The 230686-nt window shown below is 60.0% G+C and carries 220 protein-coding genes, 3 tRNA genes, 8 pseudogenes and 1 other annotated feature (1 of these 232 cut by a window edge); of the genes and pseudogenes, 117 read left to right on the top strand and 114 right to left on the bottom strand.

The genetic code is table 11. The features are described 5' to 3' along the window. Positions 1-1214, bottom strand: partial view of an O-acetylhomoserine aminocarboxypropyltransferase gene (locus L901_RS01125; protein ID WP_059752617.1) — the 5' portion only. 70 nt of this gene lie to the left of the window's left edge; only the first 1214 of its 1284 coding nucleotides appear in the window; it begins with the start codon at positions 1212-1214; its stop codon lies beyond the left edge, outside the window. A gap of 74 nt (positions 1215-1288) precedes the next feature. Continuing rightward, a pseudogene (locus tag L901_RS01120) lies at positions 1289-1722 on the bottom strand (CoA-binding protein). 906 nt (positions 1723-2628) lie between these two features. Between L901_RS01120 and L901_RS01115 the strand changes: the two are divergent. The 6 genes from L901_RS01115 to L901_RS01090 all read left to right on the top strand — a co-directional run bounded on the left by L901_RS01115 (position 2629) and on the right by L901_RS01090 (position 7597). Then, positions 2629-3465, top strand: coding sequence for an EamA family transporter (locus L901_RS01115; RefSeq protein ID WP_059752614.1), 837 nt, complete (start codon positions 2629-2631; stop codon positions 3463-3465). 253 nt (positions 3466-3718) lie between these two features. Then, positions 3719-4183: a 50S ribosomal protein L13 gene (rplM, locus tag L901_RS01110; protein ID WP_003502335.1), complete on the top strand. Its 465-nt coding sequence runs from the start codon at positions 3719-3721 to the stop codon at positions 4181-4183. Between the two features lie 2 nt (positions 4184-4185). After that, positions 4186-4653: a 30S ribosomal protein S9 gene (gene rpsI / locus L901_RS01105; protein ID WP_003521540.1), complete on the top strand. Its 468-nt coding sequence runs from the start codon at positions 4186-4188 to the stop codon at positions 4651-4653. A gap of 131 nt (positions 4654-4784) precedes the next feature. Beyond that, positions 4785-5738: an agmatinase gene (gene speB / locus L901_RS01100; protein WP_059752612.1), complete on the top strand. Its 954-nt coding sequence runs from the start codon at positions 4785-4787 to the stop codon at positions 5736-5738. Positions 5739-5808: 70 nt separating this feature from the next. Next, a complete protein-coding gene (gene argC, locus L901_RS01095; protein ID WP_035217708.1) occupies positions 5809-6741 on the top strand; it encodes an N-acetyl-gamma-glutamyl-phosphate reductase in 933 nt (310 codons plus the stop codon). 10 nt (positions 6742-6751) lie between these two features. After that, the gene (locus L901_RS01090; RefSeq protein ID WP_059752608.1) at positions 6752-7597 is read left to right on the top strand and encodes an aminoglycoside phosphotransferase family protein; all 846 of its coding nucleotides are present in this window, start codon (positions 6752-6754) and stop codon (positions 7595-7597) included. A 6-nt stretch (positions 7598-7603) separates the two neighbouring features. Here the strand turns inward: L901_RS01090 and L901_RS01085 are convergent, their stop codons facing one another. Further along, positions 7604-8707 carry a COX15/CtaA family protein gene (locus tag L901_RS01085; RefSeq protein WP_059753181.1) on the bottom strand — a complete coding sequence of 368 codons (1104 nt, stop codon included), beginning with the start codon at positions 8705-8707 and terminating at the stop codon, positions 7604-7606. 143 nt (positions 8708-8850) lie between these two features. Between L901_RS01085 and L901_RS01080 the strand changes: the two genes are divergently transcribed. Together L901_RS01080 and uppA are read left to right on the top strand one after the other, a co-directional pair. After that, entirely contained in the window at positions 8851-9063 is a 213-nt protein-coding gene (locus L901_RS01080; RefSeq protein WP_020811154.1) for a DUF2842 domain-containing protein, read from the top strand. A 97-nt stretch (positions 9064-9160) separates the two neighbouring features. Then, entirely contained in the window at positions 9161-10387 is a 1227-nt protein-coding gene (gene uppA, locus L901_RS01075) for a polysaccharide biosynthesis GNAT family N-acetyltransferase UppA (protein ID WP_059752605.1), read from the top strand. 21 nt (positions 10388-10408) lie between these two features. On the opposite strand, the gene uppB is transcribed toward uppA, so the two are convergent. After that, a complete protein-coding gene (uppB, locus tag L901_RS01070; protein ID WP_059752602.1) occupies positions 10409-12679 on the bottom strand; it encodes a polysaccharide biosynthesis protein UppB in 2271 nt (756 codons plus the stop codon). Between the two features lie 210 nt (positions 12680-12889). Here uppB and uppC point away from each other — a divergent pair, with 210 nt between their 5' ends. The 6 genes from uppC to L901_RS01045 all read left to right on the top strand — a co-directional run bounded on the left by uppC (position 12890) and on the right by L901_RS01045 (position 18688). Further along, positions 12890-13462, top strand: a complete 573-nt coding sequence (gene uppC, locus L901_RS01065; RefSeq protein WP_003521548.1) for a polysaccharide export protein UppC — start codon at positions 12890-12892, stop codon at positions 13460-13462. Between the two features lie 16 nt (positions 13463-13478). Next, positions 13479-14621 carry a polysaccharide biosynthesis type 4 glycosyltransferase UppD gene (uppD, locus tag L901_RS01060; RefSeq protein WP_059753178.1) on the top strand — a complete coding sequence of 381 codons (1143 nt, stop codon included), beginning with the start codon at positions 13479-13481 and terminating at the stop codon, positions 14619-14621. A 223-nt stretch (positions 14622-14844) separates the two neighbouring features. Beyond that, complete coding sequence (gene uppE / locus L901_RS01055; RefSeq protein WP_059752601.1) at positions 14845-16398, top strand: polysaccharide biosynthesis glycosyltransferase UppE; 1554 nt, start codon at positions 14845-14847, stop codon at positions 16396-16398. Beyond that, positions 16395-17636 (top strand): polysaccharide biosynthesis O-antigen ligase family protein UppF, encoded by a 1242-nt coding sequence (uppF, locus tag L901_RS01050; protein WP_059752598.1) that lies wholly within the window; start codon positions 16395-16397, stop codon positions 17634-17636. The genes uppE and uppF overlap by 4 nt, the downstream gene beginning before the upstream one ends. 79 nt (positions 17637-17715) lie before the next feature. Next, positions 17716-17865 carry a hypothetical protein gene (locus L901_RS26815; protein ID WP_003521552.1) on the top strand — a complete coding sequence of 50 codons (150 nt, stop codon included), beginning with the start codon at positions 17716-17718 and terminating at the stop codon, positions 17863-17865. Positions 17866-18037: 172 nt separating this feature from the next. Further along, entirely contained in the window at positions 18038-18688 is a 651-nt protein-coding gene (locus L901_RS01045; protein ID WP_059752596.1) for a hypothetical protein, read from the top strand. A gap of 71 nt (positions 18689-18759) precedes the next feature. On the opposite strand, the gene L901_RS01040 is transcribed toward L901_RS01045, so the two are convergent. Further along, positions 18760-19296, bottom strand: coding sequence for a DUF1269 domain-containing protein (locus L901_RS01040; protein ID WP_003521556.1), 537 nt, complete (start codon positions 19294-19296; stop codon positions 18760-18762). Positions 19297-19515: 219 nt separating this feature from the next. Here L901_RS01040 and L901_RS01035 point away from each other — a divergent pair. The 3 genes from L901_RS01035 (at position 19516) to L901_RS01025 (ending at position 20298) form a co-directional block, all read left to right on the top strand. Continuing rightward, positions 19516-19592, top strand: a tRNA-Pro gene (locus L901_RS01035). Between the two features lie 138 nt (positions 19593-19730). Beyond that, on the top strand, positions 19731-19991 hold the full coding sequence (locus L901_RS01030) for a hypothetical protein (RefSeq protein WP_020811146.1): 261 nt from the start codon (positions 19731-19733) through the stop codon (positions 19989-19991). Between the two features lie 103 nt (positions 19992-20094). Continuing rightward, positions 20095-20298 carry a hypothetical protein gene (locus tag L901_RS01025; protein ID WP_020811145.1) on the top strand — a complete coding sequence of 68 codons (204 nt, stop codon included), beginning with the start codon at positions 20095-20097 and terminating at the stop codon, positions 20296-20298. Between the two features lie 69 nt (positions 20299-20367). Here L901_RS01025 and L901_RS01020 read toward each other — a convergent pair whose 3' ends face one another. The 7 genes from L901_RS01020 to L901_RS00990 all read right to left on the bottom strand — a co-directional run bounded on the left by L901_RS01020 (position 20368) and on the right by L901_RS00990 (position 26064). Beyond that, entirely contained in the window at positions 20368-20865 is a 498-nt protein-coding gene (locus tag L901_RS01020; protein ID WP_059752593.1) for a ferritin, read from the bottom strand. 73 nt (positions 20866-20938) lie between these two features. Further along, a complete protein-coding gene (locus tag L901_RS01015; RefSeq protein ID WP_059752590.1) occupies positions 20939-21394 on the bottom strand; it encodes a pseudoazurin in 456 nt (151 codons plus the stop codon). Continuing rightward, the gene (locus tag L901_RS01010) at positions 21391-22212 is read right to left on the bottom strand and encodes an ABC transporter ATP-binding protein (protein ID WP_059752587.1); all 822 of its coding nucleotides are present in this window, start codon (positions 22210-22212) and stop codon (positions 21391-21393) included. Before L901_RS01010 ends, L901_RS01015 begins: the two co-directional genes overlap by 4 nt. Beyond that, positions 22209-23261 (bottom strand): iron ABC transporter permease, encoded by a 1053-nt coding sequence (locus L901_RS01005; RefSeq protein ID WP_059752584.1) that lies wholly within the window; start codon positions 23259-23261, stop codon positions 22209-22211. The genes L901_RS01010 and L901_RS01005 overlap by 4 nt, the downstream gene beginning before the upstream one ends. Positions 23262-23373: 112 nt before the next feature. Beyond that, entirely contained in the window at positions 23374-24486 is a 1113-nt protein-coding gene (locus L901_RS01000) for an ABC transporter substrate-binding protein (RefSeq protein WP_183044061.1), read from the bottom strand. A 297-nt stretch (positions 24487-24783) separates the two neighbouring features. Next, positions 24784-25338 (bottom strand): dual specificity protein phosphatase family protein, encoded by a 555-nt coding sequence (locus tag L901_RS00995; protein ID WP_059752581.1) that lies wholly within the window; start codon positions 25336-25338, stop codon positions 24784-24786. Between the two features lie 138 nt (positions 25339-25476). Beyond that, a complete protein-coding gene (locus L901_RS00990) occupies positions 25477-26064 on the bottom strand; it encodes a YqaA family protein (RefSeq protein ID WP_059752579.1) in 588 nt (195 codons plus the stop codon). A gap of 511 nt (positions 26065-26575) precedes the next feature. Here L901_RS00990 and L901_RS00985 point away from each other — a divergent pair. Next, a complete protein-coding gene (locus L901_RS00985) occupies positions 26576-27220 on the top strand; it encodes an exopolysaccharide biosynthesis protein (protein WP_003521567.1) in 645 nt (214 codons plus the stop codon). 3 nt (positions 27221-27223) lie between these two features. Here L901_RS00985 and L901_RS00980 read toward each other — a convergent pair whose 3' ends face one another. Continuing rightward, entirely contained in the window at positions 27224-27502 is a 279-nt protein-coding gene (locus L901_RS00980; RefSeq protein ID WP_059752576.1) for a hypothetical protein, read from the bottom strand. Between the two features lie 176 nt (positions 27503-27678). On the opposite strand from L901_RS00980, the gene L901_RS00975 reads away from it, so the two are divergent. Beyond that, positions 27679-27753, top strand: a tRNA-Asn gene (locus tag L901_RS00975). Positions 27754-27838: 85 nt separating this feature from the next. Here the strand turns inward: L901_RS00975 and L901_RS00970 are convergent. Beyond that, the gene (locus L901_RS00970) at positions 27839-28198 is read right to left on the bottom strand and encodes a DUF2934 domain-containing protein (protein WP_059752573.1); all 360 of its coding nucleotides are present in this window, start codon (positions 28196-28198) and stop codon (positions 27839-27841) included. A 167-nt stretch (positions 28199-28365) separates the two neighbouring features. Here L901_RS00970 and L901_RS00965 point away from each other — a divergent pair, with 167 nt between their 5' ends. Then, positions 28366-28605 (top strand): hypothetical protein, encoded by a 240-nt coding sequence (locus L901_RS00965; RefSeq protein ID WP_059752570.1) that lies wholly within the window; start codon positions 28366-28368, stop codon positions 28603-28605. A 69-nt stretch (positions 28606-28674) separates the two neighbouring features. On the opposite strand, the gene L901_RS00960 is transcribed toward L901_RS00965, so the two are convergent. The 3 genes from L901_RS00960 to L901_RS00950 all read right to left on the bottom strand — a co-directional run bounded on the left by L901_RS00960 (position 28675) and on the right by L901_RS00950 (position 30194). Then, positions 28675-29118, bottom strand: coding sequence for a TIGR02594 family protein (locus L901_RS00960; RefSeq protein ID WP_080817213.1), 444 nt, complete (start codon positions 29116-29118; stop codon positions 28675-28677). A gap of 113 nt (positions 29119-29231) precedes the next feature. Continuing rightward, positions 29232-29789, bottom strand: a complete 558-nt coding sequence (locus L901_RS00955; RefSeq protein ID WP_059752568.1) for a methylated-DNA--[protein]-cysteine S-methyltransferase — start codon at positions 29787-29789, stop codon at positions 29232-29234. 135 nt (positions 29790-29924) lie between these two features. Then, complete coding sequence (locus tag L901_RS00950) at positions 29925-30194, bottom strand: DUF982 domain-containing protein (RefSeq protein ID WP_003521573.1); 270 nt, start codon at positions 30192-30194, stop codon at positions 29925-29927. A gap of 189 nt (positions 30195-30383) precedes the next feature. Between L901_RS00950 and L901_RS00945 the strand changes: the two genes are divergently transcribed. The 5 genes and pseudogenes from L901_RS00945 to L901_RS27890 all read left to right on the top strand — a co-directional run bounded on the left by L901_RS00945 (position 30384) and on the right by L901_RS27890 (position 35170). Then, on the top strand, positions 30384-31823 hold the full coding sequence (locus tag L901_RS00945; RefSeq protein ID WP_059752565.1) for a deoxyribodipyrimidine photo-lyase: 1440 nt from the start codon (positions 30384-30386) through the stop codon (positions 31821-31823). Positions 31824-31945: 122 nt separating this feature from the next. Next, positions 31946-32983 carry a cysteine synthase A gene (locus L901_RS00940; protein WP_003521575.1) on the top strand — a complete coding sequence of 346 codons (1038 nt, stop codon included), beginning with the start codon at positions 31946-31948 and terminating at the stop codon, positions 32981-32983. A 12-nt stretch (positions 32984-32995) separates the two neighbouring features. Beyond that, entirely contained in the window at positions 32996-33733 is a 738-nt protein-coding gene (locus L901_RS00935) for an alanyl-tRNA editing protein (RefSeq protein WP_020811132.1), read from the top strand. A 16-nt stretch (positions 33734-33749) separates the two neighbouring features. After that, positions 33750-34603: pseudogene (sseA, locus tag L901_RS27565) on the top strand (3-mercaptopyruvate sulfurtransferase); the annotation flags it as partial. Positions 34604-34657: 54 nt separating this feature from the next. Next, the gene (locus L901_RS27890; RefSeq protein ID WP_059753172.1) at positions 34658-35170 is read left to right on the top strand and encodes a GNAT family N-acetyltransferase; all 513 of its coding nucleotides are present in this window, start codon (positions 34658-34660) and stop codon (positions 35168-35170) included. 163 nt (positions 35171-35333) lie between these two features. Here the strand turns inward: L901_RS27890 and L901_RS27295 are convergent. Together L901_RS27295 and L901_RS00915 are read right to left on the bottom strand one after the other, a co-directional pair. After that, positions 35334-35447 (bottom strand): annotated as a pseudogene (locus L901_RS27295) (DNA-binding protein); the annotation flags it as partial. A 54-nt stretch (positions 35448-35501) separates the two neighbouring features. Further along, the gene (locus L901_RS00915; protein ID WP_020811129.1) at positions 35502-36389 is read right to left on the bottom strand and encodes a DUF4344 domain-containing metallopeptidase; all 888 of its coding nucleotides are present in this window, start codon (positions 36387-36389) and stop codon (positions 35502-35504) included. 164 nt (positions 36390-36553) lie between these two features. Here L901_RS00915 and L901_RS00910 point away from each other — a divergent pair, with 164 nt between their 5' ends. From L901_RS00910 to L901_RS00900, 3 genes are all read left to right on the top strand, one after another. Beyond that, entirely contained in the window at positions 36554-37021 is a 468-nt protein-coding gene (locus tag L901_RS00910) for a DUF1203 domain-containing protein (RefSeq protein ID WP_003521580.1), read from the top strand. 97 nt (positions 37022-37118) lie between these two features. Beyond that, positions 37119-37454, top strand: a complete 336-nt coding sequence (locus L901_RS00905; protein WP_003502271.1) for a PilZ domain-containing protein — start codon at positions 37119-37121, stop codon at positions 37452-37454. A gap of 207 nt (positions 37455-37661) precedes the next feature. Then, on the top strand, positions 37662-39650 hold the full coding sequence (locus L901_RS00900) for a bifunctional 2',3'-cyclic-nucleotide 2'-phosphodiesterase/3'-nucleotidase (protein ID WP_059752563.1): 1989 nt from the start codon (positions 37662-37664) through the stop codon (positions 39648-39650). Positions 39651-39821: 171 nt separating this feature from the next. Here L901_RS00900 and L901_RS00895 read toward each other — a convergent pair whose 3' ends face one another. Together L901_RS00895 and L901_RS00890 are read right to left on the bottom strand one after the other, a co-directional pair. Then, positions 39822-40364 carry a DUF2087 domain-containing protein gene (locus L901_RS00895; RefSeq protein WP_059752560.1) on the bottom strand — a complete coding sequence of 181 codons (543 nt, stop codon included), beginning with the start codon at positions 40362-40364 and terminating at the stop codon, positions 39822-39824. 279 nt (positions 40365-40643) lie between these two features. Beyond that, positions 40644-41612 carry a LysR family transcriptional regulator gene (locus tag L901_RS00890; RefSeq protein ID WP_003521584.1) on the bottom strand — a complete coding sequence of 323 codons (969 nt, stop codon included), beginning with the start codon at positions 41610-41612 and terminating at the stop codon, positions 40644-40646. Positions 41613-41761: 149 nt separating this feature from the next. Between L901_RS00890 and L901_RS00885 the strand changes: the two genes are divergently transcribed. After that, positions 41762-42379 carry an FMN-dependent NADH-azoreductase gene (locus L901_RS00885; RefSeq protein ID WP_003521585.1) on the top strand — a complete coding sequence of 206 codons (618 nt, stop codon included), beginning with the start codon at positions 41762-41764 and terminating at the stop codon, positions 42377-42379. Between the two features lie 42 nt (positions 42380-42421). Here L901_RS00885 and L901_RS00880 read toward each other — a convergent pair whose 3' ends face one another. The 3 genes from L901_RS00880 to ilvA all read right to left on the bottom strand — a co-directional run bounded on the left by L901_RS00880 (position 42422) and on the right by ilvA (position 45461). Continuing rightward, positions 42422-43687, bottom strand: coding sequence for a diguanylate cyclase (locus tag L901_RS00880; RefSeq protein WP_020811124.1), 1266 nt, complete (start codon positions 43685-43687; stop codon positions 42422-42424). Positions 43688-43804: 117 nt separating this feature from the next. Next, positions 43805-44116 (bottom strand): HlyU family transcriptional regulator, encoded by a 312-nt coding sequence (locus L901_RS00875; protein WP_020811123.1) that lies wholly within the window; start codon positions 44114-44116, stop codon positions 43805-43807. Between the two features lie 70 nt (positions 44117-44186). Further along, the gene (ilvA, locus tag L901_RS00870; protein WP_080852259.1) at positions 44187-45461 is read right to left on the bottom strand and encodes a threonine ammonia-lyase; all 1275 of its coding nucleotides are present in this window, start codon (positions 45459-45461) and stop codon (positions 44187-44189) included. Positions 45462-45541: 80 nt separating this feature from the next. Here ilvA and L901_RS00865 point away from each other — a divergent pair, with 80 nt between their 5' ends. Both L901_RS00865 and L901_RS00860 read left to right on the top strand, forming a co-directional pair. Beyond that, on the top strand, positions 45542-46999 hold the full coding sequence (locus L901_RS00865; protein WP_020811121.1) for a TrkH family potassium uptake protein: 1458 nt from the start codon (positions 45542-45544) through the stop codon (positions 46997-46999). Positions 47000-47105: 106 nt separating this feature from the next. Continuing rightward, a complete protein-coding gene (locus tag L901_RS00860) occupies positions 47106-47360 on the top strand; it encodes a heavy-metal-associated domain-containing protein (protein ID WP_003521591.1) in 255 nt (84 codons plus the stop codon). Positions 47361-47673: 313 nt separating this feature from the next. Here L901_RS00860 and L901_RS00855 read toward each other — a convergent pair whose 3' ends face one another. The 16 genes from L901_RS00855 to L901_RS00780 all read right to left on the bottom strand — a co-directional run bounded on the left by L901_RS00855 (position 47674) and on the right by L901_RS00780 (position 63600). Next, positions 47674-49167 carry an ABC transporter substrate-binding protein gene (locus L901_RS00855; RefSeq protein WP_059752558.1) on the bottom strand — a complete coding sequence of 498 codons (1494 nt, stop codon included), beginning with the start codon at positions 49165-49167 and terminating at the stop codon, positions 47674-47676. A gap of 230 nt (positions 49168-49397) precedes the next feature. After that, positions 49398-50408: an ABC transporter ATP-binding protein gene (locus tag L901_RS00850; protein ID WP_003520823.1), complete on the bottom strand. Its 1011-nt coding sequence runs from the start codon at positions 50406-50408 to the stop codon at positions 49398-49400. Between the two features lie 12 nt (positions 50409-50420). After that, positions 50421-51503 carry an ABC transporter ATP-binding protein gene (locus L901_RS00845; protein WP_059752555.1) on the bottom strand — a complete coding sequence of 361 codons (1083 nt, stop codon included), beginning with the start codon at positions 51501-51503 and terminating at the stop codon, positions 50421-50423. Between the two features lie 139 nt (positions 51504-51642). Continuing rightward, positions 51643-52548, bottom strand: a complete 906-nt coding sequence (locus L901_RS00840) for an ABC transporter permease (RefSeq protein WP_003520821.1) — start codon at positions 52546-52548, stop codon at positions 51643-51645. Continuing rightward, on the bottom strand, positions 52538-53482 hold the full coding sequence (locus L901_RS00835; RefSeq protein ID WP_020810438.1) for an ABC transporter permease: 945 nt from the start codon (positions 53480-53482) through the stop codon (positions 52538-52540). The genes L901_RS00840 and L901_RS00835 overlap by 11 nt, the downstream gene beginning before the upstream one ends. A 73-nt stretch (positions 53483-53555) precedes the next feature. Then, positions 53556-54044, bottom strand: coding sequence for a Cu(I)-responsive transcriptional regulator (gene cueR, locus L901_RS00830; RefSeq protein ID WP_003520818.1), 489 nt, complete (start codon positions 54042-54044; stop codon positions 53556-53558). A gap of 11 nt (positions 54045-54055) precedes the next feature. Beyond that, positions 54056-55066 (bottom strand): 2Fe-2S iron-sulfur cluster-binding protein, encoded by a 1011-nt coding sequence (locus L901_RS00825; protein ID WP_059753167.1) that lies wholly within the window; start codon positions 55064-55066, stop codon positions 54056-54058. 12 nt (positions 55067-55078) lie between these two features. Next, positions 55079-57583 carry a heavy metal translocating P-type ATPase gene (locus L901_RS00820; protein WP_059752554.1) on the bottom strand — a complete coding sequence of 835 codons (2505 nt, stop codon included), beginning with the start codon at positions 57581-57583 and terminating at the stop codon, positions 55079-55081. Between the two features lie 165 nt (positions 57584-57748). Then, positions 57749-57834: transfer RNA gene (locus L901_RS00815), tRNA-Leu, on the bottom strand. A 235-nt stretch (positions 57835-58069) separates the two neighbouring features. Then, the gene (locus L901_RS00810; protein ID WP_059752551.1) at positions 58070-58798 is read right to left on the bottom strand and encodes a hypothetical protein; all 729 of its coding nucleotides are present in this window, start codon (positions 58796-58798) and stop codon (positions 58070-58072) included. Between the two features lie 163 nt (positions 58799-58961). Further along, entirely contained in the window at positions 58962-59495 is a 534-nt protein-coding gene (locus L901_RS00805; RefSeq protein ID WP_003520813.1) for a MerR family transcriptional regulator, read from the bottom strand. Positions 59496-59769: 274 nt separating this feature from the next. Next, complete coding sequence (locus L901_RS00800; protein ID WP_003502236.1) at positions 59770-60108, bottom strand: integration host factor subunit alpha; 339 nt, start codon at positions 60106-60108, stop codon at positions 59770-59772. 244 nt (positions 60109-60352) lie between these two features. Continuing rightward, complete coding sequence (locus L901_RS00795; RefSeq protein ID WP_059752548.1) at positions 60353-61324, bottom strand: beta-ketoacyl-ACP synthase III; 972 nt, start codon at positions 61322-61324, stop codon at positions 60353-60355. A gap of 4 nt (positions 61325-61328) precedes the next feature. Further along, positions 61329-62390 carry a phosphate acyltransferase PlsX gene (gene plsX, locus L901_RS00790; protein WP_035261625.1) on the bottom strand — a complete coding sequence of 354 codons (1062 nt, stop codon included), beginning with the start codon at positions 62388-62390 and terminating at the stop codon, positions 61329-61331. 98 nt (positions 62391-62488) lie between these two features. Then, entirely contained in the window at positions 62489-63052 is a 564-nt protein-coding gene (locus tag L901_RS00785) for a DUF177 domain-containing protein (protein ID WP_059753164.1), read from the bottom strand. A gap of 8 nt (positions 63053-63060) precedes the next feature. Next, positions 63061-63600, bottom strand: a complete 540-nt coding sequence (locus L901_RS00780; protein WP_059752546.1) for a ubiquinol-cytochrome C chaperone family protein — start codon at positions 63598-63600, stop codon at positions 63061-63063. 269 nt (positions 63601-63869) lie between these two features. Here L901_RS00780 and L901_RS00775 point away from each other — a divergent pair, with 269 nt between their 5' ends. Continuing rightward, complete coding sequence (locus L901_RS00775; RefSeq protein WP_003520808.1) at positions 63870-64400, top strand: outer membrane protein assembly factor BamE; 531 nt, start codon at positions 63870-63872, stop codon at positions 64398-64400. 75 nt (positions 64401-64475) lie between these two features. Here the strand turns inward: L901_RS00775 and L901_RS00770 are convergent, their stop codons facing one another. The 10 genes and pseudogenes from L901_RS00770 to L901_RS00725 all read right to left on the bottom strand — a co-directional run bounded on the left by L901_RS00770 (position 64476) and on the right by L901_RS00725 (position 75503). After that, positions 64476-66614 (bottom strand): sodium-translocating pyrophosphatase, encoded by a 2139-nt coding sequence (locus L901_RS00770; protein ID WP_059752544.1) that lies wholly within the window; start codon positions 66612-66614, stop codon positions 64476-64478. 218 nt (positions 66615-66832) lie between these two features. After that, a pseudogene (locus L901_RS00765) lies at positions 66833-68055 on the bottom strand (MFS transporter). A gap of 22 nt (positions 68056-68077) precedes the next feature. Continuing rightward, on the bottom strand, positions 68078-68575 hold the full coding sequence (nusB, locus tag L901_RS00760; RefSeq protein WP_004441180.1) for a transcription antitermination factor NusB: 498 nt from the start codon (positions 68573-68575) through the stop codon (positions 68078-68080). 4 nt (positions 68576-68579) lie between these two features. Continuing rightward, entirely contained in the window at positions 68580-69026 is a 447-nt protein-coding gene (locus L901_RS00755; protein WP_020809943.1) for a 6,7-dimethyl-8-ribityllumazine synthase, read from the bottom strand. A gap of 164 nt (positions 69027-69190) precedes the next feature. Next, entirely contained in the window at positions 69191-69823 is a 633-nt protein-coding gene (locus L901_RS00750) for a LysE family translocator (RefSeq protein ID WP_020809944.1), read from the bottom strand. Positions 69824-70121: 298 nt separating this feature from the next. After that, positions 70122-70733 (bottom strand): riboflavin synthase, encoded by a 612-nt coding sequence (locus tag L901_RS00745; RefSeq protein ID WP_059752541.1) that lies wholly within the window; start codon positions 70731-70733, stop codon positions 70122-70124. After that, on the bottom strand, positions 70733-71977 hold the full coding sequence (gene ribD, locus L901_RS00740; RefSeq protein WP_059752539.1) for a bifunctional diaminohydroxyphosphoribosylaminopyrimidine deaminase/5-amino-6-(5-phosphoribosylamino)uracil reductase RibD: 1245 nt from the start codon (positions 71975-71977) through the stop codon (positions 70733-70735). Before ribD ends, L901_RS00745 begins: the two co-directional genes overlap by 1 nt. Positions 71978-71979: 2 nt before the next feature. After that, positions 71980-72459 carry a transcriptional regulator NrdR gene (gene nrdR, locus L901_RS00735; protein WP_003496675.1) on the bottom strand — a complete coding sequence of 160 codons (480 nt, stop codon included), beginning with the start codon at positions 72457-72459 and terminating at the stop codon, positions 71980-71982. A 14-nt stretch (positions 72460-72473) separates the two neighbouring features. Then, on the bottom strand, positions 72474-73763 hold the full coding sequence (glyA, locus tag L901_RS00730; protein ID WP_020809946.1) for a serine hydroxymethyltransferase: 1290 nt from the start codon (positions 73761-73763) through the stop codon (positions 72474-72476). A 408-nt stretch (positions 73764-74171) separates the two neighbouring features. Next, a complete protein-coding gene (locus tag L901_RS00725) occupies positions 74172-75503 on the bottom strand; it encodes a murein L,D-transpeptidase (RefSeq protein WP_003520799.1) in 1332 nt (443 codons plus the stop codon). 2037 nt (positions 75504-77540) lie between these two features. Here L901_RS00725 and L901_RS26800 point away from each other — a divergent pair. Together L901_RS26800 and L901_RS00720 are read left to right on the top strand one after the other, a co-directional pair. After that, positions 77541-77747 carry a hypothetical protein gene (locus tag L901_RS26800; protein ID WP_147401446.1) on the top strand — a complete coding sequence of 69 codons (207 nt, stop codon included), beginning with the start codon at positions 77541-77543 and terminating at the stop codon, positions 77745-77747. Further along, positions 77701-78201, top strand: a complete 501-nt coding sequence (locus tag L901_RS00720; RefSeq protein WP_183044060.1) for a hypothetical protein — start codon at positions 77701-77703, stop codon at positions 78199-78201. The genes L901_RS26800 and L901_RS00720 overlap by 47 nt, the downstream gene beginning before the upstream one ends. Before the next feature lie 285 nt (positions 78202-78486). On the opposite strand, the gene ldtR is transcribed toward L901_RS00720, so the two are convergent. Further along, positions 78487-78996 (bottom strand): transcriptional regulator LdtR, encoded by a 510-nt coding sequence (ldtR, locus tag L901_RS00715; RefSeq protein ID WP_026363448.1) that lies wholly within the window; start codon positions 78994-78996, stop codon positions 78487-78489. 234 nt (positions 78997-79230) lie between these two features. Beyond that, the gene (locus L901_RS00710; RefSeq protein ID WP_003496683.1) at positions 79231-79668 is read right to left on the bottom strand and encodes a DUF6163 family protein; all 438 of its coding nucleotides are present in this window, start codon (positions 79666-79668) and stop codon (positions 79231-79233) included. Between the two features lie 174 nt (positions 79669-79842). Here L901_RS00710 and hemB point away from each other — a divergent pair, with 174 nt between their 5' ends. The 5 genes from hemB to L901_RS00685 all read left to right on the top strand — a co-directional run bounded on the left by hemB (position 79843) and on the right by L901_RS00685 (position 83057). Next, a complete protein-coding gene (hemB, locus tag L901_RS00705) occupies positions 79843-80856 on the top strand; it encodes a porphobilinogen synthase (RefSeq protein WP_059753161.1) in 1014 nt (337 codons plus the stop codon). A 98-nt stretch (positions 80857-80954) separates the two neighbouring features. Next, positions 80955-81413, top strand: a complete 459-nt coding sequence (locus L901_RS00700) for an RDD family protein (RefSeq protein ID WP_035217820.1) — start codon at positions 80955-80957, stop codon at positions 81411-81413. A 178-nt stretch (positions 81414-81591) separates the two neighbouring features. Next, entirely contained in the window at positions 81592-82350 is a 759-nt protein-coding gene (locus L901_RS00695; protein WP_059752531.1) for an arginyltransferase, read from the top strand. A 99-nt stretch (positions 82351-82449) separates the two neighbouring features. Continuing rightward, positions 82450-82671, top strand: a complete 222-nt coding sequence (locus L901_RS00690) for an AbrB/MazE/SpoVT family DNA-binding domain-containing protein (protein WP_059752528.1) — start codon at positions 82450-82452, stop codon at positions 82669-82671. Next, on the top strand, positions 82668-83057 hold the full coding sequence (locus L901_RS00685; RefSeq protein WP_059752524.1) for a type II toxin-antitoxin system death-on-curing family toxin: 390 nt from the start codon (positions 82668-82670) through the stop codon (positions 83055-83057). The genes L901_RS00690 and L901_RS00685 overlap by 4 nt, the downstream gene beginning before the upstream one ends. A gap of 66 nt (positions 83058-83123) precedes the next feature. Here the strand turns inward: L901_RS00685 and parC are convergent, their stop codons facing one another. Next, positions 83124-85376: a DNA topoisomerase IV subunit A gene (gene parC, locus L901_RS00680; protein ID WP_059752521.1), complete on the bottom strand. Its 2253-nt coding sequence runs from the start codon at positions 85374-85376 to the stop codon at positions 83124-83126. 229 nt (positions 85377-85605) lie between these two features. On the opposite strand from parC, the gene L901_RS00675 reads away from it, so the two are divergent. Then, positions 85606-86796, top strand: coding sequence for a hypothetical protein (locus L901_RS00675; RefSeq protein ID WP_003520791.1), 1191 nt, complete (start codon positions 85606-85608; stop codon positions 86794-86796). A 42-nt stretch (positions 86797-86838) separates the two neighbouring features. On the opposite strand, the gene L901_RS00670 is transcribed toward L901_RS00675, so the two are convergent. The 4 genes from L901_RS00670 to aspS form a co-directional block, all read right to left on the bottom strand. Continuing rightward, positions 86839-88320 carry a SulP family inorganic anion transporter gene (locus tag L901_RS00670; protein WP_059752514.1) on the bottom strand — a complete coding sequence of 494 codons (1482 nt, stop codon included), beginning with the start codon at positions 88318-88320 and terminating at the stop codon, positions 86839-86841. A 74-nt stretch (positions 88321-88394) separates the two neighbouring features. Then, positions 88395-88450 (bottom strand) — a sequence feature (sul1 is cis-regulatory element that is thought to sense ions involved in sulfur or methionine metabolism; They are found in Alphaproteobacteria). A 78-nt stretch (positions 88451-88528) separates the two neighbouring features. Then, the gene (locus tag L901_RS00665) at positions 88529-90634 is read right to left on the bottom strand and encodes a methyl-accepting chemotaxis protein (protein ID WP_059752512.1); all 2106 of its coding nucleotides are present in this window, start codon (positions 90632-90634) and stop codon (positions 88529-88531) included. A gap of 303 nt (positions 90635-90937) precedes the next feature. Next, complete coding sequence (creD, locus tag L901_RS00660) at positions 90938-92383, bottom strand: cell envelope integrity protein CreD (protein WP_059752511.1); 1446 nt, start codon at positions 92381-92383, stop codon at positions 90938-90940. Between the two features lie 256 nt (positions 92384-92639). After that, entirely contained in the window at positions 92640-94427 is a 1788-nt protein-coding gene (gene aspS, locus L901_RS00655) for an aspartate--tRNA ligase (protein ID WP_059752508.1), read from the bottom strand. A gap of 191 nt (positions 94428-94618) precedes the next feature. Here aspS and L901_RS00650 point away from each other — a divergent pair, with 191 nt between their 5' ends. The 8 genes and pseudogenes from L901_RS00650 (at position 94619) to L901_RS00620 (ending at position 102067) form a co-directional block, all read left to right on the top strand. Beyond that, positions 94619-95890 (top strand): MFS transporter, encoded by a 1272-nt coding sequence (locus L901_RS00650; protein WP_059752507.1) that lies wholly within the window; start codon positions 94619-94621, stop codon positions 95888-95890. A gap of 82 nt (positions 95891-95972) precedes the next feature. Beyond that, positions 95973-97133 carry a ribonuclease D gene (gene rnd, locus L901_RS00645; RefSeq protein WP_059752503.1) on the top strand — a complete coding sequence of 387 codons (1161 nt, stop codon included), beginning with the start codon at positions 95973-95975 and terminating at the stop codon, positions 97131-97133. 33 nt (positions 97134-97166) lie between these two features. Further along, positions 97167-97423 (top strand): annotated as a pseudogene (locus L901_RS25835) (hypothetical protein); the annotation flags it as partial. A gap of 206 nt (positions 97424-97629) precedes the next feature. Continuing rightward, positions 97630-98658 (top strand): adenylate/guanylate cyclase domain-containing protein, encoded by a 1029-nt coding sequence (locus L901_RS00640; protein WP_059752500.1) that lies wholly within the window; start codon positions 97630-97632, stop codon positions 98656-98658. A 153-nt stretch (positions 98659-98811) separates the two neighbouring features. Next, positions 98812-100169, top strand: a pseudogene (locus L901_RS00635) (esterase-like activity of phytase family protein). 240 nt (positions 100170-100409) lie between these two features. Continuing rightward, the gene (locus tag L901_RS00630) at positions 100410-100757 is read left to right on the top strand and encodes a hypothetical protein (protein ID WP_020808978.1); all 348 of its coding nucleotides are present in this window, start codon (positions 100410-100412) and stop codon (positions 100755-100757) included. Between the two features lie 174 nt (positions 100758-100931). Beyond that, entirely contained in the window at positions 100932-101279 is a 348-nt protein-coding gene (locus L901_RS00625) for a hypothetical protein (RefSeq protein ID WP_059752498.1), read from the top strand. A 155-nt stretch (positions 101280-101434) separates the two neighbouring features. Then, on the top strand, positions 101435-102067 hold the full coding sequence (locus L901_RS00620) for a DapH/DapD/GlmU-related protein (RefSeq protein WP_059752495.1): 633 nt from the start codon (positions 101435-101437) through the stop codon (positions 102065-102067). Positions 102068-102114: 47 nt separating this feature from the next. On the opposite strand, the gene ppx is transcribed toward L901_RS00620, so the two are convergent. Genes ppx through L901_RS00600 form a run of 4 tightly spaced genes read right to left on the bottom strand, consistent with a single transcriptional unit; the run spans position 102115 to position 107823 of the window. Continuing rightward, entirely contained in the window at positions 102115-103638 is a 1524-nt protein-coding gene (gene ppx, locus L901_RS00615; RefSeq protein WP_059752493.1) for an exopolyphosphatase, read from the bottom strand. After that, a complete protein-coding gene (locus L901_RS00610) occupies positions 103635-105938 on the bottom strand; it encodes an RNA degradosome polyphosphate kinase (protein WP_371259702.1) in 2304 nt (767 codons plus the stop codon). Before L901_RS00610 ends, ppx begins: the two co-directional genes overlap by 4 nt. Continuing rightward, on the bottom strand, positions 105935-106663 hold the full coding sequence (gene hdaA, locus L901_RS00605) for a DnaA regulatory inactivator HdaA (protein WP_059752490.1): 729 nt from the start codon (positions 106661-106663) through the stop codon (positions 105935-105937). The genes L901_RS00610 and hdaA overlap by 4 nt, the downstream gene beginning before the upstream one ends. A gap of 2 nt (positions 106664-106665) precedes the next feature. After that, positions 106666-107823: an AI-2E family transporter gene (locus L901_RS00600; protein WP_003520774.1), complete on the bottom strand. Its 1158-nt coding sequence runs from the start codon at positions 107821-107823 to the stop codon at positions 106666-106668. Positions 107824-108066: 243 nt separating this feature from the next. Between L901_RS00600 and L901_RS00595 the strand changes: the two genes are divergently transcribed. From L901_RS00595 to L901_RS00570, 6 genes are all read left to right on the top strand, one after another. Next, the gene (locus tag L901_RS00595) at positions 108067-108861 is read left to right on the top strand and encodes a class I SAM-dependent methyltransferase (protein ID WP_059752488.1); all 795 of its coding nucleotides are present in this window, start codon (positions 108067-108069) and stop codon (positions 108859-108861) included. Positions 108862-108984: 123 nt separating this feature from the next. Then, entirely contained in the window at positions 108985-110058 is a 1074-nt protein-coding gene (purM, locus tag L901_RS00590; RefSeq protein WP_059752486.1) for a phosphoribosylformylglycinamidine cyclo-ligase, read from the top strand. Beyond that, positions 110055-110729, top strand: a complete 675-nt coding sequence (purN, locus tag L901_RS00585; RefSeq protein WP_059752483.1) for a phosphoribosylglycinamide formyltransferase — start codon at positions 110055-110057, stop codon at positions 110727-110729. Before purM ends, purN begins: the two co-directional genes overlap by 4 nt. Before the next feature lie 132 nt (positions 110730-110861). Continuing rightward, entirely contained in the window at positions 110862-111797 is a 936-nt protein-coding gene (locus L901_RS00580; protein ID WP_059752481.1) for an omptin family outer membrane protease, read from the top strand. A 112-nt stretch (positions 111798-111909) separates the two neighbouring features. Continuing rightward, positions 111910-112149, top strand: a complete 240-nt coding sequence (locus L901_RS00575) for a type II toxin-antitoxin system Phd/YefM family antitoxin (RefSeq protein WP_059753156.1) — start codon at positions 111910-111912, stop codon at positions 112147-112149. Continuing rightward, entirely contained in the window at positions 112149-112547 is a 399-nt protein-coding gene (locus L901_RS00570) for a type II toxin-antitoxin system VapC family toxin (RefSeq protein WP_059752478.1), read from the top strand. Before L901_RS00575 ends, L901_RS00570 begins: the two co-directional genes overlap by 1 nt. Positions 112548-112554: 7 nt before the next feature. On the opposite strand, the gene L901_RS00565 is transcribed toward L901_RS00570, so the two are convergent. Next, complete coding sequence (locus L901_RS00565; RefSeq protein WP_059752476.1) at positions 112555-113172, bottom strand: NUDIX domain-containing protein; 618 nt, start codon at positions 113170-113172, stop codon at positions 112555-112557. A gap of 55 nt (positions 113173-113227) precedes the next feature. Further along, the gene (locus L901_RS00560; RefSeq protein WP_059752473.1) at positions 113228-115450 is read right to left on the bottom strand and encodes a molybdopterin-dependent oxidoreductase; all 2223 of its coding nucleotides are present in this window, start codon (positions 115448-115450) and stop codon (positions 113228-113230) included. Positions 115451-115491: 41 nt separating this feature from the next. On the opposite strand from L901_RS00560, the gene L901_RS00555 reads away from it, so the two are divergent. Next, positions 115492-116355, top strand: a complete 864-nt coding sequence (locus tag L901_RS00555) for a 23S rRNA (adenine(2030)-N(6))-methyltransferase RlmJ (RefSeq protein ID WP_059752470.1) — start codon at positions 115492-115494, stop codon at positions 116353-116355. Positions 116356-116359: 4 nt separating this feature from the next. Here L901_RS00555 and L901_RS00550 read toward each other — a convergent pair whose 3' ends face one another. Next, positions 116360-117307, bottom strand: coding sequence for a lysylphosphatidylglycerol synthase domain-containing protein (locus tag L901_RS00550; protein WP_003520764.1), 948 nt, complete (start codon positions 117305-117307; stop codon positions 116360-116362). A 207-nt stretch (positions 117308-117514) separates the two neighbouring features. On the opposite strand from L901_RS00550, the gene L901_RS00545 reads away from it, so the two are divergent. Further along, positions 117515-118288, top strand: a complete 774-nt coding sequence (locus L901_RS00545) for a ribonuclease (protein ID WP_059752468.1) — start codon at positions 117515-117517, stop codon at positions 118286-118288. Between the two features lie 112 nt (positions 118289-118400). Continuing rightward, entirely contained in the window at positions 118401-118997 is a 597-nt protein-coding gene (locus L901_RS00540) for a glutathione S-transferase (RefSeq protein WP_059752466.1), read from the top strand. 118 nt (positions 118998-119115) lie between these two features. Here the strand turns inward: L901_RS00540 and L901_RS00535 are convergent, their stop codons facing one another. Next, entirely contained in the window at positions 119116-119772 is a 657-nt protein-coding gene (locus tag L901_RS00535) for an outer membrane protein (RefSeq protein ID WP_035261664.1), read from the bottom strand. A 350-nt stretch (positions 119773-120122) separates the two neighbouring features. Here L901_RS00535 and L901_RS00530 point away from each other — a divergent pair, with 350 nt between their 5' ends. The 5 genes from L901_RS00530 to L901_RS00510 all read left to right on the top strand — a co-directional run bounded on the left by L901_RS00530 (position 120123) and on the right by L901_RS00510 (position 124364). After that, entirely contained in the window at positions 120123-120911 is a 789-nt protein-coding gene (locus tag L901_RS00530) for an SDR family oxidoreductase (RefSeq protein WP_035237093.1), read from the top strand. Beyond that, positions 120908-122959 (top strand): excinuclease ABC subunit UvrC, encoded by a 2052-nt coding sequence (gene uvrC / locus L901_RS00525; protein ID WP_059752463.1) that lies wholly within the window; start codon positions 120908-120910, stop codon positions 122957-122959. The genes L901_RS00530 and uvrC overlap by 4 nt, the downstream gene beginning before the upstream one ends. A gap of 103 nt (positions 122960-123062) precedes the next feature. Beyond that, positions 123063-123650 (top strand): CDP-diacylglycerol--glycerol-3-phosphate 3-phosphatidyltransferase, encoded by a 588-nt coding sequence (pgsA, locus tag L901_RS00520; protein WP_059752461.1) that lies wholly within the window; start codon positions 123063-123065, stop codon positions 123648-123650. Then, on the top strand, positions 123650-123904 hold the full coding sequence (gene moaD, locus L901_RS00515) for a molybdopterin converting factor subunit 1 (protein ID WP_059752458.1): 255 nt from the start codon (positions 123650-123652) through the stop codon (positions 123902-123904). Before pgsA ends, moaD begins: the two co-directional genes overlap by 1 nt. 4 nt (positions 123905-123908) lie before the next feature. Continuing rightward, positions 123909-124364, top strand: coding sequence for a molybdenum cofactor biosynthesis protein MoaE (locus L901_RS00510; protein WP_059752456.1), 456 nt, complete (start codon positions 123909-123911; stop codon positions 124362-124364). 111 nt (positions 124365-124475) lie between these two features. On the opposite strand, the gene L901_RS00505 is transcribed toward L901_RS00510, so the two are convergent. Beyond that, a complete protein-coding gene (locus tag L901_RS00505; RefSeq protein ID WP_059752453.1) occupies positions 124476-125372 on the bottom strand; it encodes a branched-chain amino acid ABC transporter permease in 897 nt (298 codons plus the stop codon). 52 nt (positions 125373-125424) lie between these two features. On the opposite strand from L901_RS00505, the gene L901_RS00500 reads away from it, so the two are divergent. Both L901_RS00500 and L901_RS00495 read left to right on the top strand, forming a co-directional pair. Continuing rightward, the gene (locus tag L901_RS00500; protein ID WP_183044059.1) at positions 125425-125985 is read left to right on the top strand and encodes a CGNR zinc finger domain-containing protein; all 561 of its coding nucleotides are present in this window, start codon (positions 125425-125427) and stop codon (positions 125983-125985) included. After that, positions 125982-126494, top strand: a complete 513-nt coding sequence (locus L901_RS00495; protein WP_059752451.1) for a hypothetical protein — start codon at positions 125982-125984, stop codon at positions 126492-126494. The genes L901_RS00500 and L901_RS00495 overlap by 4 nt, the downstream gene beginning before the upstream one ends. Positions 126495-126810: 316 nt before the next feature. Here the strand turns inward: L901_RS00495 and ndk are convergent, their stop codons facing one another. Both ndk and L901_RS00485 read right to left on the bottom strand, forming a co-directional pair. Further along, positions 126811-127233: a nucleoside-diphosphate kinase gene (gene ndk, locus L901_RS00490; protein ID WP_003496769.1), complete on the bottom strand. Its 423-nt coding sequence runs from the start codon at positions 127231-127233 to the stop codon at positions 126811-126813. 103 nt (positions 127234-127336) lie between these two features. Next, positions 127337-128032, bottom strand: a complete 696-nt coding sequence (locus tag L901_RS00485) for a glutathione S-transferase family protein (RefSeq protein WP_020813408.1) — start codon at positions 128030-128032, stop codon at positions 127337-127339. A gap of 258 nt (positions 128033-128290) precedes the next feature. Between L901_RS00485 and L901_RS00480 the strand changes: the two genes are divergently transcribed. Further along, entirely contained in the window at positions 128291-129337 is a 1047-nt protein-coding gene (locus L901_RS00480; RefSeq protein WP_059752449.1) for a GGDEF domain-containing protein, read from the top strand. Positions 129338-129406: 69 nt separating this feature from the next. Then, complete coding sequence (locus tag L901_RS00475; RefSeq protein ID WP_059752446.1) at positions 129407-131290, top strand: ABC-F family ATP-binding cassette domain-containing protein; 1884 nt, start codon at positions 129407-129409, stop codon at positions 131288-131290. Between the two features lie 134 nt (positions 131291-131424). Here L901_RS00475 and L901_RS00470 read toward each other — a convergent pair whose 3' ends face one another. The 5 genes and pseudogenes from L901_RS00470 to L901_RS00450 all read right to left on the bottom strand — a co-directional run bounded on the left by L901_RS00470 (position 131425) and on the right by L901_RS00450 (position 137679). Then, on the bottom strand, positions 131425-131907 hold the full coding sequence (locus tag L901_RS00470) for a heme-binding protein (protein WP_059752443.1): 483 nt from the start codon (positions 131905-131907) through the stop codon (positions 131425-131427). Between the two features lie 89 nt (positions 131908-131996). Then, a pseudogene (locus tag L901_RS00465) lies at positions 131997-132604 on the bottom strand (response regulator transcription factor). Beyond that, entirely contained in the window at positions 132601-134319 is a 1719-nt protein-coding gene (locus L901_RS00460) for a sensor histidine kinase (protein WP_059752440.1), read from the bottom strand. Before L901_RS00460 ends, L901_RS00465 begins: the two are co-directional and overlap by 4 nt. Before the next feature lie 94 nt (positions 134320-134413). Next, complete coding sequence (locus L901_RS00455; protein ID WP_059753151.1) at positions 134414-136354, bottom strand: GGDEF domain-containing phosphodiesterase; 1941 nt, start codon at positions 136352-136354, stop codon at positions 134414-134416. Between the two features lie 110 nt (positions 136355-136464). Then, positions 136465-137679 (bottom strand): GGDEF domain-containing protein, encoded by a 1215-nt coding sequence (locus L901_RS00450; RefSeq protein ID WP_059752437.1) that lies wholly within the window; start codon positions 137677-137679, stop codon positions 136465-136467. A 309-nt stretch (positions 137680-137988) separates the two neighbouring features. Here L901_RS00450 and L901_RS00445 point away from each other — a divergent pair, with 309 nt between their 5' ends. Further along, complete coding sequence (locus L901_RS00445; RefSeq protein ID WP_059752434.1) at positions 137989-138915, top strand: Gfo/Idh/MocA family protein; 927 nt, start codon at positions 137989-137991, stop codon at positions 138913-138915. 31 nt (positions 138916-138946) lie between these two features. Here the strand turns inward: L901_RS00445 and L901_RS00440 are convergent, their stop codons facing one another. From L901_RS00440 to L901_RS00430, 3 genes are all read right to left on the bottom strand, one after another. Next, positions 138947-139975, bottom strand: a complete 1029-nt coding sequence (locus L901_RS00440) for a sensor domain-containing diguanylate cyclase (protein WP_059752431.1) — start codon at positions 139973-139975, stop codon at positions 138947-138949. A 204-nt stretch (positions 139976-140179) separates the two neighbouring features. Next, positions 140180-140629 (bottom strand): DNA polymerase III subunit chi, encoded by a 450-nt coding sequence (locus L901_RS00435; protein ID WP_020813398.1) that lies wholly within the window; start codon positions 140627-140629, stop codon positions 140180-140182. A 25-nt stretch (positions 140630-140654) separates the two neighbouring features. Further along, positions 140655-142148, bottom strand: coding sequence for a leucyl aminopeptidase (locus tag L901_RS00430; RefSeq protein ID WP_059753150.1), 1494 nt, complete (start codon positions 142146-142148; stop codon positions 140655-140657). 298 nt (positions 142149-142446) lie between these two features. Between L901_RS00430 and L901_RS00425 the strand changes: the two genes are divergently transcribed. From L901_RS00425 to rsmA, 6 genes are all read left to right on the top strand, one after another. Then, positions 142447-143616, top strand: a complete 1170-nt coding sequence (locus L901_RS00425) for an LptF/LptG family permease (RefSeq protein ID WP_035263025.1) — start codon at positions 142447-142449, stop codon at positions 143614-143616. Further along, positions 143613-144701: an LPS export ABC transporter permease LptG gene (lptG, locus tag L901_RS00420; RefSeq protein ID WP_035263022.1), complete on the top strand. Its 1089-nt coding sequence runs from the start codon at positions 143613-143615 to the stop codon at positions 144699-144701. Before L901_RS00425 ends, lptG begins: the two co-directional genes overlap by 4 nt. Next, entirely contained in the window at positions 144701-147082 is a 2382-nt protein-coding gene (locus L901_RS00415; RefSeq protein ID WP_059752428.1) for an LPS-assembly protein LptD, read from the top strand. The genes lptG and L901_RS00415 overlap by 1 nt, the downstream gene beginning before the upstream one ends. 297 nt (positions 147083-147379) lie before the next feature. Then, positions 147380-148327, top strand: coding sequence for a peptidylprolyl isomerase (locus L901_RS00410; protein WP_003520739.1), 948 nt, complete (start codon positions 147380-147382; stop codon positions 148325-148327). A 25-nt stretch (positions 148328-148352) separates the two neighbouring features. Continuing rightward, a complete protein-coding gene (gene pdxA, locus L901_RS00405; RefSeq protein WP_059752425.1) occupies positions 148353-149375 on the top strand; it encodes a 4-hydroxythreonine-4-phosphate dehydrogenase PdxA in 1023 nt (340 codons plus the stop codon). Then, on the top strand, positions 149375-150208 hold the full coding sequence (rsmA, locus tag L901_RS00400; RefSeq protein WP_003520737.1) for a 16S rRNA (adenine(1518)-N(6)/adenine(1519)-N(6))-dimethyltransferase RsmA: 834 nt from the start codon (positions 149375-149377) through the stop codon (positions 150206-150208). Before pdxA ends, rsmA begins: the two co-directional genes overlap by 1 nt. Positions 150209-150224: 16 nt before the next feature. Here the strand turns inward: rsmA and vapC are convergent, their stop codons facing one another. The 9 genes from vapC to fabD form a co-directional block, all read right to left on the bottom strand. Further along, on the bottom strand, positions 150225-150623 hold the full coding sequence (vapC, locus tag L901_RS00395; RefSeq protein ID WP_059752422.1) for a tRNA(fMet)-specific endonuclease VapC: 399 nt from the start codon (positions 150621-150623) through the stop codon (positions 150225-150227). Beyond that, a complete protein-coding gene (gene vapB, locus L901_RS00390; RefSeq protein ID WP_031233980.1) occupies positions 150623-150856 on the bottom strand; it encodes a type II toxin-antitoxin system VapB family antitoxin in 234 nt (77 codons plus the stop codon). Before vapB ends, vapC begins: the two co-directional genes overlap by 1 nt. A 93-nt stretch (positions 150857-150949) precedes the next feature. Then, positions 150950-151612 carry a guanylate kinase gene (gmk, locus tag L901_RS00385; protein ID WP_003502089.1) on the bottom strand — a complete coding sequence of 221 codons (663 nt, stop codon included), beginning with the start codon at positions 151610-151612 and terminating at the stop codon, positions 150950-150952. A gap of 4 nt (positions 151613-151616) precedes the next feature. Next, positions 151617-152504 carry a YicC/YloC family endoribonuclease gene (locus L901_RS00380; protein WP_031233981.1) on the bottom strand — a complete coding sequence of 296 codons (888 nt, stop codon included), beginning with the start codon at positions 152502-152504 and terminating at the stop codon, positions 151617-151619. Between the two features lie 67 nt (positions 152505-152571). Continuing rightward, positions 152572-153792: an endolytic transglycosylase MltG gene (gene mltG / locus L901_RS00375; protein ID WP_003520730.1), complete on the bottom strand. Its 1221-nt coding sequence runs from the start codon at positions 153790-153792 to the stop codon at positions 152572-152574. 328 nt (positions 153793-154120) lie between these two features. Next, a complete protein-coding gene (gene fabF, locus L901_RS00370) occupies positions 154121-155383 on the bottom strand; it encodes a beta-ketoacyl-ACP synthase II (protein ID WP_059753147.1) in 1263 nt (420 codons plus the stop codon). 248 nt (positions 155384-155631) lie between these two features. Continuing rightward, positions 155632-155868: an acyl carrier protein gene (locus L901_RS00365; protein WP_003502080.1), complete on the bottom strand. Its 237-nt coding sequence runs from the start codon at positions 155866-155868 to the stop codon at positions 155632-155634. A gap of 350 nt (positions 155869-156218) precedes the next feature. Next, complete coding sequence (gene fabG / locus L901_RS00360) at positions 156219-156956, bottom strand: 3-oxoacyl-[acyl-carrier-protein] reductase (protein ID WP_003520726.1); 738 nt, start codon at positions 156954-156956, stop codon at positions 156219-156221. An 82-nt stretch (positions 156957-157038) separates the two neighbouring features. Beyond that, the gene (gene fabD / locus L901_RS00355; protein ID WP_059752419.1) at positions 157039-157983 is read right to left on the bottom strand and encodes an ACP S-malonyltransferase; all 945 of its coding nucleotides are present in this window, start codon (positions 157981-157983) and stop codon (positions 157039-157041) included. A gap of 224 nt (positions 157984-158207) precedes the next feature. Here fabD and L901_RS00350 point away from each other — a divergent pair, with 224 nt between their 5' ends. The 5 genes from L901_RS00350 (at position 158208) to rplI (ending at position 162022) form a co-directional block, all read left to right on the top strand. Then, positions 158208-159251: an aldo/keto reductase gene (locus tag L901_RS00350; protein WP_059752416.1), complete on the top strand. Its 1044-nt coding sequence runs from the start codon at positions 158208-158210 to the stop codon at positions 159249-159251. Positions 159252-159543: 292 nt separating this feature from the next. After that, on the top strand, positions 159544-160005 hold the full coding sequence (gene rpsF, locus L901_RS00345; RefSeq protein WP_003520723.1) for a 30S ribosomal protein S6: 462 nt from the start codon (positions 159544-159546) through the stop codon (positions 160003-160005). A 16-nt stretch (positions 160006-160021) separates the two neighbouring features. Next, positions 160022-160270, top strand: a complete 249-nt coding sequence (gene rpsR / locus L901_RS00340) for a 30S ribosomal protein S18 (protein ID WP_003502063.1) — start codon at positions 160022-160024, stop codon at positions 160268-160270. 187 nt (positions 160271-160457) lie between these two features. After that, positions 160458-161432 (top strand): hypothetical protein, encoded by a 975-nt coding sequence (locus L901_RS00335; protein ID WP_059752413.1) that lies wholly within the window; start codon positions 160458-160460, stop codon positions 161430-161432. A gap of 14 nt (positions 161433-161446) precedes the next feature. Continuing rightward, positions 161447-162022 carry a 50S ribosomal protein L9 gene (rplI, locus tag L901_RS00330; protein WP_003520720.1) on the top strand — a complete coding sequence of 192 codons (576 nt, stop codon included), beginning with the start codon at positions 161447-161449 and terminating at the stop codon, positions 162020-162022. A gap of 260 nt (positions 162023-162282) precedes the next feature. Here the strand turns inward: rplI and L901_RS00325 are convergent, their stop codons facing one another. From L901_RS00325 to L901_RS00315, 3 genes and pseudogenes are all read right to left on the bottom strand, one after another. Continuing rightward, positions 162283-163350: an HlyD family secretion protein gene (locus L901_RS00325; protein WP_059753145.1), complete on the bottom strand. Its 1068-nt coding sequence runs from the start codon at positions 163348-163350 to the stop codon at positions 162283-162285. 19 nt (positions 163351-163369) lie between these two features. Continuing rightward, a complete protein-coding gene (locus L901_RS00320) occupies positions 163370-165115 on the bottom strand; it encodes an MFS transporter (RefSeq protein ID WP_059752410.1) in 1746 nt (581 codons plus the stop codon). After that, positions 165112-165566: pseudogene (locus L901_RS00315) on the bottom strand (MarR family winged helix-turn-helix transcriptional regulator). The gene L901_RS00320 and the pseudogene L901_RS00315 overlap by 4 nt, the downstream one beginning before the upstream one ends. Positions 165567-165878: 312 nt before the next feature. On the opposite strand from L901_RS00315, the gene L901_RS00310 reads away from it, so the two are divergent. Further along, positions 165879-167366 carry a replicative DNA helicase gene (locus L901_RS00310; RefSeq protein WP_059752406.1) on the top strand — a complete coding sequence of 496 codons (1488 nt, stop codon included), beginning with the start codon at positions 165879-165881 and terminating at the stop codon, positions 167364-167366. 64 nt (positions 167367-167430) lie between these two features. Here the strand turns inward: L901_RS00310 and L901_RS00305 are convergent, their stop codons facing one another. From L901_RS00305 to L901_RS00290, 4 genes are all read right to left on the bottom strand, one after another. After that, positions 167431-169125 (bottom strand): ABC transporter ATP-binding protein, encoded by a 1695-nt coding sequence (locus L901_RS00305; protein WP_059752404.1) that lies wholly within the window; start codon positions 169123-169125, stop codon positions 167431-167433. Between the two features lie 187 nt (positions 169126-169312). Next, complete coding sequence (locus L901_RS00300) at positions 169313-169615, bottom strand: AzlD family protein (protein WP_003520714.1); 303 nt, start codon at positions 169613-169615, stop codon at positions 169313-169315. Then, the gene (locus tag L901_RS00295) at positions 169612-170316 is read right to left on the bottom strand and encodes an AzlC family ABC transporter permease (RefSeq protein ID WP_059752401.1); all 705 of its coding nucleotides are present in this window, start codon (positions 170314-170316) and stop codon (positions 169612-169614) included. Before L901_RS00295 ends, L901_RS00300 begins: the two co-directional genes overlap by 4 nt. Before the next feature lie 138 nt (positions 170317-170454). Continuing rightward, on the bottom strand, positions 170455-171312 hold the full coding sequence (locus L901_RS00290; protein ID WP_059752399.1) for an AraC family transcriptional regulator: 858 nt from the start codon (positions 171310-171312) through the stop codon (positions 170455-170457). A gap of 195 nt (positions 171313-171507) precedes the next feature. Here L901_RS00290 and alr point away from each other — a divergent pair, with 195 nt between their 5' ends. The 14 genes from alr (at position 171508) to rarD (ending at position 183652) form a co-directional block, all read left to right on the top strand. Beyond that, positions 171508-172683, top strand: coding sequence for an alanine racemase (alr, locus tag L901_RS00285; protein ID WP_059752396.1), 1176 nt, complete (start codon positions 171508-171510; stop codon positions 172681-172683). A gap of 65 nt (positions 172684-172748) precedes the next feature. Then, positions 172749-173060 carry a type II toxin-antitoxin system ParD family antitoxin gene (locus tag L901_RS00280; RefSeq protein ID WP_020810635.1) on the top strand — a complete coding sequence of 104 codons (312 nt, stop codon included), beginning with the start codon at positions 172749-172751 and terminating at the stop codon, positions 173058-173060. Continuing rightward, positions 173017-173307, top strand: a complete 291-nt coding sequence (locus L901_RS00275; RefSeq protein WP_020810636.1) for a type II toxin-antitoxin system RelE/ParE family toxin — start codon at positions 173017-173019, stop codon at positions 173305-173307. The genes L901_RS00280 and L901_RS00275 overlap by 44 nt, the downstream gene beginning before the upstream one ends. 6 nt (positions 173308-173313) lie before the next feature. Beyond that, positions 173314-174720: a DNA repair protein RadA gene (gene radA / locus L901_RS00270; RefSeq protein WP_003520708.1), complete on the top strand. Its 1407-nt coding sequence runs from the start codon at positions 173314-173316 to the stop codon at positions 174718-174720. Positions 174721-174809: 89 nt separating this feature from the next. Continuing rightward, complete coding sequence (locus L901_RS00265; protein WP_003520707.1) at positions 174810-175397, top strand: CvpA family protein; 588 nt, start codon at positions 174810-174812, stop codon at positions 175395-175397. A gap of 138 nt (positions 175398-175535) precedes the next feature. Beyond that, complete coding sequence (purF, locus tag L901_RS00260) at positions 175536-177044, top strand: amidophosphoribosyltransferase (RefSeq protein WP_020809108.1); 1509 nt, start codon at positions 175536-175538, stop codon at positions 177042-177044. A gap of 145 nt (positions 177045-177189) precedes the next feature. Then, on the top strand, positions 177190-177930 hold the full coding sequence (locus tag L901_RS00255; RefSeq protein ID WP_059752394.1) for an SDR family NAD(P)-dependent oxidoreductase: 741 nt from the start codon (positions 177190-177192) through the stop codon (positions 177928-177930). 217 nt (positions 177931-178147) lie between these two features. After that, positions 178148-179533, top strand: a complete 1386-nt coding sequence (gene cysS, locus L901_RS00250; RefSeq protein WP_003520700.1) for a cysteine--tRNA ligase — start codon at positions 178148-178150, stop codon at positions 179531-179533. A 316-nt stretch (positions 179534-179849) separates the two neighbouring features. Beyond that, complete coding sequence (locus tag L901_RS00245; RefSeq protein ID WP_059752391.1) at positions 179850-180158, top strand: endonuclease domain-containing protein; 309 nt, start codon at positions 179850-179852, stop codon at positions 180156-180158. Beyond that, positions 180155-180628 carry a GFA family protein gene (locus L901_RS00240; protein ID WP_059752388.1) on the top strand — a complete coding sequence of 158 codons (474 nt, stop codon included), beginning with the start codon at positions 180155-180157 and terminating at the stop codon, positions 180626-180628. Before L901_RS00245 ends, L901_RS00240 begins: the two co-directional genes overlap by 4 nt. Beyond that, the gene (locus tag L901_RS00235) at positions 180628-181092 is read left to right on the top strand and encodes a GFA family protein (RefSeq protein ID WP_059752385.1); all 465 of its coding nucleotides are present in this window, start codon (positions 180628-180630) and stop codon (positions 181090-181092) included. Before L901_RS00240 ends, L901_RS00235 begins: the two co-directional genes overlap by 1 nt. Beyond that, positions 181089-181574: a GFA family protein gene (locus L901_RS00230; RefSeq protein WP_059752382.1), complete on the top strand. Its 486-nt coding sequence runs from the start codon at positions 181089-181091 to the stop codon at positions 181572-181574. Before L901_RS00235 ends, L901_RS00230 begins: the two co-directional genes overlap by 4 nt. Continuing rightward, positions 181571-182527 (top strand): prolyl aminopeptidase, encoded by a 957-nt coding sequence (gene pip, locus L901_RS00225; RefSeq protein WP_059752379.1) that lies wholly within the window; start codon positions 181571-181573, stop codon positions 182525-182527. The genes L901_RS00230 and pip overlap by 4 nt, the downstream gene beginning before the upstream one ends. Positions 182528-182743: 216 nt before the next feature. After that, the gene (rarD, locus tag L901_RS00220; RefSeq protein WP_035237103.1) at positions 182744-183652 is read left to right on the top strand and encodes an EamA family transporter RarD; all 909 of its coding nucleotides are present in this window, start codon (positions 182744-182746) and stop codon (positions 183650-183652) included. A gap of 54 nt (positions 183653-183706) precedes the next feature. Here rarD and L901_RS00215 read toward each other — a convergent pair whose 3' ends face one another. Together L901_RS00215 and L901_RS00210 are read right to left on the bottom strand one after the other, a co-directional pair. Continuing rightward, entirely contained in the window at positions 183707-185467 is a 1761-nt protein-coding gene (locus L901_RS00215; protein ID WP_059752378.1) for a penicillin-binding protein 2, read from the bottom strand. A 250-nt stretch (positions 185468-185717) separates the two neighbouring features. Beyond that, positions 185718-186338, bottom strand: a complete 621-nt coding sequence (locus L901_RS00210) for a TIGR00730 family Rossman fold protein (protein WP_082710398.1) — start codon at positions 186336-186338, stop codon at positions 185718-185720. A gap of 156 nt (positions 186339-186494) precedes the next feature. On the opposite strand from L901_RS00210, the gene L901_RS00205 reads away from it, so the two are divergent. The 6 genes from L901_RS00205 to L901_RS00185 all read left to right on the top strand — a co-directional run bounded on the left by L901_RS00205 (position 186495) and on the right by L901_RS00185 (position 194238). Continuing rightward, a complete protein-coding gene (locus L901_RS00205; protein ID WP_059752375.1) occupies positions 186495-188501 on the top strand; it encodes a LysM peptidoglycan-binding domain-containing protein in 2007 nt (668 codons plus the stop codon). A gap of 110 nt (positions 188502-188611) precedes the next feature. Continuing rightward, the gene (locus L901_RS00200) at positions 188612-190498 is read left to right on the top strand and encodes an ABC transporter ATP-binding protein/permease (protein WP_059752372.1); all 1887 of its coding nucleotides are present in this window, start codon (positions 188612-188614) and stop codon (positions 190496-190498) included. Positions 190499-190662: 164 nt separating this feature from the next. Then, positions 190663-191361 (top strand): phosphatidylserine decarboxylase, encoded by a 699-nt coding sequence (locus L901_RS00195; RefSeq protein WP_003520681.1) that lies wholly within the window; start codon positions 190663-190665, stop codon positions 191359-191361. A 22-nt stretch (positions 191362-191383) separates the two neighbouring features. Continuing rightward, the gene (gene pssA / locus L901_RS00190) at positions 191384-192253 is read left to right on the top strand and encodes a CDP-diacylglycerol--serine O-phosphatidyltransferase (RefSeq protein WP_059753142.1); all 870 of its coding nucleotides are present in this window, start codon (positions 191384-191386) and stop codon (positions 192251-192253) included. A 172-nt stretch (positions 192254-192425) separates the two neighbouring features. Next, on the top strand, positions 192426-192557 hold the full coding sequence (locus L901_RS27805; protein ID WP_003496883.1) for a hypothetical protein: 132 nt from the start codon (positions 192426-192428) through the stop codon (positions 192555-192557). A 388-nt stretch (positions 192558-192945) separates the two neighbouring features. Next, the gene (locus L901_RS00185) at positions 192946-194238 is read left to right on the top strand and encodes a PleD family two-component system response regulator (RefSeq protein ID WP_059752370.1); all 1293 of its coding nucleotides are present in this window, start codon (positions 192946-192948) and stop codon (positions 194236-194238) included. A gap of 224 nt (positions 194239-194462) precedes the next feature. Here L901_RS00185 and L901_RS00180 read toward each other — a convergent pair whose 3' ends face one another. Further along, positions 194463-195224 carry an SOS response-associated peptidase gene (locus L901_RS00180; protein ID WP_059753139.1) on the bottom strand — a complete coding sequence of 254 codons (762 nt, stop codon included), beginning with the start codon at positions 195222-195224 and terminating at the stop codon, positions 194463-194465. 35 nt (positions 195225-195259) lie between these two features. Next, a complete protein-coding gene (locus L901_RS00175) occupies positions 195260-195583 on the bottom strand; it encodes a YnfA family protein (RefSeq protein ID WP_059752367.1) in 324 nt (107 codons plus the stop codon). A 132-nt stretch (positions 195584-195715) separates the two neighbouring features. Between L901_RS00175 and L901_RS00170 the strand changes: the two genes are divergently transcribed. The 9 genes from L901_RS00170 to L901_RS00130 all read left to right on the top strand — a co-directional run bounded on the left by L901_RS00170 (position 195716) and on the right by L901_RS00130 (position 201688). After that, entirely contained in the window at positions 195716-196132 is a 417-nt protein-coding gene (locus tag L901_RS00170) for an NUDIX hydrolase (protein ID WP_059752364.1), read from the top strand. A 113-nt stretch (positions 196133-196245) separates the two neighbouring features. After that, a complete protein-coding gene (locus L901_RS00165) occupies positions 196246-196683 on the top strand; it encodes a TIGR02301 family protein (RefSeq protein ID WP_059752361.1) in 438 nt (145 codons plus the stop codon). Between the two features lie 105 nt (positions 196684-196788). After that, positions 196789-197046 (top strand): hypothetical protein, encoded by a 258-nt coding sequence (locus L901_RS00160; RefSeq protein ID WP_059752360.1) that lies wholly within the window; start codon positions 196789-196791, stop codon positions 197044-197046. Between the two features lie 14 nt (positions 197047-197060). Further along, positions 197061-197828: a hypothetical protein gene (locus L901_RS00155; protein WP_059752357.1), complete on the top strand. Its 768-nt coding sequence runs from the start codon at positions 197061-197063 to the stop codon at positions 197826-197828. Positions 197829-197949: 121 nt separating this feature from the next. Then, positions 197950-198798 carry a folate-binding protein YgfZ gene (locus L901_RS00150; protein WP_059753136.1) on the top strand — a complete coding sequence of 283 codons (849 nt, stop codon included), beginning with the start codon at positions 197950-197952 and terminating at the stop codon, positions 198796-198798. Positions 198799-198800: 2 nt separating this feature from the next. Further along, positions 198801-199424 carry a YfbR-like 5'-deoxynucleotidase gene (locus L901_RS00145; protein ID WP_059752354.1) on the top strand — a complete coding sequence of 208 codons (624 nt, stop codon included), beginning with the start codon at positions 198801-198803 and terminating at the stop codon, positions 199422-199424. Further along, a complete protein-coding gene (locus L901_RS00140) occupies positions 199421-199939 on the top strand; it encodes a tyrosine phosphatase family protein (RefSeq protein WP_059752351.1) in 519 nt (172 codons plus the stop codon). The genes L901_RS00145 and L901_RS00140 overlap by 4 nt, the downstream gene beginning before the upstream one ends. 75 nt (positions 199940-200014) lie before the next feature. Continuing rightward, positions 200015-200836: a mechanosensitive ion channel family protein gene (locus L901_RS00135; RefSeq protein WP_059752348.1), complete on the top strand. Its 822-nt coding sequence runs from the start codon at positions 200015-200017 to the stop codon at positions 200834-200836. 165 nt (positions 200837-201001) lie between these two features. After that, positions 201002-201688, top strand: coding sequence for a metal-binding protein ZinT (locus tag L901_RS00130; protein ID WP_059752346.1), 687 nt, complete (start codon positions 201002-201004; stop codon positions 201686-201688). A 52-nt stretch (positions 201689-201740) separates the two neighbouring features. Here the strand turns inward: L901_RS00130 and L901_RS00125 are convergent, their stop codons facing one another. The 3 genes from L901_RS00125 to L901_RS00115 all read right to left on the bottom strand — a co-directional run bounded on the left by L901_RS00125 (position 201741) and on the right by L901_RS00115 (position 204499). After that, on the bottom strand, positions 201741-202559 hold the full coding sequence (locus L901_RS00125; protein WP_003520664.1) for an ABC transporter permease: 819 nt from the start codon (positions 202557-202559) through the stop codon (positions 201741-201743). Then, a complete protein-coding gene (locus L901_RS00120; protein WP_059752343.1) occupies positions 202556-203344 on the bottom strand; it encodes an ABC transporter ATP-binding protein in 789 nt (262 codons plus the stop codon). Before L901_RS00120 ends, L901_RS00125 begins: the two co-directional genes overlap by 4 nt. Before the next feature lie 111 nt (positions 203345-203455). Further along, positions 203456-204499 (bottom strand): ABC transporter substrate-binding protein, encoded by a 1044-nt coding sequence (locus L901_RS00115; protein ID WP_035259422.1) that lies wholly within the window; start codon positions 204497-204499, stop codon positions 203456-203458. Between the two features lie 290 nt (positions 204500-204789). Between L901_RS00115 and L901_RS00110 the strand changes: the two genes are divergently transcribed. The 4 genes from L901_RS00110 to L901_RS00095 all read left to right on the top strand — a co-directional run bounded on the left by L901_RS00110 (position 204790) and on the right by L901_RS00095 (position 210880). Next, on the top strand, positions 204790-206349 hold the full coding sequence (locus L901_RS00110) for a VOC family protein (RefSeq protein ID WP_059752340.1): 1560 nt from the start codon (positions 204790-204792) through the stop codon (positions 206347-206349). 264 nt (positions 206350-206613) lie between these two features. Further along, a complete protein-coding gene (locus L901_RS00105) occupies positions 206614-209385 on the top strand; it encodes a DUF2339 domain-containing protein (protein WP_059752338.1) in 2772 nt (923 codons plus the stop codon). Beyond that, on the top strand, positions 209382-210026 hold the full coding sequence (locus L901_RS00100) for an HD domain-containing protein (protein ID WP_059752335.1): 645 nt from the start codon (positions 209382-209384) through the stop codon (positions 210024-210026). The genes L901_RS00105 and L901_RS00100 overlap by 4 nt, the downstream gene beginning before the upstream one ends. Before the next feature lie 11 nt (positions 210027-210037). Continuing rightward, on the top strand, positions 210038-210880 hold the full coding sequence (locus L901_RS00095; protein WP_059752332.1) for an MOSC domain-containing protein: 843 nt from the start codon (positions 210038-210040) through the stop codon (positions 210878-210880). Between the two features lie 119 nt (positions 210881-210999). Here the strand turns inward: L901_RS00095 and L901_RS00090 are convergent, their stop codons facing one another. Continuing rightward, positions 211000-211734: a class I SAM-dependent methyltransferase gene (locus L901_RS00090; protein ID WP_059753134.1), complete on the bottom strand. Its 735-nt coding sequence runs from the start codon at positions 211732-211734 to the stop codon at positions 211000-211002. Positions 211735-211916: 182 nt separating this feature from the next. Between L901_RS00090 and L901_RS00085 the strand changes: the two genes are divergently transcribed. Then, positions 211917-213131, top strand: a complete 1215-nt coding sequence (locus L901_RS00085; protein WP_059752330.1) for an MFS transporter — start codon at positions 211917-211919, stop codon at positions 213129-213131. Here L901_RS00085 and recO read toward each other — a convergent pair whose 3' ends face one another. The 9 genes from recO to L901_RS25825 form a co-directional block, all read right to left on the bottom strand. Then, entirely contained in the window at positions 213132-213911 is a 780-nt protein-coding gene (recO, locus tag L901_RS00080) for a DNA repair protein RecO (protein WP_003521134.1), read from the bottom strand. Between the two features lie 69 nt (positions 213912-213980). Continuing rightward, positions 213981-214358 carry a response regulator gene (locus L901_RS00075; RefSeq protein WP_059752326.1) on the bottom strand — a complete coding sequence of 126 codons (378 nt, stop codon included), beginning with the start codon at positions 214356-214358 and terminating at the stop codon, positions 213981-213983. 138 nt (positions 214359-214496) lie between these two features. Beyond that, positions 214497-215249: a Crp/Fnr family transcriptional regulator gene (locus tag L901_RS00070; RefSeq protein WP_035262671.1), complete on the bottom strand. Its 753-nt coding sequence runs from the start codon at positions 215247-215249 to the stop codon at positions 214497-214499. A 260-nt stretch (positions 215250-215509) separates the two neighbouring features. Continuing rightward, on the bottom strand, positions 215510-216460 hold the full coding sequence (gene era / locus L901_RS00065; protein WP_035262674.1) for a GTPase Era: 951 nt from the start codon (positions 216458-216460) through the stop codon (positions 215510-215512). A gap of 77 nt (positions 216461-216537) precedes the next feature. Next, the gene (gene rnc / locus L901_RS00060) at positions 216538-217257 is read right to left on the bottom strand and encodes a ribonuclease III (protein ID WP_035218055.1); all 720 of its coding nucleotides are present in this window, start codon (positions 217255-217257) and stop codon (positions 216538-216540) included. After that, on the bottom strand, positions 217254-218000 hold the full coding sequence (gene lepB / locus L901_RS00055) for a signal peptidase I (RefSeq protein ID WP_003496938.1): 747 nt from the start codon (positions 217998-218000) through the stop codon (positions 217254-217256). Before lepB ends, rnc begins: the two co-directional genes overlap by 4 nt. Before the next feature lie 208 nt (positions 218001-218208). After that, positions 218209-218613, bottom strand: a complete 405-nt coding sequence (gene acpS / locus L901_RS00050) for a holo-ACP synthase (RefSeq protein WP_003521129.1) — start codon at positions 218611-218613, stop codon at positions 218209-218211. Beyond that, entirely contained in the window at positions 218610-219188 is a 579-nt protein-coding gene (locus L901_RS00045; RefSeq protein ID WP_003521128.1) for a DUF2062 domain-containing protein, read from the bottom strand. The genes acpS and L901_RS00045 overlap by 4 nt, the downstream gene beginning before the upstream one ends. Positions 219189-219636: 448 nt before the next feature. Then, the gene (locus L901_RS25825; RefSeq protein ID WP_003496944.1) at positions 219637-219783 is read right to left on the bottom strand and encodes a hypothetical protein; all 147 of its coding nucleotides are present in this window, start codon (positions 219781-219783) and stop codon (positions 219637-219639) included. Between L901_RS25825 and L901_RS27290 the strand changes: the two genes are divergently transcribed. Continuing rightward, on the top strand, positions 219782-219955 hold the full coding sequence (locus L901_RS27290) for a hypothetical protein (protein ID WP_162935896.1): 174 nt from the start codon (positions 219782-219784) through the stop codon (positions 219953-219955). The two genes, L901_RS25825 and L901_RS27290, sit on opposite strands and share 2 nt — an antisense overlap. Positions 219956-219980: 25 nt before the next feature. Here the strand turns inward: L901_RS27290 and L901_RS00040 are convergent, their stop codons facing one another. Both L901_RS00040 and rpoZ read right to left on the bottom strand, forming a co-directional pair. Continuing rightward, positions 219981-222215 carry a bifunctional (p)ppGpp synthetase/guanosine-3',5'-bis(diphosphate) 3'-pyrophosphohydrolase gene (locus L901_RS00040; RefSeq protein WP_003521127.1) on the bottom strand — a complete coding sequence of 745 codons (2235 nt, stop codon included), beginning with the start codon at positions 222213-222215 and terminating at the stop codon, positions 219981-219983. Positions 222216-222347: 132 nt separating this feature from the next. Then, a complete protein-coding gene (gene rpoZ / locus L901_RS00035; protein WP_035262680.1) occupies positions 222348-222740 on the bottom strand; it encodes a DNA-directed RNA polymerase subunit omega in 393 nt (130 codons plus the stop codon). Between the two features lie 392 nt (positions 222741-223132). On the opposite strand from rpoZ, the gene L901_RS00030 reads away from it, so the two are divergent. Continuing rightward, positions 223133-223702, top strand: a complete 570-nt coding sequence (locus tag L901_RS00030) for an NYN domain-containing protein (protein ID WP_003521125.1) — start codon at positions 223133-223135, stop codon at positions 223700-223702. Positions 223703-223919: 217 nt separating this feature from the next. Continuing rightward, positions 223920-225419, top strand: coding sequence for a methyl-accepting chemotaxis protein (locus tag L901_RS00025; protein WP_059752323.1), 1500 nt, complete (start codon positions 223920-223922; stop codon positions 225417-225419). Between the two features lie 194 nt (positions 225420-225613). Here the strand turns inward: L901_RS00025 and smpB are convergent, their stop codons facing one another. After that, a complete protein-coding gene (gene smpB / locus L901_RS00020) occupies positions 225614-226096 on the bottom strand; it encodes an SsrA-binding protein SmpB (RefSeq protein WP_003524122.1) in 483 nt (160 codons plus the stop codon). Positions 226097-226257: 161 nt separating this feature from the next. After that, entirely contained in the window at positions 226258-227142 is an 885-nt protein-coding gene (dapA, locus tag L901_RS00015) for a 4-hydroxy-tetrahydrodipicolinate synthase (protein ID WP_003524121.1), read from the bottom strand. Positions 227143-227504: 362 nt separating this feature from the next. Here dapA and L901_RS00010 point away from each other — a divergent pair, with 362 nt between their 5' ends. Further along, positions 227505-229577: a lytic transglycosylase domain-containing protein gene (locus L901_RS00010; protein ID WP_059753131.1), complete on the top strand. Its 2073-nt coding sequence runs from the start codon at positions 227505-227507 to the stop codon at positions 229575-229577. A 326-nt stretch (positions 229578-229903) separates the two neighbouring features. On the opposite strand, the gene L901_RS00005 is transcribed toward L901_RS00010, so the two are convergent. After that, the coding region (locus L901_RS00005) for a porin (protein WP_059752320.1) at positions 229904-230686 on the bottom strand (783 nt) is incomplete at its 5' end.

The following is a 230686-nucleotide window of genomic DNA, read 5'->3' as shown; positions in this document are numbered from 1 at the left end:
CGAACCACATCCGGCCCGGCGCCGGCGGCCGTCTGCTGTTCCGGCGTCAGCTGCGCATGGGTGGTGGAGGCCGGGTGGATGACGAGAGAGCGCGTGTCGCCGATATTGGCGAGATGGGAGAAGAGCTGCAGCCCTTCCACCAGCGCCTTGCCGGCCGCATAACCGCCCTTGACGCCGAAGGTGAAGACAGAGCCCGCCCCCTTTGGCGAATAATGCTGCTGGATAGCGTGGTTGTCGCTGTCTTCCAGCCCCGCATAATGCACCCAGCCAACCTTGGGATGCGCCTTCAGCCATTTCGCGACGGCAAGCGCATTGTCGGAATGGCGCTGAACGCGCAGCGGCAGCGTCTCGATGCCGGTCAGTATGAGGAAAGCGTTGAAGGGCGAGATCGCCGGGCCGAGGTCACGCAAGCCCAGCACACGGCAGGCGATGGCGAAGGCGAAATTGCCGAAGGTCTGGTGCAGCACGACGCCGGAATATTCCGGCCGAGGCTGTGACAACGCCGGATATCGGTCCGTCGCCGACCAGTCGAAGGTTCCGCCGTCCACAATGATGCCGCCCATGGAGTTGCCATGGCCGCCGAGGAATTTCGTCAGCGAATGCAGCACGATATCCGCGCCATGTTCCAGCGGCCGCAGCAGATAGGGGCTCGCCATGGTATTGTCGACGATGAGCGGCAGGCCATGCCGGTGGGCGACATCGGCGATTGCGGCGATATCCACGAAAGTACCGCCCGGATTGGCAAGGCTTTCGATGAAGACGGCACGGGTGCGCTCATCGATCTGCGCCTCGAAGCTGGCCGGATCGGTGGCGTCGGCCCAGCGGACCTGCCAATCGAAGCCCTTGAAGGCATGGCCGAACTGGTTGATCGAGCCGCCATAGAGTTGGCGGGCGGCGACGAAATTGTCACCGGATTGCAGCAGCGTATGGAAGACCAGCAATTGCGCGGCATGGCCGGACGCGACGGCAAGCGCGGCCGTGCCGCCCTCAAGTGCTGCCACGCGCTCTTCCAGAACCGCCTGGGTGGGGTTCATGATGCGGGTGTAGATATTGCCGAACTCTTTTAATCCGAACAGGGCGGCGGCGTGATCGGCGTCGCGGAAAGCATAGGCAGTGGTCTGATAAATGGGTGTGGCACGCGCGCCGGTGGTCGGATCCGGTTGCGCGCCCGCATGAACGGCCAGCGTCGAAAACCCGGGATTGCTGCTCGGCATGATGGTTCCTCCAATTGGAATTTCGGAGGGATCATAATGCCTTGTCGCCAAATGGTAAGTCCGATCCGTACCAACTATCGCACAATATTGAGACGCGGATACTCAATTGCAGGACAACGGTCCATCACGACTTCCATACCGTAGGCTTCCGCCTTGGCGCGGCATTGTCATCGCGAACGGAAAGCTGGCCCCAGATTACCGATGGCCGCTCCGGCAGCAATATCGCCTCCTCGACGATTGCCGACAAATATTCCGGCGCCCGGAAAACGTCGATCATGTCCACCAGCTCGGGAATATCGGCGAGTTTGGCATAGACCTTCTGCCCCAATATCTCCTTGCCTGCCTGGCCGGGATTGACCGGAAACACACGATAACCCCTGGAAAGCAGGAAGCGCATCACGCCGTGGCTCGGCCTGTCCGGGTTGGGCGAAGCACCGAGCAGGGCGATGGTTTTGACATCGGTCAGAATTTTTCTGAGGTAGTCGGGCTCGTAACTATCATGCTGCATGTCAACTTATCCCTTCTGGAGCGTCGCATGGCTTGAAGAATACCAATGCAGATGCGCCATTCGAAAGCGCCGCGAGCATAGCGTCTCCTGCATAATTCCACCGACACATTCCTGACGCTACCGGTTGCGTCCGCCCTTCCATCTAGGAAGGTTCTTCGCTCTCTTGAACCCCTGCCCGGTTGAAAAATTGCAGCTACGGCAGAAACCCCGCCGCGCAGTGGCACGTTTTCGCCCACGCAAAATGATTTCACCAAACGCCGGAATGCCGGTTGTACTGACTATTTTTGTCCAGTTTTCAAAATGACGCGAATTGCCGCAAATAAGGGCTCAAACAACATTAGCGTGCAATTCATGCGCTCTTCGTCTCCTGTTTGTTTTCATTCCGTTCACAGGAAAATTAGAGACATCTAATTTTCAGAAAGTTATTCTGTAAATCAATCTATACACAAATCTACAACGTTACAGTTGCCAATTCGCGAAAGATATGAAATTTCTTTTCATGCGCGCCTTCGCCCGATTGATACACCTTGCGCCCGAAGCGCCATAGCGCACTGGGCACCAATATTTGACAAATTTGGTAGTATTTTTAATGAAAATTCGTCCCGGAGCGAAACCATAAGCTGTGCGTCGGACGCTCATGCCTCCATCTGACGGATGAAATCATGAGCAGAACGCCATATCGCCCTTGCGCAAAATCATTCCCCGGCGCCATGACATGCACAAAGCATAAATTTTACGCGCGTCGCAGTATCCGCTGCGATCACAGGCCGTTTGCGGGCGGTTCCACGGGCGCAAAACGCTCGCTCGAATGATCAGGAGAGGCTTACCGCCCTCGCCGAAAATCGATTCCGGTTTTCAAGCCGATGCTATAGGTTGCCCAAAGTAGCCCGCGAGCGAGTCTCTATTGTGACATTTGACATTCTTCTTCTGGTGCTCCTGGGCGCGATACTGCATGCCGGATGGAATGCGCTGGTCAAGGCCGGATCCGACAAATCGCTGGACGCCTCGCTGATCGCGGCGGGCGCTGCGGCCTGTTCGCTGCCGTTTCTGCCTTTCCTGCCATTTCCCGCGCCGGTCGCCATTCCTTTCCTGATCGCTTCGGCCGTTCTGCAATTCGCCTATTTCCGGCTTGTCGCCGCCGCCTATACGATCGGCGACATCGGCCTTGTTTATCCCGTCATGCGCGGCGTGGCGCCCCTGATCGTCGCGGCGACGAGCAGCCTGTTCCTGAGCGAGATTTTAAGCCCGCTGGCCCTTGCCGGCATCATCGTCATCTCCGGCGGCATTCTGACGCTCGCTTTCGAGGCGCGGCGCGGTGGCGGAAAGGCGATCATGGTCGCCCTGCTCAACGCCTTCGTGATCGCATCCTACACCTTCGTCGACGGTGTCGGCGCAAGGCTTTCCGGCAACGCCATCTCCTATACGCTGTGGATGTCACTTCTGCCGCCCGTGCTGCTTTTCGGCTTCGCCTTCTACCAGCGCGGCGTGGGCCCGGTCGCGGACCATGTCCGGCGCAACTGGTGGCGCGGCTTGATTGGCGGCGGCGGCTCCATTCTCTCCTACGGGCTGGCGCTCTACGCCATGACCAAGGCGCCCGTCGCCGTCGTCGCGGCGCTCCGGGAAACCTCCATTCTCTTTGCGCTGGTGATCTCCGTGGTGATCCTGAAAGAACGCGCCAGCATCTGGCGTTATCTTGCCGGAGGCATCATTGCAGCGGGCGTTCTGGTGATGCGACTGGGGTAAAACGGGACCGTTCGATGAGGTAAAATAATACCCCATTATCAAGCCATTGTTTTTGCTATCTTATTTTTACGACCTCTAGAATCCGTCATATTGACGCTTTCGCTCGCGCACCGTATAAGCGCGCCAGATCGGATTCCAGCCGGAATAGGGTCATTTGCGGTTGCCTTTGATGGCAACCAAACCAAGCAACAAGAAACGCCCGTATGCTCTTATTTAAAAGAGGATGACGGGTCCACGTTAGAAAGTGAAATCCATGTCTACTTTCGTTCAGAAGCCCGCTGAGGTGGAGAAGAAGTGGGTCATCATCGACGCCGAAGGCCTCGTTGTTGGTCGCCTCGCCACCATCGTTGCAACCCGCCTGCGCGGCAAGCACAAGGCTACCTACACCCCCCACGTTGATGATGGCGACAACGTCATCGTTATCAACGCGGAAAAGGTTGCCTTCACCGGCAACAAGTACTCCGACAAGAAGTACTACTGGCACACCGGTCACCCGGGTGGCATCAAGGAGCGTACGGCTCGCCAGATCATCGAAGGCCGCTTCCCGGAGCGCGTCGTTGAAAAGGCCATCGAGCGCATGATCCCGCGCGGTCCGCTCGGCCGTCGCCAGATGAAGAACCTGCGCGTTTACGCCGGCTCGAACCATCCGCACGAAGCACAGCAGCCCACCGTTCTCGACGTGGCCGCGCTTAACAAGAAGAACGTAAGGAGCGCCTGATAATGGCCGATCTTTCCTCTCTGAAAGACCTCGCCCCGGCATCGGAAGCTTCGGCTCCCGTGCATGTCCGCAAGGTTGACACCCTCGGCCGCTCCTACGCGACCGGCAAGCGCAAGAACGCCGTAGCCCGCGTATGGGTCAAGGCCGGTTCTGGCAAGATCATCATCAACGGCCGCGATTTCACCACGTATTTCGCACGTCCGGTTCTGCAGATGATCCTTCAGCAGCCGATCGTCGCCGCTGCCCGCACGGGTCAGTTCGACATCATCGCCACCGTTGCCGGTGGTGGTCTGTCCGGTCAGGCCGGTGCCGTTCGTCACGGTCTGTCCAAGGCCCTCACCTACTTCGAACCGGGCCTGCGCTCCGTTCTGAAGAAGGGTGGCTTCCTGACCCGCGACAGCCGCGTTGTCGAGCGTAAGAAGTACGGTAAGGCCAAGGCCCGCCGTTCGTTCCAGTTCTCGAAGCGCTAATCGCTTCTCAGAACGGTTCGTTCAGAACTTCGAAAGGCGGGGCTTCGGCTCCGCCTTTTTTTCATGGTCTCCTCCCTTGTTTTTTCAGCAGGAAGACAGCAACCTCGGCGCAAATCGCAATGGGGTGATCAATGCCGTCCAAAACCATCGACCATGCCTTCACCGCAACGACGCTGACATCGGCCGCCACCGACCCGACCCATGCGGGCGTCCTCTCTTTCATGCGGCGCAAATATACCAAGAACCTCAAGGGCGTATCGACGGCCATCTGGGGCATTCCCTTCGATGCGGCCACCTCCAACCGGCCGGGCGCCCGTTTCGGGCCGCAGGCGATCCGCCGCGCCTCGGCGATCTTCGACAACGATCCACAATATCCCTTCGCGCGCGATCTCTTCGCCCATATGCCGACCATCGACTATGGCGACTGTCTGCTCGACTATGGCAATCACTGGAAAACGCCTGATACGATCGAAAAGGAAGCGCGCCGGATCATTTCCAAGACGGATTACCTGCTGACGCTTGGCGGCGATCACTTCATTACCTGGCCGCTCCTAAAGGCGCATGTGGCCAAGCATGGGCCTCTGGCGCTGGTGCAGTTCGATGCGCATCAGGACACCTGGTTCGATGACAGCAAGCGCATCGACCACGGTTCCTTCGTGGCCCGCGCCGCGCGCGATGGCCTGATCGACCCCGACCGGTCCATCCAGATCGGCATCCGCACCCACGCGCCTGACGATTTCGACATTCGCATTCTCCACGGTTACGAGGTGGAGGAGATGCGGGCGGGCGATATCGCTTCGCTGATCGTCAAGCACACGGCCGGCATGCCCGCCTATCTGACCTTCGATATCGACTGCCTCGATCCTGCCTTTGCGCCGGGAACCGGAACGCCGGTGGCCGGTGGGCCGACCAGCGCTAAAATTCTCTCCGTTCTGCGTGGGCTTGGCCAGCTCGATATTCGCGGCTCGGACGTGGTGGAGGTGGCGCCCGCTTACGACCATGCCGACATTACCGCCATTGCCGGAGCCACCGTTGCAATGTATATGCTTGGCCTGCGCGCCGAACGGCTGGCCAAGGCCGGCTGACAACACGGCCACAACTTAGAAAACTGATTCCGATTACCCTCGCAACCCTTTGAAAAGTCAGGACAAGGACATGACAGCGAAGATCTTCATCGATGGCGAACACGGCACCACGGGTCTGCAGATCCGCACGCGCCTTGCCGGTCGCCGCGATATTGAGCTGCTGTCCATACCCGAGGCCGAGCGCCGCAATGCGGCGATGCGCGAGGATATGCTCAACAATGCCGACATTTCGATCCTCTGCCTGCCGGACGATGCTTCCCGGGAAGCGGTCTCGATGGTGGCCGGCAATAACAATGTCCGCATCATCGATACCTCGACCGCCTATCGCGTCCATCAGGACTGGGCCTATGGCTTTGCCGAAATGGATAAGGAACAGGGCGAGAAGGTTCGTTCCGCCCGTCTCGTCGCCAATCCGGGCTGCTACCCCACCGGCGCGATCGCCCTTCTGCGCCCGTTGCGCGCCGCAGGCCTGCTGCCCGACGGTTACCCGGTCAGCGTCAATGCGGTTTCCGGTTATACCGGCGGCGGCAAGCAGATGATCGCCCAGATGGAAGACCAGAGCCGCGATGACGCCATCAGCGCCAATAATTTCCTCTATGGCCTGACGCTCAAGCACAAGCACGTGCCGGAAATGACCATTCATGGCCAGCTCGACCGCGCACCGCTGTTTTCGCCTTCCGTCGGTCGTTTCCCGCAGGGCATGATCGTGCAGGTGCCGCTGTTTGCCGCCGACCTCAAGGAAGGCGCGACCGTCGAAACGATCCATGCGGCGCTGACCGCCCACTATGCGGGACAGGACATCGTCAATGTGGTGCCGCTTGCCGAAAGCAAGGGGCTCGCGCGCATCGACGCCGAGGAACTGGCAGGCAAGGACACGATGAAGCTCTTCGTCTTCGGTACGCCGGGCGGCGAACACATCAACCTCGTCGCACTGCTCGACAATCTCGGCAAGGGTGCATCCGGTGCTGCTGTGCAGAACATGGAGCTGATGCTCTCCGCATGAGACTTTTCTCATGAACATTGCCCCGCCCTCTTTTCCGGCCTCGTGGAATATCGAGGCCGCGAAACCTATTGCCGATACGCCGGCCGGGGTGGTTTACGAGCTTACGCGCGGCGACGGCTCCCTTGCCGTCGCCAAGGTTCTGAAAAAGAAAGTACTGAAAGACAGTCTTCGCGGCGCGGATTTCATCGCATGGCGCGCCGGCATCGGCTGCGTGGAGCTGCTCGACCGCTCCGACGATATTCTGCTGATGGAACATGCCGGTACGGAGACCCTGCGCGACGTGCTGTTTCGCGACGGCAACGACGATGCCACGACGGAAATCGCCGCCGATGTCCTGCTCAAATATCACCAGCCATCGCAGCAGCAGCCGCCTTCAAGCCTGCTGACGCTGCCACTCTATTTCGAGAGCCTGTTCCGCAAGGCCGAACAGGACCGTACCGACGGCGTGGACAGTCCCTATATCGAGGCGGCCACGCTGGCGCAGGCACTGATCGACCGGCAGCGGGATGTGAAGCCGCTGCACGGCGATCTGCATCACGAGAACATCATGCGCAGTGAACGCGGCTGGATCATCATCGATCCGGCCGGCCTGATCGGCGATGCGGCGCTCGATGTCGCCAATATGTTCTCCAATCCGCTCGACCGTTTCGACCTTACCCGCAGCGAGGCGCGCATCGCCTCCATGGCGACGATCTTTGCGAAGGCGCTGCAACGGGACGAACGGCTATTGCTGCAATATGCCTTTGCCTATGGCTGCCTTTCTGCCGCGTGGCACGAAGAGGACGGCAATGCGGAGGAACGCGACAACGAACTCGCCGTCGCGGCCACCATCAAAACGGTGCTCGGGCAGTTCTAAACCGCTTCAATCCCTGACTTCGACCGCAACGGGCGCCGGATATTCGCCGATGAAACCGCGCCAATGGGCGACGGCGAAACCGAGCACGATCAGCGCCATGCCCTGATGAGTGAGCGCGACGTGAATATCCACATGCATCAAAAGCGTGGTGATGCCGAGCGCCGCCTGAATGGAGACGAGCACGAAGAACAGCACCGCGCGGCGAGCATGCGGTGTATTAGGCAAGGCGCGCGCCATAGACACCATATGCCATAGCGTGGCGGCAAACAGCGTGTAGGCGCCGAGGCGGTGGACGAATTGCACCGTCTTGGGGTTCTCGAAGAGGTTGATCCACCAGGGCTGTTGCAGGAAGAGATCGCCCGGCACCAGTGAGCCGTCCATCAGCGGCCATGTATTATAGGAAAGGCCGGCATTCAGCCCCGCCACCAATGCGCCGAGATAGATCTGGAAGAGACAGAGCACCGTCAGCAGCGCGGCAAAACCCCTGCCCGTCTTTTCGTCGGCGGCCTCAGGCGAATGATGCGACAGCCCGCGCAAAATCCACATGCAGCCCGCAAAGATGAGGCAGGCGATGGTCAGATGCGTGGCAAGGCGATATTGCGAAACATCCGTGCGGTTGACGAGGCCGGAAGAGACCATCCACCAGCCGATGAAGCCCTGAAAGCCGCCAAGCGCCAGAAGGCCGACCAGCGGCAGGCGCAGGCGCTTTTCGACGCGGCCGGTGAGCCAGAAGAACGCGAGCGGCAAAGCGAAGATGACGCCGATGGTGCGGGCAAGCAGGCGATGCGCCCATTCCCACCAGAAAATCGTCTTGAACTCGTCGAGCGACATGCCCTTGTTGATTTCCTGATATTGGGGAATGCGCTTGTAGAGCTGGAACTCCTCTTCCCATTCGGCGACTGAAAGCGGCGGAATGGCGCCGTGGATCGGCTTCCATTCGGTAATCGACAGGCCGGATTCGGTAAGCCGCGTAGCGCCGCCGACGAGCACGAGACAGAAGAGCGTGAAAAGCACGACGCGCAGCCAGATGCGCAGCAGGCGACGGTCCTTCTTCTGTTTCTGCAGGGCAGCCTCCACCACCATTTCCGCAGAACCATTTGCCATCGTCATGCCGCTCGAACGCATCTTTCAGGTCTCCCTCATACAGTCATGTTGATTAGCCCCAACCGGCACCACAAAACAAGGCCTCAGGGTTTGCGGCATGCGGTCGCGGCGCTATAGTCCCGCGCAGATACTCAATGACGGAAGACTTCATGCACCCTCGCCTCAGATCGCTTATCGGCACCATCGTCATCATCTGCCTCGTCGTCGTTTACGCCGTGGTGGCGACGGCAATTGCATCGGCGGCGCTGGCGCAATCGCCCTGGTGGGTGCATCTCGCTTATTTCGTGCTGACCGGAATCTTGTGGGTTCTGCCGGCGATGCTGATCATCAAATGGATGGCCGGACCCAAAAAGCAGGGTTAAGCGCCGATCATTGCATGACACCCAGAGGTCGCAATTTTATAAACCGATTGTTTGCCGCTCAGCGATATAGTCCGACCGAAACAACCGGAGAGAGTGAATGGCGGCTGAGGGGCCGGTCTTTATCAGCGACGAGCAAGCGCCGACCGCCGTGCAAAACGAGCGGCGGGGTGCTGATCGTCTGTTGATCGATCTGGTCGATGACGCCTCCACCATCCGTGCCGACTGGGAGCGACTGGAAAACGACCCGCTTAATTCACTGCATCAGGGTTTCGGCTGGTGTTCCATCTGGGCGCAGACGCAGAATAGCGCGCTCCTGACGCTTCGCGGCCGGCAGGGCGGCAAGACGATCTTTCTGCTGCCGCTCGAAATCGTACTGGAAGGCGGCATCCGCAAGGCGCGTTTTCCCGGCGGCCGTTTCAACAATATCAATACGGGGCTTTTCGACCCCTCCTTTGCCGAACAGGCCGGACAGGAAATCGCAGCGGCGATTGCCCGCGAGGCGCGGAAGCTGCTGCATGGCCGGGCCGATATTCTGGCGTTGCAGAACATACCCCTGACGTGGCGCGACAGGACCAATCCCCTCTCGCATCTTGCTTCCGTCGAAAACCAGAATCCGGCCTTTCAGCTTCCCCTGTTCGAAAGTTTCGAGGCCACGCTTCGGCAGGTCAATGCCAAGAGGCGACGGAAGAAATTCCGCATCCAGAGCCGCAGGGCCGAGGAGATGGGCGGTTACAGCCACGTGATCGCACGGTCGCCACAGGAAAAGTGCGAATTGTTGCAGGCATTTTTCCGCCAGAAGGCCGCCCGTTTCGCCTCGCAGGGCATTCCGGATGTGTTTCGGGATCAATCGGTGCGGGATTTCTTCTACGATCTGGCCAATTTTCCCGAGACGGGCACGGCCAGTCTGCTGGAACTGCATGCCATTCGCCTGCATGGCGAAAGCGAGGGCGTCATCGCCGCGATAGCCGGCCTTTCTCGCAAGCAGGATCACATCATCTGCCAGTTCGGTTCGATCGATGAATCCGTTTCGGAACTCAGCCCCGGTGAATTACTGTTCTGGCTGATGATCGAAAGGGCATGTCGCGAAAAGGCGGCGATCTTCGATTTCGGCGTCGGCGACCAGCTCTACAAACGCAGCTGGTGCCCGCTTTTCACCGTGCAGCACGATATATTCCTGCCGGTGACGTTGAAGGGTCGTGTTGCGGCCTCGGCCTATGTCGCCATCGCCCGGACGAAGAGCCTGATCAAATCCAATCCGGCGCTTTATGCGCTGATTCAGCGTTTTCGCGCCGGACGCTCGAAGATGGACACCGCCACCGACTGAGCAGCTTTTTTTTGCCGCGTCTCAGGCCGCGCTCAGATGGTCCGGCTTGCGCATGCCGGTCATCGGCAATGCCTGTTCATAGCCCTCAGCAACCAGTTCACCGAGCGTCTTTTCCAACAATTCGCTATCCTTGCCGGGAACCGAGACGATGATTTCCGCCGGCAGGTTGCGCAGCATTTTCCCGAGGCTCGAAATCTGCACCGCGCCGCACTCGACGAGGACGGTATCATAAGCGTCGGAGAGCGCACCGAGGATCATCGTCAGACGGTCTATCGCGCGCATGGCCTCGCGCGGCTGCGCATTACCGCGCGGCACGATATGGGCGTCGGACAGGCGGTCGCCGTGAATGGTTTCACCGAAGGCGGCCGCGCCCGCCAGAAGGTCCATGACACCGGGAAGCCCGGCTTCCGGCGCCATCAACCGCGTCGGACAGGCTGACGCCGTCATGTCGACGAGAACGACCGAACGGCCCATTTCGGACAAAGCGCGCGCCAGCATGACGCTCGTGGTCGAACCGCTATCACCAGCCGGAGACACGATTGCGGCGACCGGTTTGGCAAGGCGGGTGGCGAGGAAACCTGCAACGGCATCGATGGAGAAATCGTCATCGGTGTCGACTTCCTCCTCCATTGCCTCCTCTTTCGCAGCCGCGACATCTTCCACCGGCAAGGCCGGTATGGCAGCAGCAGCGGCGACGGCCGGTACATGCCGTTCTTCCTCTTCGGCAACGGGCTGGTATGCCGCGACCGGCATGGTCCGCGCAGCGGGCTGTATGGTTTCATGGCGCGCCGCTACAGGCTGTTCCGGCACGTCCGTGGTCTTGTCCGGATCGGCTGGAGCACGCGAAGGAGAAGGCGGATCGGAGAGCGGCGGAACCTGGTTCCTGCCCATCGGTTTCAAAGCCCGGCCGGTGAAAAGCTCCACCAGCATGACGACGATGCAGGACAGCAGAAAGGCAGCCAGCGTCACGACGATGGTGATGGCGCCCGTCTTCGGGAAATAGGGTTCGCGCGGCTCCACCGCCGTCGAGATGACGCGCGCATCGGCCGGCGTGGAATCCACCGAGCCGGCGCGCGACGTCGCTTCGCGGTAACGGGCAAGATAGGTTTCCAGAAGCTGCCTTTGCGCCGAGGCTTCCCGCTCCAGATCGTTGAGGCCGACCTGCTGTTCGCCCGCACGCACGCTTTCCGATTTCAGCATGTTCAGCTGCTGGACCAGTTGCCGTTCCCGCAGGCGCGAAACATTGGCCTCGTTTTCGAGACTTGCCAGCACTTTGCGGGTCTCTTCCTGAATCTGCCGCTGTATGCCGTCGAGCTGGTTGCGCAGCGCGCGGATGCGCGGATGGCCTTCCAGCAGCGAGGACGAGAGATCGGAAATCTGGCTGCGGATCGTCGTTTCGTTTTCCTTCAGCCTCTGGATCGTCGGGGAACCGACGACATCGGGAAAAGTATCGAGCGGGCGGCCGCTTGCAAGCGCGCTGCGCACGCCTTCCGCCCGCGCCTCCGCATTGGCGCGCTCTCCGCGGATACGGCCAAGTTCGGTGGAGATATCGCTGAGCTGGCGGGTGGCGAGCGTTTCGCCCTGCCCCGCCGAGAGAAGATCGGAGGAGGCGCGGTAATCCGCGACCTTCCTGTCGGCCTCGCGCACCTTTTCGCGCAGATTGGCGATTTCCGGCTCCAGCCAGCGCGCCGCTTCCGTGCTTGTATCCAGCTTCGCGCCGCTTTGTAGCGCAATATAGGCCTTCATCATCTCATTTGGGATGGCGGCGGCAAGTTTCGGATCCTGCGAGGAAAATTCGACCGTGATGACGCGCGAGCTTTCGACCTGATAGACCTGCAGCTTTTCCCGGAAGGCCTTCAGCACCCGCTCTTCGGGCAGCACCTGAAGCGGGTCCTTCTTGACGCCGACGGCGACCAGGAGCTGCGAGATGAGCGAAGGATGGGCCTCCGGATCGAACTCATCCAGCTCGTAAAGCTTCATGTCTTTGGCGACCTGCTTGATGAGGTCGACCGATTGCAGGATCTGCACCTGGCTGGAAACGGTCAATTCATCGAGCACGGGTTCGGCGGGCGCATTGGACTGCTGCGAGGCGCCGAAGGAGGCCGCGCGGGATTCGATCAGCACGCGCGCCTCGCCCTTGTAGGCGGGCGACATCATGCTTGAGATCACGAAGGCGGCGCCCCCGGCCAGAAGCGTGATCGCCGCGATCCGGCCCTTGCGCTGCCATATGGCCGCGACAAGCTGCGCAAGATCGATATCCACATCCCTGTCGTCAATGCGATCGCCGTTCATGCGGGCTCCGTAACCGAGACAAACCTCGGGCGCTCAAATATAGATGGTCAATTTTCGCGAAGTTTAAGTCTTGCCGGTAACACAACAGTTAATCCCGGCGAATCCGACGAAATAAAGCCGATATTACCACCGCTCGCGCTGCTCGTTTACCGCACATTAACCCTAACAGAACGATAAGAATGATCAAAGTTCGACTCGGAGCCAGATGAGATGCCGCTCGCCGGATCACGACATGTCACCGCACTGACGCTCGCCGTTCTGACGGCCCTTTCCGGCTGCGCGGCATATCAACCCGCTCCGAGGTCCTTTAACGAGGCCGCCCTGCAGCCCTATCATGTCGATAGCGGCGACAGGCTGCGCATCAACGTGTTCGAGCAGACCGGGCTGACCAATACCTATACGGTCGATCAGGCCGGCTATGTCGCCTTCCCGCTCGTCGGCCAGGTTCCGGCACGCGGCAAGACCCTGCCGCAGCTCGAAGCCGCCATCGCCGCCAAACTGCGCCAGGGTTATCTTCGCGATCCGGACGTGACGATCGAGATCGACCGTTATCGCCCGGTCTTCATCATGGGCGAAGTCGGCCGTCCCGGCCAATATTCCTACGTGCCGGGCATGACCGTGCAAAACGCCATCGCCATTGCCGGCGGCTTCACCCCGCGCGCCAATCAGGCCGATGTCGACATCACCCGCAAGATCAATGCCGAGGTGATGACCGGCCGGATCGGTATCACCGCGCCCATTCTGGCCGGCGATACCGTCTATGTGCGTGAACGCTTCTTCTGAAAACGGAGTGGCGAACGTGTCGAATGACGGCCCTCCCCTGCGCATCATTCACTGCTTCCGCTCCCCGGTGGGCGGTGTCTTCCGCCATGTGCGCGACCTCATCGAAGAACATGTGAAACAGGGCCACAAGGTCGGCATCGTCTGCGACAGCTCCACCGGCGGCGCGCATGAGGAACGGCTTTTCGCACAGATCACCCCGATGCTGGAGCTTGGCCTCACCCGCCTGCCCATCCGGCGGTCCATCAGCCCCGGCGATCTGCTGGCGCTCTATAAGTCATACAAACACATCAAAAGTTTGCGGCCGGACATTCTGCACGGACACAGCGCCAAGGGTGGCGCTCTTGCCCGGCTGATCGGCTCACTCCTGCGGGCGAACAGGTATCGCGTAGCCCGCCTCTATTCACCGCATGGCGGCAGCCTGCATTATGCTCGAAACAGCCTTAAGGGGCAGCTTTTCCTGCGGCTGGAGCGGTTTCAGGAGCATTTCACCGATGCGCTCTGTTTCGTCTGCAATTTCGAGCAGGCGACTTACGAGGCCAAGGTCGGCAGGCCACGCACCCGCACTGCGATGATCTATAACGGCGTGCAGGAAAGCGAGTTCGAAACCGTACCCGCCCGCGAAGATGCGGCCCGTTTTCTCTATATCGGCATGTTGCGCGACCTCAAGGGACCGGATGTCTTCATCAGGGCATTTGCAAAAATGGAACGCAGCATCGGCCAGCCGATGACCGGCGTGATCGTCGGCGACGGACCGGACAGGGACAAATATGCGGCGATGATCGACAAGGCCGGGCTTTCCCGACGGATTTCCATGCATGCGGCAATGCCCGCCAGGCAGGCCTTCGAACTGGCAACGACAGTGGTGGTGCCGTCGCGCGCCGAAGCCATGCCCTATATCGTGCTCGAAGCGCTTGCGGCGGGAAAAACGGTCATTGCCTCGCATGTCGGCGGTATTCCCGAAGTCCTTGGAGAAGACAGCGAGGCGCTCGTAGCGGCTGGCGACGCCGATGCGCTGGCACGGATCATGGTCAAGGATGCCGAGGATGCCGGCTGGGCGCAGCGGATCATGCCTCGCCCGGACAGCTTCAAGGCGAAATTTTCAACCCCGGTCATGGCGGATGAGATGATGAAACTCTATCGCGACCTGTTATCGACCTAATAGCCATTTCAAAAACACGATTTTTAATTGTATATTCCGGCCGTCCTGTAGAAACTCATCATAAACGTTTCTTAGCATGTTTCGGCTAGTTTTCTGCTCGTAGAGCGCGCGTGTCCATTCGGATGCACAAAGGGCGCTCTACCACTTTGAGGTTGCGCATCGTTCCGGTCGAAAATCCAATGCGATTTTAAGGCCGATGCGCTGGAGGGTGCGGACCAAAGCAATGACCAAGACTGACAAGGACAGACTGCAATTCGATCTGGCGTCATTGCGCAAGAAACTCTCCGACCATGAAGCCGGCGGGGCTTCGGCCTCCGGAACCGTCGTTCTCAATCCGCTTGCACGGCAGATCGCCAACCAGCTTCGCGCCGGCAACCATTCACCCAACATGGTGATCGGGCAATTGCGGCTTCTGGAATTCACGATGCTCGTCGTCATCGCCGCCATCGTCAACGGCATCGCAGCCGATCGCGGTCTCGAAACCTTTCTGTCGGTTTTCGGTGGCGGCGTGCTGGGGGCGGCGCTCTGTGTTTTTCTGTTACAGGCCGGTGACTGCTATCAGCTTCCGACGCTGCGCACGCCGCTGAAGATGTTCGCGCGCATTCAGGGTGCCGTCTGTCTCTCCTTCGTGGGAATTGCCTGTTTCCTTCTCCTCTTCTTTCCCGATGCGCTGCATTCCTGGCAGGCCTTCGGCATCTGGTATGCAACGGGTGCGGTGGCGATCTTCGCCGGGCGGCTGATCCTCGGCTTCGCCATTCGCCACTGGGGCCGCAACGGCGTCATGGAACGCCGTGCCGTCATCGTCGGCGGCGGCGATACCGCCAAGGACCTTATCCGCTCGCTGGAGCAGCAGTCCGATAACGATATCCGCATCTGCGGTATCTTCGATGACCGGAAAAGCGCCCGTTCTCCCGAGGTTGTCGCCGGCTATCCCAAGCTCGGAACCTTCGCGGAGCTGGTGGAATTTGCCCGGCTGACGAAGCTGGACATGCTGATCATCGCCCTGCCGCTCAGCGCCGAGGCGCGCATTCTCCAGCTTCTGCGCAAGCTGTGGGTGCTGCCGGTCGATATCCGCATCGCAGCGCATGCCAATAAATTGCGTTTCCGCCCCCGCGCCTATTCCCATGTCGGCAAGGTGCCGATGCTCGATGTGTTCGACAAGCCGATCCGCGACTGGGATTCGGTGGCGAAACGGGTGTTCGACATCACCTTCAGCCTCATCGGCATCGCCCTTTTATGGCCGGTGATGGTGGGCGCGGGAATTGCCGTGAAAACAACCTCGAAAGGCCCGGTCCTTTTCAAGCAGAAGCGCCACGGCTTCAACAATGAGACGATCAACGTCTGGAAGTTCCGTTCCATGTATACGGAACTCAGCGATCCGACCGCGAAAAAGGCCGTGACGAAGAACGACCCGCGCGTCACGCCCGTCGGCCGCTTCCTGCGCAAATCCTCGATGGACGAGCTGCCGCAGCTTTTCAACGTTCTTTATGGCGACCTTTCGCTCGTCGGGCCGCGCCCGCATGCCGTTCATGCCCAGACGGGCGACCTGAAATATACCGAGGTGGTGGAGCACTATTTCGCGCGCCACAAGGTAAAGCCCGGTGTTACCGGCTGGGCGCAGATCAACGGCTGGCGCGGCGAGATCGACCATGGCGACAAGATCAAGTTCCGCACCGAATACGATCTCTATTACATCGAGAACTGGTCGCTGTTCCTCGATCTGAAAATCCTCTTCCTCACGCCGATACGGTTGCTGAAATCGGAAAACGCCTATTGACCCACACCGGCTACCAGCACGCACCGGATTTCGACGCGCCGCTGGCCGCCATGCGGCTCGTCGGTTCGTTCTTCATCGCATTCGGCGTGTTCCTTTCCGGTTTCGTCATTTCCGAGCCGGCGCCCTATGAGCTGATGATGGTGGGACAGGTGGCCCTGTGGTTCCTGCTCGGCCTTCGCCTTTCGCGCACCGTCATCCTGCTTCTGTGCCTGCTGCTTGCCTTCAATGTCGGCGGTTATCTTTCGCTCACCACCATGGCCGATCTGGACGAGGGACCGCTTTATCTCGCCGTCTCGACCTTTCTGGCGCTGACCTCGGTTTTTTATGCGGCGATCATAGAGGACAAATACCAGCGGCTGCTTTTGATTTTCCGGGCCTGGCTTGCGGCGGCGCTGATCACCGCCCTGCTCGGCATCATCGGATATTTCCACGCCATTCCGGGTTTCGAGGTCTTCACCCTTTACGACCGCGCCAAGGGCGCGTTTCAGGACCCGAACGTTTTCGGTCCCTTTCTGGTGACGCCCTCGCTTTACCTTATTTACGGCCTTCTCACCGGCAAGGCGATGCATGCGCCCTGGCGGATCGCCGGGCTGCTCATCCTGTCGCTTGCTGTGTTCCTGTCGTTCTCGCGCGCGGCCTGGGGCCTGTTTCTGTTCGCCACCATCCTCCTCGTCTTCGTGATGCTGCTGAAGGAGCGGACGGCCGCGTTTCGCCTGAAGATCCTCGTGCTGTTTCTCGTCGCCGCCGGGCTGATGGTCGCAGCGGTCATCATCGCGTTGCAGTTCAAGCAGGTGGCGGACCTGTTCTCCAGCCGCGCTTCGGCGGTGCAATCTTATGATGGCGGCCATCTCGGGCGTTTTGCCCGCCACTATCTCGGCTTCCTGCTCGCCATGGAACACCCGCTCGGTATCGGCCCCATGGTGTTCGACAATATCTTTCCCGCCGCCGAACATAATATCTGGCTGAAGAGCCTGACGACGCATGGCTGGTTCGGTTTCGTGATCTATCTCGTGTTGATCTGCTGGACCATTGCCGCCGGCTTCAGGCATCTGCTGCGGCCACGGCCCTGGCAGCCGTTCCTCATCATTTCCTGGGTAACTTTCGTCGGGCATGTGATGATCGGCGCCGTCATCGATACCGATCACTGGCGACACTTCTTCCTGCTGCTCGGCATATTGTGGGGATGCATGGCGCTTGAAAAACGCGAAAGCCTGCGCCGCCGCACGCGTGCCGCCTAAAATGCTTCCCCTTACGGAACCTTACGCCATTTCATGCGTTTGGCCCCCGATTCTGATTGTCAAACGGGGAGACATCTTAATGACGCAGACCAATAATCTCTATCTCATCATCGGCGCGCTCATCGTGGTCATCGCAGGCCTTGGCATCTATGTCTGGCACGAGGAAAGCAAACCGAAGGGGATCGAGATGAATATCGGCCCGAACGGCGTCTCCGTTCAGGAGAACTGATCCGCAAGCGTCGCGCAAAGTCCGACCATTAAGACCGGGTGTATCCCAAGCCGAACACGGTCGGGATTCGCCCGGTCTTCTTATGAGAGGAGACGAAAGGCGGGATCGATGCCCGCCGAGCCGGTTCGGTACGAATGATGCGTATCGCCCGATCAAGGAAACAGCTAGCGCAATGGTCTCGTCCATCGACCTGTCCACACGCCTCACCGCCACCAGACTGGCCCTCAAGGCCATCAAGGAGCAGGAAGACAATTCCGCCGCCACATCCTCCTCAACGCGGACATCTCTCCTCGATTCCTACGGGCTGGACACCACCTCCTCCTCGTCTTCCACCAACACGCGGCTCACGCAGCTTCTGGCGCAATATGCCCAGACCTCGAACGAGGATACGCAGACCGACGACACGGACACCCAGCTTTCTTCCGGCGATATTACCAAGGCCGATTTCATGAAGGAGCTGAAGGAGACGCTGGAAGAACTGACCGCGGATCCGGACAAGGCTTCGCAGGCCAAGGCCATGCTGGAGGCTTTGGCGGCCGGCACGCTGACCGTCTCCGATCCTGCCGAGGGTGCGCAAATCAAGGCCTGGGATGTGGCCTCCGATACAGAAACCACCTCCAGACCGGCCTCGGATATCGCCATGACGGGATGGAGCGACTTTCTGAAAGACCATCTCAAACGCGACGGCTCGGCCTATGCGAGAAGCGAGACCGGCGCCTATGTCGATACCGTTTCCGGCGACAACGCGTTTTTCGGCAGCGTCGGCAGCCGCTATTATTATCTCACCTGGCCGCAGGCGAAAAACGGCACTTTGACCGTATAAGCCGAATTTCCCGATGCCCGAGCGGATGGCTGCGACATGGAACCTGCCGCAGCCTCGCTTTCATCGTCTGCTCAGACGGCAGGTGCGGCAGCCGGTTCGGCTCCGCCGGAAAGCGCCTTTTGCAACTGCGCTTCCTGCGCCGGCGACAGCGACGTCTTGATGACCCGCCCGCGCAGGCCTTCGAATTCCGCCAGCACCTTTTCCGGCTGTACCTTGCGGATCAGCACGAACAGCGCCGAAGAACCGTTGGGAATGGTCTCGCCGAGCGATTTGATGAAATCGTCATCGATACCGAAATCCGTCAGCGAACCCGCAAGAGCGCCCGTGCCGGCACCGATGGCGCCGCCGATGGCAAATCCCGCCAGCGGATTGAGGAACAGCAGGCCGACGAGGCCGCCCCAGAGACCGCCGGACAGGAAACCGGAGCTTGCGCCGATCGCCGTCAGATTGACGCTCTGTTTCAGATGCACCTTGCCGTCTTCATCGCGAACGACAACCACGGCATCTTCCAGATCGACCAGATATTCCTTTTTCAGGCCTGCAAGCTTCAGAAGCACCCTGTCGGCCACTTCCGTTCCGTCAAAACCAACAACGACGAGTTCGGACATAGTTCGTCTCCCTGAGTTTCAATTCCGCTGCGATTGAACGCCGAAGCGGGCGGCTTGTTCCGGCAATGATGGAAAGAGGATGTGTCATGCGTTTGACGGCCGCCCATCCGGGCTGCTTAGTCCCCTTCTGCGCCATCCACACCCTTTGCTCCTTTTTTTATGAAAAGACCATTTTCCGCTTGCGCCCTAACAGGCTTATATATAAACGGCTTTCAGGTTCGGAGCGTAGCGCAGCCCGGTAGCGCACTTGACTGGGGGTCAAGGGGTCGTGGGTTCGAATCCCGCCGCTCCGACCATTAAAATCAGATAGATAGCCAGTTCCCCCAGAGCTGGCTATATTTGTTTCAGCTATCTGGTAACCCGCGCCATGCGCGAATTTAAAAGCCCGGATTGGGCTATACGTTTGTCCAGGCCTGAGAATGAGGTGTGCCGAGATGGCCAAGAAAACGAAAATAGAACACTCAGAATTCTCGGGCGAGTTTGAAGACGACGGTATCACGGTTCTGGTTGACATCTACCGGCCCGCTGGCACCCAGCAGGATTGGACGCTCGAAGTCATCAGCGAGCACGACGATGTCACCACCTGGGACGAACCCTTCGCGACGGACAAAGACGCCTGGGAAGAATTCCTTGCCACCTGTGAAAAAGACGGGATTCGCAGCTTTCTGGATGGCGAGGATCCGTCGGTCCATTAAAGTTCAATTCCGCAGTGCCGGACTGTAAAGGGCGACGCCGATTGCCTTGTTGACTCTCTGCTAAAATTAGAACATTTAGTGAACAAAAGAGAGGTCATCCACTATGTCCGACGCTGAAAAAATCACCCCCATACGGCCTGACGACATAGCGGGATATGTCATCCAGTGTCATGACGGCGATGCGAAGGCGGCTGTCGAAGCCCTTCTCGGCGAAATCGAACATTTGCAGGAACAGCTTTCCCTGGCGGTCGCCATTATGGGAAAGGGATATACGCGCGGATGGACGCCGGATATCGGACGCGATTGAGCCGACGGCGTCCACTCCACAAGCCGTGTTCGATGCAGCTTGTGGAGCGCAAGAAAACTGGCGCAGCAATCAGCCCTTGTCCGCCAGCTGACCGATTTCGCGGTCGATCAGGTAAAGCGCATTGGGGCCGTCGCCGATCAACTCGATCTTGCCGAGTATGGTGCGGCAAAGGCTGTCTTCCTCATGCTGCTCATCCACGAACCATTGCAGGAATGAGGTGGTGGCGTGGTCTTTTTCCACGTGGGCAAGATCGACTGCCGCGTTGATGGCGGCGGTGACGCGGGATTCGTGCTCCGTCACGATGGTGAACAGGCCTTTGATGTCGTTTGCCGTGACCTGCGGCGCAGGCAGTTCGGAAAAGGTGACGCGTGCGCCGAGATCGTTCAGGAAGCCGAAGATGCGGTGCATGTGCTCCAGCTCTTCCGCCGCGTGGCCGAGCAGGAATTTATAGCAACCGTCGAGATTGCGTTCCGCCGCCCATGCGGCCGCCTGAAGATAGGCATGGTGGGCGCGCAGTTCGCCATTGAGGAGATCGTTCAGCGTCGTTTCGATCGCTTTGTTTGCCATGGTTTCATCCTTGGTTTCGGGGTTGAAGAAGCGGGTTTACGGTACGGATTGGCGCGGCCTGAAAGGCGGAGCGTTATTGTGCGGGCGTCACCTGCCCCAGCGCCGCCTCCAGCCTTTCGCCCTTCATGACGAGCTTGGGCCGCAGCTTCTCGGCCTTTTGTCTGACGGCTTCGAGATTGACGGGCTTGCCGACCTGAATGATGCCGATCATCGCCATCATCAGATGCGGCGGGCAATAATAGAGATAGACGCCCTCCTTCTCGACGGTGACGGTGAAGGCCTCATCGAGCTTGCTTTTCCAGGGGCTAACGCCTTCCGGAACCGCATAGGACTGCACATAGTGGCTGGAATTTTGCGGCACGAAGGTAATGGTGTCGCCCGGCTCCGCCTTCACATAGGAAGGCTCGAACACCATGCCGCCATCCTTGCCGTAATTGAGCATCAGGATCTTGTGTTCGGCGGAAAGGGATGGCGTGACGGGCAGGATTACGGCCAAAGCCGTGGCAAGCGTCATCAAAAATCGTTTCATGCAATTATTCCTTCAAGGGTTTTGAAATGTTCGAGCGGCGGGTCGCCCGCCGGCTGGATGACGGGATTGCCGCGCCGGTCGCGCAAAACCTCCACGGCAACGCCATAGGTCTCGGAAATGAGCTTCGGCGTGACGATATCGCCCGGTGCGCCGGTCGCCTTCAACGCGCCATCCGAAATCACCAGCAGGTTGTCGGCATATTGGCAGGCGAGGTTGAGATCATGCAGCACAACAAGCGTCACCCGGCCATTGGCGCGGGTTTCCCGCCGCACCAGATCGAGAAGCGCCACCTGATGCTTGAGGTCCAGCGCGCTGACCGGTTCATCGAGCAACATTGCCTGCGGCTCTCGCATCAGAACCTGCGCGAAAAGCGCCATCTGCCGTTGCCCGCCGCTGAGCGAGGCGATCTCCCTGCCCGCCAGATGGGCTATTCCGGCCTGATGCAGGCGTGTCATGGCCAGATCGAGCGTTTCGTCGTCGATGTGCAGCGAAAGCCTGCCGAAGCGGCCGAGCGCCACCACCTCCAGCACGCTGAGCGCTATATCGGCCGCCGTATCCTGCGGCATATAGGCGAAACGATCCCGCCAGTCCCTTCTGTGCCGCCCTGCCCTTTCCCCGGCCTGAAGGCGACAATCGCCGAGGCTGATCGCGCCTGCGGCGAGCGACAGATCGCCGAAGATCGCTCTGAGAAGCGTCGTCTTGCCCGTTCCGTTCGGGCCGATGACGGCATGGATGTGCCCCGGTTCCAGATGTGCCGAGAGGTCTCTCACAACGGTATGCCCGCCCCGTTCGACGGAAATATTATCCAGAACCATCATCGGCCGCGCCTCTTCGGAGCGAAAATCAGCCACAGGAGAAACGGCACGCCGACAATGGCGGTGACGATGCCGACCGGGAACAGAGCGCCGGGAATGATCGATTTGGAGAGAATCGAGGCTGCCGAAAGCATCAGCGCGCCGCTCAGCACCGACATCGGCAGGAAGAAGCGCTGATCCTCGCCCACCGTCATGCGGGCGATATGCGGCGCGACCAGCCCGATGAAACCGATGACCCCAACAAAACTCGTTGCCGTCGCTGTCATGATGGCGACGATGATGAGAACCTTCATACGCAGCCGGCGCACATTGATGCCGAGGCTGGCTGCCCGCATTTCCCCCATTCTGAGCGCCGTCAGTTTCCAGCAATCCGCCATCAGCAGGGCGCAGCAGAAGGCGGTGACGGCGGCTGTCAGGCCAAGCGTCGGCCAGGTCGCCTTGGTCAGGCTGCCGAACAGCCAGAAAAGAATCTGCTGCGACAGTTCCGGCGAGGACAGGAACTGGATGAGCGACAGCAGCGACTGAAACAGGAAAAGAAGCGCGATGCCGCCGAGAATGATGGTTTCGGCCGTCATTTGCCGCATGGAGGCCAGCATGAAAAGGAAAAGCGCAGCGAGCATGGAAAAGACGAAAGCGCCGAGCGGAACGGCAATCATCGCATCCAGCCCGAGACCGCCGAGCGCAAGCACCAGCGCGGCGCCAAAGCCCGCCGCAGCCGCCATGCCGAGCGTATAGGGGCTTGCCATGGGATTATTCAGCAAGGTCTGCATCTGCGCGCCGCCGGCGCCGAGCGCCGCTCCGACGGCGAGCGCCATCAGCGCCATGGGCAGGCGGAGGCCGCGCACGATGGAATCGGTCATCGCCGCCCGTTCGCCAAGGCCCGTCAGCGACTTCACCACTTCGGCGGGCGACAGTAGCGAGGGACCGGTGGCGATATCAAGAACGAGGCTCACCGCCATCAGCACGAAAAAGACCAAGACGACGCGCCAGCGACGACGTTCACGCAGCCGGTGCGCACCGATGGCTTCGGCATTGCGGGCGGCAATTGTCATGGAAAACCTGTTTGAAAAAGACGCTGAAAAGCGGACGCCGTGCAGTGGCGTCCGCAAAATTTAACCTTCAGCGGCAAGCAAATGTGCTTTTCCGCCGCCGGCGACAGAACCATCAATCCTTGACGGCGATGGCAAAGGTGCCTTCAGGCGTGACCGGCAGGTACTTCCTGTAATAGCCGAGATAGTTGGCGATCGGATCGACATCCTTGAACTGCTCGGGATAAAGCTGCTTGGCGATATATTGCACCATGGCGAAATCGGAGAGCGTGCGCGACGCGCCCTGATAGACACCGAACAGCTGACCGTTCTTGATGGCCGGCACTTCACTCCAGCCCTGACGGGTTTCGAAGGCCTTGAGCTTTTCGCGGGCATCCGCAGCCTTCACCGCCTGCCCCATCGGCAGCGCCGCGGGGTTCTTGTTGTTTTCACGGCCGGAAATGAAGATGGCGTCAGGCTTCGAAGCCAGAACCTGCTCGGGATTGATCGGCCCCCACCACTCGACGAAGGGTGCTGCGATATTGTCGCCGCCAGCGGCGGTGGACATGGCGCCCCACATGTTCTTGCCATAGGTGAAGGAATATTCGGCCGGTCCCTTATTGCCGAATTCGACATAGACCTTCGGTTTCGGCTGACCGGATTTCGCCACCCGTTCGGCGACATCCTTCAGCGAACCGGCGTAGAATTCGGCAATTTCCTTGCCGCGCTGTTGCTGGCCGGTGAGTTCGCCGAACAGCCGGGTGGAGGCGACGTGGCGCTCGACCGTCTGGGCGTTATAGTCGACGACAACGACGGGAATGCCCTCTTCTTCCAGACGGTCGGCATCAAGACCGAGCGCCTTGTATTGCCAATCCGCCAGGATCACCAGATCGGGATTGAGGCTCAGCACTTTTTCGACCGAGAAGGTCTGGGCTTCGACTTCGCCGACATCGGCAATATCTGTAAGCGAAGCGCGGTGGGCGAGATGCATTTTCCAGTTGGCGGGAACCCAGCCTTCCCACGCTTCGCGGGAAATGCCGACGACGGAATCATAGGCCTTTTCGCCACCGACCGCCATATAGTCCTCGAAATAGAAACCGAGAACGACGCGTTTTGCAGGAAGATCAACCTTCACCTCGCGTCCGATGACGTCGGTGATGGTCTTCTCTGCGGCGGTGGCGGAAGGTGCGATAAAGAAAACGGATAAGAACGATGCGGCAAGGCCGCCGATAAATGTTTTGCGGGTCATGATGCGATCCAGAAGTTGAAACAATGCCGCTGTATAAAAGGTGAGACTATGAGTCAACTTAAATCGCAAGATCACATAAGTTGCTAATATAAAAATGAAAATTGCCATTTTTGGCAAAAATGCATGCCGTGAAATATTGCACTGGGCGACGGCAATAGATGCTGCGCCGCCGCGCCCTCAGCCGGCTGCGACCTGCGGATTGCGCCCCTCCCGATAACCTCCGTCATCGAGACAGGACGCAAGATCCCGTTCAGATCATCGAAGTGCTGCCCTGCGGGAAATGTGCCCGAGCCGACTTCAGAACTCGTTGGAGGCGATGGCGAAATCGTCGATGACGGGCATCTTTTCCACGTTTTCCCAGGTCCGGTCCATGGCATAGGTTTCCGAGAGATAGGGAATGCCGATATGGCCGAAGCGGAAGGAAAGCTGGCTTTCCGCCTGTTCCTCATCAAGCTTTGCCACGCGGCTGAGATAGAGCGCGGTGGCGAGGCCTGTCCTGTCCGCACCGGCCTTGCAATGAATGAGAATGGGCTTCGGCGCATCGCGCATGATGGCGACCAGCTCGTTGACCCTGTTCATGTCAAGCTCCTGGCTTGCCGACATGCCGAAATCGATATGATTAAGTCCCAGCTCGCGGGCGGTTTCGACCTCATCGCGATACCAGGCCTTGGATTCGTTCGCGCCGCGCAGATTGATGACCGTCCTGATACCGTGGTCTTTGGTATAGCGGACGAGCTGCTCATTGCTCGGCTGATTGGAGCGATAAAGCTGCCCTGCGACAACCTCGTGAAAATTGCCCAGGAGCTGAATGGCGTAGAGATAACCGCCTGCGGCAAGCACAGCAATACCCATGCCCCCAAAGGAGCACTTCCAGAATCTTCTCATAATAAAACGGTTCCCTCATTCGACGAGAGAACCGATACAGGCGGATTCTGACAGTAAGCTGAAAGTTATGCGACAGTATTGTAAGAGTAGAAAATTTGCGCTCGATCAACGCACGAAAACGTAAACCGCATAGACCGCGATGAGCGCGGCGGCCGCCGCCGCGGTGATGGCGCCAAGACGTTTTTCGATGAAATGACGCACCGATTCCCCGTATTTCTGCAGCAATCCGGCAAGGATGAAAAAGCGTGCGCCGCGCGTGACGACCGCCGAAAGAATGAACAGGCCAAGGCTGATATTGGCCGCGCCGGAAAGAATCGTCACGACCTTGATCGGCGGCAGATGCGCAAGCCCCGATGTCACCAGCAGGAGAACGATGGTTTCGTAGTCGACCGAGTTCTTCAGATGCTCGAAGCTGTCGAGTTTGCCGTAAAATTCGAGAATGGGCCGCGCGATGCTTTCAAAGGCATAATGACCGAGGAACCAGCCGGCGATGCCGCCGAGAACCGAGGCGACAGTTGCCACGAGCGCATAAAACATCGCCTTTTTCGGTCTGGCCAGCACCATGGGCAGGAAAAGCACATCGGCAGGCACGACGAAGATGGAGCTTTCCACGAAAGCCACGATTGCCAGCCACCACACGGCGGTTTTGCGCGCGGCGAGCGCCATCGTCCAGGCATAGATGTTTTTCAGCATGTCGTGTCCCCGGGGAAGAGTGTTGCGGAGTGAAGGCAGGCGGGAGCCAAGGCATATCGGCGGTGATTCATGCGGTTGCCGGCGGGCCGGAGAGACCGGCCCCGAATGAGGATTAGAGACAACGCAAGAGAATGGCAAATGTTGGAAAATTTATTTTTGCATCGCAAAAAATCATAAAGACGAGCATTTCCAGCCCTCACCGCAAGCCGGTTGTTGCAATGCGAAATTTCACCCTGCGGTAGATGAACTCGCCTTTTTGCTGTAGAATACGAGGTGGAGGAGTGAGGAGGAAGTTATCATGGACTATGTAAACTTCGTTACATCGATCAATCCGGTCATACTTGTCATTCTGCTGGTGGTTCTTCTTGCAGGCGCCTACAGCAACTGGGTTTCGCACTGATCCAGGCGAACCGCACGACCAAATGAGATGAGGCCCCTTTTCTATCGGCGATAGGCATCGGGCCGGATGGATGTTATCAATCCCGGAGTTAAACAACTTCCGGGAAGCCGCATGACGAACGAATTCGCATTCACTGATACGTCTGAAAAGCTCAGCACGACGCTTGAGAAGCTGATAGGAAAGCTGCAGGGTCAGACGATCACGTTGCGCGAGTTGATGGAAGCGATCGGCGAACAGGGCCTTTTGCTTATCTGCGCAATCGCCTCCCTGCCCTTTCTCATCCCGGTTTCCATTCCCGGCGTCAGCACGGTCTTCGGTGCGGCGATCATCCTTGTCAGCCTCGCAATCACCCTCAACCGCCTGCCATGGCTGCCGGCAAAAATCCTCGACCGGCAGATGGAGACGGCAAAGCTCGTTCCAGCCCTTCAAAAAGGCGTCGCCATCGTCTCCAAGCTCGACGGTTTCATTCGCCCGCGCATTCCCGCGCTGACGACCGGCATTATCGCCAACCGCATAAACGGGCTTGCGCTGATGACGGCGGGCGTATTGCTGATGATGCCGCTCGGCTTCATTCCCTTCTCCAACACCCTTCCAGGCGTTGCGATCCTGCTTTTTTCAGCCGGGATGATTCAGAGGGATGGCGTCACCGTGCTCGGCGGCTACCTGTTTCTGGGGCTGACGGCGATTTATTTCGCAGCGCTCGCCTATGCGGCCTTCTGGGCCGGCCAGGGCATCAGCAGCTCCATCGGCGCATAAGACCTATTGCCGACCGCCATTGCGGGTCTCGCGGCGGTTCTGCCGCGATGCCCACCAGACCGCCAGCCGTCGCCGCTGGCGGCGAACCACCGGCAGATCGTGGGAAAGCACGACGAGACCGAGCGGAATCATCCAGAAGCCGAGCACGGGCAGGAAACCCAGCGTTCCGCCCACCACCAGCGCCGAGCCCGTCGCAATCCTGCCGACGCGCGAACGCGGCATGGCAAAGCTCCATTTTCCGACATGGAGGCGGTGCGTTCTGTGGTCGATACCGAATTTCATTCCATCCTGCCCTTTTGCATCTGGCCTGTGGATAATTTTTTCACCGGCGATAAGCCCGGAAAATCGGGACTCTGGAGGGATAAAACAAGAGGAATGCGTTTTTTTTGAAAAAACCGCTTGGCAAATCGGAAAAGCATTTGTATTACCCCGCTCACACCGCGCCAAGCGGTGGACGTTCCCTGGTAGCTCAGCGGTAGAGCATTCGACTGTTAATCGACAGGTCGCCGGTTCGAATCCGGCCCGGGGAGCCATTTCTCTCAAAACATATGATGAAGAGCGTAAGACGGCTTTCTTCCCGGCCGGATTGACGTATCGCGCTTTCTGCGCCTGAAGGCTTCAGGCTTTCTTCGGTGCGCGTTTCGTTGCCCGCGTTGTATTGGTGAGCGCCGGTGGATCGCTTGCGGGGAAACTTTCTTCAAGGCTCTCGGTCAAATCGTCATCCTTCTCGGGATGAGATGCCTTCTGCTCTTTCTGAAGCGACTTTACGGCCGGTGACTTCGGTTTTTTGGCCGGTGCTTTGGTTGCAGGGGATTTTTTTGTGCCGCTTTTGCTGGCCGATTTCGTCTTGCCTGCGTTACTGGAGACTTCCTGCTCCGCTTCCATCCAGTGCCGTTCGTGGTGTCCCTCCGGTCTTCCTTCCTTCTCCCATATTGCGCGGGCTCTTTCCCGGATTTTGGCTTCGCGATCGTGGTCCATAACGGCCTCCCTCTTTTCGTAGCACCGGCTTTATTCTGCCCATGGAAAACCCGAAAAAGCCAGAGTTTGTTCCGCCTTCGACAGCCGTAAATGCGGATTTCGCGAGGAGCGAAGGAACCGCCTTGCCGACCGATCGTTTGCTCCCCGACAACAGCAGGAGAATTCCGATGACCGGCACCAGGCCCAGAAATCCCGAACCTCTCGATATTCAACAAAAAGACGTGGCGGATTTTGAAACCGACAGCGAGCTGAAGTCCAAAGACAGTGAAATCTATCCGGATGAATCGATCAGCCTTCGGGCCCGCAGGCAGGCGGCGCGGCAGCATGAGGATGCCTTTATCGTGGCAACCGATCTGGAAGACGACGATCAGCGCGACGCAGCGCCGGGCGCCAGAGAACAGCCCTAGGCCCAAAAATGGAAAAGGCGGGTCAAAGCCCGCCTTTATCGAAAAATGCCGTCAAAAATGTCAGGAGGTTTATCGGCGGACCGAAACGATGGCCTTGCGGTTGAAGTTCGACACCTGCACCCGGCCGGACTGATTGCCGCCGAGGATTTGGGCGGTCTTGCCGCTCATGCTCTTCAAAATGCCGGCATGGTAACCACGGCCGTTGCGAATGACGACGACATCGCCCGGCTTTGCCTGACTGACGGGCACGGCATAACCGAAGGATGTCCAGGACTTCGCAAATCCATAGGATTTGGGAGATTGCCGGCCGGCCTTGCTGGCGACCGCATGCAGGAAAAGGCCGCACCATGGGGTGCTGCGGGGATTTGCGCCAAGAATGTTCTTGAGGCTCTTGTTGTTCTTGGACTCGTGCAGCCCGGTGTATTTTTCTGCCTGGTTCAGCATGCCGGCGGAGGCCGATGCAACGACTGTAAAAGACAAGGCAACCGATAGAATTAACGCGGATACTCTCAAACGTCTCGCCCTTATGTTAGAGGGCGCCCGTGTATTGTGACAATTTAGCGACAATTTGACGAGAAATGGGCAGAAATCAGACGCCTATTCATGTGCGCTGATCTGTCATTGCTTCAAAACAGGCTGCCCTGCGCCTCATCGGCGCGGCTGCGGCCGGCATTTTCGAGATCCAGCATACGCAATTTGGTGGTGGTTCCGCCCGGTGCGGAGAAGCCGCCAAGCCTGCCGCCGGCGGCGAGAACCCGGTGGCATGGAATGATCAGCGGCACCGGATTTTTCGCCATGGCCTGACCGACATCGCGGGCCTTTTCCATGCCGAGACCGAGGGTCTTTACGATGCCGCCATAGGTCGTCGTGTCGCCCCAGCCGATCTGCCGCGCAACGGCGTAAACATCGAGGAAAAAACGCTCCTGCCCGGCGAGATCGAGTTCGACGGCGGTAAAATCGATCTCCTCGCCGCCGAAATAACGGGTGATCATCGCAATCACCTCACGCGTGTGTGTTTCGGGAACGGCGATTGAGGCGGATGGCAGGCGCTTCTGGAGAAGTTTTTCGGTCTCGCCGGCATCAGAACCGGGCAATTGCAGGCGCACAATGCCCCGCCCCGCCCATGCGAGACCGCAATGGCCGAGGGCTGTGGGAAAAACAATATAGCCGTAGTGGTTGCTCATTGCCGTCGCTCATCCGCTTTTTTGCATGCACGATGCCATATCCCGCATTCGAAACAACCCGTTTCCTGCTCCTCAACAAACAAGGCCACCCGTTTTTTGCGGGTGGCCTTGTACGCATCAGTTCCGAAAATCCGTTCAGGACGCGATTTTGCCCGGCTCTTCCACAAGGCACTGCGCCTGCCGGCTGGCGGCAACGAAGGCCGTGCGGGCAATTTCCCCCGCCACGTCGCCCATCAGCGAGGCGCGGCACAGACGCAGCGCCTGTTCATGCACCTTGTCGCCACGCTCAGGCCATTCGTGCTGGAGAAAATCGAAGGCTTCGTAAACGCCATTGAAAATCCGGGGAGCACCGTTTTCAAGGGAGATGGTAACGGGCTTTTCCCACTTAACGTCATTCAGCAACATTGATTGCACTTCCATGCTCTATTAACCCGCGACAAACGCCGGCTCCTCCAGTTGGTTCCCTTTATCAGCGGTTTCAAGGGCGAAAAAATAACCCTCGAAAAACCATGCGCCTCCATCTTTCCATTCTAGCCGATTTGCGGAACAAAGCGTTTCAACACTCGTTCAAGCGGAAGTGAACCGGGTCCTTTCATGCCGACAACAGCCTCCCCCGCCATCGTCTGGTTCCGCAAGGACCTGCGCCTTTCGGACAACCTCGCCCTGCTTGCCGCCGTGGAGCATGGCGGCCCCGTCATCCCCGTCTATATCAGGGAAAAATCATGTGGCCCGCTGGGCGGCGCACAGGAATGGTGGCTTCATCACTCCCTCACGTCCCTCGCCGCCGCACTGGAGAAAATCGGCAGTCGCCTCGTGCTTCTCAGCGGCGATGCCGGCGAGACATTGCGCCATCTGATATCGGAAACCGGTGCGGAGGCGGTATTCTGGAACCGCCGATACGATCCCGCCGGTATGGCGACGGACAAGGCGCTGAAACAGACGCTTCGGGATGACGGCCTGACCGTCCGCAGCTTTTCCGGCCATCTGCTGCATGAGCCATCGAGGCTGCAGACGAAATCCGGCGGTCCCTACCGGGTCTATACGCCCTTCTGGCGGGCGCTGGAGGGCGGCGAGGAGCCGCACGCGCCGGCGGATGCGCCCAAGGGCCTGAAGGCGCCGGAGACGTGGCCGAAATCGGAAAAGCCCGGCGATTGGAAACTGTTACCCACCAAGCCGGACTGGGCGAAACACTTCGGCGACATATGGTCTCCCGGCGAAAGCGGGGCGCGGGAAAAACTTGACGATTTCATCGATGGCGCTTTGAAGGGTTATGAAGAAGGCCGCGACTTTCCGGCAAAGGACGCCACCTCTTTGCTTTCGCCGCATCTGGCGTCCGGCGAAATATCGCCTTCTACCGTCTGGCACGCGACGAAGGGGCTTTCCCGCCATATCGCCTCAAACGATATCAGCCGTTTTCGCAAGGAAATCGTCTGGCGCGAATTCTGCTACCACCTGCTGTTTCATTTTCCCGAACTGGACGAAAAGAACTGGAACGACAGTTTCGACGCCTTCCGCTGGCGAGACGATGAAAAATCCTTCACGGCGTGGACGCGCGGCATGACAGGTTACCCCATCGTCGATGCCGGCATGCGGCAATTGTGGAAACACGGCACCATGCACAACCGGGTGCGTATGATCGTGGCCTCCTTCCTCATTAAACATCTGCTGATCGACTGGCGGAAGGGTGAGAAATGGTTCCGCGACACGCTTGTCGATGCGGACCCGGCCTCCAACGCCGCCAACTGGCAATGGGTGGCGGGTTCGGGCGCGGACGCCTCGCCGTTTTTCCGCATCTTCAACCCCATATTGCAGGGCGAAAAATTCGACGCCGATGGCGACTATGTGCGCCATTTCGTGCCGGAGTTGGAAAAGCTTGAGCGAAAATACATCCACAAGCCGTTCGAAGCGCCGAAAGAGGCCTTGAAGAAGGCGGGCATCGAACTTGGCAAGACCTATCCGCTGCCGATCGTCGACCATGGAAAAGCGCGGGAAAGAGCGCTTGCGGCCTATGCCGACGTCAAGAAGAACGCATAAAATTGGGTATCGGCAAAATTTTGCGTGGCTAAGCCAAAGCCGGGAAGATAATTTCTTGCCTTGAGGCGGTTGTAACGGGACATAACGGCACCTAATTTCCGCTCAGACAAGAAGGCTCAATCATGACCATTCACTCCTCTGCGCTCAGTGCTATCGGCAACACGCCGCTCATCCGTCTGAAAGCCGCCTCTGAAGCGACGGGGTGTGAAATCCTCGGCAAGGCGGAGTTCCTCAATCCCGGCCAGTCGGTGAAGGATCGCGCCGCACTCTATATCATCCGCGACGCCGAGCGGCGCGGTCAGCTGCGGCCGGGCGGCACCATCGTGGAGGGTACTGCGGGCAATACCGGCATCGGTCTTTCGCTGGTCGCCAATGCGCTGGGCTATAAGACGGTCATCGTCATTCCCGAGACGCAGAGCCAGGAAAAGAAGGACGCGCTGAAGCTTCTCGGCGCCAAACTGGTCGAAGTTCCGGCCGCTCCCTATTCCAACCCGAACAATTACGTGAAGGTCTCCGGGCGGTTGGCAAAACAGCTTGCAGCGACTGATGAGAACGGCGCGATCTGGGCCAACCAGTTCGACAATATCGCCAACCGTCAGGCCCATATCGAAACGACGGCCCCTGAGATCTGGGACCAGACGGATGGCAAGGTCGATGGCTTCATATGCTCGGTCGGTTCCGGCGGGACGCTTGCGGGCGTGGCCGATGGCCTTCGCGATTTCAACCCCGACATCAAGATCGGCCTTGCCGATCCCGAGGGTGCGGCTCTCTATGAATTTTACAAGCACGGCGTGCTGAAATCCGAAGGCTCGTCCATCACCGAAGGCATCGGACAGGGGCGCATCACCGCCAATCTGGAAGGTTTTACGCCTGACTTCTCCTATCGCATTTCGGATGCGGAAGCGCTGCCGGTTCTGTTCGACCTGGTGACGAAGGAAGGCCTTTGCCTTGGCGGCTCCTCCGGCATCAACATTGCCGGCGCAATCCGCCTTGCCCGCGAGCTCGGTCCGGGGCATACAATCGTGACGATACTGTGCGACTACGGCAATCGTTATCAGTCGAAGCTTTTCAATCCGGATTTCCTGCGCTCCAAGGGGCTTCCGATTCCGCAATGGCTGGCGACGAAAAGCGAGATTGCGGTTCCGTACGAAACCGTTTGAGGACATGCCGAAATGCCTGTGAATGCCCTGTTCCGTGACGATTTTTATCTTTCCACCGCAGAAGCGATCGTCACGGCGGTGCATGAGGATGGCGGCATAGAGCTTGACCAGACCTGCTTTTACGCCACTTCCGGCGGCCAGCCGGGCGATAGCGGTTTTCTCGAGCGGGCCGATGGTTCGCGCATCGAACTCGGCATCACCAAAAACGGTGCCGACAAGAGCGTGATCGTCCATGTGCCGCTTGAAGGCCAGTCTTCCCCCGAGATCGGCGAAAAACTGACCCTGCATGTGGACTGGCCGCGTCGCTACAAGCTGATGCGCATGCACACCGCCTGCCATCTGCTATCCGTCGTCTGCCAGTGGCCGATCACCGGAGCCGCCGTCGGCGAGGATGAATCGCGTGTCGATTTCGACATGTCAGAAACCATCGACAAGGACGAAGTGACGGCAAAGCTGATGGAGCTGGTAAAAGCCAACCATCCGGTCTTCCTTCAATGGATCACCGACGAGGAATTGCAGGCCAATCCGGGCATCGTCAAATCCAAGAATGTGCGCCCGCCAATGGGCCTTGGCCGGGTCAGCCTCGTCTGCATCGGCGAAAATTCCAGCATCGACAGCCAGCCCTGCGGCGGCACCCATGTTTCCGAAACGCAGGAAGTGGGCGATATTCACATTGCCAAGATAGAAAAGAAGGGCAAGGAGAACAGGCGGTTCCGCATTCGTTTCGGCGCGCCTGAAGCTGTTGCCTGAGATTGGGAGAAACATCGTGAGCACGGATAAGAGCCGTTTCGTCGTTTCGGCGGACTGGGTGGAAAAGCAGCTCGGCACGGCCGGGTTTCGTGTCGTTGATGCCTCCTGGTATCTGCCGGCGCACAAGCGCAACGGTGCGGAAGAATTCGCAGCCGGCCATTTGCCCGGCGCGGTATTTTTCGATCAGGACAAAATCGCCGATCATACCACCGGCCTGCCGCATTCCCTGCCCTCGCCGGAATTCTTCGCGGAACAGGCTGGCGCGCTTGGCCTCAGCGACACCGATACGATCGTGGTTTACGATGGTCCCGGTTTCTTTTCCGCGCCGCGCGTGTGGTGGATGCTCCGGGTGATGGGCGTGCGCAAGGCCTATGTGCTGGATGGTGGTCTCGACGGCTGAAGCGCGAAGGCCGGCCGCTTGAGGCGGGTACGCCGGAAATCGAGCCGGCAACCTTTACGCCTGACTTCAACGAGAAGCGCGTAACCTCGCTTGGCGCCATGCGCGGCATCGTCGACAGCGGTGAAAAGCAGATTGCCGACGCCCGTGGCGCCGGACGCTTTACCGGCGACGAGGCCGAACCGCGTGCCGGCATGCGTTCCGGCCACATGCCCGGCGCGCGCAGTCTGCCCGCGACAGCCTTTTCCGAAAACGGCCACTTCAAGGACCTCACCGCCATCCGCAAGATGGTGACCGATGCCGGTATCGATCTTTCGAAGCCCGTCGTCACCAGTTGCGGTTCGGGCGTCACCGCCGCCGTCATTACGCTGGCGCTGGAATCGCTCGGTCACAAGGATAATTCGCTTTACGACGGCTCATGGTCGGAATGGGGCGGATTGCAGGATACGCCGGTGGTTACCGGTCCGGCGGATGCAATCCCCACATTGTCGCACGGACCGCTGAAGGCGCATGTGACGCAGCTGGAAATGACGGCGCCGCCGAAGGTCAGCCTGCCGATCCCCGTGAACATCCAGACGGCGCTGATGCGGGTCAACAATATTCCCCTGCATTTCTACCGCTATCTTTACTGGCGGGTGGGGAAACGCTGGCACTGGCAGAAGCGCATGCGCATGAGCGATGCGGAGCTTTCCGCCATTCTGCGCGATCCGAAAAACAGCGTTACGGTTCTCTATATGAACGGTGCGCCCGCCGGTTTCTTCGAACTGAACAAGGCGAGCGACGAGGTGACCGAGCTTTCCTATTTCGGGCTGCTCGAAGAGGCGATCGGCGCAGGCGTCGGCAAATGGTTCCTGTTGCAGGCGCTTTACGCCGCCTGGCAGGACAATCCGCAACGGGTGACGGTGACCACCAACACGCTCGACCATCCGCGCGCGCTGCAGCTTTACCAGATGATGGGCTTTTCGCCCGTCGGCACCTATGAGGCCTGGGTAGAGCCGCTTGCCGATACAGAGCTTCTGGAGATATCGCTGCGCAACTGAGTAGCGCCATTGAGAGCAACGCGTGCCATTCTCCGATAAGGAGTGTCTGGTCCCCACCCCCTCATTCCTGTGCTCGTCACAGGAATCCAGTCAGCCCAAATCCTTGGGCTGAAAAGGACTCTCTCGCCGCGCAGACGCGCGTCGGCTAGATTCCTGTGACAAGCCATTGGTGCAGCTCTTCGCCGTTTACACCCAGCGGGTTCTGCAGGCTCTGGTCTGGCCCCGCGCCGTATCCGTCAAGCGAGATGGCGAAATTGCGAACGACAACCTTCGGCATGGCACTCTCCTCCCATATCGGGAAGCCAGATTGCCAGCGTCCGGCAATCCGGCCTCAGATTTCCCGTTCCAGATTAGCGGCGGCGGTCGGGATTTGCCCGCCGGCAGCGCCCTTGTCTTCCGTGACGGTGTTCAGCAGGTGATCGGCAATCAGTTCCGCCTGGAACTTGCCGAGTTCATAGCAATAGGTGATCTCGCGCTTTTCCGCCGACCAGTAGACATCGGGACGGCCGCAGGACTTGGCCGTCAACTTGACGTCCCCCTTCAGGCCATAGCTGCTGAAACTGCGGCTGATGAGATCGAGAACCTTCGATTCCTTGATCATGATGGCGTAGGGCTCAAGGTCCGGGTCGCGCGGCGGCACGTAGCTGACGGAAAATCTGGAAGGCGTCTGGCTGCGGTGGGGCGCGAGAAAACTCTCCCAGGCCGAAGCAACGCCCGGATAGGCGGCGGCGCATTTGTCGAATTCGGCATTGTTGAGCCCCATCATGGCGGCCAGATCGCCATAACCGTCCTTGTCACGGCCGACCATCAGGCAGGCCATGTTGCGATCGCGGCTCCTGTCTGGCACCAGCGCGGAGAAGACCGGGGCTTCGTGCTCAGGCAAGGTCTCCGCCTCACGCGCCAGATACCAGCTGTCCGTGGCGTTGACGAGCGCGGTGTCGAGCCATTCCTCGTTGGCCTGGAGGATGAGCGTGCCAGCCAGTTGATCGGCCGGCGCCTGCACACTTGCCGTGTCCGCCGTTCCGAAATCCGAAATCAGCATGCGCGCGCCCTCGTGATATAGCGAGAAGATCGCATTGCCGATGACGAAATTGACCGCCTGCTGAAGCTGTTCGTCGGACAGGCCATCGAGACCGGAGACGACCTGCGCCTCGGCCTCAAGCGGAGCCGTCAACGAAACGAAAGCCAGCGGAACGGCGGCCAGAAAACGACGTAACATAAAATCAGACCTTCCGGGAACGAGGAGCGTCACTGATTCCCGAAGCTAACGAGTCACGCAATGGGCTGGTTGCATCGCCTGTCAAGAATCGGGTGGATAGTGATCCGTTTCGGGACCATAGCTGCAAAGAAGCAACGCCGATCCCAACCAAGGAGGTCTCCGTCATGACCGATCTCGTTTTCACTGCAATGCCGGCTAAGGAAGCCGAAGCCTACCGGTCTGGAGCCGCCGACGCCTACGGCAATCCGCCGGAGAAAGCCGTTTCTCCCGGCGGCATGCCCTGCCGCCACTGCCTTTCCCAGATCGGGGAAGGCGAAGGGATGCTGATCCTCGCCTACCGGCCCTTTCCCTCGTTGCAGCCCTATGCGGAAACGGGCCCGGTGTTTCTGCATGCCGACGCCTGTGAGCGCTATCCGCAGACGCAGGCCATTCCGCCGATGCTGGACAGCCCCGATTATATCGTGCGCGGTTATGGAGCCGATGACCGCATCGTCTACGGCACCGGCGCGGTGACGGCGACAGGCGAGATCGTTTCTCGCGCGCGACACCTTCTGGAGCGCGCGGATGTCGCTTATGTGCATGTGCGCTCCGCCCGCAATAATTGCTATCAGTGCCGTATCGACACAGCATAATCGGCAATTACATGCAATTTTAAGAGAAGAACTAAACGGCTCTCAAGTTTTCCGCGCCATGATGCAGGTATCGGAAACAATTGATTTGAGCAGCAAAATGACAAACAACCTCAATATGGCGACACGGACCGCGCCCCGCAGCAAGACCAGGATTTTTGCGACCGTGCATTATTTCAGCCAGTCGACCAGAGGGCGTGTGGTCGATCTTTCCGCCACCGGAATGGCGCTCGAGCTGGACGGGCCTTTCGCCGCGGCCAAGGGCAGCCGGGTCAAGGTGCAGAGTGAGGATCTGGGCTTCATCGAGGGCGTCGTGCAATGGCAGCACATGAACCGCCTCGGCCTGCAGCTCAAGCTTTCCACCAACACGCTGGCGCAGCTTTCCTCCTATTTCCGCTTCTTCCACGAAGAAGTGAAGCCGACCCTCGCCCGCTGATCCAGGGCACGGCAATGCGCAGAGCAAACGATGCGCATTCTCCGGTGCGGCTACACCTGCGCCGCACTCCCGTGATAAAAAATTTATCAAACGGTTGAAAACCGGCCAATCTGTCACGGGCCTGTCATTTTGGTGATGGACTCCTCTGCGATTGCTTCTACCCTGTCATTTTTCAAGACAGAGCAAGCTTCATCCGAAGGAGTTCCCATGTCGTCGCTTCTCGCTCTCCACCCCATTACCCGGCGTTCGCTTCTGGGCGGCATTGCAGCCTCCTCAGCGCTGGTGATGCTGCACCCTTTTGCTGCGCGTGCGGCGGCCAACCAGGCGCATCTGCGCATCATGGAAACGACCGATATCCATGTTCACGTCTTTCCCTATGATTATTACGCCGACAAGCCGAACGACACGATGGGACTGGCGCGCACCGCCTCGATCATAGACACCATCCGCGCCGAAGCGGGAAACTCGATGCTGGTGGACAATGGCGACTTCCTGCAGGGCAACCCGCTCGGCGACTATATCGCCTATGAGCGCGGCATGAAGGCCGGCGACAAGCACCCCGTGATCAACGCCATGAACGTGCTGGGTTACGATTGCGGCACGCTCGGCAACCACGAATTCAATTACGGTCTCGACTATATGTCGAACACGCTGGCGGGTGCGGGTTTCCCTTACGTCTGCGCCAACCTCACCAAGGGCCAGCTTGCTTCCGATCCGAAGAACGACGAGCTGTTCTTCAAGCCCTATGTCATTCTGGAAAAGCAGATCCGCGACGGCGGTGGCGTGACGAGCCCGGTCAAGGTCGGCATCATCGGCTTCGTGCCGCCGCAGATCATGATGTGGGATTCCAAGAACCTCGAAGGCAAGGCGCAGACGCGCGATATCGTCGAGGCGGCGAAAGCCTGGGTTCCGGTCATGAAAGAGGAAGGGGCGGATATCGTCATCGCCCTTTCCCATTCGGGTATCGACGGCAAGGGCCAGACCGAGCGCATGGAAAACGCCTCGCTTTATCTGGCAGGTGTCGAAGGCATCGACGCGATCTTCACCGGCCACCAGCATCTGGTCTTCCCAGGTCCGAAGACCTGGGACGGCATCGAGGGTGCGGATGCCGTCAAGGGCACGCTGATGGGCAAGCCGGCGGTAATGGCCGGTTTCTGGGGCTCGCATATGGGCCTCATCGACCTTTTGCTCGAAAAGGACGGCAAGAGCTGGAAGATCGTCGACTTCACCTCCGAAGCCCGGCCGATCTACCATCGCGACGAAAACCGCAAGGTCGTCGCCGATTTCACGGACAAGGCGGAAGTTCTCGCCGCCGCCAAGGCCGATCACGAGGCGGCCCTTGCCTATGTGCGCCGTCCCGTCGGCAAGACCTCCGCGCCGCTCTATTCCTATTTCGCGCTGGTGGCCGACGATCCTTCCGTACAGATCGTCTCCAATGCCCAGACCTGGTACATCAAGGACATGCTGAAGGAAGGGCAATATAAGGATCTGCCCGTGCTTTCGGCGGCAGCCCCCTTCAAGTCCGGCGGCCGCGGCGGTGCGGATTATTACACCGATGTCCCCGCCGGTGACATCGCCATCAAGAACGTCGCCGATCTTTACCTCTACCCCAACACGGTGCAGGCGGTGCTGATCAACGGCGCGCAGGTGAAGAACTGGCTGGAAATGTCGGCCGGCATGTTCAATACGGTCGAGGCCGGCGCCAAGGATGCGCCGCTGCTGAATGCGGACTTCCCGTCCTATAATTTCGATGTCATCGACGGCGTGACCTATCAGATCGACATTTCCAAACCGGCGAAATTCGACAAGGACGGCAAGGCGGTCAACCCGGACAGCAACCGCATCGTCAACCTGCAATTTGAAGGCAAGCCGATCGATCCCGAGCAGAAATTCGTGGTGGCGACCAATAATTATCGGGCGAGCGGCGGCGGCAAATTCCCCGATATCGCCGGCGACAAGGTGATCTTCGTGGCCCCCGATACCAACCGCGACGTGATCGTGCGCTATATCATCGATCAGGGCACCATCAACCCGTCTGCGGATGCCAACTGGTCCTTCGCGCCGGTGGCCGATACCACGGCGATCTTCGAGACCGGCCCCAAGGGCCGCCACTATGCGGCCGATATCAAGGGCGCAAAGATCGAGGATGCCGGCGACGGCGCGGAAGGTTTCGCGAAGTTCCGTCTGGTTCTTTGAGGGCTGCGGCCTTCGGCTGTTGGCGGCAGGGTGAAGCTCTGCCGTCATCCTTGGGCTTGTCCCAAGGATCTAACCACGTCAACAAAATCAATCTGTAGCAGATCCTCGGGACGAGCCCGAGGATGACGTCGAGTTTGATGGAAACTATCGGCAATACCGAGGGCTATCACCTCAATCGCGTCCACCGAGCGCTCGCAGCAGAAGCGGCAGTTCCAATGGCGGTTTCTGCTCGATACGCCGATAATCGCTGCCATCGCGGTTACGGCGGATGAGCCTCAGGCCGACCATGTCGCGCCTCAGCATGGCCGCATCCCCGAACAGGTGCAGACTATCCAGAAAGTTGCTGAATTCGCGCTCTGAAAAGCTCCGCCCGGCGGGAATTTTCGCCCATAGATACCAGAGGCACAGTTCCTGATGCGAGCGGCGGGCCGGCCATTGTATCAGCCGGCCGGCGGCGTCGAAGACACGAACGGTCTTCAGCACCCTGCCCTCATTGATGGCCGGCAGCATCTCTGGCCGGGATGGTCCGCTGTCATCGGATGGCTCGCGTGAAGCGCGCAGATGCTGGAAATTTCGGAACCCGGCAGCCCGGCTCAGAAGATTGAGCATCTCCACATGGCTTGGCTTTCGGTCCAGCCTGCCGATCTGCTCGCGGACGGATTTGGCGAAAGTCGAGAGGTCGGCGATATCAATGGAAAGGATCGAACGTGGCATGACTTACCCTCAAGTGCCATTCCGAAAAGGTGTCGCTGATCGCCGGCTTCCGACATGGCACGGGATAAGTGCTGTCAAACTTTAAAAATGCAGGTTTAGCTTCCCTTGCGGGACGGCGATGCCTCGGTGAACTGCTGACCGTGATTTAGGTATAGGCAGGCGACCCGCCCACGTCAATTGGCCTTGCTGGCATAGCGCCGAGGTTGCCGCGCGTTTCTTCTCCCCACCGGGGAGAAGAAGCAAGCAGGCCCCGCTCGGTCCAGATATAATTAGCCAATGTCACTCAGCGGCGACAGAAATGCTCCTCTGCTTGTGCGCCGCAAGCATCCCGTTGAAATCCTTGTGGTTTGGGCAGGCAGAGAGGCGTTGCTGAAATGCTTCGGCAAGCCATTGGCCGGCAGGCCCGGCGGGTGAATCGACCCGCCGCAGCGCAAAGAGCGGATATTCGCCCTGTTCATAGGCCTCGAGTTCAAGCGCCTTGAGGCTGCCATTGGTGATGTCGTTACGGACGATCGATGCGGGCAGACCGCCCCAACCCAGACCGCCCTTGATGAGCTGGTACTTTGTGGCGATATCGCTGACCCGCCATGTCTTGTAGGAAAGAACATTGAAATCGCGGCCCTTGGTCAGGCCGGATGCATCGGTGACGACAAGCTGAACCTCCTCACGCACATCGGCAAGGCCCAGCGGCCGCTCGATCTGCGCCAGCGGGTGATCCGACGCGACGACCGGCAACATGAAGGAATGGCCGACCTTTTCGACGACGAGTTCATCGTCCTGGCGTAGCATCGCCCCGCCAATGCCGATACCGGCCTTGCGGGAGAGCACCATCTCCATGACCATGCCCAGCTCGCCGACATTGAGGCTGAGCGTGACGGTTGGGAATTGCTGGCGAAAATCCCGCAGCACGGCCACCATGGCCTCCGCCGGCACCATGGTGCTGATGGCGACCGAGAGTTCCGCCTCAAGCCCCTGCTTCAGCCCCTTGGCGCGGGCGCGCATCTCCTGCAGGCCGGCGACGATGCGCCTTGCATCCTCCAGCATGGCGCGGCCTTCATCCGTCAGCTTCGGCTGGCGCACGCCGCTGCGCTCGAACAGCGTCACTTCAAGCTGCGCCTCGAGATTGGCGATGGTGTAGCTGACCACCGACTGGGCACGATTGAGCGCCCGTGACGCGGCGGAAAAACTGCCGGTCTCGGCAACCGTCAAAAACACCTGCAATTGATCGAGCGTCGGGTTCGCGTCCATGTCCCATCCATTTCATCGATAGATTGCTTCCACATTATCACAGTTTTCTTGATGGCAGTAATTTTTCATATAGAGCGCAAAGGAAGGGCATCGTGCTCTCCCGCCCTCCCAAGGCGCCCGTCAATTCATCGCATATGCAAGGAAAGACCATGTCCAACATTCTTCTCATCACCTCCAGCCCGCGTGGCGACGAATCGGTTTCGAACAAGTTTGCCGGTGAACTCGCAAACAAGCTGAAGGCCAAGTCGGCTTCCAACACCCTTGTCCACCGCGATCTCGCTGCTGACCCGATCCCGCATCTCGACACCGTCAAGACCGCCGCCATCCGCAAGGCGCCCGACCAACGCACCGCCGAAGAAGCGGTTGCCGCCGATTATTCCGACAAGCTGGTGACCGAGCTTCTGGCCGCCGATACCGTCGTCATCGGCACCGGCCTCATCAATTTCAACATTTATTCCGGCCTGAAGTCGTGGATCGACAATGTCGCTCGCGCCGGCCAGACCTTCAAATACACCGAAACCGGCCCGGTCGGCCTCGCCACCGGCAAGAAGGTCTATATCGTTCTGGCTGCGGCCGGCGTTTACTCCGAAGGTCCGGCCGTATCGATGAACCATGCCGTTCCTTACCTGAAGACCGTTCTCGGCTTCATGGGCATGACGGATGTGGAAGTCATCTATGTCGAAGGCCTGGCATTCGGTCCGGAAGCCGTCGAAAAGGCTGTGGCCGCCGCTGAAGCCAAGGTCGCCGAGCTGGCGCAGGCCGCCTGAGGCCATTGAATGTCTGGGCGATGCCGGCCAGGATTGCCGGTATCAGCCGACCCACATTCCGTAACGGCCGTGGACCTGGTCCCGGCCGTTATTTTTTGCCGCATAGAGCCGCGCATCGGCCTCCGATAGGAGCGCGCGGAAAAGCTGTCCATCCTCGAAAGCGGTGGCGACGCCGATGCTGACGGTCAGCGGCGAACCGTCCGGTCGCTGCAGGTCCGCAAGGATCGCGGCCCGGAGACTGTCCGAAAATGCCAGCGCCGTTTCATGCGTCATCGCCGGCAGGAGCGCCACGAATTCCTCGCCGCCGAAGCGGTAGAGATGCCCCAGCGGCTGCACGGCGCGCTTCAGGACGGCGGCGAATTCCCGCAAGATCTCATCGCCCTGCAGGTGCCCGAACGTATCGTTGACGGTCTTAAAATGATCGATATCGACAATCAGCACGCTGACCGGCCGCTTTTTCTCAAGGCATTCCACGACGACCGAGGGCGCATCGAGTTCCATGCGGGCGCGGTCCGACACGCCGGTCAGCATATCGCGTCCGGAGCGGGACAGAAGCTCCTCGTAACGTTCCCTGAAAGTGAGATCGTTGAAGACATCGGCAACGCTGCGGCGTGTCAGAAAGCGGCCCTTGGCCGATGTCAGCCAGAGATAGGTGGCAAACAGCAGCGAATAGATGCCGACTGCCGCCATCTTCGCCTTCCAGCCGTCGTAGAAGACATCGAGAGGTGCGTTGAACAACAATCGCAGCGCCCCATAAAAACCCGCCTGATCGAAGCTCAGGATAACGACGCCGCAAATCGCGAAGCGCAGCACGATATGGCGCTGCAGATAACGCCCCAGCTTTTCGTAAAACAGGATGATGGCGATGGCGTCGATATAAAGCAGGCTGGTTCCCCAGACCATCAGCACGCCCATCTCATCCAGAAATGCGGTGCTGACCGACTGCCCGGGAACGATCGCCACCGTTTGGTGGAAACGGATGATCTGCGCCATGGCGACGGTCACTATATTGCCGAGAAACAGGCCGTAGATCGGCTGTCGAACGACCGCCGCGTCCTCCCGCATATAGAGCATGAGGATCATCATCAGCTTGCCGGCAAAAAGGATCGAGGAGCCGGGCGACGCCACACCGAAAGGCAGCTGCACGTAAAAGACGGCCGCCAGATAGGTCTCCAGAAAATGCATGACGCCCAGCGCGGTGAGAAAAACACCGATGCCGAGAATATGCCGGTAATGAAGGAATGCCGTCATTACCGAAAAATAGACGATGGCCTCCGTCAGAAAGAGGGCCAGATTTGCCCATTGCATCGGCACATGCCCTATCGATCCATATCGCGCGGGTTGATTGGCGCGACTCCATGCCCTCTAGAGACGATAGGCCGAAGCAAACAACGGAATCTTAATATCCGCGGCAAGAATGCGTCATCATTTTCCTGGGAAAAGCGAAGCGCCGTTCTGGTCGATGATGAGCTTTGCCTTGCGGATCGTGAACTCAACCGCATCGTCCATGCTGGTGAAGACGTCGGCGCGCACGAATTCATGCACCAGCACTTCATCGCCGGCCTTTTTTTCGATGCGGCCCGCCAGGCGGAACTGGCCGCCTTCCTTGATCGGCGTCGCATAGATCAGATAGTCGCCATGCGCATGCGGCTCCGCCTGGGCCGTCTTCTGCGGCGCGTCGGAGGACGGCTGGCCGGAGCCGAAGGCCGAGAGGATTTTGGAAAAAAACGATGCCATGGCTTTCACTCCCTCAATCTATGTCACGTTTGAAGGGCGGAGGCGATCCGCCCTTCCCTGCCTCTTCCGATCAGATGATCAGGTTCGACAGGATGTCGTTTTCGGTGATGTCTTCATAACCGAGACCGGCGGCTTCGAAGCGTTCCAGCAGGCCGGCGAAGTTCTCCTTCGCGCTGGTTTCGATGCCGATCAGGATCGAACCGAAATTGCGGGCCGATTTCTTCAGATATTCGAAACGGGCGATATCGTCATCCGGGCCGAGCAGGTTGAGGAAATCGCGCAGCGCGCCGGGGCGCTGCGGCAGGCGCAGGATGAAGTATTTCTTCACGCCCGTATAACGCATGGCGCGTTCCTTCACATCCGGAAGGCGCTCGAAATCGAAATTGCCGCCGGAAACCACGGCAATGACCGTCTTGCCTTCCAGCCTCTCGCGGCCGAGCTTTTCCAGCGCGGCAATCGCCAGCGCGCCGGCCGGCTCCAGCACCACGCCTTCGAGGTTCAGCATCTCGATGATCGTCACGCAGATGGCGTTTTCCGGGATGAGCATGACCTGCTCGGCCGGAAAATCCTTCAGGGCCTTGAAGTTCAGGTCGCCGATGCGGGCGACGGCGGCGCCGTCGACGAAATTGTCGACCTTGGTAAGCGTCACCGGTTCGCCGCGTTCAAGGCTTTTCTTCAGGCTCGGCGCCCCTTCCGGCTCGCAGAACACGAAGTTCTCCTTGCGGACCGTGCCGGCGAGAAAGCCCGAAAGACCGGCAGAAAGACCGCCGCCGCCAACGGGCATGACGACGATATCCGGCTTCGTGCCTTCCGGAAGCTGATCCATGATTTCGGCGGCGACCGTCGCCTGGCCTTCGATGATGTCCTCATGATCGAAGGGCGGCACCATGTAGCCGTCATTGTCCTCAACATATTTGCGGGCGGCGGCATAACACTGGTCGAATATATCGCCCACCAGACGGATGCTGATGAATTCGCCACCGAAGATGCGGGTCTTTTCGATCTTCTGCTGCGGTGTCGTCACCGGCATGAAAACAACGCCGTGAACACCGAAATGACGGCAGGCGAAAGCAAAGCCCTGCGCATGGTTGCCGGCCGAAGCACAGACGAAAACCTTACCCTTGCCGGCCTTGGCCACCGCCTTGCGCAGGAAGTTGAATGCGCCTCTAATCTTGTAGGAACGAACCGGGGACAGATCCTCACGCTTCAGCCAAATCGACGCGCCATACCGACGGCTGAGATGTTCATTCAACTGCAACGGCGTTTCCGGGAATATTTCCCGCACTTCTCGCCGCGCTGCTTCCACAAGCTGCTTGTCCACGATAGTCAATCCATTGAAATTCATAATGGCACCCGCTATGCCATAGGAAGACGTCCGAGACAAAGACTCATTTCAGCGCGGCAACAAACTCCGGGTTTCATTTCTTGAACAGCAACCTTCTGCGCTCGGTCATATATGTGGCGTCCATCTTCGGGCTTTACATGGCGACGGCCATGTTCCTGCCGGCGCTCACCGATCTTTATTACGGCAATGACGACTGGATGGTGTTTGCGCTGTCGGGTTTCATGTGCGGGGGCTTTGCGCTTGCCTGCGCGCTGGCGACGCGCGGGCCGATTGCGGCCTTCAACAAACGTTTCGGCTTTCTGCTCGTCAACCTGCTCTGGCTGGTGTTTTCCATTGTCGGCGCTGTTCCGCTTTACCTGTCCGAACTCAATCTGACGCTCGGCCAGGCGCTGTTCGAATCCGTTTCCGCCATTACGACGACGGGATCGACAGCCATTGCCGGTCTCGACAACGCGCCGCAGGGCATCCTTCTCTGGCGTTCGCTGCTGTGCTGGCTTGGCGGTATCGGTATCGTGGCGCTCGGCCTCTTCATCCTGCCGCTGCTGCGCGTCGGCGGCATGACCTTCTTCCGCATGGAATCTTCCGACACCGGCAACGACCGGCCTTTCGCGCGGCTGGCGAGCTTTACCCGGGCTTTCGTGGCCATTTATATCATCATGACGCTTGCCTGTACGATCGCTTACGATTTTGCCGGCATGTCGCATTTCGATGCGCTGAACCATGCCATGTCGACGGTCGCGACCGGCGGTTTTTCCACCCATGACGCGTCTTTCGCCTATTTCGACAATACGGCGCTCTTGTGGATCGCCACCATCTTCCTGATCTTCGGCAGCCTGCCCTTCTCTGTCATGATCCTGCTTGCGGTGCGCCGGCGGCTGGAAACGCTGCGCGACCCGCAGATCGCCGTCTTCCTCGGTTATCTCTGTGCGATCTCGATTGCGGTCGGCGTCTACCATCATTTCAGGAACGGCGTGCCGCTGGATGACGCGCTCAGCCATTCCTTCTTCAATATGACCTCGATCCTTTCGACCGGCGGCTTTGCCAGCGACGACTATACGCTCTGGGGGCCTTTCGTCGTCGTCGTCGCCTTTTTCGCCACCTTCATGGGCGGCTGTTCCGGCTCGACGGCGGGCGGTATCAAGGCCTATCGTTTTCTCATCATGTTCAACGTGGTGCGCGCCGGGCTGAAAAAGCTGATCTATCCGAACGCGGTCTATTCGGTGCGTTACGGCCAGCAGGTGGTCGATCCCGATACGATCCGGACGATCTTCCTCTTCGTCAGCTGCTTCATCGCGCTGTGGATCGCCGGCAGCCTTGCCATGAGCCTGATGGGTTACGATTTCCTGACCGCCACCTCGGCCGTTGCGACCTCGCTCGCCAATGTCGGGCCCGGCATCGGCCCGATCATCGGCCCGGCGGGCAATTTCTCCACCATCAGCGATCCTGCCCTTTATCTCCTCTCGGTCCTGATGCTGCTCGGACGTCTGGAAATCCTGACGGTCCTGGTGCTGCTGATGCCGATCTTCTGGCGCAGCTGATGTCGTGGCACACTTGTTGAGCGCCGGCGAATAAAGCGCTTGACCTTCCCACGTTGGAATAGTCCAGGCTCCTCCTGTTAGAATTCCAAACCATGGAGAACCGCCTATGTGCACCGCTCACCAGCATCACGCCGAAACCACCACGGCACCGGTTGATGCAGACCTTTCTTTTCACGTTGAAGACATGACCTGCGGTCACTGCGCCGGAGTGATCAAGGGCGCGATCGAAAAGACCGTTCCCGGCGCTGCCGTGCATGCCGATCCGGCAAGCCGCACGGTTGTGGTTGGCGGCGTCTCCGATGCAGCACGTATTGCCGAAATCATCACCGCTGCAGGCTATACGCCGGAAGCGCGCGCCTGATCCGAAGAGATACCGGCGGCGCTTCATCCCTGCAGCCGCCGGATCGCCCCACCTGCGCCGCTTCACGCTGCATTATGTGACGGGTTTTGGACGGCATCCGTCCCTGTTTCCTCCCCGATGGCGAATGCCCTCTCCCTTTCGATCAGGGATGACGGTGGAGGTTTTTCCCGATTTTAACCAAGCACATCATCTGCGGATAGTCGCACCGCGCCGCGCTTGATGCCGGGCTCAGGGGAAGTTTTTCCTGCCTTCTCATAAAAAAGACCCGGCTCTTGCGAGCCGGGTCCCTCTCAATCAGCACCATCCCACCAACTTACTTTGTCGCCAGATCCTTGGTCATGACAAAATAGTTCAGCGGATGCGGCTTGTAGTTTTCGAGCTTTGCCGAATAGGCATCGAACACGGTCTCATGGATGAGGAAGACGGAGACGGCTTCGTCATAGATCTTCTTCGCCGCTTCGCCGTAAATGGCGTAACGCTTGGTGGGTTCATTGGCCGAATAGGCGGATTTGATCAGCTTGTCCGTCTCCGCATTGCAATAATGCGAAATGTTGTAGCTGCCGCCGCAGGTGTAGTCGGCATTCAGGAAACCGGCCGGTTCGGCGACATCGGTGGCGTAACCGCGAGACAGGAGCGCCATGTCGAAGTTGCCGGCCAGCATGTCGGGCTCGATGGCGCTGTAATCGGCAACGCGGACATCGACCTTGATGCCGATTTCCTGCAACTGCGCCTGGATGATCGCCGCGACGTCCTTGAGTTCGGTCTTTGCGGTATAGGCAAGGAGCGTCACCTTCAGGCTGCCGGGTGCAACGCCGGCCTCTTTCAGAAAGTCCTTGGCTTTTTCCACGTCATAAGCGGGTTTGGTTTCCTTTGCAGCCCACGGTTCGCCGGCCGCAAAAGGCATGGTCGCGCCCTTGACCACGCCTTCATAGATACTCTCGGCGATACCACCCGTATCGATGGCGGCCTGGATCGCCTGGCGCACCTTGATATTGTTGAAAGGCGGCTTTGAATTGTTCAGCAGCAACTCGGTGATACGCGGCGACGGGATTGGCGCGACCTTGACGCCATCGGTGGATTCGATGGTCTTGACCGTCCATGGCGGCACGAGCCGCGAAACCTGCGCTTCCCCGGTTCGGACCTGGGTGGCGCGTGTGTCGGCATCGGGCACGAAATTGACACGGCCGCCGGAAAGTTTCGGCATGCCGCCCCAATAGTCGTGATTGGCCGTCAGAACCATATGCTGGCTGGGATCGACCTCGGTGATCTTGAAAGGTCCGGTGCAGGTTCCGATGGGATCGACCTTACCGTCCTTATAGGCGGATGGAGCAAGGATGGAGGTGGCGGGGCTTGCCATCTGCGCCGGCAGCAGCACAGAGGGTTCGATCGTCGTGATCTTCACCACATCATCGCCGCCGGCTTCGACGGCGGCAATCAGCTTCGGAGAGAAGGCACGGGCGGGCACGGGTGCTTTCAGGAGATTGCTGAGTGCATTGACCGCGGCCTTGGCATCGAGCGGTTCGCCGTTCTGGAACTTGACGCCCTTGCGCAGCTTGAATTCCCACACCTTGGGATCAGTCTGCTTCCAGGACTCGGCGAGGCTTGGCTCCAGCTTCATGTCATAACCGACACGCACCAGGCTTTCGAAACAACCCGCACGCGAACCGAGATAGGCATCGTCGGAAGCCATCTGCCAGCCGGTCTTCACACCGAAATTATCGTCGTAGGTAATCGTGGCGGCCTCTGCCGCATGCGTTCCAAACGAAACCACAATGGCGCATGACGCCAAAAGTGCGTGCTTCATCATAGAAGATTCCCCTTTTATTTTTGATGACAACGCTCACAATTCGTATATTTTCACGAAATTTCACTCAATCATTACAAAGGCAATAAGAATACCATATGGATATCTCTCGATTATCCATTCGAATATTATCTATTTTACGTTTTGTACTCGGAATTTTATTCCGATATTAATCCGTAAACACACAATTCATCTGTTTTTACGGCAACAGAAAACTGTAACTGCGTTGTCCGTCAGCCCCATTCCCGCCAGCGATGGCAGCGCGCGAAATGCTCCCCGGACACGCCTTCCAGAACGGGTTCCACCTCGCCGCATATCTCGGTCGCATATTTGCAGCGGGTATGGAATTTGCAGCCGTTCGGAGGATTGAGAGGGCTCGGCAGATCGCCGTCCAGAAGCATCTCCGGTGCATATAACCCCGTCTCGTCCAGCATCGACGATGCTATGAGAGCCTTTGTATAGGGGTGCTTCGGCGCCCGGAAAAGTTCCTCCCGGTCGGCGATTTCAACGACGCGTCCGAGATACATCACGGCGATGCGATCGCAGAGATAACGCACTACGCGCAGATCGTGGGAAATCATCAGAACCGTCAAACCGTGACGGCGCTTCATGTCCATCAGAAGGTTCAGGATCTGCGTGCGCATCGAGGCGTCGAGCGCCGATGTCGGCTCGTCGCAGACAAGGAAGCTCGGATTGAGAAGCAGCGCACGGCCGATGACGACGCGCTGCAACTGGCCGCCGGAACACTGGCTCGGATACCGATCGTAAAAAGAGCCATCCAGGCCGACCTCTTCCAGCATCCGGAAAACCCGGGCCGTGCGCTCCTCGCGCGTGCCGATGCCATGTTGGGCAAGCGGCGCTTCCATGCTCTGGCCGATACGCATGCGCGGATCGAGTGCGGAATAAGGGTCCTGAAACACCAGTTGCACAACCCGGCGCATACGCCGAAGCGCCTCGCCCTGCATGTGCAGCATATCGTTCTGTCCGATGCTGACCTCGCCTTTCGTTGCGTGGGTCAGTCGCGTAATCAGCCCGGCAACCGTGCTTTTGCCGCATCCGGATTCACCGACGAGACCAAGCACTTCCCCCTCGCCGATGGTCAGGGAAACATCGTCGACGGATTTCACCACACGGTGACCGAAGCCCGATATGGGATAATATTTGCAAAGGTTCTTCGCGACCACGAAGGGTCGCTTGCCGTTTTCCGCCGATGGCGGGGTCTGTGTCGTCGCTGTCGCTAGCATCGTCGCCCTCCCTCAGCAGACCGTGTGACTGGTATGATCGTGACCGGCATGATCGTGGTTGGCATGGTCGTGACCGACCGCCCAGCACCGCGCCTTGCGCCCTTCGGGCAAGGCATTCAGATCCGGTTCCGAGGCCATGCAGCGGCCGCTCATGCCTGCCGAATTGGCAAGCGCGCAGCGCGGATGAAACCGGCAGCCGCAGGACATGTCATGGGCCTGCGCACTGGAGCCGGGGATCGTCAGCAACTGCCCCTCGCTGTCGGTGGTCAACAGCGAACAGCTGATGAGCGCCTTGGTATAGGGGTGCTGCGGCGCCTTGAGGATCGCCTGGGTCGGCCCCTCCTCCACGATGCGGCCGGCATACATGACCGCGATCCGGTCCGCGAAGGCGGCGACGACCGAGAGATCGTGGGTGATGAGCAGCGTGGCAAGCCGGCGCTTGCGGCGCTCGTCGTCGAGCAGGCGCAGGATTTGTGCCTGGACGGTGACATCAAGCGCCGTCGTCGGTTCGTCGGCGATCAGAAGCTGCGGGTTGCCGGAGAGTGCGGCCGCAATCATCACACGTTGCGCCATGCCGCCGGAAAGCTCATGCGCAAAGCATTGCGCCCGCGCCGAAGGATCGGGAATGCCGACATCCGACAGAAGGCCGACGACCCGGTTAAGTGCGGCGTGCCGGCTCATTTTACGGTGAATCCAGAGCGGCTCCGCCACCTGCGTCCTCACCCGGCTTGTCGGGTCGAGCATGGCCTGCGGCTGCTGGAACAGCATGCTGATATCGGCGCCGCGCAGCGCATCGAGTTCGGAAGATGAAAGAGCGAGAATATCGCGCCCGGCAAAGGAAATACGGCCGGAATTGATTTCCGCGCCCTGCGGCAAAAGCCGCATCAGCGACAGCGCCGTCATGCTCTTGCCCGACCCGGATTCGCCGACGAGAGCGACGACTTCTCCGGCGTTGACGGAAAGCGTCAGGCCCGAAATAACAAACTTGCGGCCATTTTGCGCCGGCACTGAAACGTGCAGGTCCTCTATCTCCAGAAGCGGTGCGCATTCAGGGGACACGGCCGTATTGGCAAGCGTTTGTCCTTCGATATTCATAAGAGTTCCCCTTATTTTTATTGAATCGGAGGCATTGCGTATTCTTCATGCGGCTTCAGACGATATTACTCTCCTTCCGGTTCCGTTGCGTCATCTATGTTTGACAATCGTCAAATCGACCATTGCCCGTTGGCAGGCGTCAATGACCGTTGGTTTTCTTCGTTTCAAGGTTTAGGCCATGGCCGATCCACGTCACGCTCAGCGCCGCCAGGAAAATCGCCAGCCCCGGTGCAATGACGAGAACGGGCATCCGCTCCGCGTAAGCCTGCGCATCGGCCAGCATCAGCGCCCAGTCGGCGGCCGGCGGCTGTACGCCAAGGCCCAGAAACGACAACCCGCCCACCGTGATCAGCTTGTGGCCAAAGCGCAGGAACGCCACGGCCGCAATGGGCCAGATGGTGTTGGGAATGATATGCCGAAAGATGATGAAGCGCCGTGTGCAGCCGAGCACCTCTGCCGCGCGGATATATTCGCGGGAATTGATCGAGAGCGTCAGCCCCCGCGCCAGCCGCGCAAAAGGTGTCCAGCCAACGATGGTCAGCGACGCGATCAGCGTGCCATATCCCGGACCGAAGATGGCGACGAGGAAAATCGCGATCACCACATCCGGTATGGCGATGAGCAGGTCCACGATGCGCATCAGCACTTCGTCGAGGATGCCGCGGCTGCGGCCGCTGATGATGCCGATGAAGGTTCCGATCACCACCGACAGAATGACGGTGATGGCGGCAATCGTGACCGTGAAGCGGCCGCCGATCAACAGCCGGCTCAAGACATCGCGCCCGAGATGGTCCGTCCCAAGCCAATAGGCGGCGCTCGGCGCATTCAGCCTGAGCCGAAGGCTCTGCTTTGCCGGATCATAGGGCGAAATCCACGGCGCGATCACCAGCAGCAGGATGATGACGAGAAAAATCGCCGATCCCGCATAGAAGGTCCAGTGCCGGCGGCGGATGAAATCCGTGAACCGGGCGAGGTTCGAAGGGCGCTTGGGCGTGGTCATCGGCATGGCGGCGGCAGGCGCGCTCGGGAAGTGGCTAATGGTCATGGTGAGCTCGCATTGCTGGATTGATCAGGACATAAAAGCTGTCGGCCAGGGTATTGATCAGGATGGAGAGCGCCACGATGCAGATGAAACCGCCCTGCAGCATCGGAATATCGCGATTGACCACGGCGTCGTAAAGAAGCCGGCCCATGCCGGGAATGGCGAAGATCACTTCCACGACCACCGATCCGCCAAGCAGGCCGGCAAGCCACAGGGCGAAGAAGGTGACCACCGGCAGCGAGCCGTTGCGGATGCCGTGGCGCATGACCGTGCCATGCATGCCGAGACCGCGGCTGCGGGCCGCTGTGATATAGGGCGCGCGCAGAACCTCGGCCATTGCCGCCCGCGTCACCTGGGTGAAATAGGCGAGCGGCCGCAACGTCAGGGTCAGTGCGGGAAGCACCAGCGAACGCCAGCTATCCCATCCGGCCGAGGGCAACCAGCCGAGATAGAGCGCGAAGACCAGCGCCGACATGGGCGCAAACCAGTATTCGGGCGTTGCAACGAAGGTCTGGATCATCAGCGTCGCGAAATTGTCCAGCCGACCGCCGGGACGCATCGCCGCCAGGGTGCCGAGCGGCAGGGCGACGGCCACCGCGACCGCCAGCGCCGTCAGCGCCAGCGTCACCGACACCCAGAGCGATCGCAAAAGCTCGGCGGCGACCGGCTGGCTGCTGGTGAAGGAAAATCCGAGATCGCCCCGCAGCGCGCCCGACAACCATGCGAAATATTGCACATAGAGCGGGCGGTCCAGTCCGAGGCTGACCCTGAGCGCCTCGACCGCATGCGGATCGAGAGCCGTATCGCGCATGCGCGACATGAGAATGGTGCGGGCCGGATCGCCGCCCGCCATATAGGGCAAAAGAAACGCGATGACGGACACGATCGCCAGCATCAGGCACAGAATAAGGAAGCGCTGTATTATCTGTATCCACATGGCTTGGTCTCCTTCACCACAATTGGCGTCTGCACTGCAATCCACGCCCGTTTCCCAAACGGAAAACGGCCGCTTATTTCACCGGGCGCTGTAGATCCATCACCGGACCGGAGGTGCCCTTCAGCATTCCGGTGCGCTTGGGCACGATGGCCACGGTCGTAAAATCGATATCCTCGGCATGGGCGAGATCATGGATGATCGGGCAATCCGGCTCACCGTTGTCAGGGCAATAGGTTGCGAGGTTTCGAAGCGTGTCGGCCATCTCGCGAAGCGTATGCATCTTCGCTTCCAGATCGACGACATGTTCCATGACGATGCGTTTGACATCGCAGGAGGCGCCGCCCGGATCGCGCCAGAGCGTCATCAGCTGCCTGATCTTTTCGATGGAAAAACCGAGATCGCGTCCGCGCCGGATGAAACGCAGCGTTTCCAGATCATTGGCCGTATAGACCCTGTATCCCGACTCCGTGCGGTTTGCCGATTTGATCAGGCCGATTGTCTCGTAGTGCCTGATCATCTTCGCAGAAACACCGGATGCGGTGGCGGCTGTGCCAATATTCATCGATCCTGCTCCTATCTTTCCGGGGTGAAAAACACGTCTGCATGAATGTCGGCGGTGCGCATGCCGCGCGCCAGAAGCTGCGGCACTGTTGCCTCGATCATGGCCGGCGGGCCTGCAATATAGGCTTTCCAGCCATCGAGATCGTCGAAATCATCCGCCACGGCCGCACCGACATAACCGCACCGGATATCGGCATGTTCCTCATGCGAGAGAACCGGAACGAAACTCAGATTGCCATGCCGCGCGGCAAGATCGCCGAAGCGGTCGAGCATATAGAGATCACGCTCGGCGCGCGCGCCAAAATAGACATGAACCGGTCGTTCGCGGCCCGTTGCGAGCGCCGCCTCGACAACCGCCTTGACGGGAGCGAGCCCCGAACCGCCAGCAATGCCGAGGATCGGCCCGCAATGTTTTTCCCGCAGGAACGAAGAGCCGAAAGGCCCGACTATCGTGACGGGATCACCCGCGCTTGCGAGCGAGAAGATGCGGCCGCTCGTCATGCCGCCGGGAACATGCCGGATGTGGAATTCAATCAGCTCCTCATCCACCCTGCTGGCAATGGAATAATCGCGCGGCGAACAGTCAGGATAAAGCAGGCGCACATATTGTCCGGGTTTGAAGGTAAACTGCCCGCGATCGTCAAGCCGGATGCGGATGAGCTTGATATCATGCGTGGCATCCAGCGCTTCCGCAACCACGCCCTCAAAGCGACCGGTCGGAATATCGGCGATCTCATCCGCCCCGTCGAGCCAGCTGATCGTCATGTCGCTCAACGGCACGGCCCGGCAGGCGAGCGTCAGGCCATCGGCTTTTTCCTCTTCGGTCAAGGAGAAGGGCGTATGCTTGAGAAGATCGATTTCGCCGGAAATGAGATGCGACTTGCAGGCGCCGCAGCGGCCCATGCGACAGCCATGCGGATAAGTAACCCCTGCCGCCAGTGCGGCCTGAAGCACGGTCTCACCCTGCGCCGCCATGATGCTGCGTCCGATCTGCGGCAGATAGATTGTGTTGCCAGGCGTCATCATGTCCGCCTCCTATTCGGCCGCTGCGAGCTGCATGCCGGACGATCTGTCCACCAGCGGCGCGCGGAAGCTTTTCAGGCGCAGCGCGTTCGTCAATACGAAGACGCTGGAAAGCGCCATGGCTCCGGCGGCAAGGACAGGCGACAGCAGAACGCCGTTGACAGGATACAATATTCCGGCCGCCACGGGAACGAGAGCGGCATTGTAAGCGAAGGCCCAGAACAAATTCTGGCCGATATTGCGGATCGTGGCCTTGGAGAGTGCGATGGCGTTGGCCACGCCGCGCAAATCGCCGGACATCAGCACCACATCGGCGCTTTCAATGGCGACATCCGTGCCCGTGCCGATGGCAAGGCCGACATCGGCGGCGGCCAGCGCCGGCGCATCGTTGATGCCATCGCCGACAAAGGCGACACGTCGCCCGCCGGCGGCAAGCCTCTTGACGGCCTCCACCTTGCCGTCGGGCAGGACTTCCGCCACCACCTCGTCAATGCCAAGGCGGCGGGCGATGGCTTCAGCGGTGCGGCGATTGTCACCCGTGATCATCGTGACCTTGAGGCCGAGCGCATGCAGCGCCGCAATCGCCTCCGGGGTCGTCTGTTTGACCGGATCGGCAACCGCGACGATCGCGGCCAGCCTGCCATCGACGGCGGCATAAAGCGGCGACTGCCCTTCCCTGCCCAGCCGCTCGGCATCGTCTGCGAACATCGCGACATCGTAACCGAGCTTGGTCATGAACCGGTCCGCGCCCGCTTCCACCCTGCGGCCGTCGACCATGGCTGCAACACCAAATCCGGGGGTCGCCTCGAAGCCTTCCGCATCGGCAAGCGTCAGGCCGCCATGTTTCGCAGCCTCGACGATCGCTTCGGCAATCGGATGTTCGGAATGGTTCTCCAGCGAGGCGACGAGGCGCAACACCTCATCCGCATCGAAGCCCTCTGTCGTGGTAAAATGCACCAGTTTCGGTTTGCCGAGCGTCAGGGTGCCGGTCTTGTCGACGGCGATCACATCGGCATCGCGGAGCGTCTGGAGCGCATCGCCACGGCGGAACAGCACGCCCATTTCGGCGGCGCGGCCGGTGCCGACCATGATCGAGGTCGGCGTGGCAAGGCCCATGGCGCAGGGACAAGCGATGATGAGCACCGCAACCGCATTGACGAGCGCGAAGGTCAAGGCCGGATCGGGCCCGAACATGAACCAGACGATGAAGGTGACGAGTGCGGCCAGCATCACCGCCGGCACGAACCAGTTGGTCACCTTGTCCACCAGCGCCTGAATGGGCAGCTTGTCGGCCTGCGCCTCCTCGACCATGCGGATGATCTGGGCGATCAGCGTATCGGCGCCGACCTTGGTGGCGCGGAACGTGAAAGAACCGTTGCGGTTGACCGTGCCGCCGACGACTTCGGAACCCGCCGCCTTGGTGACCGGCACCGGTTCGCCCGTGATCATCGATTCATCGACATAAGAAGAGCCGCTGAGGACCAGCCCATCGACCGGTACTTTCTCGCCGGGGCGAACGACGATCACATCGCCGGTGCGCACATCCTGCAACGGCACATCGATGGTTTCGCCATCGCGCAGCACGCGGGCGGACTTGGCCTGCAGGCCGACAAGCCGCTTTATCGCCTCGCTGGTGCGGCCTTTGGCGCGCGCTTCGAGGAACCGTCCGAGAAGGATGAGCGTGACGATGACAGCTGCCGCCTCGTAATAGACATTGGCCGTGCCGCTCGGCAGGATTTTGGGCATGAAGGTTGCGACAACCGAAAATCCCCAGGCGGCGGCGGTGCCCAGCACGACGAGCGAATTCATGTCCGGCGCCAGCCGCAGAAGTGCGGGTATGCCCTTCTTGAAGAAACGCAGGCCGGGCCCGAACAGAACCAGCGTCGTCAGCGCAAATTGCAGATACCAGCTTTCCTGCATGCCGACCGTTTCCATCACGAAATCATGGATGGCAGGCACCAGATGCGACCCCATTTCCAGCACGAAAACCGGTAGCGTCAGAACAACGGCGACGGCGAGGCTGATTTTAAGGCTGCGCAGTTCCGCCTCGCGCTTGTCCTGCTCTCCATCTCTGGCTTTGTCGGCGACAACCTCGTTCGCCTTATAGCCCGCCCGTTTAATGGCATCCGAAAGGTTGGCCGCAGAGGCGGCGTTGCCGGCGACGCGGACGGTGGCGCGTTCCGTTGCCAGATTGACGCTTGCACCGGAAACACCGGAAACGGCCTTCAACGCCTTTTCGACACGTCCGACGCAGGAGGCGCAGGTCATGCCCTCAATATCGAGTTCGATGGTTTTCTCTTCGACGCTGTAACCGGCCTGCCGCACCGCCTCGATCACGGCCGGCACATCCGGCGGCCCGGAAAAGGAAATGTCGGCACGTTCCGTTGCCAGATTGACCGAAGCTTTCAGAACGCCCGGCACCTTGGCAATTGCCTTTTCAACGCGGCCGACACAGGAGGCGCATGTCATGCCATCGATCGCAATCTGATGGCTCGCCCGGATCTCCATTTGTGACATGCGTATGACCCCTCTTTTCTTGTGTTAAAAAAAAGATAGGGCTTCCCATCGTGGCAAGGTCAATAGGTTCTTTTTGATGATTTTCAAGTGACGATGCCGTGCACGTGAACGGGTGTTTTACGCCGGCTCAGAAGGTGGACACAGACGATAAGTCAGGGGAAAAAGTGGTGCGGACGGCGGGACTTGAACCCGCAAGACCAATGGTCGGCAGATTTTAAGTCTGCTGCGTCTACCGATTTCGCCACGTCCGCATTGCCGCGCCGCGTACCGTTTCGGTCGGGGCGCTGCAAAAAATCGTCATGCTTCTGGCACCCGGCACTGGGTCAGGTCCCAAACATGACTGAGCCTCATCTACACAGGCCGAACCGTTTCGGTCAACGGGGCCTCGGAGCATTTCCAGGAAAAGTAGAGCCCGGTTTTCCGTCCGGAAATGCGGCACACAAAGAGCTGGAACGTTTTCGCGATTCGAAGAAAAGCGAGAACGCTTTAGCCACACCAGGACTGATTTTTCGCCGATGCCGGATGCGCGAGCCCTTCCCGCACGAGTTGGTCGGCGAAGGATACGCCCGAACGCGAAAGCCGTTTGCGGTCCGTGGCTTGCCCGCCCGTAGCACCGGAAGATGCCACATCGAAGGCGCCGGCATTCAGCATGTCGCGAAGCCTGACCTTTGCAACGAAGCCGCGTTGCCGCTCTTCCATGCAGCGCGCCCGGTCGATCTGCGGCACTTCTATGCCGGCAAGCTGCATTTTCACGCCCTTCATCCAGAAGGTGTTGCCATCGGCCACGCAATTGTTGAGGCCGGAACGACCGCAAAAGGCAAAAGTACCGCTTTTTTCACCGAGCGAGATTTTTTCGACCGAAGGACGGGTTTCCGGCAGGATAGCGGCGACCTGACTCGGTTGCGAGGCGGATGGCATGGCGATCGGGCGCGGCGGCACCGGGCCATTGCCGGGCAGAGCCGGCGATGCGGGGCGGATGGACGCCACTTTTTCCGGCGTGACGGAATCGCGCTTGGCCGCTGTCGCGACTTTCGAAGAACTCGTGGCCGGAGATGTCGCCTTTGCAACATGCCGCTGCGGAAAAAGACTGTCGCGATGTTCGTAAGCCTGAATGCCGCCGGCAACGACGCCCAGCATCAGCACCCAGGGCCAAACGCTGCCGCCACCCGATTTCTTCGCCGTGCGGCGTCGTGCTGTCGATTTTCGATTGCTCACGATCGGACTCCTTTTTACGGAGCCGCATTATCGGCCAAAGGAGTTTCCGAAAGGTTGGCATTGCGGAGCGTTTTCGTTTTTCAGAGAATCGGGAAAACGCCCTAACCCCTTGTTTTCTCGATTTCCCGACTGGAAAGCACGCAAATGAGCTGTGGATAAACCCTCAGCGAACCTGATCGAGAAGGCGCTTGCATTCGAGGAGATCGAACAGGGCTTCCTGCAAAAGCGCCTGGTCGTCCTTGCCGATGCTCGACTTGCCGACCGATATTTCCGCATCGCCGCCGCCACCGCCGAAGCCGAAAAAACGGCCGCTTGGCTTGGCCTTCGGACGGCCGACGACCTCGTCCCCATCGGTATCGACGACACGCGGTTCGGCGACTTCCTTTTCACCGCTCGCCGCCATGATGGCTTCCATGGTCGCAAGATCACCGGAGGCGATGGCCGCCACGAAGCGGTTGCCATTGGCTTTCAGCAGCTTCTGTACACCCTTGATGGTGTAGCCATGGTCATAAAGAAGGTGACGAATGCCCTTCAGGAGATCGATATCGTCAGGGCGGTAATAACGGCGGCCCCCGCCCCGTTTCATCGGCTTGATCTGCGGAAAGCGTGTTTCCCAGAAACGCAGCACATGCTGCGGCAGGTTCAGCTCATCCGCCACTTCACTGATCGTCCGAAACGCGTCGGGGCTTTTATCCAAATTTCCACTCCCATCCGAACCGGAGCGCCATGCATCCGGCCGGACACTGAACGAGAACGCTTTTCACCCGCCGGTCAAACACCACGCAAAGTCGGTTAAGACCCCGCGCCGACGCCGTTGCGGCGAGATACAAATCACTAAAATTGATTATGATGTGAGTCGACCGGATTTCAACGGCTTGCACGTTGAAATTCAAGTATGTTCACAAGAAGAATGGGGAAAAAGGCTTGCGATACGGCAAAAAAGGCGTGTCGCTTAGACCTTGCGAGCGGGATTATGCCCCGGCCTTCTGGCCCTTCTGCTTGGCTTTGCGGGCCGTATGGGCCTTCAGAATGCGCTGCTTCAGCACGTTCGAGGCCTTGAAGGTCATGACGCGACGTGGGGAAATCGGAACTTCCTCACCCGTCTTCGGGTTGCGGCCGATACGCTCGTTCTTTTCCCGGATCTGGAATGTCGCGAAGGACGAAAGCTTGACGACTTCGCCACGCGTGATCGCGTTGCATATTTCGTCGATGATCGTTTCGACCAGTTCGGCGGATTCGGTGCGGGACAGCCCGACTTTACGAAACACAGATTCTGCAAGATCTGCGCGTGTCACTGTCTTCCCGGCCATTTTTCCCCGCAAACCGTGTCTGAACTCTTCTCTAGGAGACGCCGAGATTATTTCCCTTGTGGCGACCGGTCAAGGGATTGTTCCAGATTCATTTGAGGCTTTCGGCAATCAGTGCAAGGGCTTAGAGCGACTGATACGGTTTTGACACAGCCTCGGGCCGCTCCGGCGCTTCCGATCGGGGCGTGAGCGCGAAAATCACAACCGATTTCGCGCCATCGCCCCGGCAAAGGTGGAAATCAGGCCTTTACCAGCGCAGCAGCACCGCGCCCCAGGTGAAGCCGCCGCCCATGGCCTCCAGCATGACCAGATCGCCCTTCTTGATGCGTCCGTCACCGGCAGCAACGGCGAGCGCCAGCGGAATGGAAGCGGCCGAGGTATTGCCGTGCTGATCGACGGTGATCACGACCTTTTCCGGGTCGATGTTGAGCTTCTTTGCCGAACCGTCGATGATGCGCTTGTTGGCCTGATGCGGAACGAGCCAATCGAGATCGTCGGACGTCGTGCCCGTCGCCTCGAAGGCCTGTTCGATGACGTCGGTGATCATGCCGACGGCGTGCTTGAACACTTCCCGGCCTTCCATGCGCAGATGACCGACCGTGCCTGTGGTGGAAGGTCCGCCATCGACATAGAGCTTTTCCTTGTGCGAGCCGTCGGAGCGAAGCTGCGCCGTCAGGATGCCGCGATCGGCGGAGGTGCCCTCGCCTTCGCCAGCCTCCAGAACCAGCGCGCCGGCGCCGTCGCCGAAGAGGACGCAGGTGGTGCGGTCCTTCCAGTCGAGAATGCGCGAGAAGGTCTCGGAACCGATCACCAGAACGCGCTTGGCCATGCCGCCGCGAATATAGAGATCGGCGGTCGATACGGCATAAACGAAACCGGAGCAGACGGCCTGCATGTCGAAGGCGAAACCATGGGTCATGCCAAGACGGTTCTGGATGTTCACCGCCGTTGCCGGAAAGGTGTTATCCGGGGTCGAAGTGGCCAGAATGATGAGGTCGATATCGTCGGGCGTCAGGCCGGCATTATCGAGCGCGGCGCGCGCCGCCGCTTCGCCGAGGGACGCGGTGGTTTCACCTTCGCCGGCGATATAGCGCTGCTTGATGCCCGTGCGCTGCACGATCCATTCGTCGGAAGTCTCGACGACCCCTTCGATTTCGCTGTTGGTCATGACACGCTTCGGAAGCGCTGCCCCGAAACCACGGACTATAGAGCGGATCATTCCCTTATTCCTCGTCAGCCACGAGAGCTTCGGGCGCCGGGGGCGGAAGCCGTCTTGCGTGGTAAATCTTCAGATCATTTTCAATCTTGGCCGTCAGGCCGTTGTGGACCATGTCGTAGCCGACATCGACGGCGGAGGCAAAACCGATGGCATCCGTGCCGCCATGGCTCTTGATGACAATGCCGTTCAGGCCGAGAAACACGCCGCCATTGACCTTGCGCGGGTCCATCTTTTCCCTGAGTACGTCAAAGGCGCTTTTCGCCAGGATATAACCGATCTTGGCAAAGAAGCTGCGGGAGATCGCCTCACGCAGCAGCGTGGTGATCTGGCGGGCGGTGCCTTCGGCGGCCTTGAGCGCAATGTTGCCGGTGAAACCTTCGGTCACCACCACATCCACCGTGCCCTTGCCGATATCGTCGCCTTCGACGAAACCGCGATAATCGATGGTGGCGAGATCGGCTTCGCGGATGAGACGCCCGGCCTCACGCACCTCTTCCTGACCCTTGACCTCCTCGACGCCGACGTTGAGCAGGCCGACGGTCGGACGGTCGATATCGAAAAGCGCACGCGCCATGGCGCCGCCCATCAGGGCGAAATCCAGCAGCTGCTGGGAATCGGCGCCGATGGTCGCGCCGATGTCGAGCACGATGCTTTCGCCCTTCAGCGTCGGCCAGATGCCGGCGATTGCCGGGCGTTCCACCCGCGCCATGGTGCGCAAACAGAATTTCGCCATGGCCATCAACGCGCCGGTATTGCCGGCGGAAACGGCGACATCCGCCTCGCCGAGCTTCACGGCTTCGATGGCACGCCACATGCTGGAGACGTAGCGGCCACGGCGCAGCGCCTGGCTCGGCTTCTCATCCATGCTGACCGAGACTTCACAATCGTGAAAGACCGACTTTTCCCGAAGTGCGGGATATTGTGCCAGAATGGGGTCGCATTTGCTCTTCTGCCCGTAGAGCAGAAAAGTTACATCGTTGTGCCGTTCAAGCGCCTTGGCGGCACCGGGTATGGCAACATCTGGGCCGAAATCGCCACCCATGACGTCAATTGCAATTCTGATCACTCGTCCCTTATCCTTCTTCCCGCCAATCAGCGGTTTTGCGCGAAAATACCTTTTCCGGCCTTCGTTACAATAAAATTATTTCAGCCCAACGGGGCCATTCAGTCTTTTTTCCAATCTTTGAGCACGGCAAAGGGCGACGGGCGCTTTTCTTCTTCAGGCTCTTTTTCGGCCGCTTCGGCAAATTCCGCATCCGGTTTGCGCGGATAGGGATCGATCGCGAGTGCCGCAAATTCGGCAACCACGGCGCCGACGTCGATGCTGTCGCCGGTGAACTGGTCGGGAATATCCGGGCCGTCGGGGTCAAGCACGATCTCGCCTTCCTCATTGGTCACCATGCGCGCCAGTTTCGAACCTTCCGGAACGAAAATCTGCTCGACTGGCTCGTCGATCTTGCTCGAGATCGGCTCCAGCGTGACGACGCAGGATTGCGTTACCGCCGCATGCACTTCGCCCTTGATCTTGACGCCATCCTTCTTCCAGCGGGAAACCTGCAGCTCCGCCTTCAGATATTCGACGGAAACCACATTCCAGAATTTCGCCAGCGCCTTCAGTTCCTCAGCACTGGCTTCGAGACCAATCCTGACCGGATTGGCGGAAATATGGCCTACCTTTACGGGATAGGAAAAAGGCAGGTCGTCATTTGCAGGGTGTCGCGCGTTCATCGTGAACCTCATCGTCCAGGCAAGGGCAGCGTCAGGCTTCCGGTTGCTATTGTGTCTTCGGACTGGGCGGCAAGTTGCGTGGATGCGTCCATCATCCAGCCTGCCAGCCCCTCCATATCGGGCGCCTTTTCATCTACCTGCGGATATATATTGCGCCGGAGCGCCGCGGCAAGGGTAACGCGGTCGGAAGCATCCAGCGCCGCCGCATAGGATTCGAGCCGCCCATAGAACATGCCGGCGAATTTCTTCATGCGCTTCGGCACGCCCTGATCGCCGATTCCCAGTTCGCGGATGGAATGATCAAGGTCCTGAAAAAAGGCGTCGACGATCTCCTGGGCAATTTCCTGCCCGCTGACATCGGAGGATTTGGTGCGGCGGAAATAGAGAATCATGATGACCGACAGCATCTCGAAGCGGCCCATGACCGTATCGGGAACACCGAGATCGAGATAGAAAGCGGGCGTGCGGGCAGCGGCGGTCAAAGTCGCATATTGCCGGTCGACAATGGCGCGATTGTTGTTTTTCTTCTTGAACAGCCCGAATATCATCTTTTTTTCCGAACGGGACGGGTGAATTCGCTTACCGCCCATCGCACTTGTTGCATGATCGTCAAAGCTGGTTTACCGAAGCATCCACGAATTGCAATGCTGTCGCGGTCACGTTCGTCTTTCGCCTGAAACAGTCGAAGAGAACCGGAGGAGTTCCAAAAGACCGGGAAAGCATTGAATTTGGGGAGTGACCGGGATTTTCCGTCCCCGGATTGACACAATCATGTGCACAGACACTGTGCACCACGCAATGCCGGAAGGTGCCATTCATGATCGCAGTCGGGGAAAAGCAGTTGAGCAAGCAGAAATCCGCAAGTCACGGCAATGTTCTGAGCAAGACCGCCATCGCAATCGTGCTCGCATCCGGCCTGCTTTCCGCCTGCAGCAGCACGACCGATGTGTTCCATAACGGCTACGTCATGGACGAGCAGTCGCTCCAGCTGATCCCGGAAGGTTCGAGCCGCGAGCAGGTTCTGCTGACCATGGGCACGCCCTCCACCACCGCGACCTTCGGCAACGAGGTTTTCTATTACATCTCGCAGAAGCGCGTGCGCCGCGCGGCCTTCATGAAGCCGGCGCTGGTCGAGCAGAACATTCTCGCGATCTATTTCAACAAGGACGGCGTGATCGAGCGCAAGGCCAACTATACGCTGCAGGACGGCAAGGTCTTCGACACGATTTCGCGCACTACGCCGACGGGCGGCAAGGACCTCACCTTCCTGCAGCAGCTGCTTTCCGGCGGCACCTCGGGCGCCAATATCGCCAAGAGCATTCTGGGTCAGGGCAACAACACTCCCTGATCGGAAGAAGAAACGGAAAATTCAAAGGCCCGGGGATCGCTCCCCGGGCCTTTTCATTGGTCGGAACCTAAGCCCTCAGTGGGCAAGAACCGCCAGCAGCAACAGCGCCACGATATTGGTGATCTTGATCGCCGGGTTGACGGCTGGACCGGCGGTATCCTTGTAGGGATCGCCGACCGTATCGCCCGTCACCGACGCCTTGTGGGCGTCCGAACCCTTGACGTGGCGCACGCCGTCCTTGTCGATGAAACCGTCTTCGAAGCTCTTCTTGGCATTGTCCCATGCGCCGCCACCGGAGGTCATGGAAATCGCCACAAAGAGGCCGTTGATGATGACGCCGAGCAGCGATGCGCCAAGTGCTGCGAAGGCAGACGCCTTGGAGCCGGAAATGGCCAGCACGCCGAAATAAACGACGAGCGGCGCCAGAACCGGCAGGAGCGACGGGATGACCATTTCCTTGATCGCCGCCCGTGTCAGCAGGTCCACGGCCTTGCCGTAATCAGGCTTTTCCGTTCCAGCCATGATGCCGGGCTTTTCGCGGAACTGACGGCGCACTTCCTCGACGATCGAGCTTGCCGCCTTGCCCACCGCCGTCATGGCGATGCCGCCGAAGAGATAGGGAATGAGACCGCCGAACAGCAGGCCGGCAACCACGTAAGGATTGGCGAGGCTGAAAGAAATCTCGCCAATGTCCTTGAAGTAGGGATAGGTATCGCCATTGGCGGCGAAATAGGAGAGGTCATTGGCATAGGCGGCGAACAGCACCAGCGCACCGAGACCGGCCGAACCGATGGCATAACCCTTGGTGACGGCCTTGGTGGTGTTGCCGACGGCGTCCAGCGCATCGGTCGCCTTGCGCACGTCAGGATCGAGACCGGCCATTTCGGCGATACCGCCGGCATTGTCCGTGACCGGGCCGAAGGCGTCGAGCGCCACGATCATGCCGGCGAGGCCGAGCATGGCGGTGACCGCGATGCCCGTGCCGAACAGGCCGCCGAGCTGGTAGGTTCCGATGATGCCGCCAACGATGACGATGGCCGGCAGCGCCGTCGATTCCAGCGAGACCGCAAGGCCCTGGATGACGTTGGTGCCATGGCCCGTGACCGAGGCCTGGGCGATGGAGTTGACCGGCCGCTTGTTGGTGCCGGTATAATATTCGGTGATGACGACAATCAGCGCCGTCACGACGAGGCCTACCAATCCGCAGAAGAAGAGATTGGTGCCGGTGATTTCCATGCCGGCCACCGTGCCTACCACTCCCCAGCCGACCGTCGCATGAGTGGCGACCGCGAGACCCGCAACCGAGAAGACGCCGGTGGCGATGAGGCCCTTGTAGAGCGCCCCCATGATGGAATTGTTGGTGCCGAGCTTCACGAAGAAGGTGCCGGCAATCGAGGTCAGGATGCAGGCGCCGCAGATCGCCAGCGGATAGACCATGGCGCTTTCCAGTATCGGCGTTCCGGCAAAGAATATCGCGGCGAGAACCATGGTCGCGACGACAGAGACGGCATAGGTCTCGAAGAGGTCGGCGGCCATGCCGGCGCAGTCGCCGACATTGTCGCCGACATTGTCGGCGATGGTTGCCGGGTTGCGCGGATCGTCCTCGGGAATACCGGCCTCGACCTTGCCGACGAGATCGCCACCGACATCCGCACCCTTGGTGAAGATGCCGCCGCCGAGACGGGCGAAGATGGAGATCAGCGACGCGCCGAAGCCGAGAGACACCAGCGCATCGATCACCTCACGCGATCCGGCCGGATGGCCCATTACCGAGGTGAGGATGAAATAATAGATGGAGACGCCGAGCAGCGCGAGACCCGCCACCAGCATGCCGGTGATCGCGCCCGACTTGAAGGCGATATCGAGACCGGCGGAAAGGCTGTGCGAGGCGGCCTGCGCGGTGCGCAGATTGGCGCGCACGGAGACATGCATGCCGACGAAGCCGGCGACGCCTGAAAGCACCGCGCCGACGAGGAAGCCGATGGCTGCCATGGATGACAGAAGATACCAGGCCAGAATGGCGACGATCAGTCCGACGATGGCGATGGTGAGATACTGACGGGTGAGATAAGCCTGCGCACCTTCACGGATAAAACCTGCTATTTCACGCATACGCTCGTTGCCCTGATCGGCATCGAGAACGCTTTTGGTGGCCCATACCGCGTAAACCACGGACAGGACACCGCATAAAATTACTATGGGTATTACGGTCATGCGCACTTACCTCCCAAAAGGCCGGGTCTCACTCCCTCCCCGGCGTGGCGAAACCTTGTGCAGGGAGATGCGGACGGCCTGTCCCAAATCCCGTCTTGGGCATTTGTTCCCCTCCCAAGGAAAAATGTCCTCGGAGCGGAGATTGCGTTGGCGCGAGGTGCCGCGTCAAGCCCACAAATTTGCCTGAAACTTGAAAGGAGTAGAGTGCGGCGCGCGACTCAGGCTGCTTTTTTGCGGCTTGTCAGGACGAGCGACAGGACAAGCAGGAGGCAAAGCCGGCAACCGGCCAGATGACGAGGTTCATCACCGACCAGCCCCAGGCCGTAAACACCTTGCCGGAAGAGAAGGATGACAGCGCCACGGTGCCAAACAGCACGATATCGTGGAAACCCTGCACCTTGTCCGCCTCATGCGGGCGATAGCTGGAGGTGATGATGGCGGTTGCGCCGATGAAGCCGAAATTCCAGCCGAGGCCGAGCAGGATGAGCGCCGTCCAGAAATTCCACAGCTCTATGCCCATATGGGCAACGATGGCGCAAGCCATCAGCACGATGAGGCCCGCCGCAACGATTTTTTCCGAACCGAATCGGGAAATCAGCATGCCGGTGAAGAAGCTCGGGCCGAACATGGCGAGAACATGCCACTGGATGCCGAGCGTGGCGAGTTCGGTGGGGAAACCGCAGCCGACCACCATGGCGAGCGGTGCGCCAGTCATCATGAAGGTCATCAGGGCATAGGAACCGATGCCGCAGATCATGCCGGTGACGAAACGCTGCGTGCGGACGATTTCCGACAGCGGCCTTACCGATTCGACATGGGCGGCGGCTGCCTTGGGGTCGGGCAGTTTCAGAAACGCCAGAATGGCGATCGAAACGAGGCCGAGCGGAACGAGCGCCAGAAAAGCGCCGGCAAAAGTGACCGGCGCAAGCAGGTCCTTGCCGAAGATGGCAAGCTGCGGCCCGACGATGGCGGAAATGATGCCGCCGGCGAGTATCCAGGAGATCGCCTTCGGCTTGTAAAAGGATGGAGAGGCGTCGGCTGCGGCGAAACGGATCTTCTGTGTAAAGCCGCCGGAAATGCCGATCAGCAGGAGGCCGATGGCAAATAGCCAGAAATCCGAACGGAAGAGCGCTACGGCGGCAATGCCGCCGCCGATGGAGCACATCAGCGCACCGACCATAAAACCTGCCTTGCGGCCAAGGAAGCGGGATGCAGCCGCCACGCAGATCGCGCCAAGCGCAACGCCGATATTGAAGCCGGTGAGAGGCGCGGTCGCCAGCGACTTGTCCGCGCCGAGCAACTGATAGCCGGCAAGTGCGCCGACCGAAAAGCTCAGGGGCGCAGCCGATCCCATGATCGCCTGCGCGACGGTGAGGAGAAAGACGTTGCGCTTCGCCTCGTCCAGTTGAACTTCAAGTCCGGGGACGGAAACCGCGCTCATCTCTTCCTCACCTTGTTTTACTTCAGCGTTTTGCCTCGCCGCGCACCTGCTTGGCAATGCGGTCCAGAACCGCATTCACCAGCTTGGGCTCGTCATGCTCGAAGAAAGCACGGGCGATTTCAACATATTCCGTGACGATGACGGCGACCGGCACATCCTTGCGCTCCAGAATCTCGAAAGTGCCTGCACGCAGGATGGCGCGCACGGTGGCATCGAGGCGCGACAGCGGCCAGTCTTCCAGAAGGGCGGAGCGAACCAGCGGGTCGATCTTGGTCTGATCGCGGACAACGCCGGAGACGATGGAACGGAACCAGGACGGGTCGGCTTTCAGATAGGTGTCGCCGTCGACTTCCTGCCCGAGACGGTGCGCCTCATATTCGGCCACGACTTCCATAACGCCGGTTCCGCCGACATCCATCTGGTAAAGCGCCTGCACGGCCGCAAGGCGGGCCGCGCCGCGCTGGTTGGCGGGCTTTACCGAAGGCTGGCGCGGTTCGCCGCCATTTTCAACATTCGACATGCGTTCAGCCACCCAGTTTTTTCTTCAGCTCGATCATCGTCAGCGCCGCACGCGCCGCGAAACCGCCCTTATCCTTGTCGGAACGACGCACGCGTGCCCATGCCTGCTCGTCATTCTCGACGGTGAGGATGCCGTTGCCGATCGGCAGCGATTCGCTGACGGCGAGATCCATCAGGGCGCGGGAGGATTCGTTGGAGACGATGTCGAAGTGGTAGGTCTCGCCACGGATTACCATGCCGAGCGCAACGAAACCGTCATATTCCGTGCCGTCATTGTCAGCACCATCAAGCGCCATGGCGATGGCGGCGGGGATTTCCAGCGCGCCGGGAACGGTAATGACGTCATAGGTGGCGCCGGCCTCATCGAGCGCGAATTTCGCGCCTTCGAGAAGGGCATCCGCCATATCGTCGTAAAAACGTGCTTCCACGATAAGAAGATGGGGTTTGGACATGATATTTTCCTGAAAAGCTTAATGCCGGATCATACCGGCTTTTGCGGCGGTCAAACCACGGCTGGCCATTTTTGGCAAGTAATTTCATGTGTCAGCGGCGCAAGAGGCCGCGTTTGCGGGGCATTTGGCCGGGTTTCACGCCTTCCGGCGCGGCTTCGCGTCAATCAGGTTTTCTGGAAGGCGAGATGGACGCCAAGCCCCATCAGCACCGTTCCGGCAGCGCGGCGAGCGAGCACCTGCACCGCGCCGGAACGCTTCAAACGCCCGACCATGGCGCCCGCCAGAAGTACGCCGACAAGATCGGCCGAGGAAAAAATGAAATTGACGGCAATGCCGAGGATCAGCAATTGCAGCCAGACCGGAAAGGCCGCCGCAGGGTCCACGAATTGCGGGAGGAAGGCCAGAAAAAACAGCGCCGTCTTCGGATTGAGAACATCGACGATGATGCTGTCGATAAAGGCGCGGCGGGCCGATTTCGGCTCGATGGTCAGATTGACCGCCTCGCCTTCAAGCTTGCTGCGCAGCATCGAGAAGCCGAGCCAGACGAGATACAGCGCGCCGCAGAGCTTCACGGCGAGATAAAGCCACGGGACGGCCTGAAACAGTACCGAAAGCCCTGCCGCAGAGGCAAAAATGTGGAAATAGCAGCCGACATGGATACCAAGCACCGCCATCAGCCCGGCAAACCGGCCGCGCGCCATGGTCTGCGCCGCCGCATAAAGCATGGCCGGACCGGGAATATAGGCGAACAAGGCGGTGGTTATGAAAAAGGCTGTCAGCAGTTCGAAGGACGGCATGATGTATTTCCCCTACCCCGTTTGGCTCGCGGTCGATATCAAACGGCCTAAAAAGTCTTATAGCGTTTCCGGCTTCATCGAAAGCGGGTGCTTGAGAACAATTGCAATATGCCGCGATTTCAGGTGTTGGCCACTCCCCTTTCCGTCATTCCGGCCTCGAGCCGGAATCCAGTCGACGCGCGTCTGCGCGGCGGGAAAAGTTCTTTCAGCCCAAAGACTTGGGCTGGCTGGATTCCGGCTCAAGGCCGGAATGACGGAGGAGGCGTCGGTGCGTCATCCTCTCCAAAGCATCGCCACATTACGCCGACGGAAATTCCGCAAGCCTTGCGGCATAACGCGCCATGGTATCGACTTCGAAATTCACGAAATCGCCCGGCTGGCGTTCGCCCCATGTGGTGACGGTCAGCGTGTGGCGGATCAGCAGCACGTCGAAATCCGTGCCTTCGACGGCGTTGACGGTCAGCGAGGTGCCGTCGAGCGCCACGGAACCCTTGGGCGCCACGAATTTCGCCAGATGCTCCGGCGCGCGCAGGCGAATGCGCACCGCCTCCCCTTCCGGCTCCACCGAAAGGATTTCCGCCCTGCCATCGACATGGCCGGAAACGATGTGGCCGCCAAGCTCATCGCCGATCTTGAGCGCCCGCTCCAGATTGACGTGGGTGCCCTTTTGCCAGCCGGCAATCGTCGTCAGGCGCAGCGCCTCTTCCCAGGCCTCGACCTCGTACCAGCGCTCATTGCTGCCGTCTTCCGGCAGTCTCGTCACCGTCAGGCAGACGCCGCCATGGGAGATCGATGCGCCCATATCGATGGTCTTGGGATCGTAATTGGTCGCCACCCGCAGACGCACGCCTTCCGCCAGGGCTTCCAGCTCGGAAACGGTTCCAACGTCGGTGACAATTCCGGTAAACATCAAATCGGCCTTTCATAATCGAAGCAGCGATCCGGCCCATAGGCGGTTTCGCTGACCAGAGCATAGTCGCCCGGAATATCGGCACGGTTGAGCGGCGTTTCAATGCCGCCCTCACCGATCACGACCGGGCTTTCGAACAGCATGATACGGTCCACCAGCCCGGCTTCAAGGAATGATTTTGCGGCAAAGGCGCCGCCTTCGACCAGAAGTTCCGACATGCCGCTTTCGGCGAGGATGTGGAGGAGGTTTTCGAGGGTTGTCGCTTCGAGAATCTGGACGCCAGCGTCGGTGAGGAGTTGGCGTCGGTGGTCGCGGTTACCCCCCTCTGCCCTGCCGGGCATCTCCCCCTCAAGGGGGGAGATCGGCAAGGGGCTGTCCGCTCGGTCAAATTGCGCTTGTGGTGCACCCTCTCTGGCCGTCGATGCAGGGCGGAGCGGCGCTCCATCGATCTCCCCCCTTGAGGGGGAGATGCCCGGCAGGGCAGAGGGGGGTATCGCCGCAACGATCACCGGCACCTCCCGCGCAGTCCTCACCAGCTTCGATGTCAGCGGCAACTCAAAATGCCGATCCAGCACGATGCGAACCGGCGAGCGATCCTCGAGACCAGCTATTCGCACCGTCAGTTCCGGATCGTCAGCAATCGCCGTGCCAATCCCCACAAGAATGCAATCGCAACGCGCCCGAAGTTCATGCACGGCATGGCGCGCCTCGGGACCGGTAATTGCTACCTGCCCCTCACCTTTCCTGCCAATCATGCCATCGGCGGAAACGGCAAGTTTCAGAATCACATGCGGGCGTTTTTTCACCTGACGCGTGAGGTAACCGGCCAGCGCCCTCTTACCCTCATCCCGCAACAGGCCGGTTTCCACGAGAATGCCGGCATCCCGTAAAATCGTATAACCACGGCCGGAAACGCGCTCGTCCGGATCATCCACCGCCACCACGACGCGGGCGACGCCGTATTCCACCAGGGCATTGGCGCAGGGCGGGGTCTTGCCCCAGTGGGAACAGGGTTCGAGCGTCACATAGGCGGTCGCGCCGCGTGCCGCCTCGCCGGCGATTTCCAGCGCCTGCCGTTCGGCATGCGGGCGGCCGCCAATGGCGGTCACGGCTTCGGCGATGATTTGCCCGTCTTTGACGAGCACGCAGCCGACGGAGGGATTGGTAAGCGTCTGGCCCTGATGGCGGAGAGAAACCTCGATTGCCCGGGCCATGAATCTTTCGTCATCGGCGCGGGTGGTCACGGCTAGACTCCGGCGTCCGTATCGCGGGCGATCTTGGCGTTGATTTCGGCGATGACGTTTTCGAAATCCTCGGCATGGCTGAAATCGCGATAGACCGAGGCGTAACGCACGAAGGCCACGTCATCGAGGCTCTTCAGTGCTTCGAGAACCTGCAGGCCGATTTCTTCCGAGGGAATTTCCGTCTCGCCCGAACTTTCCAGGCGACGAACGATGCCGGAGACGGCGCGCTCGATCCGGTCACGGTCGACCGGGCGCTTGCGCAGCGCGATCTCGAAGGATCGCACCAGCTTTTCCCGGTCGAAGGGCAGCTTACGGCCGCTTTTCTTGATGACCATCAGCTCGCGCAGTTGCACGCGCTCATAGGTCGTGAAGCGGCCGCCGCAATCGGGGCAGATGCGCCGCCGGCGGATGGAGGTATTGTCCTCCGCCGGACGCGAGTCCTTGACCTGCGTGTCTTCAGAACCGCAAAAAGGGCAGCGCATCTTCGTCCTTTCTCTTACATGTACGGATACATGGGGAAACGGTCCGTCAGGCCGACGACCTTTTCACGCACCGCAGCTTCGACGGCGGCGTTGCCCTCATCCGAATTGGCAACCTTCAGACCATCGAGAACCTCGACGATCAGCTTGCCGATTTCGCGGAATTCCGCTTCCTTGAAACCGCGCGTCGTGCCGGCTGGCGTGCCGAGACGGACACCGGAGGTGACGAAGGGCTTTTCCGGATCGAAAGGAATGCCGTTCTTGTTGCAGGTGATGTAAGCGCGGCCGAGCGCTGCTTCCGCGCGCTTGCCGGTGGCGTTCTTCTTGCGAAGATCGACCAGCATCAGGTGGTTATCGGTGCCGCCGGAGACGACATCCAGACCGCCTTCGACCAGCGTTTCGGCCAGCGCCTTGGCGTTCTTGACGACCTGAGCGGCATAGTCCTTGAATTCCGGCTTCAGAGCTTCACCGAAGGCGACCGCCTTGGCGGCGATGACATGCATCAGCGGGCCGCCCTGCAGACCGGGGAAGACGGCCGAGTTGAACTTCTTGGCCAGATCCTCGTCATTGGTGAGGATCATGCCGCCGCGCGGGCCGCGCAGCGATTTGTGCGTGGTGGTGGTGGCGACATGGCAGTGCGGGAACGGCGACGGATGCTGGCCACCGGCGACGAGGCCGGCGATGTGGGCCATGTCGACCATCAGATAGGCGCCGACTTCATCGGCGATCTCGCGGAAACGCTTCCAGTCCCAGACACGCGAATAGGCGGTGCCGCCGGCGAGAATGAGCTTCGGCTTGTGTTCCTTGGCCTTACGCTCCACCTCGTCCATGTCGAGCAGGTTGTCGCCTTCACGCACGCCGTAGGAGACGACATTGAACCACTTGCCGGACATGTTGACCGGCGAACCATGCGTCAGGTGGCCTCCCGAGTTCAGATCGAGACCCATGAAGGTATCGCCCGGCTGCAGGAGCGCGAGGAACACGGCCTGGTTCATCTGCGAACCGGAGTTCGGCTGCACGTTGGCGAAGTTGACGCCGAACAGCTTCTTGGCGCGTTCGATGGCGAGTTCTTCAGCGATGTCGACGAACTGGCAGCCGCCGTAATAACGCTTGCCCGGATAACCTTCCGCATATTTGTTGGTCATGATCGAACCCTGCGCTTCGAGCACGGCGCGGGAAACGATGTTTTCCGAGGCGATCAGTTCGATCTCGTGGCGCTGGCGTCCCAGTTCCTTCTCGATCGCGCCAAAAATTTCCGGATCGACATCGGCAAGCGGACGGGAGAAGAAAGCATCTGTGTTCGACATGGTGAAGGCTCCTGAAACAGTAATGCGATGGCGTCTTAGCGCCCTGCCCCGACAAGAGCAATACGGGCAGCGAGATTTGCCCGTCAAACTGCGACGTTGCGACAAAAAACGACAGTTGTTTTTTTAAAGTAGCGGTGAGAGGAGAAAAAGCCGCACGCAGCGGGGAGGATCAGACTTGTGAGGAAAGGCGACAAGCTTTCCTCCCGTCATGCCGGTCCCCGGAACAAGCCCGAGGATGATCCGGCATCCAGCCACGGCGCGTCTGCGCCGTGAAAAGACTCTCTCGCGATCAAGGACTTGATCGCACTGGACCCCGGATCAGGCCCGGGGTGACGGCGTATGAGGGCTACGCCGCACCCGGCGAAGCGCGGCCTTCATTCGTGGTAAGAAACTGACAGCAAAGCCGGATCAGTTGCGCGGCAACAGATCGTCATCCACCGGGCCGGCGGGCTGTTCCATGCCGCTCGTGGTGTTGAGCGCCAGTTCGGCATTGCCGTCCTTTTCATAGATGTCGTCGCGGAACTGCACCACGCCGTCCTTCGCCGACCAGGCGGTGATGTAGACGAAATAGACCGGGATTTCCTGCGCCAGCTTGATCGGCGTGTTGACGCGGGTGGCGATGACGCGTTCCATTTCCTGACGCGACCAGCCGGGCGTGTCGCGCAGCAGCCAGCTCGTCAGGTCGCGCACGTTCTGCACGCGCACGCAGCCGGAGGATTCGAAACGCATCAGCTTGTTGAACAGGCCCTGCTGCGGCGTGTCGTGCATATATTCGTTGTTCGGATTGTGGAAGTTGATCTTCGTGGACGACATGGCGTTGATCTTGCCGGGGTCCTGACGGAACATCAGGTTCGGCGCCTTGGGCGCGAACCAGTCGACTGCGGTCGGCGAAACTTCCTGTCCCTTGCCGTCGATGAGGCGGATGTTGTTCCGCTCCAGATAGGTCGGGTCCTTCTGCATCAGCGGCACGATGTCCTTTTCGACGATCGAGCGCGGCGCTGTCCAGTAAGGGTTGAGGATGACCTCGTAAATCTTGGAATTGATGACATGGGTCGGGCGGCTGGCGCGGCCGACAACGGCCGTGTTGCGCAGCACGACGCGTTCATTTTCAACGGCTTCGATGGCGGCGGCAGGAATGTTCACCATCAGGTGACGCTGGCCGAGATCGCCGGACATGGACTGGATGCGAACGAGGTTGGTCTGCAGCTGCGCCAGACGGATCTGCGCGGAAACATTGAGCGCCTTCGTGGTGTATTCGCCGCTGACGCCATCGGCCGGAAGGCCATGACGGGCCTGAAAACGCTTCAGCGCGCCATCGACGTAACTATCGAAGGCGCTGGAAATGCCGGCTTCGCGCGGCAGGTCGCCAGACACCATCAGTCGCTGGCGAAGCGCCTGCACGGAAGGATCCGAGACGCCGATCTGGAGACGCTGCTGGGACGCGGGCACTTCCGGCCAGCCGCCATTCTGCACGATCTGCTGATATTGCATGATCGCCTGCTGCATGTAGACCGGCGCTTCGCGTCCGAGAACCGGATTGTTGGAAACGACGCCCACGGCCGAACGCGACGTATTGGCGTCGAACTGGTCATCCCAGTTGCCGCGGCGCGAAGAGCCCATGAGATCGTTGAGCGCGTTCTGCGCAAAGGCCGGCGCGGCAAGCGCGGCGGCGCCAACGGAAACGGCCGAACGCAGAAGCGCGCGGCGCGATACGGAATCGGAAACGGATTTCTTTGTCATTCTACCTACCAGCCACTCTCTTCGGCATTCTGAACAATGCCTAAATCAATATGATTAACAAACACGTACAACGTGCCTGCCGGCCGGGATTACCTGATAAGCATGATCAGGGTGCTGGTGTCTGGCAGTACAATCGGCACTTGCCGCAACAACAGGAGAAAAAGCCGGCTCCTTAGACTTGCGCGTCCCATATCAATATGGCCGATTCGTGTCACGGCCCTCTTCTCACGAAGCTGTGTTCCCCTGAAAAACAGGGCGAAGGCTTTGCGGATGGTCGGGCTTGACAGGCAGAGAAGCGTGGCGCCAGGGCGCGGAATCCGCAAGCCGGGAGCAAAGGATAACCGCGCCGTCTTCAATGCTGCGAGCTACGCCGGACACGCCTCACAGTTCCTCTGGAATCAGGCGCTCCCCGAGCAACAACGGCAGGATGAAACTGCATAACGAACCATGCTTGCCGCTCCGAATTTGGTGCGGCAAGCTTTCTTTATTACGTCCATGCCTTCTAAGCACGTAATAGACCGAGATCGCTAACGGCCGAATTTCATAGGGTGGCGGTGGAGGCTTACGGACAAGTCCACCGTGTCCAGTAACGGGGTCGATGAAAAGGCGCCATGTTCTGTTGGCCGTTGTCCTCGCAGCCGCCTTTTCACACACCCCGCAACACGCGGGGTTTTTATTCTTCACCGGATTTTCCGATTCGCTTGGCCCAGTACGTAATATGGCCGCGTCCAACGAACACTGCACTAACGCATATAATGGCCATGAGCATGAGTAGACCCGCCACCGGTAACGTCCCGAGAGCGGTTGCTTTAATTCCAAACAATTCAATTGTGAGTGAGTTACTGGAGTCTTCCATGCGCGCACCTCTGCTTAAAAAAGTAAAACAAGAGGTCGCTGCTCGCTGCGCAATTTCATCCGAATCGCAGGACTATGCAATAGCAACGATGCAAACAGGGCGATGTTCGTTAACCAGCATTTAACTAATTTCTCCGCAAGGCCCTGATATCATTGAGTAATCTTTGATGTTAGCAAGTTTGGCTTGCGTGGCAAAAAACGCTAAACAGGGAACTATCCACAACCCTTGAGCGGCACTTTACTATCACCTACAGTAAACTACTGATTAAACTTGCTAATTTTTGCACGAGATTTGCATTGCCACATCAAGGTTCTGAACGCTTAGTTGTGTTTCCTTGGTGTCGTTGCGGCTAACGCTTGGCCGGTTACTCTGATACGCGATACGGGCCGCGCTCATCGGCGTCTCGCAGCCGATCATCCACGGAGCGATTCCGATTCGCGGCCAATGTGACCGACGATGGTTGCGCTTCCATGATTAGGCATGGCGCTTAGCTTTCATTGTTTTAGGTTTCTTCCGGCCAATCTTCAGGGTGAAAGAGGGCGCGGTGCCGTGACCTGCCTCTTCCAGCCATTTCTTGACCTTATCGCCGTTGAGTACGAGACATATCTTCTCGTCGTAGCACTCGCCGGGAATTTCTTCTTGGGGTATCCGGATTCAGGATTCAGATGGGCTAGCACAGTGCAAGTATGGTGCTTGTCTGGTGCCTCATCGTAAGACGCTGAATAATTGGGATAACCCTTCGGTTTCTCCTTCATGTGAGGTGTCTGGTGTTTGGTGAAGGTTGGCACCCAAAGAAAGGTCTCTCCACATACCTCATAGACCTTGATGAGGCCTGCATTGTGCAAGCTTGGGGCGGAATTCCATTTTCCCTTCGGGGTCGCAAAGACACCATAGGCCGATAAAGAACAGACGCGCCTCATATGGCAACTCGCCTAATTCCTCGTTCATAAAGAAGCTGGTTTTTTGTTGCGGGCGCGACTCATGACGTCGCCTTACAACCTCTATTCATGCAATACGGGTGATAAAATTCCACATCGCAACACTTTCACTATTAGACGCCAACACATCTTTCGGTTTTTCGTCGGGGACTAGGCGTGTTGGCAACCCAGCCCCTTGCCAGCACAATGATTCAGCTCCTAAATTGCCGCAACTAAAAGTTATCCCCAGCCACAAGGTGACCGGTGCAGCACATCGACCCAACAGCAGCCCGTATTGCGAGAGATGATGAAAAACGTCGCCGTGAGAAGGAAAAAAGGCTTGAATCACGGATGGGGAAAGACGTGAAGGCGATATTCAGGGATGCCGCAGGAAAAGGTGAAAAAGGCGACATGAAGACGACCTATGCCGTTCACAAAGCTTCCGCGAAGCATCCGCGCAAGGTTCTTTGAGTTGGATTTCGGAGGCTATCCATTTCAACATGTCTGCGACATCGCGCCGATCATGGGTGAAGATGGGATCGTGCAGGCACTGATGCCGCAAGATCGATACGCGAAGCGCGACCTGTACCCGCTAAATAAGTATGGCTCTGGCCCATTTTGTAAATTCAAGATACCGCCCACCTACCCTCACCCCGGCGTGTATCTGCTCACCGTGGGCGATGACATCCGGTATATCGGGGAGACGAATAACCTCTCCCGCCGCTACAACATGGGCTACGGCACCATCTCTCCAAAGAACTGCTACAAAGGCGGACAGGAGACGAATGTGCGGATGAATAACCTAATCTATAATTCTGCGTTGTCTGGCGAGGTGATTTCACTTTGGTTTCATCAGACAACAGACTTTAAAGCCCTTGAGGTAGCTTTGCGCCTCGCGCGCCGCGCTCCATGGAACCGCGTTTAAGACCGCCTTGCTACCATCGCGTCCACCGATGCCTTCAAACGGGCTATTGAGTGGATACGAAAACGCAAAGCGCTGGACGATGCAGAGAAGGCGTTGCAGGATAACGAATAGCAGATGGGCGCTACACGGAGTGAGACCGTGAGCGCCCAAATTTTACCGCTGGAGATCGGTCAATTTTTTAGGCACGCAAGTGTCACGCAACGGCGTGGTTTCGGGTGCATCGCTATGCACTCGCGTGCCAGTTAGTGATTGCTAATAACGAAGCAGAAACAATCCGCTAAGTCATTACAAACGATAAGCTATGCTATCGTTCCAGAAGCGGTCGAGGCGCTGCAGCAGCTTGTTCATTTCGGAGAACTCGCCGGTGCCGATGCCGCCGACCTTTTCGATCGAGCCGACGTGGCGTTCATAAAGGCGGGCAACCGTTTCGGCGATTTCCTGGCCCTTTTCCGTCAGGCTGATGCGGACCGAGCGACGGTCGACACGCGAGCGCTGGTGGTTGATGAGACCGAGATCGACCAGCTTCTTGACGTTGTAGGAGACGTTCGAGCCGAGGTAATAACCACGCGAACGAAGCTCGCCGGCCGTCAGTTCGGAATTGCCGATGTTGAACAGCAGCAGGGCCTGAACGGCGTTGACGTCATCGCGACCCTGACGGTCGAATTCATCCTTGATGACATCGAGGAGGCGGCGGTGGAGACGTTCCACCAGGTGCAGCGACTCCATGTAGAGCGAGCGGATGGTATCTTCATGTGCATCGGCAACAACGGCCTGGGGCTTAACTTTGCTATTGATCATGACTGCCTCACTGTTTTGTTTGGCGGTGTGTTTGTTTGTCTCCCGCCTTGAGTGAGAACCTAATCAATGCGCATAAAATTCTACTTAAAAGCTACGATTAACAAATGGTTACCTGCATTTTCCCCGGAGGGCCCAACTTGTGGCGAAGCGGGAATGGTTGAAGGTCATCTATTATAAATCAATGACTTAGCCATGAAATGCGGCCCAAAATCAGGCCGAATTGCTTTATTCTTATGGTAAATCAATTCTTGCGCGTTCTTCATTCTGGCGCTGATCCAGCCAGAAAGCGACCAGGAATAGTATATAAATGGTTGCCACAAGGCCGTGCATGACGGGTACGAGCGTGTTGGCGCCGAAGATATGCGGCCACACCTTATACATGGCGATCTGCGCACCCGCGCCCATGACCCACATGACCGCGCCCCAGGAGGCCCCGAGCCAGAGACCGAGTGCTGCGACAGGAAAAATAACCGCCAGCGCGCTGCCGGCCACGCGCCAGGGCAGGTTCAGCATATCGAACCGCCCATGGCCCCCGAGCGAATATCCCGTCAGCATCGCCCAATATTGCAGGCCGAACCAGAAACAGGAAACCGCGACCAGCCTCATGAAGACCAGAAAGAGGATTTCCGTAAGCGGGCGTTTCGGCAGAGGTTGAGAATCAGGTTCCATGGCCGGAAGATACGGTCTCGACGAACGGGCGACCAGCCCATATTGAATCCCACCGCCTGCCTTGTCAAAGCATCATCGTCATCGCAGGACGCCGATGAGGGAAGATTGTCGCATTCGCATGGGCCAAGCTTCATGCTATGCAGCTTTCCAAATTTGATCGAAGGACATTCTTACATGCAGGACAAAACGCATCTGGTCGACGAGATCACCGGCCATCGTCGCATGCGGCGCAATCGCAAGGCGGATTGGACGCGCCGTCTGGTGCAGGAAAGCCGCCTCACCGTCGACGATCTCATCTGGCCGGTCTTCATCGTGCCGGGCAGCAATATTCTCGATCCCATTCCGGCGATGCCGGGCGTCAACCGGATGAGCGTCGACAAACTGGTCGAAGCCGCGAAAGAGGCCGCCGATCTCGGCATTCCGGCAATCGCGACCTTCCCGAACATCGAAATGGAACTGCGCGACGAGACCGGTTCCAACGCGCTCGAGGCGAATAATCTCATCAATCAGGCGACCATCGCCGTCAAGAAAGCCGTTCCCAATATCGGCATGATCACCGATGTCGCGCTCGATCCCTTCACCAGCCACGGCCATGACGGCATTCTGCGCGGCGACGAGATCGTCAATGACGAGACGGTGGAACAGATCGTCAAGGCGGCGATCCTTCAGGCGGAAGCCGGATCGGACATTATTTCTCCGTCGGAGATGATGGATGGCCGTATCGGCGCCATCCGTCGCGGCCTCGATGCCGCCGGACACCAGAATGTCGGCATCATGTCCTATGCGACGAAATTCGCTTCCGGTTATTACGGCCCCTATCGCGAGGCCATCTCCACGGCCGGCCTGCTGAAGGGCGACAAGAACAGCTATTACATCAGCCCCGCAAATGGCATGGAGGCGATCCGCGACGCAGCCCTCGACGTGGAGGAAGGTGCCGATATGCTGATGGTCAAGCCCGGCCTGCCCTATCTCGACATCTGCTGGCGGCTGAAGGAGAATTTCGGCCTTCCGACCTTCGCCTATCAGGTCTCCGGCGAATATACCCAGATCAAGGCTGCCGCCATGAATGGCTGGATCGACGGCAATCGGGTGATGATGGAAACGCTTCTCTGTTTCAAGCGCGCGGGTTGCGATGGCGTTCTGACCTATTTCGCCATCGAGGCCGCACGCAAACTCGCGAAGGGCTGAAGGCCCGCACTTATTGTATTCGGTCGTTTTCTTCCCATATTGTCTGCTGACACGGCACTCATGCCGCGCTGTCATGCCTTCTCAGGAGAAAACGACCGATGAGCCTCGACCAGAACCCCACTTATGCCGCACCGGATGACTGGCGCGCCTATAGCGGCGTCCTGAGCCGGCGGGTCTTCGCGTTCCTGATCGATTATGCGATCGTTCTCCTGCTGTGCATTCCGGCCGCGGTCATCGTCTTCTTCCTTGGCGTGATTACCCTCGGCCTCGGCTTCTTCCTCTATCCGGCGCTGTTCGTCATCGTTGCGGTGCTTTATTTCGGCATGACGCTCGGCGGCCCCTCGCAGGCGACCCCCGGCATGCGGGCGATGGGGATAGCCATGGCGCGGATGGACGGACGGCGAATCGATTTCCTGCTGTCGACCGTTCACATCGTGCTTTTCTGGGTCATCAACTCGGTTTTGACGCCGCTGATCCTGCTTGCAGGCCTGTTTACCGAGCGTTCGCGCCTCGTTCACGACTTCCTGCTCGGCACCGTCATCGTCAGAACGCGCTGATATTGCGGAAAGCCACGCAAACGTGGCTTTCAAACCCCGCAAATGCCGCATCTCGCAGTTGACGTTTTCCGGCATTTTGCCATTCTGTGACATTATGCATGTCGCTTGAAGCGCCGCCGCCAACCCCGTGAAATCGCGGCGCGCTTTCATAACAGACGCAGGAGGCGATCACGGTTCGATGAACACGCAGGCGACGCCCTCTCCCCAATTCTATCTTACGGCGCCGGCCACCTGCCCCTATCTGCCGAACCAGATGGAGCGGAAGGTCTTCACCCATCTGGTCGGCCCGCGCGCTTCGGAAATGAACGATCTTCTGACCCAGGGCGGTTTCAGGCGCTCGCAGAACATCGCCTATCGCCCGGCCTGCGAAAACTGCCGCGCCTGCGTCTCCGTGCGTATCCTGACCGAACAGTTCCAGCCGACGAAATCGATGCGGCGCGTTCTTGCCGCCAACAGGGATGTCGTCGCCACCGTTCACGCCGCCGAGCCCTCCACCGAACAATTCGCCCTGTTTCGCCGTTATCTCGACCACCGCCACCAGTCGGGCGGCATGTCCGACATGTCGGCGCTGGACTATGCGATCATGGTGGAAGACACGCATGTGAACACCCGCATCATCGAATATCGCGTGCGCGAGCCCGGCTCCGGCATCGATTCCAGCAAGCGCGGCGAACTTCTGGCCGTGGCGCTCAGCGATGTGATGAGCGATGGCCTGTCGATGGTCTATTCCTTCTTCAATCCCGATCTGGAAAAACGCTCGCTCGGCACCTTCATGATCATCGATCACATTACCCGCACCCGCGCCCTTGGCCTGCCGCATGTCTATCTCGGCTACTGGGTCGATGGTTCGGAAAAGATGGGTTACAAGACCCGCTACCATCCGCAGGAGCATCTGACGCCGCGCGGGTGGGAGGTTTATGCGCCGGAAGAAAAGTAACCCGCGTTTGGAAGTGTCATAACGATAACCTCCGGAAATCGTACATTGTATACGAATTTCAGCCATGTTATAACGATTGTTATAACAGGAGTTATCACCATGAACATTACGATCCGCAAAATCGGCAATTCCGAAGGCATCATCATTCCGAAGGAAGTTCTGGATCGCATGGGTCTCAAGGCCGGCGACGCGCTGGAACTCAGAGAAACTGCCGGCAATATCGAACTCGTTCCCGAGCATGCGGAACTGAGAGAACAGCTTGAAGCCGCCCGGCGTGGTATGAAAAAATACCATACAGCTCTGAGAGAACTTGCCAAGTGAGCAATATAAAGTGGCTCTCCCGTGTCGCCATCGAAGTTATACATCAAGAGCAATTAGCCGAACACGGTGGCTTGCCGGGCCTAAAGGATGAAAACGCACTCGAGGCAGCTTTGGCGCGTCCATTGCACAAAGCTGCCTATGGAGAAGAGGAACCGCTGAAACTCGCCGCCGCTTATCTTTACGGTATAGCGCGCAACCATCCCTTTTCCGACGGTAACAAACGCACGGCTTTTCTCGCCGCCTACACCTTCCTTTTTATCAACGGACTTGAAGTCGTTGCCGAGCAAGCGGACATCGTGGCTTTTGTTCTTGATGTCGCAGCAGGTGAGATCGATGAGGACGGCGCATACCGTTTTCTCAAAGATCACACTATCCCGCTCCATTGAACAGAAACGCCGCATATCGTTTCGATACGCGGCGTTTCATCGATAACCTGTCAATACCGGACGGCTTTACCCACCAAACTTCCCGCTGCGCGGAAAGCCCTTCGGCACGGTGCGGCCCGCTGTTGCGCGGTCGGCCAGCCATTCGCGCAGTTCTTCACCCACCTTGTTGAAGAGACGCCCGGCCGTGTCGGACCATGACAAGCCTTCGGCAAGCGCGAAACATTTAACGTCGACAACGCCGCCATCCTTGTAGCGCTGCAGGCGCACGCCCTTGCCGCGCGACATTTCCGGCACCTGCGCCAGCGGGAAGGCCAGGAGCTTGCGGTTTTCGCCAACGACGGCGACATGGTCGCCCGTGACCGGCACGGCGAGCTTGGCTTCATCGGGCATCGAGACATTCATGATCTGCTTGCCCTTGCGGGTATTCGCGACCATTTCGCTCTCGGGCACGATGAAACCGTTGCCGGCCGTGGAGACGAGCAGCAGCTTGCGTGACGGATCGTGTACGAAGGCGGTCAGGATGTCCTGATCGTTTTCCATGTCGACCATGATGCGGATAGGCTCGCCGTGGCCGCGACCGCCCGGCAGCTTGTCTGCGCCGAGCGTATAGGCCTTGCCGCCTGTCGTCAGCAGCAGCAGCTTGTCGGTCGTCTGCGCAGGGAAAGCGAGTTTCGGGCCGTCGCCTTCCTTGAAGGTGAGCGACGAGGTGTCGGACATGTGCCCCTTCAGCGCCCGGATCCAGCCCTTCTGCGAGATGACGATGGTGACCGGTTCTTTCTCGATCATCGCCTGCTGGATGGCCTCGATATCAGCATCCGGCGCATCCGCGAACTGCGTGCGGCGGCGGCCGATCTCGGTTGCCTTGGCATATTTCTTTTTGACCTCGCCGATTTCCCAGGCGACGGTCTGCCATTGCTTGTCATCGGAAGCGAGCAGCGCCTCGATCTCGGCCTTCTCATTGCTGAGGTCGTCGAACTCCTTACGGATTTCGAATTCCTCGAGCTTGCGCAGGTTGCGCAGCCGCATGTTGAGGATGGCTTCGGCCTGGTTGTCGGTGAGCGACCACTTGGCCATCATCACCTGTTTCGGCTCATCCTCCTCGCGGATGATGCGGATGACCTCATCGAGATTGAGATAGGCGACGAGCAGGCCGCCCAGGATTTCCAGCCTGCGGTCGATGGCCGCCAGACGGTGGCGGGAACGGCGGACCAGCACGTCCTTGCGATGCGCCAACCACTCGCTCAGCACCTCGTTCAGCGCCATCACCTTCGGCACCTTGCCGAGCGACAGCACGTTCATGTTGAGCGGCAGGCGGCTTTCGAGGTCGGACAGGCGGAACAGCGATTCCATCAGCAGCGTCGCATCGACGGTACGGCTCTTCGGAACCAGCACGATGCGCACGTCTTCGGCCGATTCGTCGCGAATATCCTCGAGAAGCGGCAGCTTGCGGGCAATCAGCAGCTCGGCGATCTTCTCGATCAGGCGCGATTTCTGCACCTGGAAGGGAATTTCGGTGATGACGATCTGGTAACCGCCGCGGCCGAGATCTTCCGTCTCCCATTTGGCGCGCACGCGGAAACCGCCACGACCGGTCTTATAGGCATCGAGAATATTCTCGCGGCTTTCGACGATCACGCCGCCGGTCGGCAGGTCGGGGCCGGGAATGAATTCCACCAGCTTTTCCACCGTCGCATCGGGATGCTTGATGAGGTAAAGCGCCGCGTCGCAAAGTTCATGGGCGTTATGCGGCGGGATCGAGGTCGCCATGCCCACCGCAATGCCGGAGGCGCCATTGGCGAGCAGATTGGGGAACGCGCCCGGCAAGACGACCGGTTCCTCGTCTTCCTCGTTATAGGTGGCGCGGAAATCCACCGCATCCTCGCCGATGCCCTCGAGCAGCAGCGCCGCAACCTCGGTCATGCGCGCTTCGGTGTAACGATAGGCGGCGGCGCCGTCGCCATCGATATTGCCGAAATTGCCCTGCCCGTCGACAATCGGATAACGCTGCGAGAAATCCTGCGCGAGACGCACCAGCGCATCATAGACCGACTGATCGCCATGCGGATGGAATTTACCGATCACGTCACCGACGATACGGGCGCATTTCTTGAAGGCCGAGTTGGGGCGAATGCCCATTTCACTCATGGCGTGAATGATGCGGCGATGAACCGGCTTCAGGCCGTCGCGCACATCCGGCAGCGCACGATGCATGATCGTGGACAAGGCGTAAGCGAGGTAGCGCTCTTCAAGCGCCGCCTTCAAATCGACCGGATGAATGTTATCGTCTCCGCCGGACGGAGGTACAAGATTTTTTCCCATGGTGCTTGACTAGCGGAAATGCCGATTCCCGGCAAGAAATTCGGGGGTCGCGCCTGTGGATGAACGCAACCCTTTCATGCGATTTTTTGTTAACCGCGTTGCAAATGCCGCAATGCCGCCGTCATGGGAATCGATCTAAATCCTATAGACCTTTGAATAATCGCGAATATAAGTATCAGCATTCGAATTCGAACACGGTACACAGCCGTACGTTGAGGGAAGAAACATCATGAGACTGAAATCCACCCGGCAGGTTCTTTTCGCGAGCGCCGCGCTTCTTACGCTTTCGGCGCCGGCTTTTGCGCTGGATGGCGGGGATGTGCTGAAGAAGATCAATGCGGCCTATGCCGCACAGGGCGGCGAGATCGCCGCCGGCTCCGTCGCCGTCAACGGCTCGACGGTGACCCTGAACAGCGTGACCTTCAACGCGGTCGCCGATCCGGCCAAGAAGATCCCGGTCGGTAATGTGACGCTCGAAGGCGTCGAGGAAAACAACGGCGGCTACAAGATCAAGAACGCCCGCTTCGATAATATCGACTACAAGCAGGAAAATGTAGAGATCAAGGCAAGCGACATCTACATGTCCGGTCTCGTCATTCCCGCAGACTCCACCACCGGCACCGTCGATGCGCTGATGTTCTACGACGAAGCACATAGCGGCCCGGTTTCCGTTTCCATCGACGGCAAGCCGGCTTTCTCGCTTGAGGAAACCAGCGCGACAATGTCGGTCAGCGATGACAAGAACTCTATCGGCTTCGAACTCGACGCTTCCGGTTTCAAGGCCGATCTCAGCGAAGTGACCGATCCTGCGACCAAGGACGCGATCGAAAAGCTGAAACTGCAGGCGCTCTCCGGCGACATGACCATGAGCGGCAGCTGGGAAGTGGCCTCCGGTACTATCGATGTTGAAGAATACGCCATCGACCTCGATGATGTCGGCCGCCTGAACATGTCGTTCGGTTTCTCCGGCTACACGCTCGCCTTCATCAAGTCGATGCAGGAGACGGTGAAGGCGCAGGCCGCCAATCCGAACAAGGAACAGGCGGACCAGGCGGCAAGCCTCGCCATGCTCGGCCTGATGCAGCAGCTCTCCTTCATCAACGCTGAAATCAGCTTCGAAGACGCCAGCATCACCAAGCGCGCCATCGACTATGCCGCAAGCCAGCAGGGCATGACGGGCGATCAGCTTGCCCAGACCATCAAGGGCATGGCCCCGATCATGATGGCCTCGCTCAACGTGCCGGAACTGCAGAACATGGTGTCGGCGGCCGTCAACGCCTATGTCGACAATCCGAAAAACTTCTCGATCACGGCGGAGCCGGAAAAGCCGGTTCCGTTCCCGATGATCATGGGCGCTGCGATGGGCGCGCCGAACACCCTGCCGAAAATGCTCGGCGTCACGGTGACGGCAAACGAATAAAACTAAAAAAGCCCCGGTCATGCCGGGGCTTTTCTTTTGCGCTCAGTGCAGCGGCGCGGCAGCACCATCCTGTTTATCGTGCAGGGCGAAGCGGTCGATCATGTGGGCGCTCGCCTCGTTGACGCCGATCACCTCGACCCGCCTGCCGGCCTTGCGGAATTTCAGGACCACCTTGTCCAGAGCGCCGACCGCGGAAATATCCCACAGATGCGCCTGGGTGACATCGATTGTCACCGCCTCAACCTCCTCGGCAAAATCGAAGGCGGCGATGAAGCTTTCCGTCGAGGCAAAGAAAATCTGGCCATCGACGCGATAAATCCGCTCCCGGCCATCGGCTGAAAGCTCCGGCCGGACATGGAAGAGTTTCGACACCTTGCCCGCGAAAAACACACCGGAGAGAAGGACGCCGGCCAACACGCCCTTTGCAAGATCGTGGGTCGCAAGCACCGTGCCGACCGTCACCAGCATGACGATGCTGGAGGATGGCGGGTTGCGGCGCAGATCGAGGATGGAGCGCCACGAGAATGTGCCGATGGAGACCATGATCATCACCGCCACCAAAGCGGCCATGGGAATGATGCGCACGAGATCATCCAGCACCAGTATGAGGAACAGCAGGAACGCGCCCGCGACGAAAGTGGACAAGCGGCCCCGACCGCCGGAACTGACATTGATGACGGACTGGCCGATCATGGCGCAGCCGCCCATGCCGCCGATGAGGGCGGAGGCGATGTTGCTCGTCCCCTGCCCGATGCATTCCCGGCTCTTGTTGCTGCCGGTATCCGTCATGTCGTCGACGATCTGTGCCGTCAGCAGCGATTCCAGAAGACCGACGGCGGCGAGCGCGACGGAATAGGGAAAGATGATCTGCAGCGTCTCGAAGGTCAGCGGCACCTGCGGCAGGGCGAATATCGGCAGCGTCGAGGGCAACTCACCGAGATCGCCGACCGTGCGGATATCCATGCCGGAAAAGACGGCGACACAGGTGAGAGCGATGATGGCGACCAGCGGCGATGGTACGATCTTCGTGACCAGCGGGAAGAGATAGATGATCGCAAGGCCGGCCGCGATCATGACGTAGGTTTCGACCGGCACGCCGATCAGCTCGGGCAATTGCGCCATGAAGATCAGGATCGCCAGCGCATTGACGAAGCCGATCATGACCGAACGCGAGACGAAGCGCATCACCCGGCCGAGTTTTACAAGGCCCGCCAGAATTTGCAGCACGCCCATGAGAATGGTGGCGGCAAAGAGATATTGCAGCCCGTGTTCCTTGACGAGCGTGACCATCAGGACGGCGGTGGCGGCGGTTGCCGCCGAGATCATGCCCGGTCTGCCACCGGTGAAGGCGGAGACGCAGGCAATCGCAAAGGAGGCGAACAATCCCACCTTCGGATCGACGCCGGCGATGACGGAAAAGCCGATGGCTTCGGGAATGAGGGCGAGTGCCACGACGATGCCGGAAAGGAGATCGCCGCGAATATTGGAAAACCACTCACGTCTGTAAGTCTGAAATCTGTTCATTTGATTTTTTCGCAAAGAATGACGCACCGGCCGGAGCCATGTCCGGTAGATTGAAATGAAATGTCGGTGCTTTGCGTTGTCTGGCGGATCGGCGGCCAGAAGAGCCACCCGGAATTTCACCGGGTCCGTGGTGAGTAACTCACCTATAAACAGCAAAAAAGCGGGCCGCAAGTTGCACGCCCGCTTTCGATGTCTGCGATCGCATGCCTCAGGCCGCTTCGCGCCCGCCATACTCCCGCATTTCTGCATCGCCCAGACGGAACTGATGGACCAGTTGCTTGAGACGCGCCGTCTCGCCCGCCAGCATGGCGCTGGCGGCATTGTTTTCCTCGACCATGGCGGCGTTCTGCTGCGTGCCCTGATCGAGATGATTGACTGCGGTGTTGATCTCGGAGAGCCCCAGCGACTGCTCTTTTGTCGCGGCGGCGATGGCTTCGATATGGTCGTTGATCGTCTTCACCGAGCCGCCAATGCGCGACAGGGCCGCGCCGGTTTCCCGCACGAAGCGCGCGCCGTCCTTCACCTCTGTACCGGAGGCATGGATAAGCAGCTTGATTTCGGCGGCGGCCTTCGCGGAGCGCTGCGCCAGCTCCCTGACCTCCTGTGCGACGACGGCAAAACCGCGCCCCGCCTCGCCTGCGCGCGCCGCCTCCACGCCGGCATTGAGCGCAAGAAGGTTGGTCTGGAAGGCAATCTCGTCGATGACGCCGATGATATTGCCGATACGGCCTGACGATTGCTCGATCTTCTCCATCGCCATGATCGTATCGACAACGAGGTCGGCCGTGCGGCTGGCGTCCTCGTCGGTCGAATGGGCGACCGCGCGGGCTTCCACCGCACGCTCCGCCGATATGCGGATATTCGCCGTCAATTCATCCAGCGCGGCGGCGGTTTCCTCCAGCGAGGCGGCCTGCTGCTCGGTGCGGCGGGCGAGATCGGCGGCACTCTGGCTGATTTCCTGGCTGCCGCCATCGATGGCCACGCTCGACTGCACGACACCGGACATGGCGGCATCGAGCTGGCGGATCGTCCGGTTGAGATCGTGACGCAGGGCTTCGAAATCCGGGGCGAAAGGCTCGTTCAGTTCGAAGGAGAGATCGCCGTCTGCAAGGCGGCGAAGTGCGGCCGCAAGGCCGGTCGTCGCCTGCATCAGCCTTGCCTGCGCTTCGGTTTCCGCCTCGCGCTGGAACCGCGCCTTTTCGGCTTCGGCCTGCTGCCGGGCCGCGAGCGCCTGCGTCTCCAGTTCGATTTTTGCGATGGCCGCCTGCCGGAAGATTTCCAGTGCATGGGCCATGGCGCCGAATTCATCCCGGCGGTGCAGACCGGGAACGGCAAATTCCGTTTCGCCCTCGGCCAGACGGCGCATCGCTCCGGTAATCGCGGTCGCCGGGCGGGTTATCGAACGGCCGATGAAATAGACCCCGGCAAAAAGGCTCGCGACGGTGAGCGCGATAAGGGCGACGACAATCGAAACCGTTCTATCCGCCGCGGCGCTGTTCTCAAGGGCGCTTGCTTCCCGCTCCTGCCGGTAAATGGTGGAAATCTCTGCGACCACGGGCAGCAGCGCATTATAGGCGGAGGCGACGGTTTCGCGCGCCTTCTCCTCCTCCAGCACGGCCTGAGCATAAAAGCGGAAGGAGGCGGTGTATATTTCCAGTGCATCCATGATGCGCTGACGCTCGGCGCCCGGCCGATATTCCAGCTTCACCAGCGCCTTGAAGGTCTCTACCTCGGCTGCGTGTTTTGCGACATAGGCCTCGTCCCGCCGCAGGATGAAATCCTTTTCGTGCCGGCGCATCATCAGCATGCTGGCGCGGATTTCGGCATTGGCGACGACGTCGATCAGTTTTTCGATGGAATGCACGCCGTTGCGCATGGCGCCCTCAAGGCCTTCGGCAGGCGTGAGGCCCAGTTCCGCGTTCTTGGCGACCAGCGCCTTCATGCGATCGCCATAGGCAACGACACCCTGCGCCAGCGCGCCGAGTTTCAAACGCGTCTGCGGTGCGGCACCGCCGTCAAGGGAAGCGACGGACTGCTCGACCTTCCCCATCGTCTGGTCGAACTGCGCGACGGAATTCATATCTTTCGACAGCAGGAAATCCTTCTGGTTCAGGCGGCTTTCATGCAGGGCATCCACCAGTGTGGTCAACACGCCGTCCCTCTGGATCAATGCATCTTCAGCGACGCGATAACGCGCCTCCATCTGTCTTTGCCAGAGCAGCATGCCCGCGATGACGGCGATACCGCACAGCGCAGCCAGCGCCAGCATGGACACGCGATGCGCTATTTTGAACGTCGAGACCAGCGAAAACATTCAACCCTCGTTTGTGAAATTTCATGAGGGCGATGAATGATCGACAAGACTTAAGAAGTCCTCTACCGGATTTGTCAGTTTAATTAAGTTTTTATGACAACCCGCAGGTCAAATGGAAGAAGCTTACGACATTTGCAAGCAACAGGCCTGCACGAGCAAGATCTCTACAATAGATAAGAGGTGGGAAAGCAATGCTTTCCCACCTCGCCCCATGCTCCCCGCTCTTCGCGCCGGATGCCAAGCCGGATAAGGAAAATCCGGCGTTGTGGCCGTCCGGACGGATCCCTTCGGAGCGGACGGAAACTATGCCATATTGTCCGAGGTATTGCCCGCGCGTGAGGATCCGGTGCTCGACCAGTCGACCTGCCTGGTGGCGTACATGGTTGCTGCAATGGCAATGAAGGAAATCACCGCACCGGCCAGCAGCGCATATTCATCTTCATTCAGAACCAGATACATGACGCCATAGGCGACCGCCAAAACCGTAAACAGCGCTACGCCACTCCTGCGACTATTGGTTGCGCTTCCGAGATAGGATGCGATCAGCGCCGCCGTCGACATCGATGCCGCGGCATAGGCGATCGCAAAGCCCGTATGCTCGGAGAGTGCAAGCAGCAGAACATAGAATATGACGAGAGCCAGCCCCGTCAGCACGTATTGTATCCAGTGCACGACATTGCCGCCCTTGAGTTCGACGATAAAGACGGCGAGGAAAACCAGCGAGATAAAACCGATCGAATATTTCAGCGTCCGCGCAATGATCTGGTAGAACTTGACGGGTTCGACGAGATTGATCGTCATGAGACTGCCCGACAGCGGCAGGCGCGTACCCTCCACCACCCGGTCTATGCCCCTTGCAAGATAGGGAATTGTCCAGCTGGCCTTGAAATCCGTGGCAGTGACAGTCTTTTGCTCGGGCAGGAACAGGCCTTCGAAACCCGGATGCGGCCAATCGGCGTTTGCTGCAAAACTCGTCGTCTGGCCCGCCGGCGCAACGGCGAAACTGCCGGAGCCATTCAGGGAAAAGGCGATGTCGAAGGCGAAGCCCGTTTCGATGAGGTTTTTCTCAATCGGCCTGTGCACACCGGCGTCGGACCGGATCGATACCTCCGGACCGGCGCGGTTGGTCATGACCGAAATATCCCGCATGCCGGGATCAAAGGGCAGAACCGGGCCGCCATCGATTTTGACGCCGGCGCTGGACCGGATGCCGGTAATATCCTGAATGCTGAGAACGAGAATGGCGTTGTCCAGTCGCGGCGTGCCGGAGAAGCGCGCAAGGTCCTGTAGGATACCGGAACCGAAGCGGCCTTTCAGCAAGAGGTTGCCGTTGTAGACCGGCAGGCTGTAGATCGACAGTTGCTTCTCCTCCGTCTTCAGGTCGGCCGTGACATCAAGCGTTTCCGGCATGACCAGCACCCACTCGGTGATGCGGTCGACGATGCTGCGACCGTCCACCTCGCGGCGGCGCTCCACATCGAAGGGCACGGCAAGATAGGGACCGTTCACCACCTGATCGCCGCCCCAGCCATTCGCGATGCGTCCGGAAACCTCTTCCGCCCGCGAGGCACGCTCTTCCGTCAGCCCCCAGACCAGCAGGAGCGGCACGAGCAGAACCATCGATATGAAGCCGATCATCAGGAACTTTGCGCCCGGCGAGCGCAGACTGACAGCGAAATTGCCGCGCGGATGGGCTGGAGGAGCCTGCCCGCCCGCCGGGGCAATATCTTTTCCCGTTTCATGTACCATTCTGAAATCCTTCTAAATATGATCGCACCGGAACCGAAAGCGAAGTTCGGCCGGCGCTGTCCCAAGTTTAAAACCCCTGATAGTCTTGCGTCCCCCAAGTGAACGCGGGACCTATACTGGGATCGGATTTCGGCTGATTATGTGCGGAATTCGGTTCGACTCGCGGTAAAATTGTGGCTTTGCCGCGTTCGTTGTAAAAAACGCAAAGGGCCGGCGTTGCCGCCAGCCCTTTGTTCGAAATCTGAATGGCTCCAGATCAGTCCTTCTTGGACGGAACGACGCGCAGCGCCAACTCACGAAGCTGGGTCGGCGTTGCCGGCGAAGGCGCGTTCATCAGGAGGTCCTGCGCCTGCTGGTTCATCGGGAACAGCGTGATTTCGCGCAGGTTCTTGGCGCCAACCAGCAGCATGACGACGCGGTCGATGCCGAATGCGCAGCCGCCATGCGGAGGCGCGCCATACTGGAAGGCACGGTAGAGACCGCCGAAGCGCTCTTCCACATCGCTCTGCGACAGGCCCACCTTTTCGAAGGCCTTGACCATCAGCTCGGGCGACTGGTTACGGATCGAGCCGGAGGCGATTTCGAAGCCGTTGCAGACCGCGTCATACTGGAACGCCTTGATGGAGAGCGGATCCTGCCATTCCAGCGCTTCCAGACCGCCCTGCGGCATGGAGAAGGGGTTGTGGGCGAAGTCGATCTTCTTTTCTTCCTCGTTATATTCGAAGAAGGGGAAGTCGACGATCCAGCACATTTCGAAACGGTCGCGGTCGATCAGGTTCAGCTCGTCGGCAGCGCGGGTGCGCGCCTCGCCGGCAAACTTGTAGAACTTGGCCGGATCGCCGGCGACAAAGAAGCAGGCGTCGCCCGCCTCAAGACCGAGCTGCTGGCGCAGCGCCTCGGTGCGTTCCTCGCCGATGTTCTTGGCGAGCGGGCCGGAACCGCCGACCTTGCCGTCCTCTTCCTTCCAGAAGATGTAGCCGAGGCCGGGCTGGCCTTGAGACTGCGCCCATGCGTTCATGCGGTCGCAGAAAGCGCGCGAACCGCCGGTCTTGGCCGGAATGGCCCAGACCTGAACCTTGGGGTTGGAAGCGATCATGTTGGCGAAGACCTTGAAGCCCGAACCGTCGAAATGTTCGGTCACGGCTTCCATGACGATCGGGTTGCGCAGGTCCGGCTTGTCGGAACCATATTTGCGGATCGCCTCGTCATAGGGAATGCGCGGCCACTGTTTCGTAACCGGCTTGCCTTCGGCGAATTTCTCGAACACGGCCGTCATCATCGGCTCCATCGTGGTCCAGACATCTTCCTGGGTCACGAAGCTCATTTCGACGTCGAGCTGGTAGAACTCGCCCGGCAGGCGGTCGGCGCGCGGGTCTTCATCGCGGAAGCACGGCGCGATCTGGAAATAACGGTCGAAACCGGCGACCATCAGAAGCTGCTTATACTGCTGCGGCGCCTGCGGCAGCGCGAAGAACTTGCCTTCATGGATGCGCGACGGCACGAGGAAGTCGCGCGCGCCTTCCGGCGAGGAAGCGGTGAGGATCGGCGTCGTATATTCGGCGAAACCGGCATCGGCCATGCCGGTGCGCATCGCGGAGATGATCTGCGTGCGCTTGACGATGTTCTTGTGCAGCGTCTCGCGGCGAAGATCGAGGAAGCGGTATTTCAGGCGAACGTCTTCCGGGTACTCCGGCTCGCCGAAGACCGGCAGCGGCAGTTCCTTGGCAACGCCGAGAACCTCGATTTCCTGCGCATAAAGCTCGATCTCGCCGGTCGCCATGCCCTTGTTGACGGTGTCTTCCGAACGCGCCTTGACGAGGCCGTCGATGCGGATGACCCATTCGCCGCGAACCGTCTCGGCAACCTTGAAGGCCGGGCTGTCCGGATCGGCGACGACCTGGGTGATGCCGTAATGGTCGCGAAGGTCGATGAAGAGAACGCCGCCATGATCTCGCACGCGATGAACCCAACCGGAAAGGCGAACGGTTTCGCCGACGTCGGACTTGCGGAGAGCGGCACAGGTGTGGCTGCGGTAACGATGCATTTTTTTATCCTGGAACGTGTCGTGGGCCTGATGGAGGCCAGATGGGCGGCACTGTCGAAATTTGCCGGAAAAGCGCATGGCCAGCCTGATTTGTCAAGGCAAAGCACAACAATGTCGCCTTCAGCCTGTCCTTTCCCCTGCCTTCGCTTTAGATAGGGCTAATCCAGCCCGCCAAACCGAGTCGGCCCGCAATGAGCCAGATCAGACCTCTTATCCCGCTTCTCGTCACTGCCGGTATCCTGATCGGCGGCAACGGCCTGCAGGGAACCTATATAGCGCTGCGCGGTCTTTCCGAAGGGTTTTCCGCCAGCACCATCGGCCTCATCAGCGCCGCCTACAGCTTCGGCTTCGCGCTTGGCTGCATTTCGGTGACGCGCCTTCTGCGCAAGATCGGCCATATCCGCACCTTCGCCACCATGGCGGCCGTCGCATCCGCCGCAGCGATCGCCATGCCGCTCCTCATCCATCCCCTGTTCTGGATGCTGATGCGCTTCGTCACCGGCATTGCCGTCGCCTGTCTTTTCGCGGCGATAGAAAGCTGGATCAACGCGCAGGTGACGAATTCCAACCGGGCGCGCACGCTCTCCATCTATCGCTTCGTCGATCTCGGCTCCGTGACGCTCGCACAATATATCATTCCCGTCGCCGGCATCGACGGACCGGTGGTATTTTCGCTGATCGCCATGGCGCTCACGCTGTCGCTGGTGCCGATCTCGCTTGCCGACAAATCCAACCCCGCGCCGCCGAAACAGATTCCCTTCAATCTTTTCGCGGTCTGGCGCATCTCCCCGCTTGCCGTGGTCGGCTGCGTGGCCGTCGGCCTCAGCATGGCGGCGTTTCGCAATATCGGCCCGATCTATGCCGAACAGATCGGGCTTTCCGTCACCGCCATCGCCACCTTCATGAGCGCCGGCATCATCGGCGGCGTGGTGCTGCAATATCCGCTCGGCATCTATTCCGACCGCTACGACCGGCGCATCATCATTCTCGCCACCACGGCCGGGTCGGTGATCGTCGGCCTGTTTCTCGCCTTCTTTGCCGGCACGGATGAGTGGAGCAACATCATCGGTGTCTTCATCTTCGGCGCCTTCGCCCTGCCACTCTATTCGCTGAGTTCCGCCCATGGCAACGACCATGCCAGGGAAGGCGAACACGCGATGATGTCGGCCGGACTGCTGTTCTTCTGGTCGGTGGGCGCAACCGTCGGGCCGCTGCTCGCCTCCGTGCTGATCGACCAGTTCGGCCCGAAGGCGCTGTTCAGCTATACGGCCGCGATCCAGATCGTTTTCATCGCCTATACAATCTATCGGCTGCAGGTGCGCGAAGGCGTGCCCGTGGAGGAGCGGAACTGGCGGTTCAGCTCGCTTTTGCGCACCTCAGCCTATTTCCAGAAGCTCGCCGCAGCTCCGCCACCCAAAAAGGATGAAGCGGAGCCCCATCCGTCCGAGAAAAACGATCCTTGAGCCTTCAAAAGCGGGCTTTGTATTGACATGCGCCCGGCAAAGGGAAAGTAAGACGGATAATTCTCACGATTGGCCAATAACAATGATTGAAACGACTGCCGCCCTCGCCGAAGCCTGCACGGAACTGGCGAAATCGGAATTCATCACCATCGACACCGAATTTCTGCGGGAAACGACCTTCTGGCCGGAACTCTGCCTCGTGCAGATGGCAAGCCCGACGCTCGAAGTGCTGGTCGATCCGCTGGCGAAGGGTCTCGACCTGACCCCGCTTTTTGAGCTGATGGCCAATCCTGCCGTCGTGAAGGTTTTCCACGCAGCGCGCCAGGATATCGAAATCATCTACCATCTCGGTGGGCTTATTCCGCACCCGATCTTCGACACGCAGGTCGCCGCCATGGTCTGCGGTTTCGGCGATTCGATCTCCTACGACCAGCTGGTGCAGAAGATCAAAAACGTGCAGATCGACAAATCCTCGCGTTTCACCGACTGGAGCCGCCGCCCGCTGACCGAAAAGCAGCTGGATTACGCGCTGGCCGACGTGACCCATCTGCGCGATGTCTATCTCTCGCTGAAAGCCCAGCTCGAGCGCGAAGGCCGCTCTCTGTGGCTGACCGAAGAGATGGATATTCTGGAATCGCGTGACACCTATGACATGCATCCCGACGATGCGTGGCTGCGGCTGAAATCGCGCCTGCGCAAGCCGACCGAACTTGCCATCCTCAAATTCGTCGCCGCCTGGCGCGAGCGTGAGGCGCGCTCCCGCAACGTGCCGCGTTCACGCGTCCTGAAGGACGATGCGATCTTCGAAATCGCCCAGCAGCAGCCGAAGGACGCCGAGGCGTTGTCGCGGCTTCGCACCATTCCCAAAGGCTGGGAGCGCTCCGCCTCCGGCACCGCCATCGTCGAAACGGTGAATGCGGCACTGGCGCTGCCGAAAGAGGAAATGCCGAAGGCGCCGCGTCACAGCCACGCGCCGGAAGGCTCTGGCGCTGCCGTGGAACTTTTGAAAGTTCTGCTGAAGCTGACGGCGGACAAGCACGGCGTCGCCGCCAAGGTCATCGCCAATAGCGACGATCTGGACAAGATCGCCGCCGAGGGCGAAAAGGCAACCGTAGCGGCGCTGACCGGCTGGCGGCGGGAACTCTTCGGCGATGTGGCCCTGAAGCTCATCAATGGCGAAGTCGCTCTGCGCTTTGCCGGCAAGAAGGTCGAGGCGGTGGAGGTTGCGGCAAGCGAGCCATAACGGCCCGCCGCTTTCCACCGCAACGGCGGCGACGTCGACCGCTATAATCGCGATCCGAAAGGCATGGATTGCGGATTGAGCGGCTGGAAGGAGAACATTCCCTTCGATGTCGACGGCCGCACCTGCGCCGCCATCACCTTCGCCCGCAAGGGAGAAACCCTGTTCGACCGGGCCTGGATCGACGGCAACCGGCTGCGTTTTCCGCCTTCCCCGTCAAATGGTCGAACCGCTCGCCGGATGACCGGCCGCAATCCCCGCTTGAAACCGTCTATTACAGAACATCCTATTAGGCGTATAAGGGCGGCAACGCCGATTTTGCGGCAACAGCGCAACAGCCTTACCAATCCTTCATGCAACCTTACCGATTGCTCACTTTTTGCGGCGCTTTTTCCACATTAATGTCGCATATGACCTGAACAGAAGCTTCGCCCGAAGGGAGCGGCCTGCCCTTCTTTCCCGAGACTAAGCCTTCCCTTCCCGAGACCCAAGAACCGACATGAGAAAATTGCTGCCCATTCTGGATTACGTGGTGCTCTTCGTTGCCGTGGCCGGCAGCGGCGTGGCCTACGCCTTTCTGGAATATGGCGGCGGCGCATTGATCGGCGCGACCTATGCGCTGTTTGCCTGCGCACCCATCCTCGCCTTCGAGCGCGGTTACATCATGCCCGGCCTGTCGCGGCAGGTGAGCGCCCTGCCGACGCCGGCCTATATCGCCGTTGGCCTCGTCATCTATGCCATCCTCGTCTTTTGCGGCTTCGGGCTTGGCGGCACGATCCTGTGGTTGAGCGGGATATTTCCCGGCACCTGGAAACGCGCCGTCCATGCCGAGGTGCAGACGCTGATCTTCACCCTCATTGTCTGCGGCATCATCGTCTTCATCATGCGGGTGCGCGAGCTTCTCGGCCGCGATATCTTCATCGACCTCATCCTGGGGCGTTATCGCCGGCCGGTCAGCGAAGACCGCGTTTTCATCTTCATCGATCTCGTCGGCTCGACCTCCTTCGCCGAGACCCATGGCGACCTGAAGGCCCAGGAATTTCTCGGCGAAATTTTTGCAAGTTATGCCGCACCGGTCAGAAAACACGGCGGCGTCATCGACGACTATATCGGCGACGCCGCCATCATCACCTGGCCCTATCACATGGCGATAAGGCGGGCGGCCTGCGTGCGCTGCGTCTTCGATATTCAGGCGACCATTGAAAACACCCGCGACATGTGGCTTTCCCGCTTCGGCGAGGTGCCGCGCCTGCGCTTCGCCATTCATGGCGGGCCGGTCATCACCGCGGAAATCGGTGTCGATCACCACAAGATCACCTATTTCGGCGACACGGTGAACACGACCTCACGGCTCGAATCACTGAGCAAGATGCTCGGCCACCCGGTGCTGATTTCCGCCGACCTCGCCCATCAGCTGGTGCTTCCGAAGGGTGTGCGCAGCGAATATCTGGGCGAACATGCGGTGAAGGGCCGTGGCCAGACGCTCGGCGTCTGCACGCTCAGCCAATATCAGGCGCCCGCCGCATAAGGGCAATCGGCGGCAAAAAGCCGTGCGGCCCATCTGCCGATGATGGCCGTCATCAAAATTCATCAAAGCTTCAAACGGCAATCACCTGCCTGTCATGCGACCACCCTATCGCGTCAATCCTGTCTTCAACAGGTATTGAGAGGGGCCTCCATCATGAAGCACATTCTTTTCGCACCTTTCGCGGTTCTCGCGCTCGCCGCCGCGGCGCATGCGGCGGAAAAGGAATTTCCGGCAAAGCTCGTTTCGCACGCCATTCTGCCTGCCAACACCATGATCGCCGCACCTGCCGATGCGCCGGAGCACCTCAAGTCCTCCGCCAAATTCACCACGGCCGACCGCAAGCGCGCCGAGGGCCTCGGCACCGTGCCCGGCAAGGACGGCGTGCGCCTGACCGGCCTTTCCATGCCGTTCAACGGCCAGCCGATGCAGGGCTTTTCCGGCATCAGGGCGATGCCGGACGGCAGCTTCTGGAGCCTTTCCGACAACGGTTTCGGTTCCAAGCTCAATTCCAGCGACGCCATGCTGATGCTTCACCATCTGAAGTTCGACTGGGACGCCGGCAAGGTCAACGCGCTTGAAACCGTGTTCCTCTCCGATCCCGACATGAAGGCGCCCTTCCCCATCGTTCTGGAAGGCTCGAGCAAGCGTTACCTGACGGGTGCGGATTTCGACGTCGAATCCATTCAGCCGGTCGCAGACGGTTTCTGGGTCGGCGAGGAATTCGGCCCCTACATTCTGAAATTCACCCGCGACGGCAAGCTGACCGACGTGATCTCGACCAAGGCCGGCGACATCGAGGTGAAGTCTCCCGACCATCCGGCTCTTGCCCTGCCCGGCAACCCGACACAGAAAATGCCGGCTTTCAACCTGAAGCGTTCAGGCGGTTATGAGGGCATGGCGCTCTCCAAGGACGGCTCGAAGCTCTACGGCCTGCTGGAAGGCCCGCTCTACATGGCCGACGGCCAGGTGGAAAAAACCGAAGACGGCGCGACGCGCTGCGCATCATCGAACTCGACACCGCAAAGAAGGCGTGGACCGGCCGCAGCTGGCTTTATCCGCTGGCGGAAGGCGGCGAGGCAATCGGCGACTTTAACATGCTGGACGACACCACCGCCCTCGTCATCGAGCGCGACAACGGCGCCGGCACGGCCGACAAGGCCTGCGCCGACCCCAAGGCTCCGGCTGCGGACTGCTTCGCCCGCCCTGCCAAGCTGAAGCGCATCTACAAGATCGAGTTCAATGACGCCAATGTCGGCAAGGCCGCCCGCAAGATCGGCTATATCGACCTGATGAAGATTTCCGACCCGGATAACAAGAAGCGTCAGGGCGGCGGCAACGGCTATTACGACATGCCTTTCGTCACCATCGAGAATGTCGACCGCGTCGATGCCACCCATATCGTCGTCGGCAACGACAACAACCTGCCCTTCTCGGCCGGCCGTGCGCTGGACAAGGCTGACGACAACGAATTCGTCCTGCTGGACGTCAAGGACCTGCTTGAGGCGAAATAAAACCAAGGCTACTGTCACTTGCTTTGACGGCCGCGAATGATCCGGACGGAGCGCCCGGCAGACACAAATGTCTGCATGGCGCTCCGTTCCGGTTTTCCAGAGCTAGAGCAATTCCGGTGAGCACCGGTTCACCTCCATTGCTCTAACTCTTTGTTTTTATGCATTTCCGGACACAAAACCGAGCGCACTTTCGCTGGAAATGCTTTAACCGAAACATGCTTGCGGAAAAGAAGACGTTTCATGCAGGACCATGCAGAAAGACTTTATTACGCCCTGAAGAAAAGCTGGTCGGGCGAGACGAGCGGCCTCTGGTCGCGCGAAAACCCCGCCAAGGGGCAAGGCAGCGTCACCGCGCTGGTGGTGCAGGATATTTTCGGCGGAGAGCTTGCCAAAACCGCTGTCAGCGGTACCGACCATTTTTACAATATCGTCGAAGGCACCCGCTGGGATTTCACCTTCAGCCAGTTCGATATTCCGGTCGGCTATCAGGACAGGCTTGCCAGCCGCACCGAAGCCATGGCGACGATAACGCCGCTGCAATATGCCTATCTCAGCGCCTGCATCCGCAAGGCGCTCGGGCACGGCTGAGCCGTTTGCAAAGCAGTGCCAGCCCATTGCCGTTTCGATCCGCGCATCGCGGCACGGTGGCCAGCCAGGGTGTTGCGTTTCAGGACCACGATGTCAATCTTTCCCGCAAAGCGGACACAATCCTTGCGATAATATCGCGCGGTGGAATGGTTGCACCGACAGGAGAGATATTCGATGAGTGAGAGTTGCCCGGTCCTGACACCGGCGGAACGGCAGGTACAGGCCATATTGGAGCGCACGGAAGCAGCGATGATGGCCACCATTCACGCAGCGCTCGAGCGTGCCAGTAAAGAGGTCACTGAGGCATTCCGGGCCGTCGATTCAGACATGCAGCCGCCGCCCCACGACTATTTTGCCGCTGTCGCCCATCAGCAGCTCTTCCTGATGTTATGCGGAGCCGACCCGAAAACCTTCGAGGGCGGAGACCCCGAAATCGCCGGCCACATCATTCGGAACGCGCAAAACATATCCGACCACTACTGGAAGAAAACGCCTGCCGCGGCGGATGTCCCCGGCAAGTGATACATTCCGCGTGAAGACAGGATTTCGCGTCACGCGGCATCGCGCGCGACCTGCGTTTTAGAAAGGAGGCCCGGCCCAGCCGGCCCCCTATGACCATTCCACGTCACAGCACCTTCATCATCGCCGGTTAAGCAGGCGCAAATCCGGAGGCTGGAATGGATTCGACCGTACAGATCAAGCGCCCGAAAATCGCAGAGACCATCATCCATGCGACGGCGAGCATAAGAGATTCCAATATCGGCGAATGCTGCGAAATTCTGGCTGACACCTCCCTGCACAATGCCGAACTCGCTAATTACTCCTATCTTGGCCCCCGTTGCATGGTGGGCGATGCAACGATCGGAAAGTTCTGCGCCATCGCCGCAGAGGTCAGGATAGGCGCTCCGAACCATCCGATGGACCGGCCATCCATGCACCGTTTCAGCTATTGCCCTGAATATTATTCTGCGGATGCCATGCGCGATGACGCCTTTTTCGACCGGCGCAGGGAGGACCGCGCCGTCATCGGTCACGATGTCTGGATCGGTCACGGCGTTATCGTCTTGCCGGGTGTCACGGTTGGAGACGGGGCAGTGCTTGCCGCCGGCGCGGTCGTCACCAAAGATGTGCCGCCCTACACCATCGTCGGCGGCGTTCCCGCAAATATCATTCGCGAACGATTTTCGCGGCCCATCGCGGAAAAGCTTGCATCAATCGCATGGTGGGACTGGCCATTCGAAACGATCATGGCACGGCTTTCCGACTTTCAGTCGAGCGACATAGAAGCCTTTTGCGAGCGCTGGTCCTAGCGGACGCAAGAACCGTTCCTGTCACAAAACGGAAACATCGCCGTTCGTTATTCGAACACGAACGCCAGCCGCTTGCCCGTCAGCTTCGCCAGTTGCTGCAGGCGGCCATCCAGTCGCTCGCCGGCGAAATCGCAATAATCATGCGGCACGACGAATTCCAGATCGAGATCGGGATTGCCGGATTTGCGGAATTTGAGGTGGTCGACGACGCCCGGCATCGAGGCCGAGAAGAGATAGACGACGCGCAGCAGGCCGCCCAGCAATTTACCAAGCTCCTGCAACCGGTCGCCCGCCATGGCGGCAAGCGGCTGCGTGGTGCCGTTGTCGTTCAGACCTTCGAAGCGATAATAATTGGCGAGCGCAATATAGGCGCGGCCGGGATGGGTGATCGCCACGAAAGAAGAGTGGGCGATGATGTTGAGCGCCTGCAATCCGCGATAATCGGGATGGGCGCGCCAGCTGATATCGGCGAGAAGGCAGGCCGCCTGCCGGTAACGGCTCTCCTCTTCGGTCTCGTCAACGCCGAAGACCGGGAAGGTGCGGCCGCTCCAGTCCGCCAGTTCGCGCGCATGTTCCGGCGAGCGGGCGCGCAGAATGGCAAGTTCATCGGCGGCAACCAGCAGCGGATCGAAATCCCGCTCTTCTTCCGTCAACAACGAATAGAGATAACCTTCGCGCACGCCCTGCGCCGAGAAGGCGATCCTGGCCGGCTTCATCATTTTCAGAACTTCGCGCATGGCGATGGCGCCGAAGGGCAGAAGCGAGCGGCGGTTCTTGGAGACCGCCTGCCAGGCCGGGTCCTTGCTATCCCGGGAGACGATGACCTCCTCGAGAAAATTCAGCATTTCCTCCAGCGGCAATTCATAACCCTGCATCATATGCAGCGGATAGCCCGATATCTCCATATGCAGCTTGGCGATGTTTCGCCAGGTGCCACCCACCGCGTAAAAGGTGCGCCCCTCACCCGCCGCCAGAAGCTTGGCGAAGGATTTGACGTGTTTTCTGGCAATCGTCGCCGCTTTTTCCAGCGAGCCGTCCGACTGCTCCGACAGCCGCAGGCCGCCGAGCGGCAGGGTGATGCCCTCGCCGCAGCTCTTGCCCTTGATATCGATGAGTTCGAGCGAACCGCCGCCGAGGTCACCGGCGATGCCGTCTGGATCATGGAAACCGCTGATCACGCCATAGGCGGAATAAAGCGCTTCCTTTTCGCCTGACAGCACCTCGATCTCGCAGCCGAGAATGGCTTCGGCCTCGCGGATGAAATCCGGGCCGTTTTCCGCCTCACGCGCCGCAGCCGTCGCCAGCACATAGAGCTTCTGCGCCTGCGCCTGCTCGGAAAGGACATGGAAACGCCGAAGCGCCATCAGCGCCCGGCTGACGCCTTCCTCATGCATGCGGCCCGTCAGCGCCAGTCCCTTGCCAAGGCCGCACAGGACCTTTTCATTGAACAGCACCGCAGGCGCGCGGGAAAGACCTTCATATACGACGAGACGAACGGAGTTCGAACCAATATCTATGACGGAAACGGGGGCAAGGCCGGTCAGCCGCCCCTGTGCTTCTGATCGAGTCATTCAGCCTGTTTCTTGCGGGACGAAATCAACCCGGCAATCAATTTGGGCGCACTGGATTTCAAGGCTTCACCACGTCCGGAAAGGCTGGGATTGGTCATGAAATAGTGCTGCGCGTTGAACGGTTCTTCGCCTTTACGCACCTCGATGCGCCTCGACGTTCCGTCCGCAAGTATCTCGTAGCTCTGCTGGTTGTCAATGAGATTGCCCAGCATAATCTGTGAAAGAACCTGCTCATGCACGGTGGGATTGGTGAGCGGAACCAGCGTTTCCACACGCCGATCAAGGTTGCGCGGCATCATGTCGGCCGAGCCGATATAGACCAGCGCCTTGTCCGACGGCAGGCCGAAACCATTGCCGAAGCAGAAGATGCGGCTGTGTTCGAGGAAGCGTCCGACAATGGATTTGACGCGGATATTGTCCGAGAGGCCCGGGACCTGCGGGCGCAGGCAGCAGATGCCGCGCACAACGAGATCGACCTCCACGCCCGCCGCACTTGCGCGGTAGAGCGTATCGATGATTTCAGGATCGACCAGCGAATTCATCTTCATCCAGATCGCCGCCGGCGCACCGCGCTTGGCGTGCTCGATCTCTTCATTGATGTGCTTTACGATGCGTGCGCGCAGCGTATAGGGCGAAATGGCGAGCTTCATGCCTTCTTCCGGTTCGCCGTAACCCGTGATGAAGTTGAAGATATTCGCCATGTCGTGGGCGATCTTCGGGTTGCAGGTGAAGAAGGACAGGTCGGTGTAAATCTTGGCGGTGATCGGGTGATAGTTGCCGGTGCCGAGGTGGCAATAGGTTCTGAGCTTGCCGTCCTCGCGGCGCACCACCATCGACATCTTGGCGTGGGTCTTGAGTTCGATGAAGCCGAAGACGACCTGCACGCCGGCCCGCTCCAGATCGCGCGCCCAGCGGATGTTCGCCTCTTCATCGAAACGCGCTTTAAGTTCCACCAGCGCGGTCACGGATTTACCGGCTTCCGCCGCATCGATCAGCGCGCGAACGATCGGGCTGTCATTGGAGGTGCGGTAAAGCGTCTGCTTGATGGCGAGCACTTCGGGATCGCGCGCCGCCTGCAGCAGGAACTGCACGACCACGTCGAAGCTTTCATAGGGGTGGTGAACCACCATGTCCTTTTCGCGGATGGCGGCGAGGCAATCGCCGGCATGTTCGCGCACGCGCTCGGGGAAACGGGCGTTGTATGGTTCGAATTTCAGGTCGTCGCGCGGCGCGCGGACGATTTCCGAGATGGTGTTGAGCGCGAGAAGGCCGGGCAGAACGGCGACGCGATTATCCGGCACGCCAAGCTCGTGCACCACGAACTGGCGCAGCGACTGCGGCATTTCGCTGTCGGTCTCGATACGGATAACGGAACCGCGGCGGCGGCGCTTCAGCGCGCTTTCGAAGAAACGGACCAGATCTTCCGCCTCTTCTTCGACTTCGATATCGCTGTCGCGGATGATGCGGAACGTGCCGAATCCCTTGACGCTATAGCCGGGATAAAGCCGGTGAATGAACAGGCCGACCACATCTTCGAGCGTGATGTAACGGATGGCGTTCTTGTCATCCGGCAGGCGCACGAAACGGTCGAGCGCCGGCGGCAGGCGCAGGAGCGCCGTCATCGGCTCGCGGCCGTTGACGCTGTCGAGCTGCAGACCCATCGAGAAACCGAGGTTCGGAATGAAGGGGAACGGATGCGCCGGGTCGATGGACAGCGGCGTCAGCACCGGGAAAATGCGTTCCTCGAATTCGGTGCCCAGCCAGGTGCGATCCGCATCCGAAAGTGCGGCGGGGCGCACGATGAAGATTTCTTCCTTGGCGAGATATTGCTGCAGAACGGCGAGCGATGCCTGCTGCTCCATCTGCAGATTGTCGATTTCCTTCAGAATATCTTCGAGCTGCTCGGCCGGCGTCTTGCCGTCCGGCGTCTTGACGGTGATCTTCTGGCGCACCTGCCCCTCTAGGCCGGCGACGCGGACCATGAAGAATTCATCGAGGTTGGCGGCCGAGATGGAGAGGAAGCGCAGCCGCTCCAGCAGCGGATGATCCGTGTTCAGCGTTTCTTCGAGAACGCGGCGGTTGAACTGGAGCCAGGAGAATTCGCGGTTGATGAAACGCGCCGGGCTGTCCCACAGGCTCTCGCCTTCGGTCACCGGCTGAACCTTGTTGAAGTCTTCCTGCGCGATAGCGTCCATTCCCTGTTCCATCCCCTGACCGATTTCCGTCCCGTGATCCTGCTGCATCGCGCGATCGTCCTTCTTGCCCGTATAACAGTTTGACGACGGAACTGTGACAGTCAATCGATGTCCAGTCCGCTGCCCGCTGCTGCGTTGTCCATCGCGTTGAGGACCTCCGCCACCAGCGGCCGTGTAATTCTCGTTCCACGCGAAAGCGCCAGCCGGTCGATCCGGTCCACGATCGTCTGCGCCGTATCGAGCGAACGCTCCATTCTATTGACGATGTAACCTATGAGTTTGTCATCCATGTAAAGCTGCCGGTCGGCGAAGAGTTTCACCAGCACCTGCGCCAGCAGCCCCTCGTCCGGCTCGCCGGTTTCCACCACCGTTACGGCTTTGAGGCGCGAGCGCAGGTCGGGCAGCGTCACGGGCCATGCGGCCGGCCATTGCCGGCTCGTCATCAAAAGCGTGGTGCCGTGCTGGCGTACGCTGTTGATGACATGGAAAAGTTCGGTTTCGCCAAAACCGCGCCGGTCGGCGTCCTCGAAAAGAACAGGTCCCGTTTCGGCAGCACGCGCGGCATCGGAGCCCGTCTCGGGGTGAATGTCGCGCGCGTCGCTGATGTTTTTCCAGATATTGGCGAGATGCGATTTTCCCGAACCCGGCGGCCCGGCCAGCACGACGACGGGCGAGCGCCAGTTCGGCCATTCATCGATGAGGCTGACGGCAGCCGCAAGCGAGGCGGAAACGAGGAGATCATCCCTGCCGGAAGCGGACTGGTGCGAGAATGCGAGCGGCAGCTGCTCGGCCTTCGACCGGGCGTTGTCGGTTTTGATTTGGTCAGTCATCGTCAGCTCTGAGAGTCAACCTTGCCGGAGGATGTTTCCCCTTCTTCCAGGGCAGGGTTTGTGTCCCAGGGAAGGTTGGCGGCATGCCCGTGGTAAAGATCGCTTTCAAGATACCGCGACAAGGCGAAGCGGACAAGCACACCGACCGCCGCCGCAGCCGGCACTGCGACGAGAAGCCCGACGAAACCGAAAAGCGCACCGAAGGCAAAAAGGGCGAACATCAGCCAGACCGGATGCAGGCCGACGCTTTTGCCGACAAGCTTCGGCTGCAGGATGTTGCCTTCGATGAACTGGCCGGAAAAGAACACAACGAGCGTCAGAAACACATAGATGTAATCCGGCCAGAACTGCACGATGGCGACGCCGACGGCAAGGATGAGGCCGACCATGGAGCCGATATAGGGAATGAAGCTGATGAGGCCTGAGAAGAGGCCGATCAGCAGGCCGAAATTCAAACCCACCAGCGACAGGCCGACGGCGTAATAAACGCCGAGAATGATGCAGAGCGACCCCTGCCCGCGCACGAAACCGGCAATGGTCTTGTCCATGTCGCGGGCGATCTGGCGGACGGTATGGACATAATCGCGCGGTATCCAGCTGTCGACCTTGTCGATCATCCGGTCCCAGTCGAGCAGCAGATAGAAGGCGACCACGGGCGTGACGACCAGCAGCGACATGACATCGACCAGCGATTTGCCGGAATTCCATATCTGCGTCAAAAGCGTGCCGATGAAACCCGCGCCTTCGGTCAAAAGCTTCGAAAAATTCTCCTTCACGGCGTCGATCTGGCTGCTCACCCAATCCGGCAGGAGATTGGTGTCGGCGCCGGCAATCAGCTGCTGCAATGACGAGATATATTGCGGGATGCGCGTGATGAATTCCGAGGCCTGGGCGACGATCAGCGGAATGATGATGATGAGCGACAGCGCGAAGAGCAGCACGAAGGAGACGAGGATGACGACGGTGGCCATCAACCGGCTAAGGCCGCGCCGTTCCAGCCAGTCGGCCACCGGGTCGAGAAAATAGGCAAGCGCCATGCCCGCCACGAAAGGCAGGAGAATGGAGCTGAAGACCATCAGGAAAAGGACAAAGACGGCAAGCACGCCGATCCAGAAAAACACCTGCCGGCGCAGGCTCGTACCGCTTACATGGGGTTGCATCCGTTCATCCTTTATCGCCGCACCGTCACCGCCCATGATGGAGATAGGATGCGCATATGCACATGGTCAAGACCGGCGCTTTCGCGCGCAGGCAGAAGGAGACTGCCCGTGCTGCGGTAAAACCCCTCATTTCCGGCCAACCCCTCGCAACGGCAGGTTGACCGACGGTAAATATTAGACAACTATCAAATATTGCCGGGCGAGCCAGCGGCGCTCCTTCATGTCCGGCGGCCGGGGGGCACGATGCAGAGCACCAGTGAAAATGGCATCGCGGAATATAATGCCGGTCTCTTCGATAATCCCGAAGTTGCCGAATGGTATGACAACCAGCAGCTTTACCCGGCCGAACGCATCATTCTCGACCAGTTCCGCCATGCCTATGCGGGCAAGCGGCTGCTTGACCTCGGCGTCGGCACCGGCCGAACGACGAAGCCGCTTTTGCCGCTGGTGGGAGACTATATCGGCATTGACCGCTCGCAGCCGATGCTTGCGCTGGCGCGGCGCAATTTTCCCACCGCCACGTTTCTCGATATGGATGTACGGGCGATCGGCCAGTTCGGCGCGGAACGTTTCGATTGCGTGCTCGGCGCGCTCGCGATTCTAAGCGCCTTCGACCATGAGGACCGGCTTGCCATCATCAATGCCGTCCGAAGCATTCTGTCGCCGGGCGGGTACTTCATCTTTTCTTTTCATAACCGGCAATGGAAGCGGGCCGGCGGCACGCCGCTGCACCGACGCTCCTGGCACCCGCGCGAGGTGGTGAATTCGCTGCATCCGCAAAGCTGGATCAACTATCTGCGCCTGCAACCTTCGACACGGCGGACGCCGGAGTATGCCATTCTCGCGGATCAGGCGCATCGCTGGAGCGGCCTGTTTTATTTCATCGACCTTGCCGCCCAGACCCGCCAACTGGAAGCGGCGGGCTTTGAGATCGCCGCACGTTATGGCGAGAACGGACGGCCGATAGAGGAAAATTCCGATACGTCCAATGACGGCCTGCTCAATCTCGTCTGTCGCGCCGCGCCGCAGCCATCGTGAGCACCCAATCCGGCCAGCCCCGCCAAAGCCGTTAAAAACCGGAGCTTTTGCCACTCAAACCCTTGCATCAGGCCCCGTCCCGTGCGAATGGCGACGCCAAAGGAACCAGCGGAGACGAGAGCCATGAGCCAGTCGGGCAAGAACGGTCTTACCTATAGTGATGCAGGTGTGGATATCGACGCCGGCAACCTGATGGTCGAAAAGATCAAACCGGCGGTGCGTTCGACGCGGCGTCCCGGCGCGGATGGCGAAATCGGCGGCTTCGGCGGCCTGTTCGATCTGAAAGCTGCAGGCTTCACCGATCCGGTTCTGGTGGCCGCCAATGACGGCGTCGGCACCAAGCTGAAGATCGCCATCGATGCTGACTATCACGACACCGTCGGCATCGATCTCGTCGCCATGTGCGTCAACGATCTCGTCGTCCAGGGCGCAGAACCGCTGTTCTTCCTCGACTATTTCGCGACCGGCAAGCTGGACCCAGACCAGGGTGCGGCCATCGTTTCCGGCATTGCCGCCGGCTGCCGCGAATCCGGCTGTGCGCTGATCGGCGGCGAAACCGCTGAAATGCCCGGCATGTATTCCGATGGCGATTACGATCTCGCGGGCTTTGCCGTGGGCGCGGCCGAACGCGGCCAGCTTCTGCCGGCTGGCGACATTTCCGAAGGCGACGTCATTCTCGGCCTCTCCTCTTCCGGCGTCCACTCCAACGGCTTTTCGCTGGTGCGCAAGATCGTGTCGATCTCCGGCCTCGACTGGAGCGCCCCTGCCCCCTTCGCGGACGGCAAGAAGCTCGGCGAAGCGCTGCTGACGCCGACCCGCATCTATGTGAAGCCGCTTTTGAAGGCGATCCGCGAGACCGGCGCGCTGAAGGCGCTGGCGCATATTACCGGCGGCGGTTTCCCGGAGAATATTCCGCGTGTTCTTCCCAAGCATCTTGCTGCCGAAATCGATCTCGAGGCTATCAAGGTTCCCGCCGTCTTCTCGTGGCTGGCGAAAACCGGCGGCGTCGAAGCGAAGGAAATGCTGCGCACCTTCAATTGCGGTGTCGGCATGATCGTCGTCGTTTCGGCTGAAAATGCCGAAAAGGTCACCGAGGTTCTGACCGCTGAAGGCGAGACCGTCTTCCCGCTCGGCAGCATGGTCGCCCGCGAAGAAGGCGCGCATGGCACCATCTACAAGGGCGCTCTCGGCCTATGATGAGCGCCGCCTTCCCGTCCGGCCGCAAACGCGTCGTCGTTTTCATTTCCGGCAGCGGCTCCAACATGGTGTCGCTGGCCAAGGCCTGTCAGGCGGCGGATTTTCCGGCGGAAATCGTCTGCGTCATCTCGGACAAGGCGTCTGCGGGCGGGCTGGAAAAGGCACGGGGCATGGGCATTCCCACGCTGGTCTTCGAGCGCAAGACCTATGCCAGCAAGGCCGAGCATGAGGGCGCCATTCTGGCCGCACTTGGTGAAATCGCGCCCGATATCATTTGTCTCGCCGGTTACATGCGGCTGATATCGGGGGATTTCATTGCTCCCTATGAAGGGCGCATCATCAATATCCACCCTTCCCTGCTGCCGCTTTTCCCCGGCCTGCACACCCATCAGCGCGCCATTGACAGCGGCATGAAGATTTCCGGCTGCACCGTGCATTTCGTCACTGAAGGCATGGATGAAGGCCCGACCATCGCGCAGGGTGCGGTGCCGGTCGTTTCCGGCGATACGGCCGACACGCTGGCGGCGCGGATCCTGACAGTCGAGCATCAGCTCTACCCGCTCACCCTGAAGCGGCTTGCCGAAGGCAAGGTTCGAATGGAAGACGGCAAGGCGGTCTCCACGGATGGCGAAAGTAAAGCTGAGTATTCCAACCTCATCTCCGCCTCCTGATAAAGCTATAACTAAAGTACAAAAAGCACCCATAATGGTATTTTTGGGAAAATAAACCGATCGTTTACCATAATCATCTTTAATGCCCGCAACGGCCCTTATTTCGGGCCCTCCGGTCATTCAGGAGCGATTATGCCATTGTCGAGATTTTCCCTGCCGCTTTCTGTTGTCCTGATGGCAGGCGCCAGCCTGCCCGTCGCGGCTGAGCAAAGCGGCATTACAGCCTCGGTGGATGCCGGCGTTCTCAATCTCCGCGCGACGGAAACCGTGCATATCGGTGGTCGCAAGCTGAGCGAACTCGAATGGGAAACCAAAAACGCCATGGCATTGCGCGGCTCGCTCGGACTTGAACTTTCGCCCGGCTGGCGCGTCAAGGCGGAAGGCCGCGTCGGCTTCGAGGGCGACGGCTACATGACCGACTACGACTGGGTTTGGCCTTTTTCCAGAGATAGCTCGAAGGACAATTGGAGCCACCGTTCCCAGCATGACGACACGCGGCTCGACCATTATTTTTCGGGAAGCCTCGAACTCAATCGCATGTTGCTGGACGATCCGCAGCAATATCTCAGCGCCGGCGTCGGTTTTCGTTATACGGATGTTCAATGGTCGGCTTATGGCGGCAACGCCGTTTACAGCGTTTTCTCCCCCCGCGATTTCTCCGGCAAATTCAAGGATGGCCTCAAGGGGATCACCTATCGCCAGCAAATCCCGGTCTTCTACGGCAACCTGACGGGCGGCCAGAGGTTCGGCAACTGGTCGCTCAATCTGGGCCTCGAAGGCGGCGCCATGGTCTACGGCAAGGCGACCGACGATCACTGGCTGCGCGACATGCGCTTCACCGACAAATTCGACGTCGCCGGCATGTTCGGGGTCAAGGCCGGCGTCGCCTATGACCTGACCGAGAATGCCTCGATCTATCTCGACGGCGCGTATGACTACACCAGCCTCGGGCGCGGAGACACCCACTACAGCGGCGCAGGCGCAGGCGACCTGTCATCGGAGAAGAATGCCGGCGGTGGCGACTTGCAGTCGATTTTCGTGGGGATGGGTGTGAGAGGACGCTTCTGATTTCGATGGCGACCGTCGAGAAGAGATCGACCCGATGTACTTGGCTAACCACTTGACCAAGTACGATGGCGCTCCTAATATCATCATGAATATGAGCGAGGCCATGGCTGCCATGACGATTACGATTAAAGTCGGTGAAGCAAAAACGCATCTTTCAGAGCTTCTGGCCAAGGTCGAGGCGGGAGAAGAGGTCGTTATTGCGCGTGGAAATGAGCCTGTGGCGCGTCTCGTCAGGGCGAACGATTTCCAGTCCCGCCGACAGCTCGTCGCCGCGATACGCGCAGAGAGGTCGCAACGAGCCAAGACGACGGCGGATGAAATCAGAGCGTGGAAAGAAGAAGGCCGCAAATAATGGCCTTCGTTGTGGATGCATCGGTTGTCGCGGCCTGGTTCCTGACTGACGAGGATGGCGCAGTTGCCGACGACGCTCTGGCGCGACTGGAAACGCAGGACGCTTTCGCACCCGATCTTCTGTCACACGAGCTACGCAACATATTGCTTTCGGCCGAACGCCGAAAGCGTATTTCCGCGGATGACATCTTCGCAATTCTTATGCGTTTCGCCAGCCTGCCGGTTACGCTTTCATCAAGCGCCGATCACGTGTCGATTATTCGTCTGGCGCAAAAACATGCCCTTTCCGCTTATGACGCTGCCTATCTGTCGCTCGCGATTTCGCACAACGCGCCTTTGGCAACACAGGACAGAAAGCTTGCGGCTGCCGCAAAGCTGGAAAACGTCGCGTTCGTCTAAGGTTTATTCAAAGCCGGGCGCGATTCAACATCGCCCATTGCAGCAGAATGATCGTCTTGGAATCGGTGATTTCACCCGATGCGATCATCGCGAAGGCTTCGTCCAGCCGGTAGGTCAGAACCTCGAGATCCTCACCCTCATCCTCCAGTCCGCCACCGCTGCCGGCCTGCACGTCAAGATCGATGCGGGCGACGAAGAGGCTGACCTTTTCCGTCAGTGTGCCGGGGCTGGCATACATATCGAACAGATAGTCGACCTTTTCGACGGCGTAGCCGGATTCTTCCATCGCCTCACGGCGGATGGCGACAGCCGCATCGTCGTCGTCGAGAAGCCCCGCCGGCACCTCGATCATGAAGCTTTGATCGCCGTTCACGAAGGCGGCGGGGCGGAACTGGCGCACCATCACCACGCTGTCGCGCTTCGGATCATAAAGAAGAATGGCGGCGGCACTGCCATGGTCGTGGACTTCACGGACGATACGGATGGTTTTGCCATCCGGCATGCGCTGGTCGAAAACGAGCCTCTGCATATGCACGAAGCCCTTCCAGACGGTTTCTTTTTCCACCAGCCGGATTCTGCCCACATCCGTGTCGGCCGGAATGTTTTTCGCCTGCGTCTGTGTCACCGGATATGTCCTTGCCTGTCGTGGAATCTCAGCCTGCCCGTGTTGCGGCGCAATATCAAGCTTCGCGGGTCCCGTCATCGCGGCGGAGCCAGACCTTGTTGTCGTGAAAAGCCGCACCGCCATAGGGGGCGACGGCATCGGCGCCGGTCAGCACATTGATGCCTTCGCCATCCAGATGCGCCCTGTTTGGCCATAGCCCTTCGGCGATGAGCACACCCGGTCTTGCACCCTCCACGATTTTCGCATGGAGGCGCACTTCGCCGCGATTATTGCCGATGCGGACGATGTCGCCATCGGCGATGCCGTTGCCGCTCGCATCTTCGGGACAGATCATCAATTCCGGACGGCCTTCCTTCTGCACGGAGGTCTTCGTTTCCGCGAAGGTGGAGTTCAGGAAGTTGCGCGCCGGCGATGTCGCCAGCCGGAAGGGATGGTCGCGATCCACGGTTTCGATGACGTCGACCTGATCGGGGAATTTCGGAAATTGCGCAACAGGCCCCATCACACCGATATTTTTCGGCGGCTTGTTCGGAGACGGTCCAGTCGCCCATTCGGGACTGAAGCGGAATTTGCCATCGCCGTAACCGAAGCCTTCAAGATAATGCGCCACCTCGAAGGACGGCTGCGCATCGATCCACTTCTCTTCAGCCAGCGTGTCGAAATCGCCCCAACCGCTGACTTTGAGCATACGGTCGACATGATCGCGGGCCGAAAGGCCGAAGCCCGGCATATGGTCGACGCCGAGGCGTTTTGCCAGTTCCTCGATGACGAAGAGATTGGTGCGCACCGTTTCCGGCGGCTCCACCAGTTTGGGCCCAAGCAGAATATGGTTCTGGCCGCCGGCGCGGTAGATGTCGTCATGTTCGAGGAACATGGTGGCGGGCAGCACGATATCGGCCACATCGGCCGTCTCGGTCATGAACTGCTCATGCACGGCGACAAAGAGATCGTCGCGCAGGAAACCCTGTTTCACCAGCCGCTGTTCGGGCGCGACATTGACGGGATTGGTGTTCTGGATGAGCAGCGCCGTCACCGGGCCGCCGTGGCGCAGCGCCTCCGCGTCCCCCGTCAGCACGCGGCCGATCTGCGATTGGTCGAGCTGGCGCACCTCGGGGTCGGCGTAAGAACTGCCCATCAGCTCCGACTTGTTGAGCCGGAAGATGTCGCCATTGTTGTGGAACGCGCCACCGCCCTCATATTGCCAGGAACCGAGAACCGTGGCGATGGAAAGCGCCGCATGCATGGCGACCGCGCCGTTGCGCTGGCGGGCAAAACCATATCCGAGCCGGAAGAAGGTCTTCTTCGTGGCGCCGACCAGCCTTGCGAAATCCTCGATCTCATTGACCGAAAGACCGGTGATTTCGGATGCCCATTGCGGCGTCTTCGTCTTCAGATGCGCCTCAAGCCCCGCCGGATCGTCGGCGAAGCGCGCCATATAATCACGGTCGGCGTAACCGTCGCGGAAGGCGATGTGCATGACGGCGCAGGCAAGTGCGGCATCCGTGCCGGGGCGGACGACGAGGCGCATATCCGCCTGCTTCATGGTCGGATTGTCGTAGATATCGACGACGACGATCTTCGCGCCGCGTTCCTTGCGGGCTTTCACCGCATGGGTCATGACATTGACCTGCGTGGCGACCGCATTGGTGCCCCAGATGACGACGACATCGGCCTTGGCGATCTCGCGCGGATCCGGGCCGCGCAGTGCGCCGGTGCCCATCACATAACCGGTCCAGGCCATGTTGGTGCAGATCGAACCGAAGAAGCCGGAATATTTCTTGGCGTGGCGCAGGCGCTCAATGGAGTCCCGCTGCACCTGCCCCATGGTGCCGGCATAGAAATAGGGCCAGATGGCCTCAGTACCATGCCGCGCCTCGGCCTTGACGAAAGCGTCCGCCACCTCGTCCAGAGCCGCTTCCCAGGAGATTTCCTGCCAGTCGCCGGCGCCCTTCGCACCCTTGCGACGCTTCGGGGTCAGAAGACGGCCGGGATGATAAATGCGTTCGGAGTAACGCGCCACCTTGGCGCAGATCACGCCGGCGGTGTAAGTATTGGCATTCGCACCGCGCACGCGGCCGATGCGGCCATCGGCATTGATGTCGACTTCGAGCGCGCAGGCGCTCGGACAGTCATGCGGGCAGACCGTGTGTCCGATACGGACTTCGGCCTTCGGGGCGGCTTTTTCAGCGGAAATCGGGGTCGCAACGTTCATGTCTTTTGTATATTGCATCAACGATGCGGCAAAAAGGCCGAAGTGACGTCCATCAAGAATATTCATCCTGGCCATCCGTCCGGGTAAACGGCAAGCGAGACACATCCATGAACTACCGCCACATCTATCACGCCGGCAATTTCGCGGATGTCCTCAAACATGCCGTTCTCGCCCGCCTCGTGCGTTACCTGCAGAACAAGGACAAGGCATTCCGGGTACTGGATACCCATGCCGGCATCGGTCTTTACGACCTGACCTCCGAAGAGGCGCAGAAGACGGGCGAATGGCAGACCGGCATCGGCAAGCTGATGGAGGCCGATCTGCCCGCCCCCATCGCCGAATTGCTGGAGCCCTATCTTGCCGCCGTAAAGGAACTCAATCCGGAAGGCGGCGTGAAATTTTATCCCGGTTCGCCGAAACTCGCACGTATGCTGTTTCGCCCGCAGGACCGGCTTTCGGCCATGGAACTGCACCCGGATGACAGTCGCGCACTGGCGCGGCTGTTCGAGGGTGATTATCAGGTGCGCGTCACCGAACTGGATGGCTGGCTGTCGCTCGGCGCGCATCTGCCACCGAAGGAAAAGCGCGGCCTCATCCTCGTCGATCCGCCTTTCGAGCTTGAGAATGAATATCAGCGTCTGGCCGATGGCTTGAACAAGGCCTATCGGCGTTTTTCCACCGGCACCTATTGCCTGTGGTATCCCTTGAAGAAAGGCGCTCCGATCAAGGACTTCCACGAGCGGCTGCAATCCTTCGATATTCCGAAGATGCTGTGCGCGGAGCTTTCCGTCAGAAGCGACCGGCTGGATGGCCTGAGCGGCTCCGGCCTCATCATCGTCAATCCGCCCTATACGCTGAAGGACGAGTTGCACACGCTGCTGCCCTACCTGAAGACAACGCTGGCGCAGGACAGGTTCGCCTCGCAGCGCGCCTTCTGGCTGCGCGGCGAGGAAAAATCGGAAGATAATTGAGGGGCTATCTCAGCCCTTCCCGCCTCTGCGCCTGCGCCAGCTGCGACCGTTCGAAGAACAGGATCACGAACAGGGCCATGATGAAGGGAATGATGAGGTAGAACAGCCGGAAGACCAGAAGCGCCGCGATGACGTCCGCCGGGTTCATGTCCGGCAGGCCGGTGACGAAGACCAGTTCCAGCACCCCCAGGCCGCCCGGCGCGTGCGAGATGAGCGCCGCCGAAAAGGAAACCAGAAATATGCCGAGAATGACCATATAACCGGGATTTCCGGCTTCCGGCAGCGCGAAATAGATGATGCCCGCCGCGCCGATCAGCTCAATCGGGCCGATGACGAGTTGCTGCGCAACAAGCTTCGGCGCGGGGTACGGCAGCACGAAGGAGCCGATTTTCAGGGGTTTCAGCCTGAGCAGGCTGCCAAGAATATAAAGGCCGACGAAAAGGAGCAGCAGCACGCCTGTGGTGGTGGAGGCTTCGACGGGCAGAATGCCGGTAAACCGTTCGGTGATGTCAGGCTCGTAAAGCAGCACCAGCCCGATGAGCATGATCGTGCCGATGAGGAAGGTGAAGGAGCAGAGGCCGACAAGCACGCCCACTTCCGCTACACTCAGCCCCTTGGACGTATAGGCCCGATATCGCACCACGGCACCCGAGAATACCGAGGCCCCGACATTGTGGGACAGCGCATAGGTGGTGAAAGAGGTAAGCGTGATGAAGAACCAGTTCACTTTGCGGCCAAGATGCTGCAACGCGATGCGGTCGTAACCGGCGAGCGCGGCATAGGCCAGCAGGGTTGCAAGGCCCGAACACAGCCAGTCCCGCACGCGAATGGCTTTCAGACTGTCCCAGAGATCATCGAGCGACAGGCCGCGCAGTTCGTGAAAGAGCAACCATGCGGAAAAACCGATCGTCGCGAAGCCAACGACGGGCCAGATATATTTCTTGAATTTCATGCGGTCATGCCCGCCTATTTCCTCCAGCCTCACCCCAGCCCTGTTCCGTCTTTGCGGAAGATTCGTTCGACTTTATTCGTTATGCGGCAAAGCTTTCAACCTTTTCATCAAAGATTGGCGGTTTGCCCCGTTCACAAGTTGATGTAAGACCGGATCGTCGCCCGCCGGCGATGTGAGGTCGTCCATTTTCCGGAGAACGTACACGGAATGAAGCGTTATGCCGGTTTCATCGCCCTGGGCCTTCTGTCGCTCGGCGCATTGTGGTTCGCGCGGGAAAATCCGGCACCGACCGACCCCGCCGGCAACCGGCAGACACAATCCCAATCGCAGGCCGCCAGCAACTCCCGGCCGGACGCCCCAGGGCGCGACGCTTCCCGACAGGAGACGGGCAAAAACCCTGCGCCCCGCGGAAACGGGTTCGATTTTTACGTGCTGTCGCTCTCCTGGTCACCGGCATTCTGCGCCAGTTCCGAAGGCTCGGGCAACCGCCAGCAATGCGGCAGCGACAGGCGTTACGGTTTCGTGGTGCATGGGCTGTGGCCGCAGAACGAAAACGGCTATCCGGAATTCTGCCAAAGCGGCGAGCCCGACCGTGTTCCGGACGCGATCGGCCGCACCATGTTCGATATCATGCCGTCCATGGGCCTGATCGGCCACCAGTGGCGCAAGCACGGCTCCTGCTCCGGCCTGTCGCAGAGGGACTATTTCTCGGCGACACGGGCCGCCTTCGAAGCCATCCGGCTGCCGGGAAAGATCGCCTCAGGCACCGAAGCCGCCACTCTCTCCGCCGACGCCATAGAAACCGCCTTCACCGACGCCAATCCCGGCCTGTCGAAACGCGGCATCTCCATCAGCTGCGATGGCAGGCGCCTTGAGGAAGTGCGCATCTGCCTCAACAGGGACATGACATTCCGCGACTGCCCCGAGCTTGACCGCAAGGGCTGCCGCGCCAACGCCACGGAAATCATCCCCATTCGCTAGAGCGCGTCGAATGTTCCCTTTTGCGTTCTTCTACACATTTTCCAGACATAAAACCGCTATGCAGTTTTATTGACTATTCCAGTCCCCAGACGACAACCCACAGGACCCGACCATGGAACTGCTCTACTCGCCCGCCTCCCCCTACTCCGCCAAGGTACGTATGGCCGCGCGCCATCTCGGCATCGACATTACCTCCGTGCGCGTCGATACCAGTGCCGAGCCCGCAACGCTGATGGACAACAATCCACTCGGCAAGATTCCGGTCCTGCTTCTGGATGAAGGCGGCTCGGTCTATGACAGCGTGGCGATCATGCATTATCTCGACCGTCTTTCGGGCGGCAAGCTCTACCCGAAAAAGAACGGCAAGCGCACGGATGTGGAAATTCTAGAAGCGCTGTGCGACGGCATCATGGATTGCCTGCTCGCCATCGTTTACGAGCGTCGTTTTCGCCCGGAAGACAAGATCCACCAGCCATGGATCGACAAGCAGTGGAGCAAGGTGGTCCGCGGGCTTGATTATCTCAACACCAACCTGCCGAAAACCGGCAAGAAGCTGCATGGCGGCCATTTCGCCCTTGCCGCGATGATCGGTTATCTCGACCTGCGTTTCGCCGGCGAATGGGCCGAAGGGCGCGATGCGCTGGCCGGCTGGCCGGAAACCTTCGGCAAGCGTTTCGAAGCCTATGCGGAAATGAAGGCCGCCGCCTGAAGCGGATGCAGAAGGACGCCTGGTCGGAAGGCCGGGCATTCATGCCGACACATAACACCGAAAAACAAAAAAGCCGGGGCGAAAACCCCGGCTTTTCCAAATAACGATCCTTGAGGGATCAGAACTTGACGCCGATACCGGCCTTGACGGAGTGGTCGTCATAACCACGCGAGAAGGCGTCGTTGCCGAGCGTGTAGTCCTTCTTCTGGTAGTCGCTGTAGCGATATTCCAGACGAGCGGTGATGTTGTCGGTAACCATGGCTTCAACACCGGCACCAACCGTGTAACCGAGAGCCGTGGCGCTGTCCTTGTTGACGCCGTCACGAACCTTGTTGTCGGAAACAGCAAGACCGGCCGTACCATAGAGCAGGAACGGGTTCATGTCGTAACCGACGCGGCCACGCAGCGAGCCGTTGACGCCCTGCTTGCCTTCGACGGCGCGACCTGCGACCGTACCGGCGGAACCGCGCTCGTCACCGAGGTTGACGTCGGCTTCCGCACCGTAAACCAGCTGGCCGTTCTGCCAGTTGTAACCGCCGTAGAGACCGCCGCCAGCGCCCTTGGCGTCACGACCGTCGTTGCTGGAGCTGAAACGGCCCCAATCGTAGTTGACCGTACCACCGAGGTACGCACCGGACCAATCCTTGACCGGCGCGGGCTGGTCGTAGGACACCGGTGCCTGCGGCACTTCATTTACGGCGTCAGCGGCGTGAGCAGCCGAAAAGCCGGCGGCTGCCATGGTCGAAGCCATAAGGGTTGCTACGAAAATACGCATGCTATTCTCCTTTCAGGACCGCTCTGTACTCAAAACTATTGTTCTCAGACGCGGTGTAAACTCGTCGGGTTAATCGCCCCTCTGGAAACTGAATTTGATAGGAGAATGCGGAGATCAAAGAGCCAAAATGTGAATTGTTTGGGGCAGCGACGTGACTAGAATTAGACGTTGCCTAATTGCCACAAGGGGTTTATTAACCCTAACAGAAGCCTAACCAGCAATAGATCGCCTTTAAACTTAGTTATATTCAAATTAAACCGAAATTGCATTGTGAATAAAAAATCGCCCAATTCTTTTGGGGCCGATGGACAGCTTGCGATTTGCATTTATATCCAGCAAATAGGACGGATATGAGCAAATGCAGGTCAGCCGTGAAAGAAAATATACAAAAGACAGTCTTGATAACGGGAGCCGCCCGGCGGCTCGGGCGGGCAATCGCCACCGATCTGGCCGCCCATGGCTTCGCCATCGCCGTCCATGCCAATGCATCCATGGCCAGCGCCGAGGAATTCGCTAACGAAATAAGGCAAAAAGGTGGCAAAGCCGTTGCCGTTCAGGCGGATCTGACACAATCCGGCCCTGCTTCGGGGCTCATCGAACAGGCTGCGTCAGCGCTGGGGCCTATCGGCGTCGTTATCAACAATGCGTCGGTTTTTCTCGACGACTCGGCGGACAAGCCCGATCCGGCGATCTTCGACGCGCATTTCGCCGTGCATGTGCGGGCGCCCTCCCTCATCGCCGCCGCCTTTGTCGAGCAACTGCCTGCCGATAAATCCGGGCTGATCGTCAATATCATCGACCAGCGCGTGCTTGCGCTCACGCCACGGTTTTATTCCTATACGCTTTCGAAATCGGCGCTCTGGACGGCCACGCGGACGATGGCGCAGAGCTTTGCGCCGCGTGTGCGGGTCAATGCCATCGGGCCGGGTCCCACCTTCAAAAGCGAAAGACAGGCGCCCGAGGACTTTCAGGCGCAGATCGACGGCCTTATATTAAAGCGTGGTCCCGCACCCGACGAGTTCGGGCGGACGATTCGCTTTCTTTTCGACACGCCGTCGGTCACCGGACAAATGATCGCGCTCGACGGCGGCCAGCATCTTGGCTGGGAAACCCCTGACGTGGCGGAGATAAATGAATGAACGGAAAGAAGCTGCCTGATGGCGGTATTCTCTTCGATGAAACCGACGACGAAGACGACGATGCAAACCTTGCCGCGACCGATGCGGCCGAGGCATCGAACGACGTTGCCGGCATGGACTGGAATGCGGGCTGGAAGAACGAATCCGGCCTGAAGGGCATGGATCTGATCGGCGAATTCGTCAAACACCTGCCGAATGCGCCGGGCGTCTATCGCATGTTCAACGAGGCGAACGACGTTCTTTATGTCGGCAAGGCGCGCTCGCTGAAGAAGCGTGTCGGCAATTACGCGCAGGGCCGCGTGCATTCCAACCGCATTGCTCAGATGGTGCGGCTGACCGCCCATATGGAATTCGTCACCACCCGCACGGAGACCGAAGCGCTTCTGCTGGAAGCGAATCTCATCAAGCGCTTGCGGCCGCGCTTTAATGTGCTTTTGCGCGACGACAAGTCTTTTCCCTATATTCTCATTACCGCAGACAACCGCGCGCCGGCGATTTTCAAACACCGTGGGGCGCGGGCGCGCAAGGGCGATTATTTCGGCCCCTTTGCGTCCGCCGGCGCGGTCGGCCGCACGATCAATTCGCTGCAACGCGCCTTTTTGATCCGCACCTGCACCGACAGCGTCTTCGAAACCCGCACGCGTCCCTGTCTTCTTTACCAGATCAAGCGCTGTTCCGGCCCCTGCACGCATGAGATCAGCGATCAGGGGTATGAAGAACTCGTCAAGGAAGCCAAGGATTTCCTGTCCGGCAAGAGCCAGAGCGTCAAGACCGCGATTGCGCGGCAGATGAACGAGGCGGCCGAGGACCTCGATTTCGAGCGCGCCGCGGTCTATCGCGACCGGCTGGCCGCACTTTCGCATGTCCAGAGCCATCAGGGCATTAACCCAGCCGGCATTGAGGAAGCGGATGTCTTCGCCATCCACCATGAAGGCGGCATTTCCTGCATTCAAGTGTTCTTTTTCCGCACCGGGCAAAACTGGGGCAACCGCGCCTATTTCCCCAAGGCCGACCCTTCCCTGCCCGGCTCGGAAATCCTCAACGCATTCCTGGCGCAGTTTTACGACGACAAGCCGGTGCCGAAGCAAATACTGCTTTCCGAAACGGTGGAGGAGCAGGAGCTGCTGGCCGCAGCACTCGGCGAAAAGGCCGGGCACAAGGTTACCATCAGCGTGCCGCAGCGCGGCGAGAAGAAGGACATCACCGACCATGTGCTTGCCAATGCCCGCGAGGCGCATGGCCGCAAGCTGGCGGAAACCTCGTCTCAGGCGCGGCTGCTGAAAGGTTTTGCGGAAACCTTCGGTCTTTCCTATGTGCCGCGCCGGATCGAGATTTACGATAACTCCCATATCATGGGCACCAATGCCGTGGGCGGCATGGTGGTGGCGGGGCCGGAAGGTTTCGTGAAGAACCAGTACCGCAAGTTCAACATCAAATCGACCGACATCACCCCCGGTGACGACTTCGGCATGATGCGCGAGGTGATGACCCGTCGCTTCTCCCGCCTGTTGAAGGAAGAGGGAAAGCCCGACCGTGGGCAGACGCAGACACCGACGCCGGAGGAAGCCGCCGATATGCCCTTCCCCGCCTGGCCCGATGTGATCCTGATCGATGGCGGTCAGGGTCAGATGACGGCGGTACGGGCCATTCTCGACGAACTCGGCATTCGCGACTGTGTGACCGCCATCGGCGTCGCCAAGGGCGTGGACCGCGAGGCGGGTCGCGAGCGGTTCTTTGCGGATGGGCGCAGCGATTTTTCGCTGCCCCCGCGCGATCCCGTGCTTTATTTCATCCAGCGCATGCGCGACGAAGCGCACCGCTTCGCCATCGGCTCGCACCGGGCGCGGCGCAAGAAGGAAATGGTGCGCAATCCGCTCGACGAAATCTCGGGAATCGGTCCGGGCCGCAAGCGCTCCCTGCTGCAGCATTTCGGCACGGCCAAGGCGGTTTCCCGCGCCGGCCTCAACGACCTGATGGCTGTCAGCGGCATTTCGGAGACGGTTGCGCGGCAAATCTACAATCACTTCCACGAGAGCGGCAGCGATTGATGCCGCGCCGTCGTGGCGAACTGCTAAAAAAACATAATCACATGTTGACGCTATGCCCTGGCGGCGGCATCAAGGCAGCTAATCTTAGACTGACAGGTTTCCCATGGCTTCGCGCGCATACAGCATTCCCAACCTACTCACCTATGGCCGCATCCTCGCGGTTCCTGTCATCGTTTTGTGCTTTTTCATCGAAGGGAAACTGGAAAGCTCGGATTTCGCGCGCTGGACGGCATTGTGGCTGTTCATCATCGCCTCGCTGACCGATTTCCTCGATGGTTATCTCGCACGCATCTGGAACCAGACGTCGAATATCGGCCGCATGCTGGACCCGATCGCGGATAAGCTGCTGGTCGCCTCCGTCCTGCTTCTGATGGCGGCGGATGGCACCATTGCCGGCTGGTCGCTCTGGGCGGCCATCACCATTCTCTGCCGCGAAATTCTGGTCTCGGGCCTGCGCGAATATCTGGCGGCGCTGAAGGTCAGCGTTCCCGTCACCCGCATCGCCAAGTGGAAGACTACCATCCAGATGGTCGCCATCGCCTTCCTGCTTGCGGGTCCCGCGGGCGACAAGGTTCTGCCCTACACGACCGAAATGGGCATTACCCTGCTGTGGATCGCGGCGGCGCTGACCATGTATACCGGCTATGATTACTTCAAGGCCGGCCTGAAGCACATCGTGGACGAAGACTGATGACACGGATCGTTTATTTCGCCTGGGTTCGCGAGAAGATCGGCACGGACGAAGAAGAGCTGGACATCCCCTCCTCCGTCACCACCGCCGGCGAGCTGATCGTCTGGCTTGCGACGCGCGGCGAGAATTACGAAGCTGCCTTCGAATTCCCCAATGTGATCCGCGTCGCCGTCAATCAGGAACATGTCGAGCATGATGAAAGCATCGTCGGCGCGCGCGAGATCGGCATCTTCCCGCCGATGACGGGGGGATGAGCGGATGCAGCCGACGGTCCGCGTGCAGGCAGAGGATTTCGACGCTGCGGAAGAAACCCGCCGGCTGACGGAAGGGGACAGGAGCATCGGCGCGGTCGTGGCCTTCACCGGGCTCTGTCGGGATGATGGCGGCACGCTTGCGGCGCTGGAGCTTGAACACTATCCCGGCATGGCGGAGGCGGAAATAACCCGCATCGCCAAACTTGCCATGGAGCGTTTCGGCCTTCTCGGCCTCACCGCCATCCACCGCCACGGCAAGATCGCCACCGGCGAAAATATCGTCCTCGTCATCGCAGCTTCATCGCATCGACAGGCCGCCTTCGATGGCGCGAATTTCGTGATGGATTATCTCAAGACATCCGCCCCATTCTGGAAAAAGGAACATGGCAAGGATGGCTCGGCGGGCGACTGGGTTGCGGCAAAGACAACCGACGACACGGCGAAGGACAAGTGGCGATAGAGCATTTCCAGGAAAAGTGGAGCCCGGTTTTCCGTCCGGAAATGCGACGAAACAAAGAGTTAGAGCGCTTTCGCGATTCGAAGAAACGCGAAAGCGCTCCAGGGGCCAGACTCAGGGCGCTTCCACCCTGCTGCGCATGATGATCAGCCAGCCGACCAGCATCGCCAGAACCACCGCATCGCGCCAGGCGGCCGGGCCGTAACCGACCCAGAAAGTTTCCGCAAAGCCGACGGCAGCAGCCCCAAGGCCGCAGATGAGCGGACTGGCATAACCGCCCGCCGCCGAAATCAGCACCACCTTCAGCCCAAAGACCAGACCGGCGCCGAAATCCATGGTGCCGTAATAGAATGTGGCCAGCACGCCGGCGATGGCGGCGACGAGGCCCGCTGCACAATAGGACACGAGAAATATCCGACCGGCATTCACCCCGCATAAAGCGGCGGCGAAAGCATCGTCCGAGACCGCCTTCCAGCGCCTGCCGAAAGCGGAACGGCCAAGATAAAACGACCCTGCGAGAATGAGCAGGCAGAAGGCCGCCGTGTTCAGCATCTGCATCGGCGTCAGGGTCACGGCAAAGCCGCCATCGGCCCAGAAACGCACCGGCTGAGATAGAAGCGGCGGCAGCCATAATTGCCTTGTGTCGGCGGCCAGCCTCGCGCTTTCGGTCAGCGCGATCAGCACGCCGACGGAGGCGACGGTGACGGCATTGGGGGAGGCTTTCGCCAGCGGCCGCATCACCGCCCTGCCGACAAAACCCGCCGCCCACAGCCCGCCGAACAGGCCCGCCCCTGCCCCGAGCGCCAATGTTGCCGGCAGAACCAGCCACAACCGGTTCCAGCCGAAATCCGCAAATAACAGGCAGGTTTGGCCGGCAAAGGCGAATATGGCGCCATAGGTGACATCGGCGCGTTTGGTGACCGAAAAAGCGATGGCATAACCAAAGGCCAGAACCGCATAAAGCGAGGCGACCGGCACGGCATTCAGCAATTGTTGCAGGAAATAGGCCAAGCGCGTCCTCCCGCCATGATTATAACTGTTAAAACTCATTTTGACAGTTATAATGTGCGGCATGACCTTTCGCTGGACGCAACATCGTTTCGCAGGCGGCGCATTGGCGCTGGATGTCGCCAATAGCGTGATCCTGCGCTCGGATGCGGCAAAATCAGTTGACCGTTTTGCCGTGCCGGCGCAGATCGCGGCCTTTGCCGAAGCGGCCACAAGGCTCGGTGCGGAACGTGACAGGTTTCCCACACTCATCGCGCCCGAGGCGGAAAAGCAGGCGGTTTTTCTAGATCTTCGCGAGGCTGTCGACGATTATTTCCGCGCCGCCATTACCGGCGGCGGCGATGGCGACGGCAGGCTGGCCGGGCTTCTCTTCGCCTGCGGCACGGCGCTGCGGACGTTTCCGCTTGCCGAAAACCTCGGCAACGCCACCGCCCATTCCGCCCTCTCGCTGCTTGCCGGTGAGACACGGGAGCGGCTGCGGATCTGCGGCAATTGCGGCTGGCTTTTCATCGACCGCAGCAAGAACAGAAGCCGGATCTGGTGCGATATGGCGGTTTGCGGCAACCGGCAGAAAGCCAGCCGGCACTATCACCGGAAGAAGGACGTGCGATCATGAGAAGAATTGCCCTTCCCTTGCTGGCGATTGCGGGGATGCTCGCTCTTTCAGGCTGCCAGCGGGACGAACCGCGCGAAGTGGCGAAGGTTTCCGGCCGGATGTTCGTTTTCAACTATCGCGTCGCCATCGCCACCTATCTGGTAACGCTTCAGCGCATCGCCCCCGTTCGCGATGGCAGCACGGTGGAAGCGACGTTCGAAAACCCGCGCGGCGGTCCAGACCTCACCAGCCGCGAGAAGATTTTCCCGAAAGACGAAAAGATCACGGTTCAGAGCCCACCGGTGGAATGCGTGAAGCAGGACCGGCCCTATAAGGTCACCATCCGCATCAAGGGGCCGGAAGGCGACATTCTCCAAACCATCGAAACCACGATCCGCTCCGACACCGACCAGTCGCTTCTTCCCGCCAAGCCGCTGGTGGTCGGCCCGCTTTATACGCCCAATCCGGAGGTGTTCAAACCGGATGGCACGACGGATATGCGGCCGGTTCAGGGGTGTCCGGCGTCCTAACAAAAAATTGCAGCCTTAGCTCAGTTCTCTGTAGGGGGTGGCAAACCTCTCTTCCGTCATGCCGGGCTTGACCCGGTATCCAGCCGCCGCGCGTCTGCGTGGCGTAAAGTCTTTGCGATCAAGGACTTGATCGCGCTGGACCCCGGATCCAGTCCGGGGTGACGGAGTATGAAGTGAGGTCTCCGCAGAAACGCACCGTCTTGCAGGCAGCGCTCCAAAACAAAAAAACGGAGCCTTTCGGCTCCGTTTCTTCGAGTCTTTTCAGCAGCTTCGTGCAATCGCCTGCAACAGCGATTCAAGCCGTTGAGATTTTGAATCAGCCGACGATTTCGGTTTCGGCGAACCAGTAGGCGATTTCCTGTGCGGCGGTTTCCGGGGCGTCGGAGCCGTGAACGGAGTTTTCGCCGATGGAGAGCGCGAAGGTCTTGCGGATGGTGCCTTCAGCGGCCTGGGCCGGGTTGGTGGCGCCCATGATTTCGCGGTTCTTGAGGATGGCGTTTTCGCCTTCCAGAACCTGAACGATGGTCGGGCCGGAGGTCATGCCTTCAACGAGTTCGCCGAAGAAGGGACGCTCTTTGTGAACGGCGTAGAAGCCTTCGGCTTCGCGCTTGCTCATCCAGACGCGCTTGGAGGCGACGACGCGCAGGCCGTTGTCTTCAAATACCTTGGTGATCGCGCCCGTCAGGTTACGCTTGGTTGCGTCCGGCTTGATCATCGAAAATGTGCGTTCAATCGCCATATGTCCGTTTCCTTTTCCTTCAGAGAAAGTGGGCGGTCTTTACCCGCCCAAAGGCCCGAAAACAAGGGGGATCGACGAGATTGCGACGATGATGCCAGACATTTCACGCCGCTGTCACACTGCGGCCTCTCGCATCGTAGAGATCGAGGCAGCCTTCGAACCAGTCCCGCACGGGGTCGTTATCGGCGAACAAATCCGCCCCGGTGGTGATCCGCGCCCATTGCAGCGCGCCGAACACGATGTAATCCGCAAAAAGCGGCGATGTGCCGCCGATGAAAGGCTGAAAGCTCAACATACGCCGGATCGGCGCAAGCAATGCCGGAAAGGCTGCGATTTCCGCCTCGCGGTTCGCCACCACATCCTCGAGCGGGCGGCCGAGCGCTTTCGTGCGGCTATCGCGAAAATAACGGCGGTCCGGCTCGTCCAGCATATTATGGATATCGAGCACGGCGATGCGGACGATGGCCGGGTGAAGCACCGTCTGCGACCAGCTTTCGACGAAACGGGCCATGGCCTTGCCGCCCTCGCCGTTAAACAGCGACGGGCGCTCGGGGTAAGCCTCGTCCAGGTAAAGCGCGATTTCAAAACTGTCGCTCACCAGCTCGTCACCGTCGCGCAGGATCGGCACGGTCTTCGAAAACCCGTCCTCCACCGTCGGGATCACCGTGAAGGGTAAAGGCCGCTCCTCGAAATCCAGCCCCTTATGCGCCAGCGAAAGCACGGTTTTCCAGCAATGGGGAGAAAATGGCCGGGAAGTATCGCTTCCGCATAGCGAATAGAGCGTTCTGGAAGTCGTCATGGGCTGCCCCTCTTCTGCAACATCGATGGAGCGATATAAAAACGGTCGCCGCCCGAAATCAAATCAGGATTTGTCATATTATCGATCAAGGAACGCTTGGGGCACACCCGCCTTCTGCAACACGGAATTTATGCTTCGTGACAGCAAAATTCTTCGTGGATTTATTCTATTTTAAACCGTCGCTTGTAAGAATAACGCCGTTCAACAATCGGTTATCGCCGGTCCATTCATAATAATCCATTGCTATTGGGGCTGTCAGTGACGACATCGGCGGGCGATAAAAAACGCGAACAGGCAAGAAGCGCTCTTGTCGTTACCAAGATCACTCAGTTCATCGCCAAGATGAACATTGCACCTTTGCCGCGCAATTATGAATTGATCTATGAAATATTGTCCGGACACAATCCGGCCATGGGCCGTGACATTCTCGCGCTCGGCAATGCGCCGCAGCAGCATGAAATCGACCTCATCGGCCAGCGGCACAATCTGCCCGGCTTTTCGCGCATCGAAGCCGAACAGATGGCAAGCGAGGCCTTCGATACACTGACGCAGATTTCCGCGCGGCTGGATGCAAGCCTTCAGCGCACCGAGACTTTCCTGGCCAGCATTGAGCAGGATGAGGATGGCGAGCCGCCCGCAACGGAGCGCTTCGTGGAGTTGCTGGGCGATATCCACGAAGAACAGACGAGCCTTCGGCATTTCATCGCCATGGGGCTGGTGAAAATCCGCGAGGTTGAAAGAAACCGGGGGGAACTTCAGGCCGCCTCGCTGCGCGATGCGCTAACCGCGCTTCCCAACCGGGCTGCTTTTCTTGAAAAACTCGGCGGCCTGTTTTCAAAGGACCGGGCCGCTTCCGCCACCACGCTCGCGCTGCTGGATATCGACCATTTCCGGGAAATCAACGGCAAATACGGCTCCGCCGCCGGCAACAAAGCGCTCAGAAGGCTTGCCGCCCTGTTTCGCAAGACCATCAAGAAGGACGATTTCGTCGCCCGTATCGGTGGCGATGAATTCGCCTTCCTGTTTGCCGGCGTGCCGCAGAACACGGCCGAGGCCATTGCCGAGCGGTTGCGGCAAAGCGTGGAGGCGCTGCGTTTCGTGACGCAGGAAGGAGACGGCGAACATCTGACCGTTTCAATCGGCGTCGCCGTGGTGGATGGAACCGCAACGCCCGCCGAATTTTTCAGCCATGCCGAACTCGCTCTGCTTTCGGCCCGCTGCGGCACGCGCAACTGCGTCGTCGGTTATTCGCGGGAGGTGGCGCAGCATAGCCGCAGCAGCTATCTGGCGCAGCTCGGCGATTGACAGTTTAATCTCGCCCGATGTGGCGCGGGCGCTCTTGCCTTGGCCAGACAGTTCGGCCAAAACGGCGCCATGATTACGATTACCGATCTTTCCGCCCGTATCGCCGGGCGTCTACTTCTCGACCATGCCAGCGTGACGCTTCCCGCCGGTGTGAAGGCGGGCCTTGTTGGCCGCAACGGCGCCGGCAAATCCACCCTGTTCCGGGTCATCACCGGCGATTTCTCGGCGGAAAGCGGTTCGGTAACAATCCCGAAACAGGCACGCATCGGCCAGGTGGCGCAGGAAGCCCCAGGCACCGAAGAATCGCTGATTTCCATCGTGCTTTCGGCCGACAGGGAGCGCAGCGCGCTTTTGGCCGAGGCGGAAACCGCAACCGATCCGCACCGTATCGCGGAAATCCAGATGCGGCTTGTCGATATCGACGCCCATTCGGCGGAAGCGCGCGCCTCCAGCATTCTTACCGGCCTCGGTTTCGATCACGAAGCGCAGCTTCGCCCGGCCTCCTCCTTCTCCGGCGGCTGGCGTATGCGCGTGGCGCTCGCCTCCGTGCTGTTTGCAGAGCCCGACCTTTTGCTGCTCGACGAGCCGACCAACTATCTCGACCTCGAAGGCACGCTCTGGCTGGAGGATTATATCCGGCGTTATCCGCATACCGTCATCATCATCAGCCACGACCGCGATCTTCTCAACAATGCCGTCAACTCCATCGTGCATCTGGATCAGAAGAAGCTGACCTTCTATCGCGGCGGTTACGACCAGTTCGAGCGGCAGAAGGCCGAGGCCGACGAATTGCAGATGAAGGCGAAGGCGAAGAACGACGCCGCGCGCAAGCACCTGCAAAGCTTCATCGACCGTTTCCGCGCCAAGGCCACCAAGGCGCGGCAGGCGCAGAGCCGCATCAAGGCGCTGGAGCGCATGGGCACCGTCGCCGCCGTGATCGAGGATCACGTCCAGCCGATCACCTTCCCGGAGCCGGAAAAACAGCCCGCCTCCCCCATCGTCGCCATCAATGGCGGGGCTGTGGGTTATGAGCCGGGCAAATCCATTCTGAAGCAGCTCAATCTCAGGATCGACAATGACGACCGCATCGCGCTGCTCGGCTCCAACGGCAACGGCAAATCCACCTTCGCGAAATTCATTTCCGGCCGGCTTGCGCCACAGGCGGGCGATCTTCGCGTCGCCCCTGGCCTGAAGATCGGTTTCTTCGCGCAGCACCAGCTCGATGACCTCGTGCCGGATGAAACCCCCGTCGAACATGTGCGCAAGCTGATGCCTCTGGCCCCGGAGGCGCAGGTGCGCTCCCGCGTGGCGCAGATGGGTCTCGCAACCGAAAAGATGGCGACGGCGGCAAAGGACCTTTCCGGTGGCGAAAAGGCCCGGCTTCTGATGGGACTTGCGGCCTTCCACGCGCCGAACCTGCTCATCCTCGACGAACCGACCAACCATCTCGATATCGACAGCCGCAGGGCGCTGATCGAGGCGCTGAACGATTACAGCGGCGCGGTCATTCTCATCTCGCACGACCGCCATCTCATCGAGGCAACAGTGGACCGGCTGTGGCTGGTGGCTGACGGCACGGTCAAGACCTTCGAAGGCGACATGGAGGAATATCGCGATCTCGTCGTTTCCTCCGGTAAGAAGAAGGAAGACAAGACCGACGCTGTGGCCGATCAGGCTTCCAAAGCCGATCAACGCAAGGCAAGCGCGGAAAAGCGCGCCCAGCTCGCGCCGCTCAAGAAAAAGATCAACGAAATCGAATCCCTGACGGCGAAGCTTGAGAAACTGATTCAGTCGCTCGACACGGAACTTGCCGACCCGGCGCTATATGAAAAAGCCCCCGCCAAAGCTGCGCAGAAAGTCAAAGAGCGCGGTGAGGCCGCCAGCAAACTTTCCGACGCGGAGGAGCAATGGCTGCTGCTTTCCAGCGAGTATGAGGAAGCAATGGCGGGGTGATGCGCGGCGAGAAGGGTCTTTTCAGCCCAAGGACTTGGGCTGGCTGGATTCCGACTCAAGGCCGGAATGACGGAGATTGACAACCCAAGGCATACGGCGACCTCCCATGAAGCCGCCGGACCTTATTGACAATCTTACTTCACGCCGATGGCGTTGAGGCCTTCACGGGCGCATTCGGTGTCGATCGCGCCCGACGGCGCGCCGCCGACGCCGATGCCGCCGACCAGCGCTTCGCCGATCTTGATGGGAAGACCGCCAGCCTGAACGACCAGACGGTCATCCATGGTGCGCAGCCCTTCATTGGCGGGCTTGGAGGCGACGAATTCGGCGATTTCGCCGGTATCGCGGCCGAGCGATGCGGCAGCAAAGGCCTTGCCGGTTGCACTGGAAACCGTGTGCGGGCCGGAGCCGTCCGCCTTCAGCACCGTCTTGGTGGCGCCGTCGCGGGCGACGATGGCAACGGTGACGGCGTTGCCCTTGGTCGAGCAGGCCTGAAGCGCAGCCTTGGCCGCCTTTTCCGCCATTTCAAGCGGCAGATAAGGCGCGGTCGGCAGCGTCTGCGCCAATGCAGCCGAAGGAGCGATCAGAGCGGAAGCGATGAGAAGGGTGCGGATCATTGAGAGGTCCTCTTGCTTGATGAGGACTGCACCTTAAGCGGATGGCGTTTCGCCGCGAATCCGTAAGACTTGCCGGCGGCTCGGTAGTTCTACCGATCCGCACCGGCTTCCAGCCAGAGCCTTGTCATTTCCGCCTGCGAGGTGGTGCCGAGCTTGAGGCCGATGGCGGCACGATGGCTATCCACCGTGCGCGGCGACAGGCCAAGCCCGTCAGCGATCTGGCGCGTTGTGAAACCGAGGGCGATGCGCTCGAGTATCTCCCTCTCCCGTGCGGTCAGCAGCGATAAAAGCGCCATGGTCTCGGCCTGCAGCGCTTTTGCATCGAGCGTGCGGGCCAATATCCGATGCGCCTTCTGGATCGCGTCGATGAGATCCTGCTCATCCACGGGCTTGGAGAGAAAATCCACCGCGCCATTGTGAAAGGCCCGGCGGCAGGCTTCGATATTGCCGTGACCGGAAATGATGATGACAGGCCAGTCGATCCCCTCTTCCGTCAGCTTTTCTGCAGCTTCAATCCGGTAATGGCTGGCATACGGATATCGAAGATAAGGCAACCCGGTTCGAGCCCGGATAGCTGACCGAGAAATACCACCGGATCGGCAAAGCCCTTCGCCTTGATGCCGACGGTGGACAGGAGCAGGATCAGCGCCTTGCGCACGGCGTCATCGTCATCGACGAGATAGACGGGCAGCGTCATGAGGTCTGCGCCTCCGCTGCAATCGGCAGGACAACGCGGAAAAGCGCGCCATTCTCACTCTCGACATAGCGGATTTCGCCGCCGGCGCGCTCCACCAGCCGCTGGCTGAGGGCAAGTCCCAGCCCCATGCCATTCGTTTTCGTGGTGGCGAAGGGCGTAAACAGCCGGTCGCGCAGGCCCGGTGCGACACCGGGACCGTTATCGGCAACTTCGAGAAGGGCGAAATCACCGCTCCGGCTCAATCTGGCGGCAATCGCGCGTCTACCTTCGATGGCAGTGAGCGCATCGAGCGCGTTGCGCAGCAGATTGAACATGACCTGCTCTATTTCAACGGGATCGACCCGCACCAATAGCGGAGCATCAGGCATCGCGATGTCGATGCTGGCCTCATGACGGGCCGCCTCGCCGGCAAGCAGCGCATCGACGTTGCGCAGAGCGGCGCGCAGATCATGCGCCGCCACCGGTTGACGGTGCGGCAGCGACCAATTGCGAAATCGGTCGAGCATATTGGCGGCGCATCGCGCCTGATCGATCATATCGTCGAGGGCACCGGAAAGGGCCGCGACATCCTGACGGGCAAGCAGCCGCCGCCCGGCCTGCGCCTGCGCCAATATCGCCGTCAAGGGCTGGGTCAGTTCATGGGCAAGGCCGCTTGCCATCTCTCCGAGTGCATTGACCCGCGAGGCATGGGTGAGCCTCGCCTCCATGCCACTCAGTTCGGCCCGTCTTTCGGCGGCGCGCATGCGCGTCCTCTGTCTCGCCATGACAGTGCCGAGCAGGAAAACGATGCTCGCCCCAGCCATGCCCGCCAACAGGGCACGCCCCGGCAAGAGATCGCGCCAGGTGATCGAGAGCGCGACTTCCAGCGTAAGCGGCTGGGTGGCGCTGCTGAGCTGCCGGACATATTGCGGTGCTTCCGGCATCGAGGGCGGGCCGAACAGGACCGTACCGTCAGGCATTTTGAGCCGGATCACCGCCTGTTTCGCCGACCAGAACGGAGCATCGGACGCCAGAAGCCGCGCGGCATCCACGGCAAGCACCAGCACTTTCGAGGCCGTCTCGCTATTGGGGCTGCGCTTGACGATCATGTAGTGGCCGGGCCTGAGATCGCTCGCCACCAGGGCGGGCCGTCCGGTAAAGACTGACGCCGCCTTGCGGATCGCCGCCGCCAGCTCGTTTTCCAGCGGCCGGGTGCCGATAACAGGCCCCGCCTCATTGAGGGAAACCAGCTGAACCTCATCGATGCGTGGGTAAAATTGCAGAATGGGTGCCGCGACATCGAGCAGCAGGCCGTAATCCGCCCCCTGCTCCGCCTGCGCCACCGCCGAAAGCGCCGTCACATGGGCATCATGCTGATCGGCCCGGCGGGATGCCTCGGCCTGCAATGCATCGCTCTGCCGCCCCAACTCGCCGAGCAGGCTGACATATTGATAAGCCGCCAGAGCGCAAATGACGGCCGCCATGAGTAATGCCCAGGCCAGAAACAACCTGAGAAAACTCCATCCTGTCAGCGGCCGCGGATTGTCCGCCGTGTGTCTGTCGCCTGATACGGCATGGGCGGCTGTACCAAGCGAGCGGCCGGCGCTGTCCGCGCCCCTGGCAGCCTCATTCGGCAGGTGCTCGGCCGGTTTTCCGGGCATGTCGTTCCATGCATCGTTGTTCTCAAGCATCGGCTCGCCCGCATGACCGTAAAGAGGGTCATAACATTCGTTCATCAAAGGACTTTTCTCAGCACAGACCGGGAAAACATTCAATCCGGCCCCAGCCGAATTTACCCCTGATCAGGAAGACCCAAAGGGTCCCCTCGCGTTAGGCGCACGCCCTTTGAGGCTGCAACCGGTCGAGCGGTACGGCGGGGGAATAAAGATAACCCTGCCCGAAGCGAATACCCATCTGCATGAGGAGCCGGCTCTGTTCCTCGGTTTCTATGCCTTCCGTCACCAGCTTTGCGCCGTAACGCTCCGCACTCTCGAAGGCGAGCGCAATGGCCTCCCTGAACCGCGACTGGTCGAGCCTCGATGTCATCCAGTGGTCGATCTTGACCTCTTCGAACGGGAACCGCGCCAGCAAAGTGAGGGCGGCATAACCGGTGCCGAAATCATCGAGCGCCAGCCGGACGCCTGCGGCAATCAGCGTATCGAAATTCTGCTGTACGACATCGGTGGTCGGTATCCTGCTCATCTCCGTCACTTCGATCGAGAGGCGATGCGCCGGCACCGCCATTTCTTGCAGCAGCGCCACGACCCGGTCTGCGAAATGCGCGCTCGCAAAGGACGAAGCGGAAATATTCACCGCCAGATGAAAATCCGCCTCAAGGCCGTGCAGGTCGCGAAGATCGCGCACGACGGCTTCGATCGTCGACCATTCGAATTCCACCAGCAGCCGATGGCGTTCGGCGATCTCCAGCACATAATAAGGCGAAAGCGCCTGCCCCCGCGCATCGACCGCACGCAGCAGCGCTTCCGCGCCGACCATGCGGCGAGTGCGCATTTCGAATTTCGGCTGATAACAAATGGGCGGCGTGCCGGATTTGATCCAGTTGACCAGCATCTGCCGCACCGCCTCGTCCCGCGTCGCTTTCTCCGCAAAGGAGAAGGGGAAAATCTGCACCGGATGATCGCTTCCCTTCAGCGCGAGGCTGAGGTGCCTGAGGAAGGAAGCGACGTTCTGCCGGGAAAGCCGGTCCAGGTTTGCCGCACCGATTTTGAGATGCGGCACCGGCCCCACCTCCGCCGAACGGCAAAACGTGCTCAACCCGTCATGCAGATGCATCATGAGTTTCGCACTTTCGGACTTATCCAGCGAAATCCCCCGCATGACGACCGCAAGTGTCGTATCGCCGAACATGAAGCTGCAGGGCGTATTGGATCTGCACAGCAGGCCGTCTTCCCGGTCGCAGATTTCCCGCGCCAGCCTCGGCCAGAAAAGATCGCTCCAGTCCTCGCCCTCGCAGGCGGCGACATCGGCAATATTGACGATCTCGATCAGAATGAGAGCGTGCGGAACGGCCGGCTCCTGTCGCATCGTCGCTTCTATATGGTCCTTGAGGGCGCGCCGGTTGGGCAGGCCGGTCAATGAATCCGTCCGCGCCGCCACCTCGCGTTGCCTTGTCTCTTCCCGCGCCCGTGCCTCGCTGCGCAGAAGGATAAACAGGCAGAAGATCATCGGCAGGCCGACGGCGACCGCGCCCAGTGTTCGGCGGCCCACTGCACTCAAAAACAGTGCCTGGTCGACCAGCCCAAGGGCGAATGAGATCGAGATGGCGAGCAGCACGGCAATGAACCTGACCGCGAAGACGGTGAGAATATCCCTAATTCCCAGATCGGCGAGGCGGCGCTTGCGCATCCAGCCATACATGATGATGCCGCAGGCCGAAATAACGACCATGTCCTGCAGGGCCGCAAAAAACAGAACGGGACCGCCGAACACGAAACGCCCGGCCGCCACAAGAGACAGGCTGATAAGCCCGCCCTGCCAGGACCCCAGCACCCCGGCTAAAAACAGCAGGTCGGAGCGGATATAGGGCTTGGAGGGCAGTTTGATGAACTCGGAAACCAGCAGTGTCAGCAGAAAGCCCGCCATTCCGAAAACGATGCCGTAATAGACTTTGTAGCGAGGGTCCTCGAGAGCGATGTTTCGCCGCAGGAGGATCAGCACGGACACCATGCCAACCACGGCGGCCGCCTGAAGCAGCAGGAATGGAAGCTCGGCAGCCGATGCTGCCGCTTGTGCGGCGATCAATTCCATCATCTGCATTCCCCGGTTATTATGTGTTCTGGCGCCGGAATTCCGGCACATGGCTCAAAAATCCCACGTCCCGCGGGACAGAATTTATAGCGCGCCGCCAAACCCTCAGTATCCTATGCCGACATCGCGGCTTCGACGCCGTAAAGTTCTGCTGGCCCGACAATTGTTCCGATATGCCCGGAGGCGAGCACCAGCCGGTCACGGCCCTGACGCTTCGCTTCGTAGAGCGCCATATCGGCCCGGTTCACCATCTCGTATATGATTTCCCTGCCGTCGCCGGAAACGGCAATGCCGAGACTGACGGTAACGATTTCCCGCCCATCGGGACGGTTGAGATGGGGTATGGCCTCGTCGATCACGGCCAATCTCAGCCTTTCGCCGATGGCGAGCGCGGCGGAAACAACGCAATTGTCGAGCAGAACCACAAATTCCTCCCCACCATAACGCGCGACGAAACTTCTGTCGCCATCATCCTTGCGAAGCGCGCTGCGCAGCCTGCCGGCGATCCTGCGCAGGCAGTCATCGCCGGCCACATGACCCTCCGAGTCATTGTAGTTCTTGAAATAGTCGACATCGAGAAGGATGAGCGCCCGGGGCCGGCCGCTGCCGCCCGAAGCCTCGCTCGCCGCCTCGTCAAAACTGCGGCGGTTGCGGATGCCGGTGAGCTGGTCGGTATTGGAAAGCTGCTGAAGTTCGTGATTTGCGGTTTGAATCCGCTGCAGCAACGTCTTTTCGCGCAGCGACGCTAGATAATCCCGTCTTTCCACCTGCTCGATACGATAGGCCGCAAACAGCGAGACGGCGCTGATTCCGACGGAACACATGATCGCCGGCAGCTTGGCCACCTGGCTCGTTACGGTGACATATTCCATGCCGACGATGAAAACCGCCATGCAGCCGACCGTTCCGAGGACAGCGAGCGGAAACGGCTTGCGATGTATCGTATTCATATAAAGGACGACGGTGACGATGCCCATGTAATATTCGCTCGCCGAAGCGGTCTTCGCACTGGCATATATGTACATCAGCGACGCCACGACCAACATGCAGCCCAGCCCGTGCAGGACCTCATGCGCCACGGCATCGGGACGCGCCCTGAGCGCATAATACCGGGCTGGAAAATAAAGAAACAGAAGCGGCGTGATGACGAACAGGCGGACCGTCAGATCCAGCCAGATGATCTCCGGCACCAGCTTCATGTCCACAAACACGTAGAGATTGTAGAGGATGGTGCCGAAAATCAATCCATATGTATTGAATTGACGGCTGCTTTCATTGACTTTCCGAACGAAACCAGACGAACGGTCATCTTCAAGTAAAATCACCACACACCCGTTCTTTAAAAATCTACTCAAGCGAAATCTAAAATTATTATCGATATTCACAGAATATACCTAAAAAAAGCAAAATTAAAACCGTCACCCAGAGAAAACAACACTTTAAAACACAGGAAAATATTTGCACTCATCAAATATTACGCTATCAAGAAATACACATGTCGAAAATTTGTTATGACGTTACAGTTAAAAAAAAGACGTTCCCGGTGGAAACGATCACCTTGCTCCTTCGGTCGTTTCTGCTAAAAACTTGTAAAAATCACACTTTATCCCATGCAGCACTCACACGGGTTCCACTTCATGTCAGCCACCAAGCTTGCCATCGTCGGCGTCGGCAAAATCGTTCGCGACCAGCATCTTCCCGCCATTGCAGGCAATCCGGATTTTGAATTGATCTGCACCGCAAGCCGCCACGGCACCGTGGACGGCGTCGCTTCCTATGGCACCATCGAGGCCATGCTGGAGGCTGTGCCTGCTATCGACGCGGTATCGCTGTGCATGCCGCCGCAATATCGTTACGAGGCGGCTTACGCGGCGCTGAATGCCGGCAAGCACGTCTTCCTCGAAAAGCCGCCGGGCGCCACCCTTTCGGAAGTGCAGGATCTCGTCCGGCTGGCGGATTCGAAGGGCCTTTCGCTGTTTGCAAGCTGGCATTCGCGTTATGCGCCGGCGGTCGAGGCTGCGAAGGCGTTCCTGGCTTCCACGAAAATCGACAGCGTGCATGTCATCTGGAAAGAGGATGTACGCCACTGGCACCCGAACCAGGCCTGGATTTGGCAGGCGGGCGGTCTCGGCGTGTTCGACCCCGGCATCAACGCGCTTTCGATCATCACCCATATCCTGCCGCGCGCCCTGTTCTTGACCAAGGCCACGCTGGAATTCCCGGAAAACCGCGACGCCCCGATTGCCGCCGACCTGCATTTTTCCGATGTGACGAAAACGCCCGTCCATGCCGAATTCGACTGGCGCCAGACCGGCAAGCAGAGCTGGGATATCGTTGCCGAGACGGCAGCGGGACGGATGGTGCTTTCGGAAGGCGGCGCAAAGCTTGCGATCAACGGCGAAGAAAAACTCTCCCAGCCGGAACGGGAATATCCGGCCCTTTACGAGCGTTTCTCGGAAATCATCAAGGCAGGCCGCTCCGATGTCGATCTTGCGCCGCTGACCCATGTGGCCGACGCCTTCCTGCTCGGCCGTCACAAATTCGTGGATTCCTTCTACGACTGAGAAGCCGAAACGCTTCCCGAAGGACAATGCCTCAAAGGGCGCGGCTGACGAAACGGTCGCGCCCTGATTTTTTGGCCTGATACAGCGCTTCGTCGACGCTGCATAGCAGCGTTGCCCGGTCTGCACCCGCCTGCGGAGCAAGCGCGCCGCCGATGCTGAGGCGGGCGTCCACCTCCTGCCCGTCGACGTCAAAGGGGTTCCGGAAAGCGGCCAGAAGCCGGTCCGCCAGCCCGTTCATGACATCGGGAGCGTCGGGCCGCGGTATAAAAATCGCGAATTCATCGCCGCCCATGCGCACGACGATGTCCTGCTTGCGGATTGCCTTGCGGATACGTCCGGCGGCAGCGGTCAGAACGCGGTCGCCGGCAGGATGGCCGAACGTGTCGTTGATGGTCTTGAAACCGTCCAGATCAAGATAAAGGACACCGAAGGCCTCGTTTGCACGCAGGGCCGCGCCGAGCTGGCCATCGACAATCGCCTCCAGCGCCTTGCGATTATAAAAACCGGTCAGCGGATCGGTCATCGCCGCATCACGCAATTCACGTTCGGCCAGACTCATGGTGAAATTGGCTTTTTGAAGCCGCAGCAATGCAGCCGCCAGCAACGCGAAATGTCTGAGGTTGTCGATTTCGATGCGGGAAAAATTTCTCGGCACCGTATCGACCAGACAAAAGGCGCCAACAACAAGACCGGGCTCAAGTTCGATCGGCGCACCCGCATAGGAACGCAGCTCCGGTCCCCCTTTGACATAGGACATGAAGCGGAAATGCGGATGCTCGGTCAGATCGGAAATCACCACCACATCCTGCTTGGCGATGACGCGGTTGCAGATCGACAGATCGCGCGGGCATTCCGACAGTTCCATTCCCGCCTGCTCGGCGATATGAAGCCAATCCTCATCGACAATATTGACCGCCGCACGCGCCACGCCAAAAACCCCCTGCCCCAGTTGCGACAGCACTTTCAGCTCCGGCATCTCGGCATTCTTGAAAGACATGATCGACCGCACCGCGACCAGACGCTCGGTTTCTCCCTCCGGTCGCGATATCGCCTGTCCCATACTCATGTCCTTCTGCTGTTGCGTTACAGGAAGCCGCCCGAGGCAGAGCAGGTCAAACCAGCCGCCTCGATCGAAGCGGAAGCCATTCCGCTACGTTTCCTTCGGGCGCATAATGCAAAAACCGGCAATTGACGCCACGTGCGAATTTTTGCCGGTCTGTTTGCGTATGGAACCAATCGTGGGGACGCCCAATCGGCGGTGCGATCATGCCTTCTTCTGCCAGCGGCCTTCAGGCGATTGCTGCCAGTAAGTCAGGGAATGTCCCTCTGTTTTCAGTCTTTTCCAGTGATTCCGCGCCATTTCGAGCTGGTAGGCATCGTATCCGTCGAACATGAATACGATACGTTCATAAGCCTCGACCGCCGGCGGCTCGGCGCCATCGACGAGAAAGCGGACACTTGCCGCGTTAGTATTCTCGTCCGACGCCGTCAGGAGAATCGGCTGGTTTTGCGGTGCGGGCGAAGTATCGGTGGCGTGCGGCAGGAAACTGTCGTCACGAAAGGTCCACAGATGCGTGTCGAGAAAATCGCGGCGCTCCTCGCCCACCGTCTGGATCGCGACCTTCCAGCCGCGTTCCAGCGATTTCTCGAGCAAGGGCGGCAACGCATCCTCCAGCTTCGATTCCGTCAGATGGTAAAACAGAATTTCAGTCATCCGCAGACATGCCGCTCCGCTCGCTTCAATCTTCGTAGTGGGCGCGAACGAGTTCGTTCAGCAGCCGGACGCCGTAGCCCGATCCCCAGGACTGGTTGATCTCGGTCAACGGCGAACCCATGGCGGTGCCGGCGATATCGAGATGCGCCCAGGAGGTTTCGCCCACGAAACGCTTGAGGAACTGCGCGGCCGTGACGGAACCCGCCAGACGGCCCGAGCTGTTCTTCATATCGGCGAATTTGGAATCGATGATCTTGTCGTAATCCTTGCCGAGCGGCATGCGCCACAGTTTTTCGGCCGTCACATCGCCCGCCTGCGTGAGGCGTGCTGCAAGCTCGTCGTCATTGGAGAAAAGACCGGCCTGAAGATTGCCGAGCGCCACTGTGATCGCGCCCGTCAGCGTGGCGAGGTTCACCATGAATTTCGGGTTGAAGCGATCCTTGGTGTACCAGAGCGCGTCGGCCAGAACCAGCCGGCCTTCGGCATCGGTATTGATGATCTCGATGGTCTGGCCGGACATGGAGGTGACGATATCGCCCGGACGCTGGGCATTGCCGTCAGGCATGTTTTCCACAAGGCCGATGACGCCGATCACATTCGCCTTGGCCTTGCGGGCGGCCAGCGCATGCATCAGGCCGGTCACGGCGGCGGCCCCGCCCATGTCGCCCTTCATATCCTCCATATTGAGGCCGGGCTTCAGCGAAATGCCGCCGGTATCGAAAACGACGCCCTTGCCGACGAAGGCAATCGGCTCATCCTTCTTGTTGCCGCCGTTCCACTGCATGACCGCAAGTCTGGGCGGACGCGCCGACCCCTGCGCCACACCGAGAAGCGCATTCATGCCGAGCTTCTTCAGCTCCTTCTCGCCGAGGACTTCCACCTCGACGCCGAGCTTGCGCAGCTCCTCCGCCTTCTCGGCAAATTCGACGGGACCGAGAGCGTTCGGCGGCAGGTTGACGAGATCGCGCGCCAGGGTAACACCGCCCGCAACGGCCTCGGACACGGCAAAAGCCTTTTCCGCTTCCTGATGGGCGGCCGTGACGATGACGATCTCCACCTTCTTCGGCGTCTTCTCTTCGTCGGACTTTTTCTTGGTCTTGTAGGCATCGAAGCTATAGGCGCGCAGCAGCAGGCCAAGCGCAAAATCCGCAGCAGCCTGCGCACCGACCTCTACGCCCGGCGCATCGAGATAGATGACGACCCTGTCCGCCTTCTTGAAACTGGCGGCGGCGGTGCCGCCGGCGCGCAGCCAGTCATGGGCGACCAGCTTCGAGGGCTTGCCGAGGCCGATGACGAGCAGCCGGTCGGCGGCGGAACCCTGCGGCGCGATCACGTCGAGCGTCGTCATGGACTTTGCGGAAAAGCCCGAAATCTTCGCCGCCCTTTCGATCACACCGCCCGGATCGGCCTCGGAGGCGCCGGCGACGGCCTGCGCCTCACCCGAGGCCTGCAGCACAACGGCGAGCGCGTTTTCAAGCGCGGCGGAATTGGCGAAAGAAATATCGAATTTGGCGGACATGTTTTCCTGCTCTTCTTCTACGACTTGCACGATGCGCATGATCATGGCCTTTTCGGCCCCGGGCGCAACCCCGCATTCTTTAAAGGCCTACAGTCGTTAAAGGAAAGGCATTTTTGTGGAATGCGAAATCGCGTCATGAAACCGACAGCTTGTTCCACAAAAAGACACAGGCGATGGAAAAATCATCGCGCAAAACATATTTGTGAGCACGCCGGAATAGCCAATTGCAAACGATGCGATTAGATAGGCGGAAATTCGGCGAGCGATCGCACGGAAAAACAATGTCGAACAGGGCCGTATGAAGCTTCTCGAGAACTATATCCTGCGGCGGACAACGCAGATGTTTCTGGTCGCGCTGCTGCCGGTGCTGGCCATCATCTGGACCATCCAGGTTCTCCAGAGAATCAATCTCGTCACCGATACCGGCCAGTCGATGGGTTCCTTCATGGCGCTCGCGACGATGATCCTGCCGACGCTGATCCCCGTCGTCCTGCCTTTCGCGCTGGTGATCGGCATCACCCAGATCTTCACGACGATGAACAACGATTCCGAGCTTGCCATCATCGATGCGGCCGGATCGCCCCGGTCGATCATGTATCGCCCGGTTCTCATTCTGGCCGCCATTCTGAGCGCGTTTTCATTCACCATCACCAATTTCATCGAGCCGCCCGCCCGCAGCTCCGCCCGGCAGATGGTGGCGGCCGCCTATGCCGACCTTCTGTCCTCCGTGATCGAAGAAAAGACTTTCCGCACCATTCAGGACGGTCTTTACGTGCAGATCGCCCAGCGGCAGGGTCGCATCCTCAAGGGCCTGTTCGTCGCCGACCGCCGCGATCCGAATTTCGATCTCATCTATTATGCCAAGGAAGGCATGATCGATGAAAGCGGCACGTCGCTGACCATGCGCGACGGCGAAGTGCAGCAGAAGACGCCGGACGGCAAGGTCTCGATCGTCAAGTTCCTGTCCTATGCCTTCGACCTTTCGACCATGTCGGAAAAGCAGGATTCCGAGCCGTCGCTCTCGCCGGGCGATGCCAGCCTCGGTTTCCTTCTTTCGCCCGACGAGAACAATGCGAGCTACAAGCGCTCGCCGGAAGCCTTCCGCAGCGAGCTGCACAAGCGCCTGTCGGACTGGATGTTCGCTTTCTCCTTCGCGCTGATTTCGCTGGTCATCGCCGCCGATGCCCGTTCGCACCGCGAGGCGCGCCTGCATCCGATGGTCGCCGCGCTGGTGACGGCCTTCATGCTGCGGTGGCTTGGTTTTTACGTCACCAATCAGATCAAGCAGAGCGCGGCCTTCATTCCGCTGGTCTATGCCGTTCCGGGCCTTAGCGGCGGCGCCGCCGCCTTCATTCTGCTGACCGGCCGCAAGCCGAAAATGCCGAAAATCATCGCCGATGCGATGGGTCGTCTGCGCCGTCTCTTCTCCAGCCGGATGGCGAAAAGCTCTGGGAGCGGCAACGCATGATTTTCAACACGCTCTCCCGGTATTTCCTGAAGCGATATCTGATCACCGCCATCTGGTTCGTGCTCGGCGTATCCTCGATCATTTACCTTGCCGACTTCAGCGAAACGGCACGGCGCATGTCCGGCCTGCCCGGCTATTCCGTTCCGGCCGCCCTTGGCCTGACGGCGCTTCGTCTGCCGCTGATCCTGCAACAGACCGTGCCCTTCATCGCGCTTTTCGTCGGCATGACGACGCTGATCTCGCTCAACCGGCGTTACGAACTGGTGGTGACGCGCGCCGCCGGCATTTCCGCCTGGCAGTTCATCCTTCCCTTCGTGCTCGGCGCGGTTTTCATCGGCATCCTGTCCGTCACCATCCTGAACCCCATCGCGGCGTGGGGCCAGAACAAGTCGCTGGCGATGGAAGCCGGTCTGCGCAACGAAGCGGGCGGCGGCCGCCAGCAGGAGATCATTCCGTGGATGCGCCAGGCAAGCGGCGGCCAGGATACGATCATCGGCGCCAAGAGCTTCGAGGACAATGGAACGCTGCTTCTCGACGTGGTTCTGATCGACATCGACAAGGACGGAAACATCGTCTCCCGTAAGGATGCGAAGTCGGCTAAATTGGAAGATGGTTACTGGCTTCTTAACGGCGTTTCGGAAACCCGCGCCGGGCATGTGCCAGTTCGGCAAGAAAGCACGCGGATCAGTACCAATCTGAGACGGGAATTCGTTCAGGAGCGCATGACGCAGACGGAAACCGTTGCTTTCTTTGACCTTTCTCACAAGATCGAAGTTGCAAAGTCCTTTGGACTATCTTCGAAGGCGCTTGAGACGCAGTATCATTTCCTGCTATCGACGCCCCTGCTTCTGGTTGCGATGACCTTGATCGCCGCGACCGTTTCATTAAAGTTCAGCCGCTTCGCCCAATCGCGCTCCGTGATTCTGGGTGGAATCGTTTCCGGCTTCGTGCTTTATGTAGTAACCGTGCTCGTAAGGGCATTCGGGAGTGGTGGTGTTGTCCCTCCCACCGTCGCGGTCTGGGTTCCAGTCATCGTGGCGTTGGCTTTGGGGGCAACCATTCTGCTTCATCAGGAGGACGGCTAGTGGCGGTATATGACCGCGGGAATATCAGGCGGCTTTGGACGGCCCTTCTGACAGGTGCCGCTGTGTGCGCGTATTTGGCATCCAGCCCGGTCGCTTTCGGCCAGGATGGTTTGCTTGCGTCGGCAAGCCAAGACGATTCGAAACTCCTGCTTACAGCAAATGAACTGACCTATAATCGCGATTCCCAGCGCGTGATCGCGAAGGGCGTGGTTCGCATGAAATATTCGGGCTACCGCATGGTGGCCCAGCAAGTGGAATATAACCAGCAGACCGGCCGCGTGATCGCCCATGGCAACATCGAGCTGATCGAGCCGGGCGGCAACAAGATCTATGCCGACGAGATGGACGTGACCGACGATTTCGGTCAGGGCTTCGTCAATGCGCTGCGCGTCGAGACCACGGACAATACCCGTATTGCCGGTGAAAGCGCCGAGCGTCTCGAAGGCGACCTGATGGTGCTCAACAACGGCGTCTACACCGCGTGTCTGCCCTGCGCCGAGCGGCCCGAAAAAGCGCCGCTGTGGCAGGTCAAGGCCGAGCGCGTCGTTCAGGACGGCAAGACCCATACGGTGCGGCTTGAAAAGGCCCGCCTGCAGCTTTTCGGCCATTCGATCGCCTATCTGCCGTTCCTTACGGTTCCGGACAATACGGTGAAGCGTAAATCCGGCTTCCTGTTCCCGCAGATGAGCATTACCGACAATCTCGGTTTCGGTATCGGTGTCCCCTATTTCCACGTCCTGTCCGACACTTCGGACGTGACCGTCACGCCGACCTATTACACGACGCAGGGTCTGCTGCTGCAGGCGGAATTGCGCCAGCGCTTCGAAACCGGCATGCACACGGTCACGATCGCGGGCATCAGCCAGCAGAAGTCCGAAACCTTCACGGCCGGCACCAGCGACGCCCTCAACGACAATCGCGGCATGATCGCAAGCAAGGGTGATTTCTCGATCAACCCGCGCTGGGCTTTCGGCTGGGATGCCATGGTGCAGACCGACAATAACTTTTCGCGCACCTATGGGCTGAAGGGTTATAAAAACGACGTTCAGACCAACCAGATATATCTGACCGGTGCGAGTGAGCGTAACAGCTTCGAAGCCCGCGGTTATTATTTCAACGTTCAGGATACGGACAACACCGAAACCAAGGAACGCAAACAGGCGATCGTTCATCCGGTCGTCGACTACCGTTATTTCGTGCCGGATCCGGTTTATGGCGGCGAACTTTCGCTGACCACCAACCTGACGAGCATCACGCGCCTGAAGCAGGATGCTTACGCGCTCGGCGGTTATCCGCGTTTCAGCGGGCTTGAGGGCGACTATACGCGCCTTTCCACCGAAGCCGAGTGGAAGCGCACCTTCACGATGGATAGCGGCCTGCAGATCACGCCGATATTCGCCGCGCGCGGCGACGCGCTCTGGACGGACATGTCTCCTGCGGCCTTCACCTCGGGCGGGACCTCCTATGCCTATGAGGGCATGATGCATGACGGCGCGGCTTTCCGCGGCATGGTCACCGGTGGCCTGGAAGTGCGTTATCCCTGGCTGTTCACCGCGCTCAACAGCAGCCATGTGATCGAGCCCATTGCACAGATTTTCGTGCGCCCGAACGAACAATATGCCGGCCGCCTTCCGAACGAGGATGCACAGGCATTCGTCTTCGACGCGACCAATCTGTTCGAACGCGACAAATTCTCCGGTTACGACCGGATCGAAGGCGGCACGCGCGCCAATATCGGCTTCCGTTATAACGGTACGTTCGACAACGGCTACGGCGTTCGCGCCATTGCCGGCCAGTCCTTCCATCTGGCGGGCGAGAATTCCTTCGCCTCCTACGATCTCGTCAATGCAGGCGCCAATTCGGGCCTCGAATCCGACCGTTCGGATTACGTCGCCATGGCCGCTTTCGATGCGCCGATCGGACTTTCGCTGTCGTCGAGCCTGCGTCTCGACAAGGACGATTTCGACATCAACCGCTCGGAAACGGGCATCAGCTATTCGGACCGTCGCCTTACCGGCAAGCTCAGCTATACGCAGGTCAAGGCACAGCCGAAATACGGCTATAACGAAGACCGCGATATCATCCAGGCGTCCGGTTCGCTGCGCATGGACGACAATTGGTCGCTGTTCGGTTCGATCAATTACGATCTGAACGGGAAGTTTGCCGCCGAACGCCGCATCGGCATTGCCTATCAGGATGAGTGCACGATCCTGACGGTCAGCTATTCCGACGAGGGCAATATCAATTCCAGCCGCCAGGCCGCCAATGACTGGTCGATCAATGCCCGTCTGGCCTTCCGTACGCTCGGCGATGTCAGTGTCGGCTCAGCCAATGAGGACTGGAGCGACATGGATATCGGCTGGAAGCCAAACAACTACTGAGTTTAGAGGCAGGTTACGCAGCATCGTGACCTGCCTTTTTACCATTTGGCCAGTAAAGCCACGGTTTCGCCGCAACAACACGCCAATGTCGACCGCGCATGGAACCTATCGGGTTTTCTTTCAACAAACCGACACATTGCCGTCTTGCGGATCGCGATGATATATACGTGGCAAATTCGCGGTGCGGATGCACAGTTGCAGGTCTGAAAAGCGGGAGAGTTCAATATTCCCCTCATCAGGCAGAACAGATTGGCGGGACAGGGCAACAGGACCCTGCCCGACGAAAGGGAGAAGGATATGATGAATTTCGGAAAGACGGCTTTGCGTGGCGCTGCTTTCGCCTTTGCGATATTCGCCGTTCCCATGGCCGTTGTGCCCTATGCCGGCCAGGCCTTCGCCGATAGCACCGTCAAGATCGTCGTCAACAAGACACCCATTACCAATGACGATATCGCCAAGCGCGTCGCCTTCCTCAAGCTGCAGCGCCAGTCCGGTAATCTCAATGAAAAGGCGCGCGAGCAGCTTGTCGACGAAGCGCTGAAGCGCGAGGAAATCGGCCGCGTTAAGATGTCGGTCAGCACCGACGATGTCGATGCGGCCTTCGCACGCTTTGCCGGCAACAACAAGATGACCCCGCAACAATTGACGAAGGTGCTTGCGCAGGCGGGTGTCGGAGCCGATCATTTCAAGGCCTTCATTGCCGTTCAGATGAGCTGGCCGCGCCTTGTCAACGCCCGTTATGGCGCACGCGGCAAGATGTCGACGCAGGATCTCGTTACCCGACTGAAGGAACGCGGCGACAAGCCCGTCACCACGGAATATTTCCTGCAGCAGGTCATCTTCGTTATCCCGGAATCGAAACGCAACGCCATTACCGGCAAGCGCAAGGCCGAGGCTGAAGCATCGCGCAAGCGTTATCCCGGCTGCGACCAGGCCATGAGCTTCGCCGCAACCATGCGCGACGTGGCGATCAAGGACCTTGGCCGCATTCTGGCGCCAGAGCTACCGGAAGACTGGAAGGCGCTGGTGGAGAAGACCAAGGAGGGCGGCACCACCGGCACCCGCGTCACCGAAAAGGGCGTCGAATATCTGGCCATCTGCAAGCAGCGCCAGGTTTCCGACGACTATGCGGCGGAAATGGTGTTCAAGTCCGAAGACCTGATGAAGGCCAAAGACGGCGAAAACCCGAACGAAAAGAAATATATGGATGAGCTGCGCAAGAAGGCGCAGATCGTCAACACCTGATATTGATACGAGAGCCGGTCTTTCCGTGACATATGCATCCCTGCCGCTTGCCCTGACACAGGGAGATCCAGCCGGTATCGGCCCCGACATCGCCATCACCGCCTGGGCTAAGCGCCGGGAGAACGGCGTGCCGCCCTTCATCTTCATCGGTGACCCCGATGTGGTGGCGAGCCGTGCGGCGTTGATCGGCGTGCCGGTCAATATCGAGACCTGCGATGCGGAAAGCGCCGTCGGCCTGTTCGAACAGGCTTTCCCCATCCTCTCCCTTCCTGTCGGCTTCGAAGTGCAGGCGGGTCAGCCGCATGTCGGCGCGGCGCACGCGACGATCAAGGCCATCGAGACGGCCGTTTCGTTGACGGTCGAGGGCAAGGCTGCGGCCGTCGTCACCAATCCGATCGCGAAATCGGTGCTATACGAGGCAGGTTTCGGCTTTCCCGGTCATACGGAATTTCTGGCCGATCTCGCCCTGCGCCAGACCGGCGAGCAAGTCATCCCGGTGATGATGATTGCCGGCCCCAAGGTTCGTGTCGTCCCGGTGACGATCCATATCCCCGTGAAAGACGTGCCGGCCGCTCTCACCGAAGAGCTGATCGTCACGACCTGCCGGATCATCGATGCCGATCTCCGGCAGAAATTCGGTATCGAGGCGCCGCGTCTGGCCGTTGCCGGCCTCAACCCGCATGCGGGTGAAGATGGCGCACTCGGCACCGAGGATCGCGATATCGTTCACCCGGCGACCATGCGGTTGCGGAAGGACGGGATCGATGCCTTCGGCCCCCTGCCCGCCGACACCATGTTCCACGATGCCGCCCGCAAGCGTTATGACGTGGCGGTCTGCATGTATCATGATCAGGCGCTCATTCCGGCCAAGGCGCTCGGCTTCGACGATTCCGTCAATGTCACGCTCGGCCTGCCCTTCATCCGCACCTCGCCCGACCATGGCACCGCCTTCGGCATTGCCGGCCAGGGCATAGCCAATGAGGCGAGCCTTGTGGCGGCGCTGAAGATGGCGGCGGACATTTCCCTCCGCAGCCGGGCCAACGCATAATGGCGGCCATCGACGGACTACCGCCGCTACGCGATGTCATCCAGCGTCACGGGCTCGACGCGAAGAAATCGCTCGGCCAGAACTTCCTGTTCGACCTCAACCTCACCCAGAAGATCGCAAGGACAGCAGGGCCGCTGGACGGCGTGACGGTGATAGAGGTCGGCCCCGGTCCCGGCGGCCTCACCCGCGCCATTCTGTCGCTCGGGGCAAAAAAGGTCATCGCCGTCGAACGCGACAGCCGCTGCCTGCCGGCGCTGGCGGAAATCGAAGCGCATTATCCCGGACGGCTCGAAGTCATCGAGGGCGACGCCCTCAAGACCGATTTCGAGGCTCTGGTTCCCGCCGGCGAACCGGTGCGGATCATCGCCAACCTGCCCTACAATGTCGGCACGCAATTGCTGGTCAACTGGCTGCTGCCGAAACAATGGCCGCCCTTCTGGCTCTCCATGACGCTGATGTTCCAGAAGGAAGTCGGCCAGCGCATCGTGGCCGAAGAAGGCGATAACCATTATGGCCGGCTGGGGGTTCTCGCCGGCTGGCGCACGGTCGCCGAAATGGCCTTCGACGTTCCTCCACAGGCCTTCAGCCCGCCGCCGAAGGTAACCTCCACCGTCGTGCACCTGCTGCCGAAGGACAAGCCGCTGCCCTGCGATGTCGCCAAGCTTGAAAAGGTCACGGAAGCCGCCTTCGGCCAGCGTCGCAAGATGCTGCGCCAGAGCGTGAAAAGCCTTGGCGGCGAGACGCTGCTGGAAAAAGCGGGGATAGATCCCACACGGCGAGCGGAGACGCTGTCGGTGGAGGAATTCGTCACTTTGGCGAACGCGCTGGGATAAATGCGAAGCTCTGAGCCTATACCCAGTTTTCGGCTCGCAAGCCCGGCATACGAATGAATTCGCGCATATTATTGGTTACGACGATCAGCCCCTCGCTACGGGCGTGACCACCAATCTGCATATCATGAACGCCGCATGGCGTTCCAACCTTGGCAAGTTCGGCCCTGATCTGTCCGTAATGTGCGGCGCCTTTGTCGGCGAAAGACAGAACGTCCAAACGCGCAGTAAAATTTTCAATGGCGTTGATGTTGTCCTGGCGCCGGACGGATTTTTCAGCACCATAATAAAGCTCGCCAAGTGTGATGCTCGAAATACACAGTTGATCTGCCAGAGCGTTGAATTTCTCCCGCAGCTCCGGAGGATAAGTCTTCATCACATAGATACATATATTGGTATCGAGCATATATGTAAGCATCAGAAGGGCTCGCGCTCATCCAATGCAGGCTCTTCGCGAACGGAAAGAAAATCATCCGTTGCACGTGGGCCGGTCAGAAAGAGATCATCCCAGCGCTTTCCCTGCGGCACTATAACACGCGCGAGACCGATTTTCAGAACATCGACCTTATGCACGTCATCAGGAAAAGCCACGGCCTTCGGTAGCCTTACAGCTTGACTGCGATTGCTTATAAAAACCGTTGACGTAGCCATTGTCAGAGCCTCGTATATCCTGCTGGGATATACATAACGCCTAACCGCTTCGATTTCAAGATTTTGGGGCCGGTAGCCAGACGCTACCTTCCATCAAAGCTTCGGCTCTTCCTCGAGCAACGCCCGCACGAAATCGAACATGCCGTGGCGGCGGTCGCGGCGGACGCGTTCGGCCTTCACGATGGCTTCGACGGCTTCGAAGGCGGCCTGCAGGTCGTCATTGAGGATGACATAGTCATAGTCGCGCCAGTGCTCGATTTCGGCACGGGAATTGAGGAGCCGGGTCTTGATGACCTCTTCGGTGTCTTCGGCGCGGCGATGCAGACGCGATTGAAGTTCGGTCATGGTCGGCGGCAGGATGAAGATCGAAACGACGTCCGCCTTCATCTTGTCCTGAAGCTGCTCGGCGCCCTGCCAGTCGATATCGAACAGCATGTCGCGGCCGGCAGCCATGGCATCTTCCACCGGCCCACGCGGGGTGCCGTAAAAATTGCCGTGAACTTCAGCCCATTCCAGCAGCGCATCGCTATCCCGCAGGCGCTCGAAGTCCCGCTTGGAAATGAAATGGTAGTGGATGCCGTCAATCTCGCTCTGGCGGCGCGGACGCGTCGTGACGCTGACGGACAGGCCGATATTCTTGTCCTTGTCGAGCAGGTTGCGTGCAATCGTGGATTTGCCCGCGCCGGATGGCGAAGAAATCACCAGCATCAACCCTCTGCGGGCAATCGTGACGGGAGAATTATTCACCGGGACCATGGGTCTACTCCAGATTTTGGACCTGCTCGCGGAACTGGTCGATCACCACTTTCAGCTCTATGCCTGCTGCGGTTACCGCACTGGCGTTCGATTTGGAACAGATTGTATTCGACTCGCGGTTAAATTCCTGTGCAAGAAAATCGAGCTTGCGTCCTACCGGCCCGCCATTGGCCAAAAGCTCCCGCGACGCCTGAACATGGGCGTGCAGCCGGTCGATCTCTTCGCGCAGATCCGCCTTGGTGGCGAGCAGCGCCGCCTCGGCATGCAGCCGGTCACGGTCGAGACCATGCAAGCCGTCGCCGATGAGGGCGATCTGCTGGGCGAGCCGTGCCGCGATCTGTTCCGGCTGGCGGGAAGGATCGTTTTCAATGATGTCCGCGAGCTGCTCGATCCGGTTGACATGACCGGACAGGATGGCAAACAGCGACGCTCCTTCCCGCTCGCGCATATCCTTCAGCTTCTCGACGGCGGCGGCGAAGCCGGCAAGCACATCGCCGTTGCGCGCGGCCTGCGCTTCCGCATCGTCTTCCGCCTCGCGAAAATCGACGAGCCCGCGCAGCGTAAGCAGCGTGTCGAAGCTCAGCGGCTTGTCTTCGACGACATCGCCAAGCTCCTTCTTCAGCGCCAGAACCGCCGCCAGAGCATCGCGGTTGATCACCGCCTCCAGCCGGTTTTCCGCAATCGCCAGCGTCAGACCCGCCTGGATATTGCCGCGGGAAAGATGCTCGCCTGCGATTTCGCGCAGGGCCGTTTCCAGCGCTTCAAGACCGGTCGGCAGACGCAGGCGCACATCGAGCCCCTTGCCGTTCACCGAGCGTAATTCCCACGCCCAGCGGTAACGGCCGGAGGTTCCTTCGCTGCGTGCGAAGCCGGTCATCGATTGCAGTGTCATATCTGGAAGCCCCCGTCATGCTGTGCAAAACCGGGCCCGTGCGGATCGCAGGGCCCGGTCAGGATTATCAATTGTTGGCCGGCTTTTCCGCCTCGGCCCCGCCCGGCTGGCCATCCACGACAACATCGGGATTGGCGCCGGAGGCCGCCTTTTCGGCCTCTATCTTGCGCCAGCGGCGCACATTGGCGTTATGCTCTTCAAGCGTCTTCGCAAACACATGGCCGCCGGTGCCATCGGCAACGAAATAAAGGTCATCCGTGCGCCATGGATTGGCCACGGCCTCAAGCGCCGCCCGGCCCGGATTGGCGATGGGCGACGGCGGCAGGCCCTTGATGACATAGGTGTTGAACGGCGTCTGCTTCTGCAGGTCCGACTGGTAGATCGGGCGGTCCGACGGTTTGCCGTCGCCACCGAACAGGCCATAGATGATCGTCGGGTCGGATTGCAGGCGCATACCCTTCTTCAGACGGTTGTAGAACACAGAAGCGACATGGGCGCGCTCGTCATCCTTGCCGGTTTCCTTCTCGACAATCGAGGCAAGCGTCACGAATTCCTCGACGGTCTTGATCGGCAGGTCGGGATCGCGCCGTTCCCAGATCATGTCGATCAGCTTGTCCTGCGCCGCACTCATCTGGTTGATGATTTCTTCGCGCTTGGTGCCGCGGGTGAAGCGGTAGGTATCGGGGCGCAGGCTGCCTTCCGGCGGCAGGGCCGAGGGCAATTCGCCGTCCAGCACTTCATCCGCTCCAAGGCGCGCGAACATCTGCTTCACGGTCAGGCCTTCCGGCAACGACACCGAATAAAGGATCGACTTGCCGGACTCCAGCAGCATCATGATGTCCTTCATCGATGCGCCGGCCTTGATCTCATATTCGCCGGCCTTCAGCGTCTGGTCCTTCTGCAGGTAGCTGCCGGTCATCAGGCGGAAGACACGGGCGTTGGAGATCACCTCGTTACGCTCGAGATTATTGGCAATCTCGATAATGCCGGCGCCGTTGCGCACCGTAAAATGTGTGTTCGTCTGGAGCGGACCGGGCTCCTGAAACGCATCGATCATGTAATAGAAAGCGGCAATGGCCAGCACACAGACGGCAACCGCGAGCGTCATCAGAAAATTCAGAAAGATCACAAGCTGGCCATGGGCCTTGCGGGAGCGCTTGGGCGGAGCCGGCACTTTTTCCGGCCGCAGGGCTTCCGTCGGGGATTTCGGAATGATCGGGCCGCGATTGCCTTCGCCCGCGCCGTTTTGTCCGTATTGTCCCTGGCTGTTCTGGTTCGTGTCGCTCACCGTCGGTCCTTTTCAGTTCGGCGTTGTCAGCGCTTTTTGCGCAGGTAATGCGGCAAAAACAGGTTCGGAATGTCTTCCTGCACCACATAGAGATATCGTGAAGCCTTGCTATTTCGCTTCACGAACATCGTTTCGGACAAAGCCGATGGAGGAAGCAGCCTGCGGCCGGAAATCACCCCGAACCGGCAAACGCTTCCCATAAACGACTACAATATCGGCGCGAAAACCGGAATGGCTTTCGCAAGCCGCAATGCGTTCTTCAAAGGAAGAACGTCCTTTGTCAGCACCCGGTGGGAGGGCGCCAGCGGCGGCAGAGCCGCCGCCGCAATTATGCTTCGTAACGACGCAGCACGAGGGAGGCGTTGGTGCCGCCGAAGCCGAAGGAGTTCGAGAGCGCCACGTCGACCTTACGCTTACGCGCCTTGTGCGGCACGAGATCGATCTTCGTCTCCACATCGGGATTGTCGAGGTTCAGCGTCGGCGGAACGATGTTATCGCGGATCGCAAGCGTCGCGAAGATCGCCTCGATAGCGCCCGCCGCACCGAGAAGATGGCCGGTGGCCGACTTGGTGGAAGACATGGAAATCTTCGAGGCCGATTCGCCGACAAGCCGCTCGACCGCGCCAAGCTCGATCGTATCGGCCATGGTCGAGGTACCATGGGCGTTGATGTAGTCGATATCGTCAGGCGTGAGACCTGCACGCTTCAGCGCCATCGACATGCAGCGATAGGCACCTTCGCCGTCCTCAGACGGGGCCGTGATGTGGTAGGCATCACCGGAAAGGCCGTAACCGACGACTTCGGCGTAAATCTTCGCGCCGCGCGCCCTGGCATGTTCCAGCTCTTCCAGAACGACGATGCCCGCACCTTCACCCATGACGAAACCGTCGCGGTCACGGTCATAGGGGCGCGAGGCCTTTTCCGGATTGTCATTGTGCTGGGTGGAGAGCGCCTTGCAGGCGGCGAAGCCGGCAAGCGCGATGCGGCAGACCGGCGATTCGGCGCCACCGGCGACCATGACGTCGGCATCGCCGAGCGCGATCAGACGGGCAGCGTCGCCAATGGCGTGCGCGCCGGTCGAGCAGGCCGTCACCACGGCATGGTTCGGTCCGCGCAGCTTGTGGCGGATGGAAACCTGGCCTGATACGAGGTTGATCAGGCGACCGGGAATGAAAAATGGAGAAATCCGCCGCGGGCCCTTGTCGCGCAGCGTATAGCCGGCCTCGACAATGCCCTCAAGGCCGCCGATGCCGGAGCCGATCAGAACGCCGGTGGCGATCTGGTCCTCGTCCGTTTCCGGATGCCAGTCCGCGTCGGCAAGCGCCATGTCGGCGGCAGCCATGCCGTACAGGATGAAAGGATCGATCTTGCGCTGTTCCTTGGGTTCCATCCAGTCATCGGCATTGAAGGTGCCGTTGGAACCATCGCCCACGGGAATACGGCAGGCGATCTTTGCCGGAAGGTCTTCGACTTCGAATTCAGTCACGAGACGGGCGCCGTTCTGGCCGGCCAGCAGCCGCTCCCAGGTCACTTCCGTCCCACATCCAAGAGGAGATACCATGCCGGTACCGGTGATAACGACACGCCTCATCGCCAATGCTCCGCCCTTATCCAAATCATCGGTCTTCATGCAACGCCGGACATCAGGAGATGTTCATCGGATGCTGCAGTATTTCAAATCTCAGCATGACGGTTGTGGACGCCGTTTCCGGCCCGCGACCCCATGCATTGCCCGGAACACGCACCGTCAGGGGCATGTTACCGTCTGCCTATAAAACATTGGCCCGGACGAGCCGGGCCAAGGACGGGAGGATATTGCACCTCCCCCATCAAGGTCGATCAGGCCTGGGCCTTCTCGATGAACTTTACGGCGTCGCCGACGGTCAGGATCGAGTCAGCTGCGTCGTCGGGGATTTCAACGCCGAATTCTTCTTCGAAAGCCATGACCAGTTCAACGGTGTCGAGCGAATCAGCGCCCAGATCGTCAATGAAGCTGGCGCCTTCAACAACCTTGTCGGCGTCAACGCCAAGATGATCAATTACAATTTTCTTTACGCGTTCTGCGATATCGCTCATGTCGGTTTCCTCGACCTTTATTTTGAAGGGAATGCCTTGCGGCACCCTGCCCTGTTAGAAGCCCTCATGCGCCGTTCAAATCCGGCACTGCTGGCAAACCCGTTCAACCCGGTCCAAGCTAGACATCGTCACGCAAAATCGCAACGGCTTCCTGTCTCTCCGGGACGACTGTTCACAGTCTTGGCCCGCTTAACATGGTTTCAATCGGTCGAAAAGCCTGAAAACGCGCTAAGCACAGCGTATGACAGGCAATTTCGCCGAAAACCAGTCGGCGGGGCCTTGCGGCGCCAGCTACCCAAGAAGGTGCTTAAACAGCGCCGCAATCCTTTTCATGACGGCCTCAGGCGCCGTCAGATCATCGCCATGCCGCCGTTGACGTGCAGGGTCTGGCCGGTCATGTAGCCCGCCTCGTTGGAGGCGAGGTAAAGAACGGCCGAGGCGACCTCAGCACCGGTTCCCATGCGCTTCATGGGAATGGCGCCCATGATGGCGTCTTTCTGCTTGTCGTTCAGCTTGCCGGTCATGGCGCTTTCGATGAAGCCCGGCGCCACGCAGTTGACGGTGACGTTGCGGGTGGCGATTTCCTGGGCCAGCGACTTCGAAAAACCGATCATGCCGGCCTTGGAGGCGCAATAGTTGGCCTGACCGGGATTGCCGGTAACGCCGACGATGGAGGTGATGTTGATGATGCGGCCGAAACGGCGGCGCATCATCGGATGCGTCAGCTCGCGCGTCAGGCGGAACATCGCCGTCAGGTTCACTTCGATGACGTTGTCCCAGTCCTCGTCGCTCATGCGCACGAAGAGGCCGTCCTTGGTGATACCGGCATTGTTGACGAGGATATCGACGCCTTCCAGCTCGGCTTCGGCCTTTTCGCCGAGTGCCTTGACCTCGGCGCGGTCGGCAAGGTTGGCCGGAAAAATCTTGACGCGTTCGCCAAGTTCCGCCGCCAGCGCTTCGAGCTTTTCAACGCGGGTGCCGTGCAGGCCAACGGTTGCGCCCTGGCTGTGCAGAAGGCGGGCGATTTCTTCGCCGATGCCGCCGGTCGCGCCGGTTACGAGAGCCTTGCGGCCTGTCAGATCAAACATGTCCTATTCCTTCTTTAGAGCTTCGGACTGAAAATGTTCAGCGCAGTTGCGCCCGATGAATGCGGCAGCCGGAGTATCCGTCTCAGCCGATGAGGGTGGCAAGAAGCTGGTCGATATCGGCAGCGCCGTTGACGGCAATGCCGTTCACCGTCTTGTCGATGCGGCGGGCAAGGCCCGTCAGCACCTTGCCGGAGCCGATCTCATAGAGCTGCGTGACATTGTTGGCGGCGAACCATTCCACCGTCTCGCGCCAGCGCACCTGACCCGTCACCTGCTCGACCAGCAGGGCGGCGATCTCATTGGCATCGGAAACGGGGGCGGCGCGCACATTGGCGATAACCGGCACGACCGGGTTGTGCTTTTCGACGGCCGCCAGCGCCTCGCGCATGGCTTCCGCCGCCGGCGCCATCAGCGCGGAGTGGAAGGGTGCGGAAACCGGCAGCATGATGGCGCGCTTGGCGCCCTTTTCGGAAGCGATCGCCGCAGCCTTCTCGACGGCGGCCTTGCCGCCGGAGATGACGAGCTGACCGCCGCCATTGTCGTTGGCGATCTGGCAGACGCCGAGAATGGCCGCCTCTTCGCAGATTGCCGAAACGGCGTCATGCTCAAGCCCGATGATCGCCGCCATGGCGCCCTCGCCCACCGGCACGGCGGCCTGCATGGCGTTGCCGCGGATGCGCAGAAGACGGGCGGTATCGGCAACCGAGAAGGTGCCGGCGGCACAGAGCGCCGAATATTCACCGAGCGAGTGGCCCGCGACATAAGAAACCGTATCGGACAGTTTGAAACCGCGCGCTTCGAGAACCCGCATGACCGCCATGGACACCGCCATAAGGGCCGGCTGGGCGTTGGCGGTCAGCGTCAGCGTCTCTTCCGGGCCGTTCCACATAATATCGGAAAGCTTCTGATCAAGCGCCTCGTCGACTTCCTGAAACACGGCGCGCGCTTCCGGATAGGTATCCGCCAGCTCCTTGCCCATGCCGACGGCCTGGCTTCCCTGTCCGGGAAATGTGAATGCAATACCCATGGGATGTCGTCCTTCTTGTCTGGCCTTGCCTTTATTCTTTCGGACTTCCATTCACATTCCCGCCAGCGAAGTCAAGGCTTGAAGCCCCATGGCAGGCCCATGTCAGGGGTTTTGCCGTCCTGTTTTCCCCTTTCTTTTCATCATATTTTTTCTTGCACTGCGGCAATTCCCCATTACTTTCACACCACCTTCCAAACTATCTGGCCAAGCACCGGGACATTTCCATGAAACAGAGACTATTGGGCCGCACGGATATTTCCGTGTCTGAAATCTGCCTCGGCACGATGACGTGGGGCACGCAGAACACCGAAGCCGACGCGCATGCGCAGATGGATTACGCCGTCGAAAACGGCGTCAATTTCTTCGATACGGCAGAACTTTACCCCACCACCCCCGTTTCCGCCGAAACCCAGGGCCGGACGGAAGATTATATCGGCACATGGTTCGAAAAGACCGGCAAGCGCGATCAGGTCGTGCTCGCCACCAAGGTCGCCGGTTCGGGACGCGATTATATTCGCGGCGGCCGCGATATCGACGCCGCCGCCATCCGCGAGGCTGTGGATACCAGCCTCAAGCGCCTGAAGACGGATTATATCGACCTCTACCAGATTCACTGGCCGAACCGCGGCACCTATCATTTCCGCGGCGTCTGGAGCTTCGACGCCTCCGGTCAGGAAAAGCAGCGCACGCTCGCCGAAATCACCGAAAAGCTCGAAACGCTTGGCGAACTGGTGAAGGCCGGCAAGATCCGCGCCATCGGCCTTTCCAACGAGAGCGCCTGGGGCACGCAGAAATATATCGACATCGCCGAGGCCAACGGCCTGCCGCGCGTCGCCACGATACAGAACGAATATAACCTGCTCTACCGCAGCTTCGACCTCGACATGGCGGAAGTCGCCCATCACGAGGATGTCGGCCTGCTCGCCTATTCGCCGCTGGCGGCAGGTCTTCTGACCGGCAAATACCAGAACGGCGCGCGCCCGGCGGGATCGCGCGGCACCATCAACAGAGACCTCGGCGGCCGCCTTCAGCCGCTCCAGGAAGCGCCGGTCAAGGCCTATCTGGAGCTTGCCGCACAGCATGGAATCGATCCGGCAAAGCTCGCCATCGCCTTCTGCCTGACACGTCCCTTCATGGCCTCGGCCATCATCGGCGCGACGACGATGGAACAGTTGAAGGTGGATATTGCGGCTGCGGATGTGGCGTTGTCGGAAGAGGTACTAAAAGGGATTGCGGCGATCCATCGCCAATATCCGATGGCGATCTGACGGCTTTACAGCGCGCTTTTTCACCGCTTGCCCTTGCATTCCGGGCAAAATTGCGTATAAGCGCGCTGTTCACAACACCCGGTCCAATAGGCTGGTGGCTGAACGGAGGGCTGGTTCCGGTAACGGAACAGCAGGAACCATAAGGTTTTTCCGGCCTCCCGTGTCTCCGCTCTCGACCGTCTCGAACAACGCTTTTCTTGCTTTAAGGCCTTACCGCCTTACCCAAGAGCAGTCGTTGAGGCTTAGCGCCGTTGCCGGGTGAAGGACGAAACGCAAGAAAGGCAAAGCTTAAATGGCTCTTTACGAACACATCTTCCTTGCCCGGCAGGATATTTCTGCCCAGCAGGTCGACGCACTTGTCGAGCAGTACAAGGGCGTTATCGAATCGTTCGGCGGCAAAGTCGGACGCATCGAGAACTGGGGTCTGAAGTCCCTCACCTACCGCATCAAGAAGAACCGCAAGGCTCACTACGCTCTCATGGACATCGACGCTCCGGCGGCCGCCATCCATGAAGTCGAGCGCCAGATGCGCATCAACGAAGACGTTCTTCGCTACATGACCATCGCCGTCGAAGCCCACGAAGAAGGCCCGTCCGCGATGATGCAGAAGCGCGACCGTGACGACCGTCCGCGCCGCGATGGCGACCGTCCGGACCGTGGCCCGCGTGAAGATCGTGGCCCCCGCGCACCGCGCGAAGGTGGCTTCGGCGACCGCGAAGACCGTCCGCGCCGTCCGCGCGAAGACCGTGCATAAGAAGGAGTTTTGACCAATGGCTGACGCATCCTCTTCCCAGGCACGCCGCCCGTTCCACCGCCGTCGCAAGACGTGCCCCTTCTCCGGCGCAAACGCTCCGAAGATCGACTACAAGGACGTTCGTCTGCTGCAGCGCTACATTTCCGAGCGCGGCAAGATCGTTCCGTCCCGCATCACGGCCGTTTCCCAGAAGAAGCAGCGCGAACTCGCCCAGGCGATCAAGCGCGCCCGCTTCCTCGGCCTGCTGCCTTACGTCGTAGCGTAATGAATTGAAGCGAGGCTGCGTCTTGGCGCGGCCTCGCTTTCTCCTTTGAAGCAACTGACTTTTAATCAGTAGGTTGCGAGTTCAAATCCTTCCGCGTTGGGCGCGGATCGATACCATAAAACCCATGTTGGGGATGAGGCTCCAGGGAGCGATCCTCTAACTGCTTTCGTTTCAGCAGGACAGCGAAGTGCAAAAGTTGAACCAGACAGTGCTGATCACCGGCGTTCTCGCCAGCATATGCGCCGCGTTTTTGACGCTTGGCGCAACGGCACAGTCGTCCTTTTCCTTCCTGCTCTATGCCGGTTCCGCCATGCCGATCCTGATCGCAGGCATGGGCTGGGGCAATCGCGCCGCCATCGTCGCAATCATCACCACCGCCATCATCGGCGCTCTCGTCATGTCGCCGCTGTTTGCGCTGACCATCGCGATCTTCACGCTGATCCCGGCGGGCTGGCTTTCGCATCTCGCCAATCTGGCGCGCCCGGCGTCCGAACTCGGCGGCCCGGACGATCTGCTCGCCTGGTATCCGCTCTCCGGCATCGTCCTGCACCTGTGCATTCTGGTCTCCATCGCCGTCGTCATTCTCGGCTGGATGATCGGTTACGGTCCCGATCTCGTCGCCCGCATGGTCGATATCATGATGACCTCGGTGCAGAACCGTGAGCCGCTGTTCGAACCCAATGCCGAAGCGCTCGCCCAGACGAAATCGCTGCTGGTGCTGATGCTGCCGATCGTTCAGGGAGGCCTGTGGGTCATCCTTCTGTTTGCGGCCTATTATTTCGCGACCCGGCTGGTCGGCTCTTTCGGCAAGGGCCTACGCCCGCGTGAGGACATTGCCTCCGCGCTGCGCATGCACCGCAACGCCATCTTCATCTTTCTGGCCGGCATCGTCGCCATGTTCCTCGGCGGCGTCGCGGCCATGGTCGGCGCGGTCATCTGCGGCACCTTCGGCGCGGGCTTCCTGATGGCGGGTTACGCCTCGCTGCACAAGCGCGCCCGCGGCAAGGACTGGCGGCTGCCGGTTCTTATCCTCGCTTATCTCTCGGCGGTCTTTGTCTTTCCGCTGTTCATCATTCTCGTGTTCGGCCTGAGCGACGTGCGCAGCACGATCTCTCTTACTCCGACGCGGAAAACCGACAATACGAACGAAACCAAACCATAGAAAGGATCAAGAAGATGGACGTCATTCTTCTCGAACGCATCAACAAGCTCGGCCAGATGGGCGAAACCGTAAAGGTTCGCGACGGCTACGCCCGTAACTTCCTGCTGCCGCAGGGCAAGGCGCTGCGCGCCAACGCTGCCAACAAGGCACGTTTCGAAACCGAGCGCGCAACGCTCGAAGCCCGTAACCTCGAGCGCAAGTCGGAAGCCCAGAAGGTTGCCGAGGCTCTGGAAGGCAAGTCCTTCATCGTCGTCCGTTCGGCTGGCGAAACCGGCCAGCTCTACGGCTCTGTCGCCGCTCGCGACGTCGTTGAAATCCTCGGCGCAGAAGGCTTCAACATCGGCCGTAACCAGGTTGAACTGAACACGCCGATCAAGACCATCGGCCTGCACAACGTTACCCTTCACCTGCATGCCGAAGTCGAGCTGCAGGTTGAACTGAACGTTGCCCGTTCGGCTGAAGAAGCCGAGCGTCAGGCCAAGGGCGAAAGCCTCACCTCCGCCGACGCCATCTACGGCGTTGACGAAGACGCGCTGCGTCCGGAAGACTTCTTCGATCCGGAAGCCGATCGCGACGGCGACGACGAATAAGATTTGGCTTAACGGTCAAAGGAAAACCCCGGATGGAGACATCCGGGGTTTTTTGTTGCCGTGTGGGAGTGTGGAGGGCACCCCCCTCTGCCCTGCCGGGCATCTCCCCCACAAGGGGGGAGATCGAATCGTGGCGACCTTCCGGCCATCTTTAACGTAGAAGCTTAGGCGAGGAGCAGGCATCTAGCTGATCTCCCTCCTTGTGGGGGAGATGCCCGGCAGGGCAGAGGGGGGTAAGCCACACGCACGAGACCTATCGACTATTTCTCCGCCGTCTCCGCCCCCTCCGGCGCCACGCTCTTATCCACATGCACCACCACCGACATGCCCGGCGACAAATCCGCGGCAAGCGGCTGATCGGCATCGATGGCGATACGCACGCCGAGGCGCTGGGCGATCTTTACGAAATTGCCCGTCGCATTGTCCGGCTTGATGACGGCGAATTCCGAGCCGGTGGCGGGCGAGAACCGCTCCACATGGCCGGTAAGCTTGCGGCGATGCAGCGCATCCACGGAGATCGTCACCGGCTGGCCGACCTGCATGCCCGCAAGCTGGGTTTCCTTAAAATTGGCGATGACCCAGACATCATGCGGCACGACGGCCATCAGTTGCGTTCCGGCCGTGACATATTGGCCGGTGCGAACGCCGACTTCGCCGAGCCTGCCATCCACGGGCGCGTGGATTTCGGTATTGGCAAGGTCGATCCGGGCAAGCTCGACGGCCGCTTCAGCATTGGCGACGGCCGCCTGCAGCGAGCTGCGGTTGACGATGATGGTTTGCAGATCCTGCCGCGAAACTTCAAGCGCCGCCTTGGCCTGCGAAAGCGACGCCCGCGCCTTTTCGAGCGCGGCATGGGCCTCTTCCTGAAGGCTGGAGGTTCCCGCACCGCTCTTGATGAGGTTATCCTGACGGTCGGATGCGAGCTGCGCCTGTTTCAGTGAGGCCTGGGCGCTGTCGACCGCCGCCTGGCTGGAAAGAATATTGGCATTGGCCGCATTTTCCTGCTGGCGGGAATTATCGAGAGCCGCCTTCTGCGTATCGAGCGTTGCTTCCGCCTGCGCCTGCTTCTGGCGGTAAATGCGGTCGTCGATCTTCGCCAGAAGCGCGCCCTGCTTGACTTCCTGATAGTCCTTCACCGGCACATCCACGACATAACCGCTCACCTGCGGGCTCATCGTCGTGACATAACCACGCACGAAGGCGTTGTCGGTCATTTCGACGGTGGAAAGGAACGGCGGCAGCCGCCAGGCGTAAAGCACCAGCGCCACGCCGGCGAGACCGCCGAGCAGCACGAGAATGGAAACGGGGGTAAAAAACTTCTTCAGCATTTTGTCACTCTTGGAATGTTCAAGACTGTGGTGCCGGTGCGGCATCGATTTCTTCCCGGAAAAGGAAAGGACGGATGCGCAGCCATGCAAGGTGGATCAAAAGCGTGGCCAGCGCCAGCGCAGAGACGACGGAGATCAGCAGGAACGTGTCATTATAGGCAAGCACATAGGCCTCCTTGCTGACCTGCTGGCCAAGCAGCGACAGCCCCTCGGCCTTCAGCAATGCCGGATCGGTGATGACATGGCTGTAAGCGCCGGAAAGCTGCGAGACGCGCTGGGCGACCACGGGATTGGTGAGCAGGATATTCTCCACCAGAATATTGGAGTGGAATTTCTCCCGCAGCGTTACGAAACTGCCGAGCAGGCCGGTCATCAGCATCGATCCGGTGATCTGCGTAAACAGGAAGATTGTGATGAAATTCACCAGATAGGGCGCACCCCGGGCCAGTGCGGCGGCAAAACCCTTTGCCATGACGGGCGGCAGGAACATGGCCGCGCCAAAGGCAATCATCATCTGGCTGAGATACATCTCATCCGGCCGCGTCAGATTGTTGGACTGGCTATCCATGAACGAACCGGCGGCGATCAGCGCCAGCGCAATCACGTGGGCGGTATCGACGTATTTCGTGAGCATCAGCCACGCACAGGCCGCACCGCCGAGAATAGTCGCCAACAGCACAAGTGCATAAAGTGTCGTCGTCTGTTCGTTCAGCAGGCCGAGTTGCTGGTAAAAGCTGACCGCCGTTGAAGATTGCTCGGAGGAAACCGCACGGTAGACAAGCAGGACCGCAATAATGTGCAGGTTGGTTTTCGAGAAAATCCAGCGCAGGTCGAGCAGCGGGTTCTTGCGCGGCAATTCGATGAAAGCCATGAGGGTCAGAAGTGCGATCGACGTCGCCAGAAGAACGCCCAGCCACCAGGTTTCGAACCACCAGTAGAACCGGCCGAGCGTGAGCATGACCGCCAGACAGCCGAGACCGCCTGCAAACAGAAGATAGCTCAGAATATCCATGCGCTCGATAACTTTCGCGCGCGGCGGTGGGGTGACTTTCAGCACATAGATCATGGCGAAAGCAACCAGCGCAAAGCCCACTTCCATGGAATAGAGCGCATTCCAGCCGTCGATTTCCAGCAGGGATGGCGAGACGATGCGCGCGAGCGGCGCCGACAGCAACGTACCGGTCAGCGCTATGCTGAAACCGAGCGAGAATTTCCGCGCAGGCGGAAAGGCCTCCAGAATATAGAGAAAGCCGAGCGACGAGATCGGTGCGGCGGCCATGCCACTGACAAAACGGATAACGATTGCCGAATGCAGGTCTGTCACGAACAGGTTGAGACAGGAAGCGACGACAAACACGATAATCGAAACTTCGGCAAAGGGCCGCAGGCCATATTGCGCCCGGACCTTGAACAGCGCGATGGAAAAGGTGGCATAGGGCGCCATATAGGCAGCGGAGAGCCAGGCGACCTCGGCCACGGTGGCGGAAAACTCGCCCTGCAACTGGTAGATATTGGCCATGACGAGGTTCATGCCCAGACCCTGGGTAATGAAGAACGACAGGCCTGCGAAGATGAAACACAGCCGCAGCCATAGCGGCCGCTCGACCGGCTGAGGTGCGGCGGCGGCAGGCTCTGGCACGGTTTCACCCGCGCCCGAAGCACTCATCGGCGTCGCTGCCTCTTCCGGAAGGTCGGCGGGTTTGGAGACCGCTTCGGTATTTCGGGCAGCGGCCTCATCCGTGGTTTGTGGCACCGGGGTACTCACGACTGCGCCCTCCCCGCCGCCAGATTTTGCAGATTGGCCGAAAGCCGGCGCATACATCGAGCGCCATGGCCAGTTCCTGCGAGGAAATATCGGCGGCAATCTCGGAGCGCAGCGACTTCGCCATCGCCTGCACCGTCTCGGAGGTTTTCTCCCCTTCCGCCGTCATGTGGATGCGTTTGGCGCGGCGGTCGTTCTCATCGGAACGGCGTTCGATGAGGTTCTGTTTCTCCATGCCGTCGAGCACCCGCACCAGCGTCGGCGTTTCGATTTCCATTTCCTCGGCAAGCTCCGTCTGCGTCAGCGGTCCACGACGCGAGAGTGCAAAGAGCGCCCGCGCCCGTGCAAGCGTCAGCCCGCTCTCCCCCACCCGCGCATCGAAAAACGCGCGCAGTTTGCGGGTGAAAGCAGAGACTTCATCCAGAAGCTGTTCCTTGTCGGTCTCGCGGGACATGTCAGCAAGCCTTATAATTAGCACACTACTTATTTTCTGCCTATTTATTCGTAAGACTGACGATTTTCAAGTTTCTTTCACGCCGGGTCTGCCATGCGATAAACTCATGGCAGCGAATCACCTTGCCGGAAGGATCCGGCGCCTTGTCCCCAACCCGCCTGTGGATTGCTGGGGACAACTGAAGAAGTGATCGAGCTTCGCAGAGCGGACGTCAGCCTGCCATAGAGTGTTGCAACATTATCATTGACTGCCATGCCCCAGGAAGCCAAACCCGAGGTTCAAGGACAAAGGCAAAGGGAGATCGCGCAAACCATGAACGACGCTGTGAGAAAGATCACCCCCGCGGAACCGCATTACCGCGAAGCGCCGAACAACATCGAGGCCGAACAGGCGCTGCTCGGCGCCATCCTCGTCAATAACGACGCCTATTACCGCGTGTCGGACTTCCTGAAGCCCGTGCATCTTTACGAACCGCTACACCGCAAGATTTTCGAGGTGGCGGGCGATATCATCCGCATGGGCAAGACCGCCAATCCGGTGACGATCAAGACCTTCCTGCCCGCCGACGACAAGATCGGCGATCTGACGGTGGCGCAATATCTCGCACGTCTGGCGGCGGAAGCCGTATCGATCATCAATGCGGAAGATTACGGTCGCGCGATCTACGATCTGGCGCTGCGCCGCGCGCTGATCCAGATCGGCGAGGATGTCGTCAATATCGCCTATGATGCGCCGCTCGACATGCCGCCGCAGGCGCAGATCGAAGACACTGAACGCCGCCTGTTCGAACTGGCGGAAACCGGCCGTTACGATGGCGGTTTCCAGTCCTTCAACGATGCCGTGGCATTGGCGATCGACATGGCCGGCGCCGCCTTCGAACGCGACGGCAATCTCTCCGGCATTTCCACCGGCATTCATTCGCTCGACGCCCGCATGGGCGGGTTGCAGCGTTCCGACCTTATCGTGCTTGCCGGTCGTCCAGGTATGGGCAAGACCTCGCTTGCGACCAACATCGCCTACAATATCGCCGCATCCTATGAGCAGGAAGTGCAGCCGGACGGGTCGTACAAGGCGAAGAACGGCGGCGTCGTCGGCTTCTACTCGCTCGAAATGTCGTCCGAACAGCTCGCCACCCGTATCATTTCCGAGCAGACGGAAGTGTCTTCCTCGAAAATCCGCCGCGGTGACATTACCGAGGCCGATTTCGAAAAGCTCGTCGCCTGCTCCCAGATGATGCAGAAGGTGCCGCTTTACATCGACCAGACCGGTGGTATCTCGATTGCCCAGCTTTCCGCCCGCGCCCGCCGCCTGAAGCGCCAGCGCGGTCTCGATGTTCTGGTGGTCGACTACGTTCAGCTGATGACCGGCTCCGGCAAGAGCGGCGAAAACCGCGTGCAGGAAATCACCCAGATCACCACGGGTCTGAAAGCGCTCGGCAAGGAACTCAACGTTCCGATCATTGCGCTGTCGCAGCTCTCCCGTGCTGTGGAAAGCCGCGAAGACAAACGCCCGCAGCTTTCCGACCTTCGTGAATCCGGCTCCATCGAGCAGGACGCCGACGTGGTGCTTTTCGTGTTCCGCGAGGAATATTACGTCAAGAACATGGAGCCGCGCGATATTTCCGATCCCAAATATGCTGAATGGGAAGCCCTGTTCGACAAGGTGAAAGGCACGGCCGACGTCATCATCGCCAAGCAGCGTCACGGACCGACCGGCACGGTGAAGCTCGCCTTCCAGTCCGAATTCACCCGCTTTACGGATCTGGCCGATCCGAGCTTCAGCCAGTACGAAGAACATTGAGGCGCAGCCACGCCGACCATCGATAAAAACGCCTCGTCCTGCTTCAGGATGGGGCGGAATCTTTTCAATGGCTTGGGACTGACACCTCAGAAGCCGATTCATCGATTGTCCCGCTCGGCAATGCAATGACCTGATCGCCCGCGCGGATGCTGCTCTGGCGGTGGGTGATGGCGATGATGGTGATATCGCTGTCGACCCGTCTTAGCTGGTCCATGATTTCCCGCTCCGTCTCCTCGTCCAGCGCCGAGCTTGCCTCATCGAGCAGCAGAATGGACGGTTCGCCGTAAAGCGCACGGGCAATGGCAACCCGCTGACGCTCGCCGCCGGAAAGCTTCAGCCCCCTTTCCCCGACAATCGTGTCGAAACCCTCCGGCATCGCCTCTATCCTGTCGAGTATCGCGGCGCGCTCGGCCGAGCGGCGCAGTTTTTCCTCATCCAGCACCCGCCCGAGCACGACATTGCTGCGCAACGTATCGTTCAGCAATTGCACCTCCTGCGGAACGATGCCGGCAACGGCAAACCAGTCGTCGCGGCCGATTGCGGTCAGGTCGATGCCATCGATGGTGATGCGGCCCGATTGCGGCGCCATGGTTTTCTGCAGAAGCCGGAAGAGTGTCGACTTGCCGGAACCGGTCTCGCCGGTAATGAAGGTCAGGCGTCCCGGCGTTGCAGTGAAAGAAACGCCTTCGACGCCGCGACCGTTTTCGTAGCGAAAACCCACATCGTCGAATTCTATCGCTTTGCCCGATAGTTGCAGCGGGTTGGCATGGGGCGGTTCCTCCTCTTCCGGCGCGTTCCACATGCGGGCATAGGGCGCGAAGTGAGCGAAGGAACGAACCGCCTCGCTGATCGATTGCCCGATCAGTTCAAAAGGCATGTTGAGCTGAAGCAGAAGCGTGTTGAAGAGAACGATATCGCCTATCGACAGGGCTCCCGCCTCGTAACGTGGCAACAGGAGATAAAAGCCGATAACCATCTGCATGGCGAGTGCGAGCGAGATGGTGAAGACGAAGCCGATCCGGCGCAGCGAATAAAGCCGCCAGTTATGATAGATCGAGCCCGCATTATCCGCAAAACGACGCTTCATCCATGCCGTGCTGCCCGTGTGCCGCAAAGGCTCGATCATGCCGATGGCGTTTCCGACAAAACCGGCATTCTCCTGCCCGGCCTCGATGGCCTTTTCCAGAAAAGGCGTGGTCAGGCGGTTCGAGGCAAGCGTGAGCGCGATGAAGGCCGCGCCGTAAACGACGACGATGGCGACCAGATCCGCACTGAGGACCGTTCCCAGCAACAGGGTGCTGAACAGGAACGTGGCGATGCCCGGCACGAAATAAATAAAGCCGATCTGCATAATCGCCGAGGCGGCCGAAGCGCCCCTTGTCTGCGCAGCCTGAATTTCCGCCGGGTTGTGATCGTTGAAGAAGGACGGTTTTTTATGGACGATGCGCTCGAAGAAGCGTGTCGTCGCGACATATTCCAGCCGCTCCGAATGGATGACCGACATATATTGCGTGGAGCGCTGAATACCCGTCGCCAGTGCCGTCAGGCCCGCATAGAGCGAAAACCCGAGCATCCATTGCAGCGGCGCATCCGGCAGATCGTCGATCAGGCGGGAAAACACGTAAGGCCCGGCGGTGGCGAGAACAGACCCGAGCAGGATCGTCAGCAGCAAAAAGGTGATGGACGGCCATGACGTCTTCAGGTCTTCGGCATAGATTCGGGAAAGCGGTCCGAATGCAACTTCGCGATTGCCTGTCATCACTCTCTCCGCCCGGCGCTGCTTGAAAGATACGGCAGGCATTGGATAACGGCTTGCAAGCGCTTGCTCAAGTCCGGACTATCGTCCTCAGTTCACATTCAATATTCCGCATGGAACGGGTCTCAGCCCTATCCCGCCCGTTCTGTTCCCAAGGGAGGAGTCTTTTCAACGGTTTGACCGGATTGTCTCACAATCCGATTCCGCGCAGCAGCGCCACGGCCGCAACACCGAGCGTTGCGGCCGGCAGAAGGCTGAGGCGCAGCGCGGCGATGGCGGTTATCGCGCAGGCGATGGTTTCCGCCGGTCCGCTGGCGAGCGCCGTCGGCGTCACCACGGCCATCAGGACAGCAGGCGGCACCACGCCGAGCGCCTTTTTCAGGCGCGGCGTTAGCGTAAAATGAGTGACCAGCAACAGGCCGCCAAGACGCGTGGCGACGGTTGCCGCCATCATGGCAAGGATTGTTAGCAGCGTATTCGGGTCGAGCGTCATGCCGGCTGCTCCGCCTGTTCCTCGTGGCCGAAGGCGGCGACGGCGAGACCCGCCAGCGCGCCGGCGGCGATATACCAGGCGCCGGGAACCAGCGCGTGGGTAAGACAGGCGGCGGCGGCGCTTGCCAGAAGCACGAAGCCGGTTTCCCTGCCCTTCCAGAACCCCATGAGAAGCACGATGAAGACAGCGGGAAAGGCGAAATCCAGACCGATGACCGACATGTCCCCCACCACCGAGCCGAGCAGCGCGCCGGCAAGGGTTGCGAGGTTCCAGACGAGATAGATCGAGAGCGCAGCACCGGTGAAGAAACCCGCCGTCAACCTGCCGGCGATGACACGAAATTCCGACAATGCCCAGGATTCATCCGTCAGCAGCAGCATGGCGGCATATTTGCGCCACCCCCTGAAATCCTCCAGCTTGCCGGCGATGGAGGCGCTCATCAGCACATGGCGCAGATTGACCAGCAGCGCCGCAAAGCCGAGTGCGCTCCAGCTTGCCGGATGCGTCCATAAATCCATCGCCACGAATTGCGAACCGCCGGCAAAGACCAGCAGCGACATCAGCGAGGCTTCGAGCGGCGACAGGCCCTTGCCGATGGCGACCGCGCCGAACACCACGCCGATGGGCACCATGGCGACCAGCAATGGCGCGGCGGCCCGCAATCCCGCGCTGAACTCCGCGCCTTTTCCCGATATGGACATCGCATTCTCCCTTTCGAAAGAGAGGGATTACGCTTGCGACATTCTTCGGTCTTGAACGAAAGTGACGTCAGGCCGTTTTCCGCTGAAGCGTCGCTTTTTCTTTTGTTACATTTCCGAACGAAAATGCGGGCTTTGAACTCAGGCCAACCGGAACTGCCCCGGTGTGACACCGGTGCGGGCCTTGAAATGCCGGGTGAAATGCGCCTGGTCGGCAAAACCGCACATTGCCGCCACCTCGGCCGGCATCTCGCCGGCGCGCAGAAGCCGGCGCGCCCTGCGGATGCGCACATCCGTCAGATAGGCATGCGGGGTGATGTGAAACTCTTTCCTGAAAGCGCGAATGAGGTGCGCACGGCTGAGACCGGCGATGGAAGCCAGCTCCTCAAGGCCGATATCGGTATCGTAATTGTCGGAAAGATAGTCGCGGGCGGTATAAACCGCCGTTTTCTCTCGTGTTTCGACGGGCAGGATAATGGCGCTGCCGTGCCTGCCGAACAGGGCGGCGAGAACCGAGAACATCCCCTCATCCGCCTCCAGAGCGCCGGATTTCTCCTCCAGCCGCCGATGCGCCATCTGGAAAGCCGCCGCCATCTGCGGATCGCGCGGCAGGAATCTCGGAAAGGAGGGCGTGCCGTGAAAGGCCCTGCCCGTCACATCCTCGATAATATCGCGCAGCAAGACGGTATCGGGATAGATCATCCGATAACGATAACCGCCGCCGCCCGGTGCGCCATCGTGAACCTCATCCGGGTTGATGAGATAAAGATGCCCCGGCCCCGTCTGTTCGGTGGTGCCCTGAATGGTGGAAATCTGCGAACCGCTTTCGATTGCGCCGATCGAGAAGGTATCATGCGCATGCGGCGAATATTCATGGGTCAGAAAAGTCGCGCTCAGGCACTCCATGCCGCCAAAACGCCTGTCACGCCAGAAACGCGTGGTTTCCGTCGTCGCAATCGGCATGACATCTATGGCCTGTTCCTGCGAAACATTGTGCATGGAACGAGTTTAAACCAATCGGCCATTACCGTCTTGAACAAAAGTGCCCCAGCTTCATTCCCGCGCATTTCCACAAATGCGCAGGAATGAAGCTCTAACACTTTGAATCTACGCATCGTGCTTTGCAAAAATCGATAACGATTTTTGCGCCGATGCTGTAGGGTCCGCGAGGTTCCAATCAACCGGACGCATGGCATGACAGACGACTTCGAAGACAGCTTTCCCGAAAACGAAACCGACACTTTCGAGCACGCGCCGCTGAGGCTGACCGTCGATCTCGGCGCGCTCGCCGATAATTGGCGGGACATGAAGAAGCGTTCCGGCAGGGCGCGAACGGCGGCGGTCGTCAAGGCCGATGCCTATGGTCTCGGGATCGAGGATTGCGGGGCGACGCTTTACCACGCCGGCGCGCGGGATTTCTTCGTGGCGACGGTGGCCGAGGGTGCGACCCTGCGCTCCTATGCCCCGGAAGCGCGCATTTTCGTGCTGTCAGGCATATGGCAGGGTCAGGAACGGCAGGTCTTCGACAACGATCTGGTGCCGATTCTGGCTTCCGAGGAGCAGCTTTCCTTCTGGATGGCGACGGTTGCCGAGCGCGGCGATCACCCCTGCGCGCTGCATGTGGATACCGGCTTCAACCGGCTCGGGCTGCCGCTCGAAGACGCGCTGTTTCTGGCCGACGACGTGACGCGGCCGGCGAGTTTCGACCCGGTTCTGGTGCTGTCGCATCTCGCCTGCGCCGACACGCCCTCATCGCCAATGAACAGGGTTCAGCTCGAATCATTCCGAAAGGTTAGCGCCGCTTTCGAAGGCATCGAATCAAGCCTGTCGGCTTCCGCCGGGATTTTCCTCGGTCCCGACTATCATTTCGACCTCACCCGCCCCGGCATCGCCCTTTATGGCGGCGAAGCGGTCAACGGCATGGCGAACCCGATGCGGCCCGTCGCCACAGCCGAAGCGCGGATCATCCAGATTCGCGAAGCGGGCGAAGGCCAGACCGTGAGTTATGGCGGCACCTTCCTGCTGAAACGCGCAAGCCGTCTTGCCATCGCTTCCGTAGGTTATGCGGATGGATATCAGCGTTCGCTTTCCGGTTCCGGCATTCCGCTGCGCGAAATGGGCCATGGCGGCGCCTATGGCGTCGTCAACGGCCACAGGGTGCCGGTCGCCGGCCGCGTGACCATGGACCTCACCATTTTCGACGTGACGGATGTTCCGGCCAATGCCATCCGTGCCGGCGACTATATCGAGCTTTTCGGTCCCAATGTGCCGGTCGACGAAACCGCGCGGGCGGCCGGCACCATCGGTTACGAGATGCTGACAGGGCTTGGCCTGCGTTACGAGCGGCAATATCTGATGGCCGACGACTGAGCCACGCCTTTAGCCCTTGGAAAGCTGCGGTGACCTGTGCTAGAAGAGAACAAAAGGAGATCGAAATGCCCGAAATCCATTTGAGCGAACAGGACGAGAAGTTCATCGAAGAACAGGTGGCGGCGGGCGTCTTTAAGGACGCGGATTCGGTCGTCTCAGCTGGTCTGCGTTTGCTGGGCAGCAGGGAAGGCAAGCTTGTAGAGCTTCAACGACTGATTCAGGAAGGGCTTGATGATGTGGAGGCTGGCCGGGTTATGGAGTTCTCCAGTGCAGATGATTTTACCGCACACATTATGAAGCTGGCGGAGGAGCAGAATGAAGCGAAGGCGTCTAGTGGTCACCGCACAGGCGCTGAACGATCTTCTGGCCGATCATAATTACATTGCCCAATTCAATCCCGTTGCTGCCAGACGCTTTCTAGACGACATCAACGGCAAAATGATCTCGCTGGCGCGATATGGGATAACGGGCGTACCTCGAAGTTTCGCGCCGAATTTGCGGGCTTTCCCTTATCGTGAGCGATGCATCTATTTCATTGTCGATGATAATACAATGTATGTGCTGCGCGTGCTTCACGGCCACCAAGACATCTCCGCCGACCATTTCAAACAAGAAGAAAACTGACATAACATGGCCAAAGCCAAGACCCAATTCGTGTGCCAGAACTGCGGCACGGTTCACACCCGCTGGGCGGGAAAATGCGAAGGCTGCGGCGAGTGGAATACCATCGTCGAGGAAGACCCGATGGGCGGCATCGGCTCCGGACCGGGCAAGACACCCAAGAAGGGCCGGCCTGTCACCCTCACCTCGCTTTCCGGCGAGATCGAGGAGGCGCCGCGTATCCCGACCGGTATCAGCGAACTCGACCGTGCGACCGGCGGCGGCTTCGTGCGCGGTTCGGCGGTTTTGATCGGCGGCGACCCGGGCATCGGCAAGTCGACGTTGCTGATGCAGGCCGCAGCGGCTCTTTCGCGGCGCGGGCATCGCATCATCTATGTCTCGGGCGAAGAGGCGGTGGCGCAGGTGCGCCTGCGCGCCCAGCGTCTCGGGGCTGCGGAAACCGATGTGCTGCTGGCGGCGGAAACCAATGTCGAGGATATTCTCGCCACAATTTCCGAAGGCAAGCGGCCCGATCTCGTCATCATCGATTCCATTCAGACGCTGTGGAGCGATACGGCCGATTCCGCCCCCGGCACGGTGACGCAGGTGCGCACCGGCGTGCAGGCGATGATCCGCTTCGCCAAGCAGACCGGCGCAACCATGGTGCTGGTCGGCCATGTGACCAAGGAAGGCCAGATCGCCGGTCCGCGCGTGGTCGAGCACATGGTCGATGCCGTGCTTTATTTCGAAGGCGACCGCGGACATCATCATCGCATCCTGCGCACCGTCAAGAATCGCTTCGGGCCGACCGATGAAATCGGCGTGTTCGAAATGTCGGATCGCGGCCTCCGGGAAGTCTCCAACCCCTCCGAACTGTTTCTCGGCGAACGCAACGAAAAGTCGCCGGGTGCTGCGGTTTTTGCCGGCATCGAGGGCACGCGGCCCGTGCTTGTCGAGGTGCAGGCGCTGGTCGCTGCCACTTCGCTGGGTACGCCGCGCCGCGCCGTGGTCGGCTGGGACAGTTCCCGCCTCGCCATGATTCTGGCCGTGCTGGAGGCCCATTGCGGCGTGAAGCTCGGCCAGCATGATGTCTATCTGAATGTCGCCGGCGGCTACCGTATTTCCGAACCGGCCGCCGATATGGCGATTGCCTCGGCGCTGGTTTCCTCGCTTGCCGGTCTTGCCCTGCCCGCCGATTGTGTTTATTTCGGCGAAATCAGCCTGTCGGGTGCGGTGCGGCCGGTTTCGCATACGGGCCAGCGATTGAAAGAAGCTGAAAAACTTGGCTTTTCCGCCGCACTTCTGCCTTCTGCTTCGGCTGAATTGCCGAAAGGCGGCAAGGGACGCTGGACGGAAATCGAAAGCCTTCCGGACCTCGTGGCCCGCATCGCCGGCTCCGGCAACCGGTTCAAACAGGTTGAGGACGACGAATATTGATCCTTTCGCCAAGGGAAACAGTGGTGTAAGAGGATCGCAAAATTGGCAAGGCAGCGTCTGACAAGGCGTCGCACCTCCGGAGTTGGTATATGCCCATTACAATTTTCGACGGCATCGTCATCGCCGTTGTTCTTTTCTCCGCCCTTCTTGCAATGGTGCGCGGTTTTTCACGCGAGATTCTGTCGATTGCGAGCTGGGGCGGCTCGGTCGCCGCCGCCTATTATCTTTATCCGGTCCTGCTGCCCTATGCGCGCAACTATACCGATGACGACAAGATCGCCATTGCCGGTTCGGCAGGCGTGGTCTTCCTCGTCTCGCTGATCGTGATTTCCTTCATCACCTCGCGCATTGCCGATTTCATCATCGACAGCCGCATCGGCGCGCTGGACCGCACGCTTGGTTTCCTGTTCGGCGCGGCGCGCGGCATTCTGCTGCTTGTCGTCGCGGTCGCCTTCTGGAACTGGCTGGTGGATGTGAAGACGCAGCCGGAATGGGTGACGCAGGCGAAGTCCAAGCCCTTCCTTGACGGGCTGGTGGGCAAGCTGGAGGCGGTTCTGCCTGACGATATCGAACCGCAGATCCGCGCCCGTATTCTCGGAAAACCACAGGAGCCGACGGCCACACAGGCGCCTGCGGAAGATGTGCCGGCAACAAATCCGCCGGCAACAAATAATTGACACAGTGTCGCGCCTTGCAATGCATGCAAGGCGCGCTATTTGTGCTAAATATCAAGCACGACACAGACGGACCGACCGGGGGAAATACTCACCGGAGAGGTCTTTCTTTTTTCTCGGTAGAGAGCAAGGGCAAGCCGGATGATTGAGCCGCTTTCGCATTCCCCGTTCCCTCGGGCCACTTTCAAGGAAGAGATCGACGGCGACACGCTGCATGAAGAATGCGGCGTGTTCGGCATTCTCGGCCATGCCGACGCCTCGGCGCTGACCGCTCTCGGCCTGCATGCGCTTCAGCATCGCGGCCAGGAAGCGGCGGGCATCGTCTCCTTCGATGGCAAGCGCTTCCATCAGGAACGCCATATGGGCCTCGTCGGCGATCATTATACCGATCCGGCAACCCTTGCCCGCCTGCCCGGCTCCATCGCCATTGGCCACACCCGTTATTCCACAACCGGCGAAGTGGCGATGCGCAACGTGCAGCCGCTGTTTGCCGAACTGGAAGAAGGCGGTATTTCCATTGCCCATAACGGCAATTTCACCAACGGCCTGACGCTTCGCCGCCAGATCATCGCCACCGGCGCCATCTGTCAGTCTACCTCCGATACCGAAGTCGTCCTTCACCTCATCGCCCGCTCGCGCCACTCCTCCACCGCCGATCGCTTCATCGACGCCATCAGGCAGATGGAAGGCGGTTATTCGATGCTGGCAATGACGCGCACCAAGCTGATTGCCGCGCGTGACCCGATCGGCATCCGCCCGCTGGTCATGGGCGAGCTTGATGGCAAGCCGATCTTCTGCTCGGAAACCTGCGCTCTCGATATCATCGGCGCAAAGTTCGTTCGCGACGTCGAGAACGGCGAAGTCATCATCTGCGAAATCCAGCCTGATGGTTCGATCACCATCGATGCGCGCAAGCCCTCGAAGCCGCAGCCGGAGCGTCTCTGCCTGTTCGAATATGTCTATTTCGCCCGTCCCGATTCTGTTGTCGGCGGCCGAAACGTCTATACGACGCGCAAGAACATGGGCATGAACCTGGCCAAGGAAGCGCCGCTGGAAGCCGATGTGGTGGTTCCGGTTCCCGATGGCGGCACGCCGGCAGCACTTGGTTTTGCGCAGGAAAGCGGTATTCCCTTCGAATACGGCATCATCCGCAACCACTATGTCGGGCGCACCTTCATCGAGCCGACGCAGCAGATCCGCGCTTTCGGCGTCAAGCTCAAGCATTCCGCCAACCGGGCGATGATCGAAGGCAAGCGTGTGGTGCTGGTGGATGATTCCATCGTGCGTGGCACGACCTCGGTAAAGATCGTGCAGATGATCCGCGAGGCGGGCGCCAAGGAAGTTCATATCCGAGTCGCGAGCCCGATGATCTTCCATCCGGATTTCTACGGCATCGACACGCCTGATGCCGACAAGCTGCTCGCCAACCAATATGCCGATGTCGAGGCGATGGCGAAATATATCGGCGCCGATTCGCTGGCTTTCCTGTCCATCGACGGGCTTTACCGCGCGGTAGGCGGGGAAAACCGCAATCCGGCCCGTCCGCAATTCACGGACCATTATTTCACCGGCGATTATCCGACCCGTCTTCTCGACCAGAATGGCGAGGCGATGGGCAGCAAGATTTCTATGCTGGCCAGCAACGGCTGATATGCGTCACACAAAGCGGCCATCCGGCTTCCGGTGGCCGCTTTTTTCTTGCCTTTTGTTCAGGCCCTCGCATGCGACGATATGATCGCTTGCGAAAGGCCAGCGGCGCTTCGTAGAAGGAAGCGCAATCAATTCGGGGGAGACCATGACTATCGATCTCAAGGGCCGCATCGCTCTCGTTACCGGCGCGTCGCGCGGCATCGGCTATTTCACGGCGCTGGAACTCGCCAAGGCCGGCGCGCATGTCATCGCCTGCGCCCGCACGGTGGGCGGCCTTGAGGAGCTGGACGACGCCATCAAGGCCGTCGGCGGCACGGCGACGCTGGTTCCCTTCGATCTCTCCGACATGAAGGCCATCGATGCGCTGGGCGCGAATATCTTCGAGCGCTGGGGCAAGCTCGATATTCTGGTTGCCAATGCCGGCGTTCTCGGCGTCATCTCGCCGGTCGGACATATCGAGGCGAAAGTCTTCGAAAGGGTCATGAACATCAACGTCACCGCCACCTGGCGGCTGATCCGCTCGGTCGAACCGTTGCTTCTGAAATCGGACGCCGGCCGCGCGCTGATCCTGTCTTCGGGCGCCGCCCACAGCTGTCGCCCCTTCTGGGGTGTCTATTCCACCTCCAAGGCGGCAGTCGAAGCGCTGGCCCGCACCTGGGCGGCGGAAACGCAGAAGAGCGCCCTTCGCGTCAACAGCATCAATCCCGGCGCAACCCGCACGGCGATGCGCGCGCAGGCCATGCCCGGCGAAGATCCGGCCACCGTGCCGCATCCATCGGAGGTGGCCGCAGCCATTCTTCCGCTCGCCTCGCCCGATCTGACCGAAACCGGCAAACTCTTCCTCGTGCGCGAGGGAAAATTCGTGGATTACCGTCAGCCGGAGTGAATATTTTCCGCTCGGGGCGGCGATATGGCCACCACGGTTGCTCTTGACCGGGCCGCACCGCCGCGCCATAAAGCAAGATATGAGAACGATGATCTGCACCTGCTGCTGAGATTTTTTTTGCTGGTTCGCCACCGGCCAGATCGTTTTCGTCTCCCGCAAGGTCAAGAAAGATAAACGTTCCGGCCAGGATAATATTCTGCCTTTAGGGAACTGCCGCATGTCCTTGCGCCTGAAATTTCACAATACACTCACACGCGAAAAAGCGGAATTTGCACCGATCGACGCTGACAATGTGCGCATGTATGTCTGCGGTCCGACGGTCTATGATTTTGCCCATATCGGCAATGCGCGCCCCGTCATCGTGTTCGATGTTCTCTACCGGCTGCTGCGCCACGTCTTTGGCGAAGACCATGTGACCTATGCCCGCAACATCACCGATCTCGATGACAAGATCAACGCGCGGGCGCTGAGGGATTATCCGCATCTGCCGCTGAACGACGCCATTCATGCGGTGACGAAAAAGACCGCCGATCAGTTCCATGAGGATGTGGCCACGCTCGGCTGCCTTCCGCCGACAGTCGAACCGCGCGCCACCGACTACATTGCGGAAATGATCGACCTCATCGAGAAGCTGATCGCCCGCGGCCATGCCTATACGGCTGGTGGCGAAGTACTGTTCGACACCCGCTCGATGGCCGATTACGGCCAGCTTTCCAAGCGGCCGCTGGACGAGCAGCAGGCCGGCGCGCGCGTAGCGGTGGAAGCCCACAAGAAGACCCCCGGCGATTTCGTGCTGTGGAAACTGTCCTCGGATAATGAGCCGGGCTGGGAAAGCCCCTGGGGCCGCGGCCGTCCGGGCTGGCACATCGAATGCTCGGCCATGGCCGGTCGCTACCTCGGTGAAGTTTTCGACATCCACGGCGGCGGGCTCGACCTCATCTTCCCGCATCATGAGAACGAAATCGCGCAATCGCGCTGCGCCAATGGCACGCATGTCATGGCCAATGTGTGGATGCATAACGGCTTCGTGCAGGTGGAAGGCCGCAAGATGTCGAAGTCCGAGGGCAACTTCGTGACGATCTACGAATTGCTGCACACGGAAAAATTCGGCGGCCGGAAATGGCCGGGCGAGGTTCTGCGCCTTGCCATGCTGATGACGCATTATCGCGAGCCGATCGATTTTTCGGTGAAGCGTCTGGAAGAGGCCGAACGCCTGCTCGCCAAGTGGCCGGCAGCGGAAGCCTCCGATGCAGCACCGGACGAAACCGTGCTTGAAGCGCTTGCCGACGATCTCAATACCGTTGCAGCCGTGCAGGCGCTGCATGCGCTTGCGCATGCTGCCAATCTGGACCCATCCAGGCTGCCCGCCTTTGCGGCAAGTGCTGCCCTGCTGGGTGTCTTGCCGAAGAAAGCGGAAATGGACGAGGCCATCGTTTCGGCCGTCGATGCGCTGGTTGAGTTGCGTCTGGAAATGCTGAAGGCGAAGAACTTTGCGGAAGCGGATCGTTTGCGTGATGAGCTTTCCGAAAAGGGCATTCAGCTGAAGGATGGCAAGGACAAGGAGACTGGGGAGCGGACGACGACGTGGGAGTTGAAGCGGTAATTTGCTGCTGCGGCTTGCGGTTTACCCCCCTCTGCCCTGCCGGGCATCTCCCCCTCAAGGGGGGAGATCGATCTGTGGCGCGGTCTCGCCCATCTCAACGCTTAAGAGTGAAGTTGAGGTAGCGCCTCCTGCCGATCTCCCCCCTTGAGGGGGAGATGCCCGGCAGGGCAGAGGGGGGTAAGCCCCACGACACACCCTTGCTTTCGACCACGCCATACTCCAATCTCGCCGCACCCCATCAAGCCGCGAGCATCCCGTGCCCCACGCCAAGGTCAATCCTCAACATCGGTCACATGCCCGACAGATGCGGAAGGCCATGACCGATGCAGAACTGAAGTTCTGGAACGCCGTCCGCGCTCACCGCCTTGAGGGCCTGTCTTTCAGACGCCAGATGCCGGTCGCCGGATATATCGTTGATTTCGCTTGCCCCTCGCATAAGATCATTGTCGAGCTGGACGGGCTTCAGCACGCGGAAGGCGCTGCGGCAGCCTATGACCAAGAGAGAACACGCACGTTTGAGGAACTTGGCTGGACAGTCCTCCGTTTCTGGAACGAGGATATCCTCAGAGACATCGACAATGTCTGTCTCCACATTATCCGAACGGTGAAGGAGGACCGACCATGACGACATATACCGGCGGATGCCAGTGCGGTGCGATCCGTTTTCGCGCCTCCGGTGAACTGAAAGACAGTTCCATCTGCCATTGCCGCATGTGCCAGAAGGCTTTCGGGGCCTATTACGCGCCACTGGTTTCGGTGCGCGGCGTGCAATTCGAATGGACCCGGGGAGAGCCGAAACGCTTCCAGTCATCCAGCGTCGTCAAGCGCGGCTTCTGTCCCGAATGCGGAACGCCGCTGACTTATGAAGCGCCGGATGGTGTGGCTGTGGCGGCCGGGGCTTTTGACGATCCCGCCGCGCTGCCGCCAACCATTCAGTGGGGCGTGGAACGCAAGATCGATTTCGTCGACACGCTTCACACGCTGCCTGCCGTTGCCACCGAAGACGACCTGACGCAGGTGGATTACCTCGCCGATCTCGTTTCCTACCAGCATCCAGACCACGACACCGAAAACTGGCCACCGGAGAACAGATGATGAGCGAAGCGGGATTTTCCGGCGGTTGCCAGTGCGGCGCCGTGCGTTTCCATGCGGGCAAGCTCGGCCGGGCCTCCATCTGCCATTGCCGCATGTGCCAGAAACATTTCGGCAATTTCTTCGGCGCGCTGGTCAGCGCCGATCAGGCGCATCTGACCTGGACGCGCGGCCAGCCTGCCCTCTTCCGCTCCTCGGCAAAAATCCATCGCGGTTTCTGCAACAAATGTGGCACGCCGCTGACCTATCATTATCCCGGCGGCGTGGAGATCGCCATCGGCGCTTTCGATGAGCCCGAGCGGATCGAGCCGCAGGTGCAGGTCAATTTCCACAAGCGCATGCCGTGGATCGAGCAGCTGTTCGGCAAACCGGCCGTGGAACAGGGCGTGGACGAGGCGGAGATCACCTCCTATCAGCACCCGGATCACGACACGCAGGTCTGGCCGCCGGAAGACGAGCGCGCATGAGCGGGGCCGAGAGTTTCAGCGGTGGATGCCAGTGCGGCGCGGTGCGTTATCGGATAGGGGGCGGTCTTCGTTATCCGCATCTGTGCCATTGCCGCATGTGCCAGAAGGCATCGGGCAATTATTTCATGCCGCTAGCCGCAGGTACGCTTACGCAGTTTGAAATGACCCGTGGCGAAGCAGCGTGGTTCCAGTCCTCCGATCACGTGCGTCGCGGCTTCTGCGGCAGATGCGGCACGCCGTTGTTCTACGACATGCCGGGCGCGGATTTCATCAATATCACCCTCGGCTCGCTGGACGAGCCGCAGCGGGTAAGACCCGAGGCGCAATCCAATCTCGCCGGCAAGATGCACTGGTTCGGCGCACTCGATGGCTTGCCGGTCGAGCCGGAACCTGCAACGGATAGCCCTCCCCCTCGGGTGAACAACCTGCAGCACCCGGACCATGATACGGCCGAATGGCCAGCGAAGGACGATGACCCATGACCGAAGAATTGCGCGGCCTTTACCCCGAGATCGAACCCTTCGAGACCGGCATGCTCGATGTAGGCGACGGCCACACGATCTATTGGGAAAGGGTGGGCAAGCGCGGTGGAAAACCGGCGGTATTCCTGCATGGCGGTCCCGGCGGCGGGGTGAACCCCACGCATCGCCGCGTCTTCGATCCCGCCCTTTACGACGTCATCCTGTTCGATCAGCGCGGCTGCGGCCGCTCCACGCCGCATGCGGAGCTTGAAGCCAACACCACATGGCATCTCGTTGCCGATATCGAAAGGCTGCGCGAACTCTGCGGCTTCGAAAAATGGCTGGTTTTCGGTGGCTCCTGGGGCTCGACGCTGGCGCTCGCCTATGCCGAGACCCATCCCGACCGCGTCAGCGAACTGGTCCTGCGCGGCATTTATACCGTCACCAGACCGGAACTGGACTGGTATTACCAGTTCGGCGTTTCCGAAATGTATCCGGATCGGTGGGAAAAATTCATCGCGCCCATCCCGCAAGCCGAACGCGGCGAGATGATGCAGGCCTATAACCGCTATCTCACCGGCACCGACGAGGCAAAGAAACTCGAATGCGCCAAGGCATGGAGCCAGTGGGAAGGGGCGACCATCTCGCTCGTCAGCGATCCCGACCGGATCGAGGATTTCGGCGAGGATAAATACGCCATCGCTTTCGCCCGCATCGAAAACCACTTCTTCGTCAATGGCGGCTGGCTGGAGGAAGGCCAATTGCTGCGCGACGCCGGCAAACTGAAAGATATCCCCGGCGTCATCGTGCATGGGCGTTATGACATGCCCTGCCCGCTGAAATATGCCTGGCAGCTGGCCAAGGCCTGGCCGAAGGCGGATTTCCACATCATCGAGGCGGCCGGACACGCGATGAGCGAACCCGGCATTCTTGACCAACTGATCCGCGCCAACGACCGTTTTGCCGGGAAATAACCAGTCCTTTCAGCGCCTTGCAACGGCCGGATAAGACAATGATTCACGCATGGCTTCCTGTGTGAATCATTTCCTCCCGTCGCGGGGCAGCCCATTTCAAGGGCAGCGCGCCTTTTATTCATGCAGTTTTTCTCATGAACCCTTCACGGAAATGAATTGGCCGCCACTGTGGCGATCCGTTATAAAACGTCATCCGAACAATTGGCGGTACTCCCCATGGCACTCGACAAATCGCTCCCGGCCCAGGAGGGCGGCGACAGCGCGCGCGGTTTTGCTTTCGCGCTTTCCGCTTATCTGCTCTGGGGGTTCCTTCCCTTTTACATGAAGGCGGTTGCGCATATTTCGCCGATCGAGGTCATCGTCCATCGCGTCGTCTGGTCAGTGCCGATTGCGGCGGTCGTTCTGATTGCGCTCGGACGCACGGCGGAAATCAGAACCGCGCTCAGAACCCCGAAGATGCTGGCGATGGCAAGCCTGACGGCCATCCTCATCAGCATCAACTGGGGCGTCTATATCTGGGCGATCGGCGCAGGCCGCGCGCTCGATGCCGCACTCGGCTACTTCATCAATCCGCTGTTCAGCATTTTCCTCGGTGCGGTTCTCCTCAAGGAAAAGCTTTATCCGGCGCAGATCGCCGCCATCGGTCTTGTGGCGCTGGCGGTGGCGATCCTCACCTGGCATGCGGGCAGCCTGCCCTGGGTGTCCATCGCACTCACCGTGTCCTGGGGTTTTTACGCCTTTTTCCGCAAGACTTTGCCGATTGGCGCGACGCAGGGCTTCCTGCTGGAAGTCATGCTTCTGTCCATCCCCGCCGTGCTGGTGATGATCTGGCTTGCCTTCAACGGACAGGCGCATTTCATGGGCGGCAATTCCGCCGATACCTGGCTTCTGGCGACAAGCGGGCTCATCACGGCCGTGCCGCTCATCCTCTATGGCAATGGCGCAAAACTGCTGCGGCTGTCGACCATCGGCATCATGCAATATATCGCGCCGACGATGATCTTCCTCATCGCCATCTTCGTCTTCAAGGAGCCGTTCGACATGGTGCGCATGGCCGCCTTTGCGATGATCTGGGTGGCGCTGGCGATCTATACCGGCTCCAGCCTGCTGAGGCTCAAGCGGTAATCAGAGCCGCTTCCCTCATTCCTTTGCTCATCACGGGAATGAGGAGATGTGGCGTCAATAGTCCACCAGCAATTGCGGGTTGGCATCGTAACCGAAACGCGGTTTGACGCCGAGAAGGCCCGCTGTCTGGGCGATGATTTCGCGGGTCATGGGGGCTGCGGTGGAGGCCGCGGTGCGCCCGCCGTTCACGCCGGTTCTCGGGGCGTCGATCATCGTCAGCACGACATATTTCGGCTTGTGCATGGGAAAACCGGCCACGAAGGCGTTGAAATTGATATCCTTGGCGTAACGGCCATTGATCACCTTGTCGGCGGTTCCGGTTTTGCCGCCCACATGAAATCCCTCCACCTGCGCGCCACGGCCGGAACCCTTGATGCCGTTCCAGTTGAACAGGTAGCGCATATCGGCGCTCGTCCTGTCGTTGATGACAGTGCGCGCGAGCGATACGGCAGCCTCTTTCGAACGCGGCAGGAAGGTCGGCGAAATCAGGTTGCCGCCATTGATCAGCGCGGCAGCGGCCACCGCCGTCTGCAACGGGGTGGTGGCGACGCCGTGGCCGAAGGAGATGGTGACGGAATTGATCTTCTTCCAGTTTTTCGGCTGGGTGGGCGTGGCAACACCCGGCATTTCCGTGTCCATTCTGGTAAGCAGCCCGAGCTTCGTCAGGAACTGCTGATGACCTTCGACGCCGACCTTGTCGGCCACCGCCGCCGTGCCGATATTCGATGAATATTGAAACACTTCCGGAATGGAGAGCGGCCGGTTCCGGCCTTTGAAGTCCTTGATGGTGAAGCCGCCCATGCGGATCGGCCGCGACGCATCCACCACCGAACCCAGCGTGATCGCCCCGGCATCCAGCCCCATGGCGAGCGTAAAGCTCTTGAAGGTGGAGCCCATTTCGAAGGTGGCGTTGCTCATCCGGTTGAACCAGCCCTTTTCGTACTCCTTGTCGATGCTGCCATCGGCAAGGGTGCGGGAAGGTTCGTTCGGATCGTAATCCGGCACGGAGGCCATGGCCAGCACCTCGCCCGTCTCCACATCTAGGATCACCGAACCCGCCGCTTCGGCCTGATAGGCGCTTTTCGCCTTCACGACCACTTCGCGGACGATGTTCTGTACCCTGAGATCGATGGAGAGGCGCACCGGCTCCAGCGGCGCGCCGCTGGCAAGACCCACGGCGCGCAGATCGGCCAGGCCCTGCTGGTCGAGATAACGCTCCATGCCGGCAAGCCCCTGATTGTCGACATTGACGTGGCCGATAATATGCGAAGCGGTGGGGCCGCCCGGATAAAACCTTCGCTTTTCCGGCCGGAAGCCGATGCCCGGTATGCCGAGATTGAGAATATCCGCCTGCTGCCGCGGCGTCAGCTGCCGTCGCAGCCACTGAAAACCGGTATCCGAGCGCAACCGGCGATGCGTTTCACGCCAGTCGAGATTGGGGATAACGGTCGCGAGTTTCTCCACCACCTCATCCGGATCGACGATCCGGCGCGGATCAGCATAGAGCGAGACCATGTTGAGATCGGTCGCCAGAAGCGTGCCGTTGCGATCGACAATATCCGGCCGGGAGGCGACGGCGTTTGCGCCGGTATTGATCCATGCGGTCGCCACCGGTTCGGCAAGACCGTATTGGACGAGACGCGCGGCGACGACGCCATAGATGGCGACGAAGACGGCGATCAGGATGCCGAGCCTCACGCGCGCATCGACCCTGCGGCGGGCGGCGGAACCGAGGAGCGCTTCCCTGCCCCGCGCGGAATTTCTCTGAATAATAAAATGCGCCCGGCTTTTGAGCCGCACCACAAAAGCAATCATTTCCCGATGACACCCACTCTCATGGCAGCGAAACGAATTCCGCGACAACCAACGCCTTATTGAGGCTGGCACAGGATCGGTCGCGGGGCCATGAAAAGAGCGGGCGGAGCGAGGCCGCCGTTAAATCTGTATTAATATACACTTAAAATTGTAACGAGCCGTGAGGCGGCCGTTAACAATCATCACGCCGATCAGGATAAACAGACCGGGATTTAAGGCGAAAACCGCTTACACTTTTCGCCATCCCGGCCTAGAGGCGGGAAATCACCGAAGGATCGCCTTCCGGATTCTGCTGCGCCAGTGCCCGGTCGATGATGGCGGGCACAATATCCTTCACCTCGTCGATGACGAGCGGGTTGAGAAGATGCGCGCGGTGGATGAAACCCTGGTCGCGCATGTGCTGCACCAGTTCCAGCATCGGGTTCCAGAAACCGTTGATATTGGCGAAGACCATCGGCTTGGCATGGCGGCCAAGCTGCGCCCAGGTCATGATCTCGACGATCTCCTCCAGCGTGCCGACACCGCCCGGCAATGTCACGAAGGCATCGGAGCGCTCGAACATCATATGTTTGCGCTCATGCATGTCCTTGGTGATGACAAGCTCGTTCAATTGTCCGAGAGAATGGCGCGTCGCCTCCATATCGACCAGAAATTCCGGTATGATGCCGGTCACTTCGCCGCCATTGGAAAGAACGCCGCTGGCAACCGCGCCCATGATGCCCTTGGTGCCGCCGCCATAGACGAGGCGAATGCCGTTTTCGGCAATGGATTTCCCAAGCGCGCGGCCCGCTTCCATATGGGCCGGATCACGTCCGGGCTGGGAGCCGCAATAAACGCAGATGGATCGAATCGCTATATTTTTGTCCGTCATGAAGGGAAGGAACTATGTGCGATGCGGCACGTCAAGAAAATTTGGGAAATCCCTTGCAAATATGGCCTTTTGGCCACTCGCCGCTTGTCTGGCGCAAGGTAAGACGCTAGCAATCTCAACTCGTGTGAAAAGCTTGAAATACCCGGAGATTCCAGGATGAAAAACAATAAGGCCGGTTTGCTGGCGCTGATCGTGCTGGGCGTTGCGTCCCTGCTCATGATCTTTTTCGTCCTGCCGCGGATTTCAAACGACGGCAAACCGATCGGCGACGCCATCAACGAGGCCGGCAACGCCGTGAAGAACAGCGTTGAAATGGGCGCCGACAAGGCGGGCGACATTCTCTCCGACGCCGCCGAGGAAACCGCCAATATCGCCGACAAGGTCGGGCGGCGGGCGGCTTCCGCCACCCAGTCGATCAAGGATCTGACGACGCTTTTCTCCGATAGCAAGGTTCCCTCCGACGCCGATTTCGCGGCGGCGCGCAAGAAGGTCGAGACCTCGCTCAAGGAACTGACGAATATTGAAATTCCAGAGTCGCTGGACGAAACGACGTCGCGCCTCATCACCACCGCCCGCACGGCCGCCGAACGCACCACGGCGTTCCTGCGCGGCCTGCCCGACAATGCGGCGGCGGCAGCGGCACAGGTGCGTCGTCTGGCAGGCGTTTTCGCCGGCACCGACGACGGCGCGCCCGAACCGGCAAAACCGGCCGCAGCACCCGCCGATGCGGCACAATCGTCTGCCGCCACGCCGACTTTCGACGTACTACGCGTCGAGCCGGACGGTTCGGCCGTGATTGCCGGCAAGGCACAGCCCGGCGCAAAGCTCGAAATCTTGAGCAACGGCAAGGTGGTCGCCCAGACGACCATCGACGGCACCGGCGATTTCGCCGCCGTTTTCGACAATCCGCTTCCCCCGGGCGATCACGAGCTGGTGCTGCGTTCGACCGATGCCAGCGGCAAGGCGACGCAATCTGAAGAAGTGGCCACGGTTTCCGTGCCTGACGGCAAGACGGGCGAGCTTCTGGCCATGGTTTCCAAGCCCGGCAAGGCAAGCCGCGTGTTGGCCATGCCGGAGGCGGCTCCTCCGGCGCTTCAGCCGCAAGCCGCGCCGTCGCAACAGCCTGCGGCAACATCCGAAACCAGCGCCAACACCGCATCCGCACCGCTCGCCGGTACTGCGGCTCCGTCCGCTACGGCCCCGCTGACGTCGAGCGTTCAGGTCACTGCCGTCGAGTTCGAGGGATCGAAGATTTTCGTCGCGGGTTCCGCGCCCGCCGGTTCGACGGTGCGCGCGCTGGTCGATGACAGGGAAATCGGCAAGAGCATCACGGAAGCCTCCGGCCATTTCGTCGTCGAAGGCGATGTCGATCTTAGCGTCGGCAGCCACATCATCACCGTCGAGGAACTGAATGCCGACGGCACCGCGAAGGTGCGCGTGCGCGTTCCCTTCGAGCGGCCGCAGACCGATCAGGCTACCGTCGCCATGCAGACACCGTCCGCTTCGTCGTCAGCGACCACGACTGCGGCGCCGGCCGAAAACCAGAGCACGGCAAGCGACCGCGCCGCTTTCGAAAAGCTGCGCACCGATGTCGCCAAGGCCTTCGGCATTCTTTCCAATCTCTACAAGGATCAGGCCACGCCGGCGCTCGATCAGGCCATTGCCGGCCGCTCCGCCGTCGTCATCGGTCTCAAGTCGCTTTCGGAATTCCGCACCGCAGCCGCGACCGAACCCGCCTTCACCGCTTTTGCGGGCGATATCACCGCCAAGGCGCGCCAGTTGCTGACATCGGTTGAAGCATGGCCGAACGATGTGGCGGCAATCGGCAAGGGTATCGCCTCGCTGGCAAGCCGCCTTGCCGAACTCCACATCACGGCACCCGCTGCTCCCGCGCCACAGGCGCCCGCCGGCCCGCAGACCTTCGAGCAGGCGCCGCTTGCCGAGAGCCAGAACAGCGTCATCATCCGCCGTGGCGATACGCTGTGGCAGATTTCCCGTCGCGTTTATGGTCAGGGCGTGCGTTACACCACGATCTACCTTGCCAACGAAGATCAGATCAAAAACCCCGATCTGATCGAGCCCGGCCAGATTTTCGGCGTGCCGAAAGAGGCGCTGCCGAATGCGGAAGAACTTCACCGCAAGCGGCTGAAGAGCGGCTCCTGAGCATTTGAAGCGTTGCGGTGAACCCGCAACGACCCTATCTGTGACACGCGCGGCGGCTTGACCAAAGCCGCCGCCCTGCTGTCGGCTTCCGGCAGTGACCGGAGCGAATGATGGCCACGAAGAAAAAAACCATTTCGGCGGATTCCAGCAATCCCACCCAGACGCTGATCAATCTCTGGCCCTATATGTGGCCGGAAGGGCGGTGGGATCTGAAAATGCGGGTGATCTGGGCCACCGTATACCTGGTCGTCGCCAAGCTGGTGCTGATCTCCGTTCCCTATTTCTTCAAATGGGCGACCGATGCGCTGAACGGCCGGCTGGACATGGCCGGGCTTGTTCCCGCCTTCCTGCTCGGCGCCGTCGCGCTGGTGATCGCCTATAATCTGACGCGGCTGATCCAGGTCGGGCTCAACCAGCTGCGCGATTCGCTTTTCGCCAGCGTCGGCCAGCATGCGGTGCGCCAGCTCGCCTACAGGACCTTCGTGCACATGCACCGGCTTTCGTTGCGGTTCCATCTGGAGCGCAAGACCGGCGGACTGTCGCGGGTCATCGAGCGCGGCACCAAGGGCATCGAAACCATTGTCCGTTTCACCATTCTCAACACCGCGCCGACCTTCATCGAATTCCTGCTGACGGCGATCATTTTCTGGGCCTCCTACGGTTTTTCCTATGTGCTCGTCACGGTCATCACAGTCTGGGCGTATATCTGGTTCACCGTGCGGGCCAGCAACTGGCGTATCGGCATTCGCCGCGCCATGAACGACAGCGATACCGACGCCAATACCAAGGCGATCGACTCGCTTCTGAATTTCGAAACCGTCAAATATTTCGGCAATGAGGAGATGGAGGCGCGGCGTTTCGACGTCGCCATGGAGCGTTACGAAAAATCGGCGATCTCGATCTGGACCTCGCTCGGCTGGCTGAACTTCGGCCAGGGCGTGATCTTCGGCATCGGCTCCACCGTCATGATGGTGATGTCGGCGCTTGCCGTGCAGCGCGGCGAACAGACCATTGGCGATTTCGTCTTCGTCAATGCGCTGCTGCTGCAGCTTTCGGTGCCGCTCAATTTCATCGGTTTCGTCTATCGCGAAATCCGCCAGGGCCTGACCGACATCGAACAGATGTTCGATCTTCTGGAGGTGGAGGCGGAAGTCACCGACAGGCCGGATGCAAAACCGCTCGCAGCCGGACCGGGCGCGATCTCCTTCCGCGACGTGCATTTCGCCTATGACCCCGAAAGACCGATCCTGAAGGGCGTTTCCTTCGACGTGCCGGCCGGCAAGACGGTGGCCATCGTCGGCCCTTCGGGTGCGGGAAAATCGACGATCTCGCGGCTGCTTTATCGCTTCTACGATATTCAGGAAGGCGCGGTCACCGTCGACGGGCAGGATATTCGCGATGTGACGCAGAAGAGCCTGCGCTCGGTGATCGGCATGGTGCCGCAGGATACGGTGCTTTTCAACGACACGCTCGCCTACAACATCCGTTATGGCCGTCCCTCGGCCACCGATGAGGAACTGAGGGCGGCTGCGGATGCGGCGCAGATCAGCGCCTTCATCGGCAAGCTGCCGGAGGGTTACGCCACCATGGTCGGCGAACGCGGCCTGAAGCTTTCCGGCGGGGAGAAACAGCGCGTGGCGATTGCCCGCACCATCCTCAAGGCGCCGCCGATCCTCATTCTCGACGAGGCCACCTCGGCACTCGATACGCATACGGAACAGGAAATCCAGAGCGCGCTCGACATCGTCTCGAAGAACCGCACGACGCTGGTTATCGCCCACCGCCTTTCCACCGTCATCGGCGCGGATGAGATCATCGTTTTGAAGGAAGGGCAGATCGCCGAACGCGGCACGCACAGCTCGCTGATGGGGCAGAACGGCCTCTACGCTTCGATGTGGAGCCGCCAGCGCGAGGCGATCCGGGCCGAGGAAATGCTGCGCCATGTGCGCGAAACCGACGATCTGGGTGTCATCAACCGCGGGGAACCCGCCCATTGATGGCTGTACCCCGGGGTAACAAGGCCGACGGGCGAACCCCACCATTGCCGGACGGCCCTTTTGGCTGTAACCAGCTAGGCAAAATTTGTCGCATTGCCGTTTGGATCGTGTCGTATCACGACCACATATAGACGCGACAGACGGAAACCGGAGCAAGGAATCTCATGAATCTGTTCGACACCATTCGCAACACCATCGTACCGATCCACAAGGAAGGTTATGTCTTTGTGGCGGCCTTCTTCGTCGCATCGCTGGTGCTCGGCTGGATCGCCGAACCGCTGTTCTGGGTCGGTCTGGTGCTGACGGCCTGGTGCGCCTATTTCTTCCGCGATCCCGAGCGCGTCACGCCGCAGGATGACGACCTCATCATCAGCCCGGCCGATGGCAAGGTTTCCGCCGTGCAGAGCGTCGTTCCGCCGCTGGAGCTGGAACTCGGCAAGGAGCCGCTGGTGCGCATCTCGGTGTTCATGAACGTGTTCAACTGCCATGTGAACCGTTCGCCGGTGCGCGGCCGTATCGTCAATGTCGCCTACCGTCCCGGCCTCTTCCTCAATGCCGAAGTGGACAAGGCTTCCGAAGACAATGAGCGCAACGGCCTCGTCATCGAGACGTCGCACGGCAAGGTCGGCGTGGTGCAGATCGCCGGCATGGTTGCACGCCGCATCGTCTGCTGGGTAAAGCCAAATGAACCAGTCGATGCCGGTGAGCGTTTCGGTCTTATCCGTTTCGGTTCGCGCCTCGATATCTTCCTTCCCGCAGGTTTCGAGCCGCGTGTATCGGTCGGCCAGACGGCGATTGCCGGTGAAACCGTGCTCGCCGAATTCGGCTCCGCCAAGGGTCCGGTCGTCAGCCGCCGCGGCTGACGGAAACAGGAAGGGCATGCGCATGGAAACGCCGATCGCCGAGCCGCAACAGAACGGCAAACCCGAGGGCCGCAGCGATAGCGGCCGTGGACCGCGGCTGAGGGAAATTCCCTTTCGCCTCGTCGTTCCCAATCTCATCACCGTTCTGGCCATCTGTGCGGGGCTGAGCGGCGTGCGTCTCGCCATCGAGGGGCGGTTCGAGCTGGCCGTCGGCATGGTGCTGCTGGCCGCCTTCCTCGACGGCATAGACGGGCGCATCGCCCGCATGATGAAAGCGACGTCCAAATTCGGCGAGCAGATGGACTCGCTGGCCGATATCGTCAATTTCGGCGTCGCGCCTGCGCTGGTGGTCTATGCCTACCTTCTCGATCAGGCACGCTCCATCGGCTGGATCGCCGCCCTCATTTACGTCATTGCCGCCGGCCTGCGTCTAGCGCGCTTCAACGTCATGATCGAGCGGCCGGTGAAGGCGCCCTGGCAGAATGAGTTCTTCGTGGGCGTCCCCGCCCCGATGGGTGCCATGCTGGTGCTGCTGCCGGTTTATCTCGGCTTCCTCGGCGTCGAGCCGGACAAGCCCTTCGCCTATGTCGCCGCCGCCTATACCGTGCTGATCGGTTACCTTCTCATCAGCCGCCTGCCGGTCTGGTCGGGCAAATCCGGCACCAGCCGCATTCGCCGCGATCTGGTGCTGCCAATGATCCTCGTCGTCGTGCTTTATGTAGCGATGCTGATGAGCTTCACCTGGGAAGTTCTGGTTCTGACGGTTGCCGCCTATCTCGTCTTCATTCCTATCAGCGCCCGCCTCTGGCATCGCCGCTACGGCACGCTGACCATCGAGGAAGACGGGCATGACGACGCCAATGGCGGCAACGGCCTCGATCGCGGTATTTAAAACCGCAGGTTTATTTTTTCTCGCACAAGCCGGCGCAGGATGTGACGCAAAATGTCGCAGCCTGAAAAGCCGGCTTCGTTTTTCTTCGCCTCGAATCCGTCAAGATTAGCCGCGAAAGAAGTGGCTCACACGCATCGCAACGGCGATTGGCGTGAATTGTGGAGAGAGAGAAATGACGAACGAGACGAAGGCGCAGCCGCAGGCGAAGCCCGACCTCAACAGCCACTACCGCCCGCTCGGACTGAAGGCCGTTGCGGCCGCAGCCCTGATGCTGAAGCGCAAGCCTGCCGCCAAAACCGCCTGAAAATATTCGGTTTTTTGATTTTTCGAATTTTGCGGACTGTCTGGAAAACGGAACGTTCCCAACGGAAAATCGACAATCACGCGGCGCCTTTTCCGGGCGCCGTTTTTGTTTCAAGCACTGCCACTAAATTGCAGAGCGTCAGTCATTCATAAAATCGGCAGCCTTATGTAACGAAGCTGCAACGAAAGTGTAGTAAAAATCTCGCCTTCCACAAGAAGGCTATACGAACACCGACGTATAGATTAGTGAATACAAAAGAACTTTTCTATTCCGCATTTTTTTCCACAACAATGCATAAGCCGGCTTTCGAATCCGCAGACACGCGGATGACGAATATTCGGCGTTGAGGGAAGATTGTGAAGACAGGCCAGGGGGGCTTGGGACGGCCATGCAGGATAAAATCCTTCTGATTGAAGATTCCGTTGCTCTTTCCATGCTGCTGAAGACGCGGCTTTCGGAAGAAACGGAAGCCGAGGTCGTCCATTGCGACAGCATGGCCGCAGCCGATACCCTCATGCAGGCCCATAATTTCACGCTGGCGCTGACGGGTCTCAACCTGCCCGATGCGCCGAAGGGCGAGATTCTCGCACTTCTATCCGAGCGCAAGGTGCCGGCCATCGTTTTCACCGCCACGGTGGATGAGGAGGCGCGCAAGCGCTACGCCGAAAAGAAGATCATCGATTACATCGTCAAGGACGGTCATCGCACCGTCGATGCGGTGGTAAGAACCGTCCAGCGGATTTTGAACAACAAGCTATTCTCCGTTCTTGTGGTCGATGATGTGCGCGCGGCACGGTCCGGCCTCGTGGAAATTCTGGAGCGGCAAAATTTCAGGGTCAGCGAGGCCCACTCCGGCAAGCAGGCGCTGGAAATCCTGTCGCAGAACCCGACGATCCAGCTCGTCATCACCGATTATCATATGCCTGACATGGACGGTTATGAGTTGACGCGCCGCATCTGCGACAGCCGCTCATCCGAAGATTTGCGGGTGATCGGCATATCGTCCTCCACAGACCGGTTGCTTTCGGCAAGCTTCCTGAAGGCTGGCGCCTCGGATTTCGTCTACCGCCCCTTCGTGCCGGAAGAATTGCAGTGCCGTATCGATAACAATATCGAGACGTTGAAGCAGCTCAAACGCCTGCGCGAACTGGCCGAACGCGACCATCTCACCGGCCTGCCGAACCGCCGCTCCTTCTTCGAGCGCACGCGGGCGCTGATGGATGTCATCAATGGCAATGACGAGAGCGGCGCCGTCGCCATTCTCGACATCGACCATTTCAAGAAGATCAACGACACGCTGGGCCACGATGCCGGCGACAGGGCGCTGAAAAAACTGGCAGAGCTGCTGCATGACATGTGCGGCGAGCAACGCCACATTCCCGCCCGCCTCGGCGGCGAGGAGTTTGCCGTGTTCCTGCGCGGGCTGGATGCGCGCGCTGCCTATCAGTTCTGCGAGGAGCTGCGCGGACAGGTGGAAAAGAACGGCCGGCAGCTGAGCGGCAGCAGCCTCGCCCTGACGATCTCGCTCGGCGTCGTGGAGATCGAAAAGGGCGAACCCTTCGACAACCAGCTGAATGCGGCGGACCAGCTGCTCTATCTCGCCAAGGCGAATGGCCGTAACCGCGTTTATTCCGACATCATGATCCAGGAAGGCCTGCAGAAGATCGGGCGGAACGGCTGAGTTTTCTGAACAAGATAGTCTTGCGGGGGATCGAGCGCGTGCCGCTTGTTTCTTCTCCCCGCCGGGGAGAAGGTCGCGGCAGCGGGATGAGGGGGCAAGCTCTCCGCAAGTCTGTTCCGTAGCCCCCTCATCTGACCCTTCGGGCCATCTTCTCCCCGGCGAGGAGAAGAAATATGCGGCGACTTCCAGCTCAAACAATTATGCGCAAATGCGCAGACCATTCTTCAAAACAATGACATCTGCCCTTCGTCCTTTGCCGGCTTGATCTTCGCCAGCGGCGCGCTTTCCGGCACCGGTTCGATGAGATCCGCGCCGACATTGGCGACCTTGTTGACCTTCTCCGATACCGGGATCATCTCGAAAAAATCGTCCTGAACCGGCCGCATCAGATCGGCGACCTCGCGCGGCTCCTGGGTTTTGCAATCCAGCCAGCGGCTGAAATCCTCGGGCGCGATGACAACAGGCATGCGGTCGTGAATATGGCCGATCGCGGCATTGGCGGCGGTGGTGAGGATCGCGCCTGTATCGACCTCCGAGCCATCGGCGGAAGACCAGGTTTCCATGAGACCGGCGAAGGCGACGATGCCGCCGCTTTTCGGGCGGATGAAATAAGGCTGCGGTTTGCCGCCCTCCTCCTTCGGCGGGCGTCGCCATTCGTAAAAGCCGGTAGCGGGGACAAGGACGCGGCGATGGCGCATGGCGGCGCGGAAGGAGGCCTTGCCGATGGCGGTTTCCGACCGCGCATTGATGAGCAGCGGAAAATCCTTCGGGTCCTTCACCCAGCCGGGCAAAAAACCCCAGCGGACCAGCACGGCCCGGCGATTGGGCAGGTTGCTGCCGCGCTCCTGCCGCTCCCCCTCCATCACGACCAGAATGGGCTGCGTCGGCGCGATGTTGAAACGGGCGGGAAAATCCTCAAGGCCGATCAGATCGAGATAATCGGCGATCTCTTCCGGCGTCGCCTTCAGCACGAAACGTCCGCACATGGCCTTCTCCTTGAGCATTGTTCACCGGAAATGTTCTAGGCCCTTGGCCCGAACAGGATGATGGCGGTACCGGCAAGGCAGACCGCGCCGCCGGCAATATCCCACCGGTCCGGCGCATGCCCTTCCACGCTCCAAAGCCAGAAGAGCGAAGCAGCAATGTAAATCCCGCCATAGGCGGCATAGGCCCTGCCCGCCGCCTCTGTCGGAACCAGCGTCAGAAGCCACGCGAAAGCGGCCAGCGCCACCATGCCGGGCAGCAATATCCACCCGGTCTTGCCGAGTTTCAGCCAGGCCCAGAAGGAAAAGCAGCCGGCAATTTCGGCAAGAGCCGCCAGAACATAGATAAGATAGACCTTCATTCCACCGTCTTTAACATGCACAATCACGCCCGTTCCGGACTATAAGCATCGGCACGGAAACCGGAATCGATTTTTCCGAGCCACGTACCACTATAGACAGGCCGGCAACGGCCGAAACAAGCGAAACCATTCATGACCCTCCGTATCAAGCCCCGCCCCGCCTCCTCCGCCATTGTCAGGAACGGCGACCGGCTGCTTCTCGTGCGCCGCATCAACCCGCCTTCCAAGGACATGTTCGCTTTTCCGGGCGGTCGCGGCGAAGACGGCGAAACGCCGGCCGAAACGGTACTGCGCGAATTGCACGAGGAAACCGGCATCGTGGCGCGCAGGCCGCAGCTTTTCGCGACATACGATCTTCCCTCCCGCGACGCCGAAGGGGTGCTGACGAGCCACTATTTCCTGTCGGTCTTCACCGTGGAAACCGATGCCGATCCGCTCGTGACTGTCGGCGACGATGCGGCGGATGCGGGCTGGTACACATTGGCGGAAATCCGCCTTCTGCCGGCGCCGGAAAGCGTCGTCGAATGCGCCGAACGCCTGCTTGCATGATTGCCAGCCAGCCAGAATCGCTATTATCTAGGGCCGATCCGCCCGCCGGATGGTCACGAGCCAACAGTTCACGAGCCAATAGTTCACGAGTATGTGTGGGGCAGAATAGAATTTTGATACGGCCAACCATCTTCCTGTCTCTTTTTCTGACAATGCTTGCCACCGCCGGGCAGCAGGGCGTCGCTTATGCGCAGCCTTCAAAACCCGGTTCCGAGGTGCGTCCGGCGGAAGCCGCGCCGCCCAAACCGGCCCCTTATGACGACAAGCTGGCACGGCTGTCGGAGATACTGGGCGCGGTGCAATATCTTAGAACCCTGTGCCCTTCTTCCGGACCGGAGGACTGGCGCAGATCGATGAGCGATCTTCTGGCTGCGGACACGGCCAACGAACCTGAACGACGTCAGCGCATGACGGCCGCATTCAACCGTGGATACCGCTCCTTTGCGGCCATCCACACCAGTTGCACACGCGCCGCCATCATGGCAGAAGAGAACTACCGTAACGAAGGGGCAACACTCGCGCAGGAAATCGCGTCCCGGTTCGGAAATTAGAGGATTATTAACCTCTTTTCGCCGCAGGCCGTGCCGTTTTGATAAAAGGCTGCTAGTGTTGTTAACAGGGTGGTAAGGACTTGCCCGCCCTGTCGAGGATGAAAGATGCAGACAAGCCGTAACGAAATCGACGATATGATCGTGCATGAAAAGATGCAGGTCGCTCTGGAACACCAGAACGAGGCATGGGCTGACGGCATGGCCGACGGCATCGAGCCGGAGATCATCGCCGATGCCGCCATCGCTCTGGCCATGCGCGAAACCATCCGTATGCATGGCGAGGCCGGCGCTGAAGCAATGCTGGAATCGCTGCGCCAGCGCATGCTTCAGGGCGAATTTTCGCCGCAGCGGGTAATACAGTAAAGCCGGGGTCTATCATGTCTTGCCTGAGCAAGGGGCTTTTGCGCTCTTCCGCCCTGCTGTCCATCCTGCTTGCCCTGACCGCCGGGCCGATTGGCATGCCAGGCCGCGCCTTTGCCCTTTCCGAGCTGAAGCCGGCGCAGAACACCGAAAGCGAGCCGAAGGCTGAGAATGGCGGTGAGCCGCAGCAGGCCCAGCCTGCGGAGCCGGACGAGATCGAAGGCGATTCGGAAGGCATTCCCCTGCCCGACCCGTTGGTGGACCGTTCCGCCAACCAGTCGAACCAGCAATCCTCCAAGCCCGACAACACGCCGGAAATGTCCGTGGTAATCGAGCACGATATTTCCAAGGCGCCGGAACCCGTGCGCAAGCTGCGCCAACAGATCATCGAAGCCGCCGCCTCCGGCGATATCGAAAAGCTGCGGCCCTTCATCGCCGCCGGCCAGAAAGAATTCCGCATCGACGGCAATGACGGCGAAGACCCGATTGCGGCGCTGAAAAGCTATTCCGGCGATCCTGACGGGCTGGAAGTGCTGGCGATCATCATCGACCTGCTGTCGACCGGTTATGCCCATATCGATGCCGGCACGCCTGACGAAGCCTATGTTTTCCCCTATTTCGCCGGAAAGCCGCTGAATACGCTGACTGCGCCGGAAAAGGTGGAGCTTCTGCGCATCATCACGGCGGGCGATTTGGCCGACATGCAGGAATATGGCAATTACAGCTTCTACCGGGTCGGCATTTCGCCCGATGGCAAGTGGAAGTTCTTCACCGCCGGCGATTGATCGCATCGCGGTGCTTGCCGTTCTCTGGCAAAAATCCTAACTGTGCGGAATGAGCATTCCGGCAAAGCGCATCTGCTTTTTGCCGGAGATCACAGAGTACGACGAACCGAACGGTGACGCCATGCCTTCCGCCCTTCTTGCCGACCGCCGCCTGATCCGGGTTTCCGGCACCGGCGCCGAGGAATTTCTGAACAACCTCATCACCGCAGATGTTGAAAACCTGCCGGAAGGCGAAGCACGGGCCGCAGCCCTTCTGACGCCGCAGGGCAAGATCCTGTTCGATTTCCTGATCTGGCGCGATGGCGGGGATTATCTGATCGAAACGGGCGCTGCCGAACAGGACGCGCTGCTGCGCCGCCTGACCATGTACAAGCTGCGCGCACCGGTCGATCTCAAAGCCGAGACGGTCGAAGGCGTGAGCGTTTTCTGGAACGAGACTGCACCGGCGGCAGGCATTCGGGATGGTCGTTTCGCCAAGGCCGGAATCGATCTCGTCAGGCTACCGGGCGCATCCGCATCCGGCGACAGCGCGGGCTATGATGCGCTCCGTATCGAGCATGGCATTGCCGAATCCGGTCGGGATTATGCGCTGCAGGATGCTTTTCCCCATGACGTGCTGATGGATGTGAATGACGGCGTTTCCTTTAAGAAGGGCTGCTTTGTCGGTCAGGAAGTCGTCTCGCGCATGAAACATCGCGGCACGGCAAGACGCCGCGTCGTCACCGTTTCGGCTGAAGGCGCGCTTCCCGCCAGTGGGACGGAGATTACCGCCGATGGAAAACCGGTCGGCGCGCTCGGAACCGTTTGCGGCAACAGGGCGCTTGCCATCGTTCGGATCGACCGCATTGCCGATGCGCTCGCATCCGGCACGCCGCTTCTGGCGGGGACTGTCCCCGTGACCGTGGCCCTACCGGCCTGGAGCGGCCTTTCCTTCCCCGCGGCCGATCCGGCGGCGCGGGCGGAGGACTGAGAGTGGCTCCTGCAAAAAGCCCGCGCGCCTGGCAGCGCATGCTGTCCGGCCGGCGGCTCGATCTGCTCGACCCGTCGCCGCTCGATGTGGAAATCGCCGATATTGCCCATGGCCTTGCCCGTGTCGCCCGCTGGAACGGCCAGACGCGCGGCGACCACGCCTTTTCCGTCGCCCAGCATTGCCTCATCGTCGAAACCATCTTCTGCCGCATGTGCACAAGCGCGACGCCTGATGACATGCAGATGGCGCTTCTGCACGATGCGCCGGAATATGTCATCGGCGACATGATCTCGCCGTTCAAATCCGTCGTCGGCGGCGGTTACAAGACCGTGGAAAAACGGCTGGAAGCCGCCGTGCACCTGCGTTTCGGCCTGCCGCCGCATGCATCGCGCGAATTGAAGGACCGCATCAAGAAAGCCGATACGGTCGCCGCCTTTTTCGAGGCGACGGAGCTTGCGGGTTTTTCCACCGCCGAGGCGCAGAAGTTCTTCGGCCTGCCGCGCGGCATTACCCGCGACATGTTCGACATCACGCCCCTGCCCTCAACCGAAGCGCAAAAGCTGTTCATCGAACGTTTCGAGGCCATCGAGGCGATGCGTGCCGTCAAAACGGGGAGCGCGACATGACGGCCATTGTCGTATCGCCGCTGTCGCGGATCGCGGAGATGGCCGTTAAACACAAGGCCCGCGAAATGGTGACGCTGATCGCCAAAGAGCAGTCCTTTCACCGCCCCGCCGTCATTGCCGCAGACCGGCATCTGACGCTTGCCATGAACGACATCGCATTCAAGGGCACCGCCGATCTCATCGCGCCAGACGATGCACATGTGCTGAAGCTGATCGATTTCGCCCGCGAATGGGACCAGTCCGCGCCGCTGCTCATCCATTGCTGGATGGGCGTTTCCCGCTCACCCGCCGCCGCCGTCATCGCCGCGCTCAGCCTTTATCCGGATCAGGACGAGATGGAACTTGCGCTGCGCCTGCGCGCCGTCTCGCCCTATGCCACGCCCAATGCCCGCATCATCGCCATCGGCGACCGTCTGCTCGGGCGCGAGGGCAGGCTGGTGGCGGCAATCAAAAAAATCGGCAGGGGAGCGGATACGGATGGTAACGTGCCCTTCGTGCTGCCGCTTGGCAACTGAGGCCGTTTTGGCGGAACCCTCACGGCCTCCAGTCGTTACCAACCCTGAAGAGCAATGAAAATCACAGGATAATTCATGGAACAACAGGCAACGGATATCATCGTCGCATCGCAGGCGGCGTTGCAGCAGGCAAGCGCGCTTGCGGTGCAATATTCCTTCTCGGTAGTCGGTGCGCTTCTGCTGCTGATCATCGGCTGGCTGGCCGCCACCTTCCTGCAACGCTGGGCATTTCAGGGCCTGTCGCGCATTCGCGGTTTCGATGCGACACTCGCCGGTTTCTTCGCCGGCGCCATCCGCTATGTGGTTCTCATTCTGGTGCTGGTCATGGTGCTTGGCCAGTTCGGGGTGCAGACCGCCTCCATCCTCGCCGCCCTTGGCGCTGCCGGTCTGGCCATTGGCCTTGCGTTGCAGGGCACGCTGCAGAATATTGCCGCCGGCATCATGCTTCTGGTGCTGCGCCCCTTCCGCGTCGGCGAATATATCGAGACCAGCACGGTCAGCGGCACGGTGATCGAGATCGGGCTGTTTGCGACCGAGCTGAAGACCAGCGACGGACTTTACCGTCTCGCGCCCAACTCCACGCTCTGGAACGTGCCGATCACCAATTACAGCCGCTTTCCCTCGCGCCGTCACGAACTCAGCCTGACGGTCAAGAATGATGAGGATCTGGCGGCCGCACAGGATATGCTGATGAAAGTCGTGCGTTCGGAGAGCCGGGTTTTGCTGGACCCCGCCCCCGTCACCTTCGTCGATTCGGTCAGCGCCGACAGCGCCACCGTCAAATTGCGCTACTGGGTGCGCAGCGACACTTATTTCGCAACGACCCGCGATGTGACGAAAGCCATGAAACTCGCCTTCGACGAGCGCAAGGCGGAATTGAGCGCCCAGCCGGCCTGAGACCTCACGTCTCCCCTCTTTTCAAGCGCGGTGGCTGCAACAGCCATCGCGCTTTTCGTTGCGCCACGTTGGAGCGCGCACTTGCATCCCGCGAATGCGGCCTCTATAGGTCGATACGTAATGTTATTACGTAACTATCTTTATCGATATGAGAGGGCCGAAACAATGCAGAAGACACTCACCCGCGTCACCGGCGCCGTCGCACTTGGTTCCATGCTGCTGGCGGCGACAGCGGCAATGGCTGCCGGTGGCGACAAATCCGCTGCCCACAGCCACGACCATGGGCACGATCACGGCCACCAGATGACCGAGGCTGAAAAGCAGATCTACAAGGGTTATTTCGAGGATGCGCAGGTGAAGACGCGCACGCTTTCCGACTGGGAAGGCGACTGGCAGTCGGTATATCCCTACCTGTTGAACGGCTCGCTCGATTCCGTCATGGCCGAAAAGGCGGCGCATGGCGACAAGACGGCGGCGGAGTACCGCGCCTATTACGAAATCGGTTACAAAACCGATGTGAACCGCATCGTCATCAAGAGCGACAGCGTGGCGTTTTATAAGGACGGCAAACCCGCTGAAGGCACCTATGTCAGCGATGGCCATGAAATCCTGACCTACAAGAAGGGCAATCGCGGTGTCCGCTACATCTTCAAGAAAACCGGCGGCGATGAGGCCGCACCGCAATTCATCCAGTTCAGCGACCACTCCATCGCCCCGGTCAAGGCGGGCCATTACCATCTCTACTGGGGCAACGACCGCAAGGCATTGCTGGACGAAGTGACCAATTGGCCGACCTATTACCCGTTCCTGATGGACGGCGGCGATATCGTGGAAGAAATGGCGGCGCATTAACTTCGCGCGACATTCCGGCACGGGCATATTCTTCATGCCCGTGCTGCATTCCTTATTGCCCCATGGTGGAGCGATGCGCCCAGCCGGTCATGCGCTTTTCAAGCCAGGCCATGATCGCATACATGACGATGCCTTCCACCGCGAGCATCAGCAGACCGGCAAAGACGAGCGGCACATTGAACTGGCTCTGCGCCGAACTCATCATGTTGCCGAGGCCGTAATTGGAGGCGACCGTCTCCGACACGACCGAGCCGACAAAGGCGAGCGTGATGGCGATTTTCAGCGAGCCGAAAAAATAGGGCATGGAGCGCGGAATGCCGACCTTCAGCATGATGTCCATCTTCTTTGCGCCAAGCGCCCGCAGCACATCTTCCGTTTCCGGCTCTATGGTGGCGAGCCCGGTCGCGACGTTGACGACGATGGGGAAGAAAGAGATCAGGAAGGCGGTCAACACGGCAGGAACCGTGCCGATGCCGAACCAGATGACGAGGATTGGCACCAGCGCCACTTTCGGGATGGCGTTGAAGCCGATCATCAGCGGATAGAGCCCGGCATAGATGGTTTTGGACCAGCCGATGAACAGGCCGATGGCGAGACCGGCGGCCACCGCAATGGCGAAACCCAGCGTCGTGGTATAAAGCGTCTGCAGCGAGTTCTTCCAGATCGGCGACCAATATTGCACGATGGCCTGTCCCACCCTTACCGGTGACGGCAGAATGGTGGGCGGCATTTTCAGCGCGTAGACCAACAGTTCCCACAACACGAAAAGCGCCAGCGTATAAAGCCAGGGGGCGGCTTTCACCCAGTTGACGCGGGCAATCAGCGGCTTGCGCGGCTCGGCCGCAACGGTGCCTTCCATGATCGCGCTCATGCCGCCACCCTCGCCTGCGCGATCTCGCCATGCAGTTCCTGCACCATGTCGTTGAAACCCTTGTCATACATGATATCGAGCTGGCGCGGGCGGGCAAACGGCACGCGGTGTTCCGCCAGCACCCGGCCCGGCCTTGCGCTCATCACGAAAATCTTGTCGGCCAGAAATGTCGCCTCGCGCAGATCATGGGTCACGAGGATGATGGTGACGCGCTGCGCGGCGTGCAGGTCGCGGATGACGCACCACAATTCCTCGCGCGTGAAGGCATCGAGCGCACCGAAAGGCTCGTCCAGCATCAGCAGTTCCGGTTCGTGGATCAAGGCCCGGCAAAGATTGGCGCGCTGCTGCATACCGCCGGAAAGCTGCCACGGATACTTCGAACCGAACCCCTTCAGGCCGACGATTTCCAGAAGGCGCTCTGCTTTCACGACATATTCCGCCTTGTGGGCGCGCAGACGTCGGCGATGTTTTTCGACGATCTCCAGCGGCAGCAGGATGTTCTCAAGCGTGGTGCGCCAGGGCAGCATCGTCGGGTTCTGAAACGCCATGCCGACGATGGAAACCGGCTCCGTGACCTGCCGCCCGGCAACGATGACATTGCCCTTCTGCGGAATGTGCAGTCCCGTCACGAGTTTCATCAGGGTCGACTTGCCGCAGCCGGAGGGACCGACCACAGCCGCGAATTCGCCCTTGTCGACCGTCAGGTTCAAACCGGATACGGCCAGCGTGCCGGCGGAGCCGCCATAGCGCATGTCCACACTGTCTATTTCCACGAGATGTGACATTGCTGTTCCCGTTTTAAGTTGTAGATCGGGTGGTTGAACCCTGCAGCGTTGCGGCTTGTTTCTTCTCCCCGCCGGGGAGAAGAAGCATGCCGCACCCGCTCACTCCGGCCATTACGGAAGCATGCGTTCTTCCTTGGCTGGCAGATAGGTCGCGTCGAACACCTGCTCCGCCTTGACGTTGCCCTTCAGGCCGAGGGAAACTTTCAGCGTCTCGATGGAGGCGGAAAGCCGGGCCGGATCGACGCCGCCCATGCCGTTTTCCACCACATAGGGCGTCTTGATATTCATGCTGTTGGCCATGTTGAGGCGTTCAAGCTCGATGGCGCTGTCGAGCGTCTCGTTACGCTTGAGCACGGCCGCCACGCCCTCTTCGGGGTTCTTGACGGAATCGGCGAAGCCCTTGGCCAGCGCTTTCAGGAAGCCCTTCACGGCATCCGGGTTTTTCTCTGCGAAATCAGTGTTTACCAGCACCGCGTTGCCATAGAGATTCAAGCCGTGCTCGGCCATCAGAATGGTCGAGATATCGTCATCGGCGATGCCCTGCTTCTTGAGGTTGAGGATCACCGAAAAGGCAAAGCCGAAAACGGCGTCGACATCGCCCTTGGCGAGCATCGGTTCACGCACCGGAAAACCGATCGATTCGATCTTGATCTTGCTGTCATCGAGACCTGCGACCTGCTTGAAGGCGGGCCATTGCGCAAAGGCGCCATCCGGCGGCGGCGCACCGAGCTTCTTGCCTTCCAGCGACTTCGGATCGCCGGTGACACCGAGCGACTTGCGGCCCACCACGGCAAAAGTCGGGCGCTCATAGACCATATAAACGGCCTTGATCTTCTGGCTCGGATCTTCGTCGAGGAACTTCATCACCGAGTTGATGTCGCCGAAACCCATCTGGTAGGCGCCGGTCGCCACGCGCGGAATGGCTTCCACCGAGCCGTTGCCGCTGTCGATGGTGACATCGAGGCCTTCAGCCTTGAAGTAACCCTTGTCGAGCGCCAGCAGGAAACCGGCGGCGGGACCTTCGAACTTCCAGTCGAGCGTGAATTTTACCGGCGTTTCGGCCCGCGCCTCGACGACCGGCAGCGAAAAACCAGCGGTTACACCGATGGCGGCAATGGCCAGAGCCCTGGTCAACAACCTGCGCGTTAAAATCATCTATTCCCCCTGATGGTTTTGTTGGATTGGTTGCATAAGACCCAATTCCAGCCCTCAAGGCAAGATAAAATTGCATACAAAATAGCCATTATTTTGTATGCTTATTTTATATGCACAAACACGCGCAAGGCAGGCAAAAAGCCGGCATTTTGCCCATCGCGCATGCAACGAAGCGAAAGCGGGATCGTTCACGCAGAGAACACAGCGTTCTCATTTGCCGGGGTTGCGGATCAGGGGCAGCGTGCGACAAATAGGGCCACGAACAGCAGGCGAAACAGCGGGACGGCAAGATGAATTCTGCACTGGGCATACACCACATCACCATGATTACCCGGAAGGTGCAGGCGAATGTGGATTTTTACGCCGGCTTTCTGGGCCTGAGGCTGGCCAAGCGCACGGCCGGTTTCGAAGACGCCATGCAGCTGCACCTGCTTTATGGCGACGGTATCGCCTCGCCCGGCTCCCTTCTCACCTTTCTCGTCTGGGAAGATGGCGGCCAGGGCCGTGTCGGTTACGGCCAGACGCTGGAAATTTCCGTGGCCATCGATCCCGCCGCCATCGGCTTCTGGCTGACGCGGGCGCTGAAATTCGGCATCCGGGCGGAAGGCCCCTCCGATGAGTTCGGCGCTCCGGTCATCCGGCTGAAAGATCCTGACGGCCTGATCGTCAAGCTGGTCGGCACCCACGCCTTTGCCGATGCGACGCCGCATGTAACGAACGATATTTCCGCGGAGGACGCCATTCGCCGCATCTATGGCGCGACGGTGCTGAGCGAAGTGCCGGAAGAAACCGTGGCATTTCTGGAGAAACATTTCGGTTACCGGCAGGAAAGCCAGGCAGGCGCAATCCGCCGGCTCGTTTCCGACAGCGGCGACATTATCGACGTGCGCGACGCCACCGGCTTCTGGTCCAGCGCGCCGGGCACCGGCACCGTCGATCATATCGCCTTCCGGGCGAAGGACATGGATGAGCTGAACGCGGTTCATACCGGGCTGAAATCGCTGAATTCCAGCACCACCAATGCCCATGACCGCAAATATTTCCACTCGCTCTATGTCCGCGAACCGGGCGGCGTGCTGATCGAAATGGCGACCGACGGGCCGGGCATGACAGTGGACGAACCGTTGGAATCGCTTGGGGAAAAACTGTTCATCCCGCCGCTCTTCATGAAGGACGAGGCGGATGTGCGTGTCGCCCTGCCGCAATTTGCAATGCCGGGCGAAGAGCGCATCGTCTATCGCGACCTGCCCTTCGTGCACCGTTTCTATACGCCCGACGAGCCGGATGGCAGCACCATCATCCTGCTGCACGGTTCCGGCGGCAGCGAAACGAGCCTGATGCCGCTGGCGCACCGGGCAGCGCCGCGCGCCACCCTTCTCGGCGTGCGCGGCCGCAGCACGGAGGAAGACATCGCCCGCTGGTTCCGCCACAATCCGGATTTCAGCTTCGACCAGAAGGATATCGTCGCAGAAGCGGAAGCCTTCGCCGCCTTCGTGGAGGGGGCGATACGGTCCTATGGTCTCGACCGTTCGAAACTACGGTTTATCGGCCATTCCAATGGCGCAAATTTCTACGCGGCCTTTGCAGCACTTTATCCCGAGCTTGCCGGAGACGCCCTGCTCTATCGCCCGATGCCGGTTCTGGAAACATGGCCGCAGTCCGATCTTTCCGGCCGCAATGTCCTGCTTGTGGCGGGAGAACGCGACAAGTATCTCGACAAGGCACAAGAGTTGCAGGGCCTGCTGGCGGCGAGCGGAGCAAGAGCCGAGATGGAAACGGTCGAAGACGGGCATGAGCTCGGGCTTGCCGATATCGAAGCGGCGCGGCGCTGGCTGGCGGATGTTTCCTGATTTTCGAGCGATACGCATGAGCCGAGCCGGTGCCGCCAATTTCTTCTCCCCGTCGGGGAAAAGGTGGCCCGAAGGGTCGGACGAGGGAGCGACGTCAGCAATAAACTGAGAGCTTGCCCCCTCATCCCGCTGCCGCGGACTTCTCCCCGGCGGGGAGAAGAAACAAGCGGCTTACTCCCTCGCCAGCCGCATCCGTCATCAACCGGGCCTTGCATAAATTCACCAAAAGGGCTTTAAAAACAGCTTCGTAATTGGAGAGTCCGTTTGGAAATCCCGCTGTTTATCCTCGCCCTCGTCGCGGCCTTCATCTACACGCTTGTCGCGAGCATCCGCAATTCAAGTCGAATCAAGTCGCTGGAACGGGAAGTTCTCAGTCTCAAGCGGCTGATGGCTGCGGGCGTGACGTCGCCTGTGGCGGCGCAGGCGGAGAGCGCGGAATCCACGGCAAAACCGGATTTCGAGACGGAAGAGGAAAGCAGGACGCCTGCGGAAGACGCAGCCTTCCAAGCTGAATACACCTCCGAGCCGCAGGAAGCCGCCGCCATGGCGCAGGCGGAAGACGCCGTCCGCGAGGAAGCACCTTCCGCTCCTGCGAGCGATACGGCATCCGCACCGGCAACGAAGGAAAGCTTCGAAAGCCTGCTCGGCGCGCGCTGGGCCGTCTGGGCAGGCGGCCTGGCGCTGGCGCTCGGCGGTATTTTCCTCGTCAAATATTCGATCGAATCGGGGCTGCTCAGCCCGGCGGTCAGGCTGTCGCTCGCCGCCATTTTCGGCCTCGTCCTCGGACTTGCCGGCGAGGCAGTCCGCCGCAAGGCGGTGCCGGGCATCGCCGCCACCTATTCCAACGCCATGATACCGGGCGTGCTGACGGCGGCCGGCGCCTTGACGCTGTTCGGCGTCGTCTACGCCGCCTATGGCATTTACGACTATATCGGCCCCGGCATGGCTTTTGGCCTGCTTGGGCTCGTCGCCTTCGCCACCATCGGGCTTTCGCTGCTGCACGGGCAGGCGCTGGCCGGTCTCGGCCTTCTCGGCTCCATGTTGACGCCGGCGCTGATTTCCACCGAAACGCCGAATATCTGGGCGCTCTTTGTGTTCCTCACCATCTCCTGGCTGGCAACAGCGGCCGCGGTGCGCAGGCAGGGCTGGACCGTGGTTCCCTCTCTCGCCAATGCCGGCCTCGGCCTCTGGACGCTCGGCTATATCGGATTTTCCGAAACGATCAGCGCCGAACCGCCAACGCTTGCCTTGCTCGTCATGCTGGCGGGAACCATATTCCTCTGGCCCGGAAAGACATTCGACACGCCGCCTGCCGAGGCCGTCGAAACCGCCGCTCCCGAGCGGCGCGCCATCCGCGCCCTGCGGCTTCTGTTGCGCCCGTCGCTCGCCCTCAATCTCACCGTCTCGATGGCCGTGATCCTGCTGGCCATCGGTTTTCTGTTTGCCGATGGCGGTATCGACACCCATCCGGCGCTCATCGTTTCAGCGCTCATCGCCGCCCTTGCGGCGCTTGGCGCCGCCCGCCACTATGCGGTCTGGCCAGCCATTATCGCAGCGCTCGGTGCGCAGGCTGCCGTGTCGCTGATGTCGCGGCAGGGCACCGACTTCATCGGCCTCATCAACGATACGTCCGTGTCCCTTCCGCCCGTGTCAGTCGGCTACACGGCGGAAATCGCCATGGCGCTCGGCCTTGGGGCCGTCTTCGTGCTCTGCGCCTTCTCCTTCCTGAAACGCAAGGGCGCTGACGATGCGGATTTCGGCCAGCTCTGGGCCGGTATCGCAGCAATTTTCCCGGTCTGGCTCGCCACCGCAAGCTTTGTCGAATACGGCAATCTCGGCCGCGACTGGCTGCACGCCGCCTATGGCCTTGGCCTCGGGCTGGTGTTGCTTGCAGGTGCCGAGTGGCTGCACCGGCAGAACGACGAGGCCTATCGCAAGCCGCTGAACATCCTTGTGCTCGGCTCCTTCGCCGCCTTCGCGCTTTGCCTGCACACGCTGACGCAGGGGCTTGCAACGACCGTGCTGCTCTCCGTCATCGGTTTCGTTTATGTGCTCGCGACACGTTACCGCAACTGGGATGTGCTGCCCTGGGTGATGGCGGTGGCAAGCGTTGCCGTTCTCGGCCGCATCGCCTGGGAACCCACCATTGTCGGGCCGCAAAATCTTGGGCTCACGCCGGTCTTCAACGCGCTTCTGCCGGGTTACGGCATTCCCGCACTGCTGGCCGTCGCCTCGGCATGGCTGCTGCGCGACTGGCCGGGGGTCAGGGCGAAGAACTTCCTGCAGGCGATTGCCAGCGTCATGGGCCTTCTCGCCGTCGCCATCCTCATCCGCCACGCGATGAATGGCGGCACGCTGGATGACAGCGTGCCGACGCTTGGCGAACAGTCGATCTACACGCTGCTGACCATCGGCTTCTCGGGTGTCTTGATGACGCTCGATCTCAAGAGCCCCAGCCCCGTCTTCCGCTATGGCTCGATGATTGCTGGCGTGATTGCCGTCATCAACGTGCTGACGATGCATTTCTTCACACTCAACCCCTATTTCACCGGCGAAAATACCGGCAGCATTCCGTTCCTCAACCTGCTGCTGATCGGTTACCTGTTGCCGGCGCTCGCCTATGGCGGCCTTGCCTATTATGCGCGCGGAAAACGTCCGCCGCCCTATGTCAGCATGCTGACGGTGGCTGGCGCCGCACTCGGCTTTGCCTGGGCCACGCTTTCGGTGCGCCGTTTCTGGCAGGGCGAAAACATCGCCGACTGGAAGGGCTTCCTGCAGGGCGAGACCTATAGCTATTCGGTGGTCTGGCTGCTGATCGGCGTGTTGCTGCTCGTGCTCGGCTCGCGCTTCAATGCCCGCAGCCTGCGTCTTGCATCGGCCGCCTTCGTGCTGATCTCGGTTGCCAAGGCCTTCCTGATCGACATGAGCAATCTCGAAGGCGTGCTCAGGGCACTGTCCTTCATCGGTCTCGGCGCAGTGCTGATCGGCATCGGCCTGTTCTACCAGAAAATCCTCACCCGGAAGCCGCAGGCATGATCGCGGCCGAGGCTTTCGCGCCCTATGCGGCGCTTGCGCAGGATTTGATACCGCACGCCGCCGATACGGGCGACGGCTCGCATGATCTTGCCCATATTCACCGCGTCTTCCGCAACGCCATGCGCATCCATGCGGGCGAAGGCGGCGATGGCACCGTGCTGGCCGCCAGCGTGCTGTTGCATGATTGCGTGGCGGTGGAGAAGAACTCGCCGCTCCGCGCGCAGGCCTCACGGCTCGCGGCGGAAAAAGCCTCGGGCATTCTTGAAGCCCTTGGCTGGCGACGCAGCGATATCGACGCCGCCGCCCATGCCATCACCACCCACAGCTTTTCCGCCAATATCGAGCCGCAAACGCTGGAGGCAAAAATCCTTCAGGACGCCGACCGGCTGGACGCCATCGGTATGGTGGGGGCGGCGCGCTGCTTTTATATTGCCGGACGAATGGGCTCGGCTCTCTACGACCCGGTCGACCCGCTGGCGAAGGAGCGGCCGCTTGACGACCGCGCCTTTGCCATCGACCATTTCGAAACCAAGCTGTTCAAGCTGGCCGACGGCTTTCGCACCGAGACGGGCCGGCAGATGGCCAAGGCCCGCCATGAGCGGCTGAAACAGGTGCTGGACCTGTTTCTCGACGAGATTTGAGGAGACCCGAGATGCGTGTGACCGAACTCAACATCTATCCGCTGAAAAGCGCGCGCGGCATTCCCCTCTCCGAAAGCACTGTTTCGGCAGAAGGCCTGCCGGGCGACCGTCGCGCCATGCTCATCGATCCCACCGGCCATTTCATCACCCAGCGCGAATTGCCGGCCATCGCCGCAGTTCTGGCGCGGCACGAGGATGGCGGCATGGCGCTTTCTCGGGAAAAGGGCGGCGAGGTTCTCGCAAGGCCTTCCGGGGAGCGCATGGATGTGGCGGTGTGGAAATCGATCGTCAGCGCCAATATCGCCGATGGTGAGACCAACGATACGCTCTCGGCATGGCTGGGGCGCGAGGTGAAGCTGGTGTTCTTCGACGACGCCTCCAAACGCATTGCAAGCCTCGAATGGACCGGCAACGAAACGCCCGTCACCTTTGCGGACGGTTACCAGATCCTCGTCACCACCACCGCCTCGCTTGCCGCGCTGAACGACAATATGCGCGCCAATGGCGAGGACGCGGTCGGCATGGAGCGCTTCCGGCCCAATATCGTGCTTGATACGGACGAGCCATGGGCCGAGGACCGCTGGGCGGCCATCGAGATCGGCGGCATTCGCTTCGATCTCGTCAAACCCTGCGCCCGTTGCATCATGACCACGCAGGACCAGACGACCGGCTCCCGCGATGTGCCCTCCCCCATGAAGGCCATGGGCCGCATCCGCATGTCCGGAGACCGGCGCGTGCCCGGCCCGCTGTTCGGCTGGAACGTGACGCCGCGCGGCGAAGGCAGGCTGTCCGTCGGTGATGTGGCGAAGGTGATCGAGGAAAGGCCGGAGGGCTGGGCGATCAAGCGTCGGTAAGCGACTGGTTCGGTCAAACCGAACCCACAGCCCACGGCGAAAAGTTTCATAGGCTGGCGCACCTCTCTCCCTCATTCCTGTGCTCGTCACAGGAATGAGTACACGGAGGGTTCATCGCCTCACGGCTTGCGCGCCCCGACGATCAGGAAAATCGGGCGGCGATCTTCGTGCCTGAGTTCCGGCCGCTCGGCCATCAAAGCGGGATCCGGCCTCGGTTCCGCCAGCCGCTTCAAAACGAATCCGGCGGCCAGGAGACCGTTGAGAATGCCTGACACCGTGCGGTGATATTTGACCACATCGTCCGCCATCCAGTTGGAATGGCGCACGCCCTCGCTTTGATAATTATCGAGCGGCCAGTGCAGGATTTCGCCATCCTCGCCATAAAACCAGTCCTGTTTTTCCAGCGCCGTGAAAACGGGATGTTCGATGGAAAAGATGAAATCGCCGCCGGATTTCAGCACGGCGAAAATCTTTTCGAATGCCATGTCGAGATCGCGGACGTAATGCAGGGCGAGAGAACTCAGCACCACATCGAAACTTTCCTGCGGAAAATCGATGTCTTCGATAGCGGCGCGACGGTATTCGATGCCGGGCCCGCCATTTATCTCGGCGGCGCGGCGCAGCATATTCTCCGACAGATCGACGCCAACGATATGGGCCGCCCCCTGCTCTGCGGCATAACGACAATGCCAGCCGAAACCACAGCCGAGATCAAGAAACTCCGTGCCTTTCAGGCCCGGCAGCATGGCGCGCAATTCATGCCACTCGCCGGCCTGACGCAGACCTTCCACGGAGCGCGGCATGGCGCTGTAACGCTCGAAAAACCCGGGATCGTCGTAGATATTCTGTTTCATCGTCGTCTCTCCGGTGGCCGGCATGCGAGGGCGTTCCATCAATGGCATGAATAGTGGCCGTCAAGAAAAGTCGCTAGTGGGACCGGCTGACAAAAGATAATATTCATCCCATCGTAGCGGAATCCGCGGCAAGCCATGCCCCTCTTTTTTTGGGGGTGAGGCGCCGCGATGGGGGAATATTCATGTCGCAAGCCACACGCCAGACCATGCCCTGGCTGATTATCGCCGCCGGGTCGCTGATCGCGGTCATGACCTTCGGGCCCCGTTCGGCCATGGGCTTTTTCCAGCTGCCGATGCTCGCCGATACCGGCTGGGACCGCTCCACCTTCGGTCTCGCCATGGCTCTGCAGAACCTCTTCTGGGGGCTCGGCCAGCCCTTCTTCGGCGCCATCGCCGATAAATACGGCACCGGCCGCGTACTCGTGCTTTCCGGCCTGCTTTATGCCGCCGGCCTCATCTGCATGTCCTTCGGCACCTCACCCTTCTGGCTGCATTTCGGCGGCGGCGTGCTGGTCGGGCTCGGCATCGCCGCCGGTTCCTTCAGCGTCATCCTTTCGGCCTTTGCACGCCATGTCACGCCGCAGCAGCGTTCGCTCGCCTTCGGCATCGGCACGGCGGCGGGCTCAGCCGGCATGTTCCTGTTTGCGCCGATCAGCCAGGGCCTGATTTCCACCTATGGCTGGTCGGATAGCCTCGTCTGGCTTGCCGCGATGATGATGCTCGTGCCGCTGCTCGCCTTTCCGATGCGCGGCAATTCCTCTTCCGGCAGCCAGTCGCAGGCGCAGTTCCAGCAGACGGCGGGCGAGGCGCTGAGAGAAGCGCTCGGCCATAAAAGCTACCTGCTTTTGACCACGGGCTTTTTCGTCTGCGGTTTTCAGGTGGCCTTCATCACCGCGCATTTCCCGGCCTATCTCGGCGATATCGGCATCGAACCGCGCTACGCCGTCATCGCCATGGCGCTGATCGGCTTCTTCAACATCATCGGGTCGCTTGCCGCCGGCGTCATCGCCCAGCGTTATTCGAAGCCCTATCTGCTAGCCTATATCTATCTCGCCCGTTCGGTTGCCGTCACCGCTTTCCTGCTTCTGCCGCAATCGCCGCTTTCGGTCATCATCTTTGCGGCCGTGATGGGCATCCTCTGGCTTTCCACCGTGCCGCCGACCAATGCGCTGGTGGCGATCATGTTCGGCACGCGCCATCTCGGCATGCTCGGCGGCGTCGTATTCCTGTCGCACCAGATCGGCTCATTCCTCGGCGTCTGGCTCGGCGGCTTCCTTTACGACAGGCTGGGTTCCTATGATCTCGTCTGGTGGCTGGGCGTCGGCATGGGGATTTTCGCGGCCATCGTGCATTGGCCCATTCAGGAGCGACCGGCTCCGCGGCCTGCAATGGCCTAGTCAGACAGCCTTATCGAGGGCGGGCGGCATCGCCCTGCCCTCCGTCGCCCTGCGCTCAAGCGCCTTCAGCGCCGCCTGCACGAAACCGTCGCGGGCGGCGTTTTCGTTGAGGCCACGCGGATCGTAGACATGCCGGTTGAGGAAATGAGCGGTGAGGCGGAAAGCCGCCGCGAGGCTGTCAGGATCGGCGGCCTTCGACTGGCCTTCGCTTAAGAAAGCCGGAAGCGACAGCATCCGCTCCGCATAGGGCGCACCTGCCGTGCGGCAAACCGCCCTGCCCGTTTTCGGCGATACATAGATGAGATCGGTGCGCAGCCCCGTCGCCGCGCATTCGGTAAGATCGAGCCCGAAACCGAGTTCGTTCAGCACCGCCAGTTCGAAGCGCACGAACAATTCCCCGGCATCGACGGGGTCATGCAGATTGTCGAGAATGATATCCAGCGCCTGATAGAGATGCGGGTGCGGATCGCGCTCCGGCAGAAGCCTGAGCAGAGCGCCCATGGCCTGTACGCCATAAACGGCGGTCGCCGTTTCCATCAGCTGCGCAGCGCGCAATTGCAGCGGCTCAATGCGGAATTCACCCAGATGATCGTGAAGGCGCGCCCGCCAGATGACATCCACCCGGTTGCCCGCCTGAAGCACGGGCTGCATGCTGCGGGAACGGCCGGAACGCACCAGCCCCAGATGGCGGCCACGCGAAGGGGTCATCACCTCGGCGATGACACTCGTCTCGCCATGGCGTTTGACGCCGAGAATGATTGCCTCTTCCTGCCACTGCATGAAACGCGTCCGAATTTCGATTCAGGATTTCGATTCAGGCCCGATCATACCCGATCTGGCGGCAAAACGTTATTCTTTTACGGTATCGTCGACCGCGCCGACGAGGTTGAGAACGAAATCGATAATTTCGTTTTCCCCGAAGGGTTTGCCGAGCAACGGCGCGTGCATGAGATCTTCCGGAAAACCCGTCGTGTCGCCATAACCGCTGACGAAACCGAAGGGAATGCCCGCATCGCGCAGCCCGCGCGCGAAATCGTAGCTCTTGCCGTCGGTGAGGCTGACATCGAGAAGCACGCAATCGGCGCCATCCTCTTCGACGGCCTGCCTCGCCTGCGCAAGCGTGGTGGCGATGGCGACGGATTCCACCCCCATGGACTGGAGAACCGCTTCGACATCGAGCGCCACCAGATATTCATCCTCAACGATGATAACCCGTTGTGGCACCATATGTTTTCTTCTTCCCAAAAAAAGACGACCGCACGGCTCGAAGCTGCGGTTTCCGACATGATTCTCCCGTGAGATATCACGACAGGAGTCGCAAATTACGGCTCCACCGTCATTTAAAAAAGACATGTCAAAGGAAGATCAGATGAAGGGTCTTTGCCGCTTTTCATCGCTTTCCCAGCCCGCCACGTTGGTCAAGCCGGCATCGTCAAGCACCAGACAGCCCTTGTCCGTCCAGCGGATGAGACCGCGATCGACGAGCTTTCTCAAGGTCTTGTTGGTGTGAACGATGGACAGGCCAAGCGTGTCGGCAACGTGTTGCTGGGTGACCGGGATCGGTGTTTCGCCGGGGATGAGATTGACCGCTTTCGCCTTGCGATAGAGAAACGCGATCAGATAGGCGGCGCGTTCCAGCGCGGTGCGGCGGCCGATGCTGAGGAGGTGACTGTCGAGCATGCGTTCCTCGCTCGCCGCGATCCAGGTGAGGTCATAGGCAAGCGTCGGATGATCGGTGAAGAGGTTGTTGAGGCGGGAGCGCTCGAAGACGCAGAGCGTCACCGGCGACAGAGCTTCCACCGAATGCTGCATTTCCCCCATCACCGTGCCCTGCAGACCGACGAGATCGCCGGGCATGACATAGTTGAGGATTTGCCGCCGGCCGTCCTCCAGCGTCTTGTAACGGAAAGCCCAGCCCTGCAAAACGGTGTAAAGATGGGCGCTGTGCGAGCCTTCCATCAGGATGACGGAGCCGCTCTCCACCGCAAGTTCCCCCGTCTTGAAACGCGAGACGAAATCCAGTTCGGAAGAGGAAAAATCCCGGAAATGCGGCAGGTCGCGCAGGGGACATTGCTGGCACGGGGTGGTGGAAATTCCGTTCGGTTTTTTTGGCGACATGAATATCCGTCATCGAAAAAGGTTGCGCCCAATTGTTTTGGAACAACCCGCCCGAACGTATTCGGTTCCCGATGGTGAGTGAAGATATTCAGTTCGTGCTTTGTGCGTCGCTCCGTTTCCCCCACTCTCCCTCATTCCTGTGCTCATCACAGGAATCCAGCCGACGCGCGTCTGCGCGGCGAGAGAGTCTTTCCAGCCCAAGGACTTGGGTTGGCTGGATCCCTGTGACAGGCACAGGGATGAGGTAGGATGCCTGGTAACTAGCCCCGCGGGAACTCCAGTCCCATTTCACGGAAGCGCTCGGGGTCGTCGCCCCAGTTCTCGCGCACCTTGACGAACAGGAAGAGATGCACCGGCTGCTCGAGGATTTCCGACAGCTCCTTGCGCGAGGCGGTGGAGATGGCCTTGATCGCATCGCCGTTCTTGCCGAGTGCGATCTTCTTCTGGCTGTCGCGCTCGACATAGATCACCTGCTCGATGCGCACGGAGCCGTCCTTGCGTTCTTCCCACTTTTCGGTTTCGACGTGTGAGGCGTAGGGAAGCTCCTGATGCAAGCGCAGGAACAGTTTTTCGCGGGTGATTTCGGCGGCGAGCTGGCGCATCGGCAGATCGGAAATCTGGTCTTCCGGATAATACCACGGGCCTTCCGGCAGCTCGGCAGCCAGATAGTTCATCAGGTCCTCGCAGCCCGAACCGTTGGTCGCCGAGATCATGAAGGTGCGGTCGAAGGCGACCGTCTCATTGGCGGCGGCGGCGAGCTTCAGCAGGTCTTCGCGCTTTACCTGATCGATCTTGTTGAGGCAGAGGATTTTCTTCTGCGGAACATCCTTCAGACCTTCGAGGATGGTTTCCGCATCGCCCTTCAGGCCGCGTTCGCTGTCGATCAGCAGCAGGATGAGGTCTGCGTCCTTCGCGCCGCCCCAGGCGGAGGTGACCATGGCGCGGTCCAGCCGGCGGCGCGGCTTGAAGATGCCGGGCGTGTCCATGAAAACGATCTGGGCATTGTCGTGAATGGCGATGCCGCGCATCACAGCGCGCGTCGTCTGCACCTTGTGGCTGACGATCGAAACCTTGGCGCCCACCAGACGGTTCACCAGCGTCGACTTGCCGGCATTTGTGGGGCCGATGAGGGCGACAAAGCCGGAGCGGGTCGGAAGGGTTGCATCTTCGCCAGTCATGGCGGGGTTTTCGTGATCGGTCATGATATCCATTCAAGGTCAGAGGTATTCAACATGCGGCCAAAGGGTCCGCCATGCGCTCGATGTTCAGCACCCGGTTCGCCGGGCGCTCAGTTCCGGGTGGAGGTCTTCTGCCAGACGCCTTCGCGTTCCAGCAATCTTGTTGCCGCCACCTGCTCGGCCGCGCGCTTGGAGCGCTCGACGCCGGTTTCCGGCTTCACGCCGGGAATTTCGACAGTCACCGTAAAGCGGGGATCGTGATCCGGTCCGGAGCGATCGTCAACCCGGTAAGAGGGCGTGGTCGCAAATCTGGCATGCGCCCATTCCTGCAACTCGGTCTTGGCGTCGCGCCGCCCGGCATCCACGCTGGTGGCGCGGCCCTGCCAGTATTTCAGAATGAATTTGCGCGATGCTTCCAGCCCGCCATCCAGATAGATGGTGGCGATCAGGCTTTCGACCACATCGGCGCGGACGTTCAGCATCGCCTTGCCGGTCAGCTTCTTCACATCCGAGCCGGTGCGGATGAAATTATGCAGGCCCATCTCGTCGCCGATCGCGGCGCAGGATTCGGCGCTGACGAGCTGGTTCAGACGAACCGAAAGCTCGCCTTCGGTGGCGTTGCGGAAGGTGGAGAACAGCAATTCGGCGACGCAGAGACCGAGAACACGATCGCCTAGAAATTCCAGCCGCTCGTAATTGCCGGCCGCCGCCGAGCGGGCGCTGGCATGGGTCAAGGCCCGGTCGAGCCGGGCCTTTTCCTTGAACTCATATCCGATCAACGCTTCCAGACGGGAAATCTCGTCCGCCGAAAGCGGCTTGGTCTTGCTCATTCCACAACCTTGAAGAGGCGGTCCCAACGCATGTTGGCCGGCCATTCCCAAATGCGGCTGAACGGCGTGTCATTGCCCAGCGAGAAGAAGATGACGCTGGCGCGGCCGATCAGGTTTTCTTCCGGTACGAAACCGACGTCGAAACGGCTATCGAGCGAATTGTCGCGATTGTCGCCCATCATGAAATAATGGCCTTCCGGCACCACGAATTCGCGGGTGTTGTCGCCGCGCGAGTCGGGCGATTGATCGAGCGTGTCGTAGGTGACGCCATTGTCGAGCGTTTCGCGGAAGACAGGCACGTTAGCGCCCGGATCGGCGCGGTAATCGGAAGTGAAGGTGCCATCGGGCTGCTTCGGCACCGGCTGGCCGTTGATGAACAGCACGCCGTTCGTCACCTGGATGCGGTCGCCCGGCAAGCCGACGAGACGCTTGATGTAATCGACTTCAGGATTGGGCGGCAGGCGAAAGACCACGACATCGCCGCGCTTCGGCTTGCTGAATTCGAGAATGCGGCCCGAAAACAGGTTCGGCGAAAAGGGCAGCGAATATTTCGAATAGCCGTAGGAGAACTTGTTGACGAAAAGATAGTCGCCAACCAGAAGCGTCGGCATCATCGAGCCGGACGGGATCGTGAAGGGCTGAAACAGCACGGTGCGGATGACCATGGCCAGCAGCAGCGCCTGAATGATGACCTTGACGTTCTCCCAGAGGGCGTTCTGCTTCTTTTCAGCTTTTTCCGACACTTAAAGACCTGCCTGATTGTTTCCCGGCTTCTTCGGCTTCACGAAGGCTTCCGGGCCGTTGTTTGTCGCGCCTGCGGCGGGTGAAGCGGTTTCACGCAGCCAGCAACGCTTTCATATTTCTGCGACTTCTCTAGAACCTTTCCAGCCCGAAGGGAAGCGCTTCTGTGACACGTCCGCAAATAGGACGCCAATGCGGCTTCACCGGGTCTTACCCGTTCACGGGAAGCGCCTCGATAATCACAAATGCCTGAGCGTAAGGAAAATCGTCCGTGATCGTCAGGTGAATATTGGCGCGGTGGCCGGCGGGCAGCAGCGCCGCCAGCCTTTCCCCTGCCCCATTGGTCAACACCATGGTCGGCTTGCCGCCCGGCAGATTGACGACGCCCATATCCTTCCAGAAAACGCCGTTCGCAAGGCCGGTCCCCAGCGCCTTGGAACAGGCTTCCTTGGCGGCGAAACGCTTGGCATAGGAAGCGGCGCGGTTCTTGCGGCCATCGGACTTGGCGCGCTCGATATCGGTGAAACAGCGATGGGTGAAGCGCTCGCCGAAACGTTCGATCGACTTTTCAACGCGGCGGATGTCGATCAGGTCGCTGCCCAATCCAATGATCATTTCAACATCTCCAGAGAAGCATTCTTGTTGGCGGCGCGATGCGCGAGATTTTCCATCTTGCGGCGCTGGAAACCGCTGATGAGACCATAGACGGCGATATAGGCGATGACCGCGCTGACAAGGGCGGGGAAAAACGCGCCGATGGTCATGGGTTCCAGCACCGGCGTCCATATCTGCCGGAATTCGAGATGGCTGAACAGCGCCACGAAATCCACATGCGCAGCGCTTTCCGTCTTCTGCCGGCCGAGGATGAAATGCCCCAGTTCCCAGGTGGATGCCCAGATGAACGGAAATGTCAGCGGATTGGCAAAGGTGGTGCCAAGCGCCGCCGCCACGAGATTGACGCGCATGAGAAAACCGAGCGCCATGGCGATGATGATATGTACGCCGAGAAACGGCGTCCACGCCACGCCGACACCGAGAGCGACACCGGCGGCAACCGAATGCGGAGAAGCGGAAAGCCGCAGAAGGCGCAGCTTCATATAGCGCAACGAACGGGAAAAACCCGTGCGCGGCCAGAAGAGGTCGCGAATCTTCTCTGAAAAACCAACGGGTTCACGGCGGCGAAACGGCATGGGGGCAGTCTATTTCATCGCCCCGGCCGCGCCAAGAGCATCCTAAACGGCGCGGAGATCTTTTACAGGCGTATTTTCTTCCGTCATTCCGGCCTTGAGCTGGCATTCCACCGATACTGCGCGGCGTCACCAGATTAATACGAACCTTGCCGGACACTCTGACGTCATCCTCGGGCTTGTCCCGAGGATCTGCAACCGATTGATTTAATTCGACGTGATTAGATTCTTGGGACAAGCCCAAGGATGACGTCGGGGAAATACGCACCCTCTCGCCGTCAACTTCGCTTCAAAAGCAACGTGTCCTGTCATTTAGACCGGACAGCAGTGGACAACCGCTTGAAGCGCGCATTCACATAATTTGCAAGATACAGGGGCGAGCGTGCCAACAACGGCCGCGCACCCTCCGAGTCTCATACGCATGGCGATGGGCTGCCATGCGCTGAGTGCATTACCGGCGGAACAGGCCGCGGTCGATTTCGCGCTGGCGGAATTCCAGATCGACATTCGATACCGAGCCGCTGAGATATTCGAATTCGCGTTCCTGGGTGGTCTTGCCACGAACGGCGCGGGCGATCTTGCGAAGCGGAGTAAACATGATTTTCGGTCCTTTCGGTTTGGAACTGGCGTTTCTCATCGGTGTTCATCCACCGGCACGCCGCGTTTCCTTCTCTTCAATTTCTGAGAAGAAAATAGTCGCAAACCGCCTCCACCACCAGAGACAGGAAAAGGCCGCTGCCATGCATTCAATGCATAACAGCGGCCTTTGAGTGATTGTAAAGGATCAAAAATGCCTCAATCGAAGGCACGCGTCACGGTCGAGACGCAATCGAGATCCTTGAGCTGCGACAGAAGCTGGTTCAGCTGCCTGAGATCCCAGACTTCGACATCCAGCGCCAGCTCGGAGAAATCCGTGCCGATGCGGACCATGTTGAGGCCGCGAATATTGACGTCGAGCGTGGCGATCGACTGCGCCACCGAAGCGAGCGTGCCCGGCTCGTTCAGCGCATTGATCATCACCCGCGCCATGAAGCGCGACTTGTTCGCCTCATCGAGATCCCAGCGCACATCGATCCAGCGCTCCGGCTCGTCATCGAAGCGTTGCAGCGCCGGCGCCTGAATCGGATAGATGGTGATGCCCTTGCCCTTTTCCATGATGCCGACGATGCGGTCACCCGGAACCGCGCCGGCGGCACCGAAATGCACGTCGACATTGCCGGAAAGGCCACGGATGGGCAGCGGGTCTGGTCCATCCAGCATCTCGGCCGCACCATCGTCCTCGAGAACGGAGCGCGACTTGCCGGGGATCTTGAAGACCATGCCGGAAGCGCTGCGCATGTTGAACCAGCCATCGTCGCCGGTCATCTTCACCGTCACGCGCTCATCCTGATAATCCGGATAGACCGCCCGCAACACATCCAGCGAGGAGACCTCGCCGCGACCGACGGCGGCAATGGCGTCTTCCACATCCTTCTGCGCCAGACGATGCAGTACGGGCTTCAGCGCTTCCCGCGAAAAGGCCTTGCCGGCGCGCTCGAAGGTGCGCTCCAGAATGCGATAACCGAGGCCAGAATATTGCTTGCGGATGGCCATGCGGGTGGCGCGGCGGATGGCCGAGCGGGCTTTGCCCGTCACCACCACCTCTTCCCATGCGGCGGGCGGCACCTGCACGCCGGAGCGGATAATCTCCACCTCGTCGCCGTTGTTCAGGCGGGTGACGAGCGGCATGATACGCCCGTTGATCTTCGCGCCAACGGTGGTGTCACCGATATTGGTGTGAACGGCATAGGCGAAATCGATGGGCGTCGCGCCGCGCGGCAGCGCAATCAGCTTGCCCTTGGGCGTGAAGCAGAACACCTGGTCCTGGAAAAGCTCGAGCTTGGTGTGCTCGAGGAATTCTTCCGGGCTGTCGCCTTCGGCCAGCGATTCGATGGTGTGGCGCAGCCAGGAATAGGCGTTGCTCTCCGGCGAGAGCAGATCGCCCTCCCCGTTTTCGCCATCCTTGTAAAGCGCATGGGCGGCGATGCCGAATTCGGCGATCTCATGCATGCGCTTGGTGCGGATCTGCAGCTCGATACGCTGGCGCGATGGGCCGACGATGGTGGTGTGGATGGAGCGATAGTCGTTCTGCTTCGGCGTGGAGATGTAATCCTTGAAGCGGCCCGGCACCACGCGCCAGCGGGTGTGCACGATGCCCAGCGCCCGGTAGCAGGAGGGAATGTCGTCGACCAGAATGCGGAAACCGTAGACATCGGAAAGCTGCTCGAAAGAGAGCGACTTCGACTGCATCTTGCGGAACACCGAATAGGGCTTTTTCTGCCGCCCTTTGACATTGGCCCCGATGAGGCCGTTCGCCACGAGAAGCTCGCGCAACTCGTCCTCGATCTTCTTGATCAGCCCTTCATTGCGCGTTTCCAGCTCCTGAAGACGGTTGGTCACCGTCTCATAGGCTTCCGGGTTGAGATAACGGAAGGACAGGTCCTCCAGCTCGTCGCGCATATCCTGCATGCCCATGCGGCCGGCGAGCGGCGCATAGATTTCCATGGTTTCTTCGGAAATGCGGCTGCGCTTGTCGGCCGGCATATATTCCATGGTGCGCATGTTGTGCAGGCGGTCGGCGAGCTTCACCAGAAGGACGCGCACGTCATCGGAAATCGCGAGCAGCAGCTTGCGCAGGTTTTCGGCCTGCTTGGCCTTGCGGGTAACGAGGTCGAGCTTCTTGAGCTTGGTCAGCCCCTCCACCAGCCTACCAATATCCTCGCCGAACAACTCGTCGATTTCGGCGCGGGTGGCGGTGGTATCCTCGATCGTATCGTGTAGCAGCGCCACCGCGATGGTCGATTCGTCGAGATGCATTTCGGTGAGGATCGCGGCAACTTCGAGCGGATGCGAAATATAGGGGTCGCCATTGGCCCGCTTCTGCTGGCCGTGTTTCTGCATGGCGTAAACATAGGCCTTGTTCAGCAGGGCCTCATTCGCATCCGGTTTATATTTTTGAACCCGCTCAACGAGTTCGTATTGCCGCATCATGCGATATTCCACAAAAAGAAAGCGCGCCAACCTGAGGGTCGGCGCACAATGCTGCATCAATAGGGATCAGATTATGACGGCAACTATTGACAGACGGTAACCGCCGCCTGCCAAAGGCATCATAAAATCCTATCAATAGTCGTCATTTTTTTCCGGCGGCACAAGGCCTTCGATACCGGCCAGCAGTTCTTCTTCCGACATCTGGTCGAAAGTAACGGTTTCCGGCTGGTCGTCTTCTTCGCCATCGGCAATGGCGGAGGCGGCGAGCGTGACCGGATCGGGCTCGGGCTCGTCCACTTCCACATGCTTCTGCAGCGAATGGATCAGGTCTTCCTTCAGATCGTCGGGAGACAGCGTCTCGTCGGCGATTTCGCGCAGCGCCACAACCGGGTTCTTGTCGTTGTCTCGGTCAACCGTGATGGAGGACCCTTGAGAAATCTGGCGCGCACGGTGGCTGGCGAGAAGCACCAGCTCAAAACGGTTGTCTACTTTATCAATGCAATCTTCAACTGTGACGCGGGCCATTGCCTGTCCTTTGCGGGTCGTAATGTCGTGGATCAGAGCGCCGTGCGATGTTCGGGGTGCACAAGGGTTGCTCTAACCTATTGAATCTGCGCTTCGTGCCTTGCGAAAAACATTCAAGATTTCTCGCGACGATGCTTTCCAGCTTCCGATACAGCCATTGGCCGCGGAATTCAAGTTTTTCCTGTCTTTGGCGTCTTTTGGCACCTTATTGCCCACCTTTGGCGTCTGATGAACAAAATGTCTAGAAGAATTGTCTTGGAATAAGGGGGAAGGTAGCTTACTTAAAACGCAACGGCGATACGCAAAGCTCGTTGATACGACATGTTTTTTTGCGTTATCGACCGGATATAAAAGCCAGATAATGGCCTTTCCAAAAAAAGGAATGGGATGGAATGTTCGATCCACGGGAGAAAATTGCGCTCTTCATAGACGGAGCCAATCTTTATGCAGCATCGAAAAGCCTGGGATTCGATATCGACTACCGCAAGCTCCTGAAGGCGTTTCAAAAGCGTGGATACCTGCTGCGCGCCTATTATTACACCGCGCTCATCGAGGATCAGGAATATTCCTCGATCCGCCCGCTGATCGACTGGCTGGATTATAACGGCTACAAGGTCGTGACGAAGCCGGCGAAGGAATTCACCGACGCTCTCGGCCGCCGCAAGATCAAGGGCAACATGGATATCGAACTGGCAGTCGATGCCATGGAACAGTCCGAGACGGTGGATCATCTGGTGCTCTTCTCCGGCGACGGCGATTTCACCACGCTGGTAGATGCGCTGCAGCGCAAGGGCCGCAAGGTTTCCGTGGTTTCCACCATGGCCACGCAGCCCGCCATGATCGCCGACGACCTGCGTCGCCAGGCCGATCACTTCATCGATCTGATGACGCTGAAGGCCGAGATCGGGCGCGACCCGAACGAGCGCCCTGCCCGGCACGCCGAAAGCCCGGAAACGATCTGATCCCGGCTTTCTCATCGCTGATATTTCGGAAACGCGCCCGTCGCAAAGACGGGCGCGTTTTTGTTTGACACCCTGTCGGCAGGGCAAAAATTCCCTTTGGAATTAACAACCGTCAAATCCGGCCAATCGAAATTATATCTTGGTTAATTTTAGACGTGTCTAAATCACGCAACGGCACCAGCGACGTGATTTGGGTGTCAAAGCAGGATGACTAGACATGCATGGCCAGACAAAAACCGACCGACAGCTCGATGAAAGACTGAATTTTCTGGGGCTCGGCCACGAGCAACGGCAAAATCTTTCAGACATGAAGGGCGTCATCACCGGCTCTCTCGATGCGTCTCTGGATCGTTTTTACGCGAAGGTTCGCTCAGTGCCGGAGACGGCGAAATTCTTCGCCAACGACGTGCATGTGCAGCACGCCAAGGGCATGCAGCTCAAACACTGGGCAAGGATCGCTTCCGGCACATTCAACGCGGATTATACCGATGCCGTAACCGCCATCGGCCGCACCCATGCGAGACTGGGGCTGGAACCGAGATGGTACATCGGCGGTTATGCGCTGATGCTCGACGGCATCGTCAAGGCCCTGATCGAGTCCGAGTTGAAGGGCTTTTTCATGGAGAAGAAGGCCAAGAAGGTGAAGGACGCCCTGTCGGCCACCATCAAGGCCGCCCTTCTCGACATGGATTATTCGATCTCCGTCTATCTCGACGTGCTGGCCGCCGAGCGGCAGAAGGTGGAAGCCGAACAGGCGCAGATGAAGAAGGAACAGGAGCACGTTCTCGCACTGCTCAACAGCGCCCTCGACAGGCTGGCCAATGGCGACCTCACTTCCAGCATCGGCGAAAAGACCGCACCGCAATTCGAAGGGCTGGTCGCCAATTTCAACGCTGCGGTCGGCAATCTCTCCGGCGCATTTGCGCAGATCGTCGAAGAGGCGAACAAGATTTCCGGCAATACGCGCGAACTGACTTCCGCGACCGACGACATGGCCCGCCGCACGGAGCAGCAGGCCGCTGCCCTTGAGGAAACCGCCGCCGCCGTCGAGGAAATCACCACCATTTCCAAATTGTCGGCGCAGCGTTCCGAAGAGGCCAAGACCATCGTCGAAAGCTCGGCCGTTGAAGCCGCGCGCTCGCGCGATGTGGTGACGGAAGCGGTGAAAGCAATGGGAGCCATCGAGGACTCATCGCAGAAGATCACCCAGATCATCTCCGTCATCGATGAGATTTCCTTCCAGACCAACCTTCTGGCGCTGAATGCAGGTGTGGAAGCCGCGCGCGCCGGCGAGGCCGGCAAGGGGTTCGCCGTCGTCGCCCAGGAAGTGCGTGAACTCGCACAGCGCTCCGCCACCGCCGCTAAGGAAATCAAGACGCTGATCGCCAAGTCTTCCGAAGACGTGATGCAGGGTGTTTCGCTGGTCAACAAGACGGGCGAATCCTTGAATACGATCGGCAACAAGGTGGATCACATCCAGGAACATATCGCCTCGCTAACCAAGGCGGCGCAGGAACAGTCCGTCGGCATTCAGGAAATCAATGCCGCCATCAACAGCATGGACAACCTGACCCAGAAGAATGCGGCCATGGTGGAAGAGACGAATGCGGCAACGCATAATCTGAGCGATGTCAGCGCCAATCTGGCGGCGCTTGTCAGCCGGTTCAGCGTTTCGACGACGAAGGCGCATGTGGAGCGGACATACCGGGCGGCGTGACGGGCGCAGCGGGCAGCAACACACTCCCGTCATCCCGGCCTTGCGCCGGGATCCAGCCAGCCCAAGTCCTTGGGCTGAAAGGACTCTTTCCACGGCGCAGACGCGCCGTGGCTGGATGCCGGATCAAGTCCGGCATGACGGAAGAACAAGTGGCGAAAGGCCGCTACCCTCTACGCCGCGAAATCTCCTGCCGCTCAGGCGTTGCCACCCTTCAGCAACCGCGATTTCTGCCGGTTCCAGTCGCGTTCCTTCTCCGTCTCGCGCTTGTCGTGCAGCTTCTTGCCCTTGGCGAGCGCCAGCTCCAGCTTCGCACGGCCCCTGTCGTTGAAATAGATCTTCAAGGGCACCAGCGTCATGCCTTCACGGTTGATGCCGGCGCGCAGGCGGTTGATCTCGCGCTTGCTCAAAAGCAACTTGCGGCGGCGGCGCGGCTCGTGGTTGAAGCGGTTGGCCTGCAGATATTCCGGCAGGTGGGAATTGATGAGCCAGATTTCATCGCCCTCGTCCGATGCGTAGGATTCGGCGATATTCGCCTTGCCTTCGCGCAGCGACTTGACCTCGGTGCCGGTCAGCACGAGCCCTGCCTCATAGGTGTCGATGATTTCGTAGTTGAAACGAGCCTTGCGGTTTTCCGCAACGATCTTGTTCACCACGCGCTGGCTGCCTTTGGGGGCCATGATATTTCAATCCCTTGTTTTTCTTATTGCGCCTTCGGCTTACCGCCGAGAGCGGTTTTCGAACCCCTATTTAATGTTGTCGCCGCGAAAAGAAAAGGCGCGCCGAACGGCTTCTGTTGCGAAGCGGTTCATGGCGCGCCTTAAACGCTTTCAGGCCTGTCTCAGTTCATCAGGCCGGCGTGCTTCAGCGCCGCGTCGATGGCCGCTTCCGTCGCCGGTTCCAGCGTGCTCATCAAGGGCGAGCGGACCCGACGGTTGCCGCCGCGCGTCTTAGACAGCGCATATTTGGTGCCGCAGACGCCGGGCTCCATGAAGATCGCCTTGTGCAGCGGCATCAGGCGATCCTGATAGTCCAGCGCCTTGGCATAATCGCCGGCGAGCATCGCCGCCTGGAACTCCGAACAGAGGCGCGGCGCGACATTGGCAGTGACGGAAATGCAGCCGACGCCGCCATGGGCGTTGAAACCGAGCGCCGTGCCATCCTCACCCGAAAGCTGGATGAAGTCCTTGCCGCAGGAAATGCGCTGCTCGGAAACGCGGTCGATCTTGCCGGTCGCATCCTTGACGCCGACGATGTTCCTGTGCGCCTTGACCAGTGCGCCCATGGTTTCCGGCGACATATCCACCACCGAGCGCGGCGGGATATTGTAGATGACGATCGGCAGCTTCACCGCTTCGGCAACGGCGGAAAAATGCGCGAACAGGCCCTTCTGGGTCGGCTTGTTGTAATAAGGGGTGACCACCAGCAGCGCATCCGCGCCGGCTTCCTGCGCGTGCAGCGCAAGCTCGATCGCCTCATCGGTATTGTTGGAGCCAGCGCCCGCAATGACCGGAACCCGTTTCGCCGCTACCTCGATGCACAGCTCAACGACACGTTTGTGCTCGTCGTGGGAGAGGGTTGGAGATTCCCCCGTCGTGCCCACCGGCACAAGTCCGTTGCTGCCTTCGGCGATCTGCCATTCCACATGGGCGGCAAATGCCTGTTCGTCCACGGCGCCATTGTCCGTGAACGGGGTAATGAGGGCGGGAATTGATCCCTTGAACATGCAAAGCTCCTGGCGCCGAGCCGGTTCATGCTTCGGCCGCATTCGATGGTTAAAACCGGCACACATTAGTGCCAGCCCTTGGCGCCGACAAGCGCAAAGGCAGGGTATTTTGTCCGAAATTGTCGGAAGTGTGACAGTCTCCGGGCTGCAATCGGCAAGCATAAAAAGCAGGCGTCGAAATGAGACGCCGCTCGCGGGACGGTGAATAAAAGTTGATTGAATTGCAGGGCGGCGATTAACATTTCATTAAGCCTGAAATCCCAAGATTTCCGGGTGGGACATCAGACCGTTTTCGGCAATCCCGCTGCAATGAAATGATATTACAAGAAAGTCGGCAACTCCGTTACACGATGAAGAACGGCATGAAAAAGACAGTCTGGGGATTGATGGCGGCGGGCCTTGCCGCAACCGTTTGGAACGCATTGGCCGGGCCGCTGCCGGAAGGTGCGGCGCCGCTTCCCTATGTCAAGCCGAATGCACCGACCGTTCCGGCCTTCATGCCGGCCTCGCCCGAGATCACCGGCGCCATACCGCGCCTCGACCGCCCCGACGATACAAGCCAGTTGAAGGCCGGTCTCGACGCGCTTTCCAGCCGCGATGCGGCGCGGGCGATTGCGTTGCGCAACACCATGCCGACCGGCAGTCTCGACCGCCATATCCTCACCTGGGCTATCGCCGTTTCCGGCCAGAAGGACGTCGCCTCCGCCGAAATCGCCGCCGCCCAGCGCGAGCTCTCCGGCTGGCCGGGTGCTGCCACCCTGCGCGCCAATTCCGAAAAAGCGCTTTACCGCGAAGATCCGCCGGCGTCGCAGGTGCTTGCCGCCTTCGGCAATAGCCGGCCGGAGACCGCGGAAGGCAGCGTGGTGCTCGCCAAAGCGCTCGCTTCCTCCGGCAAGGCGGTGGAATCGCAGCGCCTCATTCGCCAGCTCTGGGTGAGCGAAGGCATGGACAAGGACATGGAAGACCGTGTTCTTGCCGAGTTTCCCACCTATCTGACGCCCGCCGATCATAAGGCGCGCATGGATTATCTGATGTATCGCAGCCGCATCGGCCAGGCGAAACGTTTCGGCGATCTCGGCAAGGCGCAGTCGCTTTACAATGCCTGGGCGGCCGTGTTGCAGCGATCCACTACTGCGACTGCGCTGCTCGGCAAGGTCGACGCCTCCTGGCGCAGCGACCCCGCCTATCTTTTCGCGCGGGTGGAAAACCTGCGCAACCAGCAGAAATATCCCGAAGCCGCCGTGCTTTTGCGGCAGGCGCCGAAGGAAGCGGCCAAGCTCATCAATCCGGGCGAATGGTGGAACGAGCGGCGCATCATCGCGCGCGGCGTCGCCGATCTCGGCGATTTCGCCGAGGCCTATCGCATCGTCGCCAATCATTCGGCCACCTCCGCCGTCGATACCGCCGATGCGGAATTCCATGCCGGCTGGTATGCGCTAAGAGCGCTGCGCGATCCCGCCACGGCTTCACGTCACTTCAACACGCTGCTTCAAACTTCGAACCGGCCGCTTTCGGCGTCGCGCGCCTATTATTGGCTCGGGCGGGCGGCGGAAGCGGGCGGACCGGGGGATGCCCGTGATTTCTTCACCAAAGCGGCTGCCCACCCCGGCACATTCTATGGCCAACTCGCAGCCGCGCGAATCGGCGCCAAGACACTGAATGTCACCTATCCGAGCCCCAGCAGCGGCGACCGTGAACGTTTCGCCGGCCGCGAAGCCGTGCGTGCCATCGACCGGCTGGAGGCCGCCGGTTACGGCTGGCGGGCCGACAGCCTTTACCGGTCCCTAGCCGAACAGCTCGACAGTCCCGGCGAACTTGCCATTCTGGCGGCAAGGGCGGAGGGCAACGGCAATCATCAGGTCTCGCTGCAAATCGGCAAGACGGCTTTCAGTCGCGGCATCGATGCGGCCGCACTCGCCTATCCGCTCGGCGTCATTCCCGCCAGCGCCAATATTGCCGGCTCCGGCAAGGCGCTTGCTTACGCGATTGCCCGGCAGGAAAGCGCCTTCAACCCGGCCGCCGTCTCCGCCGCCAATGCGCGCGGCCTGCTGCAACTGCTGCCCGGAACCGCCAAGGGCGTGGCCGGACGCCATGGCCTGCCCTACACCCAGGCACGGCTGACCACCGATGCCGGCTATAACGCCACGCTCGGCGCGCATTATCTCGGCGAGCAGATCGACAGCTTTGGCGGCTCCTATATCCTCACCTTCATTGCCTATAATGCCGGGCCAAAGCGCGTGCCGGAATGGATCGCCCGCTATGGCGACCCGCGTGGCAAGCCGATCGACGAGGTGGTCGACTGGATCGAGCGCATCCCCTTCCCCGAAACCCGCAATTACGTGCAGCGGGTGATGGAGAATTATCAGGTCTACAAGACGAGGCTCGGGCAACAGGCCGATATCGTTGACGACCTGCGCCATGGGCGTGCGGGGTAAAGCCGGATTCCCCGGCTGACGAGCGGAGCATTCAAGCACTGGCCGGCGAGCGCTCCAGACCGTTGCGAAGCCTAAAGTTCCCTTGCATCATGCTCGAGCCTGTCCCGAGCAGCTGCATTAGATTTCATGCGACGTGATTGGATCACTGGGACAAGCCCAGGAATGACACCGACGGCTTGGGAAGATTTGCCGATAAGCAAGAGGCCGGCTGGTCTATGCTTCAAAGCCGACGCGGTGTCCGACGACCTATAGTCCCAGCTAGTCTTCCAAAAGAAAAACCCCGGCATTTCTGCCGGGGTTTCCATCACTGACAATGTCAGATCAGATTAGAACGTGCGCTGAAGGCGAACGAAACCGGTCCAGCTGTCGCCAGCGCCGTTAACACCATCGGTGCCGTCGACGTCCTGGTAGTTAACAGCAACCTTGGCATCCAGACCCTGGGTGATCTTGTAGTCAACCGTTACACCAGCGCGCCATGCATCGCGGTCGCCAGTGAAGTCGTTGTCAGGAGCGATGTCGATCGTGCCGAGGTACTGAGCAGCAGGGGTGATGGTCAGCTTGTCAGTTGCCTTGATTGCGTATTCAGCAGCAACTGCCCATTCGGATTCTTCGTAGTAGTAGTTTGCGCCAGAAGCCCAAACGCCGGAGAGGCCGAAGGTGCCGGGACCGATGTCAGCATACACGATAGCGCGGATTGCGCCGTTTTCCTGGTCGGTGTCGTAAGAGCCGAGCAGGTTAGCAGTGACTGCACCGAACTTGGCGCCGATGATACCGCTTACGCCAACGTTGTTCGGGCCTTCGAACGAACCGCCCTTTGTGATTTCAGCGGAGATGTTGGAAACATCACGGCCGGCATCCAGTTCTTCAACGCTGATACCTGCGTAGAACGAACCAGCGTCGTAGGTGTAACGCAGAGCGTTGCCACGGGTGGTGTTCGAAGACAGGATATCGGTTTCGCCGGAGAGATCGTCATCCCACCAGGTGTACATGTAACCGACCTTCAGGCCGCCGAGTTCGATGAACGCCTGGTCGACGTTGACGCCACGGCTGGAGTCGTTGTTAGCCTGACCACGCAGACCAATGTAGCCGCGCAGAGCGCCGAGCTCGGT

It is taken from the genome of Agrobacterium sp. D14, assembly GCF_001526505.1.
Classification (GTDB): domain Bacteria; phylum Pseudomonadota; class Alphaproteobacteria; order Rhizobiales; family Rhizobiaceae; genus Agrobacterium; species Agrobacterium leguminum.
This window is presented reverse-complemented; position numbering and strand designations above follow the sequence as displayed.

Excerpts from the sequence above, each read along its gene's own strand:
- rplM (WP_003502335.1), top strand. The coding sequence starts at position 3,719 with ATGTCTACTTTCGTTCAGAAGCCCGCTGAGGTGGAGAAGAAGTGGGTC.
- rpsI (WP_003521540.1), top strand. The coding sequence starts at position 4,186 with ATGGCCGATCTTTCCTCTCTGAAAGACCTCGCCCCGGCATCGGAAGCT.
- speB (WP_059752612.1), top strand. The coding sequence starts at position 4,785 with ATGCCGTCCAAAACCATCGACCATGCCTTCACCGCAACGACGCTGACA.
- argC (WP_035217708.1), top strand. The coding sequence starts at position 5,809 with ATGACAGCGAAGATCTTCATCGATGGCGAACACGGCACCACGGGTCTG.
- L901_RS01090 (WP_059752608.1), top strand. The coding sequence starts at position 6,752 with ATGAACATTGCCCCGCCCTCTTTTCCGGCCTCGTGGAATATCGAGGCC.
- L901_RS01085 (WP_059753181.1), bottom strand. The coding sequence starts at position 8,707 with ATGACGATGGCAAATGGTTCTGCGGAAATGGTGGTGGAGGCTGCCCTG.
- L901_RS01080 (WP_020811154.1), top strand. The coding sequence starts at position 8,851 with ATGCACCCTCGCCTCAGATCGCTTATCGGCACCATCGTCATCATCTGC.
- uppA (WP_059752605.1), top strand. The coding sequence starts at position 9,161 with ATGGCGGCTGAGGGGCCGGTCTTTATCAGCGACGAGCAAGCGCCGACC.
- uppB (WP_059752602.1), bottom strand. The coding sequence starts at position 12,679 with ATGAACGGCGATCGCATTGACGACAGGGATGTGGATATCGATCTTGCG.
- uppC (WP_003521548.1), top strand. The coding sequence starts at position 12,890 with ATGCCGCTCGCCGGATCACGACATGTCACCGCACTGACGCTCGCCGTT.
- uppE (WP_059752601.1), top strand. The coding sequence starts at position 14,845 with ATGACCAAGACTGACAAGGACAGACTGCAATTCGATCTGGCGTCATTG.
- L901_RS26815 (WP_003521552.1), top strand. The coding sequence starts at position 17,716 with ATGACGCAGACCAATAATCTCTATCTCATCATCGGCGCGCTCATCGTG.
- L901_RS01045 (WP_059752596.1), top strand. The coding sequence starts at position 18,038 with ATGGTCTCGTCCATCGACCTGTCCACACGCCTCACCGCCACCAGACTG.
- L901_RS01040 (WP_003521556.1), bottom strand. The coding sequence starts at position 19,296 with ATGTCCGAACTCGTCGTTGTTGGTTTTGACGGAACGGAAGTGGCCGAC.
- L901_RS01030 (WP_020811146.1), top strand. The coding sequence starts at position 19,731 with ATGGCCAAGAAAACGAAAATAGAACACTCAGAATTCTCGGGCGAGTTT.
- L901_RS01025 (WP_020811145.1), top strand. The coding sequence starts at position 20,095 with ATGTCCGACGCTGAAAAAATCACCCCCATACGGCCTGACGACATAGCG.
- L901_RS01020 (WP_059752593.1), bottom strand. The coding sequence starts at position 20,865 with ATGGCAAACAAAGCGATCGAAACGACGCTGAACGATCTCCTCAATGGC.
- L901_RS01015 (WP_059752590.1), bottom strand. The coding sequence starts at position 21,394 with ATGAAACGATTTTTGATGACGCTTGCCACGGCTTTGGCCGTAATCCTG.
- L901_RS01010 (WP_059752587.1), bottom strand. The coding sequence starts at position 22,212 with ATGATGGTTCTGGATAATATTTCCGTCGAACGGGGCGGGCATACCGTT.
- L901_RS01005 (WP_059752584.1), bottom strand. The coding sequence starts at position 23,261 with ATGACAATTGCCGCCCGCAATGCCGAAGCCATCGGTGCGCACCGGCTG.
- L901_RS01000 (WP_183044061.1), bottom strand. The coding sequence starts at position 24,486 with ATGACCCGCAAAACATTTATCGGCGGCCTTGCCGCATCGTTCTTATCC.
- L901_RS00995 (WP_059752581.1), bottom strand. The coding sequence starts at position 25,338 with ATGGGTATTGCTGTGCTTGCCGCAGGCGGTTATCTCTACGCCATTCAG.
- L901_RS00990 (WP_059752579.1), bottom strand. The coding sequence starts at position 26,064 with ATGCTGAAAAACATCTATGCCTGGACGATGGCGCTCGCCGCGCGCAAA.
- L901_RS00985 (WP_003521567.1), top strand. The coding sequence starts at position 26,576 with ATGACGAACGAATTCGCATTCACTGATACGTCTGAAAAGCTCAGCACG.
- L901_RS00980 (WP_059752576.1), bottom strand. The coding sequence starts at position 27,502 with ATGAAATTCGGTATCGACCACAGAACGCACCGCCTCCATGTCGGAAAA.
- L901_RS00970 (WP_059752573.1), bottom strand. The coding sequence starts at position 28,198 with ATGGACCACGATCGCGAAGCCAAAATCCGGGAAAGAGCCCGCGCAATA.
- L901_RS00965 (WP_059752570.1), top strand. The coding sequence starts at position 28,366 with ATGACCGGCACCAGGCCCAGAAATCCCGAACCTCTCGATATTCAACAA.
- L901_RS00955 (WP_059752568.1), bottom strand. The coding sequence starts at position 29,789 with ATGAGCAACCACTACGGCTATATTGTTTTTCCCACAGCCCTCGGCCAT.
- L901_RS00950 (WP_003521573.1), bottom strand. The coding sequence starts at position 30,194 with ATGTTGCTGAATGACGTTAAGTGGGAAAAGCCCGTTACCATCTCCCTT.
- L901_RS00945 (WP_059752565.1), top strand. The coding sequence starts at position 30,384 with ATGCCGACAACAGCCTCCCCCGCCATCGTCTGGTTCCGCAAGGACCTG.
- L901_RS00940 (WP_003521575.1), top strand. The coding sequence starts at position 31,946 with ATGACCATTCACTCCTCTGCGCTCAGTGCTATCGGCAACACGCCGCTC.
- L901_RS00935 (WP_020811132.1), top strand. The coding sequence starts at position 32,996 with ATGCCTGTGAATGCCCTGTTCCGTGACGATTTTTATCTTTCCACCGCA.
- L901_RS27890 (WP_059753172.1), top strand. The coding sequence starts at position 34,658 with ATGACGGCGCCGCCGAAGGTCAGCCTGCCGATCCCCGTGAACATCCAG.
- L901_RS00915 (WP_020811129.1), bottom strand. The coding sequence starts at position 36,389 with ATGTTACGTCGTTTTCTGGCCGCCGTTCCGCTGGCTTTCGTTTCGTTG.
- L901_RS00910 (WP_003521580.1), top strand. The coding sequence starts at position 36,554 with ATGACCGATCTCGTTTTCACTGCAATGCCGGCTAAGGAAGCCGAAGCC.
- L901_RS00905 (WP_003502271.1), top strand. The coding sequence starts at position 37,119 with ATGACAAACAACCTCAATATGGCGACACGGACCGCGCCCCGCAGCAAG.
- L901_RS00900 (WP_059752563.1), top strand. The coding sequence starts at position 37,662 with ATGTCGTCGCTTCTCGCTCTCCACCCCATTACCCGGCGTTCGCTTCTG.
- L901_RS00895 (WP_059752560.1), bottom strand. The coding sequence starts at position 40,364 with ATGCCACGTTCGATCCTTTCCATTGATATCGCCGACCTCTCGACTTTC.
- L901_RS00890 (WP_003521584.1), bottom strand. The coding sequence starts at position 41,612 with ATGGACGCGAACCCGACGCTCGATCAATTGCAGGTGTTTTTGACGGTT.
- L901_RS00885 (WP_003521585.1), top strand. The coding sequence starts at position 41,762 with ATGTCCAACATTCTTCTCATCACCTCCAGCCCGCGTGGCGACGAATCG.
- L901_RS00880 (WP_020811124.1), bottom strand. The coding sequence starts at position 43,687 with ATGCAATGGGCAAATCTGGCCCTCTTTCTGACGGAGGCCATCGTCTAT.
- L901_RS00875 (WP_020811123.1), bottom strand. The coding sequence starts at position 44,116 with ATGGCATCGTTTTTTTCCAAAATCCTCTCGGCCTTCGGCTCCGGCCAG.
- ilvA (WP_080852259.1), bottom strand. The coding sequence starts at position 45,461 with ATGAATTTCAATGGATTGACTATCGTGGACAAGCAGCTTGTGGAAGCA.
- L901_RS00860 (WP_003521591.1), top strand. The coding sequence starts at position 47,106 with ATGTGCACCGCTCACCAGCATCACGCCGAAACCACCACGGCACCGGTT.
- L901_RS00855 (WP_059752558.1), bottom strand. The coding sequence starts at position 49,167 with ATGATGAAGCACGCACTTTTGGCGTCATGCGCCATTGTGGTTTCGTTT.
- L901_RS00850 (WP_003520823.1), bottom strand. The coding sequence starts at position 50,408 with ATGCTAGCGACAGCGACGACACAGACCCCGCCATCGGCGGAAAACGGC.
- L901_RS00845 (WP_059752555.1), bottom strand. The coding sequence starts at position 51,503 with ATGAATATCGAAGGACAAACGCTTGCCAATACGGCCGTGTCCCCTGAA.
- L901_RS00840 (WP_003520821.1), bottom strand. The coding sequence starts at position 52,548 with ATGACCATTAGCCACTTCCCGAGCGCGCCTGCCGCCGCCATGCCGATG.
- L901_RS00835 (WP_020810438.1), bottom strand. The coding sequence starts at position 53,482 with ATGTGGATACAGATAATACAGCGCTTCCTTATTCTGTGCCTGATGCTG.
- cueR (WP_003520818.1), bottom strand. The coding sequence starts at position 54,044 with ATGAATATTGGCACAGCCGCCACCGCATCCGGTGTTTCTGCGAAGATG.
- L901_RS00825 (WP_059753167.1), bottom strand. The coding sequence starts at position 55,066 with ATGACGCCTGGCAACACAATCTATCTGCCGCAGATCGGACGCAGCATC.
- L901_RS00820 (WP_059752554.1), bottom strand. The coding sequence starts at position 57,583 with ATGTCACAAATGGAGATCCGGGCGAGCCATCAGATTGCGATCGATGGC.
- L901_RS00800 (WP_003502236.1), bottom strand. The coding sequence starts at position 60,108 with ATGGCCGGGAAGACAGTGACACGCGCAGATCTTGCAGAATCTGTGTTT.
- L901_RS00795 (WP_059752548.1), bottom strand. The coding sequence starts at position 61,324 with ATGATCCGCTCTATAGTCCGTGGTTTCGGGGCAGCGCTTCCGAAGCGT.
- L901_RS00785 (WP_059753164.1), bottom strand. The coding sequence starts at position 63,052 with ATGAACGCGCGACACCCTGCAAATGACGACCTGCCTTTTTCCTATCCC.
- L901_RS00780 (WP_059752546.1), bottom strand. The coding sequence starts at position 63,600 with ATGATATTCGGGCTGTTCAAGAAGAAAAACAACAATCGCGCCATTGTC.
- L901_RS00775 (WP_003520808.1), top strand. The coding sequence starts at position 63,870 with ATGATCGCAGTCGGGGAAAAGCAGTTGAGCAAGCAGAAATCCGCAAGT.
- L901_RS00770 (WP_059752544.1), bottom strand. The coding sequence starts at position 66,614 with ATGACCGTAATACCCATAGTAATTTTATGCGGTGTCCTGTCCGTGGTT.
- nusB (WP_004441180.1), bottom strand. The coding sequence starts at position 68,575 with ATGTCGAATGTTGAAAATGGCGGCGAACCGCGCCAGCCTTCGGTAAAG.
- L901_RS00755 (WP_020809943.1), bottom strand. The coding sequence starts at position 69,026 with ATGTCCAAACCCCATCTTCTTATCGTGGAAGCACGTTTTTACGACGAT.
- L901_RS00750 (WP_020809944.1), bottom strand. The coding sequence starts at position 69,823 with ATGCCGTCCTTCGAACTGCTGACAGCCTTTTTCATAACCACCGCCTTG.
- L901_RS00745 (WP_059752541.1), bottom strand. The coding sequence starts at position 70,733 with ATGTTTACCGGAATTGTCACCGACGTTGGAACCGTTTCCGAGCTGGAA.
- nrdR (WP_003496675.1), bottom strand. The coding sequence starts at position 72,459 with ATGCGCTGCCCTTTTTGCGGTTCTGAAGACACGCAGGTCAAGGACTCG.
- glyA (WP_020809946.1), bottom strand. The coding sequence starts at position 73,763 with ATGTCGAACACAGATGCTTTCTTCTCCCGTCCGCTTGCCGATGTCGAT.
- L901_RS00725 (WP_003520799.1), bottom strand. The coding sequence starts at position 75,503 with ATGACAAAGAAATCCGTTTCCGATTCCGTATCGCGCCGCGCGCTTCTG.
- L901_RS00720 (WP_183044060.1), top strand. The coding sequence starts at position 77,701 with ATGCCGTTCACAAAGCTTCCGCGAAGCATCCGCGCAAGGTTCTTTGAG.
- L901_RS00710 (WP_003496683.1), bottom strand. The coding sequence starts at position 79,668 with ATGGAACCTGATTCTCAACCTCTGCCGAAACGCCCGCTTACGGAAATC.
- hemB (WP_059753161.1), top strand. The coding sequence starts at position 79,843 with ATGCAGGACAAAACGCATCTGGTCGACGAGATCACCGGCCATCGTCGC.
- L901_RS00700 (WP_035217820.1), top strand. The coding sequence starts at position 80,955 with ATGAGCCTCGACCAGAACCCCACTTATGCCGCACCGGATGACTGGCGC.
- L901_RS00695 (WP_059752531.1), top strand. The coding sequence starts at position 81,592 with ATGAACACGCAGGCGACGCCCTCTCCCCAATTCTATCTTACGGCGCCG.
- L901_RS00690 (WP_059752528.1), top strand. The coding sequence starts at position 82,450 with ATGAACATTACGATCCGCAAAATCGGCAATTCCGAAGGCATCATCATT.
- parC (WP_059752521.1), bottom strand. The coding sequence starts at position 85,376 with ATGGGAAAAAATCTTGTACCTCCGTCCGGCGGAGACGATAACATTCAT.
- L901_RS00675 (WP_003520791.1), top strand. The coding sequence starts at position 85,606 with ATGAGACTGAAATCCACCCGGCAGGTTCTTTTCGCGAGCGCCGCGCTT.
- L901_RS00670 (WP_059752514.1), bottom strand. The coding sequence starts at position 88,320 with ATGAACAGATTTCAGACTTACAGACGTGAGTGGTTTTCCAATATTCGC.
- L901_RS00665 (WP_059752512.1), bottom strand. The coding sequence starts at position 90,634 with ATGTTTTCGCTGGTCTCGACGTTCAAAATAGCGCATCGCGTGTCCATG.
- creD (WP_059752511.1), bottom strand. The coding sequence starts at position 92,383 with ATGGTACATGAAACGGGAAAAGATATTGCCCCGGCGGGCGGGCAGGCT.
- aspS (WP_059752508.1), bottom strand. The coding sequence starts at position 94,427 with ATGCATCGTTACCGCAGCCACACCTGTGCCGCTCTCCGCAAGTCCGAC.
- L901_RS00650 (WP_059752507.1), top strand. The coding sequence starts at position 94,619 with ATGAGCCAGATCAGACCTCTTATCCCGCTTCTCGTCACTGCCGGTATC.
- rnd (WP_059752503.1), top strand. The coding sequence starts at position 95,973 with ATGATTGAAACGACTGCCGCCCTCGCCGAAGCCTGCACGGAACTGGCG.
- L901_RS00640 (WP_059752500.1), top strand. The coding sequence starts at position 97,630 with ATGAGAAAATTGCTGCCCATTCTGGATTACGTGGTGCTCTTCGTTGCC.
- L901_RS00630 (WP_020808978.1), top strand. The coding sequence starts at position 100,410 with ATGCAGGACCATGCAGAAAGACTTTATTACGCCCTGAAGAAAAGCTGG.
- L901_RS00625 (WP_059752498.1), top strand. The coding sequence starts at position 100,932 with ATGAGTGAGAGTTGCCCGGTCCTGACACCGGCGGAACGGCAGGTACAG.
- L901_RS00620 (WP_059752495.1), top strand. The coding sequence starts at position 101,435 with ATGGATTCGACCGTACAGATCAAGCGCCCGAAAATCGCAGAGACCATC.
- ppx (WP_059752493.1), bottom strand. The coding sequence starts at position 103,638 with ATGACTCGATCAGAAGCACAGGGGCGGCTGACCGGCCTTGCCCCCGTT.
- hdaA (WP_059752490.1), bottom strand. The coding sequence starts at position 106,663 with ATGACTGACCAAATCAAAACCGACAACGCCCGGTCGAAGGCCGAGCAG.
- L901_RS00600 (WP_003520774.1), bottom strand. The coding sequence starts at position 107,823 with ATGCAACCCCATGTAAGCGGTACGAGCCTGCGCCGGCAGGTGTTTTTC.
- L901_RS00595 (WP_059752488.1), top strand. The coding sequence starts at position 108,067 with ATGCAGAGCACCAGTGAAAATGGCATCGCGGAATATAATGCCGGTCTC.
- purM (WP_059752486.1), top strand. The coding sequence starts at position 108,985 with ATGAGCCAGTCGGGCAAGAACGGTCTTACCTATAGTGATGCAGGTGTG.
- purN (WP_059752483.1), top strand. The coding sequence starts at position 110,055 with ATGATGAGCGCCGCCTTCCCGTCCGGCCGCAAACGCGTCGTCGTTTTC.
- L901_RS00580 (WP_059752481.1), top strand. The coding sequence starts at position 110,862 with ATGCCATTGTCGAGATTTTCCCTGCCGCTTTCTGTTGTCCTGATGGCA.
- L901_RS00575 (WP_059753156.1), top strand. The coding sequence starts at position 111,910 with ATGACGATTACGATTAAAGTCGGTGAAGCAAAAACGCATCTTTCAGAG.
- L901_RS00570 (WP_059752478.1), top strand. The coding sequence starts at position 112,149 with ATGGCCTTCGTTGTGGATGCATCGGTTGTCGCGGCCTGGTTCCTGACT.
- L901_RS00560 (WP_059752473.1), bottom strand. The coding sequence starts at position 115,450 with ATGAATATTCTTGATGGACGTCACTTCGGCCTTTTTGCCGCATCGTTG.
- L901_RS00555 (WP_059752470.1), top strand. The coding sequence starts at position 115,492 with ATGAACTACCGCCACATCTATCACGCCGGCAATTTCGCGGATGTCCTC.
- L901_RS00550 (WP_003520764.1), bottom strand. The coding sequence starts at position 117,307 with ATGAAATTCAAGAAATATATCTGGCCCGTCGTTGGCTTCGCGACGATC.
- L901_RS00545 (WP_059752468.1), top strand. The coding sequence starts at position 117,515 with ATGAAGCGTTATGCCGGTTTCATCGCCCTGGGCCTTCTGTCGCTCGGC.
- L901_RS00540 (WP_059752466.1), top strand. The coding sequence starts at position 118,401 with ATGGAACTGCTCTACTCGCCCGCCTCCCCCTACTCCGCCAAGGTACGT.
- L901_RS00535 (WP_035261664.1), bottom strand. The coding sequence starts at position 119,772 with ATGCGTATTTTCGTAGCAACCCTTATGGCTTCGACCATGGCAGCCGCC.
- L901_RS00530 (WP_035237093.1), top strand. The coding sequence starts at position 120,123 with ATGAGCAAATGCAGGTCAGCCGTGAAAGAAAATATACAAAAGACAGTC.
- uvrC (WP_059752463.1), top strand. The coding sequence starts at position 120,908 with ATGAACGGAAAGAAGCTGCCTGATGGCGGTATTCTCTTCGATGAAACC.
- pgsA (WP_059752461.1), top strand. The coding sequence starts at position 123,063 with ATGGCTTCGCGCGCATACAGCATTCCCAACCTACTCACCTATGGCCGC.
- moaD (WP_059752458.1), top strand. The coding sequence starts at position 123,650 with ATGACACGGATCGTTTATTTCGCCTGGGTTCGCGAGAAGATCGGCACG.
- L901_RS00510 (WP_059752456.1), top strand. The coding sequence starts at position 123,909 with ATGCAGCCGACGGTCCGCGTGCAGGCAGAGGATTTCGACGCTGCGGAA.
- L901_RS00500 (WP_183044059.1), top strand. The coding sequence starts at position 125,425 with ATGTGCGGCATGACCTTTCGCTGGACGCAACATCGTTTCGCAGGCGGC.
- L901_RS00495 (WP_059752451.1), top strand. The coding sequence starts at position 125,982 with ATGAGAAGAATTGCCCTTCCCTTGCTGGCGATTGCGGGGATGCTCGCT.
- ndk (WP_003496769.1), bottom strand. The coding sequence starts at position 127,233 with ATGGCGATTGAACGCACATTTTCGATGATCAAGCCGGACGCAACCAAG.
- L901_RS00485 (WP_020813408.1), bottom strand. The coding sequence starts at position 128,032 with ATGACGACTTCCAGAACGCTCTATTCGCTATGCGGAAGCGATACTTCC.
- L901_RS00475 (WP_059752446.1), top strand. The coding sequence starts at position 129,407 with ATGATTACGATTACCGATCTTTCCGCCCGTATCGCCGGGCGTCTACTT.
- L901_RS00470 (WP_059752443.1), bottom strand. The coding sequence starts at position 131,907 with ATGATCCGCACCCTTCTCATCGCTTCCGCTCTGATCGCTCCTTCGGCT.
- L901_RS00460 (WP_059752440.1), bottom strand. The coding sequence starts at position 134,319 with ATGAACGAATGTTATGACCCTCTTTACGGTCATGCGGGCGAGCCGATG.
- L901_RS00455 (WP_059753151.1), bottom strand. The coding sequence starts at position 136,354 with ATGATGGAATTGATCGCCGCACAAGCGGCAGCATCGGCTGCCGAGCTT.
- L901_RS00445 (WP_059752434.1), top strand. The coding sequence starts at position 137,989 with ATGTCAGCCACCAAGCTTGCCATCGTCGGCGTCGGCAAAATCGTTCGC.
- L901_RS00440 (WP_059752431.1), bottom strand. The coding sequence starts at position 139,975 with ATGGGACAGGCGATATCGCGACCGGAGGGAGAAACCGAGCGTCTGGTC.
- L901_RS00435 (WP_020813398.1), bottom strand. The coding sequence starts at position 140,629 with ATGACTGAAATTCTGTTTTACCATCTGACGGAATCGAAGCTGGAGGAT.
- L901_RS00430 (WP_059753150.1), bottom strand. The coding sequence starts at position 142,148 with ATGTCCGCCAAATTCGATATTTCTTTCGCCAATTCCGCCGCGCTTGAA.
- L901_RS00425 (WP_035263025.1), top strand. The coding sequence starts at position 142,447 with ATGAAGCTTCTCGAGAACTATATCCTGCGGCGGACAACGCAGATGTTT.
- lptG (WP_035263022.1), top strand. The coding sequence starts at position 143,613 with ATGATTTTCAACACGCTCTCCCGGTATTTCCTGAAGCGATATCTGATC.
- L901_RS00410 (WP_003520739.1), top strand. The coding sequence starts at position 147,380 with ATGATGAATTTCGGAAAGACGGCTTTGCGTGGCGCTGCTTTCGCCTTT.
- rsmA (WP_003520737.1), top strand. The coding sequence starts at position 149,375 with ATGGCGGCCATCGACGGACTACCGCCGCTACGCGATGTCATCCAGCGT.
- vapC (WP_059752422.1), bottom strand. The coding sequence starts at position 150,623 with ATGCTTACATATATGCTCGATACCAATATATGTATCTATGTGATGAAG.
- vapB (WP_031233980.1), bottom strand. The coding sequence starts at position 150,856 with ATGGCTACGTCAACGGTTTTTATAAGCAATCGCAGTCAAGCTGTAAGG.
- gmk (WP_003502089.1), bottom strand. The coding sequence starts at position 151,612 with ATGGTCCCGGTGAATAATTCTCCCGTCACGATTGCCCGCAGAGGGTTG.
- L901_RS00380 (WP_031233981.1), bottom strand. The coding sequence starts at position 152,504 with ATGACACTGCAATCGATGACCGGCTTCGCACGCAGCGAAGGAACCTCC.
- fabF (WP_059753147.1), bottom strand. The coding sequence starts at position 155,383 with ATGAGGCGTGTCGTTATCACCGGTACCGGCATGGTATCTCCTCTTGGA.
- L901_RS00365 (WP_003502080.1), bottom strand. The coding sequence starts at position 155,868 with ATGAGCGATATCGCAGAACGCGTAAAGAAAATTGTAATTGATCATCTT.
- fabG (WP_003520726.1), bottom strand. The coding sequence starts at position 156,956 with ATGTTTGATCTGACAGGCCGCAAGGCTCTCGTAACCGGCGCGACCGGC.
- fabD (WP_059752419.1), bottom strand. The coding sequence starts at position 157,983 with ATGGGTATTGCATTCACATTTCCCGGACAGGGAAGCCAGGCCGTCGGC.
- L901_RS00350 (WP_059752416.1), top strand. The coding sequence starts at position 158,208 with ATGAAACAGAGACTATTGGGCCGCACGGATATTTCCGTGTCTGAAATC.
- rpsF (WP_003520723.1), top strand. The coding sequence starts at position 159,544 with ATGGCTCTTTACGAACACATCTTCCTTGCCCGGCAGGATATTTCTGCC.
- rpsR (WP_003502063.1), top strand. The coding sequence starts at position 160,022 with ATGGCTGACGCATCCTCTTCCCAGGCACGCCGCCCGTTCCACCGCCGT.
- rplI (WP_003520720.1), top strand. The coding sequence starts at position 161,447 with ATGGACGTCATTCTTCTCGAACGCATCAACAAGCTCGGCCAGATGGGC.
- L901_RS00325 (WP_059753145.1), bottom strand. The coding sequence starts at position 163,350 with ATGCTGAAGAAGTTTTTTACCCCCGTTTCCATTCTCGTGCTGCTCGGC.
- L901_RS00310 (WP_059752406.1), top strand. The coding sequence starts at position 165,879 with ATGAACGACGCTGTGAGAAAGATCACCCCCGCGGAACCGCATTACCGC.
- L901_RS00305 (WP_059752404.1), bottom strand. The coding sequence starts at position 169,125 with ATGACAGGCAATCGCGAAGTTGCATTCGGACCGCTTTCCCGAATCTAT.
- L901_RS00300 (WP_003520714.1), bottom strand. The coding sequence starts at position 169,615 with ATGACGCTCGACCCGAATACGCTGCTAACAATCCTTGCCATGATGGCG.
- L901_RS00295 (WP_059752401.1), bottom strand. The coding sequence starts at position 170,316 with ATGTCCATATCGGGAAAAGGCGCGGAGTTCAGCGCGGGATTGCGGGCC.
- L901_RS00290 (WP_059752399.1), bottom strand. The coding sequence starts at position 171,312 with ATGCACAATGTTTCGCAGGAACAGGCCATAGATGTCATGCCGATTGCG.
- alr (WP_059752396.1), top strand. The coding sequence starts at position 171,508 with ATGACAGACGACTTCGAAGACAGCTTTCCCGAAAACGAAACCGACACT.
- L901_RS00280 (WP_020810635.1), top strand. The coding sequence starts at position 172,749 with ATGCCCGAAATCCATTTGAGCGAACAGGACGAGAAGTTCATCGAAGAA.
- radA (WP_003520708.1), top strand. The coding sequence starts at position 173,314 with ATGGCCAAAGCCAAGACCCAATTCGTGTGCCAGAACTGCGGCACGGTT.
- L901_RS00265 (WP_003520707.1), top strand. The coding sequence starts at position 174,810 with ATGCCCATTACAATTTTCGACGGCATCGTCATCGCCGTTGTTCTTTTC.
- purF (WP_020809108.1), top strand. The coding sequence starts at position 175,536 with ATGATTGAGCCGCTTTCGCATTCCCCGTTCCCTCGGGCCACTTTCAAG.
- L901_RS00255 (WP_059752394.1), top strand. The coding sequence starts at position 177,190 with ATGACTATCGATCTCAAGGGCCGCATCGCTCTCGTTACCGGCGCGTCG.
- cysS (WP_003520700.1), top strand. The coding sequence starts at position 178,148 with ATGTCCTTGCGCCTGAAATTTCACAATACACTCACACGCGAAAAAGCG.
- L901_RS00245 (WP_059752391.1), top strand. The coding sequence starts at position 179,850 with ATGACCGATGCAGAACTGAAGTTCTGGAACGCCGTCCGCGCTCACCGC.
- L901_RS00240 (WP_059752388.1), top strand. The coding sequence starts at position 180,155 with ATGACGACATATACCGGCGGATGCCAGTGCGGTGCGATCCGTTTTCGC.
- L901_RS00235 (WP_059752385.1), top strand. The coding sequence starts at position 180,628 with ATGAGCGAAGCGGGATTTTCCGGCGGTTGCCAGTGCGGCGCCGTGCGT.
- L901_RS00230 (WP_059752382.1), top strand. The coding sequence starts at position 181,089 with ATGAGCGGGGCCGAGAGTTTCAGCGGTGGATGCCAGTGCGGCGCGGTG.
- pip (WP_059752379.1), top strand. The coding sequence starts at position 181,571 with ATGACCGAAGAATTGCGCGGCCTTTACCCCGAGATCGAACCCTTCGAG.
- rarD (WP_035237103.1), top strand. The coding sequence starts at position 182,744 with ATGGCACTCGACAAATCGCTCCCGGCCCAGGAGGGCGGCGACAGCGCG.
- L901_RS00215 (WP_059752378.1), bottom strand. The coding sequence starts at position 185,467 with ATGATTGCTTTTGTGGTGCGGCTCAAAAGCCGGGCGCATTTTATTATT.
- L901_RS00210 (WP_082710398.1), bottom strand. The coding sequence starts at position 186,338 with ATGACGGACAAAAATATAGCGATTCGATCCATCTGCGTTTATTGCGGC.
- L901_RS00205 (WP_059752375.1), top strand. The coding sequence starts at position 186,495 with ATGAAAAACAATAAGGCCGGTTTGCTGGCGCTGATCGTGCTGGGCGTT.
- L901_RS00200 (WP_059752372.1), top strand. The coding sequence starts at position 188,612 with ATGGCCACGAAGAAAAAAACCATTTCGGCGGATTCCAGCAATCCCACC.
- L901_RS00195 (WP_003520681.1), top strand. The coding sequence starts at position 190,663 with ATGAATCTGTTCGACACCATTCGCAACACCATCGTACCGATCCACAAG.
- pssA (WP_059753142.1), top strand. The coding sequence starts at position 191,384 with ATGGAAACGCCGATCGCCGAGCCGCAACAGAACGGCAAACCCGAGGGC.
- L901_RS27805 (WP_003496883.1), top strand. The coding sequence starts at position 192,426 with ATGACGAACGAGACGAAGGCGCAGCCGCAGGCGAAGCCCGACCTCAAC.
- L901_RS00185 (WP_059752370.1), top strand. The coding sequence starts at position 192,946 with ATGCAGGATAAAATCCTTCTGATTGAAGATTCCGTTGCTCTTTCCATG.
- L901_RS00180 (WP_059753139.1), bottom strand. The coding sequence starts at position 195,224 with ATGTGCGGACGTTTCGTGCTGAAGGCGACGCCGGAAGAGATCGCCGAT.
- L901_RS00175 (WP_059752367.1), bottom strand. The coding sequence starts at position 195,583 with ATGAAGGTCTATCTTATCTATGTTCTGGCGGCTCTTGCCGAAATTGCC.
- L901_RS00170 (WP_059752364.1), top strand. The coding sequence starts at position 195,716 with ATGACCCTCCGTATCAAGCCCCGCCCCGCCTCCTCCGCCATTGTCAGG.
- L901_RS00160 (WP_059752360.1), top strand. The coding sequence starts at position 196,789 with ATGCAGACAAGCCGTAACGAAATCGACGATATGATCGTGCATGAAAAG.
- L901_RS00155 (WP_059752357.1), top strand. The coding sequence starts at position 197,061 with ATGTCTTGCCTGAGCAAGGGGCTTTTGCGCTCTTCCGCCCTGCTGTCC.
- L901_RS00150 (WP_059753136.1), top strand. The coding sequence starts at position 197,950 with ATGCCTTCCGCCCTTCTTGCCGACCGCCGCCTGATCCGGGTTTCCGGC.
- L901_RS00140 (WP_059752351.1), top strand. The coding sequence starts at position 199,421 with ATGACGGCCATTGTCGTATCGCCGCTGTCGCGGATCGCGGAGATGGCC.
- L901_RS00135 (WP_059752348.1), top strand. The coding sequence starts at position 200,015 with ATGGAACAACAGGCAACGGATATCATCGTCGCATCGCAGGCGGCGTTG.
- L901_RS00130 (WP_059752346.1), top strand. The coding sequence starts at position 201,002 with ATGCAGAAGACACTCACCCGCGTCACCGGCGCCGTCGCACTTGGTTCC.
- L901_RS00125 (WP_003520664.1), bottom strand. The coding sequence starts at position 202,559 with ATGAGCGCGATCATGGAAGGCACCGTTGCGGCCGAGCCGCGCAAGCCG.
- L901_RS00120 (WP_059752343.1), bottom strand. The coding sequence starts at position 203,344 with ATGTCACATCTCGTGGAAATAGACAGTGTGGACATGCGCTATGGCGGC.
- L901_RS00115 (WP_035259422.1), bottom strand. The coding sequence starts at position 204,499 with ATGATTTTAACGCGCAGGTTGTTGACCAGGGCTCTGGCCATTGCCGCC.
- L901_RS00110 (WP_059752340.1), top strand. The coding sequence starts at position 204,790 with ATGAATTCTGCACTGGGCATACACCACATCACCATGATTACCCGGAAG.
- L901_RS00100 (WP_059752335.1), top strand. The coding sequence starts at position 209,382 with ATGATCGCGGCCGAGGCTTTCGCGCCCTATGCGGCGCTTGCGCAGGAT.
- L901_RS00095 (WP_059752332.1), top strand. The coding sequence starts at position 210,038 with ATGCGTGTGACCGAACTCAACATCTATCCGCTGAAAAGCGCGCGCGGC.
- L901_RS00090 (WP_059753134.1), bottom strand. The coding sequence starts at position 211,734 with ATGAAACAGAATATCTACGACGATCCCGGGTTTTTCGAGCGTTACAGC.
- L901_RS00085 (WP_059752330.1), top strand. The coding sequence starts at position 211,917 with ATGTCGCAAGCCACACGCCAGACCATGCCCTGGCTGATTATCGCCGCC.
- recO (WP_003521134.1), bottom strand. The coding sequence starts at position 213,911 with ATGCAGTGGCAGGAAGAGGCAATCATTCTCGGCGTCAAACGCCATGGC.
- L901_RS00075 (WP_059752326.1), bottom strand. The coding sequence starts at position 214,358 with ATGGTGCCACAACGGGTTATCATCGTTGAGGATGAATATCTGGTGGCG.
- L901_RS00070 (WP_035262671.1), bottom strand. The coding sequence starts at position 215,249 with ATGTCGCCAAAAAAACCGAACGGAATTTCCACCACCCCGTGCCAGCAA.
- era (WP_035262674.1), bottom strand. The coding sequence starts at position 216,460 with ATGGATATCATGACCGATCACGAAAACCCCGCCATGACTGGCGAAGAT.
- rnc (WP_035218055.1), bottom strand. The coding sequence starts at position 217,257 with ATGAGCAAGACCAAGCCGCTTTCGGCGGACGAGATTTCCCGTCTGGAA.
- acpS (WP_003521129.1), bottom strand. The coding sequence starts at position 218,613 with ATGATCATTGGATTGGGCAGCGACCTGATCGACATCCGCCGCGTTGAA.
- L901_RS00045 (WP_003521128.1), bottom strand. The coding sequence starts at position 219,188 with ATGCCGTTTCGCCGCCGTGAACCCGTTGGTTTTTCAGAGAAGATTCGC.
- L901_RS27290 (WP_162935896.1), top strand. The coding sequence starts at position 219,782 with ATGATTTTCGGTCCTTTCGGTTTGGAACTGGCGTTTCTCATCGGTGTT.
- L901_RS25825 (WP_003496944.1), bottom strand. The coding sequence starts at position 219,783 with ATGTTTACTCCGCTTCGCAAGATCGCCCGCGCCGTTCGTGGCAAGACC.
- L901_RS00040 (WP_003521127.1), bottom strand. The coding sequence starts at position 222,215 with ATGATGCGGCAATACGAACTCGTTGAGCGGGTTCAAAAATATAAACCG.
- rpoZ (WP_035262680.1), bottom strand. The coding sequence starts at position 222,740 with ATGGCCCGCGTCACAGTTGAAGATTGCATTGATAAAGTAGACAACCGT.
- L901_RS00030 (WP_003521125.1), top strand. The coding sequence starts at position 223,133 with ATGTTCGATCCACGGGAGAAAATTGCGCTCTTCATAGACGGAGCCAAT.
- L901_RS00025 (WP_059752323.1), top strand. The coding sequence starts at position 223,920 with ATGCATGGCCAGACAAAAACCGACCGACAGCTCGATGAAAGACTGAAT.
- smpB (WP_003524122.1), bottom strand. The coding sequence starts at position 226,096 with ATGGCCCCCAAAGGCAGCCAGCGCGTGGTGAACAAGATCGTTGCGGAA.
- dapA (WP_003524121.1), bottom strand. The coding sequence starts at position 227,142 with ATGTTCAAGGGATCAATTCCCGCCCTCATTACCCCGTTCACGGACAAT.
- L901_RS00010 (WP_059753131.1), top strand. The coding sequence starts at position 227,505 with ATGAAAAAGACAGTCTGGGGATTGATGGCGGCGGGCCTTGCCGCAACC.